The organism is Paenibacillus jepli (assembly GCF_047238105.1).
Lineage (GTDB): Bacteria > Bacillota > Bacilli > Paenibacillales > Paenibacillaceae > Paenibacillus_D.
The window spans coordinates 3,956,716-4,187,401 of record NZ_JBDFMD010000001.1 but is presented as its reverse complement, the minus strand read 5'-3'; the positions used below and the strand labels follow the sequence as shown (position 1 = coordinate 4,187,401).

General features: G+C 56.5%; 189 protein-coding genes and 1 pseudogene (1 of these 190 cut by a window edge). 41 read left to right on the top strand and 149 right to left on the bottom strand.

From position 1 onward, the window contains the following. Positions 1–740: 740 nt before the first annotated feature. The 4 genes from cobA to nirB all read right to left on the bottom strand — a co-directional run bounded on the left by cobA (position 741) and on the right by nirB (position 5,415). Positions 741–1,541: a uroporphyrinogen-III C-methyltransferase gene (gene cobA / locus ABC336_RS18210; RefSeq protein ID WP_413239989.1), complete on the bottom strand. Its 801-nt coding sequence runs from the start codon at positions 1,539–1,541 to the stop codon at positions 741–743. A gap of 43 nt (positions 1,542–1,584) precedes the next feature. Continuing rightward, positions 1,585–2,493 carry a uroporphyrinogen-III synthase gene (locus tag ABC336_RS18205; RefSeq protein WP_413239988.1) on the bottom strand — a complete coding sequence of 303 codons (909 nt, stop codon included), beginning with the start codon at positions 2,491–2,493 and terminating at the stop codon, positions 1,585–1,587. Between the two features lie 61 nt (positions 2,494–2,554). Next, a complete protein-coding gene (gene nirD, locus ABC336_RS18200) occupies positions 2,555–2,887 on the bottom strand; it encodes a nitrite reductase small subunit NirD (RefSeq protein WP_413239987.1) in 333 nt (110 codons plus the stop codon). A 59-nt stretch (positions 2,888–2,946) separates the two neighbouring features. Beyond that, positions 2,947–5,415: a nitrite reductase large subunit NirB gene (nirB, locus tag ABC336_RS18195; protein WP_413239986.1), complete on the bottom strand. Its 2,469-nt coding sequence runs from the start codon at positions 5,413–5,415 to the stop codon at positions 2,947–2,949. Positions 5,416–5,740: 325 nt separating this feature from the next. Between nirB and ABC336_RS18190 the strand changes: the two genes are divergently transcribed. The 3 genes from ABC336_RS18190 (at position 5,741) to ABC336_RS18180 (ending at position 8,078) form a co-directional block, all read left to right on the top strand. Continuing rightward, the gene (locus ABC336_RS18190; protein ID WP_413239985.1) at positions 5,741–6,298 is read left to right on the top strand and encodes an ANTAR domain-containing response regulator; all 558 of its coding nucleotides are present in this window, start codon (positions 5,741–5,743) and stop codon (positions 6,296–6,298) included. 356 nt (positions 6,299–6,654) lie between these two features. Then, positions 6,655–7,887, top strand: coding sequence for a nitrate/nitrite transporter (locus ABC336_RS18185; protein ID WP_413242552.1), 1,233 nt, complete (start codon positions 6,655–6,657; stop codon positions 7,885–7,887). After that, the gene (locus tag ABC336_RS18180) at positions 7,884–8,078 is read left to right on the top strand and encodes a hypothetical protein (RefSeq protein ID WP_413239984.1); all 195 of its coding nucleotides are present in this window, start codon (positions 7,884–7,886) and stop codon (positions 8,076–8,078) included. The genes ABC336_RS18185 and ABC336_RS18180 overlap by 4 nt, the downstream gene beginning before the upstream one ends. 165 nt (positions 8,079–8,243) lie before the next feature. Here the strand turns inward: ABC336_RS18180 and ABC336_RS18175 are convergent, their stop codons facing one another. The 9 genes from ABC336_RS18175 to ABC336_RS18135 form a co-directional block, all read right to left on the bottom strand. Continuing rightward, positions 8,244–8,945, bottom strand: a complete 702-nt coding sequence (locus ABC336_RS18175) for a molybdenum cofactor guanylyltransferase (protein ID WP_413239983.1) — start codon at positions 8,943–8,945, stop codon at positions 8,244–8,246. Between the two features lie 13 nt (positions 8,946–8,958). Then, positions 8,959–9,477, bottom strand: a complete 519-nt coding sequence (locus ABC336_RS18170; RefSeq protein ID WP_413239982.1) for a VanZ family protein — start codon at positions 9,475–9,477, stop codon at positions 8,959–8,961. 190 nt (positions 9,478–9,667) lie between these two features. Next, positions 9,668–10,666: an ABC transporter permease gene (locus ABC336_RS18165; protein WP_413239981.1), complete on the bottom strand. Its 999-nt coding sequence runs from the start codon at positions 10,664–10,666 to the stop codon at positions 9,668–9,670. Further along, positions 10,647–12,152 carry a sugar ABC transporter ATP-binding protein gene (locus tag ABC336_RS18160; RefSeq protein ID WP_413239980.1) on the bottom strand — a complete coding sequence of 502 codons (1,506 nt, stop codon included), beginning with the start codon at positions 12,150–12,152 and terminating at the stop codon, positions 10,647–10,649. The genes ABC336_RS18165 and ABC336_RS18160 overlap by 20 nt, the downstream gene beginning before the upstream one ends. A gap of 65 nt (positions 12,153–12,217) precedes the next feature. Beyond that, positions 12,218–13,282 carry a sugar ABC transporter substrate-binding protein gene (locus tag ABC336_RS18155; protein ID WP_413239979.1) on the bottom strand — a complete coding sequence of 355 codons (1,065 nt, stop codon included), beginning with the start codon at positions 13,280–13,282 and terminating at the stop codon, positions 12,218–12,220. A gap of 113 nt (positions 13,283–13,395) precedes the next feature. Further along, entirely contained in the window at positions 13,396–13,572 is a 177-nt protein-coding gene (locus tag ABC336_RS18150; protein WP_413239978.1) for a hypothetical protein, read from the bottom strand. A gap of 88 nt (positions 13,573–13,660) precedes the next feature. After that, entirely contained in the window at positions 13,661–15,388 is a 1,728-nt protein-coding gene (locus ABC336_RS18145; RefSeq protein WP_413239977.1) for a hydantoinase B/oxoprolinase family protein, read from the bottom strand. Next, complete coding sequence (locus tag ABC336_RS18140) at positions 15,388–17,484, bottom strand: hydantoinase/oxoprolinase family protein (RefSeq protein ID WP_413239976.1); 2,097 nt, start codon at positions 17,482–17,484, stop codon at positions 15,388–15,390. The genes ABC336_RS18145 and ABC336_RS18140 overlap by 1 nt, the downstream gene beginning before the upstream one ends. A gap of 79 nt (positions 17,485–17,563) precedes the next feature. Beyond that, positions 17,564–18,697, bottom strand: coding sequence for a M24 family metallopeptidase (locus ABC336_RS18135; protein WP_413239975.1), 1,134 nt, complete (start codon positions 18,695–18,697; stop codon positions 17,564–17,566). 178 nt (positions 18,698–18,875) lie between these two features. Here ABC336_RS18135 and ABC336_RS18130 point away from each other — a divergent pair, with 178 nt between their 5' ends. Further along, a complete protein-coding gene (locus ABC336_RS18130; protein WP_413239974.1) occupies positions 18,876–19,616 on the top strand; it encodes a FadR/GntR family transcriptional regulator in 741 nt (246 codons plus the stop codon). Continuing rightward, on the top strand, positions 19,600–21,354 hold the full coding sequence (locus ABC336_RS18125; RefSeq protein ID WP_413239973.1) for a methyl-accepting chemotaxis protein: 1,755 nt from the start codon (positions 19,600–19,602) through the stop codon (positions 21,352–21,354). The genes ABC336_RS18130 and ABC336_RS18125 overlap by 17 nt, the downstream gene beginning before the upstream one ends. Before the next feature lie 302 nt (positions 21,355–21,656). Here ABC336_RS18125 and ABC336_RS18120 read toward each other — a convergent pair whose 3' ends face one another. Further along, complete coding sequence (locus tag ABC336_RS18120; protein ID WP_413239972.1) at positions 21,657–22,697, bottom strand: stalk domain-containing protein; 1,041 nt, start codon at positions 22,695–22,697, stop codon at positions 21,657–21,659. 103 nt (positions 22,698–22,800) lie between these two features. Beyond that, positions 22,801–23,634, bottom strand: coding sequence for a hypothetical protein (locus ABC336_RS18115; protein WP_413239971.1), 834 nt, complete (start codon positions 23,632–23,634; stop codon positions 22,801–22,803). 127 nt (positions 23,635–23,761) lie between these two features. On the opposite strand from ABC336_RS18115, the gene ABC336_RS18110 reads away from it, so the two are divergent. Then, positions 23,762–24,157: an SET domain-containing protein gene (locus tag ABC336_RS18110; RefSeq protein WP_413239970.1), complete on the top strand. Its 396-nt coding sequence runs from the start codon at positions 23,762–23,764 to the stop codon at positions 24,155–24,157. A gap of 68 nt (positions 24,158–24,225) precedes the next feature. Here ABC336_RS18110 and ABC336_RS18105 read toward each other — a convergent pair whose 3' ends face one another. The 7 genes from ABC336_RS18105 to ABC336_RS18075 all read right to left on the bottom strand — a co-directional run bounded on the left by ABC336_RS18105 (position 24,226) and on the right by ABC336_RS18075 (position 30,585). Then, complete coding sequence (locus ABC336_RS18105; RefSeq protein WP_413239969.1) at positions 24,226–24,771, bottom strand: DUF3221 domain-containing protein; 546 nt, start codon at positions 24,769–24,771, stop codon at positions 24,226–24,228. A gap of 140 nt (positions 24,772–24,911) precedes the next feature. Beyond that, entirely contained in the window at positions 24,912–25,631 is a 720-nt protein-coding gene (locus ABC336_RS18100) for an NAD-dependent deacylase (protein ID WP_413239968.1), read from the bottom strand. Between the two features lie 142 nt (positions 25,632–25,773). Next, positions 25,774–26,112, bottom strand: a complete 339-nt coding sequence (locus ABC336_RS18095; RefSeq protein WP_413239967.1) for a VOC family protein — start codon at positions 26,110–26,112, stop codon at positions 25,774–25,776. A gap of 123 nt (positions 26,113–26,235) precedes the next feature. After that, a complete protein-coding gene (locus ABC336_RS18090) occupies positions 26,236–28,806 on the bottom strand; it encodes a glycosyl hydrolase family 2 protein (protein ID WP_413239966.1) in 2,571 nt (856 codons plus the stop codon). Further along, complete coding sequence (locus tag ABC336_RS18085; RefSeq protein WP_413239965.1) at positions 28,796–29,347, bottom strand: hypothetical protein; 552 nt, start codon at positions 29,345–29,347, stop codon at positions 28,796–28,798. The genes ABC336_RS18090 and ABC336_RS18085 overlap by 11 nt, the downstream gene beginning before the upstream one ends. 321 nt (positions 29,348–29,668) lie before the next feature. Next, entirely contained in the window at positions 29,669–29,884 is a 216-nt protein-coding gene (locus tag ABC336_RS18080; protein ID WP_413239964.1) for a hypothetical protein, read from the bottom strand. 29 nt (positions 29,885–29,913) lie between these two features. Further along, on the bottom strand, positions 29,914–30,585 hold the full coding sequence (locus ABC336_RS18075; RefSeq protein WP_413239963.1) for a hypothetical protein: 672 nt from the start codon (positions 30,583–30,585) through the stop codon (positions 29,914–29,916). Between the two features lie 352 nt (positions 30,586–30,937). On the opposite strand from ABC336_RS18075, the gene mntA reads away from it, so the two are divergent. From mntA to ABC336_RS18060, 3 genes are all read left to right on the top strand, one after another. Further along, on the top strand, positions 30,938–31,381 hold the full coding sequence (gene mntA / locus ABC336_RS18070; RefSeq protein ID WP_413239962.1) for a type VII toxin-antitoxin system MntA family adenylyltransferase antitoxin: 444 nt from the start codon (positions 30,938–30,940) through the stop codon (positions 31,379–31,381). After that, complete coding sequence (hepT, locus tag ABC336_RS18065; RefSeq protein WP_413239961.1) at positions 31,378–31,797, top strand: type VII toxin-antitoxin system HepT family RNase toxin; 420 nt, start codon at positions 31,378–31,380, stop codon at positions 31,795–31,797. Before mntA ends, hepT begins: the two co-directional genes overlap by 4 nt. Before the next feature lie 173 nt (positions 31,798–31,970). Next, the gene (locus ABC336_RS18060; protein WP_413239960.1) at positions 31,971–33,641 is read left to right on the top strand and encodes a methyl-accepting chemotaxis protein; all 1,671 of its coding nucleotides are present in this window, start codon (positions 31,971–31,973) and stop codon (positions 33,639–33,641) included. Positions 33,642–33,704: 63 nt separating this feature from the next. Here ABC336_RS18060 and ABC336_RS18055 read toward each other — a convergent pair whose 3' ends face one another. The 19 genes from ABC336_RS18055 to ABC336_RS17965 form a co-directional block, all read right to left on the bottom strand. Continuing rightward, positions 33,705–35,267, bottom strand: a complete 1,563-nt coding sequence (locus tag ABC336_RS18055; RefSeq protein WP_413239959.1) for a glycoside hydrolase family 76 protein — start codon at positions 35,265–35,267, stop codon at positions 33,705–33,707. Positions 35,268–35,292: 25 nt separating this feature from the next. Then, positions 35,293–36,360 carry a glycoside hydrolase family 76 protein gene (locus tag ABC336_RS18050; RefSeq protein WP_413239958.1) on the bottom strand — a complete coding sequence of 356 codons (1,068 nt, stop codon included), beginning with the start codon at positions 36,358–36,360 and terminating at the stop codon, positions 35,293–35,295. Then, complete coding sequence (locus tag ABC336_RS18045) at positions 36,357–37,415, bottom strand: glycoside hydrolase family 76 protein (RefSeq protein WP_413239957.1); 1,059 nt, start codon at positions 37,413–37,415, stop codon at positions 36,357–36,359. The genes ABC336_RS18050 and ABC336_RS18045 overlap by 4 nt, the downstream gene beginning before the upstream one ends. A gap of 31 nt (positions 37,416–37,446) precedes the next feature. After that, complete coding sequence (locus ABC336_RS18040; protein WP_413242551.1) at positions 37,447–38,292, bottom strand: carbohydrate ABC transporter permease; 846 nt, start codon at positions 38,290–38,292, stop codon at positions 37,447–37,449. Positions 38,293–38,310: 18 nt separating this feature from the next. Then, positions 38,311–39,648, bottom strand: coding sequence for an ISL3 family transposase (locus ABC336_RS18035; RefSeq protein WP_029594550.1), 1,338 nt, complete (start codon positions 39,646–39,648; stop codon positions 38,311–38,313). 95 nt (positions 39,649–39,743) lie between these two features. After that, positions 39,744–41,123, bottom strand: a complete 1,380-nt coding sequence (locus ABC336_RS18030; RefSeq protein ID WP_082707470.1) for a DUF4346 domain-containing protein — start codon at positions 41,121–41,123, stop codon at positions 39,744–39,746. 83 nt (positions 41,124–41,206) lie between these two features. After that, entirely contained in the window at positions 41,207–43,123 is a 1,917-nt protein-coding gene (locus ABC336_RS18025; protein ID WP_413239956.1) for a heavy metal translocating P-type ATPase, read from the bottom strand. Between the two features lie 188 nt (positions 43,124–43,311). Then, positions 43,312–43,521 (bottom strand): heavy-metal-associated domain-containing protein, encoded by a 210-nt coding sequence (locus ABC336_RS18020; protein ID WP_029594547.1) that lies wholly within the window; start codon positions 43,519–43,521, stop codon positions 43,312–43,314. A 271-nt stretch (positions 43,522–43,792) separates the two neighbouring features. Continuing rightward, on the bottom strand, positions 43,793–44,119 hold the full coding sequence (locus tag ABC336_RS18015; RefSeq protein ID WP_051627660.1) for an ArsR/SmtB family transcription factor: 327 nt from the start codon (positions 44,117–44,119) through the stop codon (positions 43,793–43,795). A gap of 351 nt (positions 44,120–44,470) precedes the next feature. Further along, the gene (locus tag ABC336_RS18010) at positions 44,471–45,358 is read right to left on the bottom strand and encodes a carbohydrate ABC transporter permease (RefSeq protein ID WP_413239955.1); all 888 of its coding nucleotides are present in this window, start codon (positions 45,356–45,358) and stop codon (positions 44,471–44,473) included. A 109-nt stretch (positions 45,359–45,467) separates the two neighbouring features. Beyond that, positions 45,468–46,778 carry an ABC transporter substrate-binding protein gene (locus ABC336_RS18005; protein WP_413239954.1) on the bottom strand — a complete coding sequence of 437 codons (1,311 nt, stop codon included), beginning with the start codon at positions 46,776–46,778 and terminating at the stop codon, positions 45,468–45,470. Positions 46,779–46,797: 19 nt separating this feature from the next. Continuing rightward, positions 46,798–48,087 (bottom strand): glycoside hydrolase family 125 protein, encoded by a 1,290-nt coding sequence (locus ABC336_RS18000; protein WP_413239953.1) that lies wholly within the window; start codon positions 48,085–48,087, stop codon positions 46,798–46,800. A gap of 404 nt (positions 48,088–48,491) precedes the next feature. Beyond that, the gene (locus ABC336_RS17995; RefSeq protein ID WP_413239952.1) at positions 48,492–49,649 is read right to left on the bottom strand and encodes a GntR family transcriptional regulator; all 1,158 of its coding nucleotides are present in this window, start codon (positions 49,647–49,649) and stop codon (positions 48,492–48,494) included. Positions 49,650–49,987: 338 nt separating this feature from the next. Continuing rightward, on the bottom strand, positions 49,988–51,280 hold the full coding sequence (gene ltrA / locus ABC336_RS17990) for a group II intron reverse transcriptase/maturase (RefSeq protein WP_413239951.1): 1,293 nt from the start codon (positions 51,278–51,280) through the stop codon (positions 49,988–49,990). A gap of 1,299 nt (positions 51,281–52,579) precedes the next feature. After that, entirely contained in the window at positions 52,580–53,521 is a 942-nt protein-coding gene (locus ABC336_RS17985; protein WP_413242550.1) for a DUF1861 family protein, read from the bottom strand. Further along, positions 53,521–54,639 carry a glycoside hydrolase family 130 protein gene (locus ABC336_RS17980; protein ID WP_413239950.1) on the bottom strand — a complete coding sequence of 373 codons (1,119 nt, stop codon included), beginning with the start codon at positions 54,637–54,639 and terminating at the stop codon, positions 53,521–53,523. Before ABC336_RS17980 ends, ABC336_RS17985 begins: the two co-directional genes overlap by 1 nt. A gap of 132 nt (positions 54,640–54,771) precedes the next feature. Further along, entirely contained in the window at positions 54,772–55,650 is an 879-nt protein-coding gene (locus ABC336_RS17975) for a carbohydrate ABC transporter permease (RefSeq protein WP_413239949.1), read from the bottom strand. Between the two features lie 16 nt (positions 55,651–55,666). After that, the gene (locus ABC336_RS17970) at positions 55,667–56,656 is read right to left on the bottom strand and encodes a carbohydrate ABC transporter permease (RefSeq protein WP_413239948.1); all 990 of its coding nucleotides are present in this window, start codon (positions 56,654–56,656) and stop codon (positions 55,667–55,669) included. A 125-nt stretch (positions 56,657–56,781) separates the two neighbouring features. Further along, positions 56,782–58,086, bottom strand: a complete 1,305-nt coding sequence (locus ABC336_RS17965; protein WP_413239947.1) for an ABC transporter substrate-binding protein — start codon at positions 58,084–58,086, stop codon at positions 56,782–56,784. 201 nt (positions 58,087–58,287) lie between these two features. Between ABC336_RS17965 and ABC336_RS17960 the strand changes: the two genes are divergently transcribed. Continuing rightward, positions 58,288–59,304, top strand: coding sequence for a LacI family DNA-binding transcriptional regulator (locus ABC336_RS17960; RefSeq protein WP_413239946.1), 1,017 nt, complete (start codon positions 58,288–58,290; stop codon positions 59,302–59,304). 178 nt (positions 59,305–59,482) lie between these two features. Here ABC336_RS17960 and ABC336_RS17955 read toward each other — a convergent pair whose 3' ends face one another. The 6 genes from ABC336_RS17955 to ABC336_RS17930 all read right to left on the bottom strand — a co-directional run bounded on the left by ABC336_RS17955 (position 59,483) and on the right by ABC336_RS17930 (position 64,976). After that, a complete protein-coding gene (locus tag ABC336_RS17955) occupies positions 59,483–60,526 on the bottom strand; it encodes a metallophosphoesterase family protein (protein ID WP_413239945.1) in 1,044 nt (347 codons plus the stop codon). Positions 60,527–60,566: 40 nt separating this feature from the next. Continuing rightward, positions 60,567–60,920 (bottom strand): DMT family transporter, encoded by a 354-nt coding sequence (locus ABC336_RS17950; protein WP_413239944.1) that lies wholly within the window; start codon positions 60,918–60,920, stop codon positions 60,567–60,569. Next, entirely contained in the window at positions 60,917–61,723 is an 807-nt protein-coding gene (locus tag ABC336_RS17945; protein ID WP_413239943.1) for an HAD family hydrolase, read from the bottom strand. Before ABC336_RS17945 ends, ABC336_RS17950 begins: the two co-directional genes overlap by 4 nt. A gap of 96 nt (positions 61,724–61,819) precedes the next feature. Continuing rightward, positions 61,820–63,160 carry an ABC transporter substrate-binding protein gene (locus tag ABC336_RS17940; protein WP_413242549.1) on the bottom strand — a complete coding sequence of 447 codons (1,341 nt, stop codon included), beginning with the start codon at positions 63,158–63,160 and terminating at the stop codon, positions 61,820–61,822. Positions 63,161–63,214: 54 nt separating this feature from the next. Next, the gene (locus ABC336_RS17935; protein WP_413239942.1) at positions 63,215–64,060 is read right to left on the bottom strand and encodes a carbohydrate ABC transporter permease; all 846 of its coding nucleotides are present in this window, start codon (positions 64,058–64,060) and stop codon (positions 63,215–63,217) included. A gap of 34 nt (positions 64,061–64,094) precedes the next feature. Beyond that, positions 64,095–64,976 carry a carbohydrate ABC transporter permease gene (locus ABC336_RS17930; RefSeq protein ID WP_413239941.1) on the bottom strand — a complete coding sequence of 294 codons (882 nt, stop codon included), beginning with the start codon at positions 64,974–64,976 and terminating at the stop codon, positions 64,095–64,097. Positions 64,977–65,298: 322 nt separating this feature from the next. Here ABC336_RS17930 and ABC336_RS17925 point away from each other — a divergent pair, with 322 nt between their 5' ends. After that, complete coding sequence (locus ABC336_RS17925; RefSeq protein WP_413242548.1) at positions 65,299–65,829, top strand: GbsR/MarR family transcriptional regulator; 531 nt, start codon at positions 65,299–65,301, stop codon at positions 65,827–65,829. Between the two features lie 80 nt (positions 65,830–65,909). Here ABC336_RS17925 and ABC336_RS17920 read toward each other — a convergent pair whose 3' ends face one another. Beyond that, on the bottom strand, positions 65,910–67,004 hold the full coding sequence (locus ABC336_RS17920; protein WP_413239940.1) for a response regulator: 1,095 nt from the start codon (positions 67,002–67,004) through the stop codon (positions 65,910–65,912). Between the two features lie 313 nt (positions 67,005–67,317). On the opposite strand from ABC336_RS17920, the gene ABC336_RS17915 reads away from it, so the two are divergent. Continuing rightward, positions 67,318–68,397, top strand: a complete 1,080-nt coding sequence (locus tag ABC336_RS17915) for a GTPase (RefSeq protein WP_413239939.1) — start codon at positions 67,318–67,320, stop codon at positions 68,395–68,397. A 253-nt stretch (positions 68,398–68,650) separates the two neighbouring features. Here ABC336_RS17915 and ABC336_RS17910 read toward each other — a convergent pair whose 3' ends face one another. Together ABC336_RS17910 and ric are read right to left on the bottom strand one after the other, a co-directional pair. Next, positions 68,651–68,977 (bottom strand): hypothetical protein, encoded by a 327-nt coding sequence (locus ABC336_RS17910; RefSeq protein WP_413239938.1) that lies wholly within the window; start codon positions 68,975–68,977, stop codon positions 68,651–68,653. Between the two features lie 14 nt (positions 68,978–68,991). Next, positions 68,992–69,708 carry an iron-sulfur cluster repair di-iron protein gene (gene ric, locus ABC336_RS17905; protein ID WP_413239937.1) on the bottom strand — a complete coding sequence of 239 codons (717 nt, stop codon included), beginning with the start codon at positions 69,706–69,708 and terminating at the stop codon, positions 68,992–68,994. Positions 69,709–70,359: 651 nt separating this feature from the next. Between ric and ABC336_RS17900 the strand changes: the two genes are divergently transcribed. The 4 genes from ABC336_RS17900 to ABC336_RS17885 all read left to right on the top strand — a co-directional run bounded on the left by ABC336_RS17900 (position 70,360) and on the right by ABC336_RS17885 (position 74,169). Further along, positions 70,360–72,324, top strand: coding sequence for an FxLYD domain-containing protein (locus tag ABC336_RS17900; protein ID WP_413239936.1), 1,965 nt, complete (start codon positions 70,360–70,362; stop codon positions 72,322–72,324). Positions 72,325–72,344: 20 nt separating this feature from the next. After that, positions 72,345–73,535, top strand: a complete 1,191-nt coding sequence (locus tag ABC336_RS17895) for a S1C family serine protease (RefSeq protein WP_413239935.1) — start codon at positions 72,345–72,347, stop codon at positions 73,533–73,535. Between the two features lie 255 nt (positions 73,536–73,790). Next, the gene (locus tag ABC336_RS17890; protein ID WP_413239934.1) at positions 73,791–73,940 is read left to right on the top strand and encodes a hypothetical protein; all 150 of its coding nucleotides are present in this window, start codon (positions 73,791–73,793) and stop codon (positions 73,938–73,940) included. Beyond that, a complete protein-coding gene (locus tag ABC336_RS17885; RefSeq protein WP_413242547.1) occupies positions 73,936–74,169 on the top strand; it encodes a hypothetical protein in 234 nt (77 codons plus the stop codon). Before ABC336_RS17890 ends, ABC336_RS17885 begins: the two co-directional genes overlap by 5 nt. A gap of 15 nt (positions 74,170–74,184) precedes the next feature. Here the strand turns inward: ABC336_RS17885 and ABC336_RS17880 are convergent, their stop codons facing one another. The 3 genes from ABC336_RS17880 to ABC336_RS17870 all read right to left on the bottom strand — a co-directional run bounded on the left by ABC336_RS17880 (position 74,185) and on the right by ABC336_RS17870 (position 82,254). Beyond that, positions 74,185–75,024, bottom strand: coding sequence for a hypothetical protein (locus tag ABC336_RS17880; protein ID WP_413239933.1), 840 nt, complete (start codon positions 75,022–75,024; stop codon positions 74,185–74,187). Between the two features lie 359 nt (positions 75,025–75,383). After that, entirely contained in the window at positions 75,384–81,236 is a 5,853-nt protein-coding gene (locus ABC336_RS17875; protein WP_413242546.1) for an Ig-like domain-containing protein, read from the bottom strand. 442 nt (positions 81,237–81,678) lie between these two features. After that, the gene (locus ABC336_RS17870) at positions 81,679–82,254 is read right to left on the bottom strand and encodes a P-loop nucleotide/nucleoside kinase family protein (RefSeq protein WP_413239932.1); all 576 of its coding nucleotides are present in this window, start codon (positions 82,252–82,254) and stop codon (positions 81,679–81,681) included. A 233-nt stretch (positions 82,255–82,487) separates the two neighbouring features. On the opposite strand from ABC336_RS17870, the gene ABC336_RS17865 reads away from it, so the two are divergent. Together ABC336_RS17865 and ABC336_RS17860 are read left to right on the top strand one after the other, a co-directional pair. After that, positions 82,488–83,801: an AAA family ATPase gene (locus ABC336_RS17865; protein WP_413239931.1), complete on the top strand. Its 1,314-nt coding sequence runs from the start codon at positions 82,488–82,490 to the stop codon at positions 83,799–83,801. After that, positions 83,791–84,411 (top strand): RloB family protein, encoded by a 621-nt coding sequence (locus ABC336_RS17860; protein ID WP_413239930.1) that lies wholly within the window; start codon positions 83,791–83,793, stop codon positions 84,409–84,411. Before ABC336_RS17865 ends, ABC336_RS17860 begins: the two co-directional genes overlap by 11 nt. Positions 84,412–84,785: 374 nt before the next feature. On the opposite strand, the gene ABC336_RS17855 is transcribed toward ABC336_RS17860, so the two are convergent. From ABC336_RS17855 to ABC336_RS17845, 3 genes and pseudogenes are all read right to left on the bottom strand, one after another. Then, complete coding sequence (locus ABC336_RS17855; protein WP_413239929.1) at positions 84,786–86,936, bottom strand: hypothetical protein; 2,151 nt, start codon at positions 86,934–86,936, stop codon at positions 84,786–84,788. Positions 86,937–87,423: 487 nt separating this feature from the next. Beyond that, positions 87,424–91,395 carry a cadherin-like beta sandwich domain-containing protein gene (locus ABC336_RS17850; protein ID WP_413239928.1) on the bottom strand — a complete coding sequence of 1,324 codons (3,972 nt, stop codon included), beginning with the start codon at positions 91,393–91,395 and terminating at the stop codon, positions 87,424–87,426. A gap of 214 nt (positions 91,396–91,609) precedes the next feature. After that, positions 91,610–91,951: pseudogene (locus ABC336_RS17845) on the bottom strand (UDP binding domain-containing protein); the annotation flags it as partial. A gap of 211 nt (positions 91,952–92,162) precedes the next feature. Here ABC336_RS17845 and ABC336_RS17840 point away from each other — a divergent pair. Continuing rightward, positions 92,163–92,477 carry a YfjL-like protein gene (locus tag ABC336_RS17840; protein ID WP_413239927.1) on the top strand — a complete coding sequence of 105 codons (315 nt, stop codon included), beginning with the start codon at positions 92,163–92,165 and terminating at the stop codon, positions 92,475–92,477. Positions 92,478–92,536: 59 nt separating this feature from the next. Continuing rightward, a complete protein-coding gene (locus tag ABC336_RS17835) occupies positions 92,537–92,920 on the top strand; it encodes a hypothetical protein (protein WP_413239926.1) in 384 nt (127 codons plus the stop codon). A gap of 345 nt (positions 92,921–93,265) precedes the next feature. Here ABC336_RS17835 and ABC336_RS17830 read toward each other — a convergent pair whose 3' ends face one another. The 7 genes from ABC336_RS17830 to copZ form a co-directional block, all read right to left on the bottom strand. After that, entirely contained in the window at positions 93,266–93,856 is a 591-nt protein-coding gene (locus ABC336_RS17830; RefSeq protein WP_413239925.1) for a YdhK family protein, read from the bottom strand. A 319-nt stretch (positions 93,857–94,175) separates the two neighbouring features. Further along, entirely contained in the window at positions 94,176–95,249 is a 1,074-nt protein-coding gene (locus ABC336_RS17825) for a sensor histidine kinase (protein WP_413239924.1), read from the bottom strand. Further along, complete coding sequence (locus ABC336_RS17820; RefSeq protein ID WP_413239923.1) at positions 95,246–95,938, bottom strand: response regulator; 693 nt, start codon at positions 95,936–95,938, stop codon at positions 95,246–95,248. The genes ABC336_RS17825 and ABC336_RS17820 overlap by 4 nt, the downstream gene beginning before the upstream one ends. Next, a complete protein-coding gene (locus ABC336_RS17815; protein WP_413239922.1) occupies positions 95,916–96,569 on the bottom strand; it encodes a nitrite reductase in 654 nt (217 codons plus the stop codon). Before ABC336_RS17815 ends, ABC336_RS17820 begins: the two co-directional genes overlap by 23 nt. Further along, complete coding sequence (locus ABC336_RS17810; RefSeq protein ID WP_413239921.1) at positions 96,560–96,844, bottom strand: hypothetical protein; 285 nt, start codon at positions 96,842–96,844, stop codon at positions 96,560–96,562. The genes ABC336_RS17815 and ABC336_RS17810 overlap by 10 nt, the downstream gene beginning before the upstream one ends. A 2-nt stretch (positions 96,845–96,846) precedes the next feature. Continuing rightward, positions 96,847–99,273 (bottom strand): heavy metal translocating P-type ATPase, encoded by a 2,427-nt coding sequence (locus ABC336_RS17805; RefSeq protein WP_413239920.1) that lies wholly within the window; start codon positions 99,271–99,273, stop codon positions 96,847–96,849. A gap of 88 nt (positions 99,274–99,361) precedes the next feature. Next, a complete protein-coding gene (copZ, locus tag ABC336_RS17800; protein WP_413239919.1) occupies positions 99,362–99,568 on the bottom strand; it encodes a copper chaperone CopZ in 207 nt (68 codons plus the stop codon). 226 nt (positions 99,569–99,794) lie between these two features. On the opposite strand from copZ, the gene ABC336_RS17795 reads away from it, so the two are divergent. Then, positions 99,795–100,124 (top strand): four-helix bundle copper-binding protein, encoded by a 330-nt coding sequence (locus ABC336_RS17795; RefSeq protein ID WP_413239918.1) that lies wholly within the window; start codon positions 99,795–99,797, stop codon positions 100,122–100,124. A gap of 43 nt (positions 100,125–100,167) precedes the next feature. Here the strand turns inward: ABC336_RS17795 and ABC336_RS17790 are convergent, their stop codons facing one another. From ABC336_RS17790 to ABC336_RS17690, 21 genes are all read right to left on the bottom strand, one after another. Next, positions 100,168–100,473: a metal-sensitive transcriptional regulator gene (locus ABC336_RS17790; RefSeq protein WP_413242545.1), complete on the bottom strand. Its 306-nt coding sequence runs from the start codon at positions 100,471–100,473 to the stop codon at positions 100,168–100,170. Positions 100,474–100,797: 324 nt separating this feature from the next. Beyond that, positions 100,798–101,964, bottom strand: coding sequence for a nucleotide sugar dehydrogenase (locus ABC336_RS17785; protein WP_413239917.1), 1,167 nt, complete (start codon positions 101,962–101,964; stop codon positions 100,798–100,800). A gap of 42 nt (positions 101,965–102,006) precedes the next feature. Beyond that, positions 102,007–102,888: a UTP--glucose-1-phosphate uridylyltransferase GalU gene (gene galU, locus ABC336_RS17780; protein ID WP_413239916.1), complete on the bottom strand. Its 882-nt coding sequence runs from the start codon at positions 102,886–102,888 to the stop codon at positions 102,007–102,009. A gap of 138 nt (positions 102,889–103,026) precedes the next feature. Further along, complete coding sequence (locus tag ABC336_RS17775; RefSeq protein ID WP_487247457.1) at positions 103,027–104,340, bottom strand: glycosyltransferase family protein; 1,314 nt, start codon at positions 104,338–104,340, stop codon at positions 103,027–103,029. After that, the gene (locus ABC336_RS17770) at positions 104,337–105,728 is read right to left on the bottom strand and encodes an MATE family efflux transporter (protein ID WP_413239915.1); all 1,392 of its coding nucleotides are present in this window, start codon (positions 105,726–105,728) and stop codon (positions 104,337–104,339) included. Before ABC336_RS17770 ends, ABC336_RS17775 begins: the two co-directional genes overlap by 4 nt. Positions 105,729–105,758: 30 nt before the next feature. After that, complete coding sequence (locus ABC336_RS17765) at positions 105,759–107,129, bottom strand: hypothetical protein (protein ID WP_413239914.1); 1,371 nt, start codon at positions 107,127–107,129, stop codon at positions 105,759–105,761. A 43-nt stretch (positions 107,130–107,172) separates the two neighbouring features. Then, positions 107,173–108,042 carry a glycosyltransferase family 2 protein gene (locus ABC336_RS17760; protein ID WP_413239913.1) on the bottom strand — a complete coding sequence of 290 codons (870 nt, stop codon included), beginning with the start codon at positions 108,040–108,042 and terminating at the stop codon, positions 107,173–107,175. A gap of 7 nt (positions 108,043–108,049) precedes the next feature. Then, positions 108,050–109,174, bottom strand: coding sequence for a non-hydrolyzing UDP-N-acetylglucosamine 2-epimerase (wecB, locus tag ABC336_RS17755; RefSeq protein WP_413239912.1), 1,125 nt, complete (start codon positions 109,172–109,174; stop codon positions 108,050–108,052). 3 nt (positions 109,175–109,177) lie between these two features. Beyond that, on the bottom strand, positions 109,178–110,284 hold the full coding sequence (locus tag ABC336_RS17750) for a polysaccharide biosynthesis C-terminal domain-containing protein (RefSeq protein WP_413239911.1): 1,107 nt from the start codon (positions 110,282–110,284) through the stop codon (positions 109,178–109,180). Further along, positions 110,281–111,303 (bottom strand): polysaccharide biosynthesis protein, encoded by a 1,023-nt coding sequence (locus tag ABC336_RS17745; protein ID WP_413239910.1) that lies wholly within the window; start codon positions 111,301–111,303, stop codon positions 110,281–110,283. The genes ABC336_RS17750 and ABC336_RS17745 overlap by 4 nt, the downstream gene beginning before the upstream one ends. Next, entirely contained in the window at positions 111,296–112,528 is a 1,233-nt protein-coding gene (locus ABC336_RS17740; RefSeq protein ID WP_413239909.1) for a glycosyltransferase family 4 protein, read from the bottom strand. Before ABC336_RS17740 ends, ABC336_RS17745 begins: the two co-directional genes overlap by 8 nt. Further along, entirely contained in the window at positions 112,528–113,145 is a 618-nt protein-coding gene (locus ABC336_RS17735) for an acetyltransferase (protein ID WP_413239908.1), read from the bottom strand. The genes ABC336_RS17740 and ABC336_RS17735 overlap by 1 nt, the downstream gene beginning before the upstream one ends. Beyond that, positions 113,142–113,783 carry a sugar transferase gene (locus tag ABC336_RS17730; RefSeq protein WP_413242543.1) on the bottom strand — a complete coding sequence of 214 codons (642 nt, stop codon included), beginning with the start codon at positions 113,781–113,783 and terminating at the stop codon, positions 113,142–113,144. The genes ABC336_RS17735 and ABC336_RS17730 overlap by 4 nt, the downstream gene beginning before the upstream one ends. 5 nt (positions 113,784–113,788) lie before the next feature. Beyond that, complete coding sequence (locus ABC336_RS17725) at positions 113,789–114,901, bottom strand: DegT/DnrJ/EryC1/StrS family aminotransferase (RefSeq protein ID WP_413239907.1); 1,113 nt, start codon at positions 114,899–114,901, stop codon at positions 113,789–113,791. A gap of 15 nt (positions 114,902–114,916) precedes the next feature. Further along, entirely contained in the window at positions 114,917–115,666 is a 750-nt protein-coding gene (locus ABC336_RS17720) for a hypothetical protein (RefSeq protein WP_413239906.1), read from the bottom strand. After that, positions 115,663–117,543 (bottom strand): polysaccharide biosynthesis protein, encoded by a 1,881-nt coding sequence (locus ABC336_RS17715; RefSeq protein WP_413239905.1) that lies wholly within the window; start codon positions 117,541–117,543, stop codon positions 115,663–115,665. Before ABC336_RS17715 ends, ABC336_RS17720 begins: the two co-directional genes overlap by 4 nt. Positions 117,544–117,587: 44 nt before the next feature. Further along, the gene (locus ABC336_RS17710) at positions 117,588–118,280 is read right to left on the bottom strand and encodes a CpsD/CapB family tyrosine-protein kinase (protein WP_413239904.1); all 693 of its coding nucleotides are present in this window, start codon (positions 118,278–118,280) and stop codon (positions 117,588–117,590) included. Next, the gene (locus ABC336_RS17705; protein WP_413239903.1) at positions 118,264–119,025 is read right to left on the bottom strand and encodes a YveK family protein; all 762 of its coding nucleotides are present in this window, start codon (positions 119,023–119,025) and stop codon (positions 118,264–118,266) included. The genes ABC336_RS17710 and ABC336_RS17705 overlap by 17 nt, the downstream gene beginning before the upstream one ends. 121 nt (positions 119,026–119,146) lie before the next feature. Continuing rightward, positions 119,147–120,574 (bottom strand): S-layer homology domain-containing protein, encoded by a 1,428-nt coding sequence (locus ABC336_RS17700; RefSeq protein WP_413239902.1) that lies wholly within the window; start codon positions 120,572–120,574, stop codon positions 119,147–119,149. Positions 120,575–121,665: 1,091 nt separating this feature from the next. Continuing rightward, a complete protein-coding gene (locus ABC336_RS17695) occupies positions 121,666–122,448 on the bottom strand; it encodes a tyrosine-protein phosphatase (RefSeq protein ID WP_413239901.1) in 783 nt (260 codons plus the stop codon). A 271-nt stretch (positions 122,449–122,719) separates the two neighbouring features. Next, a complete protein-coding gene (locus ABC336_RS17690) occupies positions 122,720–124,396 on the bottom strand; it encodes a glutamine--tRNA ligase/YqeY domain fusion protein (protein ID WP_413239900.1) in 1,677 nt (558 codons plus the stop codon). 589 nt (positions 124,397–124,985) lie between these two features. On the opposite strand from ABC336_RS17690, the gene ABC336_RS17685 reads away from it, so the two are divergent. Beyond that, on the top strand, positions 124,986–125,336 hold the full coding sequence (locus tag ABC336_RS17685) for a helix-turn-helix domain-containing protein (protein WP_413239899.1): 351 nt from the start codon (positions 124,986–124,988) through the stop codon (positions 125,334–125,336). A gap of 73 nt (positions 125,337–125,409) precedes the next feature. Here ABC336_RS17685 and ABC336_RS17680 read toward each other — a convergent pair whose 3' ends face one another. The 19 genes from ABC336_RS17680 to ABC336_RS17590 all read right to left on the bottom strand — a co-directional run bounded on the left by ABC336_RS17680 (position 125,410) and on the right by ABC336_RS17590 (position 151,470). Then, entirely contained in the window at positions 125,410–126,588 is a 1,179-nt protein-coding gene (locus tag ABC336_RS17680; protein ID WP_413239898.1) for a hypothetical protein, read from the bottom strand. Positions 126,589–126,750: 162 nt separating this feature from the next. Beyond that, positions 126,751–129,114, bottom strand: a complete 2,364-nt coding sequence (locus tag ABC336_RS17675) for an S-layer homology domain-containing protein (RefSeq protein ID WP_413239897.1) — start codon at positions 129,112–129,114, stop codon at positions 126,751–126,753. A gap of 125 nt (positions 129,115–129,239) precedes the next feature. Then, positions 129,240–130,571 (bottom strand): UDP-glucose dehydrogenase family protein, encoded by a 1,332-nt coding sequence (locus ABC336_RS17670; RefSeq protein WP_413239896.1) that lies wholly within the window; start codon positions 130,569–130,571, stop codon positions 129,240–129,242. A 68-nt stretch (positions 130,572–130,639) separates the two neighbouring features. Beyond that, a complete protein-coding gene (locus ABC336_RS17665; RefSeq protein ID WP_413239895.1) occupies positions 130,640–133,150 on the bottom strand; it encodes a phosphohexomutase domain-containing protein in 2,511 nt (836 codons plus the stop codon). A gap of 22 nt (positions 133,151–133,172) precedes the next feature. Next, positions 133,173–134,567, bottom strand: coding sequence for a sugar phosphate nucleotidyltransferase (locus ABC336_RS17660; RefSeq protein ID WP_413239894.1), 1,395 nt, complete (start codon positions 134,565–134,567; stop codon positions 133,173–133,175). 808 nt (positions 134,568–135,375) lie between these two features. Continuing rightward, on the bottom strand, positions 135,376–136,665 hold the full coding sequence (locus ABC336_RS17655) for a glycosyltransferase (protein ID WP_413239893.1): 1,290 nt from the start codon (positions 136,663–136,665) through the stop codon (positions 135,376–135,378). A 60-nt stretch (positions 136,666–136,725) separates the two neighbouring features. Continuing rightward, on the bottom strand, positions 136,726–137,727 hold the full coding sequence (locus ABC336_RS17650; RefSeq protein WP_413239892.1) for a glycosyltransferase: 1,002 nt from the start codon (positions 137,725–137,727) through the stop codon (positions 136,726–136,728). Positions 137,728–138,087: 360 nt separating this feature from the next. Next, the gene (locus ABC336_RS17645; protein WP_413239891.1) at positions 138,088–139,404 is read right to left on the bottom strand and encodes an oligosaccharide flippase family protein; all 1,317 of its coding nucleotides are present in this window, start codon (positions 139,402–139,404) and stop codon (positions 138,088–138,090) included. An 18-nt stretch (positions 139,405–139,422) separates the two neighbouring features. Then, complete coding sequence (locus tag ABC336_RS17640; RefSeq protein ID WP_413239890.1) at positions 139,423–140,793, bottom strand: UDP-N-acetylglucosamine 1-carboxyvinyltransferase; 1,371 nt, start codon at positions 140,791–140,793, stop codon at positions 139,423–139,425. Between the two features lie 55 nt (positions 140,794–140,848). Further along, complete coding sequence (gene murB / locus ABC336_RS17635) at positions 140,849–141,730, bottom strand: UDP-N-acetylmuramate dehydrogenase (protein WP_413239889.1); 882 nt, start codon at positions 141,728–141,730, stop codon at positions 140,849–140,851. Positions 141,731–141,854: 124 nt separating this feature from the next. Further along, positions 141,855–143,312, bottom strand: coding sequence for a glycosyltransferase family 4 protein (locus ABC336_RS17630; RefSeq protein ID WP_413239888.1), 1,458 nt, complete (start codon positions 143,310–143,312; stop codon positions 141,855–141,857). A gap of 75 nt (positions 143,313–143,387) precedes the next feature. Continuing rightward, positions 143,388–144,656, bottom strand: coding sequence for a glycosyltransferase family 4 protein (locus ABC336_RS17625; protein WP_413239887.1), 1,269 nt, complete (start codon positions 144,654–144,656; stop codon positions 143,388–143,390). A 4-nt stretch (positions 144,657–144,660) separates the two neighbouring features. Further along, complete coding sequence (locus ABC336_RS17620) at positions 144,661–146,202, bottom strand: hypothetical protein (protein ID WP_413239886.1); 1,542 nt, start codon at positions 146,200–146,202, stop codon at positions 144,661–144,663. Next, positions 146,184–147,404, bottom strand: a complete 1,221-nt coding sequence (locus ABC336_RS17615) for a glycosyltransferase family 4 protein (protein WP_413239885.1) — start codon at positions 147,402–147,404, stop codon at positions 146,184–146,186. Before ABC336_RS17615 ends, ABC336_RS17620 begins: the two co-directional genes overlap by 19 nt. Positions 147,405–147,438: 34 nt before the next feature. Next, positions 147,439–148,095, bottom strand: a complete 657-nt coding sequence (locus tag ABC336_RS17610) for a sugar transferase (RefSeq protein WP_413239884.1) — start codon at positions 148,093–148,095, stop codon at positions 147,439–147,441. Next, positions 148,092–149,003 carry a UTP--glucose-1-phosphate uridylyltransferase GalU gene (galU, locus tag ABC336_RS17605; protein ID WP_413239883.1) on the bottom strand — a complete coding sequence of 304 codons (912 nt, stop codon included), beginning with the start codon at positions 149,001–149,003 and terminating at the stop codon, positions 148,092–148,094. Before galU (ABC336_RS17605) ends, ABC336_RS17610 begins: the two co-directional genes overlap by 4 nt. A gap of 336 nt (positions 149,004–149,339) precedes the next feature. Further along, on the bottom strand, positions 149,340–150,023 hold the full coding sequence (locus ABC336_RS17600) for a CpsD/CapB family tyrosine-protein kinase (protein WP_413239882.1): 684 nt from the start codon (positions 150,021–150,023) through the stop codon (positions 149,340–149,342). Further along, positions 150,004–150,765: a YveK family protein gene (locus ABC336_RS17595; RefSeq protein WP_413239881.1), complete on the bottom strand. Its 762-nt coding sequence runs from the start codon at positions 150,763–150,765 to the stop codon at positions 150,004–150,006. Before ABC336_RS17595 ends, ABC336_RS17600 begins: the two co-directional genes overlap by 20 nt. A 282-nt stretch (positions 150,766–151,047) precedes the next feature. Continuing rightward, positions 151,048–151,470 carry a hypothetical protein gene (locus ABC336_RS17590; RefSeq protein WP_413239880.1) on the bottom strand — a complete coding sequence of 141 codons (423 nt, stop codon included), beginning with the start codon at positions 151,468–151,470 and terminating at the stop codon, positions 151,048–151,050. A gap of 965 nt (positions 151,471–152,435) precedes the next feature. On the opposite strand from ABC336_RS17590, the gene ABC336_RS17585 reads away from it, so the two are divergent. Further along, complete coding sequence (locus tag ABC336_RS17585; RefSeq protein ID WP_413239879.1) at positions 152,436–152,861, top strand: LapA family protein; 426 nt, start codon at positions 152,436–152,438, stop codon at positions 152,859–152,861. Between the two features lie 83 nt (positions 152,862–152,944). Here the strand turns inward: ABC336_RS17585 and ABC336_RS17580 are convergent, their stop codons facing one another. Both ABC336_RS17580 and ABC336_RS17575 read right to left on the bottom strand, forming a co-directional pair. Continuing rightward, the gene (locus ABC336_RS17580; RefSeq protein ID WP_413239878.1) at positions 152,945–153,868 is read right to left on the bottom strand and encodes an AEC family transporter; all 924 of its coding nucleotides are present in this window, start codon (positions 153,866–153,868) and stop codon (positions 152,945–152,947) included. Further along, positions 153,868–154,749 (bottom strand): LysR family transcriptional regulator, encoded by an 882-nt coding sequence (locus tag ABC336_RS17575; protein WP_413239877.1) that lies wholly within the window; start codon positions 154,747–154,749, stop codon positions 153,868–153,870. The genes ABC336_RS17580 and ABC336_RS17575 overlap by 1 nt, the downstream gene beginning before the upstream one ends. Before the next feature lie 545 nt (positions 154,750–155,294). Between ABC336_RS17575 and ABC336_RS17570 the strand changes: the two genes are divergently transcribed. Together ABC336_RS17570 and ABC336_RS17565 are read left to right on the top strand one after the other, a co-directional pair. Then, positions 155,295–155,954: an NAD(P)H oxidoreductase gene (locus ABC336_RS17570; protein WP_413239876.1), complete on the top strand. Its 660-nt coding sequence runs from the start codon at positions 155,295–155,297 to the stop codon at positions 155,952–155,954. A 13-nt stretch (positions 155,955–155,967) separates the two neighbouring features. After that, the gene (locus ABC336_RS17565; protein ID WP_413239875.1) at positions 155,968–156,162 is read left to right on the top strand and encodes a hypothetical protein; all 195 of its coding nucleotides are present in this window, start codon (positions 155,968–155,970) and stop codon (positions 156,160–156,162) included. Here the strand turns inward: ABC336_RS17565 and ABC336_RS17560 are convergent. The 7 genes from ABC336_RS17560 to ABC336_RS17530 form a co-directional block, all read right to left on the bottom strand. Next, positions 156,159–156,290: a hypothetical protein gene (locus ABC336_RS17560; RefSeq protein ID WP_413239874.1), complete on the bottom strand. Its 132-nt coding sequence runs from the start codon at positions 156,288–156,290 to the stop codon at positions 156,159–156,161. The genes ABC336_RS17565 and ABC336_RS17560 overlap by 4 nt on opposite strands. Positions 156,291–156,452: 162 nt before the next feature. Then, complete coding sequence (locus ABC336_RS17555; protein ID WP_413239873.1) at positions 156,453–157,367, bottom strand: diacylglycerol/lipid kinase family protein; 915 nt, start codon at positions 157,365–157,367, stop codon at positions 156,453–156,455. A 795-nt stretch (positions 157,368–158,162) separates the two neighbouring features. Beyond that, the gene (locus ABC336_RS17550; protein WP_413239872.1) at positions 158,163–158,552 is read right to left on the bottom strand and encodes a DUF2188 domain-containing protein; all 390 of its coding nucleotides are present in this window, start codon (positions 158,550–158,552) and stop codon (positions 158,163–158,165) included. A gap of 38 nt (positions 158,553–158,590) precedes the next feature. Beyond that, positions 158,591–159,136 (bottom strand): general stress protein, encoded by a 546-nt coding sequence (locus tag ABC336_RS17545; RefSeq protein ID WP_413239871.1) that lies wholly within the window; start codon positions 159,134–159,136, stop codon positions 158,591–158,593. 124 nt (positions 159,137–159,260) lie between these two features. Then, on the bottom strand, positions 159,261–160,730 hold the full coding sequence (gene cls, locus ABC336_RS17540; RefSeq protein ID WP_413239870.1) for a cardiolipin synthase: 1,470 nt from the start codon (positions 160,728–160,730) through the stop codon (positions 159,261–159,263). A gap of 371 nt (positions 160,731–161,101) precedes the next feature. After that, complete coding sequence (locus ABC336_RS17535) at positions 161,102–161,248, bottom strand: hypothetical protein (protein WP_413239869.1); 147 nt, start codon at positions 161,246–161,248, stop codon at positions 161,102–161,104. 169 nt (positions 161,249–161,417) lie between these two features. Then, positions 161,418–162,746 carry a peptidylprolyl isomerase gene (locus ABC336_RS17530; RefSeq protein ID WP_413239868.1) on the bottom strand — a complete coding sequence of 443 codons (1,329 nt, stop codon included), beginning with the start codon at positions 162,744–162,746 and terminating at the stop codon, positions 161,418–161,420. A 403-nt stretch (positions 162,747–163,149) separates the two neighbouring features. Here ABC336_RS17530 and ABC336_RS17525 point away from each other — a divergent pair, with 403 nt between their 5' ends. Together ABC336_RS17525 and ABC336_RS17520 are read left to right on the top strand one after the other, a co-directional pair. Next, on the top strand, positions 163,150–165,453 hold the full coding sequence (locus ABC336_RS17525) for an ATP-binding protein (RefSeq protein ID WP_413239867.1): 2,304 nt from the start codon (positions 163,150–163,152) through the stop codon (positions 165,451–165,453). A gap of 65 nt (positions 165,454–165,518) precedes the next feature. Continuing rightward, positions 165,519–166,838 (top strand): deoxyguanosinetriphosphate triphosphohydrolase family protein, encoded by a 1,320-nt coding sequence (locus tag ABC336_RS17520; RefSeq protein ID WP_413239866.1) that lies wholly within the window; start codon positions 165,519–165,521, stop codon positions 166,836–166,838. 706 nt (positions 166,839–167,544) lie between these two features. Here the strand turns inward: ABC336_RS17520 and ABC336_RS17515 are convergent. From ABC336_RS17515 to ABC336_RS17505, 3 genes are all read right to left on the bottom strand, one after another. Beyond that, entirely contained in the window at positions 167,545–170,715 is a 3,171-nt protein-coding gene (locus ABC336_RS17515; protein WP_413239865.1) for an MMPL family transporter, read from the bottom strand. Beyond that, the gene (locus ABC336_RS17510; protein ID WP_413239864.1) at positions 170,712–171,188 is read right to left on the bottom strand and encodes a MarR family winged helix-turn-helix transcriptional regulator; all 477 of its coding nucleotides are present in this window, start codon (positions 171,186–171,188) and stop codon (positions 170,712–170,714) included. The genes ABC336_RS17515 and ABC336_RS17510 overlap by 4 nt, the downstream gene beginning before the upstream one ends. A gap of 229 nt (positions 171,189–171,417) precedes the next feature. Then, a complete protein-coding gene (locus tag ABC336_RS17505; protein WP_413239863.1) occupies positions 171,418–172,113 on the bottom strand; it encodes a queuosine precursor transporter in 696 nt (231 codons plus the stop codon). 312 nt (positions 172,114–172,425) lie between these two features. Here ABC336_RS17505 and ABC336_RS17500 point away from each other — a divergent pair, with 312 nt between their 5' ends. Beyond that, entirely contained in the window at positions 172,426–173,025 is a 600-nt protein-coding gene (locus ABC336_RS17500) for a hypothetical protein (RefSeq protein ID WP_413239862.1), read from the top strand. A 261-nt stretch (positions 173,026–173,286) separates the two neighbouring features. Here ABC336_RS17500 and ABC336_RS17495 read toward each other — a convergent pair whose 3' ends face one another. Continuing rightward, positions 173,287–173,820, bottom strand: coding sequence for a type 1 glutamine amidotransferase domain-containing protein (locus tag ABC336_RS17495; RefSeq protein ID WP_413239861.1), 534 nt, complete (start codon positions 173,818–173,820; stop codon positions 173,287–173,289). A gap of 208 nt (positions 173,821–174,028) precedes the next feature. Between ABC336_RS17495 and ABC336_RS17490 the strand changes: the two genes are divergently transcribed. Further along, the gene (locus ABC336_RS17490) at positions 174,029–174,634 is read left to right on the top strand and encodes an ankyrin repeat domain-containing protein (RefSeq protein WP_413239860.1); all 606 of its coding nucleotides are present in this window, start codon (positions 174,029–174,031) and stop codon (positions 174,632–174,634) included. Between the two features lie 385 nt (positions 174,635–175,019). Here ABC336_RS17490 and ABC336_RS17485 read toward each other — a convergent pair whose 3' ends face one another. Further along, positions 175,020–176,021: an aldose 1-epimerase gene (locus ABC336_RS17485; RefSeq protein WP_413239859.1), complete on the bottom strand. Its 1,002-nt coding sequence runs from the start codon at positions 176,019–176,021 to the stop codon at positions 175,020–175,022. A gap of 198 nt (positions 176,022–176,219) precedes the next feature. Here ABC336_RS17485 and ABC336_RS17480 point away from each other — a divergent pair, with 198 nt between their 5' ends. Beyond that, the gene (locus ABC336_RS17480) at positions 176,220–177,071 is read left to right on the top strand and encodes an SDR family oxidoreductase (RefSeq protein WP_413239858.1); all 852 of its coding nucleotides are present in this window, start codon (positions 176,220–176,222) and stop codon (positions 177,069–177,071) included. Between the two features lie 123 nt (positions 177,072–177,194). Here ABC336_RS17480 and ABC336_RS17475 read toward each other — a convergent pair whose 3' ends face one another. Continuing rightward, positions 177,195–177,776, bottom strand: a complete 582-nt coding sequence (locus tag ABC336_RS17475) for an NAD(P)H-dependent oxidoreductase (protein ID WP_413239857.1) — start codon at positions 177,774–177,776, stop codon at positions 177,195–177,197. A 114-nt stretch (positions 177,777–177,890) separates the two neighbouring features. Between ABC336_RS17475 and ABC336_RS17470 the strand changes: the two genes are divergently transcribed. Next, positions 177,891–178,901, top strand: a complete 1,011-nt coding sequence (locus ABC336_RS17470) for an AraC family transcriptional regulator (protein WP_413239856.1) — start codon at positions 177,891–177,893, stop codon at positions 178,899–178,901. A gap of 78 nt (positions 178,902–178,979) precedes the next feature. After that, positions 178,980–179,576, top strand: coding sequence for a DUF6630 family protein (locus ABC336_RS17465; protein WP_413239855.1), 597 nt, complete (start codon positions 178,980–178,982; stop codon positions 179,574–179,576). Between the two features lie 477 nt (positions 179,577–180,053). Here ABC336_RS17465 and ABC336_RS17460 read toward each other — a convergent pair whose 3' ends face one another. Then, a complete protein-coding gene (locus ABC336_RS17460; RefSeq protein ID WP_413239854.1) occupies positions 180,054–180,743 on the bottom strand; it encodes a metal-dependent hydrolase in 690 nt (229 codons plus the stop codon). A 188-nt stretch (positions 180,744–180,931) separates the two neighbouring features. On the opposite strand from ABC336_RS17460, the gene ABC336_RS17455 reads away from it, so the two are divergent. Beyond that, positions 180,932–181,117, top strand: coding sequence for a hypothetical protein (locus ABC336_RS17455; RefSeq protein WP_413239853.1), 186 nt, complete (start codon positions 180,932–180,934; stop codon positions 181,115–181,117). Between the two features lie 895 nt (positions 181,118–182,012). Here the strand turns inward: ABC336_RS17455 and ABC336_RS17450 are convergent. From ABC336_RS17450 to ABC336_RS17435, 4 genes are all read right to left on the bottom strand, one after another. Continuing rightward, positions 182,013–184,988, bottom strand: coding sequence for an SLC13 family permease (locus ABC336_RS17450; protein WP_413239852.1), 2,976 nt, complete (start codon positions 184,986–184,988; stop codon positions 182,013–182,015). A 96-nt stretch (positions 184,989–185,084) separates the two neighbouring features. Then, a complete protein-coding gene (locus tag ABC336_RS17445; protein WP_413239851.1) occupies positions 185,085–186,863 on the bottom strand; it encodes an ABC transporter ATP-binding protein in 1,779 nt (592 codons plus the stop codon). Further along, positions 186,860–188,584, bottom strand: a complete 1,725-nt coding sequence (locus ABC336_RS17440) for an ABC transporter ATP-binding protein (protein WP_413239850.1) — start codon at positions 188,582–188,584, stop codon at positions 186,860–186,862. Before ABC336_RS17440 ends, ABC336_RS17445 begins: the two co-directional genes overlap by 4 nt. 156 nt (positions 188,585–188,740) lie before the next feature. Next, complete coding sequence (locus tag ABC336_RS17435; protein ID WP_413239849.1) at positions 188,741–190,357, bottom strand: copper amine oxidase N-terminal domain-containing protein; 1,617 nt, start codon at positions 190,355–190,357, stop codon at positions 188,741–188,743. Positions 190,358–190,605: 248 nt separating this feature from the next. On the opposite strand from ABC336_RS17435, the gene ABC336_RS17430 reads away from it, so the two are divergent. Next, on the top strand, positions 190,606–191,025 hold the full coding sequence (locus ABC336_RS17430) for a DUF4190 domain-containing protein (RefSeq protein ID WP_413239848.1): 420 nt from the start codon (positions 190,606–190,608) through the stop codon (positions 191,023–191,025). Between the two features lie 136 nt (positions 191,026–191,161). Here the strand turns inward: ABC336_RS17430 and ABC336_RS17425 are convergent, their stop codons facing one another. Both ABC336_RS17425 and ABC336_RS17420 read right to left on the bottom strand, forming a co-directional pair. Next, positions 191,162–193,204 carry an ABC transporter ATP-binding protein gene (locus ABC336_RS17425; protein WP_413239847.1) on the bottom strand — a complete coding sequence of 681 codons (2,043 nt, stop codon included), beginning with the start codon at positions 193,202–193,204 and terminating at the stop codon, positions 191,162–191,164. 288 nt (positions 193,205–193,492) lie between these two features. Continuing rightward, positions 193,493–195,235 carry an ABC transporter ATP-binding protein gene (locus tag ABC336_RS17420; RefSeq protein ID WP_413239846.1) on the bottom strand — a complete coding sequence of 581 codons (1,743 nt, stop codon included), beginning with the start codon at positions 195,233–195,235 and terminating at the stop codon, positions 193,493–193,495. 486 nt (positions 195,236–195,721) lie between these two features. On the opposite strand from ABC336_RS17420, the gene ABC336_RS17415 reads away from it, so the two are divergent. After that, entirely contained in the window at positions 195,722–196,993 is a 1,272-nt protein-coding gene (locus ABC336_RS17415; protein WP_413239845.1) for an MFS transporter, read from the top strand. Positions 196,994–197,071: 78 nt separating this feature from the next. Then, on the top strand, positions 197,072–198,856 hold the full coding sequence (locus ABC336_RS17410; RefSeq protein WP_413239844.1) for a ribonuclease J: 1,785 nt from the start codon (positions 197,072–197,074) through the stop codon (positions 198,854–198,856). Between the two features lie 186 nt (positions 198,857–199,042). On the opposite strand, the gene ABC336_RS17405 is transcribed toward ABC336_RS17410, so the two are convergent. After that, complete coding sequence (locus ABC336_RS17405) at positions 199,043–199,462, bottom strand: universal stress protein (RefSeq protein WP_413239843.1); 420 nt, start codon at positions 199,460–199,462, stop codon at positions 199,043–199,045. 18 nt (positions 199,463–199,480) lie between these two features. Beyond that, positions 199,481–200,944: a SulP family inorganic anion transporter gene (locus tag ABC336_RS17400; RefSeq protein WP_413239842.1), complete on the bottom strand. Its 1,464-nt coding sequence runs from the start codon at positions 200,942–200,944 to the stop codon at positions 199,481–199,483. 242 nt (positions 200,945–201,186) lie between these two features. On the opposite strand from ABC336_RS17400, the gene ABC336_RS17395 reads away from it, so the two are divergent. Next, on the top strand, positions 201,187–201,729 hold the full coding sequence (locus ABC336_RS17395) for a recombinase family protein (protein WP_413239841.1): 543 nt from the start codon (positions 201,187–201,189) through the stop codon (positions 201,727–201,729). A gap of 107 nt (positions 201,730–201,836) precedes the next feature. On the opposite strand, the gene ssuE is transcribed toward ABC336_RS17395, so the two are convergent. From ssuE to ABC336_RS17350, 9 genes are all read right to left on the bottom strand, one after another. Continuing rightward, entirely contained in the window at positions 201,837–202,412 is a 576-nt protein-coding gene (ssuE, locus tag ABC336_RS17390; RefSeq protein WP_413239840.1) for an NADPH-dependent FMN reductase, read from the bottom strand. 170 nt (positions 202,413–202,582) lie between these two features. Further along, positions 202,583–204,442 (bottom strand): beta-L-arabinofuranosidase domain-containing protein, encoded by a 1,860-nt coding sequence (locus ABC336_RS17385; RefSeq protein WP_413239839.1) that lies wholly within the window; start codon positions 204,440–204,442, stop codon positions 202,583–202,585. Between the two features lie 31 nt (positions 204,443–204,473). Then, positions 204,474–205,304: a carbohydrate ABC transporter permease gene (locus tag ABC336_RS17380; RefSeq protein ID WP_413239838.1), complete on the bottom strand. Its 831-nt coding sequence runs from the start codon at positions 205,302–205,304 to the stop codon at positions 204,474–204,476. Then, the gene (locus ABC336_RS17375) at positions 205,304–206,230 is read right to left on the bottom strand and encodes a carbohydrate ABC transporter permease (protein ID WP_413239837.1); all 927 of its coding nucleotides are present in this window, start codon (positions 206,228–206,230) and stop codon (positions 205,304–205,306) included. The genes ABC336_RS17380 and ABC336_RS17375 overlap by 1 nt, the downstream gene beginning before the upstream one ends. A gap of 33 nt (positions 206,231–206,263) precedes the next feature. Next, a complete protein-coding gene (locus ABC336_RS17370; protein ID WP_413239836.1) occupies positions 206,264–207,652 on the bottom strand; it encodes an ABC transporter substrate-binding protein in 1,389 nt (462 codons plus the stop codon). A gap of 104 nt (positions 207,653–207,756) precedes the next feature. Beyond that, positions 207,757–209,601, bottom strand: a complete 1,845-nt coding sequence (locus ABC336_RS17365; RefSeq protein WP_413239835.1) for a sensor histidine kinase — start codon at positions 209,599–209,601, stop codon at positions 207,757–207,759. After that, positions 209,591–211,222 (bottom strand): response regulator transcription factor, encoded by a 1,632-nt coding sequence (locus ABC336_RS17360; RefSeq protein WP_413239834.1) that lies wholly within the window; start codon positions 211,220–211,222, stop codon positions 209,591–209,593. The genes ABC336_RS17365 and ABC336_RS17360 overlap by 11 nt, the downstream gene beginning before the upstream one ends. Before the next feature lie 240 nt (positions 211,223–211,462). Further along, positions 211,463–211,639, bottom strand: coding sequence for a hypothetical protein (locus ABC336_RS17355; protein ID WP_413239833.1), 177 nt, complete (start codon positions 211,637–211,639; stop codon positions 211,463–211,465). Positions 211,640–211,862: 223 nt separating this feature from the next. Then, complete coding sequence (locus tag ABC336_RS17350) at positions 211,863–212,930, bottom strand: glycoside hydrolase family 15 protein (RefSeq protein WP_413239832.1); 1,068 nt, start codon at positions 212,928–212,930, stop codon at positions 211,863–211,865. A gap of 168 nt (positions 212,931–213,098) precedes the next feature. Here ABC336_RS17350 and ABC336_RS17345 point away from each other — a divergent pair, with 168 nt between their 5' ends. Continuing rightward, entirely contained in the window at positions 213,099–213,317 is a 219-nt protein-coding gene (locus ABC336_RS17345; protein WP_413239831.1) for a hypothetical protein, read from the top strand. 811 nt (positions 213,318–214,128) lie between these two features. Then, on the top strand, positions 214,129–214,635 hold the full coding sequence (locus ABC336_RS17340; RefSeq protein ID WP_413239830.1) for a hypothetical protein: 507 nt from the start codon (positions 214,129–214,131) through the stop codon (positions 214,633–214,635). A 132-nt stretch (positions 214,636–214,767) separates the two neighbouring features. Here the strand turns inward: ABC336_RS17340 and rbsK are convergent, their stop codons facing one another. From rbsK to ABC336_RS17325, 3 genes are all read right to left on the bottom strand, one after another. Further along, on the bottom strand, positions 214,768–215,712 hold the full coding sequence (rbsK, locus tag ABC336_RS17335) for a ribokinase (RefSeq protein ID WP_413239829.1): 945 nt from the start codon (positions 215,710–215,712) through the stop codon (positions 214,768–214,770). A gap of 97 nt (positions 215,713–215,809) precedes the next feature. Beyond that, on the bottom strand, positions 215,810–216,316 hold the full coding sequence (locus ABC336_RS17330) for a GNAT family N-acetyltransferase (RefSeq protein WP_413239828.1): 507 nt from the start codon (positions 216,314–216,316) through the stop codon (positions 215,810–215,812). 40 nt (positions 216,317–216,356) lie between these two features. After that, entirely contained in the window at positions 216,357–216,881 is a 525-nt protein-coding gene (locus ABC336_RS17325; RefSeq protein ID WP_413239827.1) for a hypothetical protein, read from the bottom strand. Between the two features lie 419 nt (positions 216,882–217,300). On the opposite strand from ABC336_RS17325, the gene ABC336_RS17320 reads away from it, so the two are divergent. Next, complete coding sequence (locus ABC336_RS17320; protein WP_413239826.1) at positions 217,301–218,350, top strand: Leu/Phe/Val dehydrogenase; 1,050 nt, start codon at positions 217,301–217,303, stop codon at positions 218,348–218,350. A gap of 11 nt (positions 218,351–218,361) precedes the next feature. Here ABC336_RS17320 and ABC336_RS17315 read toward each other — a convergent pair whose 3' ends face one another. Together ABC336_RS17315 and ABC336_RS17310 are read right to left on the bottom strand one after the other, a co-directional pair. After that, entirely contained in the window at positions 218,362–219,372 is a 1,011-nt protein-coding gene (locus tag ABC336_RS17315) for an endo-1,4-beta-xylanase (protein ID WP_413239825.1), read from the bottom strand. Between the two features lie 23 nt (positions 219,373–219,395). Then, on the bottom strand, positions 219,396–220,373 hold the full coding sequence (locus ABC336_RS17310; RefSeq protein ID WP_413239824.1) for a glycoside hydrolase family 43 protein: 978 nt from the start codon (positions 220,371–220,373) through the stop codon (positions 219,396–219,398). Positions 220,374–220,690: 317 nt separating this feature from the next. On the opposite strand from ABC336_RS17310, the gene ABC336_RS17305 reads away from it, so the two are divergent. Further along, the gene (locus ABC336_RS17305; protein ID WP_413239823.1) at positions 220,691–221,440 is read left to right on the top strand and encodes a helix-turn-helix transcriptional regulator; all 750 of its coding nucleotides are present in this window, start codon (positions 220,691–220,693) and stop codon (positions 221,438–221,440) included. A 43-nt stretch (positions 221,441–221,483) separates the two neighbouring features. Here the strand turns inward: ABC336_RS17305 and ABC336_RS17300 are convergent, their stop codons facing one another. The 8 genes from ABC336_RS17300 to ABC336_RS17265 all read right to left on the bottom strand — a co-directional run. Then, positions 221,484–222,797, bottom strand: a complete 1,314-nt coding sequence (locus tag ABC336_RS17300; protein ID WP_413239822.1) for an endo-1,4-beta-xylanase — start codon at positions 222,795–222,797, stop codon at positions 221,484–221,486. A gap of 31 nt (positions 222,798–222,828) precedes the next feature. After that, positions 222,829–223,776, bottom strand: a complete 948-nt coding sequence (locus ABC336_RS17295; protein WP_413239821.1) for a carbohydrate ABC transporter permease — start codon at positions 223,774–223,776, stop codon at positions 222,829–222,831. 23 nt (positions 223,777–223,799) lie between these two features. Further along, entirely contained in the window at positions 223,800–224,654 is an 855-nt protein-coding gene (locus ABC336_RS17290; RefSeq protein WP_413239820.1) for a carbohydrate ABC transporter permease, read from the bottom strand. A gap of 53 nt (positions 224,655–224,707) precedes the next feature. Continuing rightward, positions 224,708–227,263 carry a DUF5696 domain-containing protein gene (locus tag ABC336_RS17285; RefSeq protein WP_413239819.1) on the bottom strand — a complete coding sequence of 852 codons (2,556 nt, stop codon included), beginning with the start codon at positions 227,261–227,263 and terminating at the stop codon, positions 224,708–224,710. Positions 227,264–227,278: 15 nt separating this feature from the next. Next, complete coding sequence (locus ABC336_RS17280; protein ID WP_413239818.1) at positions 227,279–227,905, bottom strand: Yip1 family protein; 627 nt, start codon at positions 227,903–227,905, stop codon at positions 227,279–227,281. Then, the gene (locus tag ABC336_RS17275) at positions 227,902–229,362 is read right to left on the bottom strand and encodes a hypothetical protein (RefSeq protein WP_413239817.1); all 1,461 of its coding nucleotides are present in this window, start codon (positions 229,360–229,362) and stop codon (positions 227,902–227,904) included. The genes ABC336_RS17280 and ABC336_RS17275 overlap by 4 nt, the downstream gene beginning before the upstream one ends. 68 nt (positions 229,363–229,430) lie before the next feature. After that, positions 229,431–230,306: a carbohydrate ABC transporter permease gene (locus tag ABC336_RS17270; RefSeq protein WP_413239816.1), complete on the bottom strand. Its 876-nt coding sequence runs from the start codon at positions 230,304–230,306 to the stop codon at positions 229,431–229,433. Position 230,307: 1 nt separating this feature from the next. Further along, a protein-coding gene (locus tag ABC336_RS17265; RefSeq protein ID WP_413239815.1) for a carbohydrate ABC transporter permease crosses the window boundary here: on the bottom strand, positions 230,308–230,686 show its 3' end. Its footprint extends 578 nt past the window's final position; 379 of the gene's 957 nt are visible here — the last part of the coding sequence; the start codon falls outside the window, past its right edge; it ends in the stop codon at positions 230,308–230,310.

Sequence of the window (230,686 nt, the reverse complement as noted above, 5' to 3'; positions counted from 1 at the left end):
CTCTATGACTACTTTGTGTATACATTCGCGCACACAAGCCCTCGAATATGTTCGCTTGTGTTTTCTTATGCTCACTTGTGCACGAATCAACAATAATCCATGAGCGTTATGCGAATGTTATGAGCAGGTTGAGATTATGTAAATCGTCTCCGGAACCAACTGGCGAAAAAAGTGCGTTGGAGCGGGCGGCGCGGCTGGTGGGGCTGCTGTAAGGGAGAAAAGGTTCGTTACAGCGTGCGGCGTGGCTGGCGGAGAGGCTGTAAGGGAGAAAAGGTTCGTTGGAGCGGGCGGCGTGGCTGGAGGAGAGGCTGTAAGGGAGAAAAGGTTCGTTACAGCGTGCGGCGGAGCTGGTGGGGCTGCTGTAAGGGAGAAAAGGTTCGTTGGAGCGGGCGGCGTGGCTGGCGGAGAGGCTGTAAGGGAGAAAAGGTTCGTTGGAGCGTGCGGCGCGGCTGGTGGGGCGCTGTAAGGGAGAAAAGGTTCGTTGGAGCGTGCGGCGCGGCTGGTGGAGAGGCTGTAAGGGAGAAAAGGTTCGTTGGAGCGGGCGGGCGGCGCGGACAGCCGCGCGTAAGCATCATTTTGCGCTTTTAAAAAAACACCCCGCACATAGCCCAATTAAGGCATGTACGGGGTGTTTCAAGATGCAAACTATACCATTCTCAGCACGATGAGATTGCTCGCTAAGCTGGATCTGGAAGCAGCAGCCCGGCGGTATTGCCCGCGCAGATTCGCGCTTAAACCAATTAATCAGCAGCAAGCAATGCCGCCTCAGGAACCGCGGCAAGCGGCTCGTCGCCGGCCAGCCAGGCAATCCGCTCGCGCATCGCCACGACGGGGCCGATGACGATCGTGACCGGACTGCTCAGCTCCGAAGTCTCCGGGAGCTCGGCGATCCTATCCAGCCTGCCCGTGACGACACGCTGCGCCCCGGACTTGGTGCCGCTCTGGATCAAGGCGACCGGCGTGCCCGGAGGCTTGCCGGAGGCCAGCAGCCGCTCGGTGATGCTATGCAGCTGCTGCAGCCCCATCAGCACGACGAGCGTCTCGGCCCCTGCCGCCCAGGTCCAGTCGACGGATGCCCCGGATTTGCCAGCGCACTCGTGGCCTGTAATCACAGCAAAGGAGGCCGCCATCCTGCGGTGCGTGACCGGGATCCCGGCGTAGGCCGGCGCAGCGATGCAGGAGGAGATCCCCGGCACCACCTCGAACGGAATGCCGCGATCGGCCAGATAGACGGCCTCCTCTCCCCCTCGCCCGTAGACGAACGGGTCGCCTCCCTTGAGCCGCGTCACCGTCAGTCCGCGCGCCGCCCGGCTCGCGATCAGTTCATTGATCTCCTCCTGGGGAAGCGTATGATGTCCTGACGCTTTGCCCACGTAGAGTAACTCTGCATCTGGCGCAGCCTCCCGGAGCAGTTCCTCGGCGACGAGCCGGTCATAGATCAGCACCTGGGCGAGCCGGATCGTCTCCAGCCCGCGCACGGTGATCAGTTTGGGATCTCCGGGTCCCGCACCCGTCAGATATACATAGCCCGTGTCAGCCATCGCCCTTCCTCCTCCCGTGATCGCTCGTGTGGCCGCTATGCTTCTAACAACCCTCCGGCTTGTCTTCGGCCCAGCGCTTGGCATCGGCTTGCTTGACTTCCCGCTCGGCGCCTTCCATCTCCGGATCGGGCGGCTGGGCCGATTCATCCAGCCGGTCGAAGTGCCTCGACATCGCGACGACCATGTTGCCCATCCGCTCTTCCTCCGGATACAACACCCGCTCGACGCCTTCCTCACGCAGCGCCTCTGCGGTGACCTTGCCTACCGCAACTGCCAGCACCCGCTCCGCAAAAGCGCGCAGCACCTCATCGAGACGGCCGAGCTTGGCTGCACAGCCCATCATGTACCGCACCTGTACCGTGCTGGTCAAGGCTACGGCATCAACGGCGCCGCTCACAATCTCTTCGATCAGCCGCTCGGTTACATCGCCTTCCGGCGGAATATGACGATACGGCAGCAGCTCCTCGCAGTGCGCTCCGCGCGCCGCCAGCATCGCTGTGATCCGGGGGGCGGGATCGCCATAGAGCTGCAGAGCCACTCTGCGGCCGGTCAGGTCGATCCCCTCCATCTCACGCAGCAGGCCAGCCGTCGTCCCGTCGAGATCCCGGGCAGCCGGGGCCAGTCCGAGCTTCTTGAGCACCCCTACGGTTTTGTACCCGCGCGCCGCCAGCTTCATCCGCGACAGCGCCCGCCTGAACGGTTCTTCCAGACCCAGCTGCTCCGCTGTCTGCATCAGCGCTTCGGTGCCGACGCCGGTCGTCAGGATCAGCCATTCGGCCGGCTGCTCGATAAGTGCGGTCAGCTGCTCCCGGATCCGGCTGTCATCCAGGAACACGGTGCCCTGCGCCGGGCGGACGACCGCCGTACCGCCGAACTTGGCGATCATGCGGCTCATCTCTTCTGCTTTTCTAGGCCCGGTGATCGCGATCACTCTGCCTTCCAGTCGCGCCATGAGCAGCGCCTCCTCCCTTGGACTCTGCCCGGTATCGCAGCCATGCGCCGGCTCAGCCGACTCAGGATACTTTGACTGCCGGACCTTCCAGCTTCAAGTATACCTGTCCTGCATCGTCGACTTCCACCTCAAACGTGCGGACACAGCCCTCATCAGGCGCCTGTACCAGACCGTCCTGCAGGTCAATCTTCCAGTCATGCAGGGGGCAGTAGACATGATGATCGCAGACGATCCCCTCCGATAGCTTGCCGCTTTTGTGCGGACACAGATTTTCCACTGCCTTTACGTTGCCGTCCGACAGCCGGAACAGCGCCAGCTCCAGCTCGCCGATCCGCACCACCTTGCCCCGCCGCTCCGGGAATTCCGATAGATGTCCAATTTGTACCTCATGCATAGTATGATCTCCTCTCCAGTATGGGCTTTCTCTATCCGACTCTCGGATCTGCCTGCGTACTAGGGCCGCTGCACAGCCTCTCCATCCGCCGTTGCTGCAGCAGCCTCGGGGGAAGTAGTGGCCGTCAATGCGTCGAACGCACGGCGCAGATCGTCGTTTTCGTTAATCTCCTGCCATGGATCCTTGGTCAGTGCCAGCGTCTTGTCGATCCGCTCGACGAGCGCATCGCGGTCTTCCTTGCTCGCCAACGCCTGCTTGACCGTATCCAGACCGATCCGCTGCACCCATTCACTGGTCCGTTCTGCGAAGTTGGCCGTCTCGCGGTAGTACTGCAGGTAAGCTGCCGTCCAATGCAGCACCTCATCTTCCGTTTTCACTTTGGTGAGCAGCTCGGCAGCCCTTACCCGGGTACCGCCATTGCCGCCTACGTACAACTCCCAAGCGCCCTCGATCGCGACGACACCAAGATCCTTGATTGTCGATTCGGCGCAGTTGCGCGGGCAGCCGGACACCGCGAGCTTGACCTTATGCGGCGTGTTCAGCCGCTCGAATTTCTTCTCCAGGTCGATGCCCATCTGGATGGAGTCCTGCGTGCCGAAGCGGCAGAACGTATTGCCGACGCAAGTTTTGACTGTACGGAGCGCCTTGCCGTAGGCGTAGCCCGAAGGCATGTCGAGATCTTTCCACATCTTCGGCAGATCTTCTTTCTTGACGCCCAGCAGGTCGATCCGCTGCCCGCCGGTGAACTTGACCATCGGCACATTGTACTGCTCCGCTACCGTGGCGATCCGCTTCAGATCTTCCGGCGTCGTCACACCGCCATAGATCCGCGGCACGACCGAGAAGGTGCCGTCCTTCTGGATATTGGCATGATTGCGCTCATTGACGAAACGGGACTCCAGCTCATCCTCATGCTCTTCCGGCCATGCCATGCCCAGATAGTAGTTGAGGGCAGGCCGGCACTTGGAGCAGCCTTCCGGGTTGCTCCACTCCATGACATGCATGACTTCCTTGCTCGTCGTCAGATGCATCGTGCGGATCGCTTCGACGATCTCGTCCCGGCTATGAGTCGTACAGCTGCAGATGCCTTCCTTGGCCGTCTCCACTTGGTCGGCTCCCAGCGTAGCTGTCAGGATCGCTTCGACGAGCGGCTTGCAGCCGCCGCAAGAGCCCGAGGCCTTGGTGCAGGCTTTGATCTCATTGACACTGACGCAGCCTTTCTCCTCGATGCTCTCGATAATCGTATCCTTGGTAACGCCGTTGCAGCCGCAGACGATCTCATCGCCGCTCATTGCTTTCACTAGGTCCTCATCGGTTACTGCAGCACTCCCGCCAGAAGGACCGAAGAGCACTTCTTTCTCCCGTCCGGAGAAATCTTCGCCCTTGCGGATCAGCGAGAACATCCGGGAGCCCTCAGCGGTGTCGCCGAACAGCACGGCGCCGATCACCTTGCCATTCTGGAAGACCACTTTCTTATAGACACCATCCAGGTCGTCCTGTACCCGCAGCGATTTCGTGCCAGGTTCGCTCATGAAGCGTCCCGCCGAGAATACGTTGACGCCCGACACCTTGAGCTTCGTCGAGACGACGGAGCCTTGATACCCCTCGTGCTCTACGCCGGCCATCTGTTTGGCCAGGATGGCACCCTGCTCATAGAGCGGCGCGACGAGTCCATAGGCGATTCCGCGGTGCTCCGCACATTCGCCGACCGAGTAGATGCCCGGCACGCTCGTCTGCATGCTGTCATCGACGACGATACCGCGGTTAACCTCGATCCCCGCATCCTTGGCCAGCTGCACATTGGGACGGATCCCCACAGCCATGACGATCAGATCGGCATCGACGTGCGAGCCGTCCTTGAAGGATAACCCTGTGACACGCTTCTTGCCTAATATTGTATCCGACTGCTTTTCCAGCAGGAATTTCATTCCCTGACGCTCCAGCTCCTCCTGCAGCATGTGCGAAGCCGTCTCGTCTAGTTGCCGTTCCATCAGATACTTGAAGATATGAACGACATTGACCTCCATCCCCAGGTTCAGCAAGCCGCGGGCCGCCTCGATCCCGAGCAGGCCGCCGCCGATGACGACGGCTTTCTTGTACGTCTTGGCCGTCTCGACCATCGTCTCGCAATCCTTCATATCCCGGAAGGCGATGACGCCTTCCTTGTCCGCGCCCGGCAGCGGCAGCATGAACGGCTGGGAGCCGGTTGCAATGACCAGTTCGTCGTAAGGCACGGTCAGTCCCTGATCTGTCTTGATGGTGCGTGCTTTGGTATCGACAGCAGTCGCCGTATGACCGGCATGCAGGATAATATGATTGTCCCGGTACCAGTCCCAGTCATTGAGGATGATGTCCTTCATGGTGACATCGCCTGCCAGGACAGAGGACAGCATAATCCGGTTATAGTTGGGATGCGGCTCGGCTCCGATGACAGTGATCTCATACTTATGCGGGTTCAGCTTGAGCAATTGTTCTACGAACGATACGCCAGCCATTCCGTTGCCGATCATTACGAGTTTTTTCTTCATTAGGTCCACTCCTCTGGTTAAAAACATGAAAAGCCCACCCTCTGCGCAGTTGCAGAAGATAGGCTTCGTTGCCATCGCCCCTGGCACGCCATTGTGCCGGGCGAAATGTTCTATACAATTGGGAATTCGATAACGCTAGTATAGATCCTTGGAGATTACATGTCAATATACTTGACACAATTTATATCGGATTACGATAAATAAATGTATCGCATTACGATAATTTTCCGTCGACATCGGCTAATTCGTATGTTATATTTTATTACACAAGGCGCCGATGCAGCCAATCCGGCCGCTTTCCGGCACATGAGCGAGGTGAAAAAGCATGCCCAAAGCGTTGATGCTGGTCCAGGACCATTCAACGGCAGCGCCTGTCCAGCAATTAAAGCAATGCTGCCGCACGCTGCATCAGGCAACATCTACGGATGGCATGAAATCTTATGTCAGTGTGGTGGAAGCTGTTATCGTCGATGTCCCGCTCTCCCGTCTACCCGAGTGGCAAGCGTCGATCACGGGCCTGCGCCGGCTCCCGGTGCTCTGGCTCTGCAGCGAGCCGGAAGCTCCGGGCGCTGTCGACTGGGGATATGTCCTGGACGGCCTGCTCTATCCTTCGATGACTACGACTGAGCTGCAGTACGCGATTCAATGGGGAATCCGCGTCCATCAGCAGCGCAAACGGTGGAGCGAAGAGCGCGAACAGCTGCTTCAACGGCTTGAAGAGCGCAAGTGGATCGACCAGGCCAAGGCAGTATTATGTGAGGTTAAGGGCATCAGCGAGGCTGAGGCCTATGATTTCCTTCGCAAACAGGCCATGAATGAACGCAAGCGGGTCGGCGACATTGCCGCCTCGATCGTTAAAGTGTATCAACTGATTCATGGCTGACCTCCTAAGGATGAGGCGGCCATCCCAGTCAGTCCGGGGCCGACAGGATGCGTAATTCAGGGAAAATCCAAAAAATATGTAAAGTATGTTGACATGTTAGTGAAATGTCGCATATAATCCAACCATGCAGTCACAATGTTGTGAACTCAAGCGGCTGGTACACCGTTGTACCTCCGCCTTGGCAATGAAGCCGCACTCTTATTCCGAAAGGAATGAAGTGCGGCTATTTAGGTGGAATCGAGATTTTTCGAAAACATGCACAAGACGAAAAAATGTTCAAGACAGAGAAGCCGTGGCCACGGTGCAGCAAGCGGATAGGATGCAGGTTATATTGGAGAGGAGCTTGAATTGCGATGATGGATCAAAAAAGCTTTTTAAAAAGCGGACATACCCCGTCTCTACTCAGTTCGTTCTTATACTTTGACGTTAGTTTTATGATCTGGGTGCTGCTCGGCCCGCTGGTCGTCGTCATTATGAGCGACTACCCGATGAATGCGGCGCAGGCCGCCAATCTCGTCGCTCTGCCGATACTCGGCGGCTCGATCCTGCGACTTGTCTTAGGCTTCCTGACCGACTATATCGGTCCGAAGCGGACCGGGCAGATCGGCATGCTGATTACGATGGTGCCGCTCGTCTGGGGATGGCAGTTCATCGGTTCGCTAGGCGAATTGTATATCGTCGCCTTATTGCTCGGCGTCGCCGGCGCTTCCTTCGCTGCAGCATTGCCGTTGGCCAGTCGCTGGTATCCGCCTCAGTATCAGGGTCTTGCCATGGGCATCGCGGGAGCGGGCAACAGCGGTACAGTACTGACCACTCTGTTTGCCAACCGGATTGCCCAGCATTTCGGCAGTTGGGAGATCGTCTTCGGACTGGCGCTGATCCCGATCCTCCTGGTGTTCATCGTATTCAGCCTGTTCGCCAAGGACAGCCCCAATCAGCCGGGACCGAAGAAATTCGCAGATTATGCGGCCGTGCTGCGCCAGAAAGACACCTGGATGTTCTGCATCCTCTATGCCGTCACCTTCGGCGGTTTCGTAGGCATGGCCAACTATCTGACGATCTTCTTCAATACGCAGTATGGACTAAGCGCAGTGCGAGCAGCCGACTTTACGACGATCTGCGTCATCGCAGGCAGCTTCTTCCGCCCGGTAGGCGGCTGGTTGGCTGACCGGATCGGCGGCATCCGGATGCTGATGGGTCTGTATGCCGGCGTCGCCATCATGCTGGCCGCCGTATCCTCGCTGCCGCCGCTTGCGGTCATCACGGTCCTGCTCTTCGTCGGCATGATGTGTCTGGGCATGGGCAACGGCGCTGTCTTCCAGCTGGTGCCTCAGCGCTTCCAGAACGAGATCGGTCTCGTCACAGGCATCGTCGGCGCCGCGGGCGGACTCGGCGGATATTTCCTCCCCAAAATCCTGGGCAATCTGAAGCAGACGACCGGTTCGTACACCCCCGGTTTCCTCATCCTCAGCGCGATTGCCGTCGCCTGCATCCTGCTCATCTTCATCGTCCAAAAGCAGTGGAAGCAGACCTGGGTCGGCCATGGCGGCAAAGCGATCATCGACCAGCAGACGGTGACCTCCGGATGAGCGCCCTGGACTTCGAGATGGAGCATGACTGGCTGGATATCTTCGATTGGTGGGGACCCGAGCCTGTGACCGGGCATGATGCCGACGACAGGCATGGCGGCGCCATGTACACCGGGCGGTCTCCTAATGGAGATCGGCATCCATCCGTATTGCGAGACGCATCTGGCCGGCAGCAGCAAGCCGGCTGCTGATCCTCCGCATGCGGGCGCGCGCGCGCGACCCACGGCAGCGGTGATCCGACCACTCCCCGCTGCCAGATGGCGCCGCCCGGGCCCGCACCAACTACCCACACCCCCTGCAGTTGCTGCAGGGGGTGTGGGTGCGTCCGCATTTATCGAGGCAGCTGATATTCATTCCTACGGATGCCCCCTCAAGCCTTCGACATAAGACCAGTACGCCTCTGGCGTGTTGAGCGGCTCGAATAGCGCTGCCTCTGCCGCCGCCAGTTCCACCTCCGCCGTCTGCACCCTTGCCAGCAAGCGCATAAAGCGGCGGTCGCCCTCACGCAGCATCGCTTCGATAACGGCAGCGATCCGCTCATGGTACAGCGCATGAAAGGGCTGTCCGGGTACGCAGATGATATCTGCTCCTGTCACTCGCGCCTGCTCCAGCATGCGGCCCACAAGAGGCACGCTCACCATGGGCATGTCACAGGCCGTCACCAGCGCGTACGGGGAGAGCCCCGTCTGCTCCCGGTCGCTCGCCGCTGCCTGCGAAGCAGGCGAGTGCTCGCTCAGCGCCGCATGCAGACCAGCCAGCGGTCCGGCGCCCGGCCAGCGATCATCGACGAAGCGGATCACACGCCCCGGCGCACTGCTGTCCCGCCCCTCAGACGACACTGTCACGCGGTGTCCCACTCCCGCCTCGACCAGCGCTGTCTTGTAACGCTCTGCCCGCTCTGCCGTACCGGCTGCAATATCGATATGGCAGCAGAACGCCAGGAGCTGCGCGGCGACATGGGCCAGCAGCGGCCGCCCTTGCAGCGGCAGCAGCGCTTTGTCCGTCCCCATGCGCCGGCTCCCTCCTCCTGCGATGATGATTGCCCGGAGCTGACTCATCGATACCACCGCCTCATCTGCGTGTACGCCGCTTCCGCCGTCTGGAGCGGCGCCGGAACAGCCCGATCAGGATCCAGGTGATCGTGATCCCGATGGCAGCTCCCGTCATATCGATCATGACATCAGTCATGGTACCGGTCCTGCTGTCAGACTGGTACTGGTTCCACTCGTCCAGACCTGCCGCCACGAACGTCGTGGCCAGCGCCAGCAGCGTCGACAGCAGCGGCCGGCGGCTGAAGATCGAGCGGAACAACAGCAGCAACAGCGAAGCCAGCATGCCATAGACGAACAGATGAGCAGACTTGCGGAACACGAACTCTATGAAATTATAGGGGTCGAACTTGGCGCTGATCGCCCGCCCCTGATAGTACAGGTTGATATCCGGCATCCAGCGGGACAGGTTCACATCCTGAAAGATCCGATGCAGCAGCGGCTTGATGCTCTGCTGTTCGTAGGACTGCGAGGAGAAGGTGAAGACGAGGATCACCCAGCCTGCCAACACTAGTAAATAGAAGAAGGTCGATTTTTTCATAGTACATATTCTATGCTTATTTGGGTCAAGAAACAAGGCGACGCGGAGCGGCGGAGCCTCAAAGCGCTTTCATGGAGACGTTGCACCTTGAGACGGGCTGTCTCGTCATCCCTCGCTCAACGCCAAGAAGCCGGCGCACGCTTCCAGGAAGGGCACACCGGCTCATCGGGCAGCGTCATCTCTCCTCTGCTCAGCCTCGCTTGGATTTGGCGTGATTGAGCATGATGGCGAAGATCAGGATGACGCCGGTGATGACATTCTGCCAATAGGACGAGATACCCGAGAGGCCGAGACCATTCTGCAGCACCCCGATGAAGAGGACGCCGAGCGCCGTGCCGACGACACCGCCCTCGCCGCCGCGGAAGCTGGTGCCGCCGAGCAGCACCGCCGCCGCGACGAGCAGCTCCGTGCTCATGCCGACCGTCGGCGAAGCCGACGCCAGCCGGCCGGTCTCGACGATGCCGGCCAAGCCTGCAAACATCGCCGCGAACGCGTAGACCGAGATGAGGATGAGCGCGACATTCATGCCGGCCAGCCGAGCAGCAGTCGGATTGCCGCCGACGACATAGATGGAACGGCCATAGTTGGTATAGCGCAGCATCAGCCAGACGGCTACGAATACGAGCAGCATCAGCAGGATCGTCACCGGCATCGGCCCGATCTTGCCATTGCCGATCCACTGGACGACCGAATAATCCGAAGCGTAGAGCGTCTGCCCGTTCGTCCAGACGTAGACGATCCCCCGATACAAAGACATCGTCCCCAGCGTCACGACGAAGAAGTTCAGCCCCATCCTGCCGATCAGCAGCCCGTTGGTCGCCCCGCCGATCACCGCAGCGCCTGCCATCGTCAGCAGGATCGCCGGAATCTCGGGTACCCCGGCATTCATCATCGAGACCATGCCGACACCGCTCAGCGCCAGCATCGCGCCTACCGACAGATCGAAGCCTGCCGTCAGCAGCACCATCGTCATCGCCATGGCCATAATCCAGATCGAAGCTACCGAGTTCAGCAGGTTGATCCAGTTCTGGAAGCTCAGGAACACCGGATTCATAATGGCGATGACGACACAGAGCAGGACGAGCAACGGACCGATGCCCGCAAAGCGGAAGAACAGCCGCTGCAGCGTCTCCAGGCGGCTCGCTTTGCCTTCCAGCGCTGGCGCATTACTAGTGGTTGCCTGTGGCATAGTACATCACCCTTTCGGAAGTGAGATCCTGCTCCAGCACCTGGAGCAGCCGGCCGCGGAACATGACGCCGATGCGATCGGCGATGCCCACGGCTTCCTGCAGATCGGAGGTCGAGACGATGACCGTCACGCCGTCCGCAGTCAGCTGCCGCAGCAGCCGATAGATATCCGCTTTGGCGCCGACGTCAATACCTCGCGTCGGCTCATCCAGGAGCAGGACACGCGGCGTCCATGAGGTGGCTCTGGCCAGCAGCGCCTTCTGCTGATTGCCGCCGGAGAGGGTCTCGATCCGGACAGCGCCGCTCGCAGCCTTAATCTTGAATACTTCCTTCAATTCATCATACAACTGGCGCTCCTGCTCGGCCTTCACCCGGCCCCATGGCCGATCACGCAGGCGGCGGCTGATCACCGTATTCTCCAACACCGACAATCCGGCGATGATGCCATCGGACTTGCGCTCGGCAGGAATATAGGCGATCCCGGCCTGGACCGCATCTCCGGGCGAACCCGGGCGATACAGCTGGTGTTCCAGCTCCATCGCCCCCTGCCACGGCACAGCTCCGATGACCGCCCGCAGCAGCTCGCTGCGCCCGCAGCCGGATAAGCCCGCCAGGACGAAGATCTCGCCTTGTCGGAAGTCGGCACTGATCCCCGAAGCCCCGTCGCAGCTGACATCCTCCAGCCGCAGCTGGACCACCGGCAGCAGTCCCGTCGCTGCAGGCGGTTCGGGGAACAGCTGAGTCAGCTCGCGCCCTACCATCTCCCGGACGATGCGCTCTTCCTCCATCTCCCCGCGCTCCAGCTCGCAGACAAGCTGCGAGTCCCGCATCACAGCGATCCGGTCGCACAATGCCAGATATTCCGTCAGCTTGTGCGTGATGAATACGATCGTCTTGCCGCGGGCCTTGAGCTGCCGCAGCAGCGTGAAGAGCCGCTCCGTCTGATCGTCCGTCAGCGAGCTGGTCGCTTCATCGAGCAAGAGGATGTCCGGGTCCGAGATGAGCGCCCGGGCGATCGTCGCCATCTGCATCTCATGAGGCTGCAGACGTCCGGCCGGCTGATGCAGGTCCAGCTCAGCCATGCCCAGCATACCGAGCATCTCCCGTACCCGCATGTCGCGTCTGCCGCGGCGGACCAGCAGGCCATTGCCTGCGTGCAGTCCGAGCCCGATATTCTCAGCGACCGACAGACTGCCGACCAGCGACGGCTCCTGGGTGACAAAAGCAATACCGCTCCGCAACGCGGAGCGGATGCCATGAAGCCGCTGTCCCCAGATCCTGACCTCGCCGTCATCAGGCTTGTCCAACCCCGCGATGATGCGGAGCAGGGTGGACTTGCCCGAGCCGTTCTCTCCGGCCAGACCGTAGATCTCGCCAGAGCGGATCGTCAGCGAAAGATCCGTCAGCGCCATGACGCCGGGGAACGCTTTATACAAACCGTCTACTTCGATCGCTGCCAGCTGACTATTGCTTGCCGAATCTTTCATAAACACCTCTCTGATCTTGTGGTTGCCAGCCTTCCGGCTTCATGGCTCAGTCATGGACAACCCCGTTATTGCAGCGTGTTCAGCTCTTCATCCCACGATTGGAAGCTGTCGATATTATCGGCACTGACGAAGTCAGCCGGAATCGTCACTTCCTTCGGTACATCGGCAGCCTTGTCGACCACGATCTGCTTGGCCGCTTGAACCATAGCGGATCCGGACTTGATCGGGTTGATGTTGAACGTCGCGTATTGCTTGCCTTGCTTGATCGCTTCGACGCCTGCTTGCTCGGCGTTGAAGCCGACGACGATGATACCGTCCGGATTGTCAGCGGAGTACAGCGACTTGCCGTTGTTCGTGATCGCTTGGGAAGCGCCGACGGCACTGTCATCGTTATAGGTGAAAACTGCGCGGATATTCGGATTCTTGGTCAACAGGTTGGCCATCATCGGCTCTGCTCCGGCAATATTGTCCGTCGGATTGTTCTGTTGGCCGACCCAAGTAATATTCGGATAAGCTTCAGACTCGATACGGAATTGCTCCATCATGTAGGTATTGCCCGGCACCGGCGCAGCCATCCCGATCGCACCGATCTCGGAGCCCTCCGGCAGCATGTCGGCGAACAGCTTGGCTACGTCGGCTCCGCCCTGACCGCGGCCCAGGATGATCTGCTGGGCCAGACCGAAGTCTGCGCCGCCGGTTTGCGTGTTGAAGTCGATACCGATGACAGGCACCTTCTTCTCGGTCGCCCGGTCGATCGCCGGCTTGATAGCAGCCGGATCAAGCGGCCATACGAGGATGACGTCTACATTTTGCACCAGCAGACTGTCCATATCGCCGACTTGCTTGGAAGGGTTCAGCTGGGCATCGATGCCGATAACTTCCATGCCGTAGAGCTCAGCTTGCTTCTGGATGCCTTTGTACCAGTATTGCAGCGAGTTGTTGGCTTCCGCCGGAATCGATACGCCGATCTTGACCTTGGCACCGCCGGATGTCGTAGCGGACGCTTCCCCGCCAGTGGCGGTAGAGCCGCCGCCGGAGTTGCCGCCGCATGCGGCGAGCACCATGCTCATGACCAGGACCACTGTCAGAGCGATCAGTCGCGATGGTTTACGTGTGTTAAGCTTCATCATTCATTTCCCCTTTTCCTGTTATCCAAAGTGTGTTGCCTCTATATTTAAAACGTCCAGCCTTGCGGCTGACCGCAGAACTTGCGGGCATAGAAACTGACGATGACGGATCGCCGTCACATCCGGGCGGTGCCGCTCATGCGCAATAGAGCTGCTCGGCTGCCTGTGGGCGTACCGGGTGCAGCGGCTGCAGAGCGGACTGCGCTGCGATCCATCGTGATTGCCGATCCGTCAACCTGTTCGTCAGTATCCCCCCATTCACCTGAGTAGTGGCTTGCCTCGCTCTCCTGCACTCGCCCGGCCCCGAAGCCGCGAGTCTGCGGGGGTAGAGCGCCCGGCCAAGGCCGGGCTCGCTCGATGTCACCTCTCGCTCAGCGCCAGTCAGCCGCGCAGCAAAGCTGTCGCCGCTTCATCGATGATGCCCTTGACCGGATCCGACAGCTTGACGCCGTAGTCCCGCTCCGCCGACTCCGCCGAGATCACGCCGTAGCGGACCTCGCGCGCCACCAGCCTGGCAGGACGCCGCTTCGGATCTCCGTAGCCGCCGCCGCCGCCAGCCATCTGCTTGTACAGCGTGCCGTAAGGAATGTTCGAGATCAGATCCTTCATGTGCGCTTCCTGGGCGCTGCCGTCCGGGTACTCCAGGACGATCGAGTTGACGCTGCCGTCGCCGCCGCCCAGCACACCCGGAGCGGTCATGCCGATCTTCGCGCCGTCGCCGAACACGCTGGCCTGCGAGCCTGCCGACTGGATCTCGAAGATCGTCTCGACGCCGAGACCGCCGCGCCACTCTCCGGCTCCTGCCGAGTCGGGCGCATACTCGAACTTGTGCAGGAAGCACGGGTTGGTCAGCTCGAACATCTCCGGGTCCTGAGCAGAGATCGCGCCGCCCGAGGCGATCAGACCGATATGATCATAGCCGTCTGCGCCTTCGGTACCGCCGCTGCCGCCTTTGCAGGCATTGATCATAATGTCGACGAATGGCGCCTGCTTGCGCGGATCGGTACCGTTCATAATCGAGCAGAGCAGCGGGTTCCACCCTGCGGTGACACGGCCGGGCAGCGCTTCGGAGAGCGCCAGCATGACCGCCGAGACGATCTGGTCGCTCAAGTGGTTGCCGAAGCCCGATGCCGCCGGGAACCGCGGATTGAGCATGCAGCCTTCCGGTATGATGAAGTGGATGCAGCGCTTGATCGCTTCGTTATGGGCGATCTCCTGCTCGCTGAGCATGAAGAAAGCAATCATCACCGAGGAGACGGTAACCGGCATCGGCGCATTGACATAGCCCGGCGTCTGCGGATGGGTACCGGTAAAGTCCACCGTCATCTGCTCATCCTCAACCGTTACTTTGACGTCGATATTCATGCGCGCCTCATGATCGAAGCCATTGTCGTTGGCCCACCAGCGGGCGGTATACTCGCCGTTGGGGATCTCGCTGATGATCCGTTTGGCCATCCGCTCCGTGGAGTTAAAGATCTCCTCCACCGCCTCATTGAACACAGGGATCGTGTAACGGCTGATCAGCTCGACCATCTCGCGCTCGCCCACGGTGCAGCCGCCGATCATCGCCTGGATGTCGTCGGCCACGATCGGCAGCCGCACGTTGCCGAACACGAAGTCCCAGACGTCGCGGCGCTTGGCGTTCTTCTCATAGATCCGCAATGGCGTGATCCGCAGCCCTTCCTGCCACAGGTCGGTCGCATACGGGTTGTACGAGCCCGGCACCGAGCCGCCGACATCGGCCTGATGCGCTGTGATCGCTGTCCAGGCGACCAGCTGCTCGCCGATGAACACCGGCTTGATGACCTTCCAGTCGGACAGCTGGTTGCCGCCGGTGAAGGGGTCATTGTGCAGGAACGCATCCCCGGGATGCACGTCGTCGCCGAAGTAGTCGATGACGGCCTGCACGCCCGGCCCCGTCGCATAACCGAGGATCGGGATATACTCCGTCTGCTCGATCAGCGCGCCCTGGGCGCTGTAGATGCCCAGCGAGAAATCCCGTCCTTCGACGAGGAGCGGCGAGTGCGCGCTCCGTTCGATGACGACACCCATCTGTCTGCCGATAGCCTTCAGCCGGTTGGCGATTACCGATATCGTGATCTGATCCATCAAGACCGCTCCCCTCTCGCGACATCCTTCATGATAAAGCTGCCGTATGTTCCATACTCCAGTTCGAAGCCCGTTGGCACAATAATCGTAGTCGTGATCAGCTCTACGATGCACGGGCCCTGCACATGGGTGCCGGCTTTCATCGACTCGCCATCATAGATCGGCGCCTCTGCCGGCTCGCGCAGCGCCGGATCGTACATCCGGCGGCTGCCGCGCGGCGCGACCTGCTCGCCCGGGGCAGCCTGCTCCGAGCTCGGCAGCTCGAATACCGCCTGCTTGCCGCGGCAGGAGAGCCGCAGATTGACGACTTCCAGCTCATGATGCCGCAGATCGAAGCCGTACAGCCGCTCATGCTCGTTGTGGAACAGCTCCTCGATCGGTGCTTTGTCGCCGGCCAGCAGCAGAGACTCGTCGAACTCGATCGTTACCTCGTAGTGCTGGCCGCTGTAACGCATATCGATGCCGACGACTACCTCCCGCTTGGCGACAGTGACGCCTTCGAGCCCCAGCGCATGCCAGCCTTCCTGGCGGGACTTGCGCAGCATCGCTTCGATCAGCGGCAGCTCGATGTCGCTCCAGCCGTGCTGGAAGCTCTTCACATAGTCGTGGCGCAGATCCGAAGCCAGCATCCCGACGGCGCAGAGCACCGACGAGTATTTGGGAATGATCATCTCGCTCATATCCAGCTCGCGCGCCATCATCGCCGCATGCACCGGCGCTGCTCCTCCCGCTACGACCAACGGGAACTCGCGCGGGTCGTAACCGTTCTGCACCGTGATTTCCTTGATGCCGTTAACCATGTTGAGATTGGAGATCGTATAGATGCCGTATGCGGCCTCTTCCACGCTCAACCCCAGCGGCTCGGCGATATGCTCGCGGATCGCCCGCTCGGCGAGCGCCACATCCAGCTTCATCTCGCCGCCCAGGAAGTAATCGCCGTTCAGATAGCCCAGTACCAGATCCGCATCGGAGCAGGTCGGCAGCTCGCCGCCGCGCCCATAACATGCCGGGCCCGGCGTCGCGCCCGCGCTCTGCGGTCCGACCCGCAGGATCCCGCCGTCGTCGATCCAGGCGATACTGCCGCCGCCGGAGCCGATCGAATGGATATCCGCCATCGGCAGGGAGATGTGATTGCGGTTGATCTCGCCTTCCTTGCGGATCGTCACTTCGCCGCCCCGGATGATCGAGGCTTCGAAGGAGGTGCCGCCCATATCGATGACGATTGCCTGCTCCCGGCCATAGGCCCGGGCAAAGGCGCTGCCCGCCACCGGACCGCCCGCCGGACCGGACAATACGGTTGTCGCCGGGATCTCCGCAACGTTCTGCGGGCTGGTGATGCCGCCATTCGACTGCATGATCAGCAGCTCGCCCTGACGGAAGCCTTGCTCACGCAACGCGCCGAGCAGCCGGTCGATGTACGACTTCAGCACAGGCCCGACATAGGCGTTCATAACCGTTGTGCTGACCCGGTTGTACAGACGCACCATCGGCGACACCTCGGACGAGTAAGTGACGAATGCCTCCGGCATCAGCTTGCGCATCAGCTCGGCGGCCTGGATCTCATTGGTCGGATTGGCGCAGGCATGCATGAAGCAGATCGCTACTGCATCTACGCCTTCTTCCTTGAACAGCCGGGCCGCTTCTGCGATCTCCTGCTCCAGGACCGGCTGCAAGAGCTCCCCGGCAGCGTCTGTCCGCTCCTTCAGGCCGATCCGCAGGTCCCGTTCGACGAGCGGAGCCGGAGCGACGTATTTGTTGTTGAAGAGATGCTCTTTGCTGCGCACGCCGCGGCGCATCTGCAGGATATCCCGGAAGCCCTCGGTCGTCAGCAGTGCCGTCTTGGCGCCCCTGCCGGTCAGTACGGCATTGGTCGTGACCGTCGTCCCGTGCACGATCAGCTTCGTCTGCTCCAGCAGCTCGCTGCGGGTCAGCGACAGCTTGGCGGCGATGCTCTCCAGTCCGTTCAAGACGCCGATCGACGGATCCGCCGGGGTCGAGGAGGCTTTGTCGATCATCTGCTCTCCTGTCACCGTATTGAATGCAACCAGGTCGGTGAAGGTCCCGCCTACATCGATACCCAGTGTATATTTAGTCATGATTAAACCCCTTTCCCGATTAAAATAAAGGTTCAAAACATCGGCTTCCAGCACCGAGAACATCGATTGTCTGAAGAGGCTATACTTTTACAATGTCGTAGGGCAGCTTGCTAAGACCCCGGGCATCCTCATCTCCGACGATGAACACATCGGCGATGCTTGCCCCAACTTGTTCATCGGCATCTGCGAAGTTAGGATGAATACTTACGACCATCCCGGGTTCAAGAATCTCGTCCCCATCGTCGCTGATCACCGGTATATCGTGGTCGACACCGATGCCGTGGCCATGCCAGATCCCGGTCACAGCCTGCACGCTGTCGCCGCAGCGGCGGATCAGACCGCCAAGCTCGCCAACACGCATGCCGGGGCGGATCATGCGCTTGACCTCGTTCATCGCCTGCACGCACGCCTCGCCGATCCGCAATGCCTGGGCGGAGGGGCTGCCCAGCGAGAACAACCCCGCCTTTTCGACCCAGTAGCCGTTGGCATCGATCAGCTCGACATAAGCGGTGACCAGCCTGTCCCCTCTAAGCGGCGTGAGCGTCGGCTTGCGCAGGAAATACGGCCCCTCCTCGACGAACACCAGCGTGTCGATGGCGCCGCCTGCGCGCGCGACCCGTTCCGCCTCGGCCGCTATCTCGGCTGGTGTCGCTCCGGCACGCAGATGCTCCCGGAACGTCAGGAAGCTCTGCTCCGCCAGCTCGAAGGCGGCGGCGATGCCCGCTTGTTCCTCATCCGTCTTATAAGCCTTGATGCGGTTGGCCATCGCAGAGGCATCCTCTACGGCCGCATCGATGCGTGCCGAAAGATACGCCTGTTGGTATCCCGTCATCAGGGACTTAAGACCCACAACACCCACTCTGGCGGGTTGGTAGCTGTCCACAAGCGCCGCCACCTCACCCAAAAGTGCCTCTTCGGAGTGAAGGACATCCCCCGTTCCGGCGAACCGGACATCCGCGATCGTTCCTGTCTGTCTGGCCAGATATGCGTCCGCGCGCGTGTTATACAAAGCTGTCGGCTTGCCGCCGCGCGGATAGACGACAAAACCCGGACGCAGCACGGGAAAGTAGCCGCCAAAGTAATTAAGATAACCATACTGCGTAATGATTCCTTTTCCGTAGATAATGGCCACATCATAATCGTGTGACGCCATGGCATCATCCATCGCCGACCATCGTGCAGTCATCTTGTCTTGGTGCAGGTCTTGCTTCACTGGACTCCCCACTCCTTATATCTGGAAATTTTATCTTTAGTATAATAGACAATAGGTCCATAGCCGTGTAAATTTTTTTTACTTCAAAATTCCCGGATTTTGTCGATAAACCTAGTTATCGCATAACGTTCTAAAATTCGTACGAACTCTTGAACGTAAGGAGTGAATTAATAAACCGATGGACACGACCATTTTCAGAGGTGTAGAACTGCAGACTGTACCTCAACAAATCGCGAATGCCATCAAAGAAGTGATCTATGAGGGGAAACTGCAGCCAGGGGAAAGTGTGGCCAAGCAGGAAGAGCTTGCCCAGACGTTTGGCGTCAGCCGACCGACAATCCGCGAGGCACTGCGCCTTCTAAGTAGAGAACAAGTCATCCTCCCCAACCCCCACAAAGAGAGTGGATATGTGATTGCGAATTTCCATCCGGACAACGCGATGACCAATGTCCGCGATACGATCATCCTTTCTCTGACGTTTCAGACGATGACGCTGCTGGATCTATTTCATGTACGCCAGATGCTGGAGATTCCGTGTGCAGGTCTGGCTGCCGAACGTCGTACCCCGAAGGATCTGGAGAGGCTGCGTACCCATCTGCCTGATGCCGATCTGAAGAGCCGGAGCACCCGGGAGATCATCGAGATGGACCTGAGCTTCCATCTGGTGCTCGCCGAGTCCACCCATAATCCGCTCGCGATCATGCTTGTCCGGGCGCTGACGACCGCCTATATGCGTTTCATCCCTGCCTTGCTGCAAGTGGACAAAGCCTCGATCGTAGCCGATCTTCCAGAAGTATTCGAAGCGATCCAAGACCAGGATGTCGAACTCGCCAAGCTGCAGATGCAGCACCACATGTCCAACTTTGTTAATTTTTACGAAATGCATGAGAGGAGCTTCACCCATGTCCACCACACGTAAAGGCTTCCGCTTGACGATCCGCATCAAACTGATGCTGGCGTTTCTGCTCCTGATGATCATCCCTACAGCCATCGTCGGCATGCTGAGCTACAATGTCTCCAAGGCGGAAACCGACAAGCTGATCCGCAACAACCTGCAAAACACCGTCAAGATTGCCAATCAGAACATCATCACCTTCCATGAAGCAGTCATGAACGGCGATATGTCGCTGGATCAGGCACAAGCACAGCTGAAGTCGATGCTGCTCGGCTTCCAGCTGCCGGACGGCTCGCGCCCAGGCAACCGCAGCATCGATCTTGGCGAGAACGGCAGCTTCATGATCATCGACCACAATGGACAAATCGTCGCCAGTATGAGCAGCAATGAGGGACAGTTGCTCCAGGAAGTCGCTAATGAGAGCCTTGCCGCCAAAGTTGATGATATCATCAGCAATGCCCTCAGCGGCGGCGACTTCACCTACTATACGTCCGCACTGGAATCCAGAGTAAACTCCGAAGTTCTTGCTTACGGAGAAGCGACCACCTTCTGGAACTGGATTATTATCGCCAATACGCATCTGTCGGACTTCAATCACGGCCAGGAGAACATCCTCCGCGCCATCCTGCTGTCGATCGCGGTTTCGATCGTCGTCGGCGCAGCGATCGCCTTCCTCATCTCCAGTCAGCTGTCGTCGCCGATCCGCCGGATCGCGCAGCAGGCGAAGCGGATCGCCGAGGGCCACTTGACCGATCCCGACATCAAGGTTACCAGCAAGGACGAGACCGGGGAGCTCGCACAGGATTTCAATGTGATGACGCAGAACCTCAAGCTGCTGATTACCCAGGTCATCGGCAGCTCCGAGCAAGTCGCCCAGTCATCCGGGAAGCTTAATAGTGCCGTAGCCGAGCTGACCCAGGCATCCAAGCATACAGCCGATGCTATCCAGGAGATCGCTACCGGCATCGAGGTTCAGGCCAACGGCACAGAGCAGAGTACGCAAGCGATGGAAGAGATGACAGTGGGCATCCGCCGGATCGCTGACAGCTCCGCATTTGCTTATGATGTCTCTCTGAAATCCGAAGAAGAAGCCCTTCAAGGCAATGAATATATCGAGCGTTCGATCAGCCAGATGCATCTCATCAATGAGTCGGTCCGCGAGATTGCCGGTGTCATCACCGAGTCGTCGGCGCACTCCCGCGAGATCAGCGAGGCGATCAATCTCATGACCGAGATCGCCAACCAGACCAACCTGCTCTCGCTCAACGCTTCGATCGAAGCATCCCGAGCCGGCGAGTACGGACGCGGCTTTGCGGTCGTCGCCGCTGAGATCAAGAAGCTCTCCGGCGTCTCCAGCGAGTCCGCCAAACGGATCATCGAGCGGGTCGATGCGCTGCAGACCGGTATCGCGTCCGCAGTGGAGGCGATGCGCAAGGGAGAGAAAGAAGTCGAAGAAGGGCTCAAGCTGATCGGGCATACCGGGGAGCTCTTCAAAAACATCAAGGACTCGGCCGTCAAATCGGTGTCCTCTATCCAGGACACCTCCGCTGCTGCCGAGCAGCTGTCTGCGAGCTCCGAGGAAGTGTTCGCTTCGCTGCAGGAGATCGAGAAGATCGCCGGACAATCCGCGGCTGGCGCCCAGTCGATCTCGGCGAGCTCCGAGGAGCAGATCGCATCGATGGAAGAGGTCGGCTACGCCGCCCGCGAGCTCGAACGCATGTCCGAAGAGCTCAAGCGGTCGGCTGAGCGTTTCAAAGTGTAACAGAAGAGCAAGGTGAAACGGCTGTCGCCGTTAGGTAAACAAGCAAACCAGCCCCTGCCTCGTTATCGAAGGCGGGGGCTGGTTTTTTTGGCGGGAGGGCGGCTGGCTGTAATGCTACTCTATACTTGCAAACGCCCTTATAACACCGGACTCGGCCCCAAAGTAAATAACCCACTAAAGTGTGGCTTCGCTTCGAATCGTACTCAGGTACTTTGCGGGGGGCCCCGAAAAAAGTCCGGCCAGCTGCACGATGCACGATGCAGCAATGCCGGACTCCCCAGTTGAATCTACATATCACTTTTTCACTTCATAAACTGCTCCACCAGTGCGCGTCCTTCATCGAGCTCACGCTGGAACTCGTCGCGGAAGGCTTGCAGACCGGAGGTGCTGAAGCCCCCTGCCCGTAGCTGGCTCTCTGCGTTATCGATGATCTGGTTGAATTGGGTCGTGCACTCCGTCACCTTGGCTTCGGCGCTGGCATAGATCTGCTGGCGCTTCGCTGCATCATTCTCGGTCAGGTACTGGGCTCCGAGCGATTGCAGCGAGGACCAGCAGGAGTCTCTGAGCGCATCCAGCTTGGCTCTGGCGTCCGCCTCGATCGAGGCTTGCGTAACGGTCGACCCGCCGCCCGGTACACCGCCGGGATTGCCGCCGGGTGCAGGGGTACCGCCGTTGTTGCCGCCGTTGTTGCCGCCATTGTTGCCACCAGTATTGCCATTGTTGCCGTTGCCCGGATTGGTCCCGGTACCGCCATCGCCGCCAGGTTGCGTGCTGCCGCCTGGCTGCTGGCTTTGGCTGTTGCGGTAAGCTTCCGACTCAGCCGTGATGCTCTTGGTCTGAGGATTCCAGTTGATCGCCGTGCCGACCGACTCGGACATGAAGCGGACAGGTACATAAGTGCTGCCATCCACGTTATAGATGCTTTGTCCTTGCGGGAGCGTCTTGGCCTGGCCGCCAAAGATCAGCTTGGCTTCCATCGGCACCGCCGTGATCGTCTTGGCTTGCTGAGGCGCGGTAGCCGTCTGCGCCGCGTTCATCAGCCACTCGCGCAGCGATACTTTCTCCTGCGCGGTAGGCTCAGCAACGGTTACCGTGCGTGTCTTGCTGTCCCAGGCTACGCTCTTCTGCAGTGCGCCTGCAACGAAGCGGAGCGGGATGTATGTCCGTCCTTCGTGAATAAACGTATACTGTCCGGCTGGCAGAGCGATGCGCTGTCCGTCAAATTGCATCTGGACATTCAAAGTCTGCAGCTTGAGCGTCTTGGCATTCGCCGCAGCTGTGAGCGGCAGCATAGCAGCCAGCAGCAGCAGACTCAACGCAGCGGCCATGATTCTTTTTTTCATTAATTATGTACCACCTTTCCTCGTATGACTAACATTATAACGCAGCAGCAACGCCCGGCCCAACCATTTTTTGTCAGGCCGATGCTTCCCCATCTCTCCCGGCTCACTCGGAGACAGCGTTCAGGATCGAGCTCAGCGCCGATGCGCGCGCAGCCGCCTTGGCCGACTCGTAAGCGCTCTGCCAGCCTGGCATCTGGGATGCGGGGATGCCCGCCTGCTGATAATCCGCTTGGGCTTGGCTCAGGATGGACTGGAACTGGCTGTCGCAGCCGGCTTCGGCCGACGCTACTTGGCCCAGATAGTTGCTCTGGATCGATTGCAGATTGCTGTCCCCCTTAAGCTCGCCGACGATCTGTCCCACCAAGGCTTGCGTCTTGGCCGTACAAGAGCTTTGCAGCGCTTGCAGCTGGCCGTCATATTTGGCATCGATGCCCGCTTTGGCTGCCGCATGGTCCGGCTGCGCCGGCGGTTCCGGCGGGGTCGGCGGCTTGGAGCTTCCTGAGTCCGGCGGGGCCGGCGGCTCGGTCTTGGCCGGCTCCTGCTGCGCAGGTGCGGACGGTTCAGCGGCCTGTTCGGCTGCTGCAGGTCCCTTGTTATCGGTGGAGGTCTCCTGGTCGGTCAGCGTCGCCGGGTCGGGATCTGGAGGCACGCCATCAGTCGGCACGCCATCGCCGCCGGGGGCGAGATGGTCTGCGGTCTCAGGTTCATCATCTTCCTCCGGCGGGAGCTCTTCTTCATCCTCCGCCTCAGCTATCTCAGGTGACTTGTCCACCCGTGCGATGACTTCCTCCGGGCTTAGCGTACTCACATACCAGTAACTGCCGCCGACGATCACCGCTGCGAAGACAGCCAGCCCTGCGATGCCCCAGACCAGCCGGCGGCGCCAGGACCAGGACGGTTTGTCCGGTTCGCGTTCTTCAGCTTCTGTATTTGCCACGTGCAGCACTCCTTTCATTGCCTGTAATTGTAAACGTTAGCCTGTGTCAGAAAGTTGCTGTTTGGGCGCATCTCCGTTAGAATGGCATCAAATAGCCTTACCAATCTCTCAAGAAACCAGGTGAACTATGCTAGAAGTACGTCTCTCCCCTCTCAGCAAAGGGGAATTCAACCGCGGAGTATTCGCCACCTGCGATATCCCCGCCGGCCAGTTGATCCATGAAGCGCCCGTGATCGCCTACCCGACCGAGGACGACGTCCATATCGAACAGACGATCCTTGCTGACTATGTCTACCAGTACGGCAGTAACCACACCGCCATTCTACTAGGTTATGGCAGTTTGTTCAACCACTCTTATGAGCCCAACGCCACCTATGATATCAGTTTTGAGAAGCATACCTTTGATTTCTTTGCCTACCGGGACATCCAAGCAGGCGAGGAAGTGCTGATCAATTACAACGGCGATCCCGACTGCAAAGATCCATTATGGTTCATGGACGACTACGAGGAACCGCAGGAATAGCAGAAGCGTTGCAGGGCTGCAGCTTATCGTTCATGGCTGCGGCCTCTGCTTGCGCCGTATCATCTTTATCACAATGTCCGATCCTCGATATTAACGGTCAGCACGGTATACCCTATAGCCGTATTGTCTACCAACTGCACTGACCAATTGCGATCTTCCTCGTTATAAATTACCTCGAGCACCGAAGGCACTCGCATCTGGGCAACGTCAGGCATCTCCAGCACCTTCCGCACAGCTTGTGCACGGGTCAATTCTGCTCCCTTTGGCGCCTCGTCCTCCAGCAGCCGCACCGATGTGCCCATAGCTTGAACAGGATAGCTCAGGTTGACCCCTCCATCAAAAGCCACCTCAATCCGCTGACCGATCTCAACCTGATCACGGATGCCGGACAACCAGGCCGCATCATATCTCGTATTGCTCTCATCTTCTTCAGAAATCAGCCTGTCTGTGGAGGTGACCAGAACACCTTCACCTTCAATTTTGACCACGGTTCCCTGGATACCAAAAAATTTCTCATTGGCTTCAGATTCAGATTCGTATTCGAATTCGCCAGTTCCGCCGCAGCCAATGATCAGCAACATGGCAATAAATATTATGAAAGTGTATGACTTCAAAAAAGCACCTCCTGCCCTTACCTTAGACGAAAGAAGGTTGGGATAAGTTTCCGTCGGCAGCCTAACGACTTGCTTCCAGAATCGTTTTTTAGGATAAATTTGGTAAGTTGCGGTAAATGCGAATACGACCCAACGACCGCTTAGCGTCTGGCTCCCAGCTCATCTGCGGCTTCCTGGAGCACCTCGCCGATCTTGCGGCCGTGGATGACGTGATCTGCCAGCCTGTCCAGCGGCGTGGGCTCCTGATTGACGATGACCAGATGGGCGTCGTGCTCCTTGGCCAGTCTCGGCAGCCAGTTCGCCGGCGAGACGACGAGCGACGAGCCCAGGACGATGAAGAGCTCGGCTTGCCGTGCGGCCGACTCGGCTGCCCTCATCGCGCGGTCATCCAGCATCTCGCCGAACAAGACGACAGACGGACGGATGAAGCCGCCGCAATCGCATTCGGCCTGACCGGTGAGATAGCGCTGTTCCGGATAGACTTGCCGGCACGCTACGCAGTGCAGCGACCGGATCGTCCCGTGGATGGGGATTACTCCGGGATTGCCGGCTTGCTCATGCAGGCCGTCGGTGTTCTGCGTGATCACGGATTGTACCCGCCCTTGCCGGCCCCAATCGGTCAGGATCCCGTACCCCCTGTGCGGGGTTACCGACTGGAGCGCCTCGATCCGCCCCCGATAGAACTCGACGAAGGCCTGCGGGTTGTCGCGCATCGCTTCGATACTGGCAAGAGCCATAGGGTCTTTCCCCCACCACAGTCCTTGATTAGAACGGAAGTCCGGGACTCCGCTCTCTGTGCTCATCCCTGCCCCGGTGAAAATCACCGTGCGACGGGAAGCTTGCAATAGGCTTGCGATCATCAGGTCCCCCTCCTTCTTTATGAGTATTTTACAGCGTGTAATTATGGCTGTTCAAGAAGAGCTCCCACAAATGACAGCAAGCCCAGACCTCCTCTTAGGGCCTGGGCTTGCTTGGTTTGGGAGGAAGAGCTTTCCCAGGCCGTCAGGCCAGCACTTCTACCGTAAATCCGCCTGGCGCTGTGACATAGAACGTCCAGCCGTGGGACCGCTGGGGCGGCTCCACGTCGTAACCGTCTGCTTTTAAACGTTCGTTCAACTCATTGACCCTCGTTTCGCTTTCCTGGATGAAGCCAATATGGAACGTACCAGGGTACTGCACGGAGCTCCCCTTCATCAGCGTCAGCACCATACCGTCATCATCGAACAATGCTGCAAATCCATTGCCCCGGCTTCCACCGGGCTTTAGTCCGAAATAGGTTTGCAGAAAAGCCGATGCCGCATGCACGTCAGTCCCCGTAAGGTTAAGATGATTAATCTTCAACGCCAACAACTTCCTCTCTTCATGGGATACCCCCAGCCTATCACATTCATGCAAGTACCCGGGTTGACTGACTCTATCGCCACTATAAGAGTAGAAAGATTAGCACATTAATCGAAGGTTTTACTATCCAGATGGCTCTCCCGATCCCTGCACCGCTCCAAGCTGCGGCCGGAACAGCGGGTGCTCATACACCGGATGCAGCGCATGCGCCGCCTTGTCAAAGTAGCGGCCCTCCAGCAGGCCGACCAGCGTATTCGTCAAGGTTACTTCCACCGTATTGGCGCCCTCCCGCAGCATACCGCAGCTACCCTCCCATATGTAAGGCGTCCATGCCCGCACGCCGAGGGCATGACCGTTGAGGGCAACTCCGGCACAGTCGTGGAAGGCAGGATCGAGATCGGCGAAGGTTAGCCGGAACCGCTCGCTCTGCGGCAACTCCTCCTCCGCCAGGTCGAACGTGCGGCGGAAGACGAGCTCCCCGGCATAATACGGCAGCCCCGGATATGGACCTGCCTGCAGCTCGGCCCGCTCCGGCAGCGCTGTCATGACCGGGCGGTGAGGGGCTGCGAAGGCCACTCCGAACGGGCCGGTCAGGTATAGCGCATCCGTGACCCCTTCCCAGTCGCTGGAGACGTCCACCTCTACCGCCAGGCGGTTCTCGCCTTGGACCAGCATCCCGCTGACGTCACAGCTCTGGTTGCTGTTGTCATAGAACCGGACAGGAGCAAAATCTGCTGCAGTCAGCGCATGACCGTTCAGCAGGATGCGCCATGCGCCGCCGATCGCCCCGCGGTCCATCAGCAGCTCGCAGCGCTCCGGCAGTCGGTCCACCTCGAATACCGCTTCGTAGACCGCTCGCAGCGGATAAGCGATCGCCGTGCGCACCGGCGTACCGAAGGGCTGCTCAAAGCCCAGCGGCAGCGTCACGCCAGCCGCCACGGCATCGCCCAGCTGGTCGATGATGGTCTTGGCTTCCGCCCGGAAAGCTCCCCCTGGCAGAGCGTCTCCTTCCGGCGTACTCAAGGTGATGGCGAAGGAGTCGAAGCGAATCGCGTTGTCCCGCTTCGCCATGAACTCCCATGTCCCGGGTGCAGGCAGGACCAGCTCCGCCCGCGGCCCGCCAGCCCATCCCCGTATGTCCGCTCCGGCTTCTCCCGGCGCGATCAGGATGAGCTGCGACTGGTACGGGGCAAAGGTCAGCTGCAGCGAGAACGCCCCGCTGCCGTCAGCGCGCTGCTCCAGCTGCAGCTCCGTCAATTCGCCGTTCTCCAGACTCAGCGCATACGCGACAAGCGTGCCGGTCGCACTTGCAACCGTGCCGTCCATGACCAGCTCAGCCCGCACCTCACCGTCTTCCTGGTGGGATGCAAAGACCGCTCGCACATCCTCCGCGAGCTCCCGCTGCTGCACGAGCAGACTGCGCGCCGTGGATTGCAGCCGCACCGGCTCCGGCAACCCCTCATCGAGCAACTGCAGCAGGGTCTGGCGAACCTCCTCGCTCAGCTCTGCCCCGCTCGGCACAAAGTGAAGCCCAGGCTGCGCAGCCGAAGCGGACGAGCCGCCTGAACCCAGCCCTGACCCAGCGGCGACCGCGCCGTACTGCTGCCTGCTCAAGCCTGACTCTTCCGCACCTGCAGCAGCCGTATCCCCATGCTGCCCGCTTGCCTGCTTCTGCTCCGCATCGTCCCGGTCGGGATACTCCTGGCGCCCCATATCCCAGAATGCCGCCGCCGTCCCCTCATCAGGTGTTAGTCCAAAGGCCGCGCGCAGCTCCTGCGCCACCCGGTCGTCTCCCTCGATCGGCTCGTGCGGCAGCATGCCCAGCGCGATCACCTGCCCGCCGGCAGCGATGAAGCGGCTCAGCACATCCCAGGCCCGGGACTCCAGGTTAGCCAGCGGCGGCAGGAGGACCAGCTCGTAAGCGGCTTGACCGACCAGCAGCTTCCCGTCCTCCACGCCCCCTTGCTCCGCCAGGATCAGCGGGTCGAGGTGATCGTAGTCCCGGCGCGTCTGGATGAGTGTCTTGCACAGCTCGATCCAGTATCGTTTGTAAGCGGCCAGGCGGGCCTCGCCCGCCTCGTCAGTGCCGCTGTAGTCGTATTTGTGCAGCGGATTGGCCAGCATCGTCCACAGCGTCGTCACCGGATCCAGGATAGCGATACGGCGGATCGCCCGCCCTGTGCCCATCAGCTTGCTGATGCGGCCGGTATAGTCCCCGAGCTGCCGGAAATGCTGCCAGTACGGATTCTGATCAAACTGCGACGGCGGCGCGTCATGCTGGGTCATCCCGTCCAAGGTGTAGAAGAAGGCATGGAAGTTGTAAAAATTGATCCCCAGCGCCGCCATCCGGTCGATCATCCATCTGGCATCCTGCAGCGTCATCGACCAGCCGACGCTATGGAAGCACTCGATCAAGGCCCGTTCGCGCCCGTATTGTGCCGCGACCGAGCTGACCATCTTCGGATTGGCGCGCAGATCCGCCGTATACTTGTCCAGGATCCACTCCAGCGGGCGGCCGATCTTCTCATGCGCGCTGTCGCCTCCCGGTACATGGCTGTGGGCCTGGGTTGCCATCCGCATCGCCGGCACCTCGGTGACATATGCGAGGCCGTGCGCCTCGCACCAGGCGCTCACCGGCTGGTGGTACGACTCCTGCAGCAGTTCATGCAGCGTACGAAAATAATCATAGCGCACCCGGGAACCGGGAAGCGGCTCTCCATCCGTCTCCGGCAGCTTGTCCGCTCTCCGCCGCCAGCCCCGCTCCCTCGCCTATAGACAACGGCTCTCCGTCCGTGCGAGTCAGCGCCTGCAGGTGATCCTCGATCCGGTAGCCGTTGCGCGTCCAGAATGCCTCCGGCAGACGCGGCGACCACGGCAGCTTGCCGAGCGGAGCGATCTCATCCGTGAATATGCCTTTGATCGGATGGCCGAAATACTCGCCCAGCTCATCGGCATAGCGCTGATGCGTCAGGCGGATGAACGTCGCCATCGCCTCCTTGTGGCAAGGGTCGACGAAGGTACCGTAATATTTGAAGTCGTCGATCTCCTCCTCCAGGAAGACGTGAACCTCCCAGTCGCCCGGCGGCGGCGTCCACTGCAGCTTCTGCACCGTCTGATAGGTGAAGAAGCGCTTCTGATTGTACGAGGTCAGCCCGGTCTTCTGGAACACCGGCTGCACCTGGTCGTTGCCGATATACCGTCGCACGTCGACGGCCCGCTCCCGCCGGAACGCCACTGGCCCTCCGTGGCACAGCGCGGGCGCTCAGGATCCGGCCCCACGGCAGCTCCTGGGTGCAGGTCACCCCTCCCGCAGCCGGGATCACACGGTGCACCAGCATGCGCTGCTTGGCATCCGGATGCTCGAGTGTCACTGCGCCGCCGGCGATCCCGCTCGGATACGGATATTCATCGTAGAGCCAGACATCCAGGCCGCGCTCCCGGGCCGCCTCTGCCGCCACCCGCACCTTGGCGAACCAGGCGTCGGACAGATACGGCACATGCATGCCCTGACGGGCGCAGACGAAGAAGCCGCCTACGCCCTGCTCTGCCATCTCCTCTATCTGACGAACGATCTCCGTCTCTTCCAGATCCCCGTTCCAGAACCAGAACGGCTGGATGCGCCATGTCGCTTCCGCGACTGCAGCTGGCGGACCAGGTCGGTCACACCGCTTGGCAGGACGGTGCTGCCGGCCATTGCCGGCCGATGGCCCAGCTCTCCCGAAGCCGTCATCCGCCGATCGTCGCCAGTTGCCTTACTCCGATAACTCTCCATAGTGCTCCTCCTCATTTCACGGGATGGTCTTACGACGCACTGAGCCAATACCATCGCGGTCCAAATGGTTTCAGTTCCAGCAATTGCGTCACGCCGAAGCGCTCTTCGTCGGGCGGGCTGCCGTCAGCCGAGTAGACGAAGCCGGCCATATTGTCGATCATACCGCGGTAGGTGAAAAAAAACACCTGCAAGTTGTCGCCGATCTGATGGGCGACGATCTCGCCGCCGCCGCTCGAGAGATGACGGTATCCCTCCGGCAAGCGGATCAGCGATGGATTATAGTCGACATTGGGCTGGAGCTGTCCCTCCGCGATCATCTGGACGACCGCTTCCCGCTCCGCACGATGGGATCGGTGATCCAGCTGCAAGGATATCGCTGTGAACGGGACCACCAGCGCGAGCACGCCGGCCACGGCCTGCACTCCTAACGGAGCGAGCTTCTGACGACGCTTGCGGGATCCGGGGAGGATCAGATATACTAGCGCGGCTACACTTGAGCCCAAGAACACCGCGATTACCGCCAAGTTGACAAAAGGGGCAAATAACGGCGTCATCCAGTCCACCAGCTTCCAGTAGAAGATACGCATTAGCAGCAGCGCCATGGAGCTGCCTATGGCAAGCAACAGCATAACATTAAATAGAAAACTAGCATGCTGACGAAGGACACGGCGCCTTTCTTGATCGAGCTGCTCTTCCATCATACTGTCTCCTTTCCCCTTTACTCTGCTGTTGATCCAAACAAACCACCTCATTATGTTTAAAATCATCTTCCGCTCTAATCAGCATACTTCTTCTTCCAATGGAGAAGCCATAGGTCTGAGTGACCTTTTGGCATGCTGGACGTCGCACTCCATATGATCGTTCCTGAATTGAAATTCCATCGAGGTGCTGATATGATAACCTTAGGTAACGTAAACGTGCGCATTACGTGGAGTGACATGCTCCCACCACTTTAGAAGTGGTGGGAGCATGTCACATACTGGCGATATAAAGGGATGCTCATACGCCACAAGTCGTATGCCGCATGGTTGTTGGTGGAAGGGAGTTCAGATAATGGAGTCTAACGGTGATCAATTCAGTATTCCCCCCCTCCCGGGACTCACTGCGTTGCAATGCAGAGCTGTCCTAAAAACGCTAGTCGAGGCTTTAGCTCCAGCTTCGATTATTGTGTTTGGTTCTCTCGCCAAGGGCACGCATCGCGAAGACAGTGATTTGGATTTGGCTTACATTCCCAACGAACAAAAACCCGATGCGTATGAGCGATTCCGTATTGCTGCAAAGATTGCAGACGTGGTGCGGCGCGAAGTAGATCTGATTGATTTCGAGGAAGTCAGTCCAATTCTGCAGATTCAAGTCATCGAGAGCGGTCTGCTGCTCTACGACGGCTTTCCTAAGGTTAGACAAGAGCGATATATGCGTGCTCTAAAAGAATATGCCATGCTTAACGAAGAACGATCGGAAATTATTCGTAATCGCTTGGGGAGGAAAGAAACGTGAACCTCGACATTCTGCTGAACAAAACTGACGTCATTCACCGATGTCTTGCCCGAATCGATGAGGAATACGCCAATAATGAGGACAATCTGCACAACTTCACCAAGCAAGACTCTATCATTTTGAATCTCCAAAGATGCTGTGAAGCCAGTATTGACCTGGCTATGCATACTGTAGCAGAATTGCAGACTGGCATCCCCCAATCCAGTCGTGATGCTTTTGACCTTTTGTACAGGAATAACATCATTGCAGAGGACTTATCCCGTCGTTTGAAAGCCATGGTCGGTTTTCGCAACATTGCTGTCCATGACTATCAAGCCGTACGTCTAGAGATCCTGAAAGCAATTCTTGACAACCATTTGGTCGATTTCACGACGTTCACTTCCATTTTGAAAGAGTACGCAAACGCTAGACCGTGAATGCAGCTGTGGAGCGATTCGACACTGCAGACGAGAGTCGGGTCCATCTACATATATTCGTCAGCAGATCTTATAGTTTTCTAATGGTTGTCTGTTATGCTGTCCTCGGGGATACCCGTGAATCTGGTGTACCCCCATTACTATCATGAATATCAATAGGGGGGGCATGACAGATGAAGTTGAGCGTACGCGGAAAGCTGATGGGCACTTTCGGACTGATCCTGATCGTCATCGGCTTGATCAGCTGGAACAACCTGCAGAAGATGAATGATTTGACGAAGATGACCACGGAGATTACAGACAAATGGATGTGGGGAATAGACGCTATACAAGGGGTCCAGTACAATCTCGAGCATATGTTGTCCGTGTACTATCAGACCCTTTTGGAGACCGATCCCGCTGTCCTGGAAGAGTTAAACCAGGAGATCGAGACAACTGTGAGCGGGATCAGCTCCGGATTGGAAGACTACAGCACTTCCCTGGCCAATGCAGAGGACGAGGCGCTGTATACCAATCTGAACAACAATTGGATGCTATTCCTCAGCTCAATGGGCGGCACTGACGGGAATGCCGAGGCTACGGCGTCGACCTATGCGGAAGTGCAAGCGGGCGTAGAGTCCCTGGTCGTATTCAACCACGAAGGCGCCCAGGCGGCAGAGGCGCGTGCGGAAAGCGTATACCGCCAGAGCATGCAGCAATCCATTTTCGTATTAGCCGGGGCCTTTATATTGCTGCTTATTATCGGATTCTCAGTCACCCGCAGCATTTCGTTGCCGATCGAGGCCGCTTCCCGCCGACTCCGCGAGATCGCGGACGGGGACGTCAGCGGCGCCGACCTGCACGTCCGCAATCGGGATGAGATCGGCGCCATGATAGGTTCTCTCAACACGATGTCCGGCAACCTGCGGGCCAGTCTGCTCCGGATCAAGTCTGCGTCCGGGACGCTGTCCTCTTCTTCCCAACAGCAGCAGGCTATAGTAGAGCAAAATGCCGAGGCATCCAGGCACAGCGCCAGCTCCATCCAGGAAGTGGCCTCCGGCTCGGAGCAGCAGGCATCCAGCTCCAGCGAGTGCAGACGAGCTATGGATGAGATGGCTTCGGGGATCAATCAGATCGCCGAGACGACGCTCGAGTCCTCGGACATCTCGGCAGAGACATCCCGCCAGGCTGAATCCGGTGCGGCATCCATTACAAGCGTATCCACCAGAATCGACAGCATTAATCGGACATTTAGCGAAACGAATGAACGGATCAAGCTGCTCCAGACCCATTCCGTCAACATCGAACAGGTGTCCGGGATCATCCGGGATATCGCCGCCCAGACCAACCTGTTATCGCTTAACGCCGCGATCGAAGCCGCTCGTGCAGGGGAACACGGCAAAGGCTTCGCCGTTGTAGCGGGAGAGGTGCAAAAGCTGGCCGGACAGACTGCATTGGCAGTAGAAGAGATATCCAGCTTTATCGCGGGGATCCAGCAGGATACGAAGCTGGCCGCATCGGGCATGCAAGCAGGGATGCATGAGGTGCGCGAAGGGCAGCTGGCCGTCTCGGATGCGAAGGAAGCCTTCGACCGGATCGACCGATCGGCCAGGCAGCTGGCAGCCAAGATACAGGATGCCGCCTCTGCCGCCCAACAGATGGCAGCCAGCTCGGAGGAAGTCGCCGCCTCGGTGGCTACTATGGGCGACATCGCCGCCCAGACCTCAGAGCTCGTCCAGAACGTCGCAGCCTCCACAGAGCAGCAACTGGCATCCACGGAAGAGATGACAGCTTCTTCGCAGCTGCTTGCTCAGCTCGCCAGGGAACTCGATGAGGTCGTACTCCAGTTCCGTCTGGAACACTGATCATCTCCCTCACAACCAAGCACACCCTCCGCTAAGGAAGGGTGTGCTGTTTGCATCTGCAGGCTACAACCCGCTCAAAATATCGACGTTCAAGAAGTTGCCGTTGCCTCTGGCGCTGTCATAGCCCAGCTGGATCGTGTTGGAGCCGGCGTTGAGCGGCACCGCGAGGGTAACCGTGTTCCAGCTGCCCCAGCCGGAGGTGCCGCTGAAGCTCAGGTTATTCGCCACATAGACCCCGTTGACACGAACATACCGCGATGCATTGCCCGCTCCGGCGGCATACCGGAACGTGATGGTGCGGGTGCCGGCCGTATTCTGGTTCACATAGAAATCCAGCGATGTGCCGTTTGTATTCCATCCGGCGACGTAACCGCGGCCCGTATAGCCTCCCTGTGTGCTTTCATTGATCATGCCGCCGCCGCCCACCAGCGTACGGCGGGCATTCTCCGCCTCATAGGCGCCGTTGCCGGCGATATAGCCGGTGTAGTTGTCCGGCGGTGTCAGCTGCAGGATCGAGGCGCCAGCGGCTGCAGCCAGACTCTGGACATAGCTTGGTCCTGTCGGCCGGAGCCAGTCGCTGCCGATGATGTTGTCGCTGGCGCGGCGGTGGTTCCACGCCTGGGTAGCGTTTTGCTGCAGGAAGTTCAGGTACTGCGACTGGCCGCCGATCACCCGCAGCCGGTTCAGGTTGCGTGCGAAGATCATTTTGAAGCCGGCGGCGTCATTTTCGCCTTCGTACATGAGCGTCTGCGCCGAGACCAGGTTGTTGATCGCATACGTCGCCGCCGTGTTGGCTTCCGTGATGTAGGCGCTGTTGCCAGTCACTTCGTAGAGAGATACGGCCGCCCCCAGATAGTTGCCGTAGTTGTACGTGAAGTCCCAGTCGATGACCGTCCCCGCCCCGGGTCCTTCCAGGTGATCATTGATCTTGCTGCCGGAGACGAGCTTGGTCTTCACCCAGTTGTAGATCTGCGTCGCCTTCGTCAGGTAGGCGTTGTCGCCGGTCGCCTGATACAGCTTCACAGCAGTCATGACCATCGGGGCGTTGGTAGCGACATTTTTCTGGGCGTTGGAGGAGACGCTGGGATCATGAGCATCGCGCCGCCACCAGATGCCGCCGTCGTAATGGTCGGTATCCCACTCCTCATAGATTCTGTCGAACAGAAACGAGCCGCGGTTGCGGTATTCCGCCGTCCCGGTCAGCTCATAGGCCCGCAGACTGGCGAGCGCCCACCAGCCCAGATCGTCGTTGAATTCATTAACCATCATATCCGGATATTTGGCATTGAACCCCTCGTAGACGTCATCGATCAACGTCCGGTAGGCCGGATCGCCTGTCCGCTCGTAGGCGTCCATCACCGTCTCCCACAGTTGTGCCCCCCACCAGAAGTCGGTATAGAGGCCGCCGTCCGGGCCGTGCGCATGCTCCGGGTGGATCAGGTGATCGCTATTGGTATAGAAGTATTTGGCCACAGGATCGTAGAAGACATCGATAAATGCCGCCATCGCATCCTGAGCGTTGGCCGCTGTGAAGGCCTCGGCCTTGCGGCTGCCGTGCGGGCCGAGCAGAGACAGGACAAGCAGACAAGCAACTGCCAGGGTCAATCGTTTTCTCCAGACAATCATGAATACACCTCTCTCCAAAAGATAGTTATCCTTGGCTTGTGTCCTTCTCATGATGTGTGGTGATGCAGGCGAGCGCTTCGAGCAGCATGATGCCGCTCAGCTGCACGCTGAGCTGGACGGGACCGGCCGGACGCTTCTCCCAGGAAGGACCGACGATGCCCGTCTCGGGATCCAATCCCGAAGACCAGAGTGTCTCGCCGTTGCGCAGCAGGATCTGCCGCCACTCGGACGCTTCTTCCGTTTGCAGCATGCGGGTCACATACCTGACCAGGATGCCTTTGAACAAGCCGGTATCGTCGATCCCTTCATCCGGCAGCATCCCCGTCTGCGGATGGACGTAACGCGCTCGCGCCGCTGTCGCCGTCTGGCGGGCCTCCGCGAGATATCTCGCTTCTTCCGTACACGTATAGAGCTCCAGTCCCGCGCCGATCATGACGCCCTGACAATACGTAAACGTCCAGTCCTTGTCGATCTGGCCGTCTCCCAGACGATTGATGCCGTCCCAGACGAAGCCGGTCTGCGGATCGACCAGATGCTCCCGGTTCCAGGCGTAGATACGGCGGGCCCAGGCGAGATCCTCGGGATCGCCGAACCGTCGATGCAGACGGGCAGCCAGGATCGCCGCAGGCGCATTGGCTGGCGTATTCTTGTAGTCCAGCTGATCCTTCTTCCACGCCATGCCGCCGCCCATATGGCTGTTCCAGGCTGTGCGGATGTCGGTCCACAGCGTGCTCACCCGCTCGCGGTACAGGGCGTCGCCGGTGGCGTCATAGACCCGCAGCAGGGCCAGGGCGAGCCATTCCATGTCATCGTAATAATTGTGCAGGAAGGTATCGCCATTGATCCGGTGCAGGTTCTGCGCCAGGGAATGGATACGGTCCAGGTACTTGCGGTCCTGCGACCGCTCATAGCCGTCCATCCAGACGTCGATCACATGCGCCTGCCACCAATAGTAGAAATTCTCGCCTGGCACCGCAGCCTCTGCCGGATGCCACTGCGCCAGGATGCCGCTGCGCTCGTCGCGATAGTTGGCATACAATCGTTCCTGCAGCCACTCCGCCCGCTCCGGCCAGCGTTCCGCACCGCCCCTCACCTCCTCTCCAGCAGAGCCGCCGTCTCCAGCAGGATGACACCGCTGAGCTGCGTGCTGAGCTCGATATCGCCTGCCGGCCGCTCGTCCCAGGCGCCGCCGAACAGCGCAGCGCCGCCGCGGCCCTGCTCCCACAGCGTCCGGGCATTGGCGAACAGCACCTCGGCGGCATCCGTCTCGGCGTCAGGCAGCAGCGCCAGCTGGCCGGCGTACCGGGCGAAGATGCCCTTGAACAAGCCGCCGTCCCCCGTCCCCTCCGGCGGGAACAGCCCGTCATCGGGCCGGGCGATCTCGGCGATCGCCGCCTGCCACGTCCGCTCGGCATCCGCCTTGTACTGCAGATCGCCGGTCAGACGGTACAGCTCCACCGCAGCGCCGATGTAGACGCCCTGGCAGTAGGTGAATTTCCAATCCTTGTCGATCCCGCCGTCCTGCAGCCGGTTCATGCCGTCCCAGACGAAGCCGGTCTGCGGATCGACCAGCGCCTCACGCAGCCAGTGATAGATCTTCTTGGCCCAGGCCAGATCCTCCGGGTCGCCGAAGGCGTCGTACAAGCGCGCCGCCAGGATCGCCGCAGGCGCGTTGGCCGGCGTATTCTTATAGTCCAGCTGCGTCTTCTGCCAGGCGATGCCGCCTCCCATATGGTCGTTCCAGCCCGTCTGGATATCGTCCCAGAGCAGCAGCGCCGCCGCCTTGTAGCGCTCCTCGCCGGTCGCCCGGTAGGCACGCAGCCAGCCGATCGCCATCCATTCCATATCGTCGTACAGCTTGTTCGGCCAGGCCCCGCCGTTGCGCGCCAGCAGTCCCTCGTAGAGCTGACTCAGCCTGTCCTTGTAGTACTGTTCGCCCGTTCGCTCCAGTCCATCCGTCAGCGCTTCGACGGCATGCGCCATCCACCAGTAGTGGAAGATCGTGTTGCAATCTCCGCCCGGACATGGCGTCTGGATGTTGTACATGCGGATCGACGGGTTCCAGTATTCGCGCTCGAGCACCTGCTGGGCCTCATCCGCCCTGCTCTGCCAAGTGACTGCGAGAGTCTCGTGTGTTGCTTCATTCATCGTCGTGTCTCCTTCCCACGGTGTGTGCCGGCTATCCCTTGACGCCGCTAAATGCTATACCTTGGACAAAATAACGCTGCAGCATCAGGAACAGCAGCAGGATCGGCGCGATCGCCACCAGCGCTCCGGCCATCATCGGGCCGAAGTCGGTCTGATAGTTGTAAGAGAACGCCTGCAGCCCCATCTGGATCGTATGCTTATCCGGATCGTTCAGGACGATCATCGGCCACAGGAAGCTGTTCCACCCCGCCTGGAAAGTGAAGATGCCCAGTGTCGCCAGGGCCGGCGCCGTCAGCGGCAGATAGATCCGCCAGAAGATGCGGAACTCGCCTGCCCCCTCGATCCGCGCCATCTCCAGCATGTCGCTCGGCAGAGAGATGAAGAACTGCCTCATGAAGAATACGGCAAATGAGCCCGACGCTCCCGGCAGGATGACGCCCCAGATCGTGTTCATCAGGCCGAAGCCACCCTCGCCCAGCAGATTGTTGCCGCCAAGCAGCGGAAAATGCTGCAGCACGTACACGCTCGGGATCATCGTAACGATGCCGGGGATCATCATCGCCGCCAGCAGGATGCGGAACAGCGGCTGATTGAGCCGGAACTTCAGCTTGGCGAACGCATAGCCGCTCAGGGAGCCGAAGAACAGGTTGAATGCAACCCCCAGCGAAGCGAGGACAAAGGAGTTCCAGAAATACAGCCCGAACGGCACGGTCGTAAACGCCGTGACAAAGTGGTCGAAGGTGATCGTCGTCGGGATCCACTGGATCGGGATCGTGAAGATCTCCTCATTCGGCTTGATGGCGGTCAGCAGGCTCCAGTAGAACGGCAAAAACATAACAATGGCTAGGATCGAGCTAAAAAGATAGGGTATTCGGATTTAATAGTGGAAAAGGGCTTATAGTTCGCCCTTCTCCAATTTCTCAATTAAGGTGGAAATGTCGACACCAAGAAGCTCGCCACGCTCACGTTCACGAACAACGCCAACGGGGAACATTTTCTCGAACATCGGATAGTTGTAGTCTCGAAGTTCGTAGTCATCCAAACGTTTCTGATACTTGGGTTTACGTTCCTTTTGAAGTCCTTCTGTAAAGAGTATTTTGGCTCGTAAAGCTTCGAAGGAGTAGCCCCTTCCTAAACGGTTTGTGACACGTATAAGGCTGTTCAGAGACTCCGTATAGGCGTTTGTAATGCGATGGTCGAAGTAGTTGAATATCTCTTCTTCCCAATTCGCCATAGCCTTTGTAAGAGGCTCAAAAGCGGATTGCAGTTCCTTTGGTATCTTGGCTTTCCAATCGTGGTATCTGAGGTACGCTTTCTGTCTGCTGTCGGTATCCCAAATATCGAAAAATGATTCCTTCAAGTCATAAGCAATACCGAGAGAGGGGTGATTCTTCGTCCATAGGTCAAGCGTTATCTTATCCATTTCCGTAAGCTCTTTATGGCGTTTCAAGAGGATAAAGCGGTCGTGCATAAGCCCGCGCCGTTCCTTCGGTGATAAGCCTTCTCTAAGCTGTTTGCGGATGGATTCTAAGGCTTGATTCGCCATACGGACAACGTGAAACTTATCGACGATGATAGTCGCCTTGGGCAGTACAGCTTTCACAGCGTCCTTATACGGTCGCCACATATCCATTGTGACGTATTGTATTCGTCCTCTGTTTGGAAGGCGTGAGAGGTAGCTTACAACCGTTTCCTTATTGCGATTGGGTAGAACGTCTAACAAGGTACGTTCCTCGATGTTGGTTAAAACGCATCTTGGCTTGATAATGTGAATTTCGTCTATTCCAAGCCAATTAGGTGTTTCAAATCGAAGCGTCTCTTCCAGGCGATTGATGTAATCACGAAAGATGTTCCGTATCGTCTTTTCGTTCAGCCCGACATCTTCTGAAATACTGACAAACGTGCGTTTAAGACTTTGCTTCTCGACGTAAGACAATAACCGTTTGGTGCAGTTTCGCTTCTCGTCTATGGTGTGTTCTAATCGTTCCCAAAAAGTTTGATTACATTCACGGCATTTATATCGCTGACGCTTTACAAGAAGCCCTACACGTTTTCCATGAATAGGCAGATCCATACAAAGATGGTCTCTGTTATCATGCTTATACAGATTTGCCACGCATCCACAATGTGGACAAAAAGAAGGTGGAGAGGCTGTCTCCACCTGGATCAGAAAGTCATGTTCATTTTCAGCAAATTGTTTGATATTGAAGTGGGGGAGGTTTAGAATCTCCATTGTGTCACCTTCTACATCTAGTAAGTTAGCTCTTTAAATACTAATCGTTTCTCGTATAACAGATTTTAAACTAATTGAATAATCGTTCTATTCATCTAGGAAACAACCGTTTGATTGAGGGCTTTACTTTTTGATAACGGTAAATCTTGCGTATAAGGCATATCGTAGGCAAGAGCTGTTTCAGCTTTCGCCAATTCTTTCCCCAGATATGCTGCGTGATCCAAACGAGAAAGCAAACCGCGCTTGATTGCTGTATTTGCAATATCACTGGCTAGTTTTCCTTCAATAACTTCATTCAGAGTCCCATCCAGGATGTAATGTTCACACCTAATTGATTTCTTATTTCGATCAAGAATAACTAGGAAAAATCCCTCTGGGTCATGAACCCACTCATCATTTTTAAGACGTTCTGCTTTCACTATTTTGGGTTCTTGAATTATCGGAAGAAGCATTACTGGGTCCCCATTTGGCTTGCCCTCATAAGCACGAACTACCTGATGCAATCGTTCGACATCTCGTGTTCCAATTTCATCAACGATTTTCACTCGTTGGCGAAAAATTTCGATCTCTTTCAAGGTAATATTCTTGAGCACCGGGCGAGGTCCAACTGCGCCTATAATCCGATACTTATCGTCTATCCCATTTTCTTTTAATGACAAAATGGCTTGCCCTGCTTGATGACCACGAGAGTCGCGCCCACATAGTATTAAGTGTGAAATATTGGGATTCGCGGTAACATTTCGAATCAAGCGTTCTATTCCTAGATTTTCTGTCGATAAGGTACCAACAATAGATATATGATTTAGTAATCCGGAACCTTGTATTTCGGACGGGAGATCTGTATCGGCTAAAGTACATATTGCAACAAAAGATGTATCATTTCCGACTAGATAATTTCCTTCTGCTATTGGCCATTTTTGTTCCTGCTGGGTCGAGGGGGAGGCCACATTGCTATCGTTGGGATCCACTGTTCCACAAACGGATTGTTTCTGAACTTCGGTTTTAAGTTCACAGCTGCAATTTGAGGGGTGCGTATTCTTCGATTTATTTTCATCACAACCACATGCTGTATTATTTACTTGTGGTTCACCTTCGCACGAATCGTCATCACACCCACACGCAGTACTGTTTACTTGGGGTTGACTTCCGCATGCATTGTCATTACAGCCACATGCAGCTCCATTGATTTCAATTTCATTCGATCCATTAATCAATGAACTAAAATGATTGTACGGCTTAATTGGGAAACAAACTTCACACCCAAGACAGTTATGTCTAACTTTGTTCCCTTCGTCAACCCACTGTTTTAAATCCAGTTGAACTTCTTTTGCAATCGGTTTATCTATATCTTCTAGATCTTGCTCAACGGCTGTCATCACGTCAAGTACACATTCACATCCTACACATTTAGGGATCTTTCGTATTGTGTCTAATTGTTTATGAATGCTTTTAATGCCTTCTGTTATGCCCATCATCAACTCTCCTTGTATGCTAATCAATTATTTTTGATTAGAATGCCAATCCATAGGTAAATCCTCACCAATGATAAAAAATTTCATCACTCGTTACCTATGGCATTGGCTTTATTCATCTGATACTTCCGGAGAACCATCGCATTTGCAATAACAACCAAGGCGCTTCCTTCGCTAAGAAGCAAACCTGTAGTCAGGCTCATCACTCCGGTCAAGGCTGTAACAATAAGGAGGGCTACAAGAGCTAATGAAAACCCGATATTTTGATGTATTTTCGCAACGGTCTTACGGCTAAGTTTGATCAGATAAACCAGTTGATCCAAATTATCCTGCATCAATGCGATATCAGCCGTTTCCAAAGCAACGTCTGTCCCTTGGACTCCCATCGCGATCCCCACATCGGCCTGAGCCAGTGCAGGCGCATCGTTTACACCGTCACCCACCATCGCAACAAGACCGTACTTCTTTTGCAGTTCTTTAATCGCTGTAATTTTATCTTCCGGCAGTAATTCTGCCCGTACCTCATCCACGCCAAGTTCCCGGCCAATGGCTTCACCAGTAAGCCGGTTATCGCCCGTAAGCATGACGATTCGTTTTACACCGGTAGTTTTCAGACGTTGAATCGCTTGTTTTGCGTTTTCTTTCGGTCGATCCGCTATCGCGATTAATCCAAGTACAAGATCAGCAGTTCCCAAAAGCGTGACGGTCTTTCCTTGTCCTTGAAGTGTTTCAATTTGTTTTAATTGATCTTGATTCAGTTTTACATTCAATTCGCTGAACAACCGGGGACTGCCGATATAGTATGTGGTTCTATTTATGCTGCCTTTAGCTCCCCGTCCGGTTAATGTGTCGAACTCTTCAACACCTGGAAGATTTATGTTTCTTTTTGAAGCTTCTTGAAGAATTGCCTCAGCCAAAGGGTGTTCAGAAAGTTTTTCAAGCGCACCGGCAATTCCCAGCAGTTTTTCTTTTGATAAATCGGAGACAGATACAATATCCGTTACCGAAGGCTTTCCGACGGTTAATGTACCCGTTTTATCAAATGCGACCACTTGGATGTGACTGGCCGTTTCCATATAGCTGCCGCCTTTTACCATAACCCCGTTTCGCGCCGCATTTCCTACACCAGTTACGACAGCTACTGGAACTGAAAGCACTAGAGAACAGGAGCATGAAACAACCAATACGATTAACGCTCTATATAGCCACGTGTCAAACGGTTGGCCAAAGAAAAGGGTTGGTATAACAACCATTAAAACGGCGATCACGAACATGATCGGCGTGTAGACTTCACCAAAGCGTTCACTGAAACGTTGTGCTTTTCCTTTATCTCCTTGTGCATTTGCCACTAATTCAATGATTTTTGACAAGGTGGTATCCTGCGCCAATTTCGTCACTTCAATTTCCAAAGCACCGCGGCCATTCATTGTGGAAGCATATACTTCATCGCCTGATATTTTTGCAACCGGAATGGATTCTCCTGTGATTGTCGATTGATCCGCTGTAGACGTACCGCTTACAACAACCCCATCTACTGGTATTTTCTCCCCTGGTCGGATCAGAACCCGATCGCCAATCTCGACTTCATCGGCTAGTATGCGAACTTCGCGGCCTTCCCGTAAAACGGTTGCTTCCCGGGGTGCCAGTTCCACAAGCGCTCGGACGGAATCCCTGGCTTTATTTACTGCATAAGCGTCCAACACTTCACCTAAGGAGAAGATGACCACAAGACCTGCGGCTTCTTCCCACAATCCCAGATAGATGGCCCCGATAACTCCGACAATAAGCAGAGTATTTATGGAAAGTTTTCTCCTTCTCAAGTCCATCCATGCACTCTTGGCTGGGTAAATACCCCCAATAATAATTGCAACACCATACAATGCAACAGCCCATATTTCCGGTAAACCTAGGAAAAGTTCTGAGATTAATGTAAAGACTGTTGTGATCCCTGAAATAATCAGCAATACCGTTCTTGGTTGTTTCCACCATTTTGACTTACTCATGTTGAGCCCTCCCTTTATCATTGTCTAATTTCAAGTCAAATCACTATTCATCAATTTTTTTGATTAGGAATTTATGTTTAATCAACTTTCCCTTTCTCCTAGGAAAATAAGCTTTCAATTATAACTGCAAGCCAAGTTTTTGATTACGCCAGGTAATCGCATATATATTAGGATCTCGGATCAATTTATTATTTAACGACTGGATGTCCGATTTTCTTTAAATTTTCCTCGATTTTTTCACGGGGCAATTGAGAATCATCATATGTGACGGTTAATTTCTCAGCAATAAAGTTTACCTCTGCTTTCTCAACCCCGTTTAGCTTCGCTACCGTTTTTTCGATATCCTTTGCACAGGAAGGACAATCCATACCACTTACTCGAAGAACTTCTTTCTTCATTTATTCCATTCCTCCTTAATTAAAGGTGTTTATCAACTTTTTTTGATTTGAATAACATAAGTAATTCCAATTTCATTCTAAAAGGCAAAAGATTACCTGGCATAACCAAAAACTTAATAATGCAGTAACAGTTGAACGGGTTTCATGAGTAACCGGGACATCGTAAGTTGTTAATCTAAGAATCCCCAATACAAGTCAGAGTATTATGACATCAAAAAAAATTGATGTGAATCTTAAAATAAAAAGCCAGCACCGAAACACTCGCTTTTTATCATTGGGACAAGGCATGAACCTGTTCCAATATTTTAGGATTTCGAAGGCTGTAATGACTCCATGAACCGTGGATTTCGCGATCGATAACTCCAGCGTCAAGCAATATTTTAAGGTGATACGATACTTTGGACTGGCTCAGGTCCAATAATTCTTCAAACTCACAGGTGCACAAATCAGATTGCTTTGAAAGCAAGTAAACCATTTTTAAACGAATTGGATCACTAAAAGCCTTTGTCACAGAAGCTATTCTTTGAATTGCCTCTTCTTGTGGAAGGGGCACATCACCTCGACGGACTCTTGGAATATCCGTTATGCATTGATCCAAGGCCCACACCCCCTAATCAATTTTTTTTGATATGTTTATGAATCCATAATACTCCTGTCGAAAACATAAGTCAACTCCGTCCTTGACCTCTAGTATATTCTTTATGCTTGCTGCATATAGAGGAAACCATCCGAAATGGAGATGTAAAATAATCACAGTTACTAATTGCAGTAACACAATCTAGCGCAAAAAAAAGTACGTTGATTTCAACTATTTAATCCGATTTTATACTTTAATATCTGTGCTTAACTTTTCACCATAAAATCCGAATAGCCAAAAGATAAAAGAGCGTCCGCCGCAGCGCCCTGCCCCCGGTTAAGCGTCCGGTTGCTTCCATTTGGATTCCACCTCCTATATCACCGACTCTTCCGCTTTGGTGATCCTCATGTTGATCATCGAGAAGATGAGGATGGCCATCGCGAGTACAAATGCCTGTGCGGAGGCATAGCCCATCTGCAGCTGGTTAAAGCCTTGCTGGTAGATCAGATAAACCGGTGTCTTCGTCACATTGGCCGGGCCGCCCTGGGTGAGAACAAACGCCTGGTCGAACAACTGCAGCGCCCCGATGATCGCCATCGTGCTGACGAGAAACGTCGTCGGCCGCAGCTGCGGCCAGGTGATATACCTCACCATATCCCACCGGTTCGCGCCGTCCAGCCGCGCCGATTCGTACAGATGACCCGGCACGCCCTGCAGGCCTGCCAGATAGATGATCATATTGGCGCCGACCGACTGCCAGAGTGTGACGAGGACGATCGCCAGCATCGCCGTCTCCGTCTGCGCGACCCACGCCGGACCGACGATGCCGACGTAAGACAGCAGCCCGTTGACCAGGCCGAACTCCGGGTGGAGCAGCCACAGCCATACGGTCGCAGCTGCGACCGCCGAGGTCAGTGTGGGCAGATAATACAAGGTGCGGAACAGCTTGACCCCGCGCCAGGCATGATTGACGAGCAGCCCCAGGCCGAACGACAGGACGATGTTGAGCGGCACGAAGATCACCGCATATAACAGCACATTGCGGAAGGTCAGCCAGAGCAGGCTGTCGTCCCACAGTCTGCGGTAGTTGTCCAGACCGACCCAGTCCATCCGGCTGAGCACGTCATAGTTGGTAAAGCTGAGATACAAGGCCATCACAACAGGGATGACCATAAATACGATGAACAACAGCATGGTCGGCGTGATGAACAAATACGCGGTTCTCGCCTGATGACGCTCCAGCTTGTTGATCGCTGACATCGCTAACCCTCCTCATCTCGCACGCGCCTACCCGGCAAGTCATCCCCGGCTGCCGGGCCAAGCTTGAGCCGGCTGCCGGGGACGGATGGCGCTTATGATGGCGCTTATGCTACTCGACGACTTCGTTGTCCTTCAGCAGCTTGTCGCCCTGGGTCTGCGACTTGGCCAGCGTATCCTCGGCGCTCTGCTTGTTCTGGATGAACAGCTCCAGATTCGGGATCAGACCATCCACCTCCATGACCGAGTAGCCAGGGTGCTGCGGACGGATCTTGGCGAACTCGAGCGTCTCCAGGAACGGCTGCCACTGCGGGTCATCCGCGAAGAACGGATCCTCGAGGGCCGGCTTGTAGCCCGGCAGGTTGAGCGAGGTTTGCGCCCAGAGCATCGCATTGTCTTTGTTGGCCAGCCACCACTTGATGAACTCCCAGGCTTCGTCCTTGTTCTTGGAGCCTTCGGGGATGACGAGGCCGAAGCCGCCCATGACGCTGGCCTGGTCGCCATTCGGACCAGCTGGCGGCGGTACGACGCCGAAGTCCAGCTCGCTGCCGTATTTCTGATACGTGCTCAGCATCCATGGACCGGTGAAATGCATCGCCAGCCTGCCGGTTACGAAGGCGTCCGTGCCTTCGCCGAGTCCCTGTTCAAAGCCGATCCGATACACTTTATCCTGATTCATCAGCCGATCCCAGAACGACAGCACCTCCAGGCCCTGCTCATTGTTGAAGTTGGTCTTGCCGTCCTCGGTCAGCATCTGGCCGCCCGCCTGCTGGAGATACATGCTGAACAGTCCCGGATCGCTCATCGAGAAGCCAGCCACCTCCAGCCGGTCGCCGTTCCACTTGGTCAGCGTCTTGGCCGCATCTGCGAGTTCTTCCCATGTCGTCGGCGGCTCCAGTCCAGCCTCTTCCAGCATCGTCTTGTTGTAGAACAGCGCCCGCGCATCGACCGTGAGCGGCAGGCCGTAGAGCTTATCGTCATAGGTCAGCTCTTTGAGCGACTCCTCAAAGTAGTTGTCGCGCTCGATGCCATCGCGGGCCATCAGCTCGTCGATCGGGTGCAGGACGTTCTTGGGTGCATAAAGCGATGTCCGCCAGCGGTCCCAGAACAGGATGTCCGGCGAGCCGCCCGAGGTCGCGGAAGTCAGGAACTTGGTGATCATATCCTGCTGCAGCACGTACTTCACGCGGATGCGGTCCTGGGATTCGTTGAAGGCGTTCGCCATCGTCTCGAACTGGACCTGGCCTTCACCGCCCCAGTCTCCCCAGAACGTCAGCTCGACCGGATTGCCGCTGGCTTCACCGCCGCTTTCACCGGTATTGGTGCCGCCTTCGCTTGCTCCCCCACCGCTGTTGCCGCTGCATCCAACGATCATGGCCGCTGTCAGAAGCGTAGCCGTCAAGCTCATCCATCTCTTTTTCATGTGTGTTGCCTCCCTTTTTTTATATGCGAACCTTGTAGCCTAACTGCAGCAGGACCAGCTCGCAGTACATCATATTGGCCCAGGAGAACCATTCCCGCGTGTAACGTGCCGGATCATCGGCATGGAAGCCCTCGTGCATCATCCCGGTGCCGGCGTCCGTCCGCTCCAGCAGCTCCAGGATGCGCTCCCGCTCGGCGGGGTCCGCTGAGGTCAGCCCCTGCATCGCCAGCGCGATCGGCCAGATGTAGCGGTCCGGCGTGTGTGGACTGCCAATCCCCGATGCCGCTTCCCCCTCGTAGTAATACGGATTGTCGTTGCTCAGCAGGAAAGCGCGGGTGCGCTGATAGAGCGCGTCATCCTCCGTGGCGTAGCCGAGATACGGGATCGAGAGCAGGCTCGGCACATTGGCGTCATCCATCAGATGGTGATGGTCCAGGCCATCGGTCTCGTAGGCGTAGATGAGCCCGTGGACGGGATGCTCTACGACGGCATGCGCGCGGATGCCGGCTTCGATCTCTGCTGCTAGTGCAGCGGCTTCGCCGGCTAGCTCCGGATCGCCCCAGATTGTCGTCGCGATCTCCGACACATAGCCGAGCACGACGACGGCGAACATATTGGACGGCACGAGATAACCGTACGTACAGGCGTCATCGCTCGGCCGGAAGCCCGACCAGGTCATGCCGGTGTAAGCGGTCTCGCTGCCCCTGCCCTCGCGGACGAGCGTGTCGGTCGGTGGGCAGTTCAGCCGCTCGAACCGGTACGGGGACCCGGTCTCGTGATGCTGCTCCGTCCGCCACAGCTGCAGGATCGTCTCGACGCCCTGCCGGAACGTGGCGTTGAAGTGCGCATGCCGGCTCGTGTTCTTCCAGAGCAGGTAGCCAAGCTGGATCGGATAGCAGAGGGAATCGATCTCATACTTCCGCTCCCATACGAGCGGGCCGCTATCCGTCAGGTCGTCCTGATGGCCATGGCCGTTGGCGGACCGATTGAATGCGTTTGCATAAGGGTCGGCAAGGATCATCCGGAACTGCCGTTCCACCAGCCCCTGGATCATCTCAGCGACCTCTTCGTCCTCGCCTGCTGCGATCAGATAGGTGCGGACCTGAGCAGTCGAGTCGCGCAGCCACATCGCCGGGATGTCTCCCGTGATGACGAATGTCGTACCGTCATCCTCTCTGGCGATCGTCGTGTTCCACGTATTGGCGAAGCAGGCTTCGAACATCGCGGCCCGCCTGGCCCCTGCCGGCAGCCGTTCCCTTACAGTGTCGATTAGATGGGATAGGCCGGTCGGCAATGGTTGTTGTGTCATTGGCAATGTACTCCACCGTCCATTTGAGTAATAGTTAACGCTTACACGAGTTAGTATATTGGCATATTAACCTAATGTCAATATTTATTTTTTGGTGAAAGTTGTAAGCTAATATAACATATTATCTACCAAAACAAACTTAGCTGGAAACAGGATGGATTGGACAGACACAACGGGCGACCTCGGATCCCCTTAACGACGCCTCTCGCGCCCCCGGACCTTGTTCACAATCCTCCCTGCGCCAAGCTGGCGGCGGTTGCCCGCACCGCACACTCCAACGAACCTTTTCTCCCTTACAGCTCCTCTACCGGCCCCGCCGCACGATCCGTTTTGTGCTGGTTTATGCATACTTAGAAGCAAAAAAAGGCCTCCCGCAGGAAGCCTTTATATGGGAAAGCCAAGTGTTAGGCCCGCGCCGGCCCCGTCGACTCGCCGAGGATGAGCTCGGCCTCAAGCTGCGTCTTATTGGGCACCGCGTCGCCTTTCATGATGCGCAAGACGTTCTCGACTGCCAGGCGGCCGATCTGCTCCTCGCTCTGGCGGATGTGCGTGAAGGCGTAGCCTCCGCCCAGCCACGTCGCAGGCGAATCAAAGCAGACGATGGAGTAGTCCTCCGGGATGCGGCGGCCCAGCCGTTCGATAGCTACCTTTGCGAGCAGCGCGATATTGTATTCCACGGCGAACACGGCGGTAATCTCCGGGCGCTGCTGCAGATGCTCCATGATGATGGCGATATCCCGTTCGATATTGTCTTCGTTGAAGGAATCGGGCAGCGTGGACGTGATATTGCTGACCCACAGGCTCCGGTCGACGATGACTCCCTGCTCGGCATGCGCCTGGATGAACCCTTCGATGCGCTCTTCGACCGCTGTCGTGTCCATGGGCGGAGGCGAGAGAAAGGCGATGTGGCGGTGTCCCAGACCAAACAAGTACTCTGTTGCTTCTCTGGCGGCAGCCGCGTGCGCGGTGGCGATCGAGGCAGCAGCGACACCCTTGAGATGGCGGTCGACAAGCACCAGCGGGAACCGCTCGATGACCAGCTTCAAGATCTCGGCATTGAAGTACTCGCCCTGCGCCGGGAAGATGATCAGGCCGTCCACCCCCAGCTTGAGCAGCTTCTGGATCGACTCCTCCTCATTCTCCGGGATGCCGAACGAGCGACGCAGCACCAGAAAGCAATCATGGGAGCGAGCGGCCTCCTCCATCCCATAGATGAGGCCGGTGCCGTAGCTGTTGCCGAAGTCGGTGATCACCAGGCCGATCGTGGTCATCTCCTTGGCCGGCGCCGCAGCCTGCCGCTCCTGGAGGACAACCGCGCTATCGCCAAAATCCCGTTCCGCATCGGCGACGAACGAGCCTTTGCCCGGCTTGCGGATGATCAGCCGTTCGCCCGCCAGCAGCTCCAGCGCTTTCTTGCTGGTAATCCGGCTGACGCCGTACTCGTCCGCCAGCTCCTTCTCCGATGGGATCCGGTCGCCGACCCCGTATTTTGCATCCAGAATATCCTGCTTTACCTTTTCAAAGATTTTCTCATACAACGGCTTGGACGATGTATCCTCCATCCTGATCCCTCATTTCCATAACCCTACTGCCAGTATGGCTCATAATAATATATCATGATATATTACTGTGTGGGTTTTGGCAACCGTCATTCAGAGATCGGCTGATCGGGAAGACCTGCAAGCACCGCCAGACCTTGCCCAAGGTGAAACGGCTATCGCCGTCCTCTGGCGGCGTCGCAAGTTTCATTCCGGAGAAATACAAGCCAAGTAGATAGGAGAATCATATACTTTCTAGCTAGAGTGAAAGGCTGGGTGGAGCCCAGCCCCTCCTCATCAAACCGTACGTGAGGTTTTCCCTCATACGGCTTTCCGATGTTCGTCATTCATGTGCATGCAGATTACAAAAGCGTTTTAAGTCCACATTGTGTGGTCAACAGTCTCACTTCGCGTAACGAGCTTATCCATCGAGATCGTTGACGCTTCTTGGCATACCATTTTGTGAGTCGCTGGAGGATGTACCAGTCCAGCTTTGCCATCATCTTTTGGCTGTAGGGGGTATAATAATAATTGCGCCAGCCTTGTATTTTCGGGTTTAGATATTCCAGATGCTCGTGGAATGACTTATGCCGCATGCTCGGTGGAGCGAGTCGCTCCTTCACGACCTCTCTAATTCGCTCTTCGGCCTTCCGGCACAACCACTGCTGGGTCGTAAAGTATACTTTACCCTTGGATGTCTCCGCTTTCGTCTTTCGATGGTGCATGCCTAGGAAGTCGAAGCCTTCTTCTCCTGTCCATAGTCCGACAATACGCGTTTTGGTTGGATGCAGCGTTAACTCTAGGCGTTCCATGATTGCTCTAATGAGTTCACATGCCCGATCCGCATCCTTCTTCGTCTTGCAGATGACTACGAAGTCGTCTGCGTAACGCGTCAGTTGCCCAACCTTACTACCATGTCGTTCCCAAAGGATGTCAAAGTAATTTAGGTAGATGTTCGCAAGTAGCGGAGAAATGACTCCACCTTGAGGTGTGCCTAAATCTGAGCGTCGAACGTTTCCTTCTTCCATAACCCCCGCACCTAACCACTTCCTCACCAGCTTCAAGATTCGCCTGTCGCTAATTCGCATTTCCACCAGCTTCATGAGCTTCTCTTGATTGATGTTGTCGAAGTAACCTTGGATGTCGACGTCGACCACCCAATTCCCTTTGCGGTTGCATGCTTTTCGGATACGTTCCAGCGCTCCCTTCGCACTTCTCTTTGGCCGAAACCCGAATGACGTTTCCTGAAAATCCGTTTCGAAGATGGGCTCAATGACGAGCTTGGTTGCCATCTGAATGACGCGGTCTCTGACCGTAGGAATACCTAGCGGTCGCTTTTTGCCATCCTTCTTTGGGATGTAGTGGCGTCTTACTGGTTGCGGACGATACTCGCCTTCTTTAAGTAGCCGCTGACATTCGTGCACGAAGAGTGCCTCTCCTTGCTTTTCGATGTCCGCTAGCGTTTCTCCGTCTACTCCAGCTGAGCCCTTGTTGGCTCGTACTCTTTGCCATGCTTCCCACAGAAAGTCTAGCCGGTAGACCTTGTCATACAGTGCGTGAAATCTTCGCTTCTTGTTTTCCTTGGCCGCATGACCTAGTTTCTCTTGGAGTTGTTGAACGTTTTTCTTTGGTGTTGTTAGCCTTTTGGCATTCACTGACTCGTACCTCCTTAAGAAACGTGAACAAAGCAGGGCGCCTTCCCTCCCGCAGGTTGTGTTGTCCTGCGTTCATCGGTACTATGAGCCCCTCGGACTCCCTTCTTGCAGATGGTTCATTTCACCTTCTGGGCTTATAGAGCATCTCGCTACGAAAAAAAAACTTCGTGCAGGGGAGGGCCTCCCCAGTTCACTGCATCCTCTTTCATACCATGCCGCCCCCTCTACGCCGGAGGATTCTTCGCTGCCGCTCCAAGTTCTTAGCAGCTTCCTTGGCCTTCGTCTAAAAACACGAGACTCAGCTTCCTCTTTTCCCTCTTGCGAGGCCTTTTTGACGACGCGGCAGGATTCACTTCATGTTACGGCCTGGTATGTTGCTCGCCCTGCCTCTGGCAGGTACTTTCGTCGATACGCTTTTACGCACAGATTTCGCCATACGCAAGTATCCTAGCTACGCGGGGGCTTGGCCCCTCCCGCGACCGGACTTTCACCGGCTAGAGAATGCGTGTTTAGCTGGGCACGCTATTTTTAGAAAAACGCCTGGCGGCTTCCTTGAAAGACGCCCAACTCCGGCGCGCTGAGGGAAGAAAGGGTACTTAAGGAGCGCGGTGAACGGTCGGACCAGTCGCAAGTGCCACGAGATCCCCGGCTTGAGCTGCTTCAACGACCCTTTCTGCCGCTATTGCATCGCAATCTACGGCTTGAGCTGCTCCAACGACCCTTTCTGCCGCTATTGCATCGCAATCTACGGCTTGAACTGCTCCAACGACCCTTTCTGCCGCTATTGTGTCGCAATCTACGGCTTGAGCTGCTCCAACGACCCTTTCTGCCGCTATTGCATCGCAATCTACGGCTTGAACTGCTCCAACGACCCTTTCTGCCGCTATTGCATCGCAATCTACGGCTTGAACTGCTCCAACGGCCCTTTCTGCCGCTATTGTGTCGCAATCTACGACTTGATCCGCTCCAACGACCCTTTTCTAGTATTCCAAGCTTTCGGCCGCCGTCCTGGAGAATCCCGATCACAAGATCTACCGCAGCCTCGACACCCCCGAGCAACCATCCGTTGCTACCGACTGGCGCGCATTAAACATGAAAAATCGTGTTTATTTCCGCCAATAGGATAAAATTGGCGCAATAAGCACGATTTTTCGCATTCGTTTGGTCAAAATGCTGATTTTATAGCACATGAATATGAAATTTCGAGTTCGTCGCCGCGCCATCTCGACAGGAGCCGCAACAAAAGGCACGACCCGCTCCACCAGGCGCGCGTTGTGCCTCATCCTGCATGCCTCACGTCTACCTCTCATACTTCAAAAAAGGATCCCGGATCCGCAGTACCTGCGCCTCGGCGTCGCTGGTGCCCGCGTAGAGATCGGCAGTACCGTCCGGGTGTCTGACCAGACCGCCGCTGAACACGACGTCGGCCAGGTCGGGCCGCTTGGCCGGTCCCGGCTGGAAATCCTGCCGTTCGGCGATGACCTCCATCGGGGTATGGTCCCCCGTCTCAGGATCAACAGCAAACACAATTGGATAATAATGCCGGTTGCCCGCGATGCAAAAAGAGGCAATGTGACCAAGCACGCCAAGCTTGCCGCCCGCGAGACGATGGATCTCGTTGGCGCCGCCCCATTCCTCCAGGAGGAACTGGTCAAATACCGGCGCCTCATCGACCGCTTCGACCGTCAATGCCGCCAAGCTGTCCACCTGTGTGAATCCGATCCGTCCGCGACCGCCCTTGGCCCCTTGCGGACGGGTGAACACGCCGATCCCGCCGCTATCCAGCTCGACCAGCCGCAGGTCCTTCATGAAGTCCGGCCCCTGGAAGAACGGCTTCAGCTCGGCGATTGAAGCGCCTTTCATAAACACGGTGCGCCAGCCGAGATGGCCCTCACGCTCGGGATGCGGGAACGTCTGCACCCCGCCCAGCACCAGCTCGCCGCCGATGTAAGTGAAGAACGGATCCTGCAGAGCATATACAGGGGCCCCGGCCCGCGGCACCCACACCTCACCCTCCTGGACGAAAAAGTGTATCTCCGAGATCTCGCTGTCCCGATGCTCCACACGTCCGGGGATGACCCACTCGCCCTCGTCCCGGATCGGTCCCGCGATATTGTATACGTCCCTGCCCTGCACCCCTACCATCTGCAGCTTGGCAGCTTCGAGCGGCCGGGCGGTCTTGACCCGGTAATCGGTGACCAGCTCCGCTACGCTCTGCAGTCCTTGCGATGTCTGTTGCATCATGATCCATCCAGTCCTTTCTGCCGAGTCTGGCTCAGCTGCTCCATTACTTGCCGGAAACTGAACTGTACCGCCGCCATCGTATCGTCTGAAGCACCGTAATACATCATGATCTTATCGTCGTCGACGACGGCGCCGCAGGCGAAGACGACGTTGGCGAAGAAGCCGCTCGTCTCATACTCCGCCTCCGGCACCATGAGCGGCTGCTCCATCCGGGCCAGGACGCGGTCAGGACGCTCCAGATCCACCAGCGCGGCCCCCATCGCATAATTATGCTGATCATCGGCGCCGTGATACAGGATCAGCCAGCCTTCGTCCGTCTTGATCGGCACACAGCCGGCGCCGATCCGGGCGCTGTCCCACAGCCCCGGCCGCAGCCCCATCTGGAAGCGGTGATCGCCCCAGTGGATCAGGTCCGGCGAGGAAGCGACCCACATCTCGGGGGAGCCCAGCCCCTCCGGCACCGGCCGGTGCAGCATCCAGTACTTGCCGCCGATCTTCTCCGGGAAGAGGGCGACATCCTTGTTGGTCGGCGCCAGGATCAGCCCCTCCCGCTCATACGTATTCAGATCGCTGCTGCTCAGCAGTCCCACCGCGACGCCTTTCTCGGAGACGGCGCTGTACGTCGTGTAATATCGGTCCTCCAGGCGGGTGATCCGGGGGTCCTCGATGCCCCAGGCCTCCAGCCGCCCTGCAGGCAGCACAGTCGGCGACGCATCGACCTCGAAGCGCAGACCGTCGCGGCTCCTTGCTGCCCGCAGATGCGAGATCGAGGTCAGATACAGCGTATTGCCCTCGCTGTCCCGCACCACGCGCGGGTCGCTGAAGTCCAGCGACTCGTCTTCCCGGTCGAGCGCGATGATCCGCATCGGCTGCGCCTGCCGGTCTGCCGCTGTCCCTTCTTCATTCAGGACCGGGATCAGCACATGCGCCGGATCGGACTGGCGGGGACGCTCCGCCACCCTCAGCAGCAAGACCGTCTCGCCGTCATGACGGTGCACGCCGGCGTTGAACACGCCCAGCACCTCCCAGTCGGGATACGACGGGGCGACATCCGCCGGAGCGATGATCGGGTTGGCCGCGGCACGCACCAGCTTTATGCTCTGTTCTCTAGTCAATATAGCTCTCCTCCTATCTCCGATTTACCTGCCATACGGCAGTTGGCATCGTAGACCCTGCCCACGCAGGGGCTGCGAGAATCTTGCGCCAAGCTGCTACGCTTCTCACCTCTGCCCTTTCAGTTGACTCCCTCAGTCTTTTATACCCGTAAATGTAATCCCCTCAATAAAATATCGCTGAGCGGCAAAGAACAGGATGATGACCGGCAGCGCCACCAGCGTCGACATGGCCATCAGATAGTTCCATTGCGGCGCTTCGTTGATCCCGCCCATGAAGAAATACATACCCAGGTTCATCGTGTACAGATTGCTGTCCGTGAGATACACCAGCGGCCCCAGGAAGTCGTTCCAGTAGCCCCGGAATGCGAAGATCCCGACAGCCAGCAGCGCCGGCTTGATCTGGGGCAGCATCACATAATAGAAAGTCTGGAAGAAATTCGCGCCGTCCATCTCTGCCGCATCGTCCAGCTCCCGGGGGAGCGTCATGAAGAACTGCCGCAGCAGGAAAATATAGAACGGCCCCCACGCTGTCCAAGCCCGCAGCACCAGCGGATCGAACTCGCCGGTCAGCCCCAGCTGCTGCCAGATCAGGAAGGTTGGGATGAGCGTCACATGAAAGGGTAGCATCATTGTAGCCAGCAAGACCAGGAAAATAAAGGTACTCCCCGGAAAACGGAACCGCGCAAACCCGTAGGCGACCACGGTCGCACTCACAAGCTCGGCGATCAAGCCGAGCACGACGATGAAGGCGGTGTTAGCCAGATACACAGTGAACGGCCTTGCCGTCCAGGCTTCAGCAAAATTGCTCCATTGCGGCGGATCCGGTATAAACTGCGGCGGCCATGCGAAGATATCGCCGTCCGCCTGCAGCGCGGTGGAGATCATCCAGAAGAAGGGTACCAGGATAACTACCGCCAGCAGGGTGATCAGGATATAGATAAGCAGCCGCTTGAACCGTTTTGAACCTCTGGCTTGTGCCGCAGACGGCTGACTTGTTGTGCTGTTCGACATCGTTATCTCCTCCTCCCTAGCGCTTGACGTCCGACTCGTAGTGTACCCAGGCCGGGCTGGACCGGAAGACCAGCAGCGTCATCACCAGGATGATCAGGAACAGCACCCATGCTATCGCGGACGCCTCTCCCATCGCCATCTGGGTGAAGCCGCGCTCATAGACGAGCTGATTCATGAATTTGCCTGCGCCGGTAGTCGGTCGTACGAACATGGCGACGGTGAAGATCTGCAGCGCTCCGATCATGCCCATGATGACCTGCAGCAGGATGACCGGCGAGATCTGCGGCACCGTAATATTTTTGAACTTCGTAAACGCTCCCGCGCCGTCAATCTCCGCCGCCTCATAGAGAGAGCGAGGCACGCCCTGCAGCCCTGCGAGGAAGACGACGGTGTTCACGCCGAAGATGCCCCATAGACTCATGATAATGAAGGCGGGCAGGACGTAGTTCGGATCCCCGAACCAGTTCGGACTGTTCAGGCCGAACAGATTGAAGGCCGGAGACAAAGCGAAGTTGATGATGCCTGTCTCGCTGTTGAACATCCAGCGCCAGATCAGGGCGACCGCCACCTCCGGCATGACCGCCGGCAGGAAGTAAATCGTCCGGAACGTGCCGATGCCCTTCAGCTTGTTGTTCAGCAGCATCGCCACCAGCAGCGCCCCGAGCACGCCGAGCGGCAAGGACAACAGCGCGTAGAGCAGCGTAATCCGGATCGACGGCCAGAACTCCACATCCGTCGTGAACAGCTTTACGTAGTTGTCGAGACCGATCCAGCGGCTCCCGCCGAAGATGCTCGATTGTGTAAAGCTGAGGTACAGCGAGTTAAAGAGCGGATACAACGTAAATACGAGAAACCCGACAATCCACGGCGATATCAGTGCCAGACCGATCGCCTGCCGCTTGCCCCATCCCAGACGCGTGGCGATAAAATAGAGCAAAAAGCCGATGCCCACAAGCACAACCGGCAGAACGCCCCAGCGGACAAGCGTGCCGATGTAATTTTCCATGCCATTCCCACCTCGCCCATAGAAATCCCCACAAACCGTTCACTTGCAGGGCCGGAAACCAAAAACGGTCCATTTCATGCGTACGGGAGGCACGAATGGTGCCTCCCTATGCTGTAACCATCCATTTATTGCATCGCGTTCTCCAGCAGCGGCTTGACCTGCGGGATCAAATCGAGCGGATCGGTCCCCGAGTTGACCATAGGATCGATCAGCTGTGTTGTGAATACATTGTCCCAGCTCGGGTATTGCTCGGAGAACAGATACGGCCGCGCATATTCCATGGAAGCAATGATCGCCTCCAAGGACTGCGCCTTCTGCGGATGCATCTCCTGCAGCGTCTCCAGCGTGCCCAGCGACTCGCGGGGCGGCATGATCTTCCAGTGGTGGATCGCATCTGTCAGGTCGAGCAGCGCGTCGAACGCCGCATCCGCATGGCTGGTCTTCGCATTGATGCCCATCCCCAGCACATCGCCGAAGGTCGCATGGATACCGGTCGGTCCGGCCGGCACCATGAACGCCTCGACATTCTCTACAGTAGAATCCAGATCATCGGCGGCGCCGCCCATGAACATCGCTACCTGACCGTTGCGGAACATCGTATCGAATCCGCGGTCGCGGATGAGCTGCTGGGACGGCGTCAGCGGTCCGTTCAGCAATTCGGCATAGAACTGCAGCGCCTCCGTCGCTTCCGGCGAATCGATCGGCGACTGGCCATCCTCGGTCAGCACCTCTCCGCCATTTTGCCAGACGAACATCTGCACAGGCGGCCAGCCGTTCAGCGTGAAGCCCCACTGCACGGTGTTGCCGGCATTGAAGCCATCATCTCCGGGATTATTGCCGTTGCCGTCCTTGGTCAGGGCAGTCATCGCCGCGTTGAAGTCTTCCCAGGTCCAATTCTCGTCCGGGTAGCTCAGATCCGCTTCGTCGAACAGTCCTTTGTTGACATACATCATGACCGGCTGCTGCAGCCAGGGCAGGCCGTACTGCTGGCCTTCATGCGTGAATGGCTGCAGCGATGCCTCGTAATAATCGTCGATCTGGGCGGCCGGATGATCCGATGCAGCCAGACGGTCGGTAATGTCGAGCATCGCGCCCTGGGCCGAGAACTGCGCCGCGCGCTGGGCGCTGATCCAGAACAGGTCCGGACCCGAATTACCCGACAGTTGTGTAATGATGCGCGTATCATACTCGGCCGGATTGGAATCCTGTACGAGGGTATACGTCGTCGAGTTGGCATTCAACTCATCGATGATCTCCTGCAGCTCGTTCGCCTCATCCGCTCCTGCCCAGGTCGCCAGTCGGACCTGCACTTTCTCCCCTGAGGTTGCGCCGTTGTCGCCGCCGGGGCTGACGTTGTTGCCCGAGCAAGCTCCCAGGACGAGCGAAGACGCCAATAGCAGCGCGGCCGTAGCTGAATATCGTTTTTTCAAGTGAAAGACCTCCATTTATCTATATTTGTAATGAATCAAAACCACTTAGTAACGTTACTTTAAGATTACAACTGAATTATATCCCTTCCTGTTAGCGCTGTCAACATTCAAACAGGACTGCACATCTTTACAATTCACAAAATAATCTGTATGATGATTTGTAACGTTACAAAATGAAATTGGGAAAGGGTATGTATAAGGATGCCAAAGAAAATCGTGATGCAGGATATCGCGGATCGACTGCAGCTCTCGAAGAATTCCGTGTCCCAGGCCTTGACCGGCAAAGACGGAGTCAGCGAGGAAACCCGCCGGTTGATTATGAAGACTGCACAGGAGATGGGTTACCATTATAAAGGAAAAATATCGGATCGGAAGGCCGCGCCTGCCCGGCGAATCGGTCTGATCGCATCCGAATACGCATTTTCGATGGAGAATTTTTTTGGCAAGATCTATGTCGACGTCGAACGGGAAGCGCAGAAACATAACTTCAATCTGCAGATCCAATCGATCTCGCCCGCCATGCGCGACGGGCTGACGCTGCCCGCCTTTCTGGAGGACAACAAAGTCGACGGTCTGCTCGTGCTGTCTCATATCAGCACGACCTATACCGAGCGGATCCTGACGGAGCGCGTGCCTACCGTCCTGATCGACCATCATCATCCGATGCTGCATGCCGACGCGGTGCTGACCAACAACCGGTTCGGCGCGTATATGGCGGTGAAGCATCTGCTCGATCTGGGCCATACCGAGATCGGCATCATCGGCAATGTCGAGGCTTCTCCCAGCTACCAGGAACGCTACGAGGGCTATCTGCTGGCGCTTCGGGAGCACGGCCTCGAGCCATCGGAGCCGCTGATGCATGCACGCGTCCCTGAGGAAGCAACGGCCATCAGGAGGGCGCTGGAGCAAGCAGGCGATGCGGCTACCGCCTGGTTCGGCATGAACGACGGATTTGCCTATTATGTCTGCAGTGCCCTGCATGCCGCCGGACGGCGGATCCCGGAGGAGGTCTCGATCTGCGGCTTCGACCATACGCACTTCTCGGACATGTGCCATCCCAAGCTGACCACCATGGAGATCGATATCGGCCAGTTCGCGCGCAAGGCGCTTCACCAGCTGATGTGGCGCATGGACAACCCGGACGAGGTCTACCAGGAGATTCTCCTGCCCACCCGCCTGCTCGTGCGGGATTCGACCGGGCCTGTACGGGAACGGTAAATATTTGCAGGGTATATAGTATAACGTACCCATACCGGGTGAATAAAAAACACTCGCACTAAGGATTTCTACTTGAGGAAATGCTCGTACTGTCGCGCAACATCGGCTGATTCCCTCCGACAAAAACTCCCCTCCCGGTCCCGGGAAGGGAGTTCATCATGACCTATGTGCGGACGTCTTAACCTATCTGCTCCTCGACCTTCTGCGTCTCCGTCTTGACTTCGACACCGACAGGCAGCGCGATACGGAACTGCGCCGTCTCGATCCAGGTACCGCGCGTGAAATCGCGGCCGCGCACGAGGACGGCATCGTCATAGATCTCGACGTAGTAGCCCTGGCTGCCCAGCACGTAGGCATCATCCCACTGCTGGGCGACAGCGGCGAGCTGGGCCATCTCGGATGCCGGTTTACCCGGCTCGTGCGCCATCTCGGATGCCGGCTCATCGGACGCCGCCGGGGACGGCTGGTCGTCTGCGTCCGTCCACAGATAGGCTACCGAGCCTGCGTTGAACAGATGCGGCCCCTGCCCATGCTCGCCGAGCTGATGCATCGTCCGCTCGCTCTCCAGATGCCAGTGCGTGTGGCCGGTGAACAGGATGGCTTGCGGATGGCGCAGCAGCACCGCCCGCAGTGCCTCGTCCTGCTCGACGCCGAACCAGGCCTGCGCCTCCAGCGAGCCAGCGGTTGTGTTCTTGAGCGGCTGGTGCAGGAAGACGAACGCCGGCTGACCCGGCGCGGCATCCTCCGCTACCTCTGACAGCTTCGCATCGAGCCAGGCCAGCTGCGGCTCGCTCAGACTCGCGAAGCGGTCGAGCCCCGCCTCCGTACCCAGGAAGATGTAATGATAACCGTCCACCCAATGATCGTGATACGTACCACGCATACCGGTATGCTGCTCATAATGGCCGATCCGGTAATCCCATCTGCCCAGCGCGACGTCATGATTGCCGACGCAATAGCGGAGCGGCGGCAGACCTTCGCGGTTGGCGGCGATGATCCGATCCAGCGCCTCGTACTCCTCCGCCAAGCCGTGATCGGTGATATCCCCGGCATGCATGATGCCGCTGCTCTGCCCGGCATAGCCGCTCGCCAGGATGTCCTTCAGCGCCTGGTCGAAATGGCGGTTGTACAGGTGGTTGTCATCCTCGCGGACATGTGTATCCGTGATGACCTGGAAGCAGGCGCGCAGGGCACCGCCCTTCCGTTCTTCGTGTTGATTCATGATCCATGCCTCCTCTGCAGATTCCATTCTCCTATCCATCTCAATGCGTCTTGGCGCTCATGCTGAGGCCGACCACGCCCATGATAATGACGCAGATCCATATCACGGAAGCCAGCGACAACCGTTCGTCGAACAGCCAGATCCCGGCGACAGCGATGAGCGCGATGCCTACGCCGGACCAGGTGGCGTAGGCGACGCTAATGCTCATATAGTTGAGGGCGAAGTTCAGGCTGGTGAAGCTGATGCCGTAGAACACGAACATCAGCACCGAAGGCCATAGCCGCGTGAAGCCCTCCGACAGCTTCATCGACACGGTGCCTGAGAGCTCGAGCAGGATCGCCAGCCCCAGGAACACCCAGCCGATACTCATCCCTACTGCAGGGTCGGCTTTCATAGGACCAGACACCCCAGCTGCAGCTGATCATACCCGCGGATGAGATGCGTCGCATCGGGGAAGCTCCCGCCGGGGTCTGCCGGTCGTGCTGCATCCTCGCCGCCGGCCGTCAGATCCAGCGCGATCCGCACCGGCGACCCGGCTGCCCGGCCCATCATCATATCGCCGTTGGTATCGCCGATCACGGCAGTCTGTGCCGGCGGGATGCCCAGCCTGCTGCACGCGAGCAGCAGCAGATCGGGGAACGGCTTGCCCCGTTCCGCCTGATCCGTACCGATGACCGCATCGAAGACGCCGTCCAGTCCCAGCCAGTCCAGATGACGGAGCGCCGCGCCGGTCTCATCCGCCGTGACGAGGGCCAGCGGCAGGCCCGCCGCCCGACACTGCTCCAGGAAGGCTCCCGCACCGCCGATGAGGCGGGCCGGGCGCTCCCGCTCCATCGCTTCATCGGCGGCACGGCTGCACGCATAGACCAGCTGTTTGGCCTCGCCCCAGGACAGTCCGGCCCGGTACCCTTCCCATGTCAGCAGCGTGTAGAGCTCGTCCATCGTCCCCATGGCCAGCGGTCCCTGGCGGTCGTAGCCTGACGCCTCCCCGTTGCCGTCCTGCATGAGCCCCCATAGCGAAGCGAGATCCGCCGCGCGCGCGGCCAGCCCCCTGCTCTCAAGGCGATGCCTGAATTCCTGATGCATATATCCGCTCCATGTCCCCCACATGGACAACATGTCCAGCAGCGTCCCGTCCTTGTCGAACACGAGGGCCCCGATACGCTGGCGCTGCCCCTTCACGATGAGCTCATACATAGCCTATCCACTCCTTTAAGAGGTTGTTTAAAAAGCCCGCTATTGATCACGAAGTGATGCAGAGAAGTGGATTCTACATGTCATGTCTTGCCTGCCTTATTTGACTTGATCCAATGCCGCCTGAGCCGTCTGCTTGGCTTCGCGGAGCGCCGTCTCGGCCGGGATGTTCTCGATCTGCACCTTGTCGACGGCGATCGTCAGCGCGTCGTTAATCTTGCCGCCTGTCGGATCGGTGAATGGCAGCGACGCTTGCGAGGCTTGCATCAGCGGCACCCTGCTGTGCGGGTTGGCTTCGCTATAGGCCTTGAAGTCCGGATCCTCAAGCGCCGACTCGCGGACTGCGATGTAGCCCGTATTCATCGACCACCAGGCCGTGTTTTCGCTGCTGTTGAAGAACGTCAGCCACTTGAACGCTGCCTGCTGCTGTTCATCGCTCGCTTTGGCGGGGATGCCAGCCAGCAGGGCGCTGGCCACCGGCTTGCCCTCGCCTACGCCTTCCCAGCCCGGCTGGACCATCGCGCCGAGCTGCTCGAAATCGAGATCGCCCTGGTCGCCGCTCGAGCCGGTGTAGCCCGCGGCACGATTTTTCATCACATCGTCAATCGTCTTGTACCAGTACTCCCAGCCTTGGCCGCCATGATGGATGCGCATGATCTGGTCTTCATGGATCCACTTGCGAAATGCGTCCCACGTCTCGATCCACTCCGGCGAATCGATCATCACCGTCTTGCCGTCCTCGCTCAGGATCGTCCCGCCGCGGCTCAGCGCTGCGTCGATCATATTGCCGCTGCCCCACATCGGCTCCCAGCCGTAGAATACCGTCTTGCCGTTCTCCTTCACCGTCATCCGCTCCGCCGCCTCCGCCAGCGCTTCCCAGGTGGTCAGCTCCTCGGGCTTCACGCCGATCTTCTCCAGCGCATCCTTGCGGTAGTACATCACTTGCGTCGTCCCGTACATCGGCAGGAAGAACTGCTCGCCGTCCACCTTGCCCTGCTCCAGAAATGCCGGCACGAAGTCGTCCGCCTGGAAATCCGGATCCTGTGCGATCAGCTCGTCCAGCGAAGCATAGTAGCCTCTGCGCGCCCAGTCATGGTTGGAAGCCAGTACCGCTGCCGGAACGTTGCTGGTCGCGATGGCCGCCTGCAGCTTTTGCTCAGTCTCCGTGTAATCTCCCTGCACCACACCCTTGACGATGACTTCGTTCTGCGATGCGTTGAACTTGTCGATCAGCGCCTTCATGTTGTCGCCCAGATTGCCGCCGAGCCCGTACCAGAATTCGATCGTTACCGGCTCTGCCGACGCACTCGCTTCACCATTCGTACCTGGCGATGCAGCACCGCCTGTGTTGTCATTAGTCGTCGTTCCCGCGCCGCATGCGCTCAGCAGCAGCAGGCTGGCCGTCATCGCCGCAGCGATGCCTTGTTTTGTCCTTACCATTGTTACCATTGGTTTGTAACCTCCCATAATGATGTTGGATAGCTGCCCGCCGATTCAACCTTTATTGGCCCCGGCAGACATATTGACGCTTTGCATGATGACCTTCTGGGTCAGCAGGAACAGCAGCAGCAGCGGAGCGATCGTAAACGCGCTGGCAGCCATGATGAGCGGCCACTTCAGCCCGTATGCACCTCCCTCCACGAAAAAGCTGCGCAGACCGGCCGAAACCAGCTGCAGATCGGGGTCTTTGGTGATCAGCATCGGCCAGAAGTAATTGTTGTATTGATCAATGAACGTAATCAGCACCAGCACCGCAAAAGACGCGCGGGTAAGCGGCACGATGATCGTCCAGAGAATGCGGAGCTGGGACGCGCCGTCCACCGTACCTGCCTCGACCAGCTCATGCGAGACCTGCAGGAAGGCCTGGCGGATCAGGAAGATCGCGAACACGCTGACGCAGTTGGAGAGAATCAGTCCGGCATAGCTGTCGAGCAGATTCAGATTGGACAGGATGACGTAGCCCGGCAGATAGACCGCCGTCGTCGGCACCATGTAGCTGACCAGGATCAGCGCCGTCATCGCGCCTTTGAGCCGGAACGGCATATGCGTGAGCGCATACGCCATGAGCGCCGAGTTGAACACCTGGATGACCGCGATGGCGCCCGCGACAACGATACTATTGAGCATATAGCGGCCAAACGGCGCGCTCTGCCACGCTTCGGCAAAGTTGCTCCAGAGCGGCTGCTCCGGCCACAGCGTCGGCGGCACCTGCCAGATCTCGTCGTTGGTCTTGAGCCCATTGGTGATCATCCAATAGAACGGAAATGCCATGAGCGCACAGAACAGGATCAGCAGCAGATGCCGCACCGCCGGTCCGAGCGTTTGGTTAGCGGATAACATGGGTGGTGCCTCCTATCTCGGTGATCAACCTCTATTAGTGGTAGTGAACGGTCCGCCGGCTGACGATAAAGGAAGCGACTGACAGCAGCGCGCAGCCGAAGACGAGGACCACGGCCACCGACGATGCCTCGCCGATCCGGAACCCTTCGAAGGCCGACTGGTAATACAGGTACAGCAGCGTCCGCGTCGAGCCGGACGGTCCGCCTTGCGTCATCACGTTGATCTGGTCGTACGCCTGCAGTGAGGAGATCATCAGCACGACCGAGAGGAAAAAGGTCGTCGGCGAGATCAGCGGCAGCGTGATGCGCGTGAACAGCTTCCAGCTCCCTGCCCCGTCCATCCGTGCCGATTCCTGCAGATCCCTGGGCACATTGTGCAGCGCCACCAGGAAGAACACCATCGCCCAGCCGACCGACTTCCACACCGTGACGATCAGGATGGCGATGAGTGCCCAGTCCGGATCCTTGAGCCAGCCCAGACCCTCCATTCCGAGGAAACGCAGGATGCTGTTGGCGAGGCCGCTCTCCGGCTCGAAGATCCAGGACCAGACGATCGACACGGCGACCATCGGCGTCACCCAGGGGGAGAAGATGAAGGCCCGGTACACGCCGCCCAGCCGCACAGCCCGCTTCATCAGGAGCGCCAGCGCCAGTCCGCCCGCCAGCGTAGGCAGGACATTCCCCAGCGCGAACAACAGCGTCACCTTCAGCGAGTTGTAAAAGGCCGGATTGGCCAGCAGCGCAGTATAGTTGGCGAGCCCGACGAACGGCTTGTCCTCCCCCATGAAGTCCCAGTCCGTAAAGCTCAGATAGAACGCATAGCCCAGCGGGAAGAGCCAGAACACCGCCAGCGGCACCATGGCCGGCAGCGTGAACAACGTCGCTTTGACGTCTTGCAGGAGCTTGTTTTTCTTCATCTCGTTAGGCGCACATCCATTCAATAAAAATTTAACGATATTGATTATCAGGATATTTTCCTTTTAATTTGCCTTTCGTACAAATAAAATTGTACACTCAAACAGAAAGCAAAAGGTTATCTCTGCGTAAACGGGAAGATAAGATCATGTAAATCCAGAGGCGTCCGGGAAAAGGGATGTGGCGGACGAAGCAATCACGTATAATGGAAATCAGGCATACATGATAGGGCAGGTGAGGAAGATGCGGAAGCCGGGAGAGGCGGAAGCGGATAGGCAGCGTGCCGGCACGTCGGCGGACAAAGCGCGCAAAGCGGAAGACCAAATGGCGCTTGATGCGACAGGAGATAACCCGCGCACGCGGGCGCGCGAGCGGGTGATTGCGGCAATCGCCGATACGATGGATTTGTATGGCGCGACGCATTCTTTTGGACAATTGTATGGCATCATGTATTTTGAAGATCGTCCGATGACACTCGAAGAGATGAAGACCCATATGAATATGAGCAAGAGCAATATGAGCTATGCCGTGCGCTCGCTGATGGAGTCGCGGATGGTGACGAAGCTGGAGGAGAAGCGGGAACGGCGGGATTTGTACCAGGCCGAGACGGATTTCTTCCAGGCGTTCCGCAACTTCTTCACCGTCAAGCTGCAGCGGGAGATCGATGTCATGCGCGGCGCGATCGAAGAAGTCATCCCGGAGCTCACCGAGACGATCCTGGCGATCGATACGCCGGATGAGGAGCGCAAGCTGGCGCTGCAGGATCTGCACAAGCTGCGGGACGGATTGCGTTATTACGAATGGCTGCAGCAGTTCGTGGAACGGCTGGAGGCGGGGGAGTTTTTTGACCGGTGATGGTGCCCGTATTGCGGCGCATGCTACTGTAGAAAGCGCCTACTGAACGATCACGGAACACCAGGGTATATTTGCAGGCCTCATTCGATCAACCGCCTGTACTCTTCCCTCACCCGATGGCTGCCCAGGCCCAGCTCTTCTTCATATCGCTGGAGATAACGCTGGACATAATCGTCTGCCAGACGGTGCTGACCCAACTTCACATACAGCCGGGCGACATGGACCGCCAGCATCTCGCTCAGGGGATCATGACGGTGCAGCTTCTGCACGATCTCCAGTGCCTGGCGCACCCCGTCCTCGGCCTCCAGCAGTTCCGCTAACCGTGAAGCCATGGTGGCGAAGTACCTCCGGCACTGCTCCCTCCGCTCCACCACCCACAAGCTGCCGATGCCTTCCAGCAGATCGCCATTGTAGAGACCGACCGCCTCATGGAGCGCTGCCTTGTCTGCAGAGGGGAGGGCCGCGATGCGTTCGAACCGGGCCAGGTCGCTGTCCAGGCCGTCCATTTTCAGCTTGTATCGCAATTTGTCATAGACAATCGTCAGCTGGCTGGCCAGTCCGGCAGCAGCCAGACTCTTGCGCAGCTGGTATACACTGGTGTGCATATAGGCTTTTGCGTTATCGGTTTTGCCATCCATGAATACGTCATCGATGATGCGCTCCGGCGCAGCGTCCGGATGAAGATACAGATAGGCGAACAGCTCGCTGCTCTTGGCCGTCCGCCACTTCACCTCTCCGTAGGAGCCCCTGACCCGCAGCGAGCCGAAGAGCCGGATCGCCACCGGTATCGCAGCCGTCTCGACCTCCGGCTCTCTGCGCCGCCAGATACGCTGCAGCGTCTTCTGCAGCCGCACAGGATCGACCGGCTTCAGCAGATAATCGATCGCCGCCAGCTCGAACGCCTCGACCGCATGCTGGGCGTAAGCCGTCACGAAGACGACCGCACATCCGGGTGTGGTGCGCTGCAGCTCCGCCGCTACCTCCAGCCCGTGGATCCCCGGCATCTGGATATCCAGCAGCACGACATCCGGCTGCAGCTCCTGTACTGCCTGCAGACCATCCCTGGCCCGGGTATACCCTTGCACCTGCCCGATCAGTCCGGCCTCTGCCAGCGCATCCTCCAGCTCTTCGATGGCCGGTTGATCGTCATCGATGATGATCGCGTCCATTTTCATCGTGGTTACCTCCCTGACTCTTCCTGCTGCGTCTTATACCGAGATTAGTTCTTGCTACCATTCGACACGGATAGGCAAAAACCTGCCTCGACGGATCGAAGGCTCGCCTCGCCCAGCCGAGACATGCTCCCACCCTTCGCTAAGCGCGCCGCTTTACAAACTGTCAAGATTCTGATTATGATCAGAGTAACAGAAGCAAGGCTTGAGATGAGGCAATCATCTGGCAGGTCATCCGGCCCATGAATGAGACCGCCGCCAGCCGGTTATATAAAGAGTAATAAGCAGCAATGTGTAATTAGGAGGAGGAACCACGATGAGCAAGGACTCTGATCTGACCTTTCAATCCATGAATGAGATCTATAAAGCGTTGGAAAAGGAATCGAAAACCACGATCAATATCGCCCTGTTCGGACAGCCGGGAGCGGGCAAATCATCGCTGATCAACGCCATTATCGGCGATAACGTCGCCCAGGTCTCGACGAATACCGATACAACGGTGGAAGCGGGCAGCGTGGCATGGGGCGAGGACAGCTCTCTGCTGTTGACGGATCTCCCGGGCTACGGCACCTCCGCCTTTCCCGCCGACGATTACTGGGAGCGCTTCGATCTGGACCGCTACGACTTGTTCCTCTGCGTGTTCTCCGGCAAGTTCCACGAGGCCGATGACGCGCTGTTCCGCAAGATCATCGCCAAGCGCAAGCCCTGCATCTTCGTCCGCAACTTCACGGATACCCTGTTCGATACGAAGAAACAGAAGAACCGTGATCAGCTCAAAGAAGAGATCCGCCTGGCAGTGGGCGAGCGCTACGGCGCACAGAGAAAGGTCATCTTCACCAGCTGCGTGACCGAAGAGGGGCTGAGCGAGCTGATCGATGAGATCTACGCCCGCCTCTCCGCTTCCAAGCAGGCCAAGTGGGAACGCAATGCCAAGGCGTATTCGCTGGATTTTTTGAAACGAAAAAAAAAGGCCTGTGAGAAGCTGCTGCTGCTCAATAGCGCGGCGGCAGCCGCCAACGGCCTCAATCCGGTGCCCGGGCTTAACATCGCCATCGACGCCAGCATCCTGCAGAAGCTGCTGGATCAGATCCGCAGCAACTTCGATCTCTCGGAGGACCGGATCCGCACCGGGGCGAAGATCGTCCCGGCGCTCGCCAGCGCTGCCAACAACCTGCTGAAGTCCATCTCCTTCCAGGGAATCATCCACCTCCTGCAGCGGCAGGCAGGCAAGACAGCGACGACCCAGCTCTCCAGGTACGTCCCGTTCATCGGTCAGGCGCTCTCGGCCACAGCCGGCTTCTCTATCACCTACTTCACCGGCAAAGCTTACCTGGACGACTGCTACAAGGTCGCGGAAGCGTTGTTGAATGAGGAGTTGAAGTTCGCGGGGCGGTAACAGACTTAATACAGCAGCCCATCCTCCAGGAAAGGATGGGCTGCTTAACGACCGGGATGTAGCCAAAGTCCGGCAGCAGCGCGCCGGCGGCGGCAGAGATCTGATGCCGTTGAGGACCTTAGAAGATCCGAGCGGCGCTCGGATCAGGATGCAAGCACCGTTTCGGGGCTTGGAGCGTCCAATCAATGCTCAGAACGGGACTCCAAGCTTCATTTCGACGCTTGGAGTCCGCCGCTTCTTAACACCAGTCCTCTCATCGCACAACCCGTCGCTCCGCTTCGTCGGCCGCCATGTCCTCCAACTGCTCCAGCCGGACTTGGTAGCCGTACAGATCCTCCAGCTCGCCCGATCGCACCGCCCGCTCCAGATGATCCACCAGTTCCTGCTCGTCGGACCACCGGGTGTGCCGGCCGCTGAGCCGGACGGTCGCGATATCCAGCCCTTCCCGTTGCCTGCGTTCGGCCGCGCAGCGGAGGACGCCGGCAAACAATCGCTGCACCCTGGCTTCCAGCTCCGGAAAAGCCGCCTCCGGCTGTCCGGTGCGGATGAAGCATAATTCTACTTGATATTCGCTTCGCATCTTTTCTACCTCCTTCACGATGCCTGAGCGGGAGCGAGCCTGGCGAACAGAATGTTATTCTCCAGATGAATATGCTCGAACAGATCCGACTCCAGCTCGGCCAGCTTGTGATACGTCAGTGTATACGTCTTGCAAGCGCCCTGGGGCAGCGTGTAGTCGCGTGTCAGCTCCCGCAGCTCCTTCAGGATATCGCCGACTCCCTGATGATCTGCCTCGAGCTCGCGGATCCGCAGCACCGCACGATAACGCCGGTCGGCTGTCGGGTCTTCCCCATAAGCCAGCAGCAGCGGGAAGAGCAGCTCCTCCTCCTGAATCAGATGCTGATCCAGTTCGAGCTTCATCTCGTGGAACCGTTTGTGTACCTGGGCCAGCTCCGGCTGATGTACGCCGTGGACGCGGAACACCTTGGTGACGAACTCGCTGAGCAGCGGCAGCTCCGCCTGCAGATATTTGTGATGACGTTGCACGATATGGTCGATCAATTGCGAGATGCTCGCCTTCTTCCAGTCGGTCTTACCGGGCTCGGCCCGCAGCTTGGCCCGCTCATAGCTGTCATTGAGCCGCTGCAGGAGCACCGGCTCGTCCAGCTTCTTGCGGGCGGCGGCCTCCCGCAGGCTGATGTCGCCGCCGCAGCAGAAGTCGATCCGCACCTCCTTGAACAGGTTGCTGGCTCCAGGGAACTCCGTGACGATCGCGCCGACCTTCTCTTCTCCAGTGAAATATACAGTCATCCGTTATCTTCCTCTCTGCCTCGCTTCGGCTTTTGATATCCCCATTATAGAGGGCCATACGCAGAAAGATTGTGACGTGGCGCACATAGTTTTTGGCTGCCTGGCGAACTTTTTGTGCCGAAGCCGGTTCAGGACGTACACCGAGTTGTGACAATGAATAAGAAACCGATCATGCGCGAAGTGCGTATGTTATGGGGTAGGCATTTGTTCGAAGGGAAGAGAACGGGCCCGATTCGCCTCTGGCGTGCGGTTTGCTGCCTGTCCGCTGTTTGATTTTCTTTTATTTGGTATAAGTATTTTTTAACTCGAATTTTACCAGAGGAGCCGCGTAGCACATAAGTCTCGAAGCAGCTGAGCAAAGATGTCACACGGCGGCCTTGCTGCAGCGCAAGGTAGGTTTCGAGACTGGCGACAACTACGCATAGGTGGGTTTATAGCGGACTTCCAGGCCAGGGATCTTTATTTCCGTTACAGGCTGGCGATGATCCTTCGTCATCCCATCTCCACGGTTGCTTGCTGTTAATCGACACTCTCGTTCCTTCCCTTGGAGCAACTGCACTGCGACCATGCTGCATGATTTGGAGATAGTGCAAAGCCGTCTGTCGATTAGATATATAAATATAAACCCAGGTTTATCGAAGAGGTGATCCGATGTATTGTTCGCAATGCGGCAAGAAAGTGCCGCCCGAGAGCCGATTTTGTCCGCACTGCGGCGCTGCGCGCGATGCGGCTGACATCCGCGCCCGCAAGCAGGATGCAGGCGCTGCTGCTTCTGCCAGTAACCATACCCCTCCAACCGAGAGAGCGAGCGTCTCAGAAGACGCCGGCCAGCCTGTGAATCCGGGCTCAACCGGCGCAACCGCCCAGGAAGCAGATACCGGACTGGAAGTACAGAGCGTAGACGGAGAGGTCAGACTTGATCCTGTGCAGACGGACGCTCCTGCGATGGAGCAAGCCGCCGGGCGGGAGGACGCCTCCGACAAGACAGACGAACCGGCGATGGAGCCAGCGGACGGGCGGGAAGGCGCCGCGGGCGCGACCGACGGCACAGCGGCCGCCGGCGACGCCGAGGTGGTGCCCAGCACTCCCGGGTCGCATACGCCGGATATGACGGACACTCCCGGGCCGCATCCCGAGGATGTGAGGAACACTCCCGGGCCGTATCCCGACGAAGCGACAGACATCTCGGACCCGGATGCCGGAGAGGCTCCGGTCCAGTCAGACGACTCTACCGGCTTCGGCCATCAGGATGTCAAGGATGCTGCAGTCCGGCCAGATGATCCTGCCAGCGTCGAGCCTGGTGATCCAGCGGATGCCGTTCAGTCGGCTCCAGACACAGCTCATGAAGCCGCTGTACCTGCACCTGACAACCGCACCGAAGAGCGTATTGCCCGTACCGGTCCCAAGGATCTTCGCGGCGGCTTCTCCCGCCCTCCCGCCGGGCCGGCCCGAACGGATGACCACCGCGAGCCGAAGGAGACAGTCATCATCGCTCACCCTGCCCAGAACGACACGCCAGCGGGCACCGACAGAGTCGGAACGACAGGTGCTGTGCAGAGCGCGGATGGAGCGGCACCGCCGCCTGCCCCGCGGCGCAAGACCTTCCACCTGCTCTGGATCGCGCCGCTCGTCTGCCTGCTCCTGGTCGGGGCTGCTGTAGCCGCCCTCTACGTGTATCACGACCAGCAGCACCGCGAGATCCGCGATCTCCTTGCCGAAGGGGAAGAGCTCGCGCTGGCCCATCAGCTCCCCGAGGGGCTCGCCCGGATCGAGCAGGCCCTGGTCAAGCGCCCGTCGCACCCGGCGCTGCTGGAGCACCAGACCGTGCTGGAGGATGCGATTGCCCTCCAGGAGACTGTGGCGGCGGCGCGTAGCCATATGGAGGAAGAACGCTATGAAGAGGCAGGCGACGCGATCGCAGACGTCAAGACGCAGCTCCAGTGGCGGAGCGGCCCGGTCTATGAGCAGCTTCACGAGGAGATCCAGCGTCTGGAGCAAGCTAGCGTATTCGCAGGTGCCAGGGCCGAACTGGCTGCCCGGTCCACGGTCACGGAGCTGATCCCCCTGATGAACCGCCTCCGGTCGTACGAGGGCGAGGAAGCCGAGACCTTCCGGGAGGAGATCAGAGAGAAGGCGGTCGAGCTTGCTCAGGAGGCCGCCGCAGCGCACCTGGCGACCGGCGACTTCCCGTCTGCCCTATCGGTGGTAGATGAAGCTCTGTCGCTTGCTCCGGACAACGGGGATCTGACCGCGCTCAAGGCAGAGATTGAGGCAGAGCAAGCTGAGGCTGCCGCGCAAGCGGCCTCGGAGCAGGCGAAGCAGGATCAACAGCAGAATGCCGTCGAGATTCTGGAGTTCCAGGTGCAGCTGGATGATCAGGGACGTTTTCATATCCAGGGCATCTTGAAGAATGTGTCTTCCTACACGTTGCAGTCGCTCGTCATTTATTACGACATCTATGACCAAGAAGATCGGCTGCTAGGGCAGCACACGACGAATGTCTCGCCCCAGACAGTCGCGCCAGGTGCCGAAGCCGGATTCCAGGCTTCTCATGAGGACGGCGAGAACATGTTCCGGGCGCTGGTCACCCGCTGGACGGGTAGAACGACTAATTAAACACGAAGGGAGCAACGCCGATGAAAAGAATGCTGTCAACCTTACTGTGCCTGGTCATCCTGCTCTCCGGCGGAGGCGCGCTGTACGTTCTGCATGAGCGATGGAGCGAGCCGTCCCTGACAGCGTCGGCCTCCCTCGGGACCATCGAGCCGGAGCAGGACACCGCCGAACAATCGCCCGAGCTCAAGGACTTGATCCGCACGCATCAGCAGCGGGTCGTCTCCATCCAGACCGTCTCCCCTCAGGGGGAGGGTATCGGCTCCGGTTTCCTGTATAACGAGCTGGGGGATATCGTCACCAACGCGCATGTCGTCGCAGGCGCGCAACAAGTCTCGGTACGGATGAGCGACACGAGCACCCATCGGGGCACGATCATCGGGATGAACATCGAGAAAGATATCGCTATCGTGCGGGTAGAGGAGCTGGCGGGGATGGAGCCGCTGGAGATGGATGCCGAGACCAAGGCCGATATCGGCGACGAGGTGCTGGCCTTTGGCAGTCCGCTGGGACTCGAGAATACAGTGACGACGGGCATCATCAGCGGCGTCGACCGCGATCTGCAGATCGAGCAGACCAAATATGTCGGCGCATACCAGATCTCCGCCCCCATCACTCAGGGCAACAGCGGCGGACCGCTCGTCATGCAGAGCACGGGCAAGGTAATCGGCATCAATTCTGCGGCTGCGGATACGGGCACGATCGGCTTCAGCATCCCCTACTACCAGGTCGTCCACATCCTGGAGGGATGGAGCGCCAATCCGGACCCGTCCCTGGCTGAGGTGCCGGCCGCGCCTCCCGGTGAGGCCCCCGGCGGGAATCCGGATGCGCCTCCGGCCTTGCCAGAGTCGGAGCAGGAGCCTGTCTACACCGAGGAGGATTTCCTAAGGGACAGCAAGTATATCGTGGGCTACTTCTACGAGAGTGTCGACAGCGGCGATTATGCCACGGCCTACGGGCTGCTCAGCAGCGGGTGGCAGGAACGTATGAGCTACGAACAGTTCGCCGAGGGCTACAACAACACGCTGGGCGTGAGTGTGACCCGTCTCGAGGCGAACCTGACGAGTGAGCTGTTCGCAGAAGTGACGCTGCTCATCGAAGCCGTCGAAGACGAAGATGGCAAGCAGGTGACCAGCACGTACAGCCTGGTCTATGTTGTCGGGATCGAGAACGGTGTCGTCAAGATCATATCGGGACAGGGGGAGCGGGTGTAGACCGCTCCCTGTTCTTTTGTTTGGCAAATCGCTTTTCCGTTTACGGTTGCGATACAGTACAGAGACCGCTGGTTTCCAACGCGCCGTCTTGTTCCGGCTGGCGGTGGCGGCTATCTTCGCAGTGGGAGACGAGAAGCGCAGGATGAGGAGAGAAATATCCTATATAAGGTGTACACATTGCCCCTTATGTACAATGTGTACATTATGTACATAATATGCTTTTGATGATACTAGAGGGGGTGAGGAGGTATGTTCATGGAGGCACTATTAGCTACGCAGGTACGTGCGAATATGAGCGCTTTTATCGACAACGTCGTTCGCGAGAAGCCGCAAGCCATCCGTCGAAACCGGGATGTTATCGTAGCAGACGGAGCTACCTTGGAAGAGCTCCGCTCAGAGTATTAGACAATTACTTGATTATGCCCAAGATTATTTCCATGACTACGCAAGGTATACCGCCGCCCCTAATACCCGCAAGCATGCACCCTACATCTCTCGTGTCTTATTAAAAGACGATGCTGAATCGGTAACTCAGTTACTGAACGACAAAATGCCAAGTTGGTCAGATGATGAAAGATGGCTTAAGCGTAACGGCTATACACACACCAAGCCTCAGCTCGATGTGTGTCTTTAGAAGGTGTATGCTATCCTACCCGCGCGCAGGCAGTTCCAGCCTGACATAAGTCCTGTCATCAAAAGATTCATTACCTGCTTGGAGCCCCTTGGCCAGCTTGTACTCTCTGAAGCATAACGGATCCGTCTCCAGGATCCGCTGCAGCTCCGCTTCAGATTCGGCCAACGTGGGCCTCAACAGCGGGTAGCCATCCGAGGCCAGGACCAGCTCTCTGGTCGCAGCCGGCACATCCACCATCTTGATCTGACCAAGATCAAACTCGAAACCGGTCACTGCCACATAGCCGTATTGCGAGGGCTGTGCAGTATTCTGCATCACATACTGGGCTTGGATGAGCGGACGAATGACGCCGCGGCTTGGATCGCTCTCCATCAGCTCGGCGATGGTCTTCCCTCTCAGCACTTCGGATTCCAGCAGCATCGAACGGGTATAGGCCGTAATCGAATCGACCTTTTTTTCATTGCTGTACAGCTCGCCGTCCAGCATGCACTGGCAATCGCCGATCATCCAGACTTGATGCCTCTGAGGACTGTACAGCGCCATGGAGGCAGACGGTATCGAGTGAGGATGCTCCTGTATCTCATCGTACATCCCCAGCTCTTGATAGGTTTGGATAAGCCGCTCGTTGAGCTGCTTCATCAACTGCTCGATCCCCAGACCGGGAGGCAGGGCGCGGACCCCTTCCTCCAGGGCGCTGGCGATCACCTGTCCCGAGGTCCGATTGCCGTATCGTTTGCCTGACACATCTGTAGCGCCATCGATCACACATGCATAGTGCTCAGTTAGACAATACCGGTCTTCACAGGTATCAGGATCTCCTGTTTTGGATGCCAGCTTAGTTTCCATGATGCGCAACCTGTCGCCCCCCTATAATTGCTAGTTTGAGCTTACCATATAACCATTACCACATAACCATTTATATGAAATCGTTTTTTAACTTTAACAGACCAACCCGGAGCTTTTTAGATATACTTTTGCACCTGTGGGGGTGGCGAGCCCGGCTAGCAGCCCTACTTTCATATGTCGCAATCTTCGGTGTTAGCAGCTGCAACGACCCTTTTTGCCGCTAATGCAACTCAATCTTCCAAAGAAGCATCTCTTCCGAGCAATAAAGCTTCTGAGTTCCGTTGAAGACATCCCCGCAACCAGTTGGTAGAGCTGACAAGTACGATTCAATCGCTAAGCGGCAATGGTGAGACCCTTCGGGGATAGCCTTATATATTCAGATTGACAAAGCCGAGGTCTTGCAGCAGCCGCTTCAGCATGACTACGCTCTGCGCGCGCGAAGCCTCTGCTTGCGGTGCAAACGTCGTCGCCGTCACACCTTGGATGATCCCCATCCCGGTTAACTGCGTGACCGCCTCCTTCGCCCATTCCGCGATCTCCGCTTCGTCGGCGAACGTACCGGCTCCCGACGTCTCCCCCGCCGATCCGCCCGGCGCCTGCCCGGCATACGCCATGGCCCGGCCGATCATAACTGCCATCTGCTCGCGTGTGATCCGCGCCTGGGGCCGGAAGGTGCCGTCCTCATACCCGTGCACCAGCCCCGCTTCGCTTGCGGTCGCGACGGCTCCCGCGTACCAGTCCGTGGCCGCCACATCCGTGAACGACAAGGTGCTTGCCCGCTCCGGCAGACCAAGTCCGCGTACCAGCAGTGCGGCAAATTCCGCCCGTGTCACCGATTCCGACGGCGCGAACATGCCGGGCTCCCGTCCCGACACAATCTGTTTGTTGGCCATCTGTTCAATCTCTTGCTGCGCCCAGTGCCCTGCCAAGTCCGCAAACGATCGCGCCGAGCGGATTACCGTGTACGCCCCGTCCTGCCGCGTCGGCATCGTGATCGTGCGGCCGCCACTGCCAAATACCGAAGGGACGAAATGCAGCCCTCCCCGCCCGTCAATCCAGACCGCCGTCGCCTGTTCGGCTCCCGCCGGCGCAGGCAGCGTCATCGTCCGCTCCCGATACGCCCCATCCCAGCCGACCACGGGACGGCCGTCCGCAGTTAGCGCGAAGGCGACCGGGTGGGCCAGCAGTGCCTCTGCCTCCATCCCCGCGATCGCACGCGCCGCCGCATCGCGGTCGGCAGACGAGACCCGACCGATCGTCAGCGCCACCACGGCATCGGCCGAGACCTGCTCCACCGCTTCCAGCGGCAGGAGCAGGCCGTGACCGTCCACGATCAGCCGCAGCCGGGCGGACGGCCACGTACGCGACACGTCCTGGAGCGCTGAGGCTGGCAGCTCCAGAACGACCACATCGCCGATCCCATCGATGGCGACCACCGCCTCGGCCGGGATTGCCGACGATGCAGCCGCCTGGACCGATAGGCTGAGGAGAGCCACTTCGCCGCGGCTCGCGGCTCGGGCTGGCTCATCGACCCGAGCGGCGAACAAGTCAGCAACCTGCGCCGCCGTCAGTCGCAGCCGCACCACCGTCCGGCCATCGCCGGTTGATTCCTTCACCGCATCCACCGACACCGTCCGGCCATTCAGGACCAGCTCCACCATGTTGTCCGGCTCGTCGTCCGTAGTGCCGTCAGGGTCCGTATCGTCTCCATCCTCAGGTTCCCAGTACCACCAGCCGTTATTCGGCCCGCCTGGTGCAGGCGCCTGCGTGACAGTCACCGTCCGAACCGCTGCGGCCGTTTGTCCGATCGGATTGTCCACCGTATATCGCAATGTGTATACTCCAGGTGTCCGCGTGTCTACGCTGCCACTCACTGTGATCTGCTCGCTCAGGCTGCCGTAATAGGCATCTGTGGCCGTTGCTCCAGGATCGTTGAATGTTCCACCCTGCACCAGCGACATCTCAGCCGGGCCGATCAGCTCCAGCACGGGCGGGGCGATCACATGCACGGTTCGGCTCACTTCCGCCGCAGCGTTTCCTGCCCTGTCAGAGACGTTATACAACCGTGTATACGTTCCGACCTCTTGTGTATCAACTGAGCCAGTGACGATAATATCCGCAGTGAGGTCACCGTCCTGCTCATCGTAGGCTGTGGCTCCGGGCTCCTCATAGCTGCTATCCACGGCGATGACCAATGGATCGGCGCCGAGCAGCGTGATCACCGGAGGATCGCCATCATACACATGGACACTACGGGTTGCCGTCGCGGTATTGCCCGCACGGTCGCTGACAGTATAGTGCACGTCATAGCTGCTCGGACGAGTCGTATCCACTTCCCCGCTGATGAGGATGGCACTGGTATCTATCGCGCCGTCGATATTGTCAGTCGCCCGGGCGCCTGGCTCCACGTACGGTTGTCCGGCTGGAAGCTCATACGGATCGTCACCGATGAGCTCGAGGACGGGCTCTGTATTGTCCAGTACATAGGGGCCGAACGACGCGGACTGCTCGTTCCCCGCCGCATCCCTGGCATAGATATGCAGATATCGGTCGCCGTCTCCTTCATTCCATACCAGCGCCTGACCGCTGGTGAAGGTCTGCCAAGCTGCGTCTTCCGCCGCCGGGGCTGTTGACGTTGACGACCAAGCATAGCGCAGCACAGTCAGCTCGCTGGCGTCGGTGACCGTGACCACCGGCTGGAAGCTTTGTGCTGGTTCGGAGCTGCCGGGTGAGTCGATCGCCAGGATCGGCGCCGTCCCGTCATACATCCGTGTCAGTGGCGCAGAGGCCTCGTTCCCGTTGCCTGCCGCATCATTTACCACTCCCGCAGGGATCGTCACGGTAACCAGACCGTTCGCCGTCGGCGTTACCTCAAACGTATAGGTGAACGCATCGTCCGCATTCAAGCTGCCCGCTTCTCCGTTCACCACCGTCGCATCACTGGCGGCGAAACCCGTTACCGCTTCGCTGAAAGTCGCCGTCACAGTGAACGCACCATTCAACGGATCGACAGACGTGCTGCTCAGCGTCACCGTCGGCTCCGTCCCGTCATACGTCCGCGTCAGCGGCGCAGACGCCTCGTTCCCATTGTCAGCCGCATCATTCGCCGCTCCCGCCAGAATGCTCACCGTGACCAGACCGTCCGCCGTTGGCGTCACTTCAAATGTATAGGTGAACGCATCGTCCGCATTCAAGCTGCCCGCTTCTCCGTTCACCACCGTCACATTGCTGGCGGCGAAACCCGTTACCGCTTCACTGAACGTCGCCGTCACAGTGAACGCACCGTTCACCGGATCGACAGACGTGCTGCTCAGCGTCACCGTCGGCGCCGTCCCGTCATACATCCGTGTCAGCGGCGCAGAGGCCTCGTTCCCGTTGCCTGCCGCATCATTGGCCGCTCCCGCCGGGATGCTCACCGTAATCAGACCGTCCGCCGTCGGCGTCACTTCAAATGTATAGGTGAACGCATCGTCCGCATTCAAGCTGCCCGCTTCTCCGTTCACCACCGTCACATCACTGGCGGCGAAACCCGTTACCGCTTCGCTGAAAGTCGCCGTCACAGAGAACGCACCATTCAACGGATCCGCAGACGTGCTGCTGAGCGCAACCGTCGGCGTCGTCCCGTCATACATCCGTGTCAGTGGCGCAGAGGCCTCGTTTCCGTTACCCGCCGCATCATTGACCACTCCCGCAGGGATCGTCACGGTAACCAGACCGTTCGCCGTCGGCGTTACCTCAAACGTATAGGTGACCTCATCGTCCGCACTCCAGCTCCCCGCGATGCCGTTCACCACTGTCACATCGCTGGCGGCGAAACCCGTTACTGCTTCACTAAACGTCGCTGTTACCGTGAACGCACCATTCAACGGATCGACAGACGTACTGCTCAGCGTCACCGTCGGCGTCGTCCCGTCATACGTTCGTGTCAGCGGCGCTGACGCCTCGTTCCCGTTGCCTGCCGCATCATTCGCCGCTCCCGCAGGGATGCTCACCGTAACCAGACCGTTCGCCGTCGGCGTTACTTCAAACGTATAGGTTGCTGCATCGACTGCATTCCAGCTCCCGGCCTCTCCACCCGTCACCGTAACATCTTCCACTCCAAAGCCCACTACCGCTTCGCTAAACGTCGCTGTTGCCGTGAACGCACCGTTCACCGGATCGACCGCTGTGGAGCTTAGCGTCACCGTCGGCGCCGTTCCATCATACGTCCGTGTGAGCGGCACGGAGGCCTCGTTTCCGTTACCCGCCGCATCATTGGCCACTCCCGCCGGGATGCTCACCGTGACCAGACCGTCCGCCGTTGGCGTCACCTCAAACGTATAGGTTGCTGCATCGACTGCATTCCAGCTCCCGGCCTCTCCACCCGTCACCGTAACATCTTCCACTCCAAAGCCCACTACCGCTTCGCTAAACGTCGCTGTTGCCGTGAACGCACCGTTCACCGGATCGACCGCTGTGGAGCTTAGCGTCACCGTCGGCGCCGTCCCGTCATACATCCGTGTCAGCGGCGCTGACGCCTCGTTCCCATTTCCAGCCGCATCATTCGCCGCTCCCGCCGGAATGCTCACCGTAACCAGACCGTCCGCCGCCGGCGTCACTGTGAACGTATAGGTCACATTATCGCTCGTCATCAAGCTACTCACCGATCCGTTCAGCACCGCCACATCCGCGACTGTGAAACCGGTCACCGCTTTACTGAACGTCGCCGTTACGGTGAACGCACCATTCAACGGATCGACAGACGTGCTGCTCAGTGTCACCGTCGGCGCCGTTCCGTCATACATCCGCGTCAGTGGCGCAGATGCCTCGTTTCCGTTACCCGCCGCATCATTGACCCCTCCCGCCGGGACCGTCACGGTAACCAGACCTTCCGCCGCCGGCGTTACTGTGAACGTATAGGTCACATTATCGCTCGTCATCAAGCTGCTCACCGATCCGTTCAACACCGAGACATCCCCGACTGTGAAACCGGTCACCGCTTCACTGAACGTCGCCGTCACGGTGAACGGGCTATTCACCCGATTGGCCGCCGGGCTGCTTAACGTCACTGTTGGCGGGGTTGCATCCGTCCAGCGGGCGTACACATCCAGATCACTGCCAAAGACATACGTGTCTGTCACCTCCACCCCGTCCTCCAGCTGTGTATACCACCCTGCGAACGCATAGCCATGTCGGACCGGTTCCGGCAAGCTCCTGCCGGCTTGCTGCAGCGTGGCGGCATATAATGTCACAGGAGAGATCGAACCGGAACCGCCGTTCAGATGGAAACGAAGCTCAAAGGCGCTTCCTTCTACTTGCGGCCCGTCGACAGGAACTGTGATGGTACCTGAATTATTGAGCGTGCCGCCACCAGCGATGCGGCCCTCTCCGCTGATGGTTCCAGAATTATGTACGACGAGACCTTGTGGGATAATTAATCGGTAGTTTCTCGGTATGTTTATCGTGCCGTTATTGGTCAGAAAGACCGAGGAATCACCACCGCTTTGCCCCGTCCCAATGACGGAAATGCTATAGGCAACGCCAGTGGCGGGGGTGATCGTGCCGCCTTGGACGACGATCGTGCCTCCGCTGCCCTCATAGCCGACCCCGATTCCAGTACCGCCATTATTACCAGTTGCGTACACCGTGCCATCGTTGATGGTTATGTTCCCGCTGCCACGTTGAATGCCTCCCCCGATTCCGGCGCCGCCTGGACCACCATTTGCCGTTATGGTACCACCATTAATCGTAATCGTTCCACCGTCGCCCAACATGCCTCCCCCGATCCCGGCACCCCCGGTATTACCATTAGCAGTTATCGTCCCGCCGTTAATGGTAATCGCACCTACAACCGTTTCATTCCCGCCACCGATTCCCGCAGAGTAAACATCGCCTGAAGCGGTGACCGTCCCGCCGTTGATGGTGATCGTCCCTGTGCTGCCGCGTGGACCCGCCCCGATCCCCGGAGCGCTCGAGTTCGACAGTGACCTGGCGGTTAGCGCCCCGCTCCCGTTCGGGCTGGAGTCTTCGATCGTGAGCGACGTTCCAGCATCCACACGAATGGCCGGAGCCCCATATGCAGAGGAAGCTATGGATAACGTATACCCTGCCAGATCGAGTGTCAGATCGCTTCCAGTCGGTACAGCCAGTGAACCACTCGACTGTATGATGTTGTCGCCCAAGCGGATCGTCGTACCGCTTGCACTGGTTGCAAAGGCCTCGGTCAACCCGGTCCAATCCATCACCGTCACTTCCGCCGCATACGCCAGCCGAGCTCCTGGACCAGACAGTATACCCCATACAAGTAACCCTATAATTGCCAGACTGACCCCTTTTCTGAACCTGCTCCTACTATCGCTCCTCAACACACTTCATTCCTCTCATAATGGAGTATGATATCACGCTGCTCGTACGGCTACCAGCCAGGCACCGCAGCCCCCAGCTGCACTCGGTGTTCCTCGCTTGTCCCACGCAGACACATGCATTTCTCTCATCATAACTCGCCCCGCTGACAACTCACTGAACAAAAAGGATATATATGTAAAATAACCCCGCAAAGTGTGGCTTGGCTGCGAAGCATCTTCCGGTACTTTGCGGGGGTCCCAAACCTATAAACGATATAAACAAGAGCCGACATCGGCGGGATCCCGACATCGGCTTGCTTAACAATCTACTGCCCAGTGCTCAGCCTTCAGCCGCTTCTATCAGCGCCCGAAGACGCGAGAGCAGCGACGGATAATCCATCCGCTCCGGGGTCGTCGTATCGACCTCGATCAGCGTCCCGCCGACAGCCAGCGGCTCCAGCTCGCCCTGCAACAGCCGTGTCCGGTGTTCGTCGATCCATGCCTGGTCCTGGAGGCCGCTATGCCGATCCTCTTCGACCATGCGCTTCAGGAAGCGCTCCACCAGCACTGGGCCGTCCGCCTTGCAGAGCAGTTGGATCGGCTCATACGGATGCTGCTGCTGGAGCTGCAGCAACTCGCCGGACCGCAGCGCCGGACGGCCGAAGTAATTCTCCACGATACAGGACTGCCCCACCGCCAACAGCTGTCCCGCCGCATAATAAATGATGGCAAATGCGCCCTGCCCAAGTGCAGGCGGGAGCTCGCTCGTCCGGCCGTCCATCGCTTCGTAGAGCGTCTCATGGATCTCGTCCCGGGCAAAGCGCGGTACCTGCAGATCCCGGGCCAGCCTCCGCGTCAGCGTCGTCTTGCCGGAGCCGGGGAGGCCATTGGCGATGATGAGCGCGGGTAGCTTCAAAAGAATCAACACCTCTCCTTATAAGAGATAGATATACGAATATCAGCTTGTGCAGCATCCATTACTTTTGGGCTTACCCGAATCCGGGTAGTCATTCGGAATGGAACACTTAGATTAAGGCATACTATATATTAAAACAAGAGTCGATGGTGTCTTTTATGAAGAGAAATCGCAAAAATCTTGCGAGCAAAAATAAAGACTGCTATGATTCAACTAACGGGGAGGAAACGTTTATGTTAATTGAGTTCCGCGCAAGTAATTTTTTGTCCTACCGCGATGAAGTTGTCTTGTCCATGGTAGCCGATAAAAATCGTGAATTGGCGGAGACAAATACGTTCAAGCAAGGCAATCTAACCCTGCTGAAGACAGCCACGATTTTTGGAGCAAACGCCAGTGGAAAAACAAATTTGATTACAGCCATGTTTTTTTTAAACCAACTGTTTCGCACCAAAACAGATTTAGACGCTCTATTTGCCAACCTGCCTACCTTTAAACTGGATACCTATAGCGACGAGAACCCCATCGGATTTGAATTGTCATTTTTCTTGAATGGCCAGCGACACCGGTATGGTATTGAATTGGACCACCAAGGGATTTGTGAAGAATGGTTGTACTTTGTACCCAACCGTACCGAAGCATGTTATTTTGTCAGGGATAGAAATGGCATCTTAACTACAGGCAGTTACTTTGGAGATAAGAAGGCTTTAGATTTTATCAAGCCGGACCGGCGTAGGCCGTTCATCTTCACTCTGGGTCAGGATTCCATTAAACAGTTCGAATGGGCAAAGCAAATTCTAATCTATTTAAGCTCGCATATGAAGCCCATACAGTCCGATACTGCTTACACTGCTCTTATTCAGGAACAGCTCGTAGATCAAAAGCCAGATTCTTTTCTTCAAAAAGAAGAGCTTGTTTCATTATTAAAAGCTGCGGACATCGGCGTAACAAATATATCCGTTGCCAAGGAAAAGAGAACCCAAGAGGAAATTGAATTCCTCAATCGGCTTGGTACACTGTTGGAAAATACGAGAGAGATTGAAGACGTGAAATACGAAACGTACATGCATCATCATAAATATGATGATAGCAATCAATTGGCTGGAGAAGAACAATTCCCACTGGATATGGAGTCGAGGGGCACTGTTAAACTCTATAACCTACAATATCCAATTTTACAAGCTTTAAAGTATGGTGGCATTTTATTAGTTGATGAGATTGACAGTTCTCTACACCCGCTAGTGTGCGAACGAATTATTCAGATGTTTAATAGCTCGGTGCATAACCCGAAGCATGCCCAGTTAATCTGCACTACGCACAATACCCTATTAATGAATCCTGCTTTGCTCAGAAGAGACCAGATTTTCTTTACGGAGAAGAATAAATACGGTGTCAGTTCACTATACAGCCTATATGATATTGATCTGGATATCCGTAATAACTTCAACTATCTGAATAATTATTTGGCCGGGCGCTTCGGAGCTGTCCCCTATCTCGGTTCATTTGAGCTTGCTGTAAAGAGTCAAGAGGTTGATATAAATGAGAGGTAGAAGAAGTGATGAGAGCTACAAACGCAAGAAAAAGAATGTGCGTCCCAATCCCTATTTTATTATTGTATGTGAAGGGTCAGTAACCGAAGTCGATTACTTTAAAAGCTTCCCTTATTATAATAACCTAGGCGGTACCACCAGCAGTGGTTTAAGGTACGGACACGAGCCTGTACATATCGAGGGCGGCGCGGGACAGCATGTACAAGTAGTCAGAAGGGCTGAACGAGTGCTTCGCGAAAAAGATGCAAAGCTAGGGTCTATCTCAAAAGCAGACGTGTGGTGTGTATTTGATTGCGACAGGAAAACTCCTGAGCTTCGAGAAGCTGTTGAGTTAGCTAGGAGAAAGGGATTTAAAGCCATTTACTCCGTTCAATGTTTTGAACTGTGGTTTGTTCTGCATTTTCAGTATCTCTCTACTGCTGTGGCTGACTATGATGAAAGAATTAGTAGAAAATTGGGGATCCAATATACTCACAGCTCGACAGGTATGTACGAACAACTAATTGAGTTACAATCGGCAGCTATTACAAACGCTGAACGATTATGGGAAAGCATGGAGCGAGAAGGAAGAATGCGCCAGACAGATCAGGGACGACTTTATCCCTCATAGGCGCACACACTCATGCGAGGCGAATTGGCGTTTGCAGTGCCGACATTTCCCGTCATATTTCCCCATCAATGCTCACTCCTTGGGCTTCTTCATCCGTGTCCCTACATCATATCACATTCCCTGCACGGCTCTCACGTAAGACAAAAAGCCTGGTCAGAGCCTCCTCGATTGAAGAGAGCCTAATCCCGGCTAAACAACTCACGCGTATACACCTTCGGCTTCTTCACGCCCTGAATAGCCGACTGGCGGAAATTATTCCTCAATCGCATCAAAAAATCCTCATTGCCGTGACATGAGGATTTTTACAGTGCCACGCCCGCACCAGAGATGAAGGTGATGAGCCGGCAGCGCGCCTCTCGGGGTGGGATAACCTGCTACGATCGGGGTTCCTTCTGTTCTCCTGCGGCGATGGAACGAATCAGCTCCCGATTGTCCCACAGCTGCTGGCGGAGGTTAGACTTGGAGCCTTCAATGCGGAAGTGGGGGATCTCCTCGGCCTTGGCGATCTCGATGCAGCTCCAGGTGGCGTTGTGGGAGTTGCTGGTCAACAACAGGAACAAGGCGTGGCAACGCCGCAGCGGCGCATGAATGCGTTCCGGGTTCTCGCCGGTCTCGTGGACGAGCTCGGCCCCCGTCTCCCTGACGACGGATTCGAACCATTTGGACAGCCCGCCGACGACAGCAATTCGGCAGCCTGCCAGAAACGGACTTCTCGCCGGCTTGTCGGTTCTGGCGCGCTCGCTCGCTCTGGATCGTGCCTGGGTCTCTGCTGCGGATAACGGCTCCGAGCGTTTGTATAGCCTGGAGAGACGCGCCACCTCCCCGTCAAGGGAGACATTGAACGAGCAGGGGTCGCCATCCTGCGGCTCTTGCATCTCCACATCCTTCTCATGGATGGGAAAACGGTTGGCGGTATCATTCATATCGACGGCATAGAGGGCGAAGTGCTCACCCAGTTCGACATACCCCATATATTGCCGGATCGGCGCATGGGTATCATCCCCCTGCAAGAGAATCGTAAGGTGCTGTCCCATGGTACCGTCGTCACGGACTTGAGGCTCGCATAACACTTCCGCCTCGTGCTCCAGTCCCACCGCATTCACCATGGACTCGGGAATGTTGAAGCTCTCCCCGTGCTCCAGTACAATATAGCCGCCATGATCCCGGCGATAGAACGTGCCGGCCCGGCCGTTCTCAGCCATCCCCGGAGCTGGCTGCGGGAGTTCGCCTTCTGCCGGCAGAGTCGGCTGCACAGGGCTGTCCTGCGGCGGAGCCGAAGGCTCAAGCCCGGAAGGCGGCGGCAGTTCCTCTGCAGTCGCAAAGAACGCTTCCAGTTGATTGATGAGCTGCAGCGCATCGCTCAAGCGTGTGCGCACCTGGGCTTGAACGGCAGGCTCCGGGGCGGAGCGCAGTGTGCTGTACAGACGGTCGACCTGTTCGTTCAGAAGGCGGACTGCCGCGGATACGACAGCAGGCCCATCCCCCGGCTCCAGCGTGTGCCTGGCTGGCTGAGCTTCCTGCGCTTGCTGGACCTCAGCCCTGTGCCCAGGCTGAGAGGTCTCCCTCGCCTGCCCGTCCTCACGCGCCCCCGCCGCACGCTCGAGCTCGCGTCTCATCTGCTGCTCCAGCGCTGCGTGCCTGCTCTGCCACTCGGCCCCGCTGCGCCGGAGGGCCTCTGCCTCCTGCTGCGCTTCCATCAGCTGACGGCTCAGCCGCCGTCTGTCCTGGTCTAGTCTGGCCGCCTGCTCGGCTTCCTGATCCCGCTCATGGCCTAGCGTCTCTATCCGGCTGCGCTGCGCCGCCTGCGCCTCAGTGAGCGCCTCCATCCGCTGACACAGCCTGCTGTAATCCCGCTCCAGCTTGCGCAGCTGCTTGCCGAGCGCATCACGCTCACGTTCCGCCTGCCCCCGCCGCTCTCGCTCGCGCAGGACGAGCCGTTCTTCTCGCGTCTCCCTCACATCCCGGCTACCCGGCGCTGCCTCCACGCCGGCAGGCGGCCCGGAGGAGGCCCCAGCTCCGGGCGTCGGGTTCACTTCCTCCTTGCCCTCGCTCTCCAGCGCCAGCAAGCGTTGCTCCAGTTGCTCGTCCTTCTCGGGAAAGAACCGCAGCGACCAGTAATAATGCCATCTGCCATACGCCTCCACCAGCTGCGATTCTGTCTCCAGATGCTGCACGGGCGATTCATCCTCCGACTCGCCGTACAGCGGCAGAACCGATTGCAGGATCGCCTGGAGCACCCTTAATCGCTCGGCGGATTGGATCAGCCTGGGACGCAACAGCTGCACGAACTGCTGGTCGGGAAAAGCCTTGCCCGCCTTGGCCCTCAGCCGGATTCCGCACCGCTGGGCCAGACGTTGCTTGTCCTGATCCGTGCATTCAGCCAGCAAGCCGAGGAATGCATGGTAGGGGAAGGGGAGCTTCGCCTGCTTCAGCACCTCCCCCCGGAAGCGGGCAGCCGTCTCCGGGATCTCCCCCGGGTCATTTTGCAGCATCGCCCACATCTTCCCGATCACTCTCGTATCCATAAGTCACCTCCTCGTCCTGATGATCCCCCGTATCTCATTCCTGGCCCTTGTAACCGAATTATAACACAGTTGATTTCGATTTCTTAGCGTTGCGTTGTGATCCTTACCACAGGTGGCTCCCCCCACCGGAGGGGTGGCTCACTCATCACCGGAATGGTGGCTCTATTTCATCGAAGTATGCTCAAAACCCTACTCGGAGCAGGCCCTACGGACACACGATCCGTTAAGTACTGGTTTTATGCCCGTTAGCACCCGATTACAGACCGATAACGGATCCTCTGTCCGCAAGCAGCTCTAAAAACACGCCCATGCTCGAAATAAGAGCTACTGTGTCCGTTCGTGAGCGAGTACTACCCTCAGCGGTCTTTTTCCATACTCCGTCGTCCTACCTATCTACATTTTAAGTGTTGCATCATTCCCTAAACAATGACAAAGAAGGAATCCCGTTCAGGATTCCTTCCGTGTAAAAAAGCTCCCTTTCAAAGCATCAATCGATGAATCCGATCGTCCGCAGCAAGCGGTCGATCATAGCGGCTGCTTCCGCTCGGGAGGTATTTTTTTTCGGCATAAGCTGGTTTTCCTCATTGCCTAAGATCAATCCAGCCTGTACCGCTTCGGCCATCGCGTGCTTCGCCCAGGACGAGATCAGATCGCTATCCTGATAAAAGGAGAGGTCCACATATACGTCTGGCTTCGACTGGATATTGGCGTATCGCATCGCCGACACGATCATAACGACCGTTTCTTCTCGGCTGATGTGCTCTTCGGGGCGGAACTTGCCGGTTCCGTCCCCCTGCACCATCCCTTCCCTGGCAGCTGCAGCCACCACGCTTGCGTACCAGTTTGCCGGGCTCACATCACTAAAGTGAGATTGTTCGGCCTTATCCGTCTGCAAACCCAGCGATCGGACCAGCATCGCTGTCATCTCCGCACGCGTGACCGACGTGTCCGGATCGAAACGCCCTTCGTCCTTACCATATACAATCAGCTTGGAGGCCAACCGTTTGATCACCTCTTCCGACCATATACCATCCACATCTACAAACGTTTTCGATTGGACCAGCACAGTTTCTATGCCGCCGGAACGGCTCTGTAACGTGGCTTCTGCACCATCGATCCGGGACGGCACGAATTGGAATGTCCCTTCCGGCAGATGATAACGGACCCCGGTCTGCTGATCCGGATCGCCAGCGGTGTTCAAAGCTAGCGTCTGGGAGACATACTGCGCGTAACGCTGCACGACCCGCTTGCCATCAGAAGTTATCACTGCCAGTTCCGTCTCAACCGGAACAGCAGCCAATCGTGCGCCGATCGCCGCCGCTGCTTGCTCCATCTCCTGCAAGATCGTTGGATCGACACGCCCAATGCGCAGCGTGACTTCGGTCACGCCGGCTGCATTGATCCCGGAAAATACGGATACCGGCAGGTCGTAAGCTGAGATAGAGGTCTGCAAACGCACCGTTCCTTCGGGGTTATAGGCCACAAGAGCCCGTATGGTCTGCGCAGGAATCGTCAGGTTCCAAGCGTCCAGAGAATTCCCCGGCTGCAAGCTGCCGCCATCCAATGCGATGACGTCCGTCAGCAAATCTCCCTGATCAAAGGTAAACGTGTGGGACGCGTTCTCCTCATTCGATAACGTCATGACATACTTTGTATCAACTGGCGTTTGGTCGTCTGTAGGAGGATTATCGTCTCCGTCCATGTCATCTTCGGAAGAATCATTGTCTTGGTTCGGAGGAATATGGTTACCACCTCCAGAAGATTCACTAGCTGCCCGCGTCACGGTGATCGTATAGGTCTTCGTCGTGTTGTCCTGCGCCGTCACCACCACGGTAACAGTGTTCGTGCCGACGTCCAGCGCGATCGGGTCCGAAGCGCTGCCGCTCGTTACCGCATTGCCATTAACCGTCACCGACGATGTCACGGCTTCCACGGTCGGCGTGACCTCGATTGCAGTCACGTTATTGGCCACGGAGACGCTATACCCTTCCGTTCCCGGAGCAAAGACGGGATCCAAACTGCCCTCACTCAGCGTCAAGCCACTCAGATTCGCATTGCTGGACGCGGCCCGCGTCACAGTGATCGTATACGTCTTGATCGAGTTATCCTCCGCCGTCACCACTACGGTGATCGCGTTCGCGCCGACATTCAGCGCGATCGGGTCAGAGGCGCTGCCGCTCGTTACCGTATCGTCATTGACCGTCACCGATGATGTACCGGCGTCCACGGTCGGTGTGACCTCGATTGTAGTCACGTTATTGGCCACGGAGACGCTATACCCTTCCGTTCCCGGAGCAAAGACGGGATCCAAACTGCCCTCACTCAGCGTCAAGCCGCTCAAATTCGCGTTGCTGGACGCGGCCCGCGTTACGGTGATCGTGTACGTCTTCGTCGTGCTGTCCTCCGCCGTTACTTCCACAGTGATCGTGTTCGCGGCGCCGACGTCCAGCGCAATCGGGTCAGAGGCGCTGCCGCTCGTTACCGCATTGCCATTAACCGTCACCGACGATGTCACGGCTTCCACGGTCGGCGTGACCTCGATTGCAGTCACGCTATTGGCCACGGAGACGCTATACCCTTCCGTTCCCGGAGCAAACGCGGGATCGAGATTGCCCGAACTCAGCATCAAGCCGCTCAAGTCTGCGTTGCTGGATGCTGCCCGTGTCACGATGACCGTATAGGTCTTCGTCGTGCTGTCCTGCGCCGTCACTTCCACGGATATCGTGTTCGTACCGACGTTCAGGGCGATTGGGTCGGAGGCGCTGCCGCTGGTCACTGGTTCGCCGTTGACCGTCACGGACGAGGTCCCGACAGCTGTTGTCGGCGTGACCTCGATCGCAGTCACGCTATTGGCAACGGAAGCGGTGTACGCCTCCGTGCCCGCTGCAAACGCGGGATCCAAACTGCCCTCACTCAGCGTCAAGCCACTCAGATTCGCATTGCTGGACGCGGCCCGCGTCACAGTGATCGTATACGTCTTGATCGAGTTATCCTCCGCCGTCACCACTACGGTGATCGCGTTCGCGCCGACATTCAGCGCGATCGGGTCAGAGGCGCTGCCGCTCGTTACCGTCTCACCATTGACTGTCACCGACGATGTACCGGCGTCCACGGTCGGCGTGACCTCGATTGCAGTCACGCTATTGGCCACTGAGACGCTATACCATTCCGTTCCCGGAGCAAACGCGGGATCCAGGCTGCCCTCGCTTAGCGCCAAGTCGCTCAAGTTCGCATTGCTGGAAGCGGCCCGCGTTACTTCAATCGTATAGGTCTTCGTCGTGCTGTCCTGCGCCGTCACTTCCACGGATATCGTGTTCGTACCGACGTTCAGGGCGATCGGATCAGAAGCGCTACCGCTAGTTACCGTCTCGCCGTTGACCGTCACCGACGATGTCCCGGCGCCCACGGTCGGTGTGACTTCGATTGTATTCACGCTATTGGCAACGGAAGCGGTATAGGTCTCCGTGCCGGATGCAAAGACGGGGTTCAAACTGCCTTCGCTCAGCGTCAGGCTAATTAGGTCAGTGAAGGCATAAAAGGTGTGTCCGTAATCCGCAGCATAATTTTGGGCCGAAGATGAAACATAGCTGAAAATGGTTAGATTAGCCGGGGGGGATTGATTACCCTCGAAAGCATGCGCTCTGATTATCGTATCCCTGCCATTGATTATCGCACTGGCCAGTTGTTGGTTATAGGAGAATGCATATTCTCCAATTTCCGTTATGCTGTCCGGGATCGTGATACTTGTAAAATTGTTTGCTTGAAATGCTCCACCTCCAATTGTCGTTACGCTATCCGGGATCGATATACTCGTCAAACTGTTATTCAAGAATGCACTATTCCCGATATACGTTAGACTATCCGGGAGGGTAACACTCGTCAAACTGTTATTCAAGAATGCATTTTCCCCGATATACGTTAGATTATCCGGGAAGGTGACACTGGTCAAATTGTTGTCACGGAATACATTAATTCCCATCGACGTTAGACTAGCCGGGATGGTGACGCTGGTCAGACTATTATTCATGAATGCACCATCACCAATCGTCGTCACACCCTCCGAAATCGTGACACTGGTTAGTGAATTGACAGCGAAAGCATTATTTGCAATCGTCGTCACACTTCCCGGGATGGTGACACTCGTCAAGTTGTTGTACGCGAAAGCCTGAACTCCAATAGTGTTTACACTGTCAGGAATGGTAACACTAGTTAGTCCCTTGCTTCTGAAAGCATCTAGCCCAAATCCAATGACCGTCAGCCCATTCAATGTCCCAGGTATGTCCACCTCCGTAGCCGTACCATTGTAGTCGGTAATCGTTGCCGTCCCGTCTCCATGATTCGTGTACGTATAATCACCGAAATTATCCGCCAGGACGGGTTGGCCGGGGGTAGAAATCGAGAAAACTAACAGGAAAACCAAAAAAAGGACGAACTTCGGTACAATCCTTTGCAAAACCATTCTCCTCCCTCAAACATTCGTATTTGTCTCCGGATACCAAGAGCCTTTCCTCACTATACTAGATCGCTATGAAAGAACTATGAAAGAATATGAAATCACATACAGGACCAGTTGAATGCGGGTCTAATGATTTCACCCGGCTCATGCACAACAAAAGAGGCCCTCACGCTGCGCAGCGCAAGAACCTCTAGTGAATGAACGATCTTCTCTCCAATCAGTCCCGGCTAAACAAATCCCGCGTATACACCTTCTCCACCACCTCCTCCAGGTCGCTCGACAGCCGGTTGGCGACGATGACATCGGAGATCTCCTTGAACAGGTTGAAATCATTGACGACACGCGAGTTGAAAAACGTCTCCTCCGTCAGCGCCGGCTCATAGACCACGACCTCGATCCCCTTGGCCTTGATGCGCTTCATCACACCCTGGATCGCCGACTGGCGGAAATTATCCGAATCCATCTTCATCGTCAGCCGGTAGATCCCCACGATCTTCGGACTGCGCCGCAAGATCATCTCGGCGATATGGTCCTTCCGGGTCCGGTTAGCCTCGACGCTGCGGGTGTTGAAGTAGTTACGCTCCGGGTCATCGGCGGTTGTTGATGAGATCGACCTTCTCCTGGATGATATCCAGGGCGATGATCCCGTTATACTGTGCCGGGCGAAGGTTAAACCTTTCTTCCTATATACTCATTTGAAATTTTAAAATGGAAGAAAAAAAGCGGGGGACTACTACTGTAAATCTTGTTTGAATGGCGGGGATAATCAAATGAGTAGAACGAGAAAGTCAATTTGGATCGTTTTCTTCATTTTATTAATCAGTTTTGTGATCTTTGTTTTTTTTGGCAACCCATTAAAATACTATACATTGAAAGGTGAGTTCGAACGGTATTTAGAAGAAAAATACAATCAAGAATTCATTGTTGAAAAAATCACTTTCGATATCATGCACAGAACCTATCATTCCAACGCAACGCCTAAAAACGAGCCAGAAATCCGTTTCTACATCGGTCAAAATAACATCACCAGAGAAATAGATGAAGCTTATGAGTTTGAAAAAGATAGACTTTCCAAAAATAATTAAGAACGATCCACTGTCTAACAAAAATAGCCTTTATAATCTCTAATCAAGGGAGTGGAGGGATGTTAAAACGAGTATTTGCAATAGTTATGGTTGTGGCCATTTTGATGATCCCTTCTTTTAAAACGCTGCTTAACATGTACATGAGCGGTTGGACTGCAACGTCCGTGAATGCCGATTCTTCTGGGGCTATCGATAAATTTAAAGATAGAATTATAAGTTCAAGACCACCATTAGTAATGTGGGACACGTTATCGTGGTTTCCCTGGGTGGATGCGGAGGTAAACTGGCATTGGCAGACAGGAAATGCGTACAGAACGTCTGGAGGAGTTTTTGAGTTCGGCGTTAAAGATCCCGATAACGGCTCTAACAATACTTCAACAACTTACTATTCCTGGGTAGATAATAGTGATGGCTTTATGTTCGTTTCGTATAAACAGTCATAAGCGAATCCCACTGCTTACCACACGTCCTACCCCCAGGCGAAGGCGTGACATGAGGATTTTTACAGTGCCGCGCCCGCACTAGAGATGAAGATGATGAACCAGCGCAGGGGATACAGCCGCTATCTCCTCCCCAATCGTCAGCCGACGGATGCTGCGGAAGATCCAGATGTCTTCTGTGGGGTTCATGGCAGCGCTCCATTGGGGTGGGATAACCTGCTACGATTGGGGCTCCTTCTGTTCTCCTGCGGCGATGGAGGGAAACAGCTCCCGATTATCCCACAGCTGCTGATTTTCACGATACCTAACGGATTTGACAAATCCGAACCCAGAGCCGGATGCCCGCTGCTAATAAGGTAACGCTAACTCTTCCTCCGTCACCCATTTATGGTTCTTCACTTCTTCACCGCTTGTTGTTGATGTGAAATCAACCATGTAGGCGGTAGTCTGCTCCGCAGAATCAATCGTCGCAGTAGCCCCTTCCATCCCCGTCATATGATCAGCTTCCAAAACAACTTCATCGCCGGGTTTAAACGGTTCACTGCTTGCATCCTTGATTTCTTCATGAACGACCCACTTATGGTCCGTCACGCGCTCACCGCCGGTTGTAGGGGTGTAAGAAACCGTGTATACCGTCGTGTCATAGGCACCGACTATCGCGGCTACGGCGTCCTCCATACCGCTCATATGCGCGTCTACAATGACAGCCTCGCTACCAACAGGAAATGTCGGATTGGAGGCAGGCTGTAGCCCTTCTGGAACCTCGCCTGAGCTTGAATGGTCCATGTCGGCGTGGCCATCATGCCCACCATTCTGCACACCACCGTTCGGGTTATTCGTTTCATTAGTTGTCCTATTTGGTGCTTCGTTATTACCATTACCACATGCACTTAGCACCAGTGTAGCAGCCAGACAAAGTAAAAGCAGTGATTTCCTCATTTTTCCACTCCTTATGTTATGTCTCGTAACTCCCAAAGTCTCCCCCTATTCCTATCCAGTCATGCAAATGGAATTCATTTTTGCAAACGAGACTTATCCATTAATTATATAAACTTGCCCATCGACTTTTCTGCCACCGGGCGCCTCGCAGATACATACGTTTTTGCCCAATAACTTTGAGACAGTTCACTACCGGTTACTCCTCTGCTACTGGAGGAATGCGCGAACTTCCCCACACAAAAAAGGCCTATACCACCCTTTCGTTTTTTGCTACACACCAAATCTACCTTACACTTTTGAAGAACTTGTGTAGATTCATTTATAGAAGTTTTGGAAGTCGAATTGTAAATTTTGTTCCTTGCTCGCTTTCTACGTTAATGTGTCCACCGTGAGCTGTAATGAGTTGTTTCACAATGGTTAACCCCAGACCGCTCCCACCCGTATTGCGACTTCGCGATTTATCTGCACGGTAAAACCGCTCAAACACATTGGGAAGGTCTTCAGAAGGAATTCCATCACCAGAATCCTCAACTACAATCTCAATTCCACCATAAGCTTCTTTAGCTGAAATGCTTACATGACCCTGTGCGGATGTAAATTTGAGTGCATTGCTTAACAAGTTCACAAAAACCTGAATCATCCGGTCTTGATCCATGAGTACTCTAATTTCCGAACCGACTGAATAATTCAGGTGGACGCGCTTCTCTCGATAAGATGCATCGACTATATTCACAGCCCGTTCAATGACTTTCGCAAGTCGTTCTTCCTTGCGCACCAATTGAAAACCTGGCGATTCAAGTTGCGTTAAATCTTCCAGTTCGGCAACCAAATCGGTTAAGCGTTCAATTTCAATATAACACGTATGGATACGTGAGGGCGTAGGCTCCCAAATTCCGTCTTTAAGAGCCCTCACATGGCTTTTAAGCGTCGTTAATGGCGTTCGAAGCTCATGGGCAATGTTTTCCGTCATTGTCACTCTCAATTGCTCCTGGTGCTTTAATTGAGCAGCCAAGGTGTTAATGGACGCTCCCAGTTCAGCTAATTCATCTTTGCCAGCAAGCGAAACCCGTGCATGCCAATCTCCCACCGTCATCTGCTCTGCCACATGTTTCATGTGCACCAACGGTGACGAGATCCGTTTTGCTACATATATGCCCAGCACAATGGCCAATACGATCGATACCACGCATGTCCATAAAATCGTTTGCAAGAGTGCTAATTCCAAATGGTAGTTTAACTCGGTTACATCATGACTTACTACAGCGGCTTGCGACTGATACATCTGGAAATGATAATGCATAGTGAAAATCAGACTCACACTAGAAACAAACACAATCCCTGCAGTGATGCCAATAATAATAAGCGCGAACCTCATATAGAGCCGCCGATTCATCGTAATCCACCTGCAAAACGATACCCAAATCCATATACAGTAACAACGTAAACTGGATTCTTCGGATCGTTTTCAATTTTATACCGCAGATTTTTTACATGCTGATCAATGGTACGGATATCCCCTTCAAAGTCATGGCCTAATACGCGTTCAATTAGCTCGTCCCTTGAAAAGGAGCGCTGTGGATATTTGGCAAGGACAAGCAAAATCTTGTATTCATTTGGCGTCAGACTTACACAATTACCTGAGTGGAAAACTTGCTGCTTTAATGAATCAATGATCAGTTCGCCCCGATTAAACGACATTCGATCTGCCAGAAGCACATCATCATCTGCACGCCGTAATATGGTGCGGACCCTCGCTACGACTTCTCTGGGATCAAATGGCTTGATTACATAATCATCGGCTCCCACTGCTAACCCCTTAATTCGATTGTTCTGGGATACTTTAGCGGTAAGCATTAAAATCGGAACGGAATGGAATTGCCGGATCGCCTCACACACGCGCTCGCCCTCCATGTCCGGTAACATTAGATCCAAAATCACAAAATCTACCACCTGATTTTGCACACATTCGATGGCTTCACGACCTGTCTCAACATCAATTGTTCGAAAGCCCTCATTTTGCAAGTAAGAGCCAATCACTTCACGAATATTCGCTTCGTCATCAACGATTAAAATGGTCTTCATGTCGCTCCCTACCATTTCTTGAGTGGTTTCGTAATCGATCTAGCGTTATACGATCCGTATACCGTGCATAAGTTTCTTTCTTCTTACCGTTTTGTTGGTAATCTTGAATTAAGCGCATAAGAACAGGAGTCAGCTGATCAGCAGTAAGCCCGGAAAACAGAAGTTTTGCGAGCCGCGCTTTAAGCCCTTTAGCTTCGCCACCGACATAAAGATCAAACGTATCTCTCATTTTCACAACTGATATGTCTTTCAACAGTGGCTCACTTGTTCCAAGGGCACAACCAGCATAGCCAATTTTAATTGGACTCGGCACGGGATGACCAGCTACAGCTCGGTCTAGCGTTTTCGCAATGTCCAAGCCGGCTTCTTGTTCGCCCCTACAAAAATTGCAAGCGATTAGATTTTTCGTGTAGAAGCAGGCTTCTTGGATATCCAGCCCTGCTGTCCTTAATTGGGCTTTGATGTCCTCTAGTTTCTCTTCTTCTACAGCGACATAGAGCTGTTTAAATGGCGTCATTTCAATTTGTGCGTCATCGCCTACAATCTCCCCCAACAAGGCAAGCTGTTGTGGCTGAAATAGTGTGCCGCCTACACCAAAACCAGGTGTTACAGCAAATTTTTTCAGAGGCATGTGGATTTCACGCCTCTCACGCTTATGATAACCTTTTGATCGTTATAGGTGACGTCAACCTCCACGTCGGATTCACCATGGTGATGCCCGTGACCCTGTTGGTTATGCGCGTGATGATCTCTCTCTTCTTCCTCCTCGAGACGATTTGGAGCGGCATGGCCATCGTGATCCAGCTCGCCGCTTGCCAGTGGATTTAGCCCTGTCACGATACTGTACCCTGCAACCACGATGACCACGTAGACCAGGCCAAAGGAAATCCATTTTTTAATAGACATCTTCATCGGCCTCCTCTCAGTTTCAACCGCTGTAAGCGAAGCGCATTGAGTACAACCGATACGGAACTGAAGGCCATCGCCGCACCGGCTACCCAGGGAGCCAATAACCCGATCGCGGCAACGGGAATGGACGCGGTATTATAGAAGAAAGCAAAGAACAGGTTCTGTTTGATATTGCGCATCGTTTTGGCACTGATCTGTACACTGTCGGCCACGCTGTGCAAATCCCCACGCATCAGTGTAACATCGGCTGCTTCAATGGCGACGTCCGTCCCGGTGCCCATGGCCATGCCGATATCGGCGACTGCCAGCGCAGGCGCGTCATTCACGCCGTCTCCGACCATAGCGACTTTTTTGCCTTCCTGTTGAAGCTTCCTTATTTCATCCGCTTTTTGTTCCGGGACGACTTCTGCGATTACCCGGTCGATTCCGACCTGTTTGGCGATCGCTTGTGCAGTGCGCTGGTTATCTCCTGTCAGCATGATAACTTCCAGACCAAGCTCATGCATTCTTTCGATGGCTGCTTTCGATGTGTCTTTCACCGTATCCGCAACTGCAATCACACCAGCCAATTGATCGTCCACACCGATCAGCATGGCGGTTTTGCCATCCGACTCGAGCTGTGACATCGTGATTTCTACGGAAGCGGCATCAATATTTTGTTTTTGCATGAACTTACGGGTGCCCACAAAAACCTTTCTTCCACCCATAGCCGCTTGAATGCCGTAGCCCGGGATGGCTTCAAAAGAATCCGCCTCTGTGATTTGGATCCCCCTTGCTTTGGCCCCGTTGACGATGGCTTCCGCCAGCGGATGCTCTGAGCCGTTTTCAGCGGAGGCGACCAGGGCAAGCACTTCTTCTTCAGCGAAACCCTGTTCCGGAAAAACGTCGGTTAATGCAGGTTTACCTTTGGTAACCGTCCCCGTCTTATCCAGAACAATCGTGTTGATGTTTCGAGTATTCTCCAAGTGTTCTCCGCCTTTGAATAGCACGCCCAATTCAGCAGCTCTTCCCGATCCGGCCATAACCGATGTGGGGGTCGCCAAGCCAAGCGCGCACGGACAAGCGATAACCAAAATTGTGATTGCCGGTACCAGGGCAGACCGCACATCGCCAGGTTCAACAATAAAATACCAGACAAAGGCCGTTGCGATCGCGATTCCCACGACAATCGGGACAAAAATGCCGGATACCCGGTCTGCGACACGTTGAATATCTGCTTTACTGCCCTGCGCTTCCTCGACGACTTTCACAATTTGAGCAAGGGCGGTGTCTTTCCCAACCTTAGTAGCCTGTAGCGTCAAAATTCCATTTTTGTTCATGGTTGAGCCGATGGCGACATCACCCGGCTTTTTATCGACGGGGATACTCTCGCCCGTAATCATGGATTCATCAACAGCAGATTGTCCCTTCAGGATCTTACCATCCACGGGAATTTTCTCGCCTGGACGCACCATGATCGTATCGCCTACCATGACTTCTTCAATCGCAATTTCGTGCTCTTCTCCGTCTCGTATAACGCGAGCGGTTTTTGCCTGCATGCCTAGCAGCTTCTGGATAGCCTGACCGGTTCTGCCTTTGGCGCGGACTTCAAATAGCTTTCCGAGAATGACCAACGTAATAATCACAGCTGCGGCTTCAAAGTAGAGTTCAGGCATACCGACCTGTCCTTGTGCCTGCCACTCATAGCCGAGGAAGATACTGTACAAAAACGCGACGGATGTACCCAAGGCAACCAGAACATCCATGTTGGCACTGCCATTTCGCAAGGCTTTGTACGCTCCCTTGTAAAATTGGGCCCCGACAATGAATTGCACCGGCGTCGCTAACGCTAGCTGCACCCAGGGATTCATGAACATATCCGGCGAATAAATAAATGAGGTAAATTCAAAGTGTGTCACCATTGTCCACAATAAGGGCAACGTCAATATCGCGGAGAAAAGAAATTTTCCCGTTTGGTGACGGATTTCTTCTTCTTTACTGTTGGCCGTTTCCTCTTTGGATGTTTGAATTTTCAGGGTATATCCAAGCTTTTTCACGGATTCGACCATATCGTTAACCGTCACTTGATTTTTATCATAATCGACGGTGGCATTCTCTAGAGCAAAGTTAACGACAGCCTGCGACACGCCATCGATTTTATTCAATCGTTTTTCAATTCTCGTTGCACAGGCAGCGCAGGTCATGCCGGTTATATCAAAGGTTTGTTTATCATGTCGTACATGATAACCTAATTTCTCAATTTTCTCTTCGACGGCTTTCACATTGGTTTTGTCCGGATCATACACAACCCGCGTTCTCTCAATAGCGAAGTTGACGTTCGCACTAACGACACCTTCGATTTTGTTCAAGCCTTTTTCGATCTTGTTCGCGCACGCGGCACAAGTCATGCCTTGGATGTCCAAGCTCACTTCTTTACTCGATTCCACTGTCCTTCACCTCACAGCATACCCACCCGGGGTATGCATTTTTTAAAAAGGGGATCGTGCCCCAAAGGACACGATCTCTTCTGTTTGTTTAAGCTACTTCGTAGCCTTGTTCTTCAATAACTTCCGTTATGGCTTGAAGATTTACTTGATCGCCATTAAAGGTGACATCTACTTTTCCTTCCTGCAGATGCACTTTGACCGCACTCACCCCGTCCAGCTTGCCGACCTCGCCTTCGATGGAATTGACGCAATGTCCGCAGGACATACCTTGTACAGTTAAAGTTACTTGTTCCATTTTTAACGCCTCCATTTTTATTAGATGATTAGACAATACTATACCCCCTTACCCTATGTCAATGTATATCGAAAGAAAATACTGTATCTTCTTCAGCACTTTTCAACGTCACTGTTCTTTTTCCCCTTGAAGTTGCCGTTGCATACCTTAAGACAGCAAAGTGATTTGATTATAGGAAACGGGGGTATACTATACTGGAGCCTATAAAATGAAGGAGTGACTATCCATGCATGAACAATTCAAGACGTGTATCGAAGAATGTCTGAGATGTATGCAGGAATGTAATCACTGTTTTGATGCTTGTCTGAAGGAAGATAACGTGAATATGATGGTTGATTGTATCCGTCTTGATCGCGAGTGTGCAGATATTTGTGCGATGGCAGCAGCGGCGATGTCTAGGAATAGTCCATTTGCAAAAGAGATCTGCCGTTTGTGCGCTGAGATCTGCGAGGCTTGCGGAAATGAATGTGCTAAGCATGAACACCATGAGCATTGCAAGCGCTGTGCAGAAGCCTGTTTCCGCTGTGCGGAAGCTTGCCGTAAGATGGCAGCTTAAACTAAAAAGGGGGAGTCTTTTTATCAATTATCCCCCTATTCCCTTATTTAATTAGCTTGTTAACTGTCGTTAGCAGTTCATCCAGCACTTCATGATCACCCTCTTCAATGCGTTCAATGACACAGCTTTTCAAATGATGCTCTAAAAGCTGCTTTCCCAGACCATTGAGAGCCGATTGAATCGAAGCAATTTGATTCAATACATCATCACAATACGTATCACGCTCGATTAACCCTTTAACCCCACGTACTTGGCCTTCAATTCGGTTCAATCGATGAATTAGACCTTTCTTTGTTTTCTCTGAGTGATGACTTTTCCGCTCGGTTGAGCATGTATGGTCACATGACATAGATTCAAGTATGGTTTGATCCAATGAAATCAACTCCTTTGTATACACATTAACATACCCCCTCACCCTATGTAAAGAACAGCAATCCAAACTATGAACATAAGGAAGGAGTGAATAATGAATGGTACAGTGACAAAGATCATGGTACGCTAGCCAGGCCAGATTGAAAGCTAAATCCAAGGAACTTGCGGTCCCCACGGTCGGTCTTTCCTTTCCTCATTATACCAGCTAATCGCCCTCGTCCCAGCGAAACACAAAAAAGAGGCTCTCAGTTCAACAAATCCAAGAGCCTCTCACGAACAAATGCAAATGCTATCCTCATCCTTAGTCCCGGCTAAACAAATCCCGCGTATAAACCTTCTCCACCACATCCTCCAGGTCGCTCGACAGCCGGTTGGCGACGATGACATCGGAGATCTCCTTGAACAGGTTGAAATCATTGACGACCCGCGAGTTGAAGAACGTCTCCTCCGTCAGGGCCGGCTCGTAGACCACGACCTCGATCCCCTTCGCCTTGATGCGCTTCATCACGCCCTGGATCGCCGACTGGCGGAAATTATCCGAATCCATCTTCATCGTCAGCCGGTAGATCCCCACGATCTTTGGACTGCGCTGCAGGATCATCTCGGCGATATGGTCCTTCCGCGTCCGGTTGGCCTCGACGATGGCCCCCATGATGTTGTTTGGTACATCCTCGTAGTTGGCCAGGAGTTGTTTCGTATCCTTGGGCAGGCAGTAACCGCCGTAACCAAAGGAAGGATTGTTATAGTGCGTCCCGATGCGCGGGTCGAGCCCCACCCCGTCGATGATCTGCTGCGTGTTGAGACCCCGCACCTCAGCATACGAGTCCAGCTCATTGAAGAAGGCGACACGCATCGCCAGATACGTATTGGCAAAAAGCTTGATCGCCTCGGCCTCAGTCGAGCCGCTGAACAGGACGTCGATGTCCTCTTTCTTCGCCCCCTGCACCAGCAGATCCGCGAACCGCCGTGCACGCTCCGACTGCTCGCCGACGACGATCCGCGACGGATAGAGATTATCGTGCAGCGCCTTGCCTTCCCGCAGGAACTCCGGCGAGAAGATGATATTCTCCGTCTCGAACTTCTCCCGGACCTTCTCCGTATAGCCGACGGGAACCGTAGACTTGATCACCATCACCGCATCAGGGTTGATCGACAGCACGCTGGCGATGACCGCCTCGACGCTGCGGGTGTTGAAGTAGTTGCGCTCCGGGTCATAATTGGTCGGCGTGGAGATGATGACATACTCCGCATCCTTGAACGCCAGATAGTTGTCCGTCGTCGCCGTCAGCTGCAGCTCCTCCTGCGACAGGAAGGTCTCGATATCGGGATCGATGATCGGCGAGCGGCGGTTGTTGATCATATCCACCTTCTCCTGGATGATATCCAGGGCGATGACCTCGTTGTGCTGCGCCAGGAGCACCGCATTGGAGAGGCCGACATAGCCGGTACCGGCGATTGTAATCTTCACGTGCGCGTCACTCCTCGCTCTATAGGTAGTTGTGGGCTTTCATCAGAATGCCCCTTGGTCATGCAGCTGTCTCAGGTACTGGGCGACCTCGTCCCGCAGGTCTTCACGCTGGAGCGCGAAATCGAGCGTCGCCTTCACGAATCCGAACTTGTCCCCCACATCATAACGGCGGCCTTCGAAATGATAGGCCAGGACAGCCTGCGTCCGATTGAGCTGATTGATCGCATCCGTCAGCTGGATCTCGCCGCCCGCGCCTGCAGGAAGCGAAGCGAGGATGCCAAAGATCTCCGGCCGCAGCACATAGCGCCCCATGATCGCATAGTTGGATGGCGCATCATCGGGCTGCGGCTTCTCCACCAGCGCCTGGACGTTGAGCACGCGGGGCTCGATCTCCTGCCCCTTCGGATCGATGATCCCATACTTGGACACCTCTGCCCCCTCGACAGGCTGCACCCCGACCACGGACGAATGATACCGGTCGAACACCTCGATCATCTGCTTCAGGCACGGCGTAGGCGACTGGATGATATCATCCCCCAGCAGCACCGCGAACGGCTCATGGCCGATGAAGGAGCTGGCGCAGGCGATCGCGTGACCCAGTCCGAGCGCTTCCTTCTGGCGGATATAGTGGATATTGGCCATATTGGAGATGGCGGCCACTTCCTCCAGCAGATCGTGCTTGCCCTTCTTCAGCAGCGTCTCCTCCAGCTCATACGACTTGTCGAAATGATCCTCGATCGCACGCTTGCTCCGCCCGCTGATGATGATGATATCCTCGATCCCAGAGGCGATAGCCTCCTCCACGATATACTGGATGGTCGGCTTGTCCACGATCGGCAGCATCTCTTTGGGCTGCGCCTTGGTGGCCGGCAAGAAGCGTGTCCCCAGGCCGGCGGCTGGGATGATGGCTTTGCGGATTTTCATGGTTCACCTCTAGCGGTTTAATTAATGTCAGATGAATATGTATGATTAACAACTCAAAATTTTTTCACTAGAAAAACTTTGAATCCCATTTAAATCGCAAGAAGTTCATTCCAGTGTTAAGGAAAGATTATGCGTGTATCACGCAAGCTCTCCTCTTTTTTTAGTACTATTTATAATTAAATCTGCAGTCCATTCTGGGGTAGCATTAATAAATAGTTTTTTAATTTCCTTGAATTGTATATCAGTACAATCTTTATTCCCTATTATAAACTCGATTAGTTTTGAGACATCTTCTTCTTTTATATCTTTTTGCTGCTTAATGCAAATTGACTTAGGATATAATTCAAGCAAATCTATTATAGGATCTTGATCCTTATGGTACATATGAATAATCGGCTTACCCAGCGCCATATATTCATAAATTTTGCTTGGAGTTTGAGTAATATCAAAATTACCTATAGACATAAGGAAGTCGCTAGCCTTCAAAGCTGCATACGCACTATCGGTATTAACACTACCATGGTTATAAATATTGACTGGATTATTGTCCACGTATTTTCTTATTATCTCATCGCAATCACCTTTTGAGTAAATATGAAACACGATGCTTTTATTAGTACTAGTAATTCTTTCAATGATTTTTAATGTGTACAAAGGGGACCGATTCTTCCGATTCAAAGCACCTGCATATACGATATTTACTTTATCATTGTCATAGTTAACAACTTTCCCACTTTTTATTTCGGTTAAAGCCGGAATGTTAGTAAAAGTGATTCCCCCCATGTGATCTGGAAAGTTTTCAGATAAATGATTTTTCCAATCAAATGTTGCAAAAACCTTATTACTTTCAATCAGAACCCTTTTCTCAAGATTTAGGTGTGACTTTAACTTCAATCGTTTGTTCCAACTAGTTCTATGAAGTGTTTCGCTAACACTAAACTTATCAAATAAATAAGGAATAACTGATACAGCTCTGTTGTATTTCTGTTTATACGCCAACGCTGCATAGATAGCCTCAAAAGGAAAACAAAAAGGAATAATTACATCAATTGGATCCTTAATTTTATTTAGTGCTTCCAGAAATTCTTGATGGTATGTTTTTTTGATATTCCGTTTAGAAAATATTGAGTTTGCATACCTTGTTAGTTGAATAACTCTCAGTAAAGCCAAATGAATTTTCTTTTTTAACTTTCCGCTTTCTTCGTCACTAAGTACGTGATTTATTCTATTCCTTATTTTATGTTCAGTTGTTTCTATACGTATGATCCTCTGTGAATCAACAATTTCCTCAGTAGGCAAGTTCACGATGCTTTTATAACAAATAACAGTGATATCAGTCTTTGATTTTAAAACTTCTATTATCTTTTTGGCGCAAAGTCCATTTGCTGAGTAATTCGGGTAGTAATCACCTAACATAAATACATAATGAGGTTTTTTTGAAATCATCTTCACCGCCAATCAATCTCTTTTTTAACAATATATTTTGTTACATACATTAAAACAAATAATAAATAAAGAACCAAACAAACATATATGTTCAGTAAACTTGTCAGGACTACAAACAAAACTAAAAACAAGAGTTCACTGAAAATCTTGTTTGAATTTTCAATTTCAATAAGTTTCCTTAAAAACACTTCTGATTTATAACATCTCCAAACCATGATTAATAGTGTGGAGATAGCTATATACCATACACTTAAGGTAAATGAGTATAAAATAGGAGCTAGTATTGAAAACACCACTAGTCCGATAATGTTCGTCTTCATTACCTCTAATTCCTGTCTTAAAACTTTAAAGAATGTGTTTATTAATAGCTGCATTTTTGCTTGTACAATAATAATACAAAACAAAATGTTTAAATAGTTCAAAACAGGCGAGTAATCTGGCAATAATTTATTGACGACGAGTATAGAGCAAAAGTAAACAATAGGAACTAGATAACTAATTAATCTTAGAACTTCATTTATTTTATTAAAGTAACTGGGGTAATCTAACTCCTCCAGTCGTTTTAGAGTAGGGTATGCAATTAAACTTACTGATGTAATAAAGACCAAAACAAAATTAGTGATTGTAATACCAAAAGAATAATAAGCAAATTCATTAATATTACCCATCATTTCAACTATGAATCTTCCTACTCCTAATATTAACATGCCCGACAGCTGTGCTATCATCAGCATAATTCCTACTGATACATTATCGATATATTCTCGGAAAGCTAGTTTAAATTTGCTATTTGGCCCTACCCATAATTCTTTACTAAGATATATCATTAGTATTACAACAATTATTTTAAATATAATGTCAGCATAAATTATAATCTTCAAATCAAATATTTCAAAATACAAGAATAAAAATGACGATATTAAAAACAAAAGCTTTGGGATTACAAGAAACAAACTGAATTCTTTCATTTTGTTTGTTATTTGAAATATATATACCAGAACTCCATTCAAACCCATAATTATAATGTTTAAACTCACTGCATATAGTACGAAACTTTTCATTGAACTATCCTCGAATAAGGACAGGAAATAAAACAAAAGAGTGAAAACTACTAAAACCAAAACATGTATCCGAGTAGAAGTCCTCAATTTCCCAAAAGGCAAGGAATTATAATCATAACTTCCATATCTCAAATAAATACCATCATTAAATCCTAGTGCAAATACACCTACATAAGAAGCGTAAAATAAATACAATTGCCAGAACCCGAAATCTTCAACACTTAAAATCATTGGTATAACTATAGAACTAAACAAGCCAAAAAACATGGTCAGCACTTGTGCAAAAAATACAAACTTAAAATTTCTTAAGGACTTTTTGATAATTAGATTCATATTTACTCTTTTTCCCTATCAGTTCTCTTTTTATTTGTTAGAAAAATTATTTTTGTTCAATCTTTTGATAAACCAGAGAAAGTTCATTACCCAAAAAGTCATAAAAGTTGAAGGTGTAGATAAAATTTGATTATTAGCTGAAAAATAAAAAAATGAGCTTACAATTAAACATAATAAAATTGATGCAACAGGATCTCTTAAGACAAGGCTCCTATAAAAAACATTAGCAAAATATTTTCCTATAAAAAACATTAAAAATAACACGCCAAAAAATGAAATATCGTTTGCTAACCACGTGTGAATACTATGCCAGTTTAATTCTGAATGCCATCCTTTATGTGCAATTCGAGATTGATAACTATATTGACTTAAGTTAACATTAAAAATTTGTTCCAAGTTCACTAACAAGAAGTTCGAATTACCTAAGCCAAACATCGGAACGAAAGGCTCATCTAGTGTTAATGAAAGTCCATAGTAACCTTGAGTCAAATATACCGACACGTAAACCATCAATGGTTTAATATTATCTGGGGTTATTTTCATAATTGGTGTATCATAACTTACACCAGTTCCATTGGTAATGTTTGAAAGCGTTTCGAAATTGCTATTAATCCTGGAAGATATATTGTTAGAGAATAGATACAAACCCATAATTAAAACTATAGATATTAATAGAATTACTCTTACTCTTTTTTTCTTCGGTATAGTCTTCTCTTGGAAATGAGTAACCTTATATTGCCATCGTCTTAGCATTGTTACTGTTGCAACTATAATAATCAAGTCAATTATACCTTTATTGGTACCTATTGAAACCCAAGTAACAATTTCTAAAACAATTATTAAGGAAGCCAGCAACTTATTAACCATACTCAACTTTTTGAAATATATAATCGTTAGAGGGATGACTGGCCATGTGATTGGCGATAACAGTGTATATATTGGCGCAAGAACATTACCTCCAAACGCATTCTCATTAGCAAATTTAGAATTATATTGAGAACCAGCATCAACCAACCCATTTATAAAACTCGTCATAATATAATCCAATGAAATGGCAGTGGAACCAATTACTCTAATTAAAAAAAGAAAAGATATTATTAATTTAATTATAACAACAAAAGGAATTATTTTTAAAACAAATTTTTCATCCAAAATATAGTAGTTACTTGCTTTCTCATTGCCGTTAAATTTAACGATCTTGTTGATAGTAGATTTATAACCGAGAAAAATTAATAAATTTGACATTATTAAATATGTGTATAGCAAGATTGAATTTTGAGTGTTCCAAGTCATTGGACCCCATTTGTATAAAACAAGCAATCCAAAGAGGTAAATCATTAGATAATTAATTGGTTTATTAAGAATTCTTCTAATCTCTATTTCGTTAGGAGCCAATCCCACTTTTTAATTTGCCCCCTTTTGTATTTGAACAATCATCTGCACTCTACTTTCTTGTTGCTGAGATTTTAAACAACAAATATGGTATAACATAAAATGCTTTCGAGATTTTTTCTACAAGATCTTCATTTAGGCGAAATATATTTGTTGCTTTGTTTATTATTGCACTAAATATCGAAGCGATTTTGTATCCCATTTTAACGTTAAAAGGCAACATTTTCAAAACCCTTTGATTAGTCTTGATGTTTTCCCATGTCAGGGATTTATCACTTAATTGAACTTTTGCACGAAAACCTGCATTAGTTCCTCTGATTCTGAATTTAGAAAAAACTCCATTTATAGTACCTAAAGGAAAGCGCTCCGCTAGTTTCCTATAAAAATCACCATCTTGGCCATAACGTCTGTTAAGAGGAAAATATATTTTATTTTTATCAATTGCACTTTTCAACACAATAAAACAGGATGTTTGAACCTTAAAGGAAATAAAACAGCTTCTAAAAACATTGCCATTGTAAATAGAAGTATCAATTATCTTGGATCTATCATTATTCTCCCAAAACATTATATACGAGTGTTGAGACCAAACATATCCTTCCTTTTCCATAAAGGAAATTTGAGTTGAGAGCTTATTAGGGAGCCAAATATCATCTGAGTCTAAAAACGCTATATATTTCCCCTTAGATTTCTCCATTCCTAAATTTCGAGCTGATGAAGGCCCTCCATTTTCCTTGAATAAGTAGGTGATGTTAATTTTGAATTCATTCAGTAAACATTCTAAATTGTCCTTTGACCCATCATTAACTAGGATTACTTCGAGATTATCATAATCTTGTTTTTCTACACTTTCTAAAGCTTCAATAAGCCAATTTACATGTGAAAAATATGGTATAACAACACTTACCAATGGCTTTTTCATTCTATACTCATTTCCCCCATACATGCCGATTCACATAATCCGTATACGATAATAAAATTCTAAGAACTTTTTCTGAAACATTGGGCGCCGAATAATCTTGAACAACAAGTAGATCATTATTATGTTGATTCTCTAGTACCTCTAGCCCTTGCATTATTCTATCTTTATTTAAACCCACCATCATTACGGAAGCTTCTTCCATAGCTTCCGGTCTTTCATGGGCTCGTCGTATATTAAGAGCTCTAAAGTTAAGGATAGATGACTCCTCACTAATAGTTCCACTGTCACTAAGAACTGCTTTAGACATTATTTGAAGCTTTACGTAGTCATTAAAGCCTAAAGGTTTCATCGTTCTAACCAAATGATAAAATTTAATTCCTTTCAAATCAATCATTTTTCTAGTTCTAGGATGCGTACTAAAAACCACAGGCATATTAAACTTTTCCGCTACTGCATTTATACTAACAACTAAATCCATAAAATTTCTTTCTGAACTGATATTCTCCTCTCTATGAGCAGAAACAACAAAGTATTTTTTTTTCTCAAGTTCTAATCTCTCCAAAATATCTGACTTTTCAATGTCTTTCTTCCTTGAATTAAGAACTTCAAACATTGGACTACCAGTTTTGATTATTCTGTCTGCTGGAATTCCTTCTTTTAAAAGATACTCTCTTGCGATATCGCTATAGGTGAGATTAATATCTGATATATGATCCACAATCTTCCTATTCGTCTCTTCAGGCACCCTTTGATCGAAACACCTATTCCCTGCTTCCATATGAAAAATAGGAATTTGTCGTCTTTTTGCTGCAATTGCGCACAAGCAACTATTTGTATCTCCTAGTACCAAGAAAGCATCCGGTTTAACTTCTTCAAGGACAGGATCAATCTTCACTAATATATTCCCTATTGTCTCCACTGCTGTTCCTGAAGCGGCATTGAGGAAATAATCCGGTCTCTTCAAGTTGAAATCATTAAAAAAAACTTCATTCAATTCATAATCATAGTTTTGACCTGTATGTACTAATATGTGGTCTATGGCAGCAGATCCTTCTAACTTAGCTATTACAGATGATAATCTTATGATTTCCGGCCTGGTCCCCACTACTGTCATAACCTTTAGCTTATTCATACTTTATACCTCCATAAAATAGGTGTCCGGGGCCGTTGGATTAAAGTATTCATTGGCCCACATCACCGTAACCATATCTGACTGGCCAAGGTTCTCTATATTGTGTGTGTATCCAGGGGGGATATCCACTACTTCAAGCTTTTCTCCACTCACAAAGTATTCAACTACCTCTTCCGTGTCAATTTTTCTAAATCTTATCACACCATGTCCACTTACAACGAGGAACTTCTCAGTTTTTGTTTGGTGCCAATGATTACCTTTTACAATATTAGGTTTTGATATATTAATTGACACTTGACCTCTATCAATAGATTTCATAAACTCCGTAAATGATCCTCGATGATCAACATTCATTTTCAGAGCATAATTGAATTGATCTTTAGGAAGATAGCTTAGATATGTACTATATAGCTTTTTAGTAAATTGATTTGAAACATCAATCACTTCCAAATCCTCTCGGCTTTTCTTGAATGAATAAATAGCATCCGCTATTTGAGATAATGCAACTCTATATTGTGTCTCCACTTTCTGATAAGTATTATTGGGCATATTCTCTCGAGTCAGGCATGCTATAAACTCATTTATAACATCATCAATGTAGACTAAGCTCAATTCATGCTCAGGATTATTGATCACAATAGGCTTGCCACAAGCAATATTACTGCAAAAGGTAGCAACCACACTATTGTAGTTTGGTTTACACCACTTCCCAAAAACATTCGGCAAACGATATATGAACGTATTAGCCCCTGTTTCTTTCCCATATTGAATCATTATATCTTCACTTGCTTTTTTGCTTTTACCATAGTCATTATCTAGCGCTGCCTGGATTGATGAAGTAATCAAGAACGGACACGAGTTGTGATTATCTTTAAATATAGCAAGTAGTTTTCTTGTAAATTCATAATTCCCCATCATAAACTCAGACGAATGCTCTGGACGATTAACACCTGCAAGATGATATACGAATCGTGTCGACTTACAATACTCAATGATCTGTTGCTCTGTGGTCTCTCTCGTTACTTCATAAACCTCATAATTACGGGCCTTCAGCTCTGCGATTAAATTTTTTCCGATAAACCCCCTTGCACCAGTCACCATGATATTCATCCTTGATTCCATCCTTTCAGTTCGTTTTGGACATAATCAAGCATAAGTAAACGATCTTTAATTTGTTCTACATTTAACCGTTGTGTATTGTGGGAGTTATACTCTTCTTCTCTAGATAGATTCATATCACCTTCGATAAAATACTTGTCATAGTTAAGATCTCTTTTATCGGCTGGAACACGATAGAATCCGCCCATATCCTCCGCAACAATATGTTCTTCTCTCGTTAACAGCGTCTCAAAAATTTTCTCTCCATGCCTTGTACCAATAACCCTGATTTCGTTATTCGCATTAAACAGCTCTTTAATTGCTTGAGCCAGGTCACCAATCGTCGATGCGGGGGACTTCTGCACCATAATGTCACCTGCATTGGCATTTTGAAATGCAAATACAACCAACTCTACGGCCTCATCCAGATTCATCAGGAATCTAGTCATTTCTGGATCAGTCACAGTCAAAGGTTCATTGTTTTTGATTTGTTCAATGAAAAGAGGAATAACGGATCCTCTTGAAGCCATTACATTTCCGTAACGCGTACCACAAATCAAGGTTCTATCCGAATCAACCGCCTGTGATTTGGCAACAAACACCTTCTCCATCATAGCTTTTGATATCCCCATGGCATTTATAGGATATGCCGCTTTATCCGTCGAGAGACAAATCACCTTTTTCACTCCACATTCGATTGCTGCATTAAGTACATTATCTGTTCCGATAATATTCGTCTTTACGGCCTCTAACGGAAAGAATTCACAAGAAGGAACTTGTTTCAAAGCTGCTGCATGAAAAACATAATCAACGCCGTACATCGCATTTTTTATGCTATTCTCATCTCTTACATCAGCAATATAGAATTTTAATTTTGAATCTTTATATACCTTCCTCATATCATCTTGCTTCTTTTCGTCTCGAGAACAAATCCTTATTTCTTTTATATTAGTATGTAAAAATCGTTTCATGACAGCATTGCCAAAGGAACCTGTCCCGCCTGTTATTAAAAGAGTTTTGCCTTCAAACATTTGATATCACATCTTTCACTTTAAAATGTTTCATTATAATGTCGTATGAGTGTCGGGCCAAATAGTGCTTCTCTAAATACGCTCTGGAATTAGCCCCTAGTTGCACTCGTTGGGTATCATCACACAATCCAAGGACATTCTTGCTAAATCCCTTCACATCCCCACTCTCGTTCCACATACCAAAGCTACCGCCAGTTATGATCTCTCTGAGATCTGTATTTACATCCGTTGCTGCCAATACAGGCATCGAAGCCTCCATATAGGATAGCAGTCGAGATGGGATGTTCGGAATTGTAAATCGCTTGTCCAAAAAGATAAGCCCAACATCGCAAGAAGCAACGAGCAGTTCATACTCTTCTTTCGGAAGATGCTGAATTAGTAAAGCATTTCTAGGATTACTCTCATCGAAGAACTTTTGCAACTGCTTATACTCCGTTCCCGAACCAACAATTAAAAAGAAGGCGCGCTCATTATTCCGATTATCCTTGATGCAGTCAATTACAAATTTTACTCCTTGCGGCTTGCCTAGATTACCTCCGTAAATAAAAACCGTCTTTCCATAGGGTATATGATACTTCTCCCTCATTTTTTCAGGCATACGAGTCAGATTGTAACTTGGCTCAATACTATTTGGACAGACTTCCACAATTTTATTGTGCAATTCGGGATTGTTTCTCAGAAGATAATGTATATTACCCTTAGACATACAACCTATATAATCAGAGACATGGTACATTTTCTTTTCTTTATTCCTAAAATAACGGTAAGCTATACCTCTTAATCCGTTTTGTCTTAGCATGCCAAGATCGACCGCATTCTGTGGAAATATATCTTTTAATAGTAGATATGAACGTGCACCATCTCTCTTTTTTATATAAGAAACTGCTCTTTGCAATGTCACGGGTGGAGTAGAATAAAGAATTAAGTCATACATTTCTGAAGAATAATATCTTTTTATGGCTTTCATGAAAAGGAACTCTAGCGCTAAAGTAGAGATGCCCTTTTCTATCAGATTAGTCTTTTGAATATTTCCAATGCGGAGCTTTAAGATTTTAGTATTTCCATCAGTAACCATATGAGTAGATTGATGCTTTCTCCTCTCTATGGGAGAAATCACATGAACAATATGTCCATTATTTGCAAATTGCCTTAAAAGATCCGTGTAAATACCCTTTTCATGCAAGCTTGAAAAGTCTAGTAATGTGAGAAATAGTACTTTCATCATTATTTAACTCTCCTTGCGGGGATTCCTACATACGTTCCGGGTTCTGTTAAAACCCTAATCACAACCGCCCCGGCCCCTATCACACAGTTCTCCGATATAGAGACACCATTATTTACTAATGACCCTATCCCTAGCCATGTTCTTCTACCAATCTGTACAGTCCCAGCAAGATGCACACCAGGTGAAAGATGTCCAAAGTCGCCCACTATACAGTCATGATCTATTGTTGATGAGGTATTTATAATACTTCCTTTTCCTATTTTCGTAGAACAATTAATAATTGCTCCAGCCATAATAACACTACCCTCACCGATACTTATTTCAGAGCCTAAAATTGCTTTGGGATGGATAAGAACAGGAATAGTTGCCCCTACCTGTGCAAGCCGCATCTGAATACTTTCTCGCAAGTAATTATCTCCTATACCCACGACCATGTCATATTCATTTACATAATCATCAAGTTCATCCGTCCTAGCGATAACTTGAAAGCCAAGTTGCTTACCTGACAATCGATCATCTGCAAATACGATTTGTTCCCACTTTCCCATAAGAAATGCTATATCAGCGAGGACCTTTGCGTGTCCACCTGCACCAACAATTAAAAGCTTCTTTTTCATAAGCCCAATTCCTTTTGGGAGCCTTGAAATGGTTCCATGGTTACAGCTGTGGCACTGCTAATACCATCTCGGATAAGAACTTTTTTCAACGTCAAGAGTATGATAAAGAGATCACTTCTAAGGTTGACCTTATCGACATATCTTACATCGAGTTCAAACTTCTCCTCCCAACTAATCGCATTACGACCACTAATCTGCGCAAGCCCGGACAGCCCCGGCCTCACATGATGTCTCTTCTTTTGCTTTTCATTGTACAACGGTAAATATTGCACCAGCAGAGGTCGCGGACCAACAAATGACATGTCGCCTTTTAGAATGTTGATTAGCTCGGGGAGCTCATCCAACGAAGTGGAACGCAGGAATTTACCAAATCTGGTGAGTCGAAGCTGATCAGATAACAATTCACCGTGCACGTCGCGCTCATCTGTCATCGTGCGAAATTTATACATTTTGAATATCTTCTCCTGATACCCCGGCCGCTCTTGGACGAATAATATTGGACTGCCCAGCTTGGTTCGCACAAGGATCGCCACCACCAGAAACACTGGAATAAGCAGGATTAGGGCTAATGCAGCCAAAGAGAAATCGAAAATTCGCTTTCCATATTTCCCATACCAACCTAATGGATTCGTGCCTATTGTCCTCACCACAATCTTTTTATAATATCGGTAACCATCATTAACTGGTCGTCGGTTATCTTCGTATCTGAAGGCAAGCACATGCCCTGAGCGAATAAACGCTCACTCACCTCATTCCCTACCACATCATATCCTTGGAAAAAAGGCTGTTGATGCATAGGCTTCCATATGGGTCTTGATTCAATGTTATGCCGGTCTAGTTCTTGAATAATTTCAAGCGGCTGAACCTTGCCTGACGTTGTAATGGCGCTAAGCCAGTAGTTCGGTTCATCCCACGCGTTCTCCGGCATGAAGCCTATGCCTGCCAATCCGCTTAATTCACGCTTATAGTGTTGATAGATTGCCCGCTTCTTCGCCACCCGCTGTTCCAACACTTTCAGTTGACCCCGACCAATTCCTGCAACCACATTGCTCATCCGGTAGTTGAACCCGAGCTCACTATGTTCATAATGTCTGGCTTGATCACGTGATTGGGTAGCCCAAAACCGAGCCTTCATAATCTTTTCCTCATTGTTTGATACGAGCATGCCACCACCTGAAGTGGTAATAATTTTGTTTCCATTAAAAGAGAAGATACCGTAATCCCCAATACTTCCAGTATGCTTACCCTTATAGTAAGTTCCCAGAGACTCAGCGGCATCTTCTATCAAGACTACATTATGGTACTTGCACAACTCCACGATCCGATCCATATCTGCGGAAAGCCCATATAAATGAACAACAATAACAGCTTTTACATCTGGGTACTTATGAAAAGCTTCCTCTAATGCTAGAGGACACATATTCCAGGTTTCTTCATTACTATCAATAAATACAGGAATAGCTCCTTGATAAATGATTGGGTTGGCAGTAGCGGAGAAAGTGAGAGACTGACAGAACACGATGTCTCCTTCTCCAACAGTGGCTGCTTTAAGAGCCATATGTATGGCTGCCGTACCAGAGTTTAAGGCGGCGGCAGCTTTTGATCCTACCTTGTTAGCAAGTTCTTGTTCAAACCCATCAACATTTTCACCCAGAGGAGCTATCCAGTTAGTATCGAATGCCTGCTGTACATATTCCATCTCATATCCCTCATCACTCATGTGAGGTGAGGAGAGATAGATTCTGTCTGTGTTCATCTTAGATTCCTCCGATTAGCTACCACCCAGATCCTCTTTTTGAGATTCCTCATAATTCTTCCCTTGACTCAATCCGTATCGCTGGGCTACTTCGATCACTTCATCATACTGTTCAGGTGAAAACTTTTCTAAGATCAACTTTTTCGCTTCTCGTTTCTCTTCGACAGTCAAGCCTCCACTAGACAATTCCTGCAGTCGCTTGATATCTTCCATACTAAGCTGGCTCAAGACGATGGCAGCCACTTTGGACTTGTCCCCAATCGTCACACTATCCTGCACATGCTGAGCCTTATCCGGCGTAATCTCAGCCGAGTAACCATCCAAGTCTTCATCGGATGTACCGCCTCCGGCTGGTGTACTTTCTCCACCACTACCAGCAGTACCGGGATCCGAGCTGCCCTCAGTTCCTCCAGCAGCTAGATCTCCATCTCCACTACCCGGACTTCCGCCAGTGCCACCCTCCGTAGAGCCACTATCAGGTTGTGCAGCATCTCCGATTGCTCCGTCGCCACCCACAGGATCTGCTTCACTGCCACCAGGCTGCTCAGACTCACTGCCTGCATTAGCAGTAAGATCGCCCATGTCGAGCTCAGAGGCCATCTGTGCGAGGAACTTGTCGATGGCATAGTTGGCAGCGAAGAGGCCGCCGGCGCCGAGGATGACGACGATGGAGAGTGTCCAGAGCAGTATCTTAGGCCAGCGTTTCTTCTTACGAAAGCGTTTCTTGCGGATCCGTACTTGCTCCGTCGGCTGTTGTTCACTCATGATACGACGGCCTCCCTTTCTCGTTGAATCATTGGCTTCATGATGGAACGTTCAATCTCCTCTTCATACAACGGCACGATGCTCGTGATAGCCATTCTTACGTTATCAGCAGGTTCACTTACGACCTTCTCCAGACGCTTGACCTCCAGCTCCAGCTCGGCGCGATTGATGTTGCAAGGCTTGCCTATATAGATGCGCTCATGCGTGGTAGAGGAGATCGCCTCTTCGCTGGTCAGCAGCTCTTCGAACAGCTTCTCGCCCTCGCGCATCCCGGAGAACTCGATCGGGATGTCCGCATACGGCTCGAATCCGGAGAGCCGGATCAGGTCTTCGGCCAGCTTCAGGATCTGCACCGGCTTGCCCATGTCGAGGACGAAGATCTCGCCGCCCCTTGCGAACGAGCCAGCCTGGATGACGAGCTGCACCGCCTCCGGGATCGTCATGAAGTACCGCACCATCTCCGGATGGGTGACCGTAACCGGACCGCCCCTGGCGATCTGCTGCTTGAACCGGGGGATGACACTGCCCCGGCTGCCGAGGACATTGCCGAAGCGCACGGCGACGAACTTGGTCCGGCTATTCGCTCCCAGGCTCTGCACATACATCTCGGCGATCCGCTTGGTCGCTCCCATGATGCTGGTGGGATTGACCGCTTTGTCGGAGGAGATCATAACAAACCGCTCCGCGCCATACTTGTCTGCACAGTCTGCTACATTCTTCGTACCGAAGACATTGTTTTTGACCGCTTCGGCCGGATTACGCTCCATGAGCGGCACATGCTTGTGAGCGGCTGCGTGGAACACGACCTCCGGGCGGCAGCTGGCGAATACGTCCTCCATCCGCTCGCGGTCCTGGATGTCGGCGATGATCGTCTCCAGGTCGAGCCACGGGAACTTGGTCCGCAGTTCCATCTCTATCGTATAGATACTGTTCTCGCCATGCCCGAGCAGCAGCAGCCGGTCGGGATGGAAGGTGCCGATCTGGCGGCACAGCTCGGATCCGATCGATCCGCCGGCGCCAGTGACCAGTACCGTTTTGTTCTGTACATAATTGGCGATTCCCTCAAGATCCGTGATGACGGGATCGCGGCCGAGCAAGTCTTCGACGCTGACTTCCCGGATCGCCTTCACGGAGACGCGGCCTGTGATCAGGTCATTGAGCGCCGGGATCATCTTCACCTTGGCACCGGATGCCAGACTGCTGTTGATGAGCTCAGAGATCGCCTTCCGGGGAACAGACGGCATGGCGATGATGATCTCCGCGATGCCATGCTCCCGGACGACGGATTGGATCGCTTCCCGGTCCCCGAGTACGGGCAGTCCGTACACCTGCATCCGCTGCTTGAGCGGATCGTCGTCGATGAAGCCGACCAGCTTCCATTCTTCAAATGCCGGATTCTGCAGCTCCTTGGCGATCAGCGCGCCGCAGTCTCCTGCCCCGATAATCAGCACGGGCTGCTGGGTTCGCTGCTGTTCCTTCTTGACCTTGCGATTGCGCACCATCCGCCAGAAGAAGCGAATCCCGCCAGATAGCAGCAGCATCGTCTCCAGCGTGCGCACGGCGACCCCGATCGGTACAAGCTCGCGCAGCAACAGCGACGTGATGACATACGAGAACACCCAGCCGATCGAGACAGCCTTGAGGATCGCGAGGATCTCGCTGATGCTCGCATATTGCCACATCCGGTGGTAGAGACGGTAATATACCATGGCTGTGCCGCAGACGATCATAGACACGGCTGAGTAGATCAGGAACTGCATCTGGACCGCTTGCGGCAGCGTGCCGTTATACTTGAACAGATACGAGGTGCCGATACTGAACCATACGATGACGATATCTACGACAAACAATGCCAGCAGCTTCTGCTTGGTACTCATGTCTCGCCTCCTTGCTCTTTGCCCTTGCTGTCGGTACCCGGGGGCTACTTGCCCACTTCTGTCCCATAATAATAGTAATAGTATTCTTCGGAAGACTTGCGCTTCACGTTGTTCATGACGACACCCAGGATCCGGGCGCCTACCTTGTCCAGGTTGGCCTTGGCCTTGATGGCGATATCCCGCTTCACCTTGCCGTAATCGATGACGAGCAGGACGCCGTCGCATTTGGTCGAGATGATCTGGGCATCGGTCACCGCCAGCAGGGGCGGCGAATCGATAAGGACGATATCATAACGATTGCGCAGCTCGCCGATCAGCGCGCTCATGCGCCGGGAGGCGACCATCTCCGCCGGATTGGGCGGGATCGGTCCCGCTGTGATGACTGTAAGACCGGGCACCAACGTCTGCTGCATCACATCCTCCAGCGCACACTGCTGCGAGAGCAGGGATGAGAGTCCGAACCGGTTGCTGACACCGAAGGTGTGGTGCTCGGTCGGCTTGCGCATATCGGCATCGACCAGGACAACCGAACGGTCCATCTGGGCGTAAGTGACGGCAAGGTTGGCGATGGTCGTCGACTTGCCCTCGCCCGGTCCGGCCGAGGTGACCATGATGACCTGCATCGAGTCGTCGATCGCCGAGAAATCCACATTGGTCCGCAGGGAGCGGTAAGCCTCCGAGACCGGCGACTTCGGATTGGTGACGGTGATCAGATGACGCTTATTTGACAGAGACACGTTCGAGCTCACCCGCTTTCTGATAGGCTTGACTCTGCTGCAGGGTCTTCTGCTTCTCCTGCTGATCCACGCGTGTGATCATGGCCAGTGTAGGCAGTCCGAGCGCCTGCTGGATATCCTCTTCGGTCTTGAGCGTATCGTCCATATATTCGAGCAGGAAGGCAATCCCGGCCCCCACCATCAGGGACACGATGAAGCCGATCGCGATGTTCAGCGGGATGTTCGGCGCGACAGGAGACGGTGTAATGTCCAGCTTGGCCTCATTGAGGATCGAGACATTCTCGACATTGAACAGCTGCGGGATCTCCTGCTGGAAGATGAGCGACACGGCATTAACGATCTCCGCTGCCCGGCGATAGCTGGTGTCCTGGATGCTCAGTGTCATCACTTGCGTATTATTGACCGAGTTGACTTGGATGCGCTCGATCAGCTGCTCCGAGGTCAGCCCGAACTCCGGGTGCCGGGCGACGACCTGGTCCATGATCGCAGGGGTGCGGATAATCTCTTTGTATGTATCGATCATGCGGATATTGGTATTAATCTCATTGAGATCGAGCTGCCCTGCAACAGCTTCGCCGCCGGCGCGATTGACGATAATCTTGGTCGAGGCTTGGTACACAGCTTCTTTGAAGAACATGCTATAGATCGCTGCAGCCAGGGTAGACAAGAGAACGATCGCCACGATAAGCCAGATGCGCTTGCGCAGGATACGGAAGTAATCCCGCAGGTCTAATTCAGTGGACAACGTAAATTCCCTCCATAACTTCTGAGTCGCTGTACGCTCGGTAATAAAACGTGCAAAGCATCCTCCTCTCATCGGTAGAGAGAAGAGGATGCTGTTGCCTGACTTGAGTTAGATGTCGTTATTATTCTGTAAAGTTGAATGCACGGTAGACCATAACAGCCGCTTCAGCACGGTTGGCATTGTCGTTCGGCAGGAAGTTGCCTTGGTAGCCGATGATCAGCTCTTTGCTGGCTGCCAGCGCTACGCCGGATCTCAGTGTCGCATGGATCGAGCCTGCATCGATGAATGCGGCCAGCGAGCCTTCTACGTCAGCTACGTCCTCGAGCTCATGGGTGATCTTCAGCGTACGAGCCAGCATCGTGGCCATCTCGGCACGGGTGATCAGCGCATTCGGTGCAAAAGATGTCGCGGAACGGCCGTTGATGATGCCCAGATCGGCTGCTGCTGCAACATAAGGCGCGAACCAGTCGCCAGCGTTCACATCCGCGAAGTTCTCCGTCGCCGAGGAGTTCTCCAGGTTCATCGCACGCACGAGCATCTTGGCGAACTCGGCACGGGTGATGTTGTCACGCGGTACGAATTGGCCGGCTGCTCTGCCCTGGATAGCGCCTTTGGCTGCCATAACCTGGATCTGACGACCTGCCCAAGCGCTGACGCTGCCGATATCGTTGAAGCTGACGCGGTTCTCGACGATCACGTATGAGGAGAACGAGTCACGCGGCTCGACGATGTGCTGGCCACGCAGGAAGCCGCCATGGGATTCCAGACTGCCGTTCACAATCTTGGCCAGCGAGAGCAGTTCCTCGTCCAGACCGTCGGTGTTGGCTACAGGCACCTTCAGCGTAACCGGCAGGTCGAAGGTCGTAACCGTGTTGCCGCCGACGGTGAGGTCGAAGCTGTACACGCTCGATGCGGTACGGACACCTGTCAGAGCCGGTTCTTCACTTGGCGATTGACGCTCGACCGAGAGGTTCACGGCGCCGCCGGAGAACGTGTTGCTCGCTGGAACCGTCACGCTCAGGCGGTCGGCTACGATCTCGAAGCCAGCCACTCCAGCTGCACGGGCAGCGGCGAAGACCGCTTGGGAGATCGTCACGGACACTTGGTCCTGCTCCACTGCGCCCAGATTGACGATCACGACGCGTGGCTTGAGGTCAGCCGTCGATCCGGGAGCCAGGCTCTCCAGCGTCGACTTGATCTCGCTGATACCCGCGATGATCGCGAGCAGACCTGCATCAGGGATATTCGCTGTCGCTACGCCGTCAGCAACGGTAACATCGGATGCTCCGTTGTAGCTGGAGATCTTCTCGATGGCTACGACTGCTGCGTCGATCGCTTTGGCGATCAGCTCAGCGCGCTCGGTCGGCGATGCGCCTTCCAGACCAGCCAGGATCTCTCTCACCTCATCGATAGCTGCGTCTACAGTTCCCGGTACGTCAACTGGCGTGCCTGGATCTACTGGTCCCGGTGTAACTGGGAATCCGCCGCCGCCACTCCATGGTGGAGGGGTTACGGTGCTGGTGATTGTAACTTCTTCCTCGAACAGCACCCTCTCGTTAAAAGTTGCTGTAATTATAGTGGTCTGACCTGAAGAAGAAGCAGTAAATCTGCTACCACTCACGGTTACATTACTGTTAGAAGATCTCCATGTTAGCCCACTTGTGACATCTACTCCAAGAACACTTAGGGTATACGTGCGAGAGAGCCCATCTCTTGTAAAGTTAACATCAGCCTCTGCGCGAAGGTAAGCCAGCGCCAGTGCTTTAGTCGCATTCTCGTAGCTTGGGAATGTAGTTGCAAAGTTAGAGTATACGTCTAGGATATCCTCAACTGAGACGTCTTCATCCTCATCAGCTTCATTATCCAGGTTATTAATGGCGGTGATAATTGGATTAGGATTATTACGCACTGCAGCAATGATGTCTTTAATAAATTCTTCTCTGGCTGCTTGTGCATTATCAGCGATGAACGGAACAAGATCAGCAATAGAGTTGACTTGTCCTTTCGCTGCTTCTTCTAACACATTTACCAAATCGACTACATCATTAGCAGTGATAGGATCAATTCCAGCAGCTTCCTCAATCAGCTCTAAGCCTCTCAGGATATCAGCATCTTCACGGATCTCTGCAAGGTCTGTCAGATTAGGATCATAATAGGCTCCACCCAACGACGAGAGCAATTTAAACAGTGCAAACTGGACGTCAATGGCATCATCAGGATCAGCGAAATGATGAGAAATTTTAACCCATACTGGGTTAATGATACTATTCACTTGGTTTTCAGTTACATTTGACAAATCTGTACGGAACTGTTGCACATCCTCTACACCCTGCGTTCCACCTGCTTCCAAAGCCGCATGAATGGCATTTACCTTGCTTACAAATGCTGGATCAAGAGCTTCAGCCGCACTTGCCACATTAACCTGAATACCCACCTTTTCGGCGAGTCCTTTGCTGCTCAGAGGGATTCCTGCAAAAGCAGTGGCAGCCATGGAAGCTGCAAGCGTGGAAATCGCGATTTTTCTTTTCATTGTCACTTTCTCTTCACCTCATCTAGTTTTTTGTTGGTATGTTGTCAAATTATGACGAAATATGTAGCGAATCAAGCCTATTCTAGCATTAGAAATATGAGAGAGTCAAATCATTTCCGGAAAATCCTTGTAATTTTATCCCATATATTGTTATTCGAAGACGGAATTGATGGCGCTTCCGCGAACGGTCCGTCTGCCGCTACGGCTTCGGCATTGCTGAGAAAATAGTCCTTCCACGGCGTCCCCAGCTGGCGCTCGATCTCGTCGTAAGCCTCTCTCATCCGGAAGCCCCGGCGTTCGATATGGTGCGCGTCCGAGGAGACGATGTGGATCAGTCCGCTGCGGCTCAGCGTCCACGCGGACTCCTGGCATCGCTTGCCGAAGCCGCCCAGCAGCGAAGCGGCGGTCACCTGGCCCCAGGCCCCGGCCTCGATCAGCTCGGACAGCCGCTGCGGCTGCTTCATGATCGGCGCATTGCGCTCGGGATGGGCGATGATCGGCCGCAAGCCGAGCACCCGCAGCTCGTGGATCAGCTCTGGCATCCCGGCGGGGATGTCCGTGAAGGGCAGCTCGATCAGGATGTAAGAGGTGTCGCCCAAGGTTAACAGCTCGCCCCGATCCCATGCCTCGAACAGCTCGCCGTGCACCCGGATCTCCTGACCCGGCCGGACCTGCACCGCGATCCCCTCGCCATCCAGCCGCTCCTGGAGCTCGCCGGTCAGCTGGCGCACCCCGTCAGCCGGATTGCGCCACGAGCCGCTCGCATGGTGCGGCGTCGCGATGATCGTCGTGATGCCCTCGGCCGCAGCCGCCCGTGCCATCGCCAGCGCCGCCTCCCAGTCGGCAGCCCCGTCGTCGATCCCCGGCAGGATATGTGTATGTATATCTATCATGCGTGACTCTCCTTTGGTCATCTAGAGGCAGATAGACTCTATGAGCCTATTTCACCATTCTACCACAGGCTGAACCATCAATTGACAAAAAAGTCTCGTCATTTCCTCCAAAACCGCTATTTTCATGACAATTCTATGTCGAATGTCGTCAGAAATCAACAGAAAAAGTCCCGCACGGCACATCATGAATGTACCATGCGGGACTTGACAAAAGGTTTACAAGCTTGCTAGTTTTAACAATTCTTTAGCGAGTGTTCTACGCTTAGGGAACTTACTTCTTCGGATCAAACGAACTTTTCAGCGAGACGATCCGGTTGAACACCGGGCGCTCGGGAGACGTCAGCTTGGGATCGACATTGAAGTAGCCGTGACGGAAAAACTGGAACTTGTCGCCCCCTTGCGCGCGCTGCATATCCGGCTCCACAAAGCCGCTCAGCACCTCTAGCGAATTCGGGTTGGCGCGCTCCAGATAGGTCGCCTCCTCATCCTCTGTCTCTTCGGTGATCAGCGGCTCGAACAGACGGAACTCGGCCGGCACGGCCTGCGAAGCCTCGACCCAGTGGATCGTTCCCTTGACCTTGCGTCCGGTGAAGCCGGAGCCGCTCTTGGTGGCGGGATCATAGGTGCAGCGCAGCTCGATCACTTCGCCCTGCTCGTCCTTGATCACTTCCTGGCAGACGATGAAGTACGCATGCTTCAGTCGCACCTCGTTGCCGGGGAAGAGACGGAAATACTTGCTCGGCGGATCCTCCATGAAATCATCGCGCTCGATATAGATCTCCCGGGAGAACGGGATGCGCCGCATCCCCATCGCTTCGTTCTCGGCATTGTTCTCCGCATCGAGCAACTCGCTCTCGCCCTCGGGGTAGTTGGTGATGACGACCTTGAGCGGCCGCAGCACCGCCATCGTCCGCAGTGCCTTCAGCTTCAGATCCTCGCGGATAAAATGCTCCAGCATGCGCTCATCTACCGTGCTGTTGGCGCGGGCTACGCCGATCTCCCGGCAGAAGGCGCGGATCGCCTCGGCTGTGTAGCCCTTCCTGCGCATCCCCGAGATCGTCGGCACGCGCGGATCGTCCCAGCCGTCGACCACGCCTTCGTCGATGAGCGCCTTGACGAGCCGTTTGCTCATGACGGTGTTGGTGACATTGAGCCGGGCAAACTCATACTGGCGCGGCTGCGCCTCCATCTCGCACTCCCGGATCACCCAGTCGTAGAGCGGCCGGTGGTCTTCGAACTCCAGCGTGCAGATCGAGTGCGTCACCCCTTCGATCGCATCGCCGAGCGGATGGGCGTAATCGTACATCGGATAGATGCACCAGGCGTCGCCCGTCCGGTGATGATGGGCGTGGGCGATCCGGTAGAGCACCGGGTCGCGCATGTTCATATTGGGCGAAGCCATGTCGATCTTGGCCCGCAGCACCTTGGAGCCGTCGATGTACCTGCCCTCCCGCATCTCGGCCAGCAGCGTCAGGTTCTCCTCTATGGACCGCCCCCGGTACGGACTCTCCTGTCCGGGCTCGGTCAGCGTCCCCCGCGTCTCCCGGATCTGCTCGGCGTTGAGGTCGCACACATAGGCCTTGCCCTTGCCGATCAGCAGCCGCGCCCGCGCATACATCTCCTCGAAGTAGTCGGAAGCAAAACACAGCTCGTCCCACTCAAAGCCCAGCCACTTCACATCCTCCTGGATGGCCCGTACGAACTCTGTGTCTTCCTTGAGGGGGTTGGTATCGTCAAACCGCAGGTTGGTCCGTCCCTTGAACTCGTCCGCCAGCTCGAAGTTCAGGCAGATCGATTTGGCATGGCCGATGTGCAGATAACCGTTGGGCTCCGGCGGGAACCGGGTGACGACGGTATCCACGCGTCCGGCGCTGAGGTCGCCTTCGACGATGGTTTTGAGAAAATTCGAAGATGAAGACTTGTTGTCCGAGATTGCCTTATTATCCATAGTGATCAACCTTCCCGCTTGGTAATGTCCATCCTCTTATAATACACAAATTTGCGTTGGAATATAAGGGAAAGCGCGAGATTCGCCGCCAGAGCGCGGTTATCCGGCCGGCATCCGTTCGGGATCGGCTGGCAGCAGCAACATTTGGCCTGTTCGGAACGTTTTTAATAGGGGAGACCCGCTCGCTGCATCATAGGCTTATGATGCTTTTTTGGCGTTTGCCCGGCGGCCGGAGCATTTTTTTTGAAAAAAAGTGGTCCTTTTCTGGCGTATATACGTATTACTACTTAATATAGTTCTAAATACTCATTTTTGAGCAAAATATAAATCCCAACCTGTCGCCCGCACCCAATCCTAATTTTTGGTTGAATGACACGGATGCAGACAGTGCCAATCTGTTGCAAAAGGACGGATTAACGTGCAAGGGCGCGATTTACATGCTATAATTAGTTGCCTTTAGCTGTTGTCTTTCTGACACGCAGGACTGAAGACCAGGTGTGTATCTACCGAATTAATATGATGATATGTGATTAATATCCTACGAATTGTTTAAAAAAATAAGTATAAAGTCCTCCAGGGGGTTGTGCACATGTTCTCCAAACGGTTGAAATTGCTCCGGAAGAAAAGGAAGTTCTCCATGCAGGAGCTAGCAGATGAAGTAGGCGTCGCCAAAAGTACATACGCCGGATATGAATCGGGGTACCGCCAGCCGACACTGGAGACGATCCAGCAGATCGCCAAGAAGCTGAACACATCGGCTGACTATTTATTGGGACTTACGGACTATATTGAGCCGCAGGAGCCCAGCAGCAATGCAAGGGAGCTGCTCAACTATGAGCAGCTCCACTGGGACGGGATTCCGCTAGAAGAGGAAGACCTCGAGCTCGTCCGCCGTCTCCTGGAGCGCGTCGTCAAAGACCGCTCGAGCAAAGATGTGTAACTAGACTGCGGCTGTACAGGCCTGCCCCCGCCTGTACAGCCTTTTCTCGTATTCCGAACCTCGCTTGCGCTTGTCACATCTTGGCCTGGATCCGGCTGGTCGCCCGCTCGCGGATCGTCGCCTTGGTCTGTTCATACTCCTGATCCCACTTCTTGCCCGCCGCGAAGCTCAGCTTCGCCTTGGCGAACTCCGACTCCGCCTGCGCGATCAGCCGCTCATACTCACGGTCGCAGCGTTGCTCGGCCTCACTTACCTGCTCCATCATATCCTGTTCCGCCGCGCCCGTCATCGATACGCCGTCCGCCTGGTCCAGCAATGACAGGATACTGCCCAGCATCTGCTCAGCTTCCGCAACACAGCTCGCTTTGAGCGTCTGCAGCTGCTTGTGGTAACTGGCGGTCAGCTGCTCGGCGTTCGGTTTCCCGGCCGCTTGGCGTTGCTCCGGCGTCTGCCGGACGGAGGCAGCGTCGGCCGACTGGCCAGACGGCTCCGGAGCGGACGACGCTCCGGCACTCGCCCCGTCTGCAGCTGGCGCTGGCGGCTCACTTGCCTCTGCGGATTGGCTGGTCGGGGACGGCTTATCAGCCGGCTCTACTGGCGAGCTGTCCGGGCCTTGTCCCGCTGACGCGCCGGGCGGCTGCGAGCTGCCTTGAGCCGGCTGGTTCGCCTGCTTTTGCGCCTGACGGTACTCGTAGATGATCCGGTCCCGCTCGGCATCATCCTTCACCCCCACCGCCTCGATGGGGTAGTCGGGGTCGAGGATGACCAGATTTTTGCCATACTCGGAAGTAATCGCCCGCAGCGCCTCGATCTCCTCCGGCCTCAGCTTGGCAAGCAGCATATCGCGGATGTTCTGCTTCTCCTCGGTCGATAGCGTGTCCGTAGATTTGCCCATCAGATAATACATCTCACGGAAGGACAACCCGGACTGCAGCAGGATGGCCGCCGCACCCAGCGCATCGTCACTCTGGATCGGCTTGTCCGCCAGTGTATCGGCCTTGCTCACAGCGCCGCTGAGCGATGCCGGCAGCTGCCCGCCGCCCCCGCTGCCGCCGCCGTCCGCTTCGCCAGCTCCGGCCGGATCGCCCGGCTCTGCCCCCTCGGCTGTCTGTTCGGTCTGCGCCAGATGGCGTTCCACGATATCGCCGAGGTCCATCGACGTCAGCTTCCAGTAGAGCAGCCCGGCTGCGATCACCATCAAGAACCCCAACACGCCCGTCGTCCACAGCGTAATCTTCCATACTCGCTTCATGCTTGTCCTGCCTCCCTTGCCTGGATGATGTACACTCCCCACTAATCAGGTGCTTAACGGGGCCCCGAGACCCTATTTCCAGTAAAAACGAAGTAAGCCGGAAGACAGCCCTGCGGCTTGTCTTCCGGCTCTTGGTTGGTTGGCGTCAAGTGCGCTGCCCTTCTACTGCTCCAGCAGCTCCAGCATCCGGTAGATGACGACTGCGCCTTCCGCGCGGGACGTGTCCCGGTTCGGATGGAAGCTGCCGCCGCTGCCGACGATCAGTCCCTGCTGCGCGGCGAAAGCGACGCCCGGCTTCAGTGTGTCATGGATCTGTCCGCTGTCGGCGAACACGCCGTTCAGTCCATCTGTCCCCGCTTCTGTCTCATCCGCGCTCTCCAGCTGCACGCCGCGCGTGATCATCGTCGCCATCTCGGCGCGGGTGATCGGTGCGTGCGGGGCAAATGTGCCCGCATCCCGGCCCTGGATGATGCCGTGTGTGAACGCCGACTCGACGAATGGCGCGAACCAGTCGCCCGAGGCTACGTCAGCGAAGCCGGCTGTACTGCCGCCCTCCGGTAGCTCCAGCGCCAGGACGAGCATCTTGGCAAATTCGGCCCGGGTAATCTTGGCCTGTGGCGCAAAGTTGCCGTCGCCGGTCCCCTCGATGATGCCCTTGGCTGCGATTGCCTGGATCTGCACACCTGCCCAGGACCGCACGCTGTCGATATCGCGGAAGCTTGCGCCTGCCGAAGGCTGGCTCACCAGCGCGATCGCCACCTTGCCGCTAAGCGACTCGATGACGGAGCGCCCGCCGTTCACCGCAGCGACCTCCTGCAGCTCACCGTCCACGATCGGCGCCGCCGAGACGATCTCTTCCGGCTGTTCACCCGTGCCGCTGGTCGGCACCTCGATCTGGATCGGCTGCTCGAGTGACTCCACCGGCTGGCCGCCCTCCTGGATCTCCAACTCGTACGCTTCCGAGCTGCTGCCGCCGCTTGGCGGAGCGGAAGCGCCGAAGCTGAAGGTCAGGTCGGAGCTGAACTGGCCGATCGGGATATTGACCCGCATGCCGTCGGCGATGAAGGTGACGGTCGTGATGTCCGCCTGCTTCAGGCTCGCCAGGATGTCGGCGGAGAGCCGGATGTCCAGCGCCTGTCTTCTCAGCCGCTCGAAGTCAAAGGTGAGCGCAGGGTACAGGAAGTCCAGCGATCCGCCCAGCTCGCCGAGCTGCTCGGTGATGATGGTCCCGGCCGCAGCCTGATCGTTGATCATCGGCTGGACCACCTGCAGCGACGGCGCGAACTGCGCCCGCTGGCCGCTCCGGTCGATCAGGGAGGCGATATCCGGCGTCACGAACGGCTCCCATGTCCGCTCCGAGAGCCGCTGTCCCTGACGGATCAGCGCTTGACGGCGCTGCTCGTTCGCCCCCGGCAGCCTGGCGATCAGCCGCTGCATGTCGTCGACATAGCCGCTGAGGAAGTCGCCGCCGCCTTCGTAGACCGTGATCTCCTTCTGGAAGATGATCCGCCCCAGCGCCGGCACCTCGGCGCGGATCGTCGCGGTGCCGGAGCGCGCATTGTTAATCAGCGTCACGACGCCCGAAGGCGAGATCTCCAGGTTGCCGCCCTCGGATACCTTGGACCACTCCAGTGCGATCCGCGGCACCTCGATGCCGAAGACGCTTAGCGAGAAGGTGTGCCGCTTCCCGTTAGGCGAGACCTCCACGCTCTCTTGCGCTTCGGAGCGCAGGTAGGCGAAGACCATCGCTTCGATCCCCGACACTTCATTCTGCAGCGTCTGCCGGAAGTTCATGCTCGTAGCGATGATGTCCTGCTCGTTCACCCCCAGCTCGCCGAGGATGGCGCTGACTCTGTAGTTGCCGGTATCCCGCAGCACGGCAGCCAGCGAGGAACGGAGCAGCGCGTTGCGGCGCGTCTCGTCCGCCAGCAGCAGCGCCAGCTCTGCCGAGGAGCGGCCGGACAGCTGTGCCCGGAACTCGCCCTCGACGCCGCGCTTGCCCTCGCTGCCGAAGATGAACTCGAAGATATCCGGAACCGTGAGGTCGGTCTGCTCGCCGTAGCCTGCGGCCGCTGCGACAGCGACCAGCGCCTGCCGGTACTGCGGATCGTTGCGGATCGCTTCCAGATCGGTCAAGTTGGGATCGTACCAGATGCCGCCGACGGCCGTGACGAATTCGAACAGGCTCTGCTTGATCGTCTCGTGCTCGTCTTCGGGCAGATCGTCCGCCAGCTTGTTCCAGATCGGATCGATGGCACTGCCATGCTCTTCATAGGTCAGCGTCCGGATCTCATCCCGCAGCGCCCGTACATCGAGCACATCCTGCTCGTCGATATGCAGCCCGGCATGGATGGCGCGGATCCTCTCCAGGAACGCCTCGCTGAAGAACGGCCGCTCCTCTGCGTAGGCTGCCTGGATGCCGGTCAGCTCCGCTAGTCCTTTGCTGCTCAGGGGGATCCCTGCCAGCGAACTGCCTACCAGACTAACTGCTACTGTAGCGGTCACAACTTTTGTTTTCCATTTCACGGTTCCTTCACCTCTCCAGTCATATTAAGTGTTGTATAGTAGTGCTAGATAATACTTGCAAGGCAATTGCTCTTCAACCGAATCTGGACAACGTTGCTATGGCTGTTTATTTCCGGCCCTGCCTGCTAGACCAGCTCGCCTACCTGCGGACGCTCGTTGTAGAGTGCCGGGCGGCCTACCGGGTAGTAGGCAAAATGCGTATTCATCAGCTTCTCGGCGCCATACAGGTTGCGGCCGTCGACGAGCACCTGCTCCCGCATGCTTTGCTCGACCGCCTCCAGATCGACCTTGGCATAGTCCTCCCACTCGGTGAGCAGGCAGACCGCGTCGGCGCCGCTCGCCGCTTCCTCGGCGCTCGCGCACCAGACGATCGCGGGATCATCCATCAGCTGACGGAAGCCCGCCATCGCCACCGGATCCGTCACTCGCGGTACTGCGCCCAGCTCCAGCAAGCGCTGGATGATCTCCACTGCCGGCGATTCGCGGACATCATCGGTCTCCGGCTTGAAAGCCAGCCCCCAGATCGCAACCGTCCTGCCCTGCAGGCTGCCCAGCGCATGCTCGAGCTTGTCGATGACGCCGAACCGCTGGTGCTGGTTCACCTCGACAACCGACTTGAGCAGCTTGAAGTCGTAGGCGACATTGCCGGCGATCTGGATGAGCGCCTTGGTGTCCTTGGGGAAACAGGACCCGCCGTAGCCGATACCGGCCTGCAGGAACGAGCCGCCGATCCGCCGGTCCAGCCCCATGCCCCGCGCCACCTCGGTGACGTCAGCGCTCACTTTCTCGCAGATGTTGGCAATCTCGTTGATAAACGAGATCTTCGTCGCCAGGAACGCGTTGGACGCGTACTTGATCATCTCAGCGCTGCGGATATCCGTAACGACGACCTGGTCTGTGAGCGGCTGGTGCAGCGTCATCAGACGCTCGATGGCGTGCGGACTCTCGGCGCCGATCACCACGCGGTCCGGATGCATCGTATCGTGGACCGCCGAGCCTTCGCGGAGGAACTCCGGGACAGAGGCGACATCGAACGGATGCGTCGTCCCCTTCGCGATCAACGACTGGATCCGCTCATTGGTGCCGACGGGCACGGTGCTCTTGGTGACGATGATCTTGTAGCCGTTCAGCGTGTAGGCGATCTCGCGCGCCGCCGTCTCGACATAGGTCATGTCCGCCTCGCCGCTCGCCAGCGGCGGCGTGCCGACGGCGATCACCACCAGCTCGGCCGCCGGCATCGAGGCCTCCAGATCGGCCGAGAAGCTCAGCCGACCGGCCGCCGTATTGCTCGCGATCAGCTCCTGCAGCCCCGGCTCGTAGATCGGCACGCCGCCTTCGCGGAGCAGCCGGATCTTGTCCATATCCTTGTCCACACAGATGACCTGGTGGCCCAGCTCGGCGTAGCAGACGCCGGAGACCAACCCTACATAGCCCGTACCGATTACCGTAATCTTCATCTCGTCCACTCCCCGTTTTATAGTTGTGATGCGCTTCCTGACCAAAATTGCGCCCTTGGAGCAGCCGCTTAAAGGATCGATTCTATTGCTACCAACAAGCTTGACCGGATGGCTGCCGCCAGACGGCGGCTCGCTGCGGCCGTCTCGGCCCGGCAGCCATAGTACAGTGTCAGCACCGGCTCGGCGCTGGACGCCCTTACGGCGCACCAGGCTCCACCCTCCAGCTGGTACTTGATGATCTCGCCCGCCGGCAGCCCCGTCGGCTCGACCCGGCCTGACTGGCGGTGCCGGATCTCGCCTGTGCCATAGTCGCATACCGCGCTCACCTGGAGCGCGCCGAGCGACAGCGGCGGCTCCGCCCGCAGCTTCTCCATCGCATTGCGGATCCGCTGCCAGCCTTCGAGCCCTTTGTAGGCCAGGCTGACCTGATCCTCCAGATGATGGCCGTACTGCTCGTAGATCTGCTGCAGCCGATTGGCCAGCGTGAGCTTCTTGCCCTTGTAGTAGGCGGTCATCTCCGCGATCAGCATCGCCGTCTGCAGCGCATCCTTGTCCCGTACGAAATCGGCCGGCAGGTAACCGCCATTCTCGTCGTAGGCAAAGCGGAACGGCGGCGGAGCGGCAGGGGCCGGTTCGGCGCCAGCGGCGGCCGGGACCGGGACACGTGCGGGCGCAGCCGCTGCACGGCCCGGTGAAGGCGCGACCGGGGCCGAGGAGGCCAATCCGGCGCTCGCTGGAGCAGAGGCCGGAGCGCCGGCGGGACCGAGCGGACCGCCGCTTGATGCAGCAGGAGCCGGCTGGGCCGGAGGCGTGGCCGGTTCGGCGTCCGCTGCGACGGAAACCGGGACACTGGCGGGTGCAACCGCTGCAAGGCCCGGTGAAGGCACGGCCGGGGCCGAGGAGGCCCATCCGGCGCTCGCTGGAGCAGAGGCCGGAGCGCCGGCGGGCCCGAGCGGACCGCTGCTTGACGGAGCAGGAGCCGGCTGGGCCGGAGGCGTGGCCGATTCGGCGCTAGGTGCGGCAGAGGCCGAGCGCCCTGAGGCCGGGGCGGCAGTCTGCTCCGCGCGAGCTCCGGCCATCCGTCCCAGGCGGGCTCCGCCAAGTGCAGCCGCCTGTCCGGAGCCCCGCTCCGCTGCGGCAGAGGGAGCCGCGATCGGCAGGCGACCGGCTTGTCCCGGTGCGCCTGGCGCTGGGCCCGCCGGCAGCACCTGCTGCCGGAGCGCCCGGACCACTGCGCCGGGCTGCGGCTGCGGTGCCAGCCGGCGTTGCCCGGATGACGCCGGGGCCTCGTGCAGCACCGGCTCGCCGGCAATCGGCAGTTCCGCTCGTCGGCTCGCCGCCGAGCCAGGCCAGGGCTGCACCGCAAGCTGCAGTTCCAGCGCCTCGCGGCTCGCCATCGCCGAGGCGATATGACGGAAGCCCGGCAATGTGCGACTGAGCTCCATCCCGTAACGCTTGGCGATGCTGTCGGCCAATCCGCCTGTAAGCACACTGGTGTAGATAGATCCAGTTGCTGCCGATTTGTCGAGGCGCTTGAGCTGCATGCACACATATTCGAGCAGCAGCGCCCCTGTCTCGTCCGGCTGCAGCGTCCGGTACCCGCCGCCGCTCTCGCGGATCGTCAAGGTGAGACGCTGCGCTTCCGGATCCATCGCCAGCACGACGTCCGCCTGCACCGACCGCGCCAATCGGATCGCCGGCTCCAGCGCTTCCGGCCGGGACGGGTCAGGATGCGGCACCGCCGAGAAGAACGGATCCGGACCCGCCTGCTCCACGACCTCGGTCACATCGGTATACTTGGCTCGCGCCAGCATCCGCCGGAGCGCCTCGCCGCCGGTGCCGTGAAGCGCCGTTACGACGATTCTGACGGCGGCAGCCTTGTTCTTGCTGATCTTGGCGAGCGGTACGCTGGCTGCCAGATTGCGCTGGTAGGCCTGATCCAGCTCCTTGCCGACGAGGACGAGCAGCTCCTTCTCCAGCGCATCCTGTTGATTCATCAGCGGGATGCCGAGCTCGTCCTCCAGCGTGTCCAGCCTGCTCGCCAGCGCGGCGCTCGCTTCCTGCGTCAATGGCGAGCCGTCCTCGCCGTACAGCTTGCAGCCGTTGTATTCCCGCGGATAGTGTCCCGCCGTGATGACGATGCCCGCAGCCGCCTCCAGCCAGCGGACCGCATACGATAGCTGCGGTGTCGGCCGCGATTGCTCCAGCAGATACGCGCGGATGCCGCAATGGGCCAGCACCTGGGCTGCCTGCTGGGCAAATCCCCTTGACGAGAGCCGTCCGTCGAAGCCGATGACGACGCCGCGTCGCCGCAGCCGCTCGCCTCCGGCGCTGAGCTCGTCTGCGAGCGCCCTGGCAATCCGGCGGATCGTGTAGATGTTGACCCGGTTGCTGCCTACGCCCACCCGTTCGCGGATGCCCTCGGTGCCGATGACCAGGTGACGGTAGAAGCGGTCGGTCATCTCGCCCGCCTTGAGCTCGCTGAGCTCCTTGCGCAGGTACCCCGGCAGATCCGCATGCAGCCAGCGACGGTAACGGATTTGTATCTGATGATCCAGTTGTGCTGCGATGGCATTCATAGCTCGATTCCCCTTCGACTTGTCAGAACTGTATTATCGACGACCATTCGGTCCCCAGCCTTACGATATCCTCCTCCACCAGCCGGACGCCGCGCTGCACCTCGATGAGCTGCATATCGGTGTGTGCCTTCAGCGTGTGCGCCGCTCGCACCGGGATGATCGCGACGTCTCCCGCCTGCAGCTGCCGCGAAGCGCCGTCCAGGATCATCTCGCCGCGCCCGCTGATGACGGTCCAGACCTCGCTGCGATCCGTGTGAAAATGGTAGCTGAAGTGTCGTCCCGCCTCCAGACACACCCGCTTGGTCATCGCCGATGTGCCATCCGCATGCTGCACTTGATCGAGCACTAGATAGTGCCCCCAGCGGCGTTCCTCATACATCGGCCGCCTGTCGTCATGCTGCATGATCTCCTTGATCCGGGGGCTGGCCGCCTTGTCCGCGACCAGGATGCCGTCCGGGCTGGCGGCGACTACGACATTCGAGAGACCGAGCACCGCGATGGGGATGCCGAGTTCATTGAGTACATGCGTGTTGCGGCAATCCTCCGTCATCCGCCCTTCGCCGAGCAGCGGCGACGTCATCTCCTCTGTCAGCGTGTTCCAGGTTCCGAGATCCTTCCAATAGCCGTCGTAACGCAGCACCTCGATATGCGCAGCCTGCTCCACAACCTCATAGTCGAAGCTCGTCTTCTTCAGCCGCTCGTATTGCTGCTGCAAGCCGTCGTAGTGGATCGGCAGACCGCGGTCGATCAGCAGCTGGATCAGGTAGCCCAGCTTGAAAGCGAAGACGCCGCAATTCCACAACGCCCCGTCAGCGATCAGCGCTGCGGCTGCCGCCTCATCCGGCTTCTCCGTGAAGCGGCGGACCCGGCTGCTCGCGCAGGTGCCGGCCTCCGTTTCGGCTGGATTGCCGGCTGCGGCTGCGGGATCCGATTCCGGGACGATGTAGCCGTATTTGGCCGATGGATAGGTAGGCGTCACGCCCATCAGCGCCATGTCGCAGCCGCTGCGGGTGAGCACGTGCTCCAGCTCGGACACCCTGCGGAAGAAACTGTCTTCCACGTACGGATCCACTGGCAGCACCGCCACCGTCTCCTCCAGGCTCACGCCGACGATCGAGTACAGATAGACGGCCGACAGCGCGATCGCCGGAAATGTATCCCTTCGGCTCGGCTCGACGATCAACGGCACATCCGGCCCGACATGCGCCCGCAGCAGCTCCTCCTGGGCCTGCCCGGTGGCGATGTAGGCCGACTCGCGGACGCCGCTCTCGCCCAGCTGCCGCCAGACCCGCTCCACCATCGACTCCTTGCGCCCCTCCGGTCCCTCCAGCATGCGGAGGAACTGTTTGGAGCGCGCGTCATTGGACAGCGGCCACAGCCGTTTGCCCGAACCGCCTGACAACAATATCAGCTTCATCGCTCCCTCTCCCTCCTGTCACATGAACCTATACCGCTGGCGCGGGCAGATCGTCTGCGGATGCGCCCTGCATCGGCATTTTCGATCACTGCGCGAGTGGAGCGCGGTAAGCCCCACACCGTAACGCACTTTTCTTCCTCTACTGCAGCCAACTCAGCTCACTCGCTCGCTGTAACGCTCTTTTCTTCCCTTACAGCAACCAATTCAGCTCATTCGCTCGCTGTAACGCACTTTTCTTCCCTTACAGCAACCAACTCAGCTCATTCGCTCGCTGTAACGCACCTTTCTTCCCTTACAGCAACCAACTCAGCTCATTCGCTCGCTGTAACGCACTTTTCTTCCCTTACAGCAACCAACTCAGCCCATTCGCTCGCTGTAACGCACTTTTCTTCCCTTACAGCAACCAACTCAGCTCATTCGCTCGCTGTAGCGCACTTTTCTTCCCTTACAGCACACCAACCGCCTCTCTCGCTTGCTGTAACGCACTTTTCTTCCTCTACTGCAGCCAACTCAGCTCACTCGCTCGCTGCAACGCACCTTTCTTCCCTTACAGCACACCAACCGCCCCACTCGCTCGCTGTAACGCACTTTTCTTCCTCTACTGCAGCCAACTCAGCTCACTCGCTCGCTGCAACGCACTTTTCTTCCCTTACAGCTCACGAACCGCCTGATTCGCTCGCTGTAACGCACTTTTTTTCCCTTACAGCACACCAACCGCCTCACTCGCGCCCCTTCAGCGGCACTTTCTGCTGCTAGCTAGCATGGGCGGATAGCCCGCCAGCTCCTCAGCCGCAGGCGCTGCACGGCGCTACCCCTCAGCCTGCTGTAGCTTCCCGCGTGCGCGGACCTCGGAGCCGGCTTCCGGCTGAATCAGCAGCTGCAAGAAAATATCCTCCAGCCGCTCATTGAGCCGGTGGATATCGTAGCTCTGCTCGACGATCTCCCGGCCGTGCGCGCTCATCTCCGGCCACTGGTGCCGGTTATCCATCAGCAGCCGGAGCTTGTGCGCCAAACCGTCGGCATCCCGCTCCGGCACGAGGTAACCGCTGGCCCCGTCCTCGACCAGCTCGGGGATGCCGCTGTGCCAGGTCGAGACGATCGGCAGCCCGATCGCCATCGCCTCCATCAGCACGACCGGGATGCCCTCCTGGTCTCCATCGGCGGCTGTCACGCTGGGCGCCACCATCAGGTCCGAGCGTCGGAGGAGCTTCAGCACCTCCTGCTGATCCTTTGGACCGACCAGACGAATCTGCGCCCCCATCTCCAGCGACAGGACGAGCTGCTCCAACTCCCCGCGCAGCGGACCGTCGCCGATGATCGTGTACTCCACCGCCCGGCCTTCCGCCGCCAGAGCCGCCGCTGCTCGGATGGCGTAGGCGACGCCTTTTTTCTCCACCAGCCTGGCGATTGTCACCAGTCGCAGCGGCTCGTCCTCAGCCTGGGCAGGCGCCCGGTAAGCGAACCGCGACGAGTCGATGCCCATCCGGTGCACCATGATCCGCTCCTCCGGGCAGCCGAGCTTGATGAGCTGAGCACGCCACCGTTCGCTGATCGGCAGGAACAGGTCACCCTGGCGGAACAACTCCCGATAGACATGCTCGCCCCGCTCCTGGAGATAGGAGGTGATGTCCGCCCCGTGAAAAGTGGTGATCACTTGCCCCCGCAGCAGACCGATCTGGCGCAGCGCCGCGGCCAGCTTGCCTGTCGGCCCGAAATGACAGTAAATAATGTCGTACTCCCGCCGGTCCGCCTCCAGCAGCGACCACGCCGAGTAGAATAAATTGAGCGACCACGCCTCCCTCCCGTGCCGCCACCCGTTCAGCGACCGCAGCAGCGCCATCGGCGCCTTGTGCAGATTGCGGCCCAGCAACGGCAGCAGCTTGGCATAACGCGCCAGCTTGCCCGGCGGCATGCGCCGGTAGCGGCAGCGGGCATCCAGTCCATAAGCCGCGACATCGGGATGCCTCGTCTGCTCCCGCCTGGGGGCCGTGGCGTAGATGTCCACATCATGTCCGCGATCGAGCAAGCCAGTGATCTGATTCAGCACGAACGTCTCGGACAACGCCGGGAAATAATCGGCAAACACCGCGATCCTCATCCGCTCCACTCTCCTCTCTTGCTATCATCCCGTCCGGGTGCAGACCTCTCATTTGAACAACTACCGCGCCGTCTGCAGCCCCTGGCGACGCCGGGCCTTGACTGCCCGCAGCCGGCCGATCAGCCGCAGCGCCCGCTCCCGGCGGCCCGCCCGCCGGTCGATGAAGCCTAGCGCCGCTTGCAGCAGCCAGCCCTTGACCGTGTAATGCTCGGTTAGTCCGAGCCGCAGCAGCTTGCGTGCCTTGGTCAGATCGCGGTCCTGGATGACCGCAGCTTTGGCGAGCCCGTGCAGCAGACCGGTCAGCCGTTTCGACCGTTTGCGGAAGAACAGGCTGTGCGCTCCATATTGGTCGATGAGATCCCTGCCAGTCTCTACTCGCATCTCGATACACTGCCGACCCAGCTCGGCGAGGTACTGCTGCACCATCATCTTGTCGACGGAGGCGCTCACGCCGTCGGGCAAGGTATAACGGCGATAGAGCAGACGCTCCACACTGGCAAATTCGGTTACCAACGCCATCCGCAGCCACAGATCGTAGTCCTGGGTGAATTTGAAGATCTCCCGGTAACCGCCAGCCTGCTCATACACCGATCTGCGGAACATGACTTCGCCATGCGTATACACGTTGGCCCGCAACAGCTGTTGCAGGGCCGGCTCGCCCTTCTGCAGCTTGTGGTAGAGCGTCGTCTCGCCGGTGATCAGGTTGCGGTTCTCAACGATGCATCCGACGACGCCGATCTCCGGGCGCTCCCGCAGCAGGGCAGCCTGCTCTTCGATCCGCTCCGGATAGGAGATGTCGCCCGACCCGTGGATCGCGATCAGCTCGCCGGTGCTCTCGGCGACAGCCTTGATGATCGACCGGGTGAATCCCCGGTTGCTGTGGCTGATGACACGGATCCGCGGATCCGTCCACTGCTGCAGCCTCGCCAGCGTGTCGTCCGTTGAGCCGTCATCGACGATGATGATCTCCAGATCCTCATAGGTCTGGCTCACCAGACTCCGGATCGACTCATCCAGCTGGTCGCCGCGATTGTAATACACCGTCAGTACCGATACTTTCATAGCCGCCGGCCTCCTTCCGTTACTTTAAAATGGGTTGATTCCCGCTTGACTGCTCCGACATGCACAGCTGCTCATGGTGGCGGTGCAGGCGCCATCCAGGTGCATAATGTTCAGCTTGTTGAAAAAGCGCCGATGGGTACGGAATCGATTCTGGAGAAGCGTAGCGTTCGCCTTTGTTCCCGGATTTCCCCCCTTAAAAGGGGTCCAAAATTCAAGAAATCTGGGAACAACAGCGATCGGAAGAACGATCCGTTACCTTGAGGCTTTATTTTTCAACAGTCTGATAATGTTACTTGCCATCTCCCCTCGTGGCTCTGGGTCGGGACGGCTTGCAGGCCATCCACTCCGGCACGCCGCCCTCTACCCCGAAGGCGCCAGCCGGGCCCGCAGCTTGTCGAGCTTGGTGCGGATCTCCTGCAGATCGCCTGCCGTCGGCAGCAGCACCGATCGGAGCGTCACGCCTTCGCGGCGCACATACAGCCAGACGAACAGCAGACCTGACAGCCCATAGCTGACACTGGAGGCTACTGCCGAGCCGATCGCCCCGTAACCCGGGATGAGGAACAGGTTGAGCACGATGTTGACCACCAGCGCCAGCAGCGAGACGCGCAGCGAGAACAGCGGTGCGCCGCGGCCCGACAGATCGGCATGCAACAATTTGAAGATGACCATGATGATGATCCCCGGCAGCAGGTAGCGGATGATCGTCCCCGACCCGGCAAACGCCGCGCCATACATCAGGTCGATCATCACCGGCGCCATCAGCCAGAACAGTGCGCCGCACACCAGCAGCAGCGGGATGACCAGCCGGATCAGCTTGGCAGTGCGCGCGATAGCCGCTTCCGTCGTCCTGGAGCTGGCGCTCCGGGAGAACAGGATGAGACCGATCGCCGTCGGCACCTGCCAGATCAGCTCGGCGATGTTGGTGCCGACAGAGTAGAGACCGACATCGGTGACGGTCGTCATCTGCTCCAGGAAGACGATGTCGATACGGTAGTTGAGCTGGATGACGAACAGCGCCAGCGCGAAGGCAAAGCCTTTGCGAATCAGCATCTGCGGGATCGGCTGCACGACCCGTACCGAGAACCCGATCTCTCCTTTCAGCAAGCGGAAAGAATAGGCCAGAGTAACGAGCAGCAGCAGCAGCTGGGTGAGAGCTGCGCCGAACACGCCCAGGCCCAGCCAGCCGACCAGCAGCATCAGGATGGCGAAGTTGAACGCCGTTTTGACGATCTCGACCCGATTGATGCCGCCGATCCGCCCCCGCCCCTGCATGATGCCGCGCAGATACTGGATACCGAGATTGACCGGGATCGTCAGGATACAGACGCTGAGCAGCCACCAGCTATACTGGCCGCTGTACTGGAACAGGAAGAGGACCGTCACGATGCCGACACTGAGCAGCGAGGTCAGCAGCCAGAGAAACGTCAGCGATGACACGATGTCCCGTTGCTCGTAGGTGCGCTGGCCGATGAAAAACGCCGTCGCCTGCCGGATCCCGAGATCCGCGATCGTCACGACCAGCGTCGGGATGACCAGGATGGCTGTGATGATGCCTTTGCCCTCCGGCCCGAGCAGGCGCGCCATGACGACCGAGACGATGAACGCCCCGAACAGTACGACCACGCGCGTCCCCAGGGTGGTGGCGATCTGAAAAAGCATGCCTTTCTTATCCATGCCGACCCCCGCTGCCCGTTACTCGGATATGCGGTGGATCGTGGCGCCCAGCTGCGTGAAAATCTCCCGGAAGCTGTCGTAGCCCCGCTCCAGCTGGTACAGGTTCGTAATCCGGCTCGTCCCGTGCGCCGCCATCGCAGCTACGGCTACCGCTGCGCCGCCGCGAATATCCGTCGCCACCAGATCGGTGCCGTAGAGCTGCCCCGTGCCGGAGATGACCGCCGTCTGGCCCGGCGCCCCGTTGACGCAGGTGAAGCCGCCGTCCACCACCTTGATGTCCGCGCCAAGCTTGTTCAGCTCCTCGCAGTAAGCGAAGCGGCCGTCGAGGATCGTGTCCTTAAGCTCGGAGATGCCCATCGCATGCATCATCAGCACCGTATGCAGCGGCTGGATATCCGTGTGGAAGCCCGGATAAGCGGCCGTCTCCACATCGACCGGACGCAGCGGCCGCTCCCAGGCGACGCGGATGCCGTCCGCCAGCTCCTCGATCCGCAGTCCGGCCGCCCGCCAGGCCGCTGTCTCCGCTTCGAGCACCCGTGTCGATGCATTGCGGATGATCGCGTGGCCGCGAGTCGCGCCAACGGCTGAGATGATCGTCGCCGCGATGATGCGGTCGCTCATGACGGTGTGTTCGGCGGCCTGGAGCCGCTCCACGCCTTCGATGCGCAGCGTGCCCGGCTCGGTCCACTCGATGCGGGCGCCCATGCTGCGGAGCAGGTCGATGACGTCGAGCACCTCCGGGTTGCGGGCCGCATGCTTCAGCGTCACCGTCGATTGCGACTTGACGGCGGCGAACAGCACATTGAGCGTGCCGCCGAACGTCGGATATGAGAAGTCGACGACCGACTCGGCGAGCGGCTCGCTGGCTGCCAAGTGAAGCCCCAGCTCACTCTCCTCCATCCGGTAGCCCATCTGCTGCAGGGCCAGCAGATGCAGGTCGTGCTTGCGGTTGCCGATGCTGCAGCCGCCGGGCAGCGGCAGGAACAGCCCTTGCCGCCAGCTCGCCGAAGCGCCCAGCAGCAGCAGCGAGTGCCGGATCTTGCCGGCCAGCTCGGCGTTTAGCGTACCGCCGCGCCAGCTGCTGCCGCGACAGATCAGGTCGCTGCCCTCTTGTCTGACCTCAGCCCCCGAATCCTGCAGCAGCTGGATCAGCTTCTGTACATCATTGAGCCCGAGCGGTACGCCATGCAGCGTCACCTCCTCGTCGGCCAGACATGCGGCGACGATCGCCGGCAGCGCCGCGTTCTTGGCTCCGGGCAGCGTCACCTCGCCATGCAGCGCCTGACCGCCCTCGATGATCAGATGCGGCTCGTGCAGTCGCGGCCGTACCGCTTCCGCCGCTGTAGCGAGACGCGATGCGGCGCCTGTTGCAGATCTTGCTCTCTCCATCTTCTCTCCCCATTTCTATAGGTAATGACCAGTCAGTATGGCTTGCCGATATTCATCAAACGATCAGCACCTCCGGCTCCATCTCGATACCGAGCTTGCGCATCACCGTCTCCTGCATCAGATGCATGAGCCGCTTCACATCCTGTGCGGTGGCGGAGCCGATATTGATGATCCAATTGGCATGCACCGTGCTGATCTCGGCCCCTCCCACGCGGTGACCCTTCAGTCCGACTTCCTCGATCAGACGGCCGGGATGCGGCCCTGCCGGCGGGCTTTTGAACGTACTGCCGACCGTCGCCACATGCAGTGGAAACTTGCCCTTGCGGATATCCGCAGCCGCCCGGGTACGAGCCATCACTTGATCTGCGTCATCGCCCCGCTGCACACGAAACTCAGCCTGCAGGATCAGGGAGCGCGTGCCCAGCAGCGAGCTGGTACGGAAGCCGAGACCGAGCTCGGCGGCCGTCTTGCGCTGCAACGCGCCCTGCTCATCAAGGTAAGTGACGGCTACCAGCACGTCTGCTGTCTCCTTGCCGATACAGCCGGCATTCATGATGACGCCGCCGCCAACCGTGCCCGGGATGCCCGCCATGAACTCGAAGCCGGAGATGCCCTCACGGGCCATCGCCCAGGCCAACCGCGGCATCGGCACGCCCGCTTCCGCGATCAGTGCATCTCCCTCGACGCGCAGCCCCTTGAGCCGCCGCCCCAGGTGGATGACGGCGCCATCAAAGCCGTGGTCGTCCACCAGCAGATTGGAGCCGTTGCCGACCGCCAAGATCGGCAGTCCCCGCTCGCGGCACTGCGCATAGATCGGCTCCAGCGCTTCGGGACTCCGGGGCGCGATGTACCAGGCACACGGTCCGCCCACGCCCATCGTCGTAATATGCTTCAGCTCGTACTGCTCCTTCACTTCACAGTCCAGCTCGCTCCACATCCGCATCCCTCGCTCTTTTTACTAATAAGTCCTTGCTCCAAACCCGCCATCGAACGCGATTTTTCAACCTCGTTGCACCATTTCCGTCATCAAACCGCTCGGCTCCTGGATGTGCGCAGTACGCCTACTCCCGGGCACCGCTCCAAGCGACAGCTGGCGCGCCCGTTCCCGGGCTGTAAGCTCTCGCGGCGGTGCCGGAGAGCGCTGTCCCTTCCTCCGCCGGCACACTGACCGGTCTGGTGAGCGGCCGGCCGCCCTCATAAACCTGGATGAGCGCGTCCATCATCGCCTCCAGCGTAAAATACTGCTCATACAGCTCGCGGCTCCGCTTGCCATAATAGGCGATCAGCTCCGGATGCTCGATCAGCCGCGCCAGCCGCTCCGCTCCATCCTGGATATGCTGCGCCCCGAATAGCAGCCCGTTGTAGCGGGAGAGCACGACTTCATTGTTGCCGATGACATCCGTAGCGACGATCGGCAGCCCCAGGCTGAGCGCCTCAACGATCGAGTAAGGCAAGCCTTCGTACAATGAGGTGATCAGGTAGATGTCGAACGCCCGGATCAGCTCCATCACATTGCTGCGGAAGCCGACCAGCCGGATCCGCTCCTCCAGCCCTTCCTGCCGGATCTGCTCATCGATCATTTCCTTGAAAATGCCATCGCCGATGTAGACGAAGTCAACGTGGTCGTATCGTGTCACAATTTCCCGGGCAATACGGAAAAATGTCCATGGATCCTTCTGCTCATCGAGTCTGGCCGAGGTCCCGATCGTCAGCCGTCCGCCGGCACGCAGCCTCACTGCGCGCTCCGCCGCCGCAAAGCTGATCACATTGTCCGCCGCTTTGCCGGCTTCAGAACGAACACCAGCTGTCGATCCGTGCCGCATCTCGGCAGCCGCCTCATCATTGCCGTCCGCAGTTCCCGCTGCGACCTCATCGCCTGCCAGCAGCTGCTGCCAGGCGCTCGTATAGAGAGCGGCATCCGTGGCCTTGCGCTTGGGCCCAGTGGCGCCCGTCGCTTGCTCCGGCGGCTGGATGCCGTTGTAGATCAGCACGGAACGCTCCTCCTGCAGCACCCCCTCGTCCACTGCCGCCTGGCGTTCTCCTGCGGAGACGTTGATCGTCAGCGTGGTGATGCGGCCGAGCAGCCGTTCCATGACCGTGTACATCTTTCTCTTGCGGTCCTTCAGTCCGACATTCTGAAACATGTAGGCATGCGGTGTGTACAGGATCATCCGGATCCCGCACCATCTCGCTGCCAGCCGTCCGATGCCGCCGGCCTTGGAGCTGTGGCAATGGACGATGTCCGGCCGCAGCTCGCGGATCAGCCGTACCGTCCGGCGCAGCGCTATCCAATCCTGTCTGGGAGATAACTCCCGTACAAGCGCGTTGAGCGGATAGAGGCCGATCCCCATGTCGCGCAGCAACTGGAGCTGGCTGGTGAACAGCTCGTCCGCCCGCAGGTCGCTATAGAGCAGCGACACCCGGTACTTGCTCAGATCCAGATGGAGCAGGATATCCAGCACATGCTTGCGGACCCCGCCGCCCATCGCTTCGCAGATCAACAATATATGCTTTCTCATGGAGCGCTTCATCTCCATCCTATGGATTTGATCATTTGCCTGTCGCTTATCACTTGCCTCGCATTCCGTCTAATCTCACCCCGACTGCACGATCTCCGAGAACAGGCCGCCGGAGAAAGACCGCCACCGGTAACCAGCCGAGTGCGCCAGTCCCCGCTCCCGCATCGAGCTGCGCAGTCCCTCGTCGCCCATCACCTGGCTGATCTTCGCAGCCAGATCTGTATGCCGGTGCGGATCGCAGTAGATGGCGTGGGGGCCGCAGACCTCGGGCAGCGAAGCCGCCTGCGAGACGATGACCGGACAGCCGCAGGACATCGCCTCGATCGGCGGCAGGCCGAACCCTTCGTAGAAGGAAGGGTAGATAAAGCAGCCCGCATGCTCGTACAGCGCTTTGAGCTCGCTGTCGCTCACATAGCCGAGCAGCTTGACCCGGCTGCCCCCCGCCTGCGACGCGGGCCCGCCGGTCGCCTCTGCCGTAGCGGGATAGTCCACAGCTCCCGCTTGCTGGTCCGCCCTGACATGGACCGCGCCCGCCTGCACCGCGCCTTGCCTGCCAGAAGCATCAACCCTGGCTGTAGACTGCTTTATCTCATCCCGCGCAGCTTCGTCTGCCGGATCCCCGTCTACCTCGGCTTGTCCGAACACCTGGCTGTTGGCTCCGCCGACGATGACACAGTCGTAAGAGGTGTCGCCCAGATGGCGGATCGCCCTCACGATCGCGTCGAAATTCTTGTTGGGGCTGCGGCTGCTCACCGCCAGGACATAGTTGCCCGGCTTCAGGCCATGTCTCTCCAGGATGGCCGCGTCGGCCACCGTCTTCGCCATATGGTCCACGCCGAGGTGGTGCACGGCGATCTTGCCTTCGCCGATGCCGCAATAGCGCTGGATCTCCGACTTGGAGAAATGCGAGACGGTGATTACCTTGCGCGAGGCGACCCGGAATCCGGTGAACAGCAGCCGGTACCAGCTGCGGAACAGCAGCGAGAAGTTCTCTCGGTTGGCAAAGATGGCGGCGTCGTGGATCGTCACGATCTGCCGGCGCTTGGCCAGCGGGGCCGGGCCGCACAGATTGACCAGCAGCCGGCCCCGCGTGTGGGCGGGCAGCTCGAGTTGCTCCCACAGATGACCGTGCAAGCGGCCCTTCTCCACGATCCGGATATGCTGCAGCGCCGTCTCCTGCCGATCGCCGGGCGGCACCAGCATCGTGAAGCGATAGTGATGTCTGTCGATCTCGCCGCTCTCCAGCATCTCGTCGAGCATCCGCACAGCCTCCATCGCCACCCGCTGCACGCCCGTGACCGATTGGGTCAGGAAGCGTCCGTTGATCATAATCTCCTGCTGCATCTCCTCATCCACCTCTTTGAAAGTTTTCCGAAGAAAAACTAGCTTCGGAAGCATGTGCTTTTCCTTGCATCTCATCCGGTCCCAACAGGCAGCCGCCGATCGCCAGCCAGAGGAACACATTGTACGGGAACAGCTCCAGTACGTTGGTGGTCAGTCCGGCGAACAACCCGCCGGCGATCAGCGCGATCGCCAGCTCCGTGCGGCGGACCTGCACCCGCTGAGCGATAGCTGGGCCGGATGCCGGTGCCTGTGGCATAGCGATACTCGGCCCGACTGCTCCTGTGTGCAGCTTGCTCTTGATCTCGCGTCCGGCTGCTCCTGTGTGCAGCTTGCTCTTGGTCTCGCGTCCGGCTGCCCCTGTGCGCGGCCTGGTCTGGATCTCGCGTCCAGCCAGCCCCGCCGGCTCCGCTGCGCTGTCCGCTTTCCGCAGATTGGCCAGCAGCCGCGCCATCAACAGCACCGTCAGCAGCGTCATGAGCAGTACCCCGGCCACGCCGATCTGCTCATAGAGCGCCAGGTATTGGTTGTCCACCGCATAGCTGCCGCTGTCCCTGCCGAGCGCGACCGTCCGCTTGCTGGCGGCGCCGACCGCGCCCAGGCCGAAGCCCATCATGCCGAACAGGCTGAGCGGCGAGACGAGATAGTCTCCCCAATGTCCGAACCGGTCAAGCGTCGACCCGACGGCCAGCAGATCCCGCTCCTGCAGCAGCAGCAGCAGACCGGTGCCGAGCGTCGGTCCGGCCAGCAGCAGCAGCGCCAGCCATAGCAGACCGCCCTGCCCGGCGCCCCGCAGCTTGAGCAGGAACAGGCAGAGCTGGCTGACCAGCCACAGCACCAGCGCCGAGCGGATCGTCGAGAGCATCAGGAAGATGCCGGTCGTCAGCTTCACCGCCAGGCGCAGCCAGGGCCGGCGCGCCAGCAGCTGCGAGCGTTCGAGCAGCAGACCTGCGATCGCCAGCAGATAGGCATAGTTGTCCGGGCTGAAGGCGATGGACGAGAGCCGCGGCATCCCGTCAGCGAAGTGCTTGATGTTGACGCCGTAGACGAATCCCATCGCCATCAGCCGCTCCATCCCGATCAGATACTGCGCCAGCCAGCCGCCGATCGCCGCCAGGAACACGGTCAGATAGACCTTGTCCAGGGCGCCCCGCTGCAGCTGCGGTGCGATGTACATGCCCAGGAAGAGCAGCAGCAGCGGCAGGATCGTGATCTTGACGCCGTACACCCAGGCGACGACATCGATGCCTGTCAGGACGCCGAATGCGCCGACGACGACCATCCCGCCGATCAGCGCCAGCAGCGAGGAGCCCAGCGCCGAGTGCGTGCGGATGACGTGCAGGATGCTGACGCCCGCGAACAGCAGCATGAGCACATCCTTGATCGAGCGCACGAGCAGATTGTCGACGAAGACAGACATCAGGCCGTAGACGGAGACGAACAGCAAGAGCAGCCACGTCGTGCGGCCGATCAGCGTCCCCGGACCGGTTGGCCTTGCCAGTGGTAGCTGTCGCTGCGCAGCTGCCAGGCTTACAGCGCTTGTCGCCATGCCGCCGCTCCTTCCGCCGGGTACAGGATACGCCCGTAGAGCTCATCATGATGGGCCAGCAGCCGGTCCGTGCTGTAGCGTCTGCTGTGGGCATGACATGCCGCGCTGAGACGGCCGCGCGCTTCGGCTGAGAGTGTGCGGTAGCTGCGCAGCTTGTCGGCGATCGCCTTCGCGCTCCCCGGGTCAAAGGCGCAGCATTCGGGATCCTGCAGCACCTCCGGGATGCCGCCGACCCGCGAACCCAGCACCGGGGTGCCGACCTGATACGACTCGATGATGACGCGTCCGAACGGCTCCTCCCATACAGAAGGCACTACCGTCACATCTACTTCGCTCATCCGCCGCATCGTCTCCGCTCGCGTCAGCTTGCCCGTGCAGACGATGCGCGCATCGCCTTCCGCCAGCTTGCGGATCGCAGCCAGCTCCGGCCCTTCCCCGCAGATGGTGAGGCTCGATACAGCCTCGGGCGGCAGCGTCCGGACGGCTTCTACCAGATGGCGGACACCCTTGATCTCCTGGATCTGGCCAAAATAACCGACAGCGAGCGGTCCGTCCGGGATCGTCCGCTCCAGATACAGCTGCTCGGCGTGGACACTGGCGGTTACCGCGTTGGGGATCACGCCGGCAGACGCTGCGCCGAAAAAACCGCGCTTGCGATGCTCGGACAACACATGGTCCGAGATGCCGACGACCGCTGAGACAGCCGTGCTCATCCGGCGTGCCGCCTGGTGGTACAGCATCGAGTAGCTGCGGAATGGGATCGGATCGAACAGCGCATAATCGCGCAGCGTATGGACGATCGGCACCCCGCTCCGGCGGGCCGCCTGCCAGACGGACAGGCTGAGTCCGGCCAGATTCTGGGTATGGATGATGTCCGGCCGGATCTGTTCGAGGATCTGCTGGACGCTCCTGCCTTGGCGGGCGTTGTAGACATCCCGGATCCGCCAGGCGATTTTCTCCATCGTGCTCTTGTGCTTACGGGTATCGCCGAACCAGTAGAAGTTGTGATGCGGCAGCCGGAGGATGCGGACACCCCCATGCGACTCTTCCACCGTCTCCCTCTCCTGCGGGCCGACCGTGACGACCGTCACCTCGTAACTGCGGCTCAAGGTCTCCGCCAGGATCTGCGTTGACACCTCCGCTCCGCCGATGATGTGCGGCGGATAAAGGCTGTGGGCGATCACGACAGATGGTCTGGGCATGTGCGCTCCCTCCCTCAAAGAATGTAGTTGATGCTCAATACGCGTCTTTGGAACCGAGCAGCATGCCGGCCGTCTTGACGATGACCGACAGATCGAAGCGGATGCTCCGCTGCCTTATATATCTCAGGTCCAGCTCGACCATCTCCTGGAAGCTCAGCTCGTTGCGGCCGCTGATCTGCCACAGGCCGGTGCAGCCCGGTGTGACGAGCAGCCGCTGTTTCTCATAGTAGGTGTACTGCTCGACCTCGCGCGGCAGCGGCGGCCGGGGGCCGACGAGACTCATCTCGCCCCGCAGCACATTGAGGAACTGCGGGATCTCATCGAGACTCGTACGCCGGATGAAGCGGCCGATCCGGGTCACCCGCGGATCCTCCTTCATCTTGAACATCGCGCCTTCGATCTCGTTGCTCGCCAGCAGTGCCTCCAACCTCGCCTCAGCGTCGCAGACCATCGAGCGGAACTTGTACATCCGGAACGGCTTGCCGTTCTTGCCGATGCGGATCTGACTGAACAGCACCGGCCCGCGCCGGTCCTCCAGCTTGATCGCCAGCGCGATCAAGAGGAGCAGCGGGGAGAGGACCAGCAGCCCGAAGGCCGCTCCCCCGATATCGATGATCCGCTTGACGATCAGATAGCCGGTCTGCTCACGGTGGAGCGCTCCGGTGTGCAGCGCTTCTTTGGGGTTGATCATACGGCGCTCCCCCTGACTGTCGTCAGATCCGCCAGCCGCTCCTTGCTCATCAGCCCTTCGAGCTGATCCAGCAGCGGTGCGCGCAGATCCGGACTTCGCAGGGCAAAGTCGATGGAGGTCAGGATGAAGCCGAGCTTCTCGCCGACGTCGTACCGCACGCCCTCGAAGTCATAGGCGCAGACCCCCTGCGCCAGATTGAGCTTCTGGATCGCATCGGTCAGCTGGATCTCGCCGCCGGCGCCGATCTCCTGCTCCTCCAGATAATCGAAGATCTCCGGCGTCAGCACATAGCGCCCCATGATCGCCAGATTGGACGGGGCTTCGCCGAGCGGCGGCTTCTCCACGAAGCGGCTGACTTCATAGAGTCTGCCATGACTCCGTATCGGATCGACGATGCCGTAGCGGTTGGTCTGATCGTCGCCCACCGTCTGCACGCCGATCACCGATTTTTGCGTCAGCTCGTATTGCTCAGCCAACTGGCGGATGCAGGGCTTGTCCGCCTGCACGATATCGTCGCCCAGCAGGACAGCGAAAGGTTCATTACCAATGAACTTGCGGGCGCACCAGACAGCATGTCCGAGGCCTTTGGCTTCTTTTTGGCGGATATAGTGGAGGTCGACGTTGGAGGTGGCGCGCACTTCGTCGAGGAGACCGAACTTGCCTTTGCCGAAGAGGTTGTGTTCCAGCTCGAATGCGTGGTCGAAATGATCTTCGATGGCTCGCTTGCCTTTGCCGGTGACGATAATGATGTCTTCGATTCCTGAGGCGATCGCCTCTTCGACGATGTACTGGATGGTCGGCTTGTCCACAATCGGCAGCATTTCCTTTGGCATCGCCTTGGTGGCCGGCAGAAACCGCGTCCCTAATCCGGCAGCAGGAATAATCGCCTTCGTTACTTTTTTCGTCATCTCTCATCACCCTATCCCTTACTTATATTTGGTATAAATGCCAGGTATGGACTTTTGCACCAAAGCAGAAGTTCAAAAAGGCCGCTTGGCAAATTAACGGCCTTTTCGAACAACAGCACAAAAACCCATAGCTCGTATTTGTACTGATGGGCATCAAACCCAACCTCACACCACACCCTTGACGATGAACGTCTAAGGCTCCGCCTGGGAACCCACAGCGTGACCGAGTGCCTCCAGTGATATAGGTGCAGGAGACATTACCTTTGAGGCCAAGACTAGTTTCTTTACTTGCAACGCCTCGTTCGGGCCACTTTCCCGCCGCTTTCCCGCCCGCGCTCAGCCATAGTAAGCGTAATAAGCGTAGCTGTCCGAGCCGGTGCGGCTCACATTGTTGAGGACGACGCCGAGCATCCGGGCATGCGCGTGCTGGAGCCGGGTCTTCACCTTGCGCGCCATCTCCTTCTTGACCTTGCCTGCGTCGATCACGAGGATGACCCCATCGCACTTGGCCGCCAGGATCTGCGCGTCAGTCACAGCCATCATCGGCGGCGTATCGATCAGCACTATATCGTACTGCTCCCTGGCCCGCTCCAACAGCTGATCCATACGCTTCGAACCGAGCATCTCCGACGGATGCGGCGGTACCGGCCCCGAGGGCAGCAGGCTCAGGTGGCTGATCTCCGTCTCCAGCACGACCTCGCGCAGTTCACTGTTGTTGCTGAGTGCCGACGTGAGACCGTAGCGGTTGGTTAGCCCAAAGATCTTATGCTGGGTCGGCTTGCGCATATCCGCATCGATGAGCAGCACCCGTTTGCCTGTCTGCGCATAGGTGACCGCCAGGTTGGCAGTAGTCGTACTTTTGCCTTCGCTCATCCGGGAAGAAGTGATCATGACAGTGTGGATATCCGTATCAAAATTGGAGAAATCGACATTCGTTCTGAGGACTTTGTAGGCCTCAGATATCGGTGATTTTGGATTTACTTCCGCGATCAGCGGAAGACTAGGCTTCGAAAGGGACATTCTTCTCACTCCTTGCCTTTTTCTCGACGGGAGAAGGCTTCAACTTGCCGCTGCTCCCGCCAAAGTCCCGCTCCTTCATGCGAGGGATTGCCGATAGGGTCGGCATGCCGAGTACGGTCATTACATCGTCCTCTGTCTTGATCGTGTCATCCAGATATTCCAGCAGGAAAGCTACGCCCAGACCGAGCATCCCCGCCAGCAGCAGTGCTGCCGCTATATTGAGCTTGGGTGAAGGCGATACCGGCGCAGGTGTACGGCCGGGGTCGGCAGTATTGAGGATCGAGACATTGTCCACCTGCATAAGCGAGGGAATCTCCTCCTGGAACACCTCAGACACGCTGTTGACGATCATCGCCGCTTTCTCGTAAGAGATATCCCGCGCCGATACGCTCATCACCTGCGTCTCATTGACCGAGCTGACACTGATCTTCTGCACCAGTTGTTCCGCCGACAGCCCCAGCTCCGGGTGCCGCTCGGCCACCATGCTCATAATGCGCGGCGTCTGGATGATTTCCTTGTAGGTTTTGACCAACTGGATATTCGAGTTGATCGTGCCCAGGTCCAGCCTGGCCATCAGGTTTGCCTCGCTTGATTGATTGACGATCAGCTTGGTCGATGCCTCGTAGACCGGATCTTGCAGCATATACGAGTAGAAGCCTGCTCCTGCTCCGCCCAGCACCATGAATAGAATGATCAGCCACAACCGCTTCTTGACGATGTTCCCATACTGTTTGAGTTCCAATGATCTTCCTCCTGTTCATCACTTCACCTTGTCGTATAATAGCTGCTGTCCTGCTATGACGCTTCTTCAGAAGCTGTACACTTTCGTCAAAAGTTATTCGAAACGCGACCTTTTAGTTAAAAAAAATTATGCCTGTCTTTTTACCGCTTGGTGTGCAAGTCGGGGTAATAAGAAATGTCAGACATAATTCTGGCTGTCGGGTTCCAAAAATTGAGCTTGGAATGACCATTTTACTCGATATGAATATTATTCGTTAAGAGAATTTGTCGATTTGAGTATAATTCAATATGAATTACTTTGTAAATACCTTTTTGAAAATTCATCCACCGACCCGCCTGCCAGCACATGCTCGATCAGGTCTTCGGCAGTACCGCTGCAACCTTGCTTTTGCAGCAGCAGCGTAACCAGCTCGGCCAGATTCACCTTTGGTCTTTTGTGGGTAGAGACATACTTGCGCTTGGCATAATCATAGACCATCTCTTGCTTGACAGGGTATTCGGCCATGTGCAGCCATTCCGCCATGGACGGCCGGTCATCGCCGCTGCCAGCCAGGCTCTCGTCCTGAGCCAGCCGCTTCAGAAATTCGTTCACCCGCAATGCTTTTTGCTTGCGTAGAAGCAGCGCCTGGAGGCTGTCGGAAAGTTCCATGTGATGGATTTCCCTTCGGTAGTCCATGGCTGCCAACGATCTGGCCTGATCCATCATTAGTCAATTCCCTCCAATTCTGAATTCTCAGTATGAGGATTTTGGAAAAATAATGTTATACGTTTTGAATAATTATAAAATAGCTTTTTCGAAATATGTGTCGTTTCGTGTCGAAAGAAATAAGATTACAAATTGCTTACAGCTCGTAAACGCTTACTATTCAGCAATAACAATGCTTTTTCACAAAAAAAAATAAATGCCCTCCTCACCGCAAACGGTAAGAATGGCATTAATATGCAAATCGATCTGGGACCAGCGAACGAAAAACAGTAAAAGGGACTAGTAACAATCGGTGTAAGCCATATATCGGGCTATCCATTAACGGAATAGCAGCCACACAAGGCAGACCCAGAACGGAATTGCCAGCAGCAAACCATTGATATAGCCTACTCTAAGACTTCCTTCCCGGAAAATCATGAGAAAGCGCCCCCTTCATTCTGCAGGATACTACTAAGTATATCCTTAAATCTGAAAATTACAACCGCTTTCATTAAGATTTATTCAGATTTGTTTGTTTCAATTGGAAATTGGGTAATGTGCACAAGCTCAGCTGCCATTTCGGGACTTAGGTTCGCCCCGCAGAAGGTCAAATCCATTAATTCCGCCTCATCAGCTTGGTATTGTCTTTACAATAAATAGTTCCAGGAGCAGGGATACCGCAAAACGTTGCTAAGCCTATGGAACCTTTTCTGGAGAAGTCAGTCGGGATTTCCAGCGGATCTGTTGCTTTGCTCATGAATAATGCCCGGCTTTCTCTCTGCCACCTTCGCTTTTACTCTTATATATATGAAGAAACTCGTGCGCGGCTGATTCATCCGACTGCATACGGCGTTATGAGTAGGTATGGGAACCCGAGTAATGGCTGCGTTCTTCCGCATGCGCAAGCCGTATCCCGGCAACTTCTTCTGGATATAGTATGATGGACAGCTCCACGCAAAATTTACCTTATGAAAAGAGGCGGCACGATGAGCAAACAAACGTCCATGAAAGTGCAATGGCTGATCATTTCTGCACTCGTCTTCGCCGTGATTACGGCCATCTTTGCCGTCATCAACGTGGACTCCGTGCAGGTGAACTTCCTGTTTACCCACATTGAGACACCGCTTATCCTGGTCATCCTGATCTCGGCTCTATTGGGCGGGCTCATGGTATTCCTGTTCAGCTTTGTCCGTCAGGTTCAGATGCAGCGGCAGGTCAGACAGCTGGAGAAACAGCTCGCTGCGGCCCAGCAGGAGCAGCCGGCCCCCTCCCGTCCCTTTAACGGACTCAGCGACACTCGGCCTGCCGAGGAACTCCCGTCAGCTCCGGACCCGCAGGTGGATTCGTCGGATCGTCCGCTGCCTGGCGCAGACACCTCTCTGCCCGGTACCGATACGGATCGGGAGCGCTAAGCTAACGCCAGGTTCATCCTTGTACGCCAAGAATCACCCGCGCTGGGTGATTCTTTTTTGTGCGCGCATGGCCGGACCGTCCGTTATTGAACCAGACTGATCAGCACCGGCAGCAGCAGGAACGAGATCAGCGTACTCCATAGTATGCACTTGGCCACCATCGTCGGCGCGGCCTTGAACTGTTCGGCGAGGATCACCGAGTTTACCGCTACCGGCATGCAGGATAAGATGAACAGCACCGAGAACAGGACGCCGTCGATCCGGAGGATATAGAGTGCCAGCAATGCTGCGAAGGGCGACAGCAGCAGCCGGGCAGACATGCCCGCCCAGAAGCCTTTGACCACCTCGGGATCCAGCTTGACCTTGCTGACATTCATCATCTGCACCCCCAGGACGACCATGACCACTGGCGAGTAGGCGGCAGCCGCCATGGCGATGCCGCTCTCCAGACCGGAGGGCAGCTGCAAGCCGGTGCTGCGCACCGCAAACGCGAAGATCGCAGCATAGATCGCCGGCAGCGCAAATACCGATCTCACGGCCTTCTTCACCGAGAAATGCGAGCGGGCCGCAAAATAGATGCCGATCGTGTTAACGATCACCATCTGGCCGATCACATAGACGGAAGCCTTGTCCAGTCCGAGCTGGCCGAAGGCCAGCAGCACGAGCGGCAGCCCGTAGTTGACGCTGTTCGTAAATGTCGAGACCAGCGTCAAGCCTGCCTGCTCTTGCTGAGGCAACCGGAGCATACGTCCGAGTCCTGTCGCGAGCGCCCATAACAGAATCAGATTGAGCAGCGAAAAACCAAGCGTCTTGTACACATCATCCAGCGTAATCTCCGCCGTCAGCAACGTATCGAGCAAGATCGCCGGGCTTAGAAAATAGAGATACAGCACGAGCAGCGGCTTGGTGTCCAGCTGCCGGTAACGTGCCAGCAGCGCACCGACCAGTACCGGGATCATGAGCGGCAGAATCACCTGAAGCAGCGTCGTATATACCGTCATAACCATCAGTCGGCTCCCGCCCTTTCTTCATGAGGCATCGGCCCGTCCCACAGCTCCTCGAGGAAGGCGGTCACGTTGACAGATTGCCACTTCCTGCGATGCATCGCGCAATAGATCGCAATCGGATATCCATCTGCCGGACCATAAGGCTCGACCTGCAGCCTGCCTTCGGCCAGCTCGCGCTCGACCGTAAATCCTGGCAGGAAAGACTTCCCTACCCCGCTCAGCACACACTGCTTGATCGCCTCGATACTGGGCAGCTCGACCCGGATGGACGGTGATGCTTCATGCTGCCTCATATAGTCATCGAACACGGGACGATAACTGCACGCATGCTCCGTGTACAGCATCATCTCCCGGCGCTGCCGCTGCACAGCTCTCACCAGCGGGAGCTGCTCCTCCCTGACCCTGCGCACCTCAAGCTCCGGCGGGGCCCACCCGGCGAGCTCCACGAGCAGTGCCAGATCGATATCTCCCCTCTGCAGCTGCTGGTTCAGTCGCTGGTAGTCGAGCGGCTTGACGACCAGCTCTACATCGGGATACCGGTCCAGGAAGCTCTGCAGCCGTGCGGGCAAAAAATACGTCATCACCGACTCGCTCGCGCCGACCGTCAGTCTGCCTGTCGGTCGGCCCGGCTCCTGGACGGCCTCGCGGGACTCCGAGTACAAGCTGATAATATCCAGCGCATAAGGCAGGAACCGGCTGCCCGCCGCCGTCAAGGCTACCGTCTTGCCTATCCGGTCGAACAACGGGTACCCGAGCTCGCGCTCCAGCTCCTGGATGTGTGCGGTGATGGAGGATTGGGCATATCCCAGTTCATCCGCCGCCTTCTTGAATCCGCCGGACTCGACAATCGCCCGCAGCGTGATCAGATGCCGAAGCTCCATTCCGCCCCACCTCCTATCATTATTAACGAACTATATATTCATAACTATCTATTTTACCGATCAATAGGTTTATTTTATACTAGCATCAATCCATTGGCAACAAGGTGAGACGGCTTCGTCTCCCGTTGGCAACAGCCTCGAGACAGCCGGTGATAATAGCCGGGACAACCTGCGGATAGCCGCCCTTTTCAGACTGTTGAAGAATGGCTGGAGAGGCACGGAAATCAGATCGGGTCAACGCTTGTCTAGCAGAAAGCGACTTCGGGAGCATAAGCTCCTCACCGCTGGCCAGCTTCCGCTTCCCGTCCGGATGATAAGGGCAAAAGTACATCTGTTTTCCCTCCTTTCGCTTGAATCCCGGATCATAAAAGCAAAAGTACATCTATCACAAGCTGAATATCCTTATTATTCCAATCCCGAGCTTATTAGATGTATTTTTGCTCTTAGCCAGGGTGAAAAATAGATTTTCGGCGCTTCCAGATGCACTTTTACACTTGTCGTAGTAACAAGCCAGAGCTTGGGGCCCTCACCATAGAGTCGAACTAATGAAATCACCAAAACTGATGGAGGAGTGGTATACTGTGAATGTTTTGACGATTGTTACTCACCCCAGGAGGGATGCGCTAACCCTTGCTGTAGCAGAGAGATTCGTGGAGGGATTGAAGGCGGCGGGACACGAGACCGAAGTGCTGGACCTGTACCGCAGCGGATTCGACCCGGTATTGCGCGAATCGGATGAGCCGGACTGGACGGCGGGACAGCAGGTTTATTCGCCAGCCGTTGAGGAAGAGATGGCGCGGCTCCAGCGGCAGGATGCCTTGGCTTTTGTGTTCCCGTTATGGTGGTGGAGCATGCCGGCCATGATGAAGGGTTACATCGACCGCGTCTGGAATTATGGGTTTGCCTATGGTCCGCAACGACTGCAGCATCGTCAGGTGCTTTGGTTGACCCTGGCAGGAGCCCCTCCCGAGAAACTGGTCAAACGCCGCTATGACCAGATGATCGAGCATTACTTTAATGAAGGCATCGCCAGCTATTGCGGGATCGCACGCTCGAGTGTGGAACTGCTGTATGATACCGTCCCAGGTCCGGCAACAGCGGAACAGGCATCCCATTGGTTAGCCAAGGCGTATGAGTTGGGGCTGCATTATGAAGATATCGCGACATATCAACAACCCCCCGCCGGATCGGCCAGGGGGTTGTAGAATTGCTATTTTAGTGACGGAAAGAATGGAGCAGACCGCGCAGTCCTACATCAGCATTCAAATCAAGACCAAGCTGCGCTTGATTCAGAAGCGAATGACGTTTGTCGGAAGATTGGCTGTCGGCTTCCAAGGAGATCTGCACATCGAGATCGAGATTGGCTGCCAAACGGCTGTCTACGGAGTTATCCTCTTGACAGTTGGCGCTTAGAGCGGCGATCCCGCCGGACCGAGCACCTGCAGCGTCCCTTTCTGCCGCTGCTGCGGCGATCCCGCCGGACCGAGCACCTGCAGCGTCCCTTTCTGCCGCTGGTGCGACGATCCCGCCGGACCGAGCACCTGCAGCGTCCCTTTCTGCCGCTAGAGCGGCAAAAAGGGACAGACAGAGCCGCTACCGCTCACCCCCGCCCAGCACAAAGAAGGAGACGCCTGACTCAGGCCTCTCCCTCTCCTTTATCACAATATCCGCTCTCTCGGAACATGCGCTCGCTTGCACGCTCGTTATTCCACTGCCCCGTCTTCTTCGACTAGATCGCCCACGATGAATGTCAAATGCTGAGGCAGAAGCGACAGCTCGGCTGGCGTCTCCATGTAGACTTCGCCATCTGTATCCGCGCGCTTGGGCTCCTCCGTCCGGATCCTCACCCGGGTGGACCTCAGATAGTCGATAGAGCTGCTCTCGGGATCCCATGGCTTGCCCGTCTTCTGGCTCAGCACCTCCATGAGCAGCGGCAGCCCCGCCTCCCGGATGACATAGACATCCAGCAGCCCGTCTGTCAGCCTGTCATGATCGCCCGGCAGCGCGTTGGTGCCGATGAAGCCGCCGTTGGCCACCAGGATCATCACTGCCTCGCCAGTGACCAGCCCCTGATCCGTCTCCAGCTCATAGGCAAACGTATCCGCCGCCCGCACCTGCTGCAAGGCACTCAGGAAGTAACTCAGCTTGCCGATCTTCCCTTTGAGCTCACTGTTGATATTCTCGGAGGTATCTGTGATCAGACCAATGCCGTAGAAGTTGGAGAAATAGCGATCATTCATGACGCCGATATCCACCGCCAGCGTCCGGCCTTCGGTGATCGTCTCGGCCGCTTGCGCCAGCTGCTGCGGCAAACGGAGCGTCCGCGAGAAGTCATTGCAGGTCCCTCCCGGCAGCACGCCGACCACCGGCGGATGCGCCAGCCCCGACAACCCGTTGACGCATTCATGGACGGTCCCGTCACCGCCCAGGATGAGGAGCAGATCGACACCCTCCGCTCTCTCCCTGCAGTAACGCTCCGCATCTCCCTTTTCCTTGGTCTGGAGCAAGATCAGCTCGTTGATCGCGGGGGCCAGGACACGGGTCAGCGTTGCCAGCCGCTCGCCGATATCCGCTTGACCGGCGGCCCCATTGTAGATCAGTAGCGCTTTCTCATACATGTCGGCTCATCTCCTACGTTCATCTATAGTAAACTCCAGAGGCGTGCACCGACGCCTAATCTTGCTGTCTTTCTCCCAGTATATTCGATACCCCGCAGCCTGCACAAATTTCAATCGACCCTCCCCATGCGCCACAGCCCGCACCCGACCCTCCCTGCTTCCCTTAAGATCAGAGAGAATTGACGAATTCCCAAAAAAAACCGCAAATAGAAGCAAGGGCAAGAATGATGGAGAATGTAGGCAAATATCACGTGAAAACGCCTTTATTTTAAATTATCTGAATATTTACAATAGTCAATTTATGTAGTATTCTTTACACAAGCTTAATACGGAAGGGGATAGACCATTGGAGAATGTGAGCGAAGCATGTTAACTCGTGTTCCCTTGAACAAGGAACCCATCGGAAGGGTTGCGTTCCCTTAAAGAAGGAGCGTCTCTCGCAGGATCCGGTGCAGACATGCGGGTGATTCCAGAGGTGTCCAGGAAGTACTGAGCCCATGGTGATTCGAAGTTGTGCTGATACGCTTCAGCAAGCAGGCGAATGACCGAGATCCATAGCTTCACAAAATCTGAACGGATTGCGATTGATGGAAGGATCACGCAAGACAATGGAACGGAGTTGTAGGTAACAATTGAATAGTCGATATGCGAACAAATAAAAGTTCCGGTTATCATTGATAAGCGGAACTTTTATTTGTGTGTAAGTCGGCATACGATACCCGCCCGCCCGACGGTTCGATGTCCATCGGACAAGCGGGTATGGGCCGCCCGGTCAAAACTATCTGACCTGCCATATCAAGCATAATTGTGAGAGGTCTCTACCGTACCGTCGCGCCGATGAATGATCGCGCTGGCGTTGCGGTCCGAAGCCAGCTCCTTGGCTTGCTGCACCGCCTCGTCTTTGGTCGACAGCGTCATCTCGGGATCGTCCTCGCCTTCGCGCTTGACCGCCCAGCCGTCACCATCCGGAACAACATGCAGATTGACGCGGTCGCTGTCGTCCTCCGGCCCTCCATGGTCCGGATGCCGCTCGGCCCATTCTTTGGCTTGCGATGTCGCGATGGCGATGGCTCGTCCTTCCTCATAGTCATCCAAGAGCGCATTCGCGATTTCGATCGCCTTGTTACGCACCCGGGGCGACAGATTCTTCATCGAATCCGGATAATCCCGTTTGGTCCATGGCATATCGCTCATCCTCCTTGCAGCATGTCAGCAGCGACAAGTTACTTGGTCTGGTCCGGATGATTGGCTACCGCGCCCCAGTCGCTCGCATAGGAGTCGGCATTAAGCGAGTTGTTCTCGCGGAACGTCGAGTACGCCTCATTCCTGCGCAGCTCGTCAGCCTCTACCAATACGAGAATCCGACCCTCATTGACATAGTCGCTATACCGGTTGGCTTCCTCCTCCGGAATGCCCAGGCCGATCAGACCGCCCACCAGACCTCCCGCTCCGGCGCCCACAGCTGCGCCAGTCAATGCAGCTGCGATCGGCCCGGCCGCCAGGATCGGTCCGATCCCCGGTATCGCCAGCGCACCAGCTCCGGCCAACAGCCCGGTCAAGCCGCCCAGTACACCACCCGCCGTAGCGCCGGTTGCCAGTCCTTCCGGCGCCTTGGTACCAGTGGCATCCGATACGTTAGAGGCCTCTTCATTATCCTTGGCAATAATCGAAATCTCGTTGGTATCGTAGCCGCGTCTTTTCAGACCTTCAATCGCTTGGATCGCTTCCTTCTCGGAGTGGAACACCCCGATGATCTGCTTCTCGCTCATAACGAATCCCTCCTGCTTCTCGTAATCGCCGAGGCTCTGCAAGCGTCCTCTGCTATACATCCTACTTACCCCGCAGCAGGGATTGTAAACGCCTATCGTGCACGCCGGACAGTCAGCGGCCGTCCTACAGCACCGGCGAAAGCAGCCGGGCCAGCGATTCCTTCAGTCGCAGCTGCCATGGCCGTTTGTTGTATTGCTCCCGGGTCAGCTCGATGCAGCCCTTGATATCCTCCTCGAAGATCGCTTTGAGCCGCGCCGCCGTGACCGTATCATAGATGAAGGCATTCATCTCAAAATTCAGCCGGAAGCTGCGGATGTCCATGTTGGCCGTCCCCACCGAGCCCAGACGGCCGTCGACGACGATCGTCTTGGCATGCAGGAATCCCGAATCGTACAGATAACAGCGGGCGCCATTCTCCAGTAGGTCGCCCAGATACGAGGAGGATGCCCAGTAGACCAGCTTGTGATCGGGATTTTGGGGAATCATGATCCTCACGTCGACACCGGAGAGAGAAGCCAGCTTGAGTGCAGTTAAGAGACTCTCGTCGGGGATAAAATAAGGCGTCTGCAAATAGATGCTCTCCTTGGCGGCATAGATCATCTTGAGGTAGGCGTTCTTGATCGGCTCCGCCTCCGAGTCCGGACCGCTGGCGATGATCTGCATGCCGACATTGCCGCCCTCGCGCGGCTTGGGGAGATAGCGTGAATCGATGGAGACCTGCGACTTGGAGGCGAGGTTCCAGTCCAGCAGGAACTGGACCTGGATCTGCTGCACCGCACCGCCGACCAGCTTCAGATGCGTGTCGCGCCAGAAGCCGAAGCGGGCGACTAGCCCGAGGTATTCATTGCCGATATTGAAGCCGCCGATATAGGCCTCGTAGCCGTCAATAATCGCCAGCTTGCGGTGATTGCGGTAGTTGAGCCGCAGGTTGATGAGCGGGATACGCGAAGGAAAAAACGCCGCCATCTCGCCGCCTGCGTCCACGAGCTCCTGGAAGAAGCGCTTCGGCAGTGCCCGCGAGCCTACGTGATCGAACAGGAAACGGACCTGCACGCCTTCCCGGGCTTTGCGGGCGAGCGCCGAGATCAGCCGCTGGCCGAGCTCGTCGTTGCGCACGATAAAATAGAGCAGGTGGATATGATCCTCCGCCCGTTCGATCGCCTCGAGCAGCGAATCGAACTTGTTGTTGCCGTCGGTGAAGATCTCCACCCGGTTGTTCTGCGTGAACAGCGAGTAGGCGCTCACGAGATTCATCAGGATCATATCGTGATGATTGGCGATGGCTGGGTCGCGGTAGACGATCTTGCCCTGCTCGAGCAGGTGAAACTGGCGACCGAGTATCCCGCGGATCTCGTTAAGCCGGTCCACCTTGACCTTGTAGATCTTGCGGCGGCTCAGGTTCTGGCCGACGATCAGGTAGAGGATGAAGCCGACAGTCGGCAGGAAGAGCAGGATCAACAGCCATGCCCAGGTAGCCGCAATATTGCGGCGTTCCAGGAAGATGACGGTGCCGGCGAAGAAAATGTTGAGGATGTACAGAATGCCTAGTATATCCTGAATGCTAAGTGTACCTTGAAAGATGCCCCATGGCATGAAACTGCCTCCTGCTCCCGGCTCCGCCGCCCACTCAAGGATCGCAAGCACATGATATCTATTAATTAATATAGCAGAAAATGCTAACGTCACCAAACACGCTGTGCATCTGCTGCTCCGTCAAACCCATCGTCCGCTTGCGCCTGAGCGCTGTATCCTCTCTAAACAACAAAACCTGCTGACGCAGATTGGCACTGCCGATACGGACACGGGTAGCGCCTATTTCGACCAAAACCCTACTCGGAGCAGGTCCTACGGACACACGATCCGTTATGTGCTGCTTTTGGGCTCGTGAAGCGCCATTGTTAGACCGATAACGGATCCTCTGTCCGCAAGCAGCTATAAAAACACACCCATGCTCGAAATAAGGGCTACTGTGTCCGCTCGTAAGCGAGCACACGAATGGTAACCAGCAGAAACACATCCCATAGCCCTGCATCGATCGTAAAGATCACATGTCGATGGTTCGCTTGGAACACGTCTTCGCACAGGATACGGCTCCACTCCTCTTCCGCCATTTGGTCGGATTCAAGTAACTTTTTACCCCTGGTTGTGGAGCGCGGCATTCAACCCTGCCGGGAGCACAACTTACACATAAGCGACGAAAGTCATAATATCCTAAACCCCTAAACAACAACGAAAGGCATGCCATGCTTGGATGCATGACATGCCTTGATGGTTCCCCTGTTACTGCGCCGGCGCATTGCCGCCAGCGTTGCCGCCCGGCTCTTCTTCGGTCTGGCTGGACGCCGGCTCTTCCTCCGGTACCAGCGTGTTGCGAATCGTCGCTTTCTCCCGGATCTCTGCAAGCCATGGCTGGATCAGCGACTGGATCTCCTGGCTGACGAGCGAGTTGCGGAGCATCTCGGCTTCCTCTTCATAAGACGGAGTGACCGCCTCCTGCTTGTCCGTCACCAGGATGATGTGGAAGCCGCTCGGCGACTCCACAACACCGCTCCTTGCGCCGACTTCGAGCCCGAAGGCCGCTTCCTCGAACGGCTCATGCATCGTGCCGCGGCCGAAGCTGCCCAGATCGCCGCCCTGCTCCTTGGAGCCGGGATCCAGCGATTTCTCACGGGCCAGCTCGGCGAAGTCCGCGCCGCCCTCCAGCTCCGCCAGCACCGCTTCGGCTTCTTCGGCCGTCTCCAGCAGGATGTGCGACGCCGTCACCTCCTCAGGCGTGCCGAGCTGATCTTTGACCTGCTCGTAGAACTCCTGCACCTGCTCCTCCGTTACATTGGTCTGGGGCTCGAAGTACTTGCGCATGCCTACCTGGAAGAACAGCCGCTCCTTCAGCGACTCCTCCGTGAGTCCTTGTGACAGAAGCGCCATCTCAAACTCGCCTTCCCCCGGATAGCTGGATCTGATCGACTCGAGCTCGTCATTCAGGTCCTGATCGGTCGGGGTAGCGCCCGACTTGTCGAACTCCTGACGGATCAGCTCTTTCTCGATCAGAGCATCCAGCGTCTGCTCGCCGCCCTGCTCCACCAGACTATCATACAAGGTTTCTTTGCTGATGCCGACGCCATTGACGGTAGCGACATCAGCTCCGCCGATATCTCCGCCCCGCATCGCGCCCCAGATCGTCACGCCGATCAGGGCGATCAACAGCACCAGCGAGACGCCCATCCAGCCGCGTCCGCTCGCGGAAGCCGTCGTATTGGGCGCTGTCGTGCTCACCGGCGGTGTCTCGGGCGGCGTCGGTGCCTGCGGATCGGCGCTCGATGGCGATACCAGCGCCGCCCGTTCAGCATCCTCGCTGTCCGCGCTGCGGCCGAGTCCGGCCGTGCCGGGCTCTTCGATCCCTGCCGCTGACGCCGGATAAGGCTCGATCTCGTCGGCCGGTCGGCTCCTATCCGCCTCTGGAGCCGGGTCGCTCAAGCGGTCGTTTTCTTCTTCCGGAGAGAGGCTGTCACTCTCCCGCTCTTCGCGAGCTTCCGATTCCGCTTGACGGTCGGCATCCGGTCCTTCCGGCGTGCCCGCCTCACCGTGCTTTTTGTTCTCATCGTCATTCATTTTTCATGAACCCCTTCCGTCGGTTTTGGTTTCTTATCGCTTTTTACAGCTTTCTTATCTGTAGTGTGGTGTACATCCCCAAGATAAAAAGGTCTTGAGACCTAGTTTCACCGAGCTCCTATACCCTACGAATATAACAAACTACTGCCCTACTTACCTTAAAACAAGATAAATTTTCACTAGAAATTGGAGATGTCAAGCCAGAACAGGGCTTTGGAGGGAAAAATTTAAAACATTGAATTTAAATTGCAGGTTATTTACGAACCGTGTAATATCAATAGAGTTAATTAGGGTGAAATAATAGTCTTGTAAAGCGAACAGCTTTATCGTCGAATTCTAAGTTGATCTCATGCCCAACATTCCTCCAGAATCTTAGAATTTGACAAAGGAGGTCTCTTAACCTATGTCCATCAAGCTAAAACTCTCGCTGCTCATTTCCTTGATCGTAGCGGTGATCCTCACGCTCAATATATCCATTTACTATATTTCCAGCAAGAATGAATGGGTGGCCGCCTCCGAGCAGCAGGCCGCCAGCATCGCCAGACAGATCGCCGCAACCATCGAGCACTCAGAGCAGTCCAAGCAGCAGGTCGAAGACTCTGTCGGCAGCGCTCTCCGCTCGGCAGCCATCGCCGCGCTCCAGCTGCTGCCCGCTGACTATGAACAGATTACCCAAGAGCAATTGACTGCCGTCAGCGAACTGGTCGGGGTCGACGATATTACACTCTGGAAGCAGGAGCCTGACGATATCGTCACCATCCGGTCTTCGGAGCCCGATGAGATCGGCCTCAGCGCCAAGACCTGGGGATACTGGTATACCGCTTTTGGCGATCTGTTCAGGCTGGAGCCTGTCTCTGTCAAGGAAGGCCAGTCGCTGGAGCATTTTTGGTCCGGCCCCTACAATTACGCGACTTCTGATCCTTCCAAGATCAACAAATGGGGCTACTATTATGACGGCTCGACGAACTACATGATCAATCCCTATCTGAACGCCCAATCTCTACTGGCCTTTGAACGGATGTCCGGTACCAACGCCCTGCTCAGCCAGCTCGTCGAGGAGAACGACAATGTGCTTGAGATTACCGGCTTCAATCCCGAATTTTTCGGCAAAGACCCTATCCTGCGCATCAAAAGAGGCGTCATCGTCCACAACCTGGATGTCAGAGGCATCATCTTCGGCGACTATACCTACCGCGAGGAACATGAAGATCTGCAGCATATAATAGAAGCTTCTGAAACCGGAAAGGTCGTCACGACCCAATCTACGATCAATGACACCAGTGTCCTCAAAAGCTTCATCCCGCTCTCTGGAGCCACCGATTATGTCCTGAGCATCACGACCGACTATGGCTCCGTACTTCAGCTGTTGGGCCGGCAGCTTCTGCTGCATGCCGCGATCTCTGCCGCTCTGTTCCTGATAACGATGGGCGCCAGCTATATTATTTCCGGGTTTTTGCTGCGCACATTGAATCAGATTTTGAGCAGTGTCAACACTATAGCCAAAGGACAATTCGGAGAGCACATCCATATCCGGAATAAGGACGAGCTTGGCGAGCTCGCGACCAGCGTCAACTCGATGTCGAGCAGCCTGAGCCAGTACGTCAAGCAGATCAAGCATTCCTCTGAAGAGCTTCGCAGCACCAAGCAATTCCTGGAATCTTTTATCAACCATACGTCGGACGCGATCCACGTCTCCTCCTTGAACGGAGAAGTCACGCGCGTCAACAAAGCCTTCGAGGCCATCTATGGCTGGACTGCAGAAGAAATCGTCGGCGAACCGCTGACCAATCTTCCCGAAGTCCAGGAACAGGAATACACAGAGCTGCTCAGCCAGGTACTGCGCGGGCAATCCATCACTGACCATGAGACTGTACGCCTCACTCGCTCCGGGCGGCGAATCGATGTCAGTCTGACGATCTCCCCCATCCGCGACGAGCGAGGAGTGATCATCGCTATCGCCACGATATCGCGCAATATAACTTACCGCAAGCAGACGGAAGAGATCCTGCGGCGCTCTGAGAAGCTGTCGGTCGTCGGCCAGCTGGCTGCCGGGGTCGCCCATGAGATCCGCAATCCGCTGACGACGCTGCGCGGGTTCGTCCAGCTTCACAAGTCCAAGGGGACGCTGGGAGAGACGCACCTGGATCTGATGCTGACGGAGCTGGATCATATCAATTATATTGCCAGTGAGCTGCTGGTTTTATCCAAGCCGCACCTGGTCTCCTATCAGCAAGTCGACATCGGCGATATCGTCCAATCGATGACGATGCTGCTCGATTCGCACAGCGATGCCCATACTATCCATATCCGGATGCACGATGACCCGCCAATCCCGAAGGTGTACGGAGATCCCAACCAGCTCAAGCAGGTGTTCGTCAACCTGATCAAGAACGCCTTGGAGTCGATGCCGTACGGCGGCCGGGTCGATATCGACGTATCGGCGACGGAAGGGGGCGAACTGCTGGCTCGGATCTCGGATGAAGGGATCGGCATGAGCGAAGAGCAGCTGAAGCGGATCGGCGAGCCGTTCTACACCCTCAAAGAATCGGGAACGGGGCTCGGCTTGATGGTCTGCCAGCAGATTATTACGACCCACCACGGACGGATGGAGATGCACAGCGCGCCGGATCAGGGTACCACAGTTGAGGTCTTCCTCCCTCCCTATAATCCTGAGCGGATGCACAGTTCAGATGAAGCGACAATATGATATGCTAGACCGAGCAGGCGGCACCGAGGTGTCGTCGCCACGTTGAGAGGGAGAGGTGATACAGCATGGATCTGCGCAAATTAAGACTGGATGAGCCGTCGACGAGCAGCATGTTCAGTGACGAGAGGGAAGCTTACGAGCGGGACTATGCCCGGCTGATCCAATCCCCGGCCTTCCGCCGCATGCAGGGCAAATCCCAAGTGTTCGGCGCCGGCACGGGCGACTATTACCGGACTAGACTGACCCACTCGCTGGAGGTGTCGCAGATCGCCCGGGAGGTCGCCCGCCGGTTGAATGGACAGTATGCCTGGCTGGGCAAGCAGGAGCACCCCGGTCTGGTCATCGATCCCGCTGTCGTCGAATGTGCTGCGCTGGCGCACGATCTCGGCCATCCTCCGTTTGGACACAAAGGGGAAGATGTGCTCAACCGGCTGCTCCAGCAGGAATGCGGCCTGCCCTACGAGGGCAACGCCCAGAACTTCCGCATCCTGATGTTCCTGGAGAAGCGTGCCGGCAGCGGCAGCGGTCTGGATCTGACCGCCGCGGTGCTGCTCGGTATCAACAAGTATCCAGGGTCTCTCGATGAGCCGGGGAGGATCAAAGGCGTCTATGCCTCGGAATGGGAAGGGATCGCGGAGCTGCGCCACAAGTGGAAGATGCCTGATGGCGCACCGACGCTGGAAGCGCAGCTGATGGATCTGTGCGATGACATCGCCTACTCGACTCATGACATCGAGGACGGGATCCGGGCCGGCAAGATCAGTATGAATCGGGCCTTCTTCGAAGATAGCCGGCTGATCGACGACGTCGTCCAGGAGATCATCGCGGACGACGGCAACCATGCCTTCGGCTGGGACAGCGTCGATATCCCGGCGATGGTGAAGCGGGTGCTGGAGGCCTATCTCTCGCAGTGGGAGACCATCTATGCCAGTGTCGACCGCGAGTCGTCACGCACCCGGCGCGAGATGAAGGCCCGCTGGGTGAGCACATTCGTCAGCCGGATCGGCATCATCGACGATCCCGGCCGCAGCTGGAAGCGGCTGACCTTCGTCCAGGACGGTGCCCAGGACTTCGAGCTGCTGCGGACGATGGAGATCCTCAAGAAGCTCGCCTGGGTGACCCTGATCAAGGACTTCCGCGTCCAGCGGCTGCAGATGCGCAGTGAGATCCGGCTGCGCGGGCTGTGGGAGAGCTTCATCAATCCCGAGTCCGGACGGCTCATCATCCCTGCGGACTGGACGGCCAATTACGAACGGCACAAGGCCCACTGGACCTGGCCCCGCTTCATCGCCGATTACATCTCCGGGATGACGGACAGCTATGCGGAGAAAGTCTACGCCGAGCTCTATACGAGCCACTCCGGTACGATCTATGAGATGGACTGAGCTGCTGAGTTGGAAAGTCTGAGTGCTTAATGCCGCTCGATTCTGTCCGCTACCTGTGCCAAGTAAATTTACTTTCGCCACAACTGCTCATGTACGAGCTGTTTGGGCTTCCAAGTTATTTTCTTCTAGAGCGTACCTGAATGCGTCGTGCGAAGCTGATAGAGCACCGGATGCAGCGAACAACTGCCGTTTGGCATTTGGATGGGGCATACAGCATAGGAACAGCCCACTCCGTCGATCGGCACTTTGCAATTGCACAAGGTGAAACGGCGGTCGCCGTTAGTTAAACAAGTAAACCAGCCCCTGCCTCATTGTCCAAGGCGGGGGCTGGTTTTTGGCTGAGGACAAGAAGCATGCTGTAATGCTACTTTCTATACTTGGAGCTCTGGTTTCCGGCACATGGCGCATTGCAGGGCTGATTTCTAGTCTTGCAAACGCCCTTATACGCCGGACTCGGCCCCAAAGTAAATAACCCCATTAAAGTGCGGCTTCGCTTCGAAGCGTACTCAGGTACTTTTCTGGGGGGGGCGGAAACATATAAATTCTGGCCAAAAAAGCAAGCTTCGCGACCCGCAACCGCGGTCTGAAGCTTGCTTCTTTGTGCTTCCTATTCGTTCATGTGCAAGCTCGCGTCCGGTGCGGTTAACCGAAGTCTATGCTGCTTGCTGTCCAAGCTCTCGCTCATTGCGATTGACCCGAGTCCACGCTACTGTCCGAGCTCGCGCCCGTTCCCGGAGACCGGCACGTCCTCGCCGCGCCGATTCATGAACGGCCACCAGTTGGCCTCACCGAAGGTACGCACCATCACCGGCACGAACAACGGCAGCATCAGCAGCGCGTACATGAACAGTCCGCACAGGACAACTGTGGCGATCTGCAGCAGCGACAGCACGCCGGATGGCAGCATCGCCGCGAATGTACCGCCCAGGATGATCGCTGCCGAGATGATGACGGTACCCATGTTCTTCATCGCCATCAGGATCGCTTCGCGCGGCGGCAGATGACGGTATTCCTTGAAGCGGTCCATCAGGAAGATACTGTAGTCGATCCCGAGCGCGACCAGCATGACGAAGCCGAAGAACGGCACAGCCCAGCTGATGCCCGCGTAGCCCAGGATTCTCACGAACAGTACCTCTGCGATCGCCATCGACGTGTAGTACGTCAAGAGCAGGGACAAGATCAGATAGATCGGCATGACGATCGAACGGAACAGCAGGATCAGGATCAGACCGATCCCGGCGATCATCAGCAGCACGGTTCGGGAATAATCGGCACCGCTGATCGTATCCAGATCGTGGTTCATGCTCGTCACACCGTCGATGGCATACGACGCCTGATCGAAGCCGCCGTTCCTCAGGCCGCGTTCAGCCGCCGCCGTCAGCTCATCGACCCGGTCCATCGTCTCTTGTGCATAGGGGTTGCCCTCGAAGACGACATCGAACTTGGCGATCTGCCGATCCTCCGACATGTAGACGTCCAGCGCTTGCTGGAACTCCTCCAGTCGGGTCGCTTCCTCCGGGATAAACCAGCCGGTCAGCTGCCGGTTGGGCGCTTCGGACAGCTCTGTCAGGTACGTCTGGGCCGACGCCAGACCATCCGATACCTGCTGGAGCCCATCGACGCTCTGTTCGAGGCCATCGGTCAGCTGGGTCAGCTGTCCACCCAGCTCGGCGAACCCGGCCTGCAGCTCCTCCTGTCCGCCGGCGAGCTGGTCGAAGCCGCCCGTCAGCTCAGGGATCTGCGTGACGATCCGGCTCTGTCCGCCAGCCGCCTGCTCCAGCCCGCTCTGCAGCCTGGCGATGCCGTCCACCAGCTGAGACAGACCTTGCGCCAGCTGGCTCTGACCGCCGCTCGCCTGTTCCAGTCCGCTGTTGGCCTGCTCCAGACCAGAGGCCATTGCAGCCAGCTGCGCGTTCAGCTCCGTCAAACCGCCAGACATGGCCTCGGCGCTGCCCTGCAGCACAGCGATCTGCTCTGTCAGACCCGCGTACGTCTCATCCTCCTGCAGCTCGGGATACTGCTCGCCTAGCGCCGCCAGGCCCTGACGGGCGCCGCTGATCCCCTGCGTCAGCTCCGCCTGCATCCCGGCGAACTGCTCGTAGCCTGCCGTCAGCTGGTTCAGACCGCTCCCCAGCTGCCGGTAGCTGGCCACCAGCTCCTGCGCGGCTCCGGCCAGCTGCTCCGCGCTGGCCTGCGCCTGAGCCAGGCCGGCCCGGAGCTCACCCGCCCCGGCTGAGCCGTCGCGCATACCCTGCTCGATCTGCCGCAGGCCGTCGCCCAGCTGGACGACGCCCGACTGCAGCTCGCGCGTGCCGCCGATCAGCTCTGCCGTGCCGCTGACCGCCTGCTCCAGCTGCGGCGCGTTGCTGCTCAGCGCCTCACTCGCCTCGGCGAGGCCGTCGCCGATCTGGACGAGTCCCGACTTGCCCTCGCCCAGACCGTCACCGAGCTGCTGCACCTGCTCCGTGACGAGGAAATCATCCAACGCTTCGCCCGTCGGACGAGTCGCGCTGCGGACAGCTTTGACACCTTCCACGCTCGCCAGCTCGCGGCTGATCTGCTCCATCGCCGCCAGCCCCTCCGGCGTATCCAGACGCTCGTCCGCCTGCATGACCAGTGTCGAAGGCAGCGTGTCGCCTGGACCGAAGCTGTCCGAGATAATCTGGAAGCCCTTGACCGAATCATAGCTCTCGCCGATCTCGTCCAGCGAGTTAAACGAAATCTTGCCCTCATAGACCGAGAGGAAAGGAACCGTGACAAGCGCCAGCAGCACCAGCGCCCATATCGGACGCTTCAGCGAGAAGCGGCCCATCGCGCCCCAAAGTCCACTCGGCTTGTGCTCGAGCGAGCCGCGCGCCGGCCAGAAGATAACCTTCCCCAGCGTCGCCATGAAGAACGGTACGATCGTCACCAGGGCGATCAGCATGACGGCGATACCGACCGCCACAGCTACGGCAGAGCGGTACAGCGTAAACTCGGAGAAGCCGATCGCCGAGAAGCCGACGAGCACGGCCAAGCCTGCGAAAAACACGGTCCGACCGGCATTCTTGTACGTGCTGAGCACCGCCTCGGTTTTGTCGCCGCTGTGCGCGAGCTCTTCCTTGAAGCGGCTGATCAAGAGAATGCAATAATCCGTCCCGATCCCGAACATGACCGCTACCATGAAGATCTGGGTAAAGTTGGAGAGCGGGAAATCCGCATATTCTACCAGGTAGGCGACTACCGACTGCGACAGCAGGTAGCTGAGGCCTACCGTCACCAGCGGGATCAACGGCGCGACGGCTGACCGGAACACCAGGAAGAGGATCGCCAGGATAAAAAACAGCGTAATAATCTCCGTCTTGCGAAGCCCCTCCTGCGAGCTCTGCACGACATCCTCGCCGATCAGCCAGTTGCCGGTATAGTAATGCTCCACCCCGACATCGGCCAGCAGACCGTTCAGATCATCGCGCAGCTCTACGTACGAGCGGTCGCCGAGATCGCTGTTCACCAGCGCCAGCACCGTCTTGCCGTCGCCCGCCACCATCTGGTCAGCGAGCTCCGGCGTCTCCAGATGCGTCATCACCGAAGTGACGCCTTGGGCCGCCCCCTCCGTCTGCAGCAGCTTGATGCCGCGCTCGATCTCGGCCTTGTCGGCAGCAGTCAGTCCGGATTCATTATGGAAGACCAGCACGGAGGAGAGCTCCCCGCCGCCATCGCTGCCGCCGAGCTCGGCTGCCAGTCTGGCTGCCTCCGTCGAGGAGTAGCCGTCCGGGACAGTGATCTGCCCTTTCTCGCGGACCAGCCGTTCCATATCTGGCGCGGTGAACATGAGCCCGACCGCCGCTCCGATCCATAACGCGAGGATGAGCCATTTAAACTTCAATACCGTTCTCATGCTTGTGTGCCGCCCCTTTCATCACCTTGCGTCAGTACCAAGGCCAGCTTCTCGTAGGTGTTGATGAAGTGGCGTGCCTCTTCGTGATTAAATGCGCCCAGATACTTGGCCAGCCGCTCCTGGATCAATCGTTCCATCTCCTCGGAGATGGCCTTGCCCTTGTCTGTCAGTGTCAGATAGGTCACCCGCCGATCCTTCTCGTCCGGTACTCGGTCGATCAGCTGCTTGTCGAAGAGCCGGGTAATGATCGCCGAGATCGAGCTTTTGGCCACGCAAAAAACCTCCGCCAGCTCAGAGGACGTGCATCTCCTTTGCTGATGGATATACCTTAGGGTCGCATACTGATCCACCGTGATCTCCTCCGGCACGAAGTCACGCATCATCGCGTTCAGCTGCCGGTTCACCGTAAATTGCGCCTGCTCGTAACGACGGATAATGTCCTCGAGCAGTTTCTTGTCAATCTCTTCGTCCATATGCCTCTCCCTCCAACCAGGCTCGCAAACAAGTGTGCTTGTTCGCTTCTCTAATAGTTTGTCTATCTAATAGTTCGATAAACGAACTATATCAAATGGACGTTCTGTCTGTCAACCTCGCCCTGCCATCCCTCCCTGTCGCCATAGACGACAAAAAAAACCCGTCGCTCATCTCAGATGAGCGGACGGATTGTCGAGAGGGGCACCTATCGGGTCAGCGTCAATATAGTCAAGCCTGTGGCGCTTCGTCTGCGGGATGTCTGAATCTGCGGGCCATATAGAGCACAGGCGTCGCTGCAGCGGAGATGACAAATTTCAGCACGTACGTGGTCACCAGAATCTCCAGCCAGATATCCAGCGAGTACAAGCCGGCAAATGCGATCGTGCAAAACACCAGCGTATCCACCAATTGACTGACGCCGGAACTGCCGTTCATCCGCAGCCACAGCTGGCTCCGGGCAGGGAACCACTGCTTCAGATAGGCAAACAGCTTGACATCAAGAAACTGGCTGACCAGGTAGGCGGACAAGCTGGCAGCGACCAGCCGCGGCCCCATGCCGAAGATCGTCACCAGCGCATCCTGGGCGATATCGCTTGGCTGCGGCTGAAATGCCAGCACCATCTGCATCATAACCATCGTAGCGATCAGCGTGAAAAAGCCAAACCATACCACCTGGCGGGCTTCCTTCTCGCCATGCTTCTCATTGATGAGATCGGTCGCAAGATAGACTGTCGCATAAATGGTGTTGCCAAGCGTCGCTACGATGCCCGCCAGCTCGATCGTTTTGACCACCTGGATATTGGCCAGTACAGTCGCAAGCGCCACCCATACGAATAGGCCCTTTTTGCCAAAGAGACGGTAACAGGCCAGGAACAGGCCGAAGTTGACCGCTACAAACAGCAGGCCCCATAACAAATTATACATGTCTTGCAGCTCTCCTTAGTTTTGATAACGCGGGATGGTTGCGAACCGCGGAGCGGCCCCGGCACAAGGCCAGACCGCTGTCTGTCGCTCCATAATGTACTACAGATGCAGGTTTTGCGCAATAACTGCTGTCCACATTGCGTAGCCCCGGCAGCAGTCTGTTCCCCGACCTAAGACCAGGGTAAAACCATACCTTGGGCCGTTATGCCGGCCAGAATTTTATAATATTATAGTAGCAGGTACTAACACTACATCCCGTACATAATACATCCATAGATAATTGATTGAATGATCGCAAAGGAGCGTTGTCTCATGATCCCATCCGAACCCTACCTCGAAGTTTGGCTCCATGGCCTCCTGCTGCTTCTGTGGTGCGCTGCCGGTTGCTATGCCGCCAGCCTGGCGAAGAGCAGCACGCACGCGCTGCTGAAGCAGCGCGCCCGCATGCTGATCTGGCTGATGCTGCCGATCCTGCTGCTCACAGGCGGACTGGTCACGATGATGGTCCTGCCCCATCTGCAGCCTGCGCAGACGGGGCTCCATGAAGGCCTGCTCATGCAGGCGCCGCTGCTGCTGCTCTCGACCGCAGCCGTGATCGCATTCTCGCTGCCACGCTTGTGGACGATCGTCCGCTATATCGGCAGCGCCCGTCGGGTGCCGAGTCCGGAGCAGCGCGGCATGACAGCTGATCCGTTCTTCGTCACACCGGTGTACGTAGCAGCCTGCAGCGCCGCTTGCAGCTTGTACTACTCCCTTGCCCCGCCGCTGGCGCTGTCTCTCTCCTGGCGGCAGCTGCTGCTGCCCGTGCTGGCGCTGGGCCTGCTGCTCTGCATCGCCGCTCTCGCTCAGCTGCGCGTCCATCGCCGCATCAGCAACCCCGTGATGGCGGGCAGTCTGGCCCGCGAGGGGTGAACTCGCTGGCCGGTGCCTGGATCCAGCTGCGATGTAGGGACCCCGCACGATGTAAGGGCCCGGCACGTGTGGGGGCACGGCACGATGTAAGGGCCCGGCACGTTGTAGGGAACCGGCGCAGTGTCTGGGACCAGCCGCGATATGTTAGTCCGGTCGCCATGTCTGCTTCTGCCCGTCTGGTCTAGCGGTCGCTAACAGCCGAAGCACCCATCCTCTTACGGGAACGGGTGCTTCGGCTGCTTCTGTTGCCAAGCGTATGTTTTAATATGCGGATACGCCAAGCTTGTCGATCGTCTCTTTGATAAAGGCCGGCTCGTCGTCCGGGGTACGGGAGGTGATCAGATTGCCGTCGACGACCACTTCCTGATCGACGAAGTTCGCGCCCGCCCCGCGGATCTCATCCGCGATCTCCGGATAGCTGGTCAGCGTGCGCCCTTTTAGGATGCCCGCCGAGGCCAGGATTTGGGGACCGTGGCAGATCGCCGAGATCGTCGTTCCGGCCGCATCGGCTTTTTGCACGAACGTCTGGATGTCCTTGTTGTCTCTTAGATGGGACGGTGACTTGCCGCCGGGGATGATGACCGCTACATAGTCAGCCGGATCGGCATCCTCGATCGCCAGATGCGATTTGTAGGTGATTGTCCCGTTTTTGCCGGTGAGCTCCTCGCCCTTCTTCAGGCTGATGATGACCGCTTCGTCGCCATTTTTGGTGATGGCTTCGTACGGATTTTGCATCTCGGAATCTTCGAACTGGTCTGCCAACAGAAATGCAACTTTCTTCGTCATTTGTTTCATTGGAAAAACACTCCTTTGAATAGACATGACGATAGCATGCCCAGGGTTAACGTCTATTACCCCGCAGCGGGCCGGCAAAACAGACTGAAGAAATCTTCATAATGCCAAGGCAGCGATCGGAAGGATTTTGCGGACGATTTGTCGAAATGTGGAAGAACAGCGCCCGATGCATCAGCCGGTGCTGAATGACCACCCGAGGAGGGAACTGATGAAAGCATTGTTTCTCGCCATCAGAGCGTCGGACCTGGACAAGGTCGTATCCCTGGTGTCCCGAAACAGACAGCTCGTGCACTGTATCGCCCAACAGCCGCCCAAAAAGGATGATGGACAATCGCCACTGCAGGTGGCGCTCAAAACCGGCCATTTTGACATCGCCGATTACCTCATCGATATGGGAGCGGACGTACAGTTCATCGAGCAATCGAGCGTCAATGAATGGCGGGCGCCCGCCATTCACGATGCCATCCGGGCGGCTGTCTTCTCCAGCCGCTTCCCCGGGTATGGCGGAATCCTGCAAAATTCGGAGGAGCAGTTCCAGCGCGCACTGGCGACGCTCCGGAAGATGATCGCCCACGGCGCACGGATGGATCAGGTTGACTCGTACGGCAATACCTGCCTGATGCGGGCGGCAATGGACGCCGTGCAGCTCGATCTGGCTCCGCATCATGAGGAGCTGCTCGCCGATCTGTCCCAAGTGTTCGAGGTGCTCCTCGAAGCAGGCGCCGATGTGCACGAGAGTACACAGAACCGCCAGTCCGTCTTCAGCCTGTACAAGGACAAGCCGGTTGCCCAACTGCTCGGCGTGCGCCGGTAGCGCGGGCAGCTATGTCCGGGCTGTAGTCTGTGTAAACCTTGCAAGCACGCAGCCCAACCGCAACTTGGTTGCGGTTGGGCTGCGTTATTGCTTGGGCGGTTCGGGGCAGGTTCGCCTAAGATTTGTGGCAGGCGGCAACAGGCCGCCACCCGGTATGCAGCGCCCCGGACATGCCCCGCCACTCACTGTAACGAACCTTTCCTCCCTTACAGCACCTCCACCAGCCAAGCCACTCGCTCCAACGAACCTTTTCTCCCTTACAGCGCCTCCGGCTCGACCATGTCCGGCAGCAAGAGAAAAAGACAGCCGCGAACGGCTGCCTCTTTCTGTTATTGCCCCTTTTCCAAGGGAGGCATCGGCCAACTGCTGGCCTTGGCCCAGACAGCTAGCCCTCGATCAGATAGAGACGGCTCGTCTCTTCCCACAGCTCTCCCGGCGCCAAGCCGATCAGCCCGATCTCTTCAGCAGGGAGCTCCGGACCGTTGGGCGCATTGACCAGGTTCATCTGCGGCTCCGGACAAAAGAATCCCGGGGTCGCTTTGTTGTTCCAGATCATCCACTGCTTGTACGCCGTACCGACGTCGTAGACCAGCGTCACGCCGGCGCGCCGATCGCGCAGCTCCATCCGGTTACGCCCATCCTGCGGCACAGCTGTATAGTGGTTGTCCATCTCCTCAAAGAATGGCGACAGTCCGCCCTCCGCCAGCTTGCTCTCTTGCGTTCCGAGCGGCTGGTAGCGTCCCGTGGGCAGCAGCCGCTCACTGAGCTCCCATCGTTCGCCTACCGTTACTTTGAACGTGCAGTCCTCCGCCGTGCTCTCCGGTGCGAACGGCGCATTGATCGTCGTGTGAAAAGCCGTCAGGCACGGCATGCGGTCCGGCCCGTCATTACGCACCTGTACCCGTTGATGCAAGCCATCAGCACTGAGCGTATATTGCAGCCGAATCGTGAACGCGTGCGGGAAATATCCGTACACCTCATGCCCTTCGGCAATGCTCAGCGACAGTGTTACCCGGCTCTCCAAGCCGTCTGCGCTGAAGCCTTCCACCTTCCAAGGCAGTCCGTAGACGAAGCCGTGCAGATGGTTGCCCGTCGCCGCCTCATTGACCGGGAATTGATAGGTCTTGCCCTCCCAACGGAACTTGCCGTCCTCATAGCGATTGGGCGGGAAGAGTACCGGGATGCCGTGTACATAAGGCAGCGATTTAAACGCTTCCATCTCATCGGCAGCTGGCTCACGGAGATAATGGTGATTCTTTGCTGTATCGCGGAACGCGATCAGATTGGCTCCGATGCCCGGCAGCACCGCCGCCTCATAATCGCCCGACCGCAGCCAGATCGCGGGTTCGTCGTGAAAGGTACCTTCATAGGCTTCATGGGTTGTCATTATTATCGGCCTCCTGTCGTTCAGTTCCATGCTGTCTGCACACGCTGCTAGCCTCAACTATACCATAACATCTGCAGGATCGGGTATCCCAGCTTGCTGTCGGTCCTGCTTCCGGCGAACGCGCTGCGTCTCGCTCCGTGGAGGTCCCGTCACTGCCATGCTATAATGAAGCTAGTCAATAAATGGGAGGCGAAAGGGATGCAGGACAAGATCGTTATCGTCACCGGGGCCAACGCAGGCATGGGGATAGCCACAGTAACCGAGCTGGCCCGGCAAGGGGCCCGTGTCATTATGGCGTGCCGCAGCAGGGAGCGCGGCGAGACCGCACTGGCCAAGGCCATACAGGATAGCGGCTCCAGCCGCATCGAACTCATGCTGTGCGACCTCGGCTCGCTCGAGAGTATCCGGGCATTTGCCGAACAATTCAAAAGCTCACACGGTACACTGGATGTGCTGATCAACAACGCCGGCGTCGTCGCCTTGAAGCGCCAGACGACCAGCGACGGCTTCGAGAGCATGATCGGCGTCAACCACCTGGGACATTTCCTCCTCACGAATCTTCTGCTGGAGCCTCTGATTGCCGCGCCACAGGGCAGGATCGTCAGCGTCTCCTCCGGCGCCCACAAGTGGGGGCGCATCCACTGGGACGACCCGCACTTGACCGCTGGATACAATGTAGCCAAAGGCTATGCGCAGTCCAAGCTGGCCAACATCCTGTTCACACGTGAGCTTGCCGAGCGGCTGCGGGATACACGGGTCACCGTCAACAGTCTGCATCCCGGAGCAGTCAGCACCCAGATCGGCATCGATCGCAAGACCGGATTTGGCAAAGGCGTGCATGCGCTCCTGCGGCCGTTCTTCCTGACGCCCGAGGAAGGCGCACGTACAGCCGTCTACCTCGCCACCAGCCCGGACGTCACCAAGGTCAGCGGCACGTACTTCATCAAAAGCAAGCCCGCCCCCGTTACAGACGCCGCTGCCGACAAACTGCAGGCCGAGCGGCTATGGACATGGAGCGAGCAGCAGGTGGGACTGCTGCAGCACGCCTGACCGCCGGATGCCGTCAAGGCGGACGGACGGCTCAGCGCCCTTATGGCCGCTGCACTGGCGGCGCTCAATGCCCGCCTTACTGCACCAGCCCTTTGAACGCTTCGATGTAGCTTGATGCCGGCGTTACGCCCTGGCCGCCCCCAGCCGCTGCACCTTGCTCAGCCAGCGTTCGCGCTGCTCCGGCGAGGAGCCGCGGACCGGCGTAATCTCGGTAATGCGGACCGGCTTGACTCCGCAGAAACCTAGCACGTTGTGCTTCATAACCCGGTGGCCCGCACGGCGGTAGATGAGCCGGTTGAAGATCGAGGGCGTATCCAGCGTCACGATCAGATGTGCGGATCTGCCCTGCAGCAATTTGTCCCACCAGATGGAGTCCTTGCGGTAACGGTAAGCAAAGCCCGGCAGGAACACGCGGTCGATGAAGCCTTTGAGGACAGCGGGCACGCTGCCCCACCAGGTCGGATAGACGAACACGAGATGGTCGGCCCAGCGGATCGTCTCCTGCGCCTCCAGCAGATCCTCCTCCAGCTCCGTGCGCTGACGGTAGCCATAAGCGAGATTAGGATTGAAGTCCAGCTGGCTCAGATCGATATGCCTCACTTCGGTGCCGGCCCCGCCGGCTCCCTTTCCGTAAGCCGCAGACAGTGCCGCGCAATAGCTTTGCGGGTCCGGATGGCCGGTGATAATTGCTATTTTGGATTTCATAGGATGGAATCCTCCCCTTCATCAATGTAACACCAGCGTACTATGGTTCGGCTGTATTCGATATGATGGATGACGCAGATCGATTGCGGATTTGCGCAGAAGGAGGCGGATGCTTTGGAAGACTACGGCGTGTCCATATCGATGGTCTATCCGATGATCAAATCCTTGACCCGCAAGGGCTATGACCCCGCAGACTTTTACCGCTATGCCGGCTTGGACAGGCGGATGCTGGAGGATACCGAGACGCGGATCACCGGCGCCGAGCTGGAGCGGATCACGCTGGCTGCCGCCGCTTGGACCGGCGATGAACATTTCGGTCTGCACCAGGGTCGGATGATGGACTTCGTCGATCTGGGGATTCTCGGTTATGTGATGATGCACTCGGTCACCATTGCCGACTCCTTGCGCGCTTACCAGCGTTACAATAAGATCATCGCCAGCGAATTCGCTCTAGATTGGGAGCTGCGCGGCAGCGAGCTGCATCTGCAGATGTACTCCCGCGGCCCCTGGGGAATGTCGCGTCATTGCGTTGAGGATATGGCGAGCTCGTTGCATGATCTGCTCGGCAAGCTGAGCCATCAGCCGGTGCCGCTGCTGGGCGTCGATTTTGCTCATGCGGCTACGCTTGACACCAGGCCCTACGAGGAGGTATTCGGCCTTATGCCCCGCTTTGGCCAGCCCGAGCACCGGCTGCGGCTGGATCCGGTGATGCTGGATTACCCGGTACGTTATGCCGACCAGCGGCTGCTCAGCCTGTTCGAGGGACTGGCCCGGCAGACAGCAGAGGAACTGGAGCGGTCTGCCGCCTTGTCCGAACAGATCCTGGCCTGGCTCAGACGACAGCTGCCCCAGGCCCTGCCGACGCTACAGGATACGGCCGTGGCCTTCGCAGTCAGCTCCCGGACGATGCAGGAGCGGCTGCGCAAGGAAGGCACCTCCTTCAACGCGCTGTCGACGCAGGTGCGCAAAGAGCTCGCGGTCGAGTATCTGAGCCGTACGCCTTACCCCGTCGGCGAGATCGCCTATGCGCTTCATTTCTCCGAGCCGAGCGCCTTTCAGAACGCCTTCAAGAAGTGGACCGGACTGACGCCCCGGCAATATCGGGTGCACGCCGCTCAGCAATAGGCGAGGGGCTGTTTCAAATCGCCGGCGGCATCTTTAAATACGGGTATGAACGGTTAACACAGGAAGGAGAGGACGCATATGTCGGATCCGGATTTTAAGAGAAAGGGCGACACCTTGACGCCGATCGAGCCTGAGGGTGTTCGCGATCCTGAATATTACGAGGAAGAGTCCGCCTTGCTCCGGCTGAGCCGGGCTCTCGCGGCAGGCGAATCTGCTGTTGCTCAGGAGGTTGGCGAAGCGCTGAATTATCCGGCAGTCTACAGGGAGAAGCATGAGGAGCGTCTAGAGGAGCGCGGCTTGGCGACAGAGACGGTACCGCTCCTGGCCTGGATCGCGTTGGTCGACGCACTGATCGCACAGGAGCTGGCTCTGGAGATCGACTGGAAGGATGACGGGGACACGGTGCTCTACGCCATCGGCAAACTGCTGGACCGCAAACAGCTGCTGGCCGAGACGCGGCAGCTCCCCTCGAAGGCCGCCCTCGAAGGCAAGCCGACGCACGAATCTCTGCAAGCCTGCCACGACCGGCTGCTCGCACAAGATGTTGCACTGGCCTGCCTGGATATCGACAGCGACAGTTATGTGCTGGTTGTCGTGCCTGCCGGCCAGTTCGACGAGCTGCAGGAGCTCGCGGCAGAGGCGGGGTATCGGCTGAGCGGAGAGTACAGCGGGTGAGGTCTATCAGTCAGACATCCCATTGAAATGACCGTCCCGTTGTCGGCGCGGCGGCACGCCGCCCGAGGTACCCGCTGCTGGGAGCGCACGTTTGATAAGGCGGCTCTGCACAGTGGCTTGTATTTGCATCAAACAGCTCTGCCACGCTGTTCCTCAGCAACTGACCGTGTTATATCCGGGGCAGTATGTCACAGCTCGCCAGCCAATGTACCAATCAGGGTGAGCCGGCCCATACACAAGAGCTTCTCCCAATCGTCTGATTGTCGAGAAGCTCTTTGTATGCTTGCTAGCAACACTCAGCACGAGGACGCAAGCATCGTTTCGGTGCTTAGAGCGGCCAAACGGGGCCCGGTGCAGGGACGCAAGCATCGTTTCGGTGCTTAGCTTACCTGCTTCGCCCCCGTGATTGGTATCGTCCGCCCCGCCTAACCTCTGATACTCGCCGAGGTCGCACGGGTCCGCCTCTCCTCACTTCTTTTATAGCTCCCAACTCTCTCCCGGCTCCAGGACAAGCCCCTCGATACCTGCATCGCCGAGCGCCTCAGCGAAGGCCCGGCCGTCCTGCTCGATTAGCGGAAATGTATTGTAGTGTATCGGAATGACGCGCTTCGCTTGTACCCACTGGGCTGCCAGCAGCGCATCCTCGGGGCCCATCGTGAAGTTGTCGCCGATCGGCAGAAGCGCCAGGTCGATCTGGTGCCGCTCGCCCAGGAGCTTCATATCCCCGAACAGCCCCGTATCCCCGGCGTGGTAGATCGTCTTGCCCTCCAGCTCCAGCAGCAATCCAGCTGGCATGCCCATATAGACAATCTGCTGCTCGTCCGGCAGCTCAAGGCCCGAGCCGTGGTAGGCCTGGGTCAGCTTGACGCGTCCGAAGTCAAAGGTATGAGCGCCGCCGATATGCATCGGATGCGTCTTGCACCCCTGCCACCCCATGTAGACTGCCAGCTCATTGGGAGCAATGATGACGGCGCCGTTGCGCTTGGCGATGGACTCCGCATCGCCCACGTGGTCGTTGTGCCCGTGGGTCAGCAGGACGGCATCCGCCTTGATCTCACTTGCCTCGCGTGCAGCGACCGGATTGCCGGTCAGGAAAGGATCGATTAAGAGCGTATGCGTCCCGGTCTCAATCTGGATACAGCTGTGGCCAAGAAACGTAATCTTCATCTTCCATGTCTCCCTTCGCTACCAAGATTGGTGAGTATACGCTAGTAGTATAACAGAACCGGAGGACCTGTCCAAAATGTTAGGGAAGTATAGGGAAATACAATATTCGCCTAATAGTTGGCTCAAATTCTGTTGACAATTTGCCGGTATACTAAGAGTAATCCAAGGGAGAAATGAGGATGGTTGCTGTGCCAAGGAAAGTAAACAAGATCGAGCAGTATCCCTTCCAAGTCGAGCTCCATGTCACGCGTGTACGGACCCGTGAAGGCAACGGTGTCATCATTAGCCGCCAGGGTGAATGGATCCGGGTGCTGCTGCCGGGGAGAAACAAAATCATCGAAACGAGCCTATTCCTTGTCGACGAAGTATCCTGACGTGCCCCCTCAAGACCAGATGTTGAGGTCTCTCTCATGTATCAAGTGCCCATGATTTTAACATCATAGATCTGCATCAACAAGGTGAAACGGCTTCGCCTAAAAGTTTTGCACAGCAAAACTAGCTTCGTAAGCACACGGCGTCGCAAGTTTCATTCCGGAGAAATAGAAGCCAAGCAGATGTGCAAAACATATATTTGGCTTCTATTTGCGCAAAAAGCCGACCGGCTTCCCTCCACGGGGAAGCCGGTCGGCTTTTTGGTCATCTACTTGGATGCGCTCCTGCCAGTAACATGCAGCGGGAAAGCCCAATCATCTTTTGGCTCCTAGCACAGGTTTACCACCCCGACAAGTGCAAAACTCAGCTTGTTGAAAAAGCGCCGATGGGTGCGGAATCGAATCTGGTCAACGCTTTCTGTAAGAAAGCGACTTCGAGAGCATAAGCTGCGCAGCGTTCGCCTTTGTTCCCGGATTTCCCCCCTTAAAAGGGGTCCAAAATTCAAGAAATCTGGGAACAACAGCGATCGGAAGAACGATCCGTTACCTTGAGGCTTTATTTTTCAACAGCCTGAAAACTGCATCTAAAAACGACTAAAACCTAATATTCACCTTCGCTTAGGGCAAAAATACACTTAACTTGCTGAAAATTAGAAATAACTGGATATTCTATGCGTATTAGATGTACTTTTGCATCTGGGGTCCGAGCTTCGAGCCAAAAGAGGAAAAACAGATGCACTTTTGCCCTTATCAACCGGCAAGGAGGCCGGGAGGAGCAGCGGCGAGAATATTAAACAGGGGGAGCCTCCCCGGCCCCCCCTAGGAGGGGGCCGCCAAGAACTTCCCCATGAGAGGACACAGCAGCGGTTATTTCGAACATAGGCGTAGCTGCATCTCCTTAGCGGAGCAGCCCCAGCCACTGCCAATAAGGGATGCACGCGACGGCGATCAGCAGGACGAGCACTCCGTAACCCAGACCCATCCACTGGCCCTGGCGATGGCTGAAGGCTCTGCCCTCCGTGCTGTAGTAGGCCATCAGATACGTCGGCGACTGATAAGCGAAGAAGAACGGATCGGTAGACAGCAGCACCAGGAAGACCAGCACCCACGGATGCACCCCGGCCAGCTCCGCCAGCGGCAGCAGGGCGATCACCAGCAGGATCACCGCCGGGTCGTCCCGGATGATCAGTGTCACCAGGAAGGACAGCAGAACCACCGCCGGCAGGAACAGCAGCGGCGAGTCGAGGAACACCGCCATATGCTGGCCCAGGAAGCCCGTCATCGCCTCGATGATGCCGAGCGCCGATGCTGCTTCGGCAAAGCTGAAGGCGATGCCGATGAAGATGAGGAACGGCCAGTCCACGCCGCTTCTAAGCGACGGCCCGTCCAGCACGCCAGTGACGATCAGGACGCCAAAGCCAAGCAGCATCACCCAGGCGTTGTCGACGCCGTGCAGCGGCTGGGCGATCATGAGGACGATGCAGCCGATTACTGCGGCCGTGGTAATCCGCTCCTGACGGCTGAAGACGCCCAGTATCGCCAACTGCTCGTCCAGCATCTGCCGGGAGATCGGCTTCTCTGCTCGCACGCCGCGGAACAGCAGGGTGAGCAGCAGGAGCATGCCGATGCTGAACAGGGCGAAGGCCGGCAGTGCATAGAGAAACCACTGGAACCAGGAGACCGGCGCGCTGCCGCCTGCCAAGCCGTACGCCATCACGTTCGTATACGATCCCGTGAGGACGAAGGGCGCCGTGAAGCCGTAGAACACCATCGCTGCCAGGCTTAATCCAGCCGCTCCCCGGCTGCGGTCCCGGAAGCCCATCGATTCCGACAGCGTCGCCGCGACCGGGACGCCGAGCGCGACCTTGGCAGACGAGGAAGGGATCAGCGGATTGAGCAGCGCGCCCCCTGCGACGATCCCCCAGAGCTGGCCCCGGTAATGCGAGGGAAACCGCTTGAGCGCATGAAGCGACAGCCGGTACAGGATGCCGGAGCGGGTGATCGCCGCTCCCAGCGCCAGGATGAACACCATATAGAGCCAGGTCGGGGTCGCGAACCCTGACAACGCCGTCTCCGGGGCTACGACGCCCCCGAGCACCCACAGCATCGCCATCAGCAGCGCCACCAGATAGTCGGGGATGATGTTGACGATCCAGAGGATGACCGCAGCGATACTGATGCCGACGAAGAGCATTGCCTGCGCCGATAGCCCGCCCAGCGGCGGCAGCCAGGCGAACAGCACGATCACCAGCAGCGCTGCGAGGATGCTCGCCGCTGCCGACCATCGCGTCTGTCCGAGCAGCGCCCCTGCCCGGCTAGCCAGCCGCTCGGTCCGTTGGCGCTGCACCTGCTGACGCTTCAGCCGGTAGCTGCGCTCTTCAAGCTCCTCTGCGCTGCCTCCCCCCGCCGCACCCGGCTGCCGCCGGCCCAGCTCCTCGGCCATCTGCACGTACTCCATCGCCTTGGCGTGCCGCTCCAGCCGGTGGCTGAGCTCCGCCGCCCACTCGTAGACACGCGCCGTCTGCTCCGGCCGCCACGGTGCCGGCTCCAGCGCGATCACGGCCTCCAGCTGTGCGAGCGCCGGCTGCCGACTCTGCGCAATGCCTTGCTGCGCATACGCCTCCAGCAGCGCGTAGCTGGCCGCCAGCTCCTGAGCCGGGCTCGCGTCCAGCCGTGCCAGCGTGCCGTCGGGCAGGGATCGTCCCGCCCGCAGCTCGCGGACGAGCAGCGCTGCCGCCTGCGGCCATGCCTCCAGCTCGAGCCAGCATTGGACCGCCTCGTCCAGGTGCCCCTGCGCAGCCAGATGCTCCGCCTCCCGGGCCAGCAGTTGCTGGCGCTCGGCGGGTCCCCGCTCGCTCCGGTGAAGCTCGCTGAGCATGCGGCGCAGCCCCGGCTCGAGTCGATGCCAGCCGGGTCGGCCAGGGAGCGGCAGCAGGTAGCGCCGCAGCGGCTCCAGCTCGGCCGGGAGACTGGCGTCCTCACCGTTCCCCAAGCGCCCAGCGGCGCCACCGGACGAGACGCCATCAGCAGACGCAGACGCTGGAGCGGACGCCGCTGCGCCCGCCCTATCCGGCGCTTGATTTGCCGCTTCTGGCGCACCCCTGCTGCTAAGCCCCCTCGCCTGGGCAGCGATGCTCTCGTCCGTGGCACCGCCTTCATCCGATACGCCGATCGATACGCCGATCCTCCCTGTCTCGTTCCCCCCAGTCCCTGCATGAGCCTCTGCTGAGCTGCCGGTCGACGCGTCAGCAGCTACAGCTGTCCGTCCCGGTGCCTGCGTTCTCCCGCCTGTCTCAGCTTGCGCGCTCCCGGGCGTTGCATCCGCAGCAGCCTCGCACAGGCGCTGCGGCAGCGTCGTCTCGATCACCGGGTACACAGCCAGCTTCAGCAGCAGCGCCCGGATCGCCGGCGACTGCTGCTGAAGCTCCTGGTGCGCGCGCTGCGCCTGCTCCTCCTTGGAAGCCTGCAGCTGCATATTGGATTGATTCAGCCGCTGCGACAGCTGCCGCAGGAAGTAGGTCGCGATCGACGTCTGCTCCAGGATGAGCGCGTCGAAGGTCGGCCGGTCGATCCGGTACAGGATCGCATCCGTCGCTGTCACCGCAGTAGCAGAGCGCCTCTCCCCGGTCAGCAGTGCCATCTCGCCGAGCGTCTCGCCCGCCGTCAGCCGTGCCAGCGGCCGCTGCTCGCCGCCTTCCGTCGCCGCAGACAGCTCGATCGCCCCCGCATGCAGGATGTACATCTCCTCGCCCGGGTCGCCCTGACGGAACAGTACCGTCTCTGCGCGGACTTCCATCTTATCCAGTCTTCCCAGCACTCTGGCCTGCTCCATATTGGAGAGTCCGGCGAACATTTTCACTCGACTTGCATTCACTTGCGCGACCAACTTTCCATGGAGGTTGTTCTCGTCCGAGGATGAGCATGATGTCAAAATTGTACAACGATCCCTGATTGGGATCAATCCCCGATCTCAGCGCATACCGGCGGTTTCCGGTTCCCTGGCGTGCACCAGGCTGTGATAAAAGCCCCGTTGCGCCAGCAGCGACTGGTGAGAGCCGCGTTCGATGATCCGGCCTTGCTCCAGGACGATGATCTGATCCGCCTGACGGATCGTGCCCAGCCGATGGGCGATGACGAAGCTGGTCCGCCCCTGCATCAGCCGGTAGAGCGCCTCCTGGATCTTGATCTCGGTCACTGTATCGATGCTGCTCGTCGCCTCGTCGAGGATCAGGATCGACGGATCGGCCAGCACCGCTCTCGCGATCGAGAGCAGCTGGCGCTGGCCCTGACTGATGCTGCTGCCCTCGGGATCCAGCTCGGTCTCGTAGCCTTGCGGCAGCTTGGCGATAAAGGAGTGAGCGTTGGCCAGCATGGCCGCCTCCTCCACCTCGGCGTCGGTTGCCTCCAGACGGCCATAGCGGATATTGTCCCGGATCGTGCCGGAGAACAGGAACGAGTCCTGAAGCACGTAACCGATATGGCTGCGCAGACTGCTCCGCTTCACGCTGCGGGTATCGCTGCCGTCGACCCGGATGCTGCCCCCGTCCGGGTCGTAGAAGCGCGAGAGCAGCTGGATCACCGTCGTCTTGCCCGCGCCCGTAGGACCGACGAAAGCGATCGTCTCGCCAGGCGCCGCGCGGAAGCTGACCTCGCTGAGGATCGGATGCCCTTCGTCATAACCGAAGGAGACACGGTCGTACACGATCTCGCCGCGCACCGCCGTCAGCTCGCCAGCCTCGCGTTCGTCATCCTCCTCCGCTCCCTCGTCCAGCACTTCGAAGACGCGCTCGGCCCCGGCGATCGCCGAGAGGAACGTGTTGAATTGGTTGGCCAGATCGTTGAGCGGCCGGGTGAACTGCCGGGCGTACTCCGTGAAGGTGACGATGACGCCGATCGAGATCATCTGGTGGATGACCATGACGCCGCCGGCGCCCGCGATCACGGCAAAACTGACATTGTTGAGCATATTCATCAGCTTGGGGATGAAGCCGGTATAGGTCTGCGCCCAGTAGCCGGAGACGCGCAGGCGGGCGTTGCGCTCCTCGAAGCCGGCGATCACCTTCTCCTCCTGGGAGAGCGTCGTCACGACCCGCTGCCCGGACAGCGTCTCCTCGACGAAGCCGTTCAGTTCGCCCAGATTGCGCTGCTGCGCCTTGAAGTACCGGTTGGTGCGCGTAGTGATCCATCGCATCCCCAGATACATGAGCGGCACGACCGACAGCGTGATCAGCGTCAGCAGCGGACTTAAGTACAGCATCAGACCGAGCATGCCCACGAAGGTGAGCAGGCTGGACGTCAGCTGGATAAAAGACGTGTTGAGCGTCTGGCTGACATTCTCGATATCGTTGGTCAGACGGCTCATCAGTTCGCCATGCTGACGCTTCGAGAAGAAGGCGATCGGCAGCCGGTGCAGCTGACCGAACAAGTCCTCGCGCATCCGGTAGACCGACTGCTGGGCGATTCCGATCATCCAGTAGTTCTGCAGCCAGATGGTCAGAGAATACAGCCCATAGCTGCCGCCGAGCAGGACGAGCAGCAGGACAAGACTGCCTTCCGCCCCGGTCTCCGCCATGCGGTCGATCGCCAGCCCCAGCAGGAAGGGCGTCAGGAGACCGAACAGCGAGCTGGCCAATACCATCAGCAGGATCGTCCAGAGCAGCCGCCTGTGCGAAGCGAGATAGACCCAGATGCGATGCAGCGTGCGCCGCCAGTCTTTGACCTTGGGTGTGGTGCCCTTGTCTCCCGTCATGTCGCCACCTCCTGTTCGGATTGGGATTCCACGATCTGCCGGTAGAGCGGCGTCGTCCGCAGCAGCTCCTCATGCGTACCCTGGGCCAGCAGGCGCCCGTCCTCGAGCAGCAGGATCGTATCGGCCTCCATCGCCGTCGAGATCTTCTGGGTGATCAGCAGCGTCGTGCAAGGGTAGCCAGCCAGCGCATCCATCAGCTTGGCCTCGGTCCGGGCATCCAAGGCGCTGGTGCTGTCATCGAGCATGAGCAGCCGCGGCCGCCGGATCAGCGCCCGGGCGATCGAGAGCCGCTGCTTCTGGCCGCCCGAGAGATTGACGCCCTTCTGGCCCAGCATCGTCTCGTAGCCTGAAGGCAGCCCCCGGATCGTATCATGGATCTGCGCATCCGAGGCTGCCTGCCGGATCTCTTCCGCTGTCGCCTCCTCCTTGCCCCAGCGCAGATTCTGCTCGACGGTGCCCGTGAAGAGCAGCGCTTCCTGCGGCACATAACCGATGGCCCGGCGCAGCTGTTCCAGCGTATACTGCCGGATCTCCCGGCCGTCGATGCGGATCGTGCCCGCGTCGGTATCGTACAGGCGTGGGATCAGCTGGAACAGCGAAGACTTGCCGGAGCCCGTCGCCCCGAGGATCGCCGCCGTCTGTCCGGCCTTGACCGTGAAGGTGAGATCCTGCAGGATCGGCGCCTGCGAGCCCGGATAGCGGAAGGTGACGCCCTCGAAGGCCAGCTCGCCGCGCGTTACCTTGCGGGAGGGATCCGCCTGCTCGCTGTCGGTGATGTCCGGCTCGGCAGCCAGCACTTCCTCCACGCGACGGCCGGAGGCTCTCGCCCGGGACAAGCCGGTCAGGATGAAGGAGATGACATGGAAGGCGCCCGTAATCCGGGTCGCATAGTTGATGATCGCCACGACCTCCCCGACCTCGATGCCGGAGGCCCGGACCGCATCCTGCCCGGCCCAGAGGATGACCAGGATACTCAGATTCATGACGAGCAGCATGAGCGGCAGCGTCAGCTCGACCGTCCGCAGGGCGCTGACTGTCCGCTCTCTCAGCTCGGTATTGGCGCGGGCAAAGCGGGTGATCTCGTAGCCCTTGCGGACAAAGGCGCGGATCAGCCGCATGCCGCCGAGATTCTCGCGGAGCACGCCATTGGTCTGATCCAGCCGCTCCTGGACGTGCTGGAACATCCGGAACGCCCGGTTCATGATCCAGATCAGCAGACCGAACAGCACCGGCGTGACGATGAGCAGGATCAACGCCAGCCGGGCATTGACCATAAACGACAGGACCAGCCCGCCCGCCATCATCAGCGGCGCCCTCATCATGATGCGCAGCCCCATGAAGACGAGATTCTGCAGCTGCGTGACGTCGCTCGTCAGGCGCGTGATCAGCGTCGCCGTGGAGAACCGGCTGAAGCCGGCGAAGCTCAGCGTCTGGATCGTCCCGAACATCCGCTTGCGGATATCATAGCCGAAGCCTTGGCTGACATGGGCAGCCAGGTAAGAGTTGATGATGCCGGCGGCAAAGCCGGCCAGCGCGATGCCGACCATCCAGCCGCCCAGTCTGATCACGGCGTCCGTGTCTCCTGCCATGATGCCGTCATCGATCACCTGCGCCAGCAGCAGCGGATGCCAGAGCTCCACGACGAGCTCGACGAGCATCAGCAGCAGCGCGGCGATTATGATCCACGTATACGGTTTCAAAAACGCTCCGGTTCGGCGCATAGGGAAAGCCTCCATCCAGTTAGCCGGGACGTGTTGCCGGCTTTATGAGCGACATAAATAAGCAAGACGTCTGCACCTGACAGACGTCTTGCCTATTATACAGGATTTCGGCCGATTCCGTCATCCCATGTTAGGTATTGCTTCAGTGCTAAACATTTATTTGATAAGGCGTACCGTGTTGTCGATATCGCTGAACATGACGTCCCAGCCGAACAGCTCGGCGATAAAGCGTACCGGTACAAGTGTCCGGCCATCCTTCACCACGACCGGATTGCCGATGTGGCGCTGCACGTTGTTCAGCTCCATGAACGTGCGGTTGATCCAGAATTCGGCGACATCTTCGCCTGCGGTTACCGTAGTAACTTGGTTCTGCTGATCCCAATCGATCTCGGCGCCGATCAGCTCAGCCAGGTAGCGCAGCGGGATGTAGGTCGCGCCGTCTTTGACCAGCGGAGCGATATCCATCGTGATCGACGATCCGTTCACTTGGACCACTTGGCTGCCTACGGCCATCGTGATAGTCATCGCTGGCTGGGGCTGCGGCCCCGGTGCAGGCTCTTGGGTGCCTGGATCCGGCTGTTCGCCAGGCTCGCCCGGCATCTCGAAGTCTTGCCATTGCAGTGCGACTACACCTGTCGACAATGCGTCGGCTGTAGCGAACATGTGAGCATAAGCGCTGCGCGCTTCGGCGTAAGCTTCCTCGAAATCGCTGGTCGCATAGGCTCTGTAAGCGTCAAGCAGGTGGTTGATATGCATTTCAAGCGCCTCAGTGAGTTGGGCTTCATTGAAGTACTGCGCATTTACACTTGCGAAGAATGCGGCTTGCTCCGCACGGTACTCTTCCAGCGCCTGCAGGGCAAGCTCTCTGCCGACTTGGTAGCCGGTTGCATTAGCATTTACATAGTCTCCCAGATACTCGATATTCGAGCTCCAGATCGGTTCGAACACGTCGCTCTCGCCAAATACCGACGAGATCGCGGCGGTCAGTTCTTCCGTGTTCTTGTTCAGCGCTTGGGCAGCATGCTCTGCGTCTGCTGCGCCGTCATGTGCTTTTTGCATGGCCAGTACAGCCAGCAGCGCATGCTCACCGAGCAGTCTGCCCATCGTGGAACGCAGGTCGGAAGCTTCCTGGTTGAACTCCAGCGATGGATACAGGCTTGAGAATTGGGCAGCGATACCCTCGGCCAGCACGTCTCCCGTGTCGTACGCTCGGGCATAAGCCGCACGGAGCTGAACGTAAGCATCCGTATAATTATTATTAACATAAGCGTTGAATGCCGCTACGAGATGATTGATATGCGCCTGCAGTTCGGCCGCGATCACGTCACGGTTGAACGCTTCATTCGCATCAGCGAAAAATGTCGACAGCCCCTGACGGTACGTGTCGAGCTCCGCCAAAGCGGCGTCGCGGGCGACTTGATCATCGTTGACAGTAGCCGTCACATACTCGGTCAGATGCGTAATATGCGACTCCCAGATCGGACGGAAGTTGATGCCGCCTGTCGTCCCATACAACTCTGCAATCGCGGCGGAGATATCATCCGTATTGGCAGCCAGTGCCGCCGATACGTCTTCGAAATCCGCTGCCCCGTCGTAGCTTTTTTGCATCGCTGCAAAGGTCAGAATGACATGCTCGCCGAGCACCTGCCCCAGCGCAGCCCGCAGATCCTGGGTCGGTCCGATAACCCGTTGCGTTTGGCCAAAGGCCATAGCCGGTACAGCCAGCGCCAGACAGAGCAATAGCGCGACAACTTTTAATTTCAAACCCTTCACTCTTCATCTCTCCCTTATTCCAGTTTGGTATATGTAATGCTGCAGGTAAGTACCCAAACTAGAATTACACGGGAACGCTGGAATTGAACCGCCAAATCTTAAAAAAGACTCATGCTTCTCATTTTTCCGGACAAGGTGAACATCGGCCCGGAAGCGTCCGGGTATCTCTCCGTTACGAAATATGTAGAAACAGAGGGGCGAACTGGATATAATGAAACTAATCGAAACGCATTAGGAGGACCAGCTACATGGATCGCTACCCGAATAACAACGAACCGCGAGATTACGACCAGAGAGAACACGATCAGAGAGATTACGATCAAAGAGAATATGACCAGCAGCAGTATCACAATCCCTATTCCCAATATCCGCCCTATCCGCCGCATCTGCCGCCCAGAACCAACAGCAAGTCGATCGTATCGCTAGTGCTGGGGATTCTGTCCATCGTACTGCCGTACATTGGTTTTCTGATCGGCATCGTGGCCATCGTCTTCGCCTCCATGGCCTTCAAGGAGATCCGGCTGCGCCAGGAGCAAGGACGCGGTATGGCGGTTGCAGGCATGGTGTGCGGCATCATCGGCACAGCTCTTTATGGCATTATACTGATCATCATCCTGATTGCAGTGATTGCTTTTTCCGGCAGTGCTTCGGATGTTATCTACTATTAGTTACTTGACGGCGGCACAGGCAATCTGCCTTACCGCCAGCAAAGCCCCCTCCGCCGGAGGGGGCTTTGCTCTGTATCTGCATGCACGGACAATGGCCACGGCTTCGCTCGGTGCCATCAACGGACGAGGGGTCTTATTACCCCGGCACGCCCACTGCCGCGCCCTGCTGAAGCTGGTACATGGCGAAATATTTGCCGCCGCTCTGCATCAGCCGATCATGACTGCCCTGTTCGACGATCCGGCCGCGGTCGAGGACCAGGATCTGCTCGGCCTGGCGAATCGTCGAGAGCCGGTGGGCGATGACGAACGTCGTGCGCCCCTGCTTCAGCACCTCCAGCGCCCGCTGGATAACCGCTTCCGTCTCGGTATCGATGCTCGCAGTCGCTTCATCCAGGATCAGGATCGCCGGATCGTAGGCCAGCGCCCGGGCAAACGAGATCAGCTGCCGCTGACCCGCCGACAGGGTGCTGCCTTTCTCGATGACCGGCGTGTCGATGCCTTGCGGCAGCGTCATGAAGGCATCGTAGGCGCCGACATCCCGCAGCGCCTGCTCGATCCGCTCGCGGCTGATCTGCGGATTGTCCAGGCTGACATTGGAAGCGATCGTGCCTGTGTACAGGAACGGATCCTGCAGCACGATGCCCATATGCTGGCGCAGCTGCTGCCGGGAGAGCTCCCGGATATCCGTCCCGTCTACGGTGATCGCCCCGTGCTTGATGTCATAGAAGCGGAAGAGCAGATTCAGGATCGAGCTCTTGCCCGAGCCGGTATGCCCGACCAGCGCCACCGTCTCTCCAGATCTCGCTGTGAAGCTGATGTTGCGCAGCACCAGTTCATCGCGTGTGTAGGCAAAGGAAACATCATGGAATGCCACCTCGCCCTTATAGCGCTCGATGGACCGGTTGTCGACCTCGACGCCCTCCTCGTCCATCAGGGCAAATACCCGGTTCGCGGACACTCTCGCCGTCTCCAGATTGGAGAGCTGATTGACGATGCCGACGATCGGCTGGAACATCCGGTTCATATAGTCGACGAAGGCGTACAGGACGCCGATCGAGATCGCCGTACCGAGCCAGTCGCCCCAGAACATCCAGATCAGGACCAGGAACAGAATGTTGCGCACGACGTTGACCAGGTTATGCGACGTAATCGAGTTCAGATTCAGCAGCTTGTTCTGATACGTATAATAATGTTCATTGAGCGCTTCGAACTCGGCGGTCATCTCCTTCTGCCGGCGGAAAGCACGGATGATCGGCATGCCGGAGATCGACTCGTTGATCATCGCGTTGATCTCGCTCAGCTTGGCGCGGATGACGCCGTTGTAATGGGCCGCATAGCGCCGGTAGACGATGATCCAGACGATCAGGATCGGCACGAGCGGCAGCGCGATCAGCGCCAGCCGGGCGTCCAGGATGAAGAGCGCCGTATAGATGCCTGTCATATAGACGGCCGCCGTGAAGAAGTTGGCCAGCACGGCCACATACAGCTCGCGGATCGCCTCGGTGTCGTTGGTGACGCGGGAGACGACCTGACCGGCGGCCAGCTTGTCATAATAGGACACCGGCAAGCGCTGGGTATGGGCGAACACATCGTCGCGCATCCGCTTGACGATCCGGTTGGCTGAGGTCTGCAGCAGCAGCCGCTGCCAGTAGCTGAAGATTCCCGCTACGATCAGCATGCCGAAGTACATTCCTGCGAGCAGCAGGAATCCCGGCAGCTCCGGACGGTAGAAGGCATACAGCGTCTCGCGCGGCAGCTGCTCGGCTTCGTAGAGGGCCGTCTCCCGCTGATCGCGGCTCGTGATCGACAGCGACCCTGCGCCGCCCTCGCGGGCGCCGTCGAAACGGATGTCGCCCTCGACCCAGTAGAAGCTGCGGCCGGCCTGCAGGATCCGTACGACCTGCCCGCGCGGTTCATCCGGGGCGAAGTGGTCTTCCCGTTTGTACCAGCGGCCGTCCCGCTGCACCGCATAAGGCATCTCCGCTTCGACCTCGAACCATCTATTCTCGATGCCGAGGATATTCTGGTCGATCATCCGTTTGGCGATGAACGGTCCTGTCAGTTCCGCTCCGACGGCCAGGATAAGCATCGTCAGCGCCACCAGGATCGGCTTCTTGAACAGCATGGCGTAGTTCCACAGCCGTCTGCCGGTGCCCGGGCCTTTCATATTTGATCTCATGTATTGGTCACACCCTTATCCTCGCTTGTCTTTATAGCATGGTGAAAAATAGGCCTACGTTGTGCGGATCGTCCTTCCGATCGCTGTGGTTCCCAGAATTCTTGAATAATAACCTCTGATTGAGGTTGAATTCCGGGAACCAAGGCGAATCAACGCTTTCTGAAAGAAAGCGACATCGGAAGCATATGCTAAGCTTCTCCAGGACAATTCCGCCCCACTTCCGGCACTTTTTCACCAATCTTTTATAGCATGGTGGACAACAAGCCTTTTCGGCGCTTCCACCCTGCTTCAATCCAGCAGCGACTCCAGCTGCTGTCTGTCATACTGCTCCCGGTACCAGCCGCCACGCGCGAGCAGCTGCTCGTGCGTGCCCTCCTCGACCACCCGGCCGTCTTCCATGACGAGGATGTGATCGGCGTGCTGGACGGCGGAGAGCCGGTGCGTCGTGATCAGCGTCGTCTTGCCGGCCCGCTCCTCGCGGATCCCCTGGATGATCTCCGCCTCGGTCTTGGCGTCGACCGCCGAGAGCGTGTCGTCGAGCAGCAGGATCTCCGGATCGGCGATGATCGCCCGGGCGATGCTGACGCGCTGTTTTTGTCCGCCGGAGAGGGATACCCCCTTCTCGCCGACCATCGTCTCCAGCCCATCCGGCAGATGCGCCACGTCCTTGTCGAAGGAAGCTCTCGCCAGCGCCCGCTGGAGGTCGGCTTCCGTAGCGTCCGGGAGGCCGAAGAGGATGTTGTCTCTTATCGAGCGGGAGAACAGCACCGGCTGCTGGGGCACGTAGCCGATCCAGCCGAGCAGCTGACCGGAGTCCAGCTTATCCAGCGGCACGCCGTCCACCGACAGCTCTCCGCTGCCCAGCGGATACTCGCGCAGCAGCTGCTTGAGCACCGTCGTCTTGCCGCTGCCCGTGCGTCCGACGATCCCCAGCGTCTGTCCGCGCCGCAGCGTGAAGCTGACCTCTGTCAGATTGTCCTTCGCCGAGGACGGATACCGGAAGCTGACCTTGTCAAATACGATCCGATCGGGCTTCTCCAGGGTGACCGGCTCCTTCGCCTCCCGTACATCCTCCGGATAGCCCAGCGTTTCCTGGACCCGGTCCAGGGAAGCATTGCCGCGCTGCATGATGTTGATTAGCTCGCCGATCGCGAACATCGGCCAGATCAGCATGCCCAGGAAGACGTTGAAGGAGACCAGCTCCCCCAGCGTGATCTCGCCCCGGAAGACGAGATAGCCGCCGTAGCTCAGACCGATGAGATAGCTCAGGCCGACCAGGATCTTCATCGTCGGCTCGAACAGCGCGTCGATCCTGGCGACCTCGATATTGCGGCCCAGCACCTCTTCCGTCTTGGCCTGGAACCGCCGCTCGTCGGCGGCCTCCTGGACGAAAGCCCGGGTCACGCGCACGCCCGCGACCGATTCGAGCACCTGGTCGTTCAGTTCGCCGAAGGAATCCTGTGCAGCCGTGAAGCGATCATGGATCCGCTTGCCGAGATAGCGCATGATGATCGCTACCAGCGGCAGCGGCAGCAGCGCGGCCAGTGTCAGCTTCCAGCTGATCAGGATGCTCATGACGGCGAGGATCGTCAGCATGAACAGCGTCGAATCGATCAGCGTCAGGATGCCGAAGCCCGCCGTATTGGCCACTGCTCCCAGATCATTGGTGGCCCGCGCCATCAGGTCGCCGGTCCGGTTGCGCTCGAAGAAGGTCGGCGTCATCCGCATGAAATGCCGCATCAGCCTGGAGCGGAGGAGCCGCTCCAGCACGAAGGCGGCGCCGAACAGCTGGTAGAACCAGACATAGGTGATGACGTAACCGACGACCGTAATCCCGCCCCAGAGCAGCAAGGTATTGTAGAAGCCGGACTCGCTCAGTGTGCCCAGCGCGATGCCGTCGATCGTGTAGCCGATCAGCCAGGGCGGGATGACCTCCAGCAGACCGACCAGCGCCAGCAGTGTGATGGCGACCGCATACCGTTTCCATTGCATCGCAAAAAACCAGTTCAATTTCTTCAGTACGATAAACATTGTTTTCCCTGCCTTTCCAAATCCCTGCAAAATGAAGCCTTGTCTTCGAAATACAAGAAAAAGAAGCGCATCGCCGTATGCGATGCGCTTCTTTCGCCGTTAGGCGGCCTCGCCCCTTGACCCGGGAAAAGACAGCCTTAGAGCACAAAAAAGGCGCATGACCACGTCGATGTCACGACGTACTCACGCGCCTGCCGGCTAGAACAACACGCCCTAGCTGGTCTCTATACGCGAGGAGATTACGCCGATATCTGTCAATGCCGCAAAATGACCATCCAAGAATACAATGGAATTCATCACGCGCAACCTCCTTTCTACTCCAATCGAAATGTGAAAAGCTATTTGTCACTTTACCATCGCTAGTAATTCCTGTCAACACAATTTTGTCACATATGCGGAAAGCAATCTCTCGGCACCATTGTTTGCCCAGAACGCCTGCAGGTATAATAGAAGCAATGTCAATTGTTAAGGGGTTATTAGTACACCATGAAAAATCCGGGAAAACTCCCATTTTCCACACCCATCTACTATGGCTGGTTTATCCTGTTCATCGCTGCTCTCAGTGTCTTTTTCTCGGGACCGGGGCAGACGTTCACCATCTCTATATTTATCGATTCCTATGTGGAGGATTTCGGGTGGAGCCGCTCCTTGATCTCCAGTCTCTACCTTGGCGCCACGTTGTTGGCCGGTTCGCTGCTGTTTCTAGTCGGACGCTCGATTGAACGTTGGGGCAGCAGGACTATATCCGTTATGGTTGCCATCATGCTTGCTGCTGCCTGTTTCTGGAACAGCTTTGTCGCCGGTCCGATCATGCTTTTTATCGGCTTTTTGATGCTTCGACTATTTGGACAAGGCTCGATGATGCTGGTTCCCAACACGCTGTTGCCCCAGTGGTTTATCAAGCAGCGCGGACGAGCATACAGCTTGCTCGGCGTGGGCAGTTTTTTGGGATTCCTGCTCTTTCCGGTTACGACCAATTGGCTCATTGAGACGTGGGGCTGGGCCGAAGCCTGGCGCGTCTGGGGATTGCTGCTTTTGCTGGGATTCGTACCGCTGGCGTGGCTTTTGATTCGTAATCGTCCCGAGGATGTAGGCCTGAAGCCTGACAGTCCCTCGGCCCGGAAGTCCAAGGTCGATACATCAGGCGCAGTGGTGGCCGATGTCCCCGAGGTGGAGTGGACGCTGCAAGAGGCGTTTCGCACACGTGCCTTTTGGTGCTTTCTGTTCTGCATCACTGTACCCGCGCTTGTCAATACAGGAATTATTTTTCATCTGCCATCCATTGTTGAGGCCCATGACATCTCTTCATCAGCCGCAGCACTCTCGCTGAGCGTGATGGCCTTGGTCTCGTTTCCCTTTACGTTTGCTGCTGGCTTTCTAAATGAAAGGGTGAAGGTGCATCTAGTCATCGGCTGGCTGTTTCTCCTGCAGGTGGTCTCCATGATTATTCTGGCCTACACCCAGTCTTATACTGTGCTGATCCTGTTCTCTGTCGTTCGCGGCGTGGTCCAGGGGTTCGAGGGCGTCAGTCTGAATCTGGTGTGGCCCACCTATTTTGGAAAAAAAGCGATCGGCAGCATCAAAAGCTTGACGATGACCGCAGTTGTCATGGGCTCCGCCTTTGGCCCGCTGCCGTTCGGCCTCGCTTTTGATCTGTGGGGCGGCTACACCGAGATCCTCCTGATCATGACGCTATTGCCCTTGGTTGCGATGATCGCGGCCTGGCTGTCCCCGCCTCCACGCAAAGACGGAGCATAAGTCACCCAGGTTATTACACGAATGAAACAGGGCGAACGATTATAAAGCGCTAAATAGATTATACGAGGAGGCTTTCCAGTGGAAAAAAACACACCAACCTCGCACACGAAAAGATCACGAACGCCATCTCGAAGTCACGTAAAAGTGTTTGCGTTAGGTGGACTGGGCGAGATCGGAAAGAATATGTATGGCATTGCGTTCAAAGATGAGATTATCATCGTTGATGCCGGTGTGAAGTTCCCCCGAAACGATCTGCCTGGCGTGGACTACATTATCCCTAGTGTTGCTTATTTGCTGGAGAAAAAGGATCAGGTTAAGGGAATCTTCCTGACGCATGGACATGAGGATCATATTGGCGGCTTGCCCTTCATCCTCAAGCAGCTTAGCGTCCCCGTATACGGCGCTCCGTTAACGATTGGTCTGGTGAGACACAAGCTGGACGAGCACCGCCTGTTGAATCAGGCGGAGCTGCATGTTTTTCAAGAGGATACGATCGTCGCTTTCAACCGAATCCAGGTTGAATTTTTCCGAACCAATCACAGCATTCCTGATTCCTTCGGCATAGCGATCAAAACGCCGCTCGGCACGATCGTCCATACCGGGGATTTCAAATTTGACTTGACGCCGGTTGACTACCCTTCCAACCTGACCAAGATGGCCGAGCTGGGAAGAGAAGGCGTGCTGGCGCTGCTCTCAGACAGCACGAACAGCGAGAAGCCGGGCTATACCTCGTCAGAGAAAACAGTAGGCGAAGCCATCTATGATATGATTCGCTCTTGTCAGGGACGGGTATTATTCGCAACCTTTGCTTCGAATGTACACCGGCTGCAACAGCTGATCGAGGCCGCCGAGCGAACCGGGCGCAAAATCGCGATTCTGGGGCGAAGCATGGACCGAGTGTTTCAGATTGGCCAGGAACTGGGCTACCTTCGTGCGCCCGAAGGCATGATCGTCGACCTCCATCAGCTGCAACGAATCGAGGACAGCAAATTAATCGTTCTCTGTACGGGAAGTCAAGGTGAACCGAACGCCGCACTGTCCCGGATCGCCAGCGGATCCCATCGGCAGGTCAGCGTGCATCCCAATGATACGGTTATTTTCTCGTCTTCGCCGATACCAGGCAATACAGTAAGCATCAATCGCGTGATCGATCAGCTATCCAGATCAGGGGCGAATGTGGTCTATGGATCGGTTCTTGACGTACATGCCTCGGGACACGGCTGTCAGGAGGACCTGAAGCTGATGCTCAGCCTGATGAAACCCAGATATCTCATCCCGATTCATGGCGAATACCGTATGCTGCTTATGCACGCTCAGATTGCCGAACAAATGGGAATAGCCAAGCCAAATATTTTTATCATGGATATCGGCCATACCGTTCGGTTATCCAGGAATCAAGGCGTGCGCGGCAAGAATATTCCGTCCGGCGAAATGCTGGTCACTGGCAGTGACATCGTGGAAGCACAAGGCTCCTCGATTGAAGAGCGAGTGCGTATGTCCAAGCACGGCGTAGTATTTGTGTTGATGACGCTCAATAAGGAGAGCAACGTCGTTCTGGCCGGTCCCGAGATTATAAGCCGCGGCTTTGTTTTCATCAAAGAAGCCAGTCGCATCAACCTGAATGCAGCAGCCCTTGTCCGCAAAAAAGTAAAGAAGCTTCTTCAATCGGGCAAATTTAACGAAGAAGTGTGGAACCGGGAGCTGATTGCTGTGCTGGAAGCACATTTCGAACGAACCATGCTGCGTAAGCCGTTGATCGTTCCCATGATACAAAAACTATCTTCGAAAGCGAGAAACAGTGATGAGGCTATTGAGAATCATGATCCATCGAGACCTAAAGAGTCAAACCGGCCGCACGTTTGACCGTATATCAGCCAGGGGCATCATTAAGAAAGGGGCCCCATATCTTGCTGCTCTACACAGAACGCTATAACGATTACAGTAACAGTTGAAGCGATCAACTGAACCGCCCAAACATTTAAAGGGCCGTCCTCCAAGTCACAAGTGACTGGAGGACGGCCCTTCTACTCCCTGCGAGAGCGCGTATCGTTATTTTACGATCATAACCGGGCACTGCGCTCGTTTCACGACTTTATGACTGACACTACCCAATACGAATTCCTGCAAAGCGTTCAGTCCGCGGCTGCCGAGGATGACGAGATCCACTTTTTCTTTATTGGCATATTCCACTATGGCTGGACCCGGGTCGCCTGTAATAATCTTGATTTTGTTCGTCACATTTTTGGAGGCAAACTCGTTCACTATAGGAACCAGCTTTTGCCGCCGCTTGTAGTCAAGCTCATCCTGACTTTGGGCATGCAGCACTTCCTTTTTCGCTTTATCCATATCCGCTACGTACAGGATCTCCACCACCGTCTCCGGTGTGAGCGAGGCGATTTTTGCGGCCTCCCGTGCGGCCCTGACGGCATTCTCCGACCCGTCAGCCGCAAGCAAAATACGTGGATACATCGCGATCTCTCCTTTTCATCAATGAGCTTTCAACTGGGCATTGTCATCGTTGTATACAGCTAGTTTATCTACTATTTTTTTGCTTGATGCGTTAAGACCTTTTACGGTGACCTGATTATTATTCTCGCGAAGCTTGATGACCGCCTTATCCACAGCCCCTACGCCCGAGTCGTCCCAGATATGCGCCTCGGAGAAATCGATCGTCACCTTGCTGTCAGCAACCGTGAAGTCGAACGCTTCGATGAATCCTTCGACGGAAGCAAAGAAAAGTTGGCCCGTAACAAGGTATTCCATGCCTTTGTCGGTCTGGCGCTTGGTCACCGAGAGCTTGGAGATCTTGGCCACAAAGAAGATCGCGCTGAGTATAACACCTGCGATGACGCCCTTGGACAAGTCATGCGTCACGACCACGATCGATACCGTAACGACCATGACAATCGAATCCGTGATCGGCGCTTTGCGCAAATAACTGAAGGAAGACCAGTCAAAGGTGCCGATCGATACCATAATCATAATCCCTACCAGGACAGGCATCGGGATCTGGACTACAAGACCACCGAGTACGATAATGAGGAAAATCAGGAACACGCCCGCGACCAGCGTGGATAACCTTCCGCGGCCGCCGGACTTGACATTGATGACAGACTGTCCGATCATGGCGCAGCCAGCCATGCCGCCGAAGAAGCCGGTAATGATGTTGGCGATGCCTTGTCCCCGCGACTCCCGGTTCTTGTTGCTGTCCGTTCCGGTCATGTCATCCACGATGGACGAGGTCAGCAAAGTTTCCAGTAGTCCGACGATCGCCAGTGCGATGGAGTAAGGAAAGATGATCGCCAGCGTTTCAAAATTGAACGGAATTTCCGGGATAAAAAATGTCGGCAAGGTCTGGGTGATGGCACCCAAATCTCCTACTGTACCCAATTCAACACCGCTCCACAGGGCTGCCGCCGTAAGGACGATGATCGCGATCAATGGCGCGGGGATGGCCTTGAAAAACCTTGGAACGATATAGACAATCAGCAACGTGATCGCCACGAATACATAAGTCATCGTCGAGATCCCCAGGAAATGGGGCACCTGCGCCATAAATATCAAAATGGCCAAGGCATTGACGAAGCCGATCATGACAGCGCGAGGGATGAACTTCATCACCTTGGCCACCTTGAAGATGCCAAATACGAGCTGGATCACCCCCGTGAGCACCGTTGCTGCCAGCAAATATTGCAACCCATGCTCCCTGACCAAAGGAACCATCAGCAGCGCCATCGCGCCCGTCGCAGCAGAGATCATGCCGGGACGACCGCCGACAAATGCGATAATGACCGCAATACTGAACGAGGCATACAACCCTACCATCGGATCGACCCCTGCAATGATGGAGAAAGCAATCGCTTCCGGAATCAAAGCCAATGCAACCACAATGCCAGCCAGGACATCCCCCCTTATGTTAGAGAACCACTCCAGCTTAATCCTTTCTAACACGGTACCTTCCACTCCTTTTTATGTTTGGTGACGGCGCACCATTTATTTCTTTAGTTTTTAGCAGCTTCATTTTATCATCAAGTGAACAAAAAGGGAACCTTTTTGGTCCTTTAATTTTTAATCGGCTTTTGAGCATATTATTGAAATCTGTGAAGTTAATCAGAACGTGCGTACCCTCCTGGCGACTTTGGCACAAGCTTGTGTTATGCTTATTACAGTAAGGGTAGAAGAGGTGAGCAAGAATGAAAATCGGCTATATGCGGCCTTATCAGGACGATGTCCATTGCCAGGTTCAGCTAAGTCAGTTGCAGGCGCATGACTGCAACTCTATCCTGCAGGAAGAGCATTCATCTCCAAAAAAAAGAGTCGTATTGAAGAAGGTCCTGCATATGTTGGGACCAGGGGATACGCTCGTCGTTGCCAAGCTCTTCTCCTTGGCTGATTCTACTCGGCATCTGGCCGAACTCCTTCATCATTTGCACAGTAAACAAGCCTTCTTTCATTCCATAACCGAAGGTATTGACACGAGCTGTCAAGCAAAGGATACCTTTGAGGCGAACGTGCAGCATCTATTGAACTTCCAAAGCGATGTCATCAGTGAAAACACAAAGAAAGGCATGTATGAAGCTAAACAAAAAGGCATGCACCTGGGACGGCCGCGGAAACCGGATGAAAACATAAAACGCGCCATCAGTATGTACCAGAGTCAACAATATAACCTTGCTCAAATCAAGGAAGAGACCGGGATCAGCAAAACCACACTCTATCGCTATCTGGAAAATTGATTTTGAGTTGTGGACCCCCACAGAAAAAAGCCTCCTCCTCAAGACCGGCAAGGCCATACGGAGAAGGCTTTTCTGCGTTATTGCGGACCGGATCTTGACCGTCCATCTTACTCGTCGGCAGCGGCTTTCTCCCGCTCTTGGAGCCGGAGGCCGTGCCAGTGCAGCTCTTCGGACATTTGGGCAGCGGAAGCATCCAGCCTCAGCAGCAGCTCAGGCGACAGGTTGAACTCGCCGCCTTCCAGGCGCTCGACCCATTGGTCCACGGCGTAGACGCCGCCGAGGATGTTGCGGGCACCCAGCGCATTGAGCACCGGCTTCAACGAATAATCGATGGCGAGCAAGTGAGCGATCGTACCGCCGATGAAGAGCGGCAGTGCGATCTTGTCCCGAAGACCGGTCTGCGGCAGCAGATCCAGGAACGCCTTCAATACGCCTGTATAGGAGGCCTTATAGACGGGGCTTGCGATGACGACGCCATCCGCTTCCGCCACTACTCCTACCGCCTTGACGATCGCCTCATCGCCAAATTTGGCGTGCAGCAGCGCCTCCGCCGGGAGCTCCGCCACCCGGATATGACTTACCTTGATGTCTTCTGCCAGCCATTTGCTCTCGACGTGGTTGATCAGTCCGTTCAACCGCGAACCGGGGGTTGGACTGCCCGAGATAATAACGATATGACTCAATACGTTCCCTCCATTCGAGATTCAATCAACATTCATTCTGTAACCCATTATAGTCGATATCCGGCGATAAGTCAGCTATATTTACATTTATGTTTCCCTATTGGATAACTCAGAAATAAGCAAACAGGCCTCAGCCGATTTCTCGCTGAGGCCCTCGCCATCTTACCTGCTTAACGCTTCACCTTATAATAGATCTGATAAGGCTCGTAGCCAACATCCCGAATACGTCGCATTTGAATCGCCGGATCATGGTTTACCGATTTGAAGAAATACCGCCAGCTCCCCCACTCTCGCTCATTCTCCAGCTCGATCTCAGAGGTGATATCGCCGCTTGTCGCAACGAACATTCTTTCGGTTTCCCCTATTCCCGCCAGCACCTCCGGTCCGTAACGGAACGCCCCCATGCTCTGGTCATCAGGCAGCGGGATGAACTGGATACCAATGGGCAGCAGCAGACTCACGCGGTCGCCCTCTTCCCAGCTCCGCCGGATGGCATAGAATTGCCCGCTGGCCTGCGTTGCACCATGCAGCTCCCCGTTCACATAGACTTGCGCTTCCGCCTGGACCCATTCGGGGATGCGGAGCCTTAGCTCAAAGACTTGCGGCTCGCGGGTAGTGACGACGAAGTCGTGCTTGCGGTAGGCTGGCATGTTCTCGTGCAGTGCAGTCATGTCGTTGATCGCATGATGACCAGCGGTATTCGAAGAATCCAGGATGCTGCCGCTCATCCGATCCTGGGATTGACGGATGCGCACCTCGGCGCCGCCAATGGCAGCCTTCATCTCCGTTTCAAAGTACTGACAGACATAAATCTTGTCGTCCTTCAAGTAATAAATCCCTTGATTCCAGGCAGCGTTAGCCTGAACCATCGTCCCGTGACAGCAGAAGAAGCTGTCGGTCTCTGTACTCCAATCTTTGCGCAAGCCGGCTTTCATCGGCAGGAAGTAAGTCAACAGTCCTGTCGAAGGATGATTATGCTTGTTGCCGGTCAGGGAGTACTCCTGATAATACGCCTGCGCCATGATACCGTTATAGATATTATATTCAATATACTGCATATAGGCGGGATCGCTTGTATGCCGGAACAAAAACTCGGCCAGCCGAATCATATTGTATACTGTACAATGCTCCTGGTTTTTGTCCCCGAGACGCGCCTTCATCTTTTGTTTGGGCATCCAGACCTCGCCCGCCGTTTGTCCACCTGTCGCCAAGCACCCTCTGTCTGTTACCGCACATTGCCAATAAGCTTGGACGATATCCATCCATCGACTCTCTCCAGTCACTTCATATGCCCGGGCGCAGCCGAGCACTTCCGGGATGGTCGTGTTGGCATGCATATTCGTCAATGGATCGCGCCCCACCAGGAGCGGCTCGAACAGGCGATTGCGATTGTAGCGGTCGAGCAGCGTGCTGTATTTTGCCTGTCCGGTAATATGGAGCAGCTCCGCCCATACTTCCAGCATACCGCCGGTTTCGACGTCCAGGATGTCGTCTAGCTGCTCTCTTGAGAATGGGGCGCTCCAGTCGACGAACCAGTCGGCGAACCGGTCGGCGATCGTCAGCGCCTGCTCGCTTCCGGTGTAGAGGTGGGCATCGACGAGCCCCATGAGCAGCTTATGCAGATTGTATTGGGGCGCCCATACGCTTTTCCCTGCTGCAATCCAATGCAGGTATTTCTCAGGGATCGGTCCGATCCATCGCCCGCCATTGTCCTGCTGGCATGCTGCCAGCTCGTCAAGAATATGATCCAGCTTGGCCTTCACTTCCCTGTCGCCAGTTGCTTCAACATGCAGCGCAGCCGCAGAGAGCCAGTGGCCGAGGAAATGTCCCCGCAACTGACAGACGGGCGATTCCCAGCCGCCGTGCGCGTCCGAGGGGACGACCCGCCCATGGAACCGGCCGGCTTCCACACGATAGTTCAGCAGCAGGTTGTCGCTGCTCAGCTTCATAAGATAAGCTCGGTTAGCCTCTCTCCTGCGTTTGATCTCTCCGTCGTGCACAAGCACGTCGGCGCCTTTCAATGGTATCACGCTCGTATCTCCTCCTGTATTTGTGCCCTTGCTAACCTTTAATTCCCGAGACGGCGATGCCGTGGATAAAATACTTTTGACCGACCAGGAACACCAGGATCGGCGGGATCACCACCATCGTCGCCGCTGCCATCAGCAGCTCCCACTGGGCGGTATAATACCCTATAAACTGCTGCAAGCCAAGTGCCAATGTGAACATAGACTCCTTGTTGACATAGACCAGAGGTCCCAGAAAATCGTTCCACACAGCCAGGAATTGAAAAAGCGCCACGACAATGACTGCCGACCTGGATAAGGGGAAGATCACATGGGTGAAGATGCGGAAATATCCGGCGCCGTCCATGAGCGCGGCCTCGTCCAGCGCCTTGGGAATCGTACGCATAAATTGCCGGATCAAAAAAATATTAAAGGCCCCGCCGCCGAACCATGCCGGCAAAATCAAGGGAAGATAGCTATTAGGTCCGACTACCGATCGCCAGCCAAGAAACGTAGGGATAAGCGTTACAGCGTAAGGCAGCATCAAGCCGGTCATGAGCAGAGCAAAGAAAAAATCTCTTCCCGGCCACCGCAGCCTGGAGAAGCTGTAACCGCATAATGCGCTGGTCAGTACAGCTCCGGTGACGCTGCCGGCAACGATAAGGAGCGTATTTAAAAAATAACGGCCAAAAGGTACGGTTTCCAATGCCGTCCGAAAATTATCCCATTTTACAGGATCCGGAATCCACACGGGCGGCACGATAAAAATTTGCGAAGGATCCATGATTGCGCTGCGTGCCATCCAGATGAAGGGCAGGATGAAGACGACTGAGCCGGTGATCAGCATCGCATAAAGCAGCGCCTTCCGATAGTTTTTGATCGTCATTATTTCTCACCTTCGTAATAAACCCAGGATTTGGAGGAGCGGAACACGATGATCGACAAAACCAGAATGATGGTGAACAAAATCCAGGCAATGGCGCTTGCCGAGCCCATCCGTTGGTTGGTAAAGGCTTCACGGTACAGATACACAACATAGAACAACGATGCGTTATTAGGCCCGCCTTCCGTCATGATATAGGCTTCGGAGAATGACTGAAAACCGTTAATGATGCCCATGACGAGATTGAAAAAAATGGTCGGCGTCAGCATCGGCAGCGTAACTGCCGTCAGCTTGTGCCAGATTCCCCCGCCATCGATCTCGACCGCTTCGTAATAATGATCGGGAATCGACTCCAGACCGGCAAGAAAAATCAACATCGTCCCGCCTACCGACCAAATATTCATAAAGGCCAACGTAGGAACTACTGTAGCTTCATCATAAATCCATAAGCTGGTAGGAAGGTTGAAGAAGCTTAGAATTTGATTGAATAGGCCGATGTCGGGATTAAGGAGCCAAATGAAAATGGTCGAAGTGGCCACGACAGGTACGATAGAAGGCAAATAAAAGATAGCGCGAAATGCCGTTTTTCCCCGCACTTTGTTTTTTAGCAGGAGCGCCATGCCGAATGCCGCCAGCAAACTGAATGGGACCGCAAGGATGACATAATAGAATGTGACAATCAGCGATTTGTAAAAAAAAGTGTCTTCACCAGTGAACAGCCGTCGAAAGTTATCGAAGCCGACAAAGGAATAATCATTGGTGATGGAATAGTTTGTAAAGCTTAAATACAGGCTTGCCAGCAGTGGACCCAAGGTGAAGATGAAGAAGCCCAGAATGGCCGGAGAGGCCATCCCGTAGCCATACAACGTTTCTTTCCTGAATCGGCTTCTGGCGCCGGGCGCCGTGTCAAAGTGTCGCTTCGGATGCATCCTAATCACGCTTTCTTCTTATGTTTTGTCCGCCTACTGAATGCTGCCTTCCAGTAACGGAGTGATTTTGGGCATAACTTCCGCCATGACGTCGTCGACCGATTTCTTTCCGGTCCAGGCCTGATCCAGGGCAGGGAACAAAATGTTGTTGATCTCACCAAAGTTCTTTACATAAACCTCCGAGGTTACCTGACTGTCCTCTACAATCGGATCAACCAGGACGTCCTTGTAGCCTTCCACTCTCGCGGGATTAACGGAAGCCCAGACGTCGATTTTACTCTCGTCGGTGTAATACTCTTTGAGGTTGGGCATCCAGAGACCGTCGCGGAACAGCTCGATCGCACTCTCCGGATTCGTAATATACTGCAGCAGCAGCCAGGCTTCCTTCGGATGCTTCGACTCGGCGAAGATTACGCCAAGCGCGCCGCTATAGACGGCAGTCGTCGACGTCATCTTCGGGAGGACGGCGATGCCGTAATTCAGGTCCTTGGAGTTGGCGAAGTCATTCGTAACCCATTGCCCGTCGAGTACCATAGCGTAACGCTTGGACTGAAGAGCCACCGCAGGCGCAGGCATACTCTTGGCTGTCGTCGGGCTTGGCATCACCTGGTGAACGTTGATCAGATCTGCGACGTTCTGGAAGACTTGATTGAAGGCAGGCGTGTTGATCCCCGTTTCATCTCCCATATCCGGGTAATACTGTGTCCCGTTGCGGATTAAGAGCGCTTCCAAAGTGCCGGACCATAGGTTCATATTAAAACCGTATTGCCGAATATTTTTTGCGTCAAATTCGGGATCCAGCGCATTTCTGCCCTTATCGTCCACCGTCAATTGTTTGGCGACTTCAATGAACTCCTCCCATGTCCAGGCATCCTCCGGCTTAACGGGAGGGGCTTCGATCCCCGCTTCTTCAAAGGCGTCCTTGTTATAAAACAGCGCGAAGGACTCCAGATTGTTCATCAACCCGACAATGTCATCGCCTTTCTTCACCATGACGCCGTCGATATAATCTTCCTCACTGGTTTGGGAATCGGTTTCAATCAGTTCTTTAATATTGGCCAGCTTTCCATCCTCGTACCATTTGTAGGCCGTAGGAGGCCCCAAGTAGCCTACGTCGGGCGCGTCATTCGAGGCAATCATCGTCGTCAGCTTCGTCTCATACTCGGAAGGAATGATGATCCCCTCTACCTTGATTCCCGTGTCCTCCGTAAACTTGCCGATTGCTTTGTTGATGACGTCTTTCTCGTACGTCGATCCCCAATACGTGAAGCGAAGATTGATTTCTTCGTTTGACTTGCTCGAGGAAGGAGGACGTTGAGCGTTATTCCCCGTCTCATCTCCCCCGCTTCCGCTACTGCAGCCTGCTACAGCCACAATGCCTGCCAATAGTGCCCCCGCGACCGCTAGTCTTCTTTGCGCCATACCTTTCCCTCCTAGTTGGAATGCGTTTTCATTTGGTGTGCAAGTTAAGTATGACATCTGGGAAGCAAGCGCGAAATTCGATGATGATTGTAACAGGGGGACACTCATTGGTTATTTTCCGTCCAAGCGGGCAGGCAGATCAGAATGGTTGTACCCATTCCCGGGTTGGATTGGACTTCGATTCCGAATTGTTCACCGTACATCAGTTTCAAGCGGCGGTGGACGTTAATCATCCCCACAGAGGAGCCTCTGTCCCCGGTCATAATCTCCATTACACGCTCCGCACTCATCCCTTGTCCATTGTCGCGGACGGTAAAGTACAGCCGCTCGCCCTCCTGCCACCCGGTGATTCGCAGCATGCAGCCCCTCTCCATCTGATCGAAAGCATGCACAAAGGCATTTTCGACAAAGGGCTGCAAGAACAAGCGCGGAACTTCACGGTCCGCCAGACTGCTGTCCACATAGCAAGCGTAATCGAGACGATCCTCGAATCGGCAACGCATTATAAATACATAATCTTCAAGCCATGTCAGCTCTTCCTGGAGAACGCCCACGGCTTTATCGTTTTGAACGGTGTAATGCAGCATTCGAGACAATGAAGAGACAATGTTGCTGATCTCATGAGAGCGTTGCTCGATGGCAATGCAGCTGACGAGGTTTAACGTATTGTATAGAAAATGCGGATTCAACTGGGTATTCAGCCTGTTGATCTGAGCTTGCTTCTCCAACAGCTTCGCTTCGTAGCTTTCGTGGATCAGCAGTTGGATTTTATCGTTCATATCGTTGAAGCGCCGGATGACATTGTCCAGTTCGCCGTGCCCGCGAACCGGGATTTTGCTGGTGAAATCGCCGCGTCCGGTCTTGCGAATGGCCTTCATTAACTGGCTTAACGGCTTGGTAATCAGCATCGACATAAAGTAAGCGATCAAGAGCGAGATCATCAGAACAGCGCCTCCCAGCCTGGCGACGGTGCTGAAGATGTTGCCGGACACCTCGGGAATCAAGTCCTGGTACCTGATTGCAGACACGAGCGTCCAGCCTGTCACTTGGGAGGTGTCATAGCTGATCACCATGTCATCTGCGCCATCCCGCGCATGCAGCGTCCCTGTCTTGTCGAGCGGCAAGTCAGTCACCCAAGGGGCGGCCTTCTCCGCAGTTGAGGGGGGAGCGTTGTTGGAGAATACAAGTTGTCCATCGGGAGAGAGCACAAAAAACATCCGCTTGTCGCCGAAGGCGAGATCTTCGTAATAATCTCCAAGGAAGTCCAGCTTGAAATTAATAAGCAAGACTGGCGTTTCCTTGTCGCCTGGGAGGGTGACGATATCTCCTGACGAATTGTCAAAAAGATTCAATAGTCTGCCACAGGAAAAGAGATATTGAAATGCGGAAACATCGGCACCAATCAGAGATTCTTGCTGAAACATCCTCAGGAAATCATAGGTCGGCTCCCAGACGAGCTCGCCCTCGCCTTGCAGGATATTCGCATAGAGCGTCGAGTCCTTAAATTTGTCGTAAGGCACAAAGCCTTCGCCAAATGTATAGTAGCTCGTCATGATCGTTTGAGAATAAATCTGCTCGTCGTAATTAAAGTATTTGGCGATAATTCTTTTCAACTCACGATCGTACCTCAACAAATCATTAGGGTCTTCGGGATCAATCGCACCAAAAATGCGGTAGATATCCTTGTCTTTCATCATCAACTCACTATTCTCTACAATCTTCAACAGCTTCTGATCCAGGATGATGCTGCTCTGCCGGATATTCTGATAAGCTTCTTTGCTGTGCTGCTCCACCGCATTATCCAAACTGTACGTATAGTAGCCATAACTGGATAAGAGCAGCGTCACCATCAACAGAACAAAAAACAAAAGGAAAAATTTGGTTCGGAGCTTGATTCCTGCGTTTAGACGCATCAGCCATTCCTTTAAACGCTCAGGTTTATTCTCCATGGGAATGTGCTCCTCGATCACCAAATTTCCGGCCTTCCTCTGGCGTCAAGCCATAATGCTTTTTGTACAGCTTGGTAAAATATTTGACGTCCCGGTATCCGACCTCCCGAGCCACCTCATAGACCTTCTTGTCCGAATTGCGCAGGATAGAATGGGCAGTCTCGACGCGGAGACGGGTCAGGTATTCCGTGAAAGGCATGCCTGTATATTTCTTGAACAGCGTGCTGAAATACGAAGGATGGAAGTAAAATCTTTTGGCCAGATCTTCAAATGAGATTTCCTCTCCGAGGTGACTATGAACGTAATGCAGGCACCTTTCCATCACAATATTATTTTTATTCTCTCTCTGTGTCTGGATCAAAGCGCTGGTCTCTTCAAGAATGACTAGCAGATGTGCCTTAAACACGGTCATGGCGACACAGCGGACCGGATCCAGCAGCATATCGACGGTTCGTGCCAATGCGTCGGCCGCAGCGCCGGGGATAATGTTCCGCGCGCCTTGGATCAGCTGGAGCAGCTGCGTGCGAGCACAATCCAGCAGCAGCTCAGGATCGGGTCGGCCATCTCCGAGCAAACGCCCCAGGATCTGATCCACCGCAGCCGGGTTTACCGGCTTTTGTCCGTAAGCAAGCGGCATGCACTCATCCTGGAATTGCTGCAGGCCCTTGAATTCGTCAGACGGATATGCCGGTTCGCTGTAGCAGAAGACAAGCCGGTCCTCGTTGTAGAAATGACTTCGCAAGGCGGTCTCAGCCGTCAGAATCGCCTCCTGCACGGCGCTGAAGATGTCCAATTGCGACTGTCCGATACCTACCGTCGCTTTGATTCCGAAAGTACCGGAGAGCCGCATCGCCAGCTGACTCAGCTCATCTTGCAGACGAGCCGTATCTATCTTGTCCGCCGAGTCAAAACGCAGCAAGCTTGCAACCGCATTGGTATTCTGGTGCAAGAAATAAGAGACGCAGTGACCGAAGGGCGGCAGCAATTCCGTCAGCCCATTTCGAGCGTCCCACTTGATCGTATTCCAAGCTTCCGCCGTCGTCTCCAGGCCGTTCGAGCCGGGACGGCTTAATCGGATTACGATTGCGCAGCCTTGGCCTGGAGCGTGCACAAGCGTCTCAATTTCCTGCAATTCGAACGGGGTGCATTCCCCGTTCATCCACTTGTTCATAAGATAATCGCAATATAACGGACGAAGCTTGTATACTTGTTCCGCCATCGTCTCATTCTCCAAACGGCTGTGACGCTCTCGAGAAATTTCTTCCTTCAGTTGCCGGAGGGTTTCCCGGATCCCCTCCGGCTGGATAGGTTTCAGAATATATTTTTGCACTCGCAAATGAAGCGCTTTTCGTGCATACTCAAAGTCGCTGTAACCGCTTACGATAACGATTTTTAATTCGGGATTTTGTTCGCAGATGCTTTCAATCATCCGCAGCCCGTCCAATTTGGGCATGCGGATATCGCTAAAGACGATATCCATTTTTCTTTCCAAGCAAAGCGACAACGCTTCTTCCCCGTTTTGGGCTTCGAATACTTCATATTCACTGTGGTATTCACGGATAAGGTTAGATAGAATTCTTCTTTGCCGAAGCTCATCGTCAACAACCAGAACCTGAAGCACTGGCGTCCATCCCCCTCTATCTTCGGTCTGTTTGGCAAGTTTTATATTGTAAAACTTAGTTTGGTACTATTATTATATAAGTCGTTCGTTTTGCCGTCTAGTGCAAGCTGAAGCGGGGTGTCTGCTATCCGCAGACACCCCGTTAACCCGCCCTATAGCAGCATCCAGCACCTAGTGCGGGCAAACTGCAATGTCCCTTTTTTGTTCAGCCCCATTAATTGCAAATGTCCATCAGAAGCCTCAGAATCCCCGGCTCCGCTTCTCGTCGATATATAGCTCCAAGGCCGTAATGGCGCGCATCATCAGCTTGATCAGCAGGAATAGCGCCGTCAGTCCCAGCAGAATAAACAGTCCATATACAACAAACAACAAGAACGGGACAAAACTGAATAACCCAAAACTATATCCGATATCCATGATTACCCTCCTCAAAATATCCGAAGGAAACTCGCTTCGGTAGCGTGCGCTTAGGTGTAATTCTCCTTTATACGCTATCCATAACCTGGAGGTTTCGAGGGACTTGCCTGTCTAAGACCGCAGCACAAGAAGCCGCAGGTCACGTCTCCTCCGACATGACCTGCGGCCCCATAGTTCGCACGTACGTTCGATCTCTCATCGTCACCGTTCCCTGCGACTTCCGCTACGCCAGATGCTGCGCGGCCTGCTCGCGGCTGGAGACTGCCTCCCGGGCCAGGATGTACATCGCACAACTCCAGCCCAGCGGCGTATTGCCATTGGGTGTCGCTGTTCCCTGATAGTACAGCTCCGGCAAGCATCCGGGCTCAGTCATCACTTCCTCGCTCCAGCGGACATACTGCCTGGCCTTGTCCAGATTGCCCAGCTCCAGATGACATAAGGCCAGCCAGGGCAGGCCGAAGGTCCACTCCGCTTCCGTTCCTTCATAGAAGCCCCTGGGATGCCCGCGTCCGTGCTCTTCCTCCAGCGTGCTGTAATAGCTGTCGCCCTCGTACCGGATGACGCCGCGCTCTCTGAGCAGCCGCTGCTCCACATTGGTCACGATCGCCTCGGCCATCACGCCCGAGAACAGCCGGTAGGGATAGATCAGGCTGAGCTGCGCCAGATCGGCCGACTTGTCCCGGCTCTCCGCGGGGAACAGCTCCAGCAGCGTGCGCAGACCCTTCTCGACCATACCCGGCGGCACCTCGGCGATGCGCTCCACCGCTTTCAGACCAGCTACGCATGCACCAACCGAAGAGGTGTGGATCTCGCGCCACTCCTCCCACATCCCGTTATCCGGATCTTCCCAGTACCGGACATGCTCCAGGTAGTGCACCAGCTTCTGGACGATCCTGGCATCCCTGCCGTCTCGCAGCATCGGCTTGCCCCGCTGCAGCCCCGCCCCTACACCATACAGGAACGCGCCGATCGTATCATGCTGGATGTGCCCCCAATCCTCGTGGTGGATCTCCTTAACCTGGTCATGGGTGTAGCGCGCATGAAGGTATTCCCACTCCATCTGCGGACGCTGCATGGCGATCCAGTCCAGCTTCCACTCGTAATCGAGGAAGAGATCGAAGAGGCGGTAAAATGTTTTTTCATACAGCTGTGTAGATTTGTCCAAATGGGGTAATGACATGTATATACTGTCTCGTATCCACACATATCGGTAATCCTGCGAGGGGCTGGCGACATACAATCCATGCGGCAAGCATAATTTAGTTAGCACGGCATAGCTTTCTGTCAGCATCGGCGTTTCCTCCTTGGCACCTTGTGGTTACTCGCTTTTGTCACTCATTGTGGCCGGAAGAAGACTTCTTTAAACCCCGCCATCGTTCGAGCTTTTTTGCAGCTCAAAGATGGTATTATAGATATTCTGCAGGATCCCATCCACAAATGATAAGGAGATGATGCGTTAATGAGCCACGTCTGCTGTATCCGGGTCAATGAAGATTCCATACCGGTCAATCTGGTCGGCACCGATCAGAAGCTGATTCCTTTTTTGCTGTCCGTATTGCACAGTCAGGAAGCGCTTTTATCCCATCTGAAAGACAAAATTATCAGCATCGACCTGTTCAGCACCGACGCCATCGTCTACTACAAGGATGGCAGACGCGCACGCATGCCCATCTTCTGACAGCCTGCCACCTTGGTCTACTCCCAGCATATGATTACAACAGCCAAGAGGTTAAGACACCGGCTGCGGTTCCGCAGCGGCCCCTCGTCTTCCGCCCGGCGAACATACGTCAACTGGACTTCGGTCCAGTTTTTTTGTTGACCTGGAGAAGGACGACAGCCTCTCGCGGGATATGGTATCTTTAGAACAAGCAAGAAAGGTGCACTGTAGCAGGCGGAAGGAGCGACTCGGGCGCTGTAAGGGAACAAAAGTGCGCTACTGCAGGCGGAAGGAGCGACTCGGGCGCTGTAAGGGAAGAAAGGTGCGCTACTGCAGGCGGAAGGAGCAACTCGGGTGCTGTAAGGGAAGAAAGGTGCGCTACTGCAGGCGGAAGGAGAGACTCGGGTGCTGTAAGGGAAGAAAGGTGCGCTACTGCAGGCGGAACGAGCGACTCGGGCGCTGTAAGGGAACAAAAGTGCGCTACTGCAAGCGGAAGGAGCGACTCGGGCGCTGTAAGGGAAGAAAGGTGCGCTACTGCAGGCGGAACGACAAATGTTGGGCTCCGACAGCTGCTGATAACGTTGTGGCCTCAGTCCTTACGGAACTCAGAGACCTTATTCGATCAAATGTCCGCGAAATAAGGCTTCAGAGTTCCGTTAAGACCTGCCCTCATCCAGTTGGTAGAGCGAGCTGACAGATACGTTTCAATCGCTAAGCGGCAACGGTGAGCCCATTCGGGGCTTTCATATCGGAGAAATACAAGCCATGCAGACAGGAGCTTGTATTTCAAAACATGACATTCGTACATTATGAATCAAAGGAGCTGTATCCCATGCAAAAAAGAGCCGTTATCGGAGTCGCGCTTCTCCTCTTCGGCGTCTACCTGTTCCTGGGCCGGACAGAGACCTACAGTACAGGCCAATTATTCGCCTACTTCTGGCCCACCATGTTCGTCATCCCGCTGGGCCTGTTCTTTCACTGGCTGTACTTCTCGATGATCGGCCGTCCTGGTGTCGGGCTGCTGATCCCCGGCGGCGTCCTGATCACTGCGGGGATCGTCTGTCAGATCGCCATGCTGTTCGGCAACTGGCATTACATGTGGCCGGGCTTCATCCTGGCGCCCGCAGTAGGTCTGTTCGAGTTCTACTGGTTCGGCAACCGTAACAAATGGCTGCTGCTGCCGGTTCAGATCCTGACGGCGCTGTCGCTGCTCTTCTTCGCCATCTTCACGCTGGGCGGCCTGCTGGGCCAGCTCAGCGGCGGGCAATCGGCGATCGGTCTGCTGCTGATCGCAGCCGGGGCCTACCTGATGGTCGCTCGCAGGAACCGCAAGGTCTGAGCGCAGATACCAGAGCAAGGATGCATCACCTGGATGCACCATCCCCTGCTCGGCCGCTCTACGTTCGCCCAATACGCACAACAGCCTGCTGAGGCATCTCAACAGGCTGTTGCTATCTAGGCATGCGACGGTTTATCCCCTCGGGGCATCGGCATCTGCATTAGCCGAGCCGTGGAGCGCCTGAACCTCGGCTCGGCTAGGCAGCGACTGCTGGGCGCCATGCCGGGTCACCGTGACAGCCGCAGCCTGCATCGCAAAACGGATCGCCCGCTCGTCATCGCCTGTGGTCAAATACTCGGCGACATAGCCGCCGATGAAGCTGTCGCCCGCAGCGGTCGTATCCACTGCCTGAACCCGGGTAGCGGCGAACGTCTGCAGCTGTCCGTCCCGGATCAAGGCACACCCCGCCGCGCCCAGCGTGACGATCATCGCCTTGGTCCCCTGCGCTTCCAGCCTGCCCGCCGCCTCCAACAGATGCGACTCGTCCTGCGGTGCCACGCCGGTAATGGACTCCAGCTCATGCTCGTTGGGGATGAGCAGATCGACAAGCGACAGCGTCTCGGCGTCCAGCTCCCGGGCGGGTGCCGGATTGAGCACCGTACGCTTGCCTAGCTGCTTGGCCAGCCGCAGGGCGTAGACAGCCGTCTCGTAAGGGATCTCCAACTGCAGGACGACGATCTCGCACTGCTCGATCAGATGACGCTGGCTTTCGATATCCTCGCAAGACAAGTCCGCATTGGCGCCGGGGATAACGACGATATGGTTGCGCCCCTCGCGGTCGATCGTGATCATCGCCATCCCTGTCGAGCGGTCCGATACCATCACGCCCGAGATGTCCACCCCGCTTCCCTGCAGCGAAGCCACCAACCGGTCGCCATAATCGTCGGCACCCACTTTGGCGATCATCGCCGTCGCGATCCCCAGTTTGCCGATTGCCGCAGCCTGGTTGCCGCCTTTGCCTCCCGGCAGCTCTGTCGACGCCTCCGCCAGCAGCGTCTCGCCCTCTGCCGGCAGCTGCGCTACCCGCACCGTCAGATCCATATTCAAACTTCCGATTACTACCGCTTGGATGCCCACCTGCTCGTCCCCCTGGATGCATTTTTGATTATGTAAAGGTTTCGCCGTCCGCCGTGCTGCTCCTGCAATCCGGTGCCAAAAACAAAAAAACCGGCCCTCAGGCCAGCCGCAAATACCGTTTCAGCTCGTCCATGCCGGTCGCAAAAATATTCTCCTCGCCATGCAGGCCCTCGCGCTGCCCGATGACCCGGGCGAACTTGCCGTACAAGCGGTTCAGATACGCGTTGTCCCGCTGGGCAAAAAAATGAAACTCGCGAATCTGCGGCGTCTCTCCCGCAACGCTGTCGATCAACTCGCGAAAGCCGCGAAGGAACAGGCCGTTGCTGCGGAAAGCCGGGTCGACGACAGTGGAATGCATGAACATAATCGTCCCTTCGGGATCCGGACGATACGATTCGCCGACGATGCCGAACTGACCCCAGCCGATCAAGTCGTCCTCGGAGAGGATGAGCAGAATACGCGTCTCTTGAAGGCTGGTGAGCACATGAAATAGCGTATCGAGCAGATTCATCCGTTCGCTGAACAGATGGCGGTTGCGGATGTAATACAGGACATACCGGGCGTAATCCGCATCGCTCCGGCACCAGGTGAATCGGATCGCCATGGCACACCTCATTCATTTGCGTATATTCCGGGCTACCGCCTTATGAAGCAGCGGTGTGTCCTACGCGGTTCACATACGCCTCCAAGCGATCTGCACGGAGATGATACTCGTCCAGCAAGCCGTTCTCTGTCTCCCAGTTCCGAGCCAGTTCGGCAAACTTGCCCAAAAGCCGCTGCATGCCCAGCCGCGACGGTACCCAGAAGCGGAACTCGCGGATCGGTTCCTTCTCCATCGCATTATGCTCGGCCAAGTAGCGCAATCCTTCGAAGAACAGCCGGCCGCCCCGGTGCGCCTCCTGGATGAAGACAATCTGGATCTGCGCAATCTCGGTATTCGCATATTGCTCGTCCGCCGTCCCGCGGATATAACCGAAGGCGCCTACCACCTCATAATCGCCCGCAAAACAGACGAATGCCTCTTTCTTCATGAGCAGCGGCGACGACAGGAAGCTGAGCGCGACCGGAAACGTATACGGCAGATTCAGCTCTTCGTAGTGCTCCAGCACAAGCGTCATATACTTCTCCATATATTGTTCTGTACTGCAGGTCTGGATATAGTATTCCATTGCTGCGACTCCTTCGCCATGGCACCTGGGTCTTGGGCCCCCGATCGCTGTTGCAGACCGTTCGGGCGCCCGCGCCGCTGCCGCTTATTTTGCTGCCGAAGTGCGTACTTGCTCGCTGGCGGAGAGCAGGTTCAGGACGATTTTGCCAAATCCACTGCCTTTTACTTGTTCTTTTACATCCGGTTTTGCTGGGTACATATGAGCACCTCCTTTGCTGTTGATTCTGGTTCTACTATACCATGGGTTTGTGTAAAATTCTGTAGTCTGCGCTACAATTTTAAAACTTTTGTCCTAATGTTCGTTCCCTAACGTAACCAACGGTCCGCCCGGAGGGCGAATGTCCCCGTCGCGTGCCGGCCGGGGTCTGCATCCTATAAGGTATCACCGATGCCGATGGCTGGCAAGGAGGCGTGGACACAATGAGCGAATGCAAGAACTGGCCCGAAGACCCGATGGAGCAGCTGGTATGGCTCCACGAACGACAGAGCGGCTTGCGGGCGATCATCGCGGTGCATCACACCGGAAGGGGACCGGCACTCGGCGGATGCCGGTTCCGGCAATACGATAGCGAAGAAGATGCCTTGGCCGACGCCATGCAGCTTGCTCGCAGCATGACCTGGAAATGCGCGCTGGCAGGGCTGCCCTACGGCGGCGGCAAAGCGGTGCTGATAGCGCCGCCCGATATGGACGGCGCGCGGCGCGCGGCGGCGTTCCGGGCGTTGGGCCGGCAGATCGAGCGGATGCAGGGTGAGTATATCACCGGTCTCGATCTGGGCAGCCAGCCGTCGGATATGGACGAGATGCGCAAAGAGACCGCCTATGTCACCGATACGACAGGGTCGCTCGGAGCTACAGGCGATCTGACCGCTGATATGACCGCCTACGGCGTCTATCTGGCGATCCGGACAGCAGCGGGCCGCCGGCTCGGCTCAGCCGACCTGCAGGGCCGCACGGTAGCCGTGCAGGGACTCGGCAAGGTCGGCTCCTTCCTCTGCGGCTATCTCGGCAAGGCGGGAGCGCGTCTCGTCGTTGCCGACCTCGACGGTGCCCGGGTGACGCGGGTGAGACAGATGTGGGGCGCGGCGGCAGCGGCGGTCGACACCATCCATCGCACGCCCTGCGACGTATTTGCCCCTTGTGCCGTTGGCGGCATCCTGAGCGAGCAGACGGTGCCGGAGCTGCGCTGCCGGATCGTCGCCGGCGCGGCCAACAACCAGCTCGCGGATCCCGCCCTGGCCGACCGGCTGCAGGCGCGGGGCATCCTGTACGCCCCCGATTATGTCATCAACAGCGGCGGCATCATCGTCACAGCCGTCGAACTGGCGGGGGGGCAAGCGGAGCAAGCTCGCATACAGACCGAAGCGGTGCCGGACACGCTGACCACCGTACTGGATCTGGCCGAGCGCACCGGCACGACCACGGATGCAGCAGCGGCCGCGCTCGCCCTAGAGCGGCTGGGCTCTGGCTAGCGGTCTCCCGCTCAGCCCTCCGCCCGCCCGACCGCCTGCCAGAACGCCGGCTTCGGCTGATGCTCCGCATCGAACAGGAACGGCCAGTTCCTGCGGCCCCGGACCGGGAAGTTGTTCAGCCACGTGTAATCGTCCGCCGCACCCCAGAAGGTGACAGAGGTGATGTGCTCGCTGTACTCGCGGAACAAGTCGAAGAACTCGGCATAGCGCTCCGCCTGCTGCTCCAACATGCCCGGAGCAGGCTCCAGCAGATCCGTACGGCGGTCGTCATGTCCGAATACGGATACGTCGAGCTCCGTAATATGCAGCTTCAGCCCGAGACTGGCATAGCGCTCGATCGCCGTCCGGATATGATCCGCATCCGGATGGTGAAGGCTCCAGTGCGCCTGCAGACCGATGCCGTGGATCGGCACGTCTTGGTCCAATAGCGATTTGACCAGCGTATAGATCTTCTCCCGCTTCTCCGGCACCGCTTCATTATAATCATTGTAGAAGAGCAGCGCGTCCGGATCGGCGGCATGTGCATACTCGAACGCCCGGGCGATGAAGTCGTCGCCGGCGATACTTAGCCACTGCGATTCTCGCAGCACCTCGGGGCCGCTGTCGGAGACCGCCTCATTGACGACGTCCCAGGCATAGATACGTCCTTTGTAGCGGCCGACCACCGTGTCGATATGCGTCTTCATCCGCGCCAGCAGCCCTTCGCGGCCGATCGTCCCGCCCGAGCCGTCCTCGAACACCCAGGCCGGCGTCTGGTTATGCCAGACGAGCGTATGCCCTCTGACACCCATGTCGTGTTCCTTGGCAAACGCCATCATCTGGTCGGCATGCTCGAACGTATAACGGCCTTCCTCCGGCTGCAGCCGCTCGAACTTCATCTCATTCTCGGCCGTCACACTGTTGAAGTGGCTGCCGAGCAGCTCCCGCTGCGCGGTCAGCGTCCGCGGGTTCACTGCCGCGCCGACCAGGAAGCGGTCGCGGAATACGTCCTTCAGCTTCGGTACTTCGGTGGATTGCGTCATCCCATTCGCCTCCCCTGCTTGGTTTAGTCAGGCTGGACCAGACGGATCGTGCCGTCCTCGTTGTAATGAAGCTCGCTGTATTTCACGCAGCGCTTGTGATTGACGCCTTCGGAGAGCGAGCTGTCGTGATAGAACAGATACCACTTGTCCCGGAACTGAACGATCGAGTGATGTGTCGTCCAGCCGATGACAGGCTCCAGGATCGTCCCTCTGAAGGTGAAGGGACCTTGCGGGCTCGCGCTGGTCGCGTAGACCAGCTTGTGTGTCGTTCCTGTTGAGTAGGACAGATAATACAAGCCATTGTACTTGTGCATCCATGCGCCCTCGAAGAAGCGGCGGTCCTCGTCACCGGCCAGCAGCGGCTGGCCCTGCTCGTCCAGGATGGCGATCTCCTGCGCCTGACCCTCGATCGTCAGCATATCGTCGCTCAGTCTGGCGACGCGGGGTCCCAGCGCCGGCGCGTCCGCAGCAGGCTCTGCCCCGGCAGGGTCGAACGTCCCGTGCTGCCATTTCTCCAACTGGCCGCCCCACAGACCGCCAAAGTACATGTAAGCCTGCCCGTCATCGTCTACCAGCACGGCAGGGTCGATGCTGAAGCTTCCCTCCATGTATGCAGGCTCAGGCGCAAACGGCCCCGCAGGCGAACTGCTCGTAGCGACGCCGATCCGAAAGTTGCCTTCGTGGTCCCGGGCCGGGAAGTAGAAGTAGTAAGTGCCGTTCTTGAAGGCGGCGTCCGGCGCCCACATCTGCTTGGATGCCCACGGGACGTCCCGCAGATGCAGCGCCTCGCCATGATCGACCACCGGCGCATCAAAATCCTCCAGCGACAGGATGTGATAGTCCTCCATCTTGTACTGGTCTCCGTTGTCATTGGATGGACCGTCATGATCGAGATCGTGTGACGGGTAGATGTACAGCTTGCCTTCAAATACGTGAGCCGATGGATCCGCGGTATAGATATGCGTAACGAGCGGCCGATGCGGCTTGGGCAGATTGCTCATGAAGCCTCTCCTCCATTGTTTATTATTCAACCCTCATTGTAACGCTTACATTTGGGCCTAACAACCGGGCAAACCTTAGATTATACACCAAAAACTATAGGAGTCCGAGCACCGACAGGCAGCTTCCCATGAGAGACGCATCAGGTAAACGACGGCGAGCAATCCAAAGAATAGCACATTGCCCGGCTAACCCGATTCATCCGATAATGAAAGCGTAACCAGCGCAACCAGCGAAACGGCGGCCGTACACTTAACCTCCGTTCCATCGTGCTGCGCCTGGAAAGGCTTGCGAATTCGCCAAGGAGGGGAAGAGACGTATGTTCAAGGCTTTGCTGGTCGATCCCAGCATCTACTCCCGGGAGAAAACTCGCTTGATCCTCGAGCGGCACCCTGCCGGATGGACGATCTCGGGCTATGCCGACGGCTATGAAGAGGCTGCCGCGAGGCTGGCGACTGCCCCGCAGGAGCTCCCTTACACCCTGATCATGATCCAAATGAACGGAGATCCTGCCGATCAGCGCCAGTTATATGAGCAGGTAAGTCAATCCGCCGCGCTGCCTGTTGTCCTGCTGGGCGGACACGCCTGCTGGACTGAAGAGATCGCAGCTCCCCGGGGACGCATCTGCGCCATCGTACCCGATCCTGTCGGCCCCCGGGCGCTCTGCGCGGCCTTGGATGAAGGGCTGCGCAGAGCGCCTGGCCTCTCCGACTCCACAGCAAGCTGCCCTGCAGAGCTGACTTCACCGGATATCGAGCAGGTCAAGGCTTATGTAGCACAGGAGCTCCATCGCAATATTACGTTGAAGAAAATCTCGCGCCTGCTGCACTTGAACTGTGCGTACCTGGGTCAGAAATTCAAGCTGCACGAGAACATCACCTTTCATGAATATCTGATGCGGCAGCGCATGGAGAAGGCCAAGTCGCTGCTCGCACATACCCGGCTCAAAGTCTATGAAGTCGCGCGGGAAGTCGGATACAGCGAGACGGACTGGTTCTATAAGAAGTTCAAAGCCTACACCGGCGTCAGCGCCAACGCTTATCGCAAACAAACGTCCATCACCGCCTAGGGTGATGGACGTTTGTTATGTGACGTTTGTTATGTGACGCTTGTTATTGCGCGTCCGTTGCCGGCTGCTGCCCGGCTGCCTCCAGGATCGACCAGTAGGCCGGCTTCGCTTGCAGCTGTCTGTCAAACGGCAGCGGCGCGTCCGTACGCTCGACCGGGAAACCGTTGAGCCACGTATGATTGTCCGCGATGCCCCAGAAGACGACGCCGCCGATCAGCTCCCGATGCTCGTGCAGCGCCCGGAACAGCTCGCCGTAGCGCCGCGCCTGTATCTCCAGCCGATCCTCCGGGATCGGCAAGCCGAGGTCGGTGCGGTCCTGGTACTCGTAGATGCTCATATCCAGCTCGGTGATCTCGTTGTCCAGCCCGAGGTCGGCGAACATGCGGATCGAGGCGAGGATCGAATCGACCGAGGGCCAGCGATAATTGATATGCGTCTGGTGGCCGACGCCGTCGATCGGCACGCCGTCCGCCAGCAGCGATTTCACCAGCTCGTACATCCGGTCCCGCTTGACCGGCTCGTTGGTGTTGTAGTCGTTGATATAGAGCCGGATGTCCGGCCCGCCCGCCTCGCGCGCGGCTCGGAAGGCGGTGGCGATATAGTCGGTCCCTGTCACCTGATACCAGGGACTCGCCCGCATGCCGTCCGGATCGGCCGGCTCGATGACCTCGTTCACCACATCCCACGAGACGATATCGTCCTTGTACCGCTCGACGATGGTGCGGACATGCGTCTCCAGACGCTCGAGGACGAGCTTTTTGTTAGCCTCCCGCTTGGCCTCGTCCGTCTCCTCGACCATCGACTTGCCTTCCTCATCGAGGAAAAACCAGTCCGGCGACTGATTGTGCCAGACGAGCGTGTGGAACCGCAATGCCATCCCGTTTTCGCGGGCGAAGGCGACGATCCGGTCCGCCGGCTCGAAGCGGAACTGCCCTTCGACCGGCTGCAGCGAGGCGGGCTTCATCGCATTCTCCGCCACCAGATAGTTGACATGGCGCTTCAGCAGCTCCGCCGTCTTCCCCTGCGTCTGGAAGGGCTCGATCGCAGCGCCGATCGGGAAGCTCCTCTCGTACGCCTCGGCCAGCGAGCGCAGCTCCTGCTGCACCTGCGGCTCGACCGGCTCCGCGGCTGCCGGCTCCGGCCCGTCAGCTCCTGCTCCGGCAGTCGGCTCTTCGTTCGCTGCGGCCGGTACCTCCGACTGCTCGTTCGTGCTGGCTGCCGCTGTCTCCTCTCCCCCGTTCTCCACGAGGGACTGAGGCTCCTCCGGGGCCGGCCACAGCGCGACCGCCGCCAGGATGATGACGATGGCAGAGGCGGCGGCGATCAGCGCAACTGTTCGCTTACGATCGTTTCCCAAGCGTGCATTCTCCTTTCTTGCCGATGACGGCCTAACCGACCAGGCCTGTTCTCTCGATGCTCTCGACGAAGTAACGCTGGACGAACAGATAGATGATGATGAGCGGCAGGATCGCCATCAGGATGCCGGTGTCCTGCACCATGCTCAGATAGAATGGATCCGCCGTCGACGTATCGCCGCCCGACAGCAGGATCGACAGGTTATGCGGCAGCGATGACAGCTGCGTCGCCATCACCTTGCTGCTCGTCAGGTAGGTCGTCGTGTAGAAGCTGTCGTTCCATTGCCAGACGAAGGAGAACAGCATGACCGTGACGATCGACGGGATTGCATTGGGCAGCATGATCCGCGTAAATGTCGTGCCGACGCCCGCGCCGTCCACGTATGCAGCCTCCTCCACCTCCTTGGGGATGCCGCGGAAGAACTGGCGGAAGATGAAGATATACAGCCCCGCCTTCAGGGACGTCGCCGTCAGCGATGTCAGCAGGAATGGCCAGTACGAATTGAGCAAGTTGACCGGCTTGCCTGTGAGCAGCGGGATCAAGCCCATCAGCGTAAAATCCTTCAGATTCAGGTACAGCGGGATCAGGATCGTCGTCGGCGGCACCAGGATCGTCAGGATGACCCCGGCGAACAACAGATTGCTGCCCTTGAACTTCAGACGGGCAAAGCCGTACCCCGCGAGCGCGCAGGAGGCCGTCGTCAGGATCGTCGTCGTCCCTGCCAGTGTAAAGGTATTGAGCAGCGTCTGCCAGTAGTCCATCACGGAGATGACCTGACGAAAGTTATCCAGCGTATAGTTCTGCGGAACCCAGACGACGATCGGCGAGTACAAGTCGGCCTTGGCCTTGATGGCGGTCGCGATCTTCTGGAAGATGGGGTACAAGACGACGAACGACAGACCGACAATCAATACGAAGCGAACGACGATCCAGAGCCAGCGCTTCCAGCTCTCCAGCGATAATATCCGGGTCGCATGCATGTGTTGCTGTCCTCCCTTGCAAGCTAGTCTTGATAGAACACTCTCTTGGAGACGAGGTACGAGATGACCGCCAGGATGAGCGCGATCGCCAGGAAGTAGATCCAGGCCATCGCCGAGCTGAGGCCAAAGTTGAATCTCACGAACCCGGTCTCGCGGATCAGCTCCGTGAGCGCATTGCGCGAGAACGAATCGATGATCGTATAGATGACATTGACCAGGATGAGCGGACTGACCATCGGGAAAGTAATCTTCCAGAACGCCTCGTACCCGGTCGCCCCCTCGATCTTGGACGCTTCATACAGTGCCGGCGAGATCGTCTGGATGCCCGCCAGGAAGATCAGGATCTGCACGCCCGATTGACTGACGATCTGATAGATCCGGTCCACTGCGCCGGTCAGATAGTTGACGATCCACTCGCTGACGCCGGCCTGCAGCATCATCCGCTCCAGCTCGAAGCTGCCCATGGCGTTGATCACGCGAGCGCCGCTGTTCTGATCGTTGATCGCCTGGATCAGGCTCGTGCTCTCCAGCGTCATGATGACGCCGGAGGCGAGGATGACCGGCAGGAAGAAGATCGAGCGGGCTACCGAGCGGCCCACGAACTTCTGGTTGAGCAGCACCGCCAGGAACAGGCTGAAGATGACGATGAGCGGCACATTGACGACCATGTTGATGATCGACTCGGTGAGCACACGGTTAAAGCTCGTATTGACCGTTAGCGCATCGATGTAGTTTTTTAACCCGGTGAACTGCACCGTCAGCCCTTGCGCGCTGGATTCGACAGTGCTGAGGCTGTACCTCAGCGAGGTCAGGAGCGGCGTCAGGAAGAAGAAGATGAAGCCCAGCAGCCACGGCAGAACGTAGAGGAAGCCCCACATCGCCTTCTGCTGCGCGTAGGTACGCGGCTTGGATTTGAACTTCAGGATCGCTCTCAGGACGGTTCACCACCTATCGCATAGCTCTCGGCCTCGATCCGCCGGCCCTCGGCCGTCACCGGCTCGCGGTTGTAGTTGACGATAAAGGACACGCCGTTCTCGTAGGTTGACTTGAAGACGCCGTCGGCCAGCTTCTCATGGCCGCTCAGCCGCTGGCCGGCTACTTTCGAGAGCGCCTCGTTCACTTCGCCGTACATCTGCGCCGCCGTGTCGATCCACTGCTCGTAGTTGACCGCGTACAGATAGTCGAACTCCGTCTCCTTCACCTTATGCCCCGATTGATAGATCCAGGTGAAGTAGACGTGCGAGCCGTATTCGAGACTCTTGAGTACATATTGGCTCGTGTTCGTATGTGTCGACAGATTGAAAGGCGCGCCCGTATAATCGACCGAGCCGCGGACGACCATCTGATAGAACGGGATCTCCTCATCCTCCAGCTTGAACCGGCTGCTGCCCAGCGGCGCGCGGATAATATCGGTCAGGTACGGCAGCGCGTAGGCATTGCCGCCCTGGGCCATGACGCTGCCCTGGCTGGCGCTGATCCGCTCCAGCGCTTCTACCGAGATGCCCTCGGATTGCGTCCGGTCGAGCTGTCGGTTTTTGCGCATATCGCTGTTCAGTTGATCTGCCAGATCGCGCAGCGAGATGCCGCCGGTCGGATAGGATGCCAGTCCCTGCAGCAGCGAGTCGGCATAAGCAGGCACCCTCGTCGGCGAGACGACATAGGCGGGGGTGCGGAGCCGGTCGCGCAGATTAAGCGCCTGATTCATCGGGTAGAGTGCCGCCGGCGCTTCGCTGAGCATCCGCGAAGCCTCCCTGGACACCCGGAAGCCCTCCGTCCGGTTGGCCATCAGGAGCGCGGTATCGGGATACAGCTCGACCCCCCGTTCGTCGAGGAAGACCGCCAGCTCCTGCAGTCCGCGCTTGCCGCCGAGCGCGCCGTCCACCTTCACCTGATCCGGGGCCTTATGGTCGAGCCCTCCATTGAACCAGCCGGCGTACTGCAGCTTGATGCGTTCTACCTGCCGCTCCTGGAGCTGGCGGACGATCGTCTGCGCTTCCTCGAAGGTCGTCAGCGGCTCCAGCGCCTGATACGGGATGCCGAGCCGATGCTTCAGCTTGGGGATGCCGCCGACCAGCTGCAGGTAGAACGGGGTCTCCGTGCCTGGCGAGATCTCCTGCGAGGGCGCCAGCTGCTGCCGGTCGATGAGCGTCTGACGGTAGTGACTGGCCATCCCCGCATACGACGCTTCCTCTCCCGTCAGGAAGGCATACCGGACGATGAAGTCGGAGCTGGTAGGCGATTCCTGGAATTTGGGGAGTGTCCGCACCGCGCCGTCAGCGTTCAGCGTGATATCGTCCTTATTGACGACGATGAAGCTCGGGTAGACGTAGTTGAAGCTGTTGATCTTGCCGCTGATGTCTGCCGTCACCGAAGCAACGGCCGCGCCTTGCTCGATCATGCCCAGCATCGCCCGTCCCTCCTTGAGGATACCAAATACCGGCAGCCTGACCTTCTCGTCGCGAGAGTATGTCTGCGAGCTGTTCATCGTGTTGTCGATGCCGTATACCGCCTGACGATAGGCGGGATACGTCTTCTTGCCGTTATTGAAATGGATCAGTGCCCCCGAGCCATCGGGGACGAGCAGCGAGCCTTCCTCGTCCGTCCCGCCCGCGCCGAAGAAATCGAGCACTGAGACGGCGTTGATCGGGTAGTCTCCCGGATAGCGGATCTCGGATACCGGTACCCGGACGAGCAAGCTGTCGTCTTCCAGTGTATATTCGATCGTCAGATTGAACATCCGCGGCGTCGGCTTGGGCTGGTCGAGGTTGTTGTCAGCGATATCCTGCTCCAGATCCTCGGAGGTATACCCGGCCTCCTCGAAGGCGGCTAGCGCCCGCTCGAGCTGCAGCCCCTGCAGCGCCGAGTCGTTGCGGGTATAGAACGGCTCCTCCTTATCTTCCGTATAGGCGATGCGCAGCGCCCGCTGTCCCGTGTTGTCCAGCTTGCTCAGCACCATCTCCTCGAAGCGCTCCTTGGCGATGCGCCCCGGCATATCATCCATCGTCTTCTTGTTCGTACCAAACTGGTACATCACCCGCAGTCCGTCAGGGATCCCCTCGTACTTCATCTGCTGGTGCAGCACGCTGTCGGTGTAGGAGTTCACCGTACTGATCTGCCCGAGATTGTTGTAGAAGCTCATCCGCACCTGGGAGGACAGCATATCCTTGTTGGTCCCTGTCGCCAGCGTATCGGCGTCGGGCGCAGCCGGGTTGCTCCGCCAAATGTCGCCGCTCGTCCGGTTGAGCACGGCGATGCCCGCCGTCGCTTCCTCGACGTACAGCTGCAGCGCCCCGCTCTGAGCGACCCCCTTCATCCCGGGCAGCCGCTCGTCCGTGAAGGCGGCCGCGAGCCGTTCACCATCGGTGACGGCGATCATCTCGGGCTCGCCTGCCGTCTGCACAGCTTGCGAGTCGCTATCCGAGCAGCCTGATAGCAGAAGGCCCGTCAGCAGCAGCGCGAAACCTAGGTAAGTTGTCGTTACTCTCATCCGTTGCCTTCCTTTCTAGCTTCTTAGCGACAGCTCTTGGTAGATCGTCGAGACGAAGCCGACGATCTGCTGGATCAGACTGAAGAACAGCAGGCACAGGAATGCCATGAACCCCATCGCCACGACAGTCAGCGCCATCGTCACCAGCGTCTTGGACGGCGAGAACTGATGCACCGTCATGTTGCCGACGAACAGCAGGAACAGACACCAGAGAACGGCTACGCTGCCGGAGAAATAATAGAATGCCGTCTCCTGCAGCGTGATGAAGTTGCTGAGCCACACCCACGGGAATTGAATCAGCACCATGGGCAGGAGCGCGAAGCAGGTCGCCATGAAGATCTCGGCGAATTTGCCTTCCCCATCCATCAGCGTCGTCAGCGACCAGTTCGCCACACACCAGAACAACACGGGGACAACGACATAAGTGAGCTCCAGAAGACTGTTCATATATTTGGGGTTGCCGAAGTTGACGAGGAAGCCGCTATACTGCCGCTGCAGGATGACGGTGAGCGCCAGCATCGCCAGGATGATCCATGCCGCGATCAGCACGCCCTTGCGTTCCCGCTCGTACTTCAGATCCCAGAAGCCCTGGAACGGGCGCACGATCAACTGAAGCGGATAGGTGACTTGCTCTCGGTTCATAGGGGCACGACCTTCTTTCTCGCCTTCAATTTGAAATATCGCCTCACGACCAGCAGACCGATGATAGTCAGCACGAGGCCTGTCATGATCGTCGAGAAGCGCTCGCGCAGCACCTCCTTGCGCAGCAGTTGATACGCCTTGGAATAATTGGCGTGATCCATGCTCTGCCGGAAATAATGCACCGCGTCGCTGTAGTTGCCCTGCCTGAGCTCCGCCTTGCCGATGCCGGCATAGGCATATTCGAGGTTGGCGTTGAGGTTGACGGCCTCATAGAAGTAACGGGCTGCCGCCTCCTCGTCACCGCGGTAATAGCTGCGGACCGCTTCATGGAGCACTCGTCCATACTCCGTCGTCTGGAAGCGGGTGATCTCGCCGAGCGCCTTGTCGAGGACCAGGATGTCCTCGCCGGAACGGGCGATCGCCACCGGTGTATTAAATTCGCCAACCCGGTTGCCCAGCCCGCCGAAGATATGAAGCAGATGACCATCGCCGTTATAGGTGAAGATCCGCCCCAGTCTGGCGTCGAGTACGGAGTACATCTCGCTGTCGCCGACATCGATATCGATGAGCCGGGACGGTCCCGCAGTGTTCCTGTAGAGGAGATCTCCCTGTGGCGTGTAGTAGCCCTCCCTGCGCAGGATATCGGCCCCTTGCGCGTTGAGCTTCTTGATCGGGTCGCCGAAGCGGTCTCCGTTGGTCGCATAGATGAACCCCTCGTCATTGATGTCCAGGCTGGTGAATTCGGTCGGCGTGAACATGACCATCTGACTGCGCTGCTGGCGTGTCGCCAGCATCTTCCACAGATACTCGATCGGATCGACATAGACGCGGTTGGCACCGATAAAGGTCGAGAACGTGCCGTCCGAATTGAACTCCATGAAGCCGTCGAACACGCCGGCTGCCATCACATACACCCGCTCGCTGCTGTCGACCACAAGCCGCATCGGCTGGAAGGAGAAGTTGCTCTGCAGCAGCTCGGACTGCGGCGAATCGATGATCTTCACCAGCCCGCCCTGTTCGTCGAGATGGACGACGCGCTGCTTGCCGGTGTCTGCGACGTACAGATGGCCGGTCGCTGTGACGAACAGCCCTTGCGGATTGGCGAAGCTGTCCGGGCTGCCGCCGCTGTCGAAGCCGTCGATGATGTCGAGCAGCCGCATCTGCGGGTCCAGCCGGACCACCCGGTTGTTGCCAGAGTCGAGGACATAGATCGTACCGTCCGGGTGGACGCCGAGATCGCTCGGCTCCCTGAAGGCGTCCACGCCCAGCGTCCGGCCGTCATACAAGTCCGTTGCCTGGTAGGCTGCCGGCGCGGCGACCGCTTCGCCGTAGTAGGAGTACATATACGAAGGCGCCACCTCCGCCGCCTCCGCCCGCAAGCCTCCCAAGGCTCCCAGACAGAGGCAGCAGGAGAGGACGGTCAGCGTCCATTTGGCAAGACGCGCACTCTTAGGCATGTTGTCGGTCCCCCCTTTTGAGCCATTTTTTAGAATCGTGTTCGCAAAGTTCGGTTTGAACTACCTCACTAATCCTTCATGCCGGAGGTCGCCATCGTCTGGATCACACTGCTCTGCGAGACGATGAACAGGCTGATCGGCACGATCATGATGATGAGCGCCACCGCCGCCCCGACCCCGGCCCGGGCGATCCCGCCCTGGATGATCTGGCTGAGGGCGTAGTTGAGCGGCTTCAGATTCTCGCTATAGATGAAGTTGCCGCCATCCGTGCCCCACAGGGCCGGGAACTGCAGGATCATCAGCGTCAGCCAGGCCGGCTTGACGTTGGGCATGACGATAGTCCAGAAGATCCGGTATTCGCTAGCCCCGTCAATCTTGGCCGCCTCCAGCAGGGCATCGGGGATCTGCTCCATGAACTGCTTCATCAGGAACAGTCCGAGCGAGAACGCCAGCGACGGCACGATGATCGCTGCGTGCGTGTTGATCCAGCCAAGCCACGACATCACCATATAGTTCGGGATGGCCGTGACATGCGGCGAGAACATGAGCGAGAGGATGACGATGGTGAACAGCATCTTGGACCCCGGGAACCGGTACTTGGCCAGCGGATAAGCCGCAGCCGAGGCCAGCAGGATATGGCCCGCTGTGCCGACGAGGGTAATCAGCAGCGTGTTGGCGATGTAGCGGGAGAACGGGACCCACGAGTTGCCCATCAGCGCGACCAGATCGTAGAAGTTATCCATCGTCGGGTTGTTGACGAAGAAGCGCGGCGGGAAGATAAACAGCTCATCGAGCGGCTTGAAGGCATTGTTGACCGTGTAGACCAGAGGCAGCACCATGAAGGAGCCGAACACGGCCAGCAGGCCAAATAACAGGAAGCTGACGGAGAACGAGCGGTTCAGCCGCTTGCCCAGACGGATCGTACCGAGCACTTTGGTCGACATCTCACTCCCCTACCTTTCGCAGCAGTTTCTGGGTCATGATGTTGGTGCCCAGCATGAGGCCGAACAGCACCGTTGCGATTGCGGACGCATACCCCATCTCGAAGCGGATCGTACCGAAGTCCATCAGATGCGTTACCACCGTATGCGCAGCGTAGTTGACGCTCGGGAAGCCGGCGAGTGCGATCGAGATGTCCGCCACCGCGAAAGCCGCCGTGATCTGCATGACCGCGCCGAACATCAGCTGCGGCTTCATCGACGGCAGCGTGATGTACCACAGCTCCTGCCAGCGGTTCTTGATGCCGTCTACCGAGCCGGCTTCGACCAGTGTCTTGTCGATCGTCTGCAGGCCTGCGATGAAAGCCAGGAAGCTGGTGCCCAGA

Bases quoted from the DNA above. Each gene is read 5' to 3' on its own strand.
- ABC336_RS17350 (WP_413239832.1), bottom strand. From the start codon at position 212,930: ATGCTGACAGAAAGCTATGCCGTGCTAACTAAATTATGCTTGCCGCAT.
- ABC336_RS17320 (WP_413239826.1), top strand. From the start codon at position 217,301: ATGAGCGAATGCAAGAACTGGCCCGAAGACCCGATGGAGCAGCTGGTA.
- ABC336_RS17760 (WP_413239913.1), bottom strand. From the start codon at position 108,042: ATGAAAAAGCCATTGGTAAGTGTTGTTATACCATATTTTTCACATGTA.
- ABC336_RS18055 (WP_413239959.1), bottom strand. From the start codon at position 35,267: ATGATTGTCTGGAGAAAACGATTGACCCTGGCAGTTGCTTGTCTGCTT.
- ABC336_RS17305 (WP_413239823.1), top strand. From the start codon at position 220,691: ATGTTCAAGGCTTTGCTGGTCGATCCCAGCATCTACTCCCGGGAGAAA.
- ABC336_RS17685 (WP_413239899.1), top strand. From the start codon at position 124,986: ATGTTCTCCAAACGGTTGAAATTGCTCCGGAAGAAAAGGAAGTTCTCC.
- ABC336_RS18140 (WP_413239976.1), bottom strand. From the start codon at position 17,484: ATGACTAAATATACACTGGGTATCGATGTAGGCGGGACCTTCACCGAC.
- ABC336_RS17460 (WP_413239854.1), bottom strand. From the start codon at position 180,743: ATGAAGATTACGTTTCTTGGCCACAGCTGTATCCAGATTGAGACCGGG.
- ABC336_RS17660 (WP_413239894.1), bottom strand. From the start codon at position 134,567: ATGAAGCTGATATTGTTGTCAGGCGGTTCGGGCAAACGGCTGTGGCCG.
- ABC336_RS17890 (WP_413239934.1), top strand. From the start codon at position 73,791: ATGGAGGCACTATTAGCTACGCAGGTACGTGCGAATATGAGCGCTTTT.
- ABC336_RS17950 (WP_413239944.1), bottom strand. From the start codon at position 60,920: ATGAAAGCCGACCCTGCAGTAGGGATGAGTATCGGCTGGGTGTTCCTG.
- ABC336_RS17370 (WP_413239836.1), bottom strand. From the start codon at position 207,652: ATGGCGCAAAGAAGACTAGCGGTCGCGGGGGCACTATTGGCAGGCATT.
- ABC336_RS17275 (WP_413239817.1), bottom strand. From the start codon at position 229,362: ATGCCTAAGAGTGCGCGTCTTGCCAAATGGACGCTGACCGTCCTCTCC.
- ABC336_RS17840 (WP_413239927.1), top strand. From the start codon at position 92,163: ATGAGTAGAACGAGAAAGTCAATTTGGATCGTTTTCTTCATTTTATTA.
- ABC336_RS18025 (WP_413239956.1), bottom strand. From the start codon at position 43,123: ATGAGTAAGTCAAAATGGTGGAAACAACCAAGAACGGTATTGCTGATT.
- ABC336_RS17745 (WP_413239910.1), bottom strand. From the start codon at position 111,303: ATGTTTGAAGGCAAAACTCTTTTAATAACAGGCGGGACAGGTTCCTTT.
- ABC336_RS17850 (WP_413239928.1), bottom strand. From the start codon at position 91,395: ATGGTTTTGCAAAGGATTGTACCGAAGTTCGTCCTTTTTTTGGTTTTC.
- ABC336_RS17985 (WP_413242550.1), bottom strand. From the start codon at position 53,521: ATGCAACAGACATCGCAAGGACTGCAGAGCGTAGCGGAGCTGGTCACC.
- ABC336_RS17750 (WP_413239911.1), bottom strand. From the start codon at position 110,284: ATGAATATCATGGTGACTGGTGCAAGGGGGTTTATCGGAAAAAATTTA.
- ABC336_RS17285 (WP_413239819.1), bottom strand. From the start codon at position 227,263: ATGAGAGTAACGACAACTTACCTAGGTTTCGCGCTGCTGCTGACGGGC.
- ABC336_RS17310 (WP_413239824.1), bottom strand. From the start codon at position 220,373: ATGAGCAATCTGCCCAAGCCGCATCGGCCGCTCGTTACGCATATCTAT.
- ABC336_RS17855 (WP_413239929.1), bottom strand. From the start codon at position 86,936: ATGGATACGAGAGTGATCGGGAAGATGTGGGCGATGCTGCAAAATGAC.
- ABC336_RS18075 (WP_413239963.1), bottom strand. From the start codon at position 30,585: ATGATGGAAGAGCAGCTCGATCAAGAAAGGCGCCGTGTCCTTCGTCAG.
- ABC336_RS17445 (WP_413239851.1), bottom strand. From the start codon at position 186,863: ATGACGGGAGACAAGGGCACCACACCCAAGGTCAAAGACTGGCGGCGC.
- ABC336_RS17280 (WP_413239818.1), bottom strand. From the start codon at position 227,905: ATGAACCGAGAGCAAGTCACCTATCCGCTTCAGTTGATCGTGCGCCCG.
- ABC336_RS18035 (WP_029594550.1), bottom strand. From the start codon at position 39,648: ATGGAGATTCTAAACCTCCCCCACTTCAATATCAAACAATTTGCTGAA.
- ABC336_RS18145 (WP_413239977.1), bottom strand. From the start codon at position 15,388: ATGGATCAGATCACGATATCGGTAATCGCCAACCGGCTGAAGGCTATC.
- ABC336_RS17690 (WP_413239900.1), bottom strand. From the start codon at position 124,396: ATGGATAATAAGGCAATCTCGGACAACAAGTCTTCATCTTCGAATTTT.
- ABC336_RS17395 (WP_413239841.1), top strand. From the start codon at position 201,187: ATGAAAATCGGCTATATGCGGCCTTATCAGGACGATGTCCATTGCCAG.
- ABC336_RS17515 (WP_413239865.1), bottom strand. From the start codon at position 170,715: ATGAGAACGGTATTGAAGTTTAAATGGCTCATCCTCGCGTTATGGATC.
- ABC336_RS17650 (WP_413239892.1), bottom strand. From the start codon at position 137,727: ATGAAAGTATCGGTACTGACGGTGTATTACAATCGCGGCGACCAGCTG.
- ABC336_RS17545 (WP_413239871.1), bottom strand. From the start codon at position 159,136: ATGAGCGAGAAGCAGATCATCGGGGTGTTCCACTCCGAGAAGGAAGCG.
- ABC336_RS17325 (WP_413239827.1), bottom strand. From the start codon at position 216,881: ATGGAATACTATATCCAGACCTGCAGTACAGAACAATATATGGAGAAG.
- ABC336_RS17270 (WP_413239816.1), bottom strand. From the start codon at position 230,306: ATGTCGACCAAAGTGCTCGGTACGATCCGTCTGGGCAAGCGGCTGAAC.
- ABC336_RS17645 (WP_413239891.1), bottom strand. From the start codon at position 139,404: ATGGATAAGAAAGGCATGCTTTTTCAGATCGCCACCACCCTGGGGACG.
- wecB (WP_413239912.1), bottom strand. From the start codon at position 109,174: ATGAATAAGCTAAAGGTTATGACAGTAGTGGGGACCAGGCCGGAAATC.
- ABC336_RS17910 (WP_413239938.1), bottom strand. From the start codon at position 68,977: ATGCGAAGCGAATATCAAGTAGAATTATGCTTCATCCGCACCGGACAG.
- ABC336_RS17670 (WP_413239896.1), bottom strand. From the start codon at position 130,571: ATGAAGATTACGGTAATCGGTACGGGCTATGTAGGGTTGGTCTCCGGC.
- galU (WP_413239883.1), bottom strand. From the start codon at position 149,003: ATGACGAAAAAAGTAACGAAGGCGATTATTCCTGCTGCCGGATTAGGG.
- ABC336_RS18180 (WP_413239984.1), top strand. From the start codon at position 7,884: ATGAGCGCCCTGGACTTCGAGATGGAGCATGACTGGCTGGATATCTTC.
- ABC336_RS18110 (WP_413239970.1), top strand. From the start codon at position 23,762: ATGCTAGAAGTACGTCTCTCCCCTCTCAGCAAAGGGGAATTCAACCGC.
- ABC336_RS18205 (WP_413239988.1), bottom strand. From the start codon at position 2,493: ATGGCGCGACTGGAAGGCAGAGTGATCGCGATCACCGGGCCTAGAAAA.
- ABC336_RS17590 (WP_413239880.1), bottom strand. From the start codon at position 151,470: ATGATGGATCAGGCCAGATCGTTGGCAGCCATGGACTACCGAAGGGAA.
- ABC336_RS17955 (WP_413239945.1), bottom strand. From the start codon at position 60,526: ATGAATCAACACGAAGAACGGAAGGGCGGTGCCCTGCGCGCCTGCTTC.
- ABC336_RS17405 (WP_413239843.1), bottom strand. From the start codon at position 199,462: ATGTATCCACGTATTTTGCTTGCGGCTGACGGGTCGGAGAATGCCGTC.
- ABC336_RS17580 (WP_413239878.1), bottom strand. From the start codon at position 153,868: ATGGTTATGACGGTATATACGACGCTGCTTCAGGTGATTCTGCCGCTC.
- ABC336_RS18185 (WP_413242552.1), top strand. From the start codon at position 6,655: ATGGATCAAAAAAGCTTTTTAAAAAGCGGACATACCCCGTCTCTACTC.
- ABC336_RS17585 (WP_413239879.1), top strand. From the start codon at position 152,436: ATGAGCAAACAAACGTCCATGAAAGTGCAATGGCTGATCATTTCTGCA.
- ABC336_RS17295 (WP_413239821.1), bottom strand. From the start codon at position 223,776: ATGCATGCGACCCGGATATTATCGCTGGAGAGCTGGAAGCGCTGGCTC.
- ABC336_RS18165 (WP_413239981.1), bottom strand. From the start codon at position 10,666: ATGCCACAGGCAACCACTAGTAATGCGCCAGCGCTGGAAGGCAAAGCG.
- ABC336_RS17625 (WP_413239887.1), bottom strand. From the start codon at position 144,656: ATGCAGCAGGAGATTATGATCAACGGACGCTTCCTGACCCAATCGGTC.
- ABC336_RS18000 (WP_413239953.1), bottom strand. From the start codon at position 48,087: ATGACACAACAACCATTGCCGACCGGCCTATCCCATCTAATCGACACT.
- ABC336_RS17615 (WP_413239885.1), bottom strand. From the start codon at position 147,404: ATGCCCAGACCATCTGTCGTGATCGCCCACAGCCTTTATCCGCCGCAC.
- ABC336_RS17795 (WP_413239918.1), top strand. From the start codon at position 99,795: ATGCATGAACAATTCAAGACGTGTATCGAAGAATGTCTGAGATGTATG.
- ABC336_RS17500 (WP_413239862.1), top strand. From the start codon at position 172,426: ATGATCCCATCCGAACCCTACCTCGAAGTTTGGCTCCATGGCCTCCTG.
- ABC336_RS17945 (WP_413239943.1), bottom strand. From the start codon at position 61,723: ATGTATGAGCTCATCGTGAAGGGGCAGCGCCAGCGTATCGGGGCCCTC.
- ABC336_RS17340 (WP_413239830.1), top strand. From the start codon at position 214,129: ATGCAAAAAAGAGCCGTTATCGGAGTCGCGCTTCTCCTCTTCGGCGTC.
- ABC336_RS17550 (WP_413239872.1), bottom strand. From the start codon at position 158,552: ATGCCATGGACCAAACGGGATTATCCGGATTCGATGAAGAATCTGTCG.
- ABC336_RS18120 (WP_413239972.1), bottom strand. From the start codon at position 22,697: ATGAAAAAAAGAATCATGGCCGCTGCGTTGAGTCTGCTGCTGCTGGCT.
- ABC336_RS17490 (WP_413239860.1), top strand. From the start codon at position 174,029: ATGAAAGCATTGTTTCTCGCCATCAGAGCGTCGGACCTGGACAAGGTC.
- ABC336_RS17740 (WP_413239909.1), bottom strand. From the start codon at position 112,528: ATGATGAAAGTACTATTTCTCACATTACTAGACTTTTCAAGCTTGCAT.
- ABC336_RS17720 (WP_413239906.1), bottom strand. From the start codon at position 115,666: ATGAGTGAACAACAGCCGACGGAGCAAGTACGGATCCGCAAGAAACGC.
- ABC336_RS17330 (WP_413239828.1), bottom strand. From the start codon at position 216,316: ATGGCGATCCGATTCACCTGGTGCCGGAGCGATGCGGATTACGCCCGG.
- ABC336_RS17380 (WP_413239838.1), bottom strand. From the start codon at position 205,304: ATGACGATCAAAAACTATCGGAAGGCGCTGCTTTATGCGATGCTGATC.
- ABC336_RS17735 (WP_413239908.1), bottom strand. From the start codon at position 113,145: ATGAAAAAGAAGCTTTTAATTGTTGGTGCAGGTGGACACGCAAAGGTC.
- ABC336_RS18005 (WP_413239954.1), bottom strand. From the start codon at position 46,778: ATGAAAAAGAGATGGATGAGCTTGACGGCTACGCTTCTGACAGCGGCC.
- ABC336_RS17355 (WP_413239833.1), bottom strand. From the start codon at position 211,639: ATGGATATCGGATATAGTTTTGGGTTATTCAGTTTTGTCCCGTTCTTG.
- ABC336_RS17830 (WP_413239925.1), bottom strand. From the start codon at position 93,856: ATGAGGAAATCACTGCTTTTACTTTGTCTGGCTGCTACACTGGTGCTA.
- ABC336_RS17960 (WP_413239946.1), top strand. From the start codon at position 58,288: ATGCCAAAGAAAATCGTGATGCAGGATATCGCGGATCGACTGCAGCTC.
- ABC336_RS17790 (WP_413242545.1), bottom strand. From the start codon at position 100,473: ATGTCATGTGACCATACATGCTCAACCGAGCGGAAAAGTCATCACTCA.
- ABC336_RS17425 (WP_413239847.1), bottom strand. From the start codon at position 193,204: ATGAGATCAAATATGAAAGGCCCGGGCACCGGCAGACGGCTGTGGAAC.
- ABC336_RS17940 (WP_413242549.1), bottom strand. From the start codon at position 63,160: ATGGTAAGGACAAAACAAGGCATCGCTGCGGCGATGACGGCCAGCCTG.
- ABC336_RS17555 (WP_413239873.1), bottom strand. From the start codon at position 157,367: ATGTATGAGAAAGCGCTACTGATCTACAATGGGGCCGCCGGTCAAGCG.
- ABC336_RS17510 (WP_413239864.1), bottom strand. From the start codon at position 171,188: ATGGACGAAGAGATTGACAAGAAACTGCTCGAGGACATTATCCGTCGT.
- ABC336_RS17475 (WP_413239857.1), bottom strand. From the start codon at position 177,776: ATGAAATCCAAAATAGCAATTATCACCGGCCATCCGGACCCGCAAAGC.
- ABC336_RS17875 (WP_413242546.1), bottom strand. From the start codon at position 81,236: ATGGATTGGACCGGGTTGACCGAGGCCTTTGCAACCAGTGCAAGCGGT.
- ABC336_RS18010 (WP_413239955.1), bottom strand. From the start codon at position 45,358: ATGTCAGCGATCAACAAGCTGGAGCGTCATCAGGCGAGAACCGCGTAT.
- ABC336_RS17715 (WP_413239905.1), bottom strand. From the start codon at position 117,543: ATGAGTACCAAGCAGAAGCTGCTGGCATTGTTTGTCGTAGATATCGTC.
- ABC336_RS17570 (WP_413239876.1), top strand. From the start codon at position 155,295: ATGAAATCACCAAAACTGATGGAGGAGTGGTATACTGTGAATGTTTTG.
- ABC336_RS17575 (WP_413239877.1), bottom strand. From the start codon at position 154,749: ATGGAGCTTCGGCATCTGATCACGCTGCGGGCGATTGTCGAGTCCGGC.
- ABC336_RS18100 (WP_413239968.1), bottom strand. From the start codon at position 25,631: ATGATCGCAAGCCTATTGCAAGCTTCCCGTCGCACGGTGATTTTCACC.
- ABC336_RS17630 (WP_413239888.1), bottom strand. From the start codon at position 143,312: ATGAGAAAGCATATATTGTTGATCTGCGAAGCGATGGGCGGCGGGGTC.
- mntA (WP_413239962.1), top strand. From the start codon at position 30,938: ATGGAGTCTAACGGTGATCAATTCAGTATTCCCCCCCTCCCGGGACTC.
- ABC336_RS17640 (WP_413239890.1), bottom strand. From the start codon at position 140,793: ATGGAGAGAGCAAGATCTGCAACAGGCGCCGCATCGCGTCTCGCTACA.
- ABC336_RS18045 (WP_413239957.1), bottom strand. From the start codon at position 37,415: ATGAATGAAGCAACACACGAGACTCTCGCAGTCACTTGGCAGAGCAGG.
- ABC336_RS17975 (WP_413239949.1), bottom strand. From the start codon at position 55,650: ATGTCGAACAGCACAACAAGTCAGCCGTCTGCGGCACAAGCCAGAGGT.
- ABC336_RS17900 (WP_413239936.1), top strand. From the start codon at position 70,360: ATGTATTGTTCGCAATGCGGCAAGAAAGTGCCGCCCGAGAGCCGATTT.
- ABC336_RS17485 (WP_413239859.1), bottom strand. From the start codon at position 176,021: ATGACAACCCATGAAGCCTATGAAGGTACCTTTCACGACGAACCCGCG.
- ABC336_RS18125 (WP_413239973.1), top strand. From the start codon at position 19,600: ATGTCCACCACACGTAAAGGCTTCCGCTTGACGATCCGCATCAAACTG.
- ABC336_RS17530 (WP_413239868.1), bottom strand. From the start codon at position 162,746: ATGAATGACGATGAGAACAAAAAGCACGGTGAGGCGGGCACGCCGGAA.
- ric (WP_413239937.1), bottom strand. From the start codon at position 69,708: ATGACTGTATATTTCACTGGAGAAGAGAAGGTCGGCGCGATCGTCACG.
- nirD (WP_413239987.1), bottom strand. From the start codon at position 2,887: ATGCATGAGGTACAAATTGGACATCTATCGGAATTCCCGGAGCGGCGG.
- ABC336_RS17505 (WP_413239863.1), bottom strand. From the start codon at position 172,113: ATGTATAATTTGTTATGGGGCCTGCTGTTTGTAGCGGTCAACTTCGGC.
- murB (WP_413239889.1), bottom strand. From the start codon at position 141,730: ATGTGGAGCGAGCTGGACTGTGAAGTGAAGGAGCAGTACGAGCTGAAG.
- ABC336_RS17665 (WP_413239895.1), bottom strand. From the start codon at position 133,150: ATGAATGCCATCGCAGCACAACTGGATCATCAGATACAAATCCGTTAC.
- cls (WP_413239870.1), bottom strand. From the start codon at position 160,730: ATGCCATGGGGCATCTTTCAAGGTACACTTAGCATTCAGGATATACTA.
- nirB (WP_413239986.1), bottom strand. From the start codon at position 5,415: ATGAAGAAAAAACTCGTAATGATCGGCAACGGAATGGCTGGCGTATCG.
- ABC336_RS17815 (WP_413239922.1), bottom strand. From the start codon at position 96,569: ATGCCTCTGAAAAAATTTGCTGTAACACCTGGTTTTGGTGTAGGCGGC.
- ABC336_RS17770 (WP_413239915.1), bottom strand. From the start codon at position 105,728: ATGAATCTAATTATCAAAAAGTCCTTAAGAAATTTTAAGTTTGTATTT.
- ABC336_RS17860 (WP_413239930.1), top strand. From the start codon at position 83,791: ATGAGAGGTAGAAGAAGTGATGAGAGCTACAAACGCAAGAAAAAGAAT.
- ABC336_RS18060 (WP_413239960.1), top strand. From the start codon at position 31,971: ATGAAGTTGAGCGTACGCGGAAAGCTGATGGGCACTTTCGGACTGATC.
- ABC336_RS18080 (WP_413239964.1), bottom strand. From the start codon at position 29,884: ATGGAGAGTTATCGGAGTAAGGCAACTGGCGACGATCGGCGGATGACG.
- ABC336_RS17290 (WP_413239820.1), bottom strand. From the start codon at position 224,654: ATGTGGGGCTTCCTCTACGTTCTGCCGTGGCTGCTGGGCTTCATCTTC.
- ABC336_RS17995 (WP_413239952.1), bottom strand. From the start codon at position 49,649: ATGGAGGATACATCGTCCAAGCCGTTGTATGAGAAAATCTTTGAAAAG.
- ABC336_RS17825 (WP_413239924.1), bottom strand. From the start codon at position 95,249: ATGAATCGGCGGCTCTATATGAGGTTCGCGCTTATTATTATTGGCATC.
- ABC336_RS18130 (WP_413239974.1), top strand. From the start codon at position 18,876: ATGGACACGACCATTTTCAGAGGTGTAGAACTGCAGACTGTACCTCAA.
- ABC336_RS18030 (WP_082707470.1), bottom strand. From the start codon at position 41,123: ATGATGGGCATAACAGAAGGCATTAAAAGCATTCATAAACAATTAGAC.
- ABC336_RS17375 (WP_413239837.1), bottom strand. From the start codon at position 206,230: ATGCATCCGAAGCGACACTTTGACACGGCGCCCGGCGCCAGAAGCCGA.
- ABC336_RS17655 (WP_413239893.1), bottom strand. From the start codon at position 136,665: ATGAGGATCGCGGTGTTTGCCGATTATTTCCCGGCGTTGTCCGAGACG.
- ABC336_RS17440 (WP_413239850.1), bottom strand. From the start codon at position 188,584: ATGCGCCGAACCGGAGCGTTTTTGAAACCGTATACGTGGATCATAATC.
- ABC336_RS17810 (WP_413239921.1), bottom strand. From the start codon at position 96,844: ATGTCTATTAAAAAATGGATTTCCTTTGGCCTGGTCTACGTGGTCATC.
- ABC336_RS17535 (WP_413239869.1), bottom strand. From the start codon at position 161,248: ATGGCGGAAGAGGAGTGGAGCCGTATCCTGTGCGAAGACGTGTTCCAA.
- ABC336_RS17970 (WP_413239948.1), bottom strand. From the start codon at position 56,656: ATGGAAAATTACATCGGCACGCTTGTCCGCTGGGGCGTTCTGCCGGTT.
- ABC336_RS18020 (WP_029594547.1), bottom strand. From the start codon at position 43,521: ATGAAGAAAGAAGTTCTTCGAGTAAGTGGTATGGATTGTCCTTCCTGT.
- ABC336_RS18170 (WP_413239982.1), bottom strand. From the start codon at position 9,477: ATGAAAAAATCGACCTTCTTCTATTTACTAGTGTTGGCAGGCTGGGTG.
- ABC336_RS18190 (WP_413239985.1), top strand. From the start codon at position 5,741: ATGCCCAAAGCGTTGATGCTGGTCCAGGACCATTCAACGGCAGCGCCT.
- ABC336_RS17365 (WP_413239835.1), bottom strand. From the start codon at position 209,601: ATGGAGAATAAACCTGAGCGTTTAAAGGAATGGCTGATGCGTCTAAAC.
- ABC336_RS17930 (WP_413239941.1), bottom strand. From the start codon at position 64,976: ATGAAGAAAAACAAGCTCCTGCAAGACGTCAAAGCGACGTTGTTCACG.
- ABC336_RS17915 (WP_413239939.1), top strand. From the start codon at position 67,318: ATGAGCAAGGACTCTGATCTGACCTTTCAATCCATGAATGAGATCTAT.
- ABC336_RS17935 (WP_413239942.1), bottom strand. From the start codon at position 64,060: ATGTTATCCGCTAACCAAACGCTCGGACCGGCGGTGCGGCATCTGCTG.
- ABC336_RS17925 (WP_413242548.1), top strand. From the start codon at position 65,299: ATGGCGCTTGATGCGACAGGAGATAACCCGCGCACGCGGGCGCGCGAG.
- ABC336_RS17725 (WP_413239907.1), bottom strand. From the start codon at position 114,901: ATGAACACAGACAGAATCTATCTCTCCTCACCTCACATGAGTGATGAG.
- ABC336_RS17695 (WP_413239901.1), bottom strand. From the start codon at position 122,448: ATGATAGATATACATACACATATCCTGCCGGGGATCGACGACGGGGCT.
- ABC336_RS17495 (WP_413239861.1), bottom strand. From the start codon at position 173,820: ATGAAACAAATGACGAAGAAAGTTGCATTTCTGTTGGCAGACCAGTTC.
- copZ (WP_413239919.1), bottom strand. From the start codon at position 99,568: ATGGAACAAGTAACTTTAACTGTACAAGGTATGTCCTGCGGACATTGC.
- ABC336_RS17600 (WP_413239882.1), bottom strand. From the start codon at position 150,023: ATGTCCCTTTCGAAGCCTAGTCTTCCGCTGATCGCGGAAGTAAATCCA.
- ABC336_RS17520 (WP_413239866.1), top strand. From the start codon at position 165,519: ATGGATCTGCGCAAATTAAGACTGGATGAGCCGTCGACGAGCAGCATG.
- cobA (WP_413239989.1), bottom strand. From the start codon at position 1,541: ATGGCTGACACGGGCTATGTATATCTGACGGGTGCGGGACCCGGAGAT.
- ABC336_RS17620 (WP_413239886.1), bottom strand. From the start codon at position 146,202: ATGGCGACAAGCGCTGTAAGCCTGGCAGCTGCGCAGCGACAGCTACCA.
- ABC336_RS18155 (WP_413239979.1), bottom strand. From the start codon at position 13,282: ATGATGAAGCTTAACACACGTAAACCATCGCGACTGATCGCTCTGACA.
- ABC336_RS17465 (WP_413239855.1), top strand. From the start codon at position 178,980: ATGTCGGATCCGGATTTTAAGAGAAAGGGCGACACCTTGACGCCGATC.
- galU (WP_413239916.1), bottom strand. From the start codon at position 102,888: ATGAAAATCCGCAAAGCCATCATCCCAGCCGCCGGCCTGGGGACACGC.
- ABC336_RS17820 (WP_413239923.1), bottom strand. From the start codon at position 95,938: ATGAAGACCATTTTAATCGTTGATGACGAAGCGAATATTCGTGAAGTG.
- ABC336_RS18175 (WP_413239983.1), bottom strand. From the start codon at position 8,945: ATGAGTCAGCTCCGGGCAATCATCATCGCAGGAGGAGGGAGCCGGCGC.
- ABC336_RS17610 (WP_413239884.1), bottom strand. From the start codon at position 148,095: ATGATCAACCCCAAAGAAGCGCTGCACACCGGAGCGCTCCACCGTGAG.
- ABC336_RS17920 (WP_413239940.1), bottom strand. From the start codon at position 67,004: ATGAAAATGGACGCGATCATCATCGATGACGATCAACCGGCCATCGAA.
- ABC336_RS17835 (WP_413239926.1), top strand. From the start codon at position 92,537: ATGTTAAAACGAGTATTTGCAATAGTTATGGTTGTGGCCATTTTGATG.
- ABC336_RS17315 (WP_413239825.1), bottom strand. From the start codon at position 219,372: ATGACGCAATCCACCGAAGTACCGAAGCTGAAGGACGTATTCCGCGAC.
- ABC336_RS17480 (WP_413239858.1), top strand. From the start codon at position 176,220: ATGCAGGACAAGATCGTTATCGTCACCGGGGCCAACGCAGGCATGGGG.
- ABC336_RS17680 (WP_413239898.1), bottom strand. From the start codon at position 126,588: ATGAAGCGAGTATGGAAGATTACGCTGTGGACGACGGGCGTGTTGGGG.
- ABC336_RS17430 (WP_413239848.1), top strand. From the start codon at position 190,606: ATGGATCGCTACCCGAATAACAACGAACCGCGAGATTACGACCAGAGA.
- ABC336_RS17415 (WP_413239845.1), top strand. From the start codon at position 195,722: ATGAAAAATCCGGGAAAACTCCCATTTTCCACACCCATCTACTATGGC.
- ABC336_RS17865 (WP_413239931.1), top strand. From the start codon at position 82,488: ATGTTAATTGAGTTCCGCGCAAGTAATTTTTTGTCCTACCGCGATGAA.
- ABC336_RS17525 (WP_413239867.1), top strand. From the start codon at position 163,150: ATGTCCATCAAGCTAAAACTCTCGCTGCTCATTTCCTTGATCGTAGCG.
- ABC336_RS17895 (WP_413239935.1), top strand. From the start codon at position 72,345: ATGAAAAGAATGCTGTCAACCTTACTGTGCCTGGTCATCCTGCTCTCC.
- ABC336_RS17420 (WP_413239846.1), bottom strand. From the start codon at position 195,235: ATGTTTATCGTACTGAAGAAATTGAACTGGTTTTTTGCGATGCAATGG.
- ABC336_RS17345 (WP_413239831.1), top strand. From the start codon at position 213,099: ATGAGCCACGTCTGCTGTATCCGGGTCAATGAAGATTCCATACCGGTC.
- ABC336_RS18160 (WP_413239980.1), bottom strand. From the start codon at position 12,152: ATGAAAGATTCGGCAAGCAATAGTCAGCTGGCAGCGATCGAAGTAGAC.